The 227,598-nt window shown below is 64.0% G+C and carries 206 protein-coding genes, 8 tRNA genes and 9 rRNA genes (2 of these 223 only partly in view); 101 read left to right on the top strand and 122 right to left on the bottom strand.

Going from position 1 to position 227,598, the window contains the following annotated elements; genetic code table 11:
• On the bottom strand, positions 1–1,669 hold the 5' portion of the coding sequence (locus tag AC3QLZ_RS13950; RefSeq protein WP_014236479.1) for a monovalent cation:proton antiporter family protein. It extends 299 nt beyond the left edge of the window; only the first 1,669 of its 1,968 coding nucleotides appear in the window; the start codon lies at positions 1,667–1,669; its stop codon lies off the left edge, out of view.
• 103 nt (positions 1,670–1,772) lie between these two features.
• Here AC3QLZ_RS13950 and AC3QLZ_RS13945 point away from each other — a divergent pair, with 103 nt between their 5' ends.
• From AC3QLZ_RS13945 to AC3QLZ_RS13915, 7 genes are all read left to right on the top strand, one after another.
• Positions 1,773–2,762, top strand: coding sequence for a KpsF/GutQ family sugar-phosphate isomerase (locus AC3QLZ_RS13945; RefSeq protein ID WP_014236478.1), 990 nt, complete (start codon positions 1,773–1,775; stop codon positions 2,760–2,762).
• Complete coding sequence (locus AC3QLZ_RS13940; RefSeq protein WP_014236477.1) at positions 2,762–3,274, top strand: KdsC family phosphatase; 513 nt, start codon at positions 2,762–2,764, stop codon at positions 3,272–3,274. Before AC3QLZ_RS13945 ends, AC3QLZ_RS13940 begins: the two co-directional genes overlap by 1 nt.
• Entirely contained in the window at positions 3,271–3,861 is a 591-nt protein-coding gene (gene lptC / locus AC3QLZ_RS13935) for an LPS export ABC transporter periplasmic protein LptC (protein ID WP_014236476.1), read from the top strand. The genes AC3QLZ_RS13940 and lptC overlap by 4 nt, the downstream gene beginning before the upstream one ends.
• A gap of 1 nt (position 3,862) precedes the next feature.
• The gene (lptA, locus tag AC3QLZ_RS13930) at positions 3,863–4,471 is read left to right on the top strand and encodes a lipopolysaccharide transport periplasmic protein LptA (protein WP_014236475.1); all 609 of its coding nucleotides are present in this window, start codon (positions 3,863–3,865) and stop codon (positions 4,469–4,471) included.
• Between the two features lie 6 nt (positions 4,472–4,477).
• Positions 4,478–5,254, top strand: coding sequence for an enoyl-CoA hydratase (locus tag AC3QLZ_RS13925; RefSeq protein ID WP_014236474.1), 777 nt, complete (start codon positions 4,478–4,480; stop codon positions 5,252–5,254).
• Between the two features lie 281 nt (positions 5,255–5,535).
• On the top strand, positions 5,536–6,111 hold the full coding sequence (locus AC3QLZ_RS13920; RefSeq protein ID WP_014236473.1) for a phasin family protein: 576 nt from the start codon (positions 5,536–5,538) through the stop codon (positions 6,109–6,111).
• A gap of 218 nt (positions 6,112–6,329) precedes the next feature.
• The gene (locus AC3QLZ_RS13915) at positions 6,330–6,887 is read left to right on the top strand and encodes a phasin family protein (protein ID WP_014236472.1); all 558 of its coding nucleotides are present in this window, start codon (positions 6,330–6,332) and stop codon (positions 6,885–6,887) included.
• Positions 6,888–7,018: 131 nt separating this feature from the next.
• On the opposite strand, the gene AC3QLZ_RS13910 is transcribed toward AC3QLZ_RS13915, so the two are convergent.
• The 3 genes from AC3QLZ_RS13910 to hrpA all read right to left on the bottom strand — a co-directional run bounded on the left by AC3QLZ_RS13910 (position 7,019) and on the right by hrpA (position 12,750).
• Positions 7,019–7,807 (bottom strand): competence/damage-inducible protein A, encoded by a 789-nt coding sequence (locus AC3QLZ_RS13910; RefSeq protein WP_014236471.1) that lies wholly within the window; start codon positions 7,805–7,807, stop codon positions 7,019–7,021.
• 36 nt (positions 7,808–7,843) lie between these two features.
• Positions 7,844–8,611 carry an EI24 domain-containing protein gene (locus tag AC3QLZ_RS13905; protein WP_014236470.1) on the bottom strand — a complete coding sequence of 256 codons (768 nt, stop codon included), beginning with the start codon at positions 8,609–8,611 and terminating at the stop codon, positions 7,844–7,846.
• Positions 8,612–8,829: 218 nt separating this feature from the next.
• Complete coding sequence (gene hrpA, locus AC3QLZ_RS13900) at positions 8,830–12,750, bottom strand: ATP-dependent RNA helicase HrpA (protein WP_238526341.1); 3,921 nt, start codon at positions 12,748–12,750, stop codon at positions 8,830–8,832.
• 184 nt (positions 12,751–12,934) lie between these two features.
• On the opposite strand from hrpA, the gene AC3QLZ_RS13895 reads away from it, so the two are divergent.
• Positions 12,935–14,554: a methyl-accepting chemotaxis protein gene (locus AC3QLZ_RS13895; RefSeq protein WP_492783260.1), complete on the top strand. Its 1,620-nt coding sequence runs from the start codon at positions 12,935–12,937 to the stop codon at positions 14,552–14,554.
• Positions 14,555–14,563: 9 nt separating this feature from the next.
• Here the strand turns inward: AC3QLZ_RS13895 and AC3QLZ_RS13890 are convergent, their stop codons facing one another.
• On the bottom strand, positions 14,564–15,463 hold the full coding sequence (locus AC3QLZ_RS13890; protein WP_014236467.1) for a LysR substrate-binding domain-containing protein: 900 nt from the start codon (positions 15,461–15,463) through the stop codon (positions 14,564–14,566).
• Positions 15,464–15,566: 103 nt separating this feature from the next.
• Between AC3QLZ_RS13890 and AC3QLZ_RS13885 the strand changes: the two genes are divergently transcribed.
• The 3 genes from AC3QLZ_RS13885 to AC3QLZ_RS13875 all read left to right on the top strand — a co-directional run bounded on the left by AC3QLZ_RS13885 (position 15,567) and on the right by AC3QLZ_RS13875 (position 17,788).
• Entirely contained in the window at positions 15,567–16,469 is a 903-nt protein-coding gene (locus tag AC3QLZ_RS13885) for a DMT family transporter (protein ID WP_014236466.1), read from the top strand.
• A gap of 141 nt (positions 16,470–16,610) precedes the next feature.
• On the top strand, positions 16,611–16,901 hold the full coding sequence (locus AC3QLZ_RS13880) for a hypothetical protein (RefSeq protein WP_014236465.1): 291 nt from the start codon (positions 16,611–16,613) through the stop codon (positions 16,899–16,901).
• A 50-nt stretch (positions 16,902–16,951) separates the two neighbouring features.
• Positions 16,952–17,788: a hypothetical protein gene (locus AC3QLZ_RS13875; protein WP_014236464.1), complete on the top strand. Its 837-nt coding sequence runs from the start codon at positions 16,952–16,954 to the stop codon at positions 17,786–17,788.
• Between the two features lie 8 nt (positions 17,789–17,796).
• On the opposite strand, the gene crcB is transcribed toward AC3QLZ_RS13875, so the two are convergent.
• The gene (gene crcB / locus AC3QLZ_RS13870) at positions 17,797–18,186 is read right to left on the bottom strand and encodes a fluoride efflux transporter CrcB (protein ID WP_014236463.1); all 390 of its coding nucleotides are present in this window, start codon (positions 18,184–18,186) and stop codon (positions 17,797–17,799) included.
• A gap of 120 nt (positions 18,187–18,306) precedes the next feature.
• On the opposite strand from crcB, the gene AC3QLZ_RS13865 reads away from it, so the two are divergent.
• The 9 genes from AC3QLZ_RS13865 (at position 18,307) to AC3QLZ_RS13825 (ending at position 27,485) form a co-directional block, all read left to right on the top strand.
• Positions 18,307–20,088: a glutamine--tRNA ligase/YqeY domain fusion protein gene (locus AC3QLZ_RS13865; RefSeq protein WP_014236462.1), complete on the top strand. Its 1,782-nt coding sequence runs from the start codon at positions 18,307–18,309 to the stop codon at positions 20,086–20,088.
• 36 nt (positions 20,089–20,124) lie between these two features.
• Positions 20,125–20,340, top strand: coding sequence for a hypothetical protein (locus AC3QLZ_RS13860; protein WP_014236461.1), 216 nt, complete (start codon positions 20,125–20,127; stop codon positions 20,338–20,340).
• 15 nt (positions 20,341–20,355) lie between these two features.
• Positions 20,356–22,353: a biofilm regulation protein phosphatase SiaA gene (siaA, locus tag AC3QLZ_RS13855; protein ID WP_014236460.1), complete on the top strand. Its 1,998-nt coding sequence runs from the start codon at positions 20,356–20,358 to the stop codon at positions 22,351–22,353.
• 23 nt (positions 22,354–22,376) lie between these two features.
• Positions 22,377–22,925: a biofilm regulation protein kinase SiaB gene (gene siaB, locus AC3QLZ_RS13850; RefSeq protein WP_014236459.1), complete on the top strand. Its 549-nt coding sequence runs from the start codon at positions 22,377–22,379 to the stop codon at positions 22,923–22,925.
• A 12-nt stretch (positions 22,926–22,937) separates the two neighbouring features.
• The gene (gene siaC, locus AC3QLZ_RS13845; RefSeq protein ID WP_014236458.1) at positions 22,938–23,315 is read left to right on the top strand and encodes a biofilm regulation phosphoprotein SiaC; all 378 of its coding nucleotides are present in this window, start codon (positions 22,938–22,940) and stop codon (positions 23,313–23,315) included.
• Position 23,316: 1 nt separating this feature from the next.
• On the top strand, positions 23,317–24,093 hold the full coding sequence (gene siaD, locus AC3QLZ_RS13840) for a biofilm regulation diguanylate cyclase SiaD (RefSeq protein WP_014236457.1): 777 nt from the start codon (positions 23,317–23,319) through the stop codon (positions 24,091–24,093).
• A 184-nt stretch (positions 24,094–24,277) separates the two neighbouring features.
• A complete protein-coding gene (locus AC3QLZ_RS13835) occupies positions 24,278–25,552 on the top strand; it encodes a M48 family metallopeptidase (RefSeq protein WP_014236456.1) in 1,275 nt (424 codons plus the stop codon).
• A gap of 112 nt (positions 25,553–25,664) precedes the next feature.
• Complete coding sequence (pyrF, locus tag AC3QLZ_RS13830) at positions 25,665–26,486, top strand: orotidine-5'-phosphate decarboxylase (protein ID WP_014236455.1); 822 nt, start codon at positions 25,665–25,667, stop codon at positions 26,484–26,486.
• Between the two features lie 183 nt (positions 26,487–26,669).
• A complete protein-coding gene (locus AC3QLZ_RS13825; RefSeq protein WP_014236454.1) occupies positions 26,670–27,485 on the top strand; it encodes a M23 family metallopeptidase in 816 nt (271 codons plus the stop codon).
• Positions 27,486–27,527: 42 nt separating this feature from the next.
• Here AC3QLZ_RS13825 and AC3QLZ_RS13820 read toward each other — a convergent pair whose 3' ends face one another.
• The gene (locus AC3QLZ_RS13820; protein WP_014236453.1) at positions 27,528–27,659 is read right to left on the bottom strand and encodes a hypothetical protein; all 132 of its coding nucleotides are present in this window, start codon (positions 27,657–27,659) and stop codon (positions 27,528–27,530) included.
• A 78-nt stretch (positions 27,660–27,737) separates the two neighbouring features.
• On the opposite strand from AC3QLZ_RS13820, the gene AC3QLZ_RS13815 reads away from it, so the two are divergent.
• Complete coding sequence (locus AC3QLZ_RS13815) at positions 27,738–28,055, top strand: hypothetical protein (RefSeq protein WP_043798884.1); 318 nt, start codon at positions 27,738–27,740, stop codon at positions 28,053–28,055.
• Here the strand turns inward: AC3QLZ_RS13815 and AC3QLZ_RS13810 are convergent.
• Positions 27,947–28,387, bottom strand: a complete 441-nt coding sequence (locus AC3QLZ_RS13810; RefSeq protein WP_014236451.1) for a hypothetical protein — start codon at positions 28,385–28,387, stop codon at positions 27,947–27,949. The genes AC3QLZ_RS13815 and AC3QLZ_RS13810 overlap by 109 nt on opposite strands.
• Positions 28,388–28,564: 177 nt before the next feature.
• On the opposite strand from AC3QLZ_RS13810, the gene AC3QLZ_RS13805 reads away from it, so the two are divergent.
• Positions 28,565–30,004 (top strand): aminotransferase-like domain-containing protein, encoded by a 1,440-nt coding sequence (locus AC3QLZ_RS13805; RefSeq protein WP_014236450.1) that lies wholly within the window; start codon positions 28,565–28,567, stop codon positions 30,002–30,004.
• Here AC3QLZ_RS13805 and AC3QLZ_RS13800 read toward each other — a convergent pair.
• Positions 30,001–30,891: a flagellar filament capping protein FliD gene (locus AC3QLZ_RS13800; protein ID WP_014236449.1), complete on the bottom strand. Its 891-nt coding sequence runs from the start codon at positions 30,889–30,891 to the stop codon at positions 30,001–30,003. The genes AC3QLZ_RS13805 and AC3QLZ_RS13800 overlap by 4 nt on opposite strands.
• 324 nt (positions 30,892–31,215) lie before the next feature.
• Here AC3QLZ_RS13800 and AC3QLZ_RS13795 point away from each other — a divergent pair, with 324 nt between their 5' ends.
• Positions 31,216–31,647 (top strand): MaoC family dehydratase, encoded by a 432-nt coding sequence (locus AC3QLZ_RS13795; RefSeq protein WP_014236448.1) that lies wholly within the window; start codon positions 31,216–31,218, stop codon positions 31,645–31,647.
• Positions 31,648–31,730: 83 nt separating this feature from the next.
• On the opposite strand, the gene AC3QLZ_RS13790 is transcribed toward AC3QLZ_RS13795, so the two are convergent.
• Positions 31,731–33,656, bottom strand: a complete 1,926-nt coding sequence (locus AC3QLZ_RS13790) for a DEAD/DEAH box helicase (protein WP_014236447.1) — start codon at positions 33,654–33,656, stop codon at positions 31,731–31,733.
• A gap of 184 nt (positions 33,657–33,840) precedes the next feature.
• Positions 33,841–34,050: a hypothetical protein gene (locus AC3QLZ_RS13785; RefSeq protein WP_014236446.1), complete on the bottom strand. Its 210-nt coding sequence runs from the start codon at positions 34,048–34,050 to the stop codon at positions 33,841–33,843.
• A gap of 135 nt (positions 34,051–34,185) precedes the next feature.
• On the opposite strand from AC3QLZ_RS13785, the gene AC3QLZ_RS13780 reads away from it, so the two are divergent.
• Complete coding sequence (locus tag AC3QLZ_RS13780; RefSeq protein ID WP_014236445.1) at positions 34,186–34,395, top strand: hypothetical protein; 210 nt, start codon at positions 34,186–34,188, stop codon at positions 34,393–34,395.
• A gap of 50 nt (positions 34,396–34,445) precedes the next feature.
• Here the strand turns inward: AC3QLZ_RS13780 and AC3QLZ_RS13775 are convergent, their stop codons facing one another.
• Positions 34,446–34,856 carry a hemerythrin domain-containing protein gene (locus AC3QLZ_RS13775; RefSeq protein WP_014236444.1) on the bottom strand — a complete coding sequence of 137 codons (411 nt, stop codon included), beginning with the start codon at positions 34,854–34,856 and terminating at the stop codon, positions 34,446–34,448.
• Positions 34,857–35,018: 162 nt separating this feature from the next.
• Between AC3QLZ_RS13775 and AC3QLZ_RS13770 the strand changes: the two genes are divergently transcribed.
• Positions 35,019–36,125 (top strand): HD-GYP domain-containing protein, encoded by a 1,107-nt coding sequence (locus tag AC3QLZ_RS13770; protein WP_014236443.1) that lies wholly within the window; start codon positions 35,019–35,021, stop codon positions 36,123–36,125.
• Here the strand turns inward: AC3QLZ_RS13770 and tcdA are convergent.
• Positions 36,122–36,910 (bottom strand): tRNA cyclic N6-threonylcarbamoyladenosine(37) synthase TcdA, encoded by a 789-nt coding sequence (gene tcdA / locus AC3QLZ_RS13765; protein ID WP_014236442.1) that lies wholly within the window; start codon positions 36,908–36,910, stop codon positions 36,122–36,124. The two genes, AC3QLZ_RS13770 and tcdA, sit on opposite strands and share 4 nt — an antisense overlap.
• Before the next feature lie 70 nt (positions 36,911–36,980).
• On the opposite strand from tcdA, the gene corA reads away from it, so the two are divergent.
• A complete protein-coding gene (gene corA / locus AC3QLZ_RS13760; protein ID WP_014236441.1) occupies positions 36,981–38,054 on the top strand; it encodes a magnesium/cobalt transporter CorA in 1,074 nt (357 codons plus the stop codon).
• Positions 38,055–38,065: 11 nt separating this feature from the next.
• Here the strand turns inward: corA and AC3QLZ_RS13755 are convergent, their stop codons facing one another.
• Positions 38,066–39,031 (bottom strand): MBL fold metallo-hydrolase, encoded by a 966-nt coding sequence (locus AC3QLZ_RS13755; protein WP_014236440.1) that lies wholly within the window; start codon positions 39,029–39,031, stop codon positions 38,066–38,068.
• Here AC3QLZ_RS13755 and AC3QLZ_RS13750 point away from each other — a divergent pair.
• On the top strand, positions 39,030–39,992 hold the full coding sequence (locus AC3QLZ_RS13750) for an alpha/beta fold hydrolase (RefSeq protein ID WP_492783259.1): 963 nt from the start codon (positions 39,030–39,032) through the stop codon (positions 39,990–39,992). The two genes, AC3QLZ_RS13755 and AC3QLZ_RS13750, sit on opposite strands and share 2 nt — an antisense overlap.
• A 6-nt stretch (positions 39,993–39,998) precedes the next feature.
• Here AC3QLZ_RS13750 and AC3QLZ_RS13745 read toward each other — a convergent pair whose 3' ends face one another.
• The 17 genes from AC3QLZ_RS13745 to AC3QLZ_RS13665 all read right to left on the bottom strand — a co-directional run bounded on the left by AC3QLZ_RS13745 (position 39,999) and on the right by AC3QLZ_RS13665 (position 57,310).
• Positions 39,999–40,343, bottom strand: a complete 345-nt coding sequence (locus AC3QLZ_RS13745; RefSeq protein WP_014236438.1) for an FKBP-type peptidyl-prolyl cis-trans isomerase — start codon at positions 40,341–40,343, stop codon at positions 39,999–40,001.
• Positions 40,344–40,387: 44 nt separating this feature from the next.
• Positions 40,388–40,948 carry a peptide-methionine (S)-S-oxide reductase MsrA gene (msrA, locus tag AC3QLZ_RS13740; protein ID WP_238526340.1) on the bottom strand — a complete coding sequence of 187 codons (561 nt, stop codon included), beginning with the start codon at positions 40,946–40,948 and terminating at the stop codon, positions 40,388–40,390.
• 165 nt (positions 40,949–41,113) lie between these two features.
• Positions 41,114–41,227: ribosomal RNA gene (rrf, locus tag AC3QLZ_RS13735) — 5S ribosomal RNA — on the bottom strand.
• A gap of 100 nt (positions 41,228–41,327) precedes the next feature.
• Positions 41,328–44,213: ribosomal RNA gene (locus tag AC3QLZ_RS13730) — 23S ribosomal RNA — on the bottom strand.
• Between the two features lie 225 nt (positions 44,214–44,438).
• Positions 44,439–44,514: transfer RNA gene (locus tag AC3QLZ_RS13725), tRNA-Ala, on the bottom strand.
• 14 nt (positions 44,515–44,528) lie between these two features.
• Positions 44,529–44,605: transfer RNA gene (locus tag AC3QLZ_RS13720), tRNA-Ile, on the bottom strand.
• A gap of 137 nt (positions 44,606–44,742) precedes the next feature.
• Positions 44,743–46,282, bottom strand: a 16S ribosomal RNA gene (locus tag AC3QLZ_RS13715).
• 345 nt (positions 46,283–46,627) lie between these two features.
• A 5S ribosomal RNA gene (gene rrf / locus AC3QLZ_RS13710) occupies positions 46,628–46,741 on the bottom strand.
• Positions 46,742–46,841: 100 nt separating this feature from the next.
• A 23S ribosomal RNA gene (locus AC3QLZ_RS13705) occupies positions 46,842–49,727 on the bottom strand.
• Positions 49,728–49,952: 225 nt separating this feature from the next.
• Positions 49,953–50,028 (bottom strand) — tRNA-Ala (locus tag AC3QLZ_RS13700).
• A gap of 14 nt (positions 50,029–50,042) precedes the next feature.
• Positions 50,043–50,119: transfer RNA gene (locus AC3QLZ_RS13695), tRNA-Ile, on the bottom strand.
• A 137-nt stretch (positions 50,120–50,256) separates the two neighbouring features.
• A 16S ribosomal RNA gene (locus AC3QLZ_RS13690) occupies positions 50,257–51,796 on the bottom strand.
• A 345-nt stretch (positions 51,797–52,141) separates the two neighbouring features.
• Positions 52,142–52,255: ribosomal RNA gene (rrf, locus tag AC3QLZ_RS13685) — 5S ribosomal RNA — on the bottom strand.
• 100 nt (positions 52,256–52,355) lie between these two features.
• Positions 52,356–55,241, bottom strand: a 23S ribosomal RNA gene (locus AC3QLZ_RS13680).
• Positions 55,242–55,466: 225 nt separating this feature from the next.
• Positions 55,467–55,542: transfer RNA gene (locus AC3QLZ_RS13675), tRNA-Ala, on the bottom strand.
• A 14-nt stretch (positions 55,543–55,556) separates the two neighbouring features.
• Positions 55,557–55,633: transfer RNA gene (locus AC3QLZ_RS13670), tRNA-Ile, on the bottom strand.
• A 137-nt stretch (positions 55,634–55,770) separates the two neighbouring features.
• Positions 55,771–57,310, bottom strand: a 16S ribosomal RNA gene (locus AC3QLZ_RS13665).
• Together the 16S, 23S and 5S rRNA genes with 6 tRNA genes alongside form the textbook arrangement of a ribosomal RNA operon.
• Before the next feature lie 568 nt (positions 57,311–57,878).
• Here AC3QLZ_RS13665 and AC3QLZ_RS13660 point away from each other — a divergent pair.
• Positions 57,879–59,231: a M23 family metallopeptidase gene (locus tag AC3QLZ_RS13660; protein WP_287875563.1), complete on the top strand. Its 1,353-nt coding sequence runs from the start codon at positions 57,879–57,881 to the stop codon at positions 59,229–59,231.
• A gap of 69 nt (positions 59,232–59,300) precedes the next feature.
• On the opposite strand, the gene erpA is transcribed toward AC3QLZ_RS13660, so the two are convergent.
• The 5 genes from erpA to rplM form a co-directional block, all read right to left on the bottom strand.
• Positions 59,301–59,648 carry an iron-sulfur cluster insertion protein ErpA gene (gene erpA, locus AC3QLZ_RS13655; protein WP_014236435.1) on the bottom strand — a complete coding sequence of 116 codons (348 nt, stop codon included), beginning with the start codon at positions 59,646–59,648 and terminating at the stop codon, positions 59,301–59,303.
• 44 nt (positions 59,649–59,692) lie between these two features.
• Positions 59,693–60,103, bottom strand: a complete 411-nt coding sequence (locus AC3QLZ_RS13650) for a bactofilin family protein (RefSeq protein ID WP_014236434.1) — start codon at positions 60,101–60,103, stop codon at positions 59,693–59,695.
• A 20-nt stretch (positions 60,104–60,123) separates the two neighbouring features.
• Positions 60,124–60,624, bottom strand: coding sequence for a DUF6776 family protein (locus AC3QLZ_RS13645; protein ID WP_331489326.1), 501 nt, complete (start codon positions 60,622–60,624; stop codon positions 60,124–60,126).
• A 443-nt stretch (positions 60,625–61,067) separates the two neighbouring features.
• The gene (rpsI, locus tag AC3QLZ_RS13640; RefSeq protein ID WP_014236432.1) at positions 61,068–61,460 is read right to left on the bottom strand and encodes a 30S ribosomal protein S9; all 393 of its coding nucleotides are present in this window, start codon (positions 61,458–61,460) and stop codon (positions 61,068–61,070) included.
• A 9-nt stretch (positions 61,461–61,469) separates the two neighbouring features.
• Complete coding sequence (gene rplM, locus AC3QLZ_RS13635; RefSeq protein WP_014236431.1) at positions 61,470–61,898, bottom strand: 50S ribosomal protein L13; 429 nt, start codon at positions 61,896–61,898, stop codon at positions 61,470–61,472.
• A gap of 500 nt (positions 61,899–62,398) precedes the next feature.
• Between rplM and AC3QLZ_RS13630 the strand changes: the two genes are divergently transcribed.
• Positions 62,399–62,815: an OsmC family protein gene (locus tag AC3QLZ_RS13630; protein ID WP_014236430.1), complete on the top strand. Its 417-nt coding sequence runs from the start codon at positions 62,399–62,401 to the stop codon at positions 62,813–62,815.
• Between the two features lie 37 nt (positions 62,816–62,852).
• Here AC3QLZ_RS13630 and coq7 read toward each other — a convergent pair whose 3' ends face one another.
• Genes coq7 through AC3QLZ_RS13610 form a run of 4 tightly spaced genes read right to left on the bottom strand, consistent with a single transcriptional unit; the run spans position 62,853 to position 65,305 of the window.
• Positions 62,853–63,476, bottom strand: coding sequence for a 2-polyprenyl-3-methyl-6-methoxy-1,4-benzoquinone monooxygenase (gene coq7, locus AC3QLZ_RS13625; RefSeq protein WP_014236429.1), 624 nt, complete (start codon positions 63,474–63,476; stop codon positions 62,853–62,855).
• A gap of 21 nt (positions 63,477–63,497) precedes the next feature.
• Positions 63,498–64,058, bottom strand: a complete 561-nt coding sequence (locus AC3QLZ_RS13620) for a CNP1-like family protein (protein ID WP_202945987.1) — start codon at positions 64,056–64,058, stop codon at positions 63,498–63,500.
• 56 nt (positions 64,059–64,114) lie between these two features.
• Positions 64,115–64,726 carry a CBS domain-containing protein gene (locus tag AC3QLZ_RS13615; protein WP_014236427.1) on the bottom strand — a complete coding sequence of 204 codons (612 nt, stop codon included), beginning with the start codon at positions 64,724–64,726 and terminating at the stop codon, positions 64,115–64,117.
• 54 nt (positions 64,727–64,780) lie between these two features.
• Entirely contained in the window at positions 64,781–65,305 is a 525-nt protein-coding gene (locus AC3QLZ_RS13610) for an RNA pyrophosphohydrolase (protein ID WP_014236426.1), read from the bottom strand.
• A gap of 159 nt (positions 65,306–65,464) precedes the next feature.
• On the opposite strand from AC3QLZ_RS13610, the gene AC3QLZ_RS13605 reads away from it, so the two are divergent.
• Together AC3QLZ_RS13605 and AC3QLZ_RS13600 are read left to right on the top strand one after the other, a co-directional pair.
• Positions 65,465–67,177: a proline--tRNA ligase gene (locus AC3QLZ_RS13605; protein ID WP_014236425.1), complete on the top strand. Its 1,713-nt coding sequence runs from the start codon at positions 65,465–65,467 to the stop codon at positions 67,175–67,177.
• A complete protein-coding gene (locus tag AC3QLZ_RS13600; RefSeq protein ID WP_014236424.1) occupies positions 67,165–67,773 on the top strand; it encodes a lytic transglycosylase domain-containing protein in 609 nt (202 codons plus the stop codon). Before AC3QLZ_RS13605 ends, AC3QLZ_RS13600 begins: the two co-directional genes overlap by 13 nt.
• A gap of 317 nt (positions 67,774–68,090) precedes the next feature.
• On the opposite strand, the gene ffh is transcribed toward AC3QLZ_RS13600, so the two are convergent.
• Complete coding sequence (gene ffh, locus AC3QLZ_RS13595; RefSeq protein WP_014236423.1) at positions 68,091–69,446, bottom strand: signal recognition particle protein; 1,356 nt, start codon at positions 69,444–69,446, stop codon at positions 68,091–68,093.
• Positions 69,447–69,491: 45 nt separating this feature from the next.
• Here ffh and AC3QLZ_RS13590 point away from each other — a divergent pair, with 45 nt between their 5' ends.
• The 15 genes from AC3QLZ_RS13590 (at position 69,492) to slmA (ending at position 81,909) form a co-directional block, all read left to right on the top strand.
• Positions 69,492–70,331 carry a cytochrome C assembly family protein gene (locus tag AC3QLZ_RS13590; RefSeq protein WP_014236422.1) on the top strand — a complete coding sequence of 280 codons (840 nt, stop codon included), beginning with the start codon at positions 69,492–69,494 and terminating at the stop codon, positions 70,329–70,331.
• A 275-nt stretch (positions 70,332–70,606) separates the two neighbouring features.
• Positions 70,607–72,325, top strand: coding sequence for a type IV-A pilus assembly ATPase PilB (pilB, locus tag AC3QLZ_RS13585; protein ID WP_014236421.1), 1,719 nt, complete (start codon positions 70,607–70,609; stop codon positions 72,323–72,325).
• A 24-nt stretch (positions 72,326–72,349) separates the two neighbouring features.
• Positions 72,350–73,594: a type II secretion system F family protein gene (locus AC3QLZ_RS13580; protein WP_014236420.1), complete on the top strand. Its 1,245-nt coding sequence runs from the start codon at positions 72,350–72,352 to the stop codon at positions 73,592–73,594.
• Positions 73,595–73,596: 2 nt separating this feature from the next.
• Positions 73,597–74,451 (top strand): prepilin peptidase, encoded by an 855-nt coding sequence (locus tag AC3QLZ_RS13575; protein ID WP_014236419.1) that lies wholly within the window; start codon positions 73,597–73,599, stop codon positions 74,449–74,451.
• Between the two features lie 98 nt (positions 74,452–74,549).
• Positions 74,550–74,822 carry an FmdB family zinc ribbon protein gene (locus tag AC3QLZ_RS13570; protein WP_014236418.1) on the top strand — a complete coding sequence of 91 codons (273 nt, stop codon included), beginning with the start codon at positions 74,550–74,552 and terminating at the stop codon, positions 74,820–74,822.
• Positions 74,801–75,442 (top strand): DUF502 domain-containing protein, encoded by a 642-nt coding sequence (locus AC3QLZ_RS13565; protein ID WP_014236417.1) that lies wholly within the window; start codon positions 74,801–74,803, stop codon positions 75,440–75,442. The genes AC3QLZ_RS13570 and AC3QLZ_RS13565 overlap by 22 nt, the downstream gene beginning before the upstream one ends.
• Positions 75,443–75,472: 30 nt before the next feature.
• On the top strand, positions 75,473–77,272 hold the full coding sequence (gene aspS, locus AC3QLZ_RS13560; protein ID WP_014236416.1) for an aspartate--tRNA ligase: 1,800 nt from the start codon (positions 75,473–75,475) through the stop codon (positions 77,270–77,272).
• Positions 77,273–77,287: 15 nt separating this feature from the next.
• Positions 77,288–77,680, top strand: coding sequence for a guanyl-specific ribonuclease (locus AC3QLZ_RS13555; RefSeq protein WP_014236415.1), 393 nt, complete (start codon positions 77,288–77,290; stop codon positions 77,678–77,680).
• 3 nt (positions 77,681–77,683) lie between these two features.
• Positions 77,684–78,130: a barstar family protein gene (locus AC3QLZ_RS13550; RefSeq protein ID WP_014236414.1), complete on the top strand. Its 447-nt coding sequence runs from the start codon at positions 77,684–77,686 to the stop codon at positions 78,128–78,130.
• A complete protein-coding gene (gene nudB, locus AC3QLZ_RS13545) occupies positions 78,127–78,594 on the top strand; it encodes a dihydroneopterin triphosphate diphosphatase (protein WP_014236413.1) in 468 nt (155 codons plus the stop codon). Before AC3QLZ_RS13550 ends, nudB begins: the two co-directional genes overlap by 4 nt.
• 168 nt (positions 78,595–78,762) lie before the next feature.
• Entirely contained in the window at positions 78,763–79,107 is a 345-nt protein-coding gene (locus AC3QLZ_RS13540) for a hypothetical protein (protein WP_014236412.1), read from the top strand.
• A gap of 85 nt (positions 79,108–79,192) precedes the next feature.
• Entirely contained in the window at positions 79,193–79,624 is a 432-nt protein-coding gene (locus AC3QLZ_RS13535) for an Hsp20/alpha crystallin family protein (protein ID WP_014236411.1), read from the top strand.
• Between the two features lie 97 nt (positions 79,625–79,721).
• Positions 79,722–80,603: an acetylglutamate kinase gene (gene argB / locus AC3QLZ_RS13530; protein WP_014236410.1), complete on the top strand. Its 882-nt coding sequence runs from the start codon at positions 79,722–79,724 to the stop codon at positions 80,601–80,603.
• Positions 80,603–81,280: a pyrimidine 5'-nucleotidase gene (locus AC3QLZ_RS13525; RefSeq protein WP_014236409.1), complete on the top strand. Its 678-nt coding sequence runs from the start codon at positions 80,603–80,605 to the stop codon at positions 81,278–81,280. The genes argB and AC3QLZ_RS13525 overlap by 1 nt, the downstream gene beginning before the upstream one ends.
• Positions 81,281–81,312: 32 nt before the next feature.
• Entirely contained in the window at positions 81,313–81,909 is a 597-nt protein-coding gene (slmA, locus tag AC3QLZ_RS13520) for a nucleoid occlusion factor SlmA (protein WP_014236408.1), read from the top strand.
• Positions 81,910–81,976: 67 nt separating this feature from the next.
• Here the strand turns inward: slmA and hemB are convergent, their stop codons facing one another.
• Both hemB and yihA read right to left on the bottom strand, forming a co-directional pair.
• A complete protein-coding gene (gene hemB, locus AC3QLZ_RS13515) occupies positions 81,977–82,987 on the bottom strand; it encodes a porphobilinogen synthase (protein ID WP_014236407.1) in 1,011 nt (336 codons plus the stop codon).
• 189 nt (positions 82,988–83,176) lie between these two features.
• Positions 83,177–83,935, bottom strand: a complete 759-nt coding sequence (gene yihA, locus AC3QLZ_RS13510; RefSeq protein ID WP_014236406.1) for a ribosome biogenesis GTP-binding protein YihA/YsxC — start codon at positions 83,933–83,935, stop codon at positions 83,177–83,179.
• Positions 83,936–84,161: 226 nt separating this feature from the next.
• On the opposite strand from yihA, the gene AC3QLZ_RS13505 reads away from it, so the two are divergent.
• The 6 genes from AC3QLZ_RS13505 (at position 84,162) to msrQ (ending at position 88,338) form a co-directional block, all read left to right on the top strand.
• Positions 84,162–84,803: a c-type cytochrome gene (locus AC3QLZ_RS13505; protein ID WP_014236405.1), complete on the top strand. Its 642-nt coding sequence runs from the start codon at positions 84,162–84,164 to the stop codon at positions 84,801–84,803.
• 178 nt (positions 84,804–84,981) lie between these two features.
• The gene (locus tag AC3QLZ_RS13500; RefSeq protein WP_014236404.1) at positions 84,982–85,362 is read left to right on the top strand and encodes a COG4315 family predicted lipoprotein; all 381 of its coding nucleotides are present in this window, start codon (positions 84,982–84,984) and stop codon (positions 85,360–85,362) included.
• A 3-nt stretch (positions 85,363–85,365) separates the two neighbouring features.
• On the top strand, positions 85,366–85,866 hold the full coding sequence (locus tag AC3QLZ_RS13495) for an RNA polymerase sigma factor (RefSeq protein ID WP_014236403.1): 501 nt from the start codon (positions 85,366–85,368) through the stop codon (positions 85,864–85,866).
• The gene (locus AC3QLZ_RS13490; protein WP_014236402.1) at positions 85,863–86,639 is read left to right on the top strand and encodes an anti-sigma factor family protein; all 777 of its coding nucleotides are present in this window, start codon (positions 85,863–85,865) and stop codon (positions 86,637–86,639) included. Before AC3QLZ_RS13495 ends, AC3QLZ_RS13490 begins: the two co-directional genes overlap by 4 nt.
• Positions 86,640–86,685: 46 nt before the next feature.
• Positions 86,686–87,624 (top strand): protein-methionine-sulfoxide reductase catalytic subunit MsrP, encoded by a 939-nt coding sequence (gene msrP / locus AC3QLZ_RS13485; RefSeq protein WP_014236401.1) that lies wholly within the window; start codon positions 86,686–86,688, stop codon positions 87,622–87,624.
• 12 nt (positions 87,625–87,636) lie between these two features.
• Entirely contained in the window at positions 87,637–88,338 is a 702-nt protein-coding gene (msrQ, locus tag AC3QLZ_RS13480) for a protein-methionine-sulfoxide reductase heme-binding subunit MsrQ (protein WP_014236400.1), read from the top strand.
• Positions 88,339–88,407: 69 nt separating this feature from the next.
• On the opposite strand, the gene AC3QLZ_RS13475 is transcribed toward msrQ, so the two are convergent.
• Complete coding sequence (locus AC3QLZ_RS13475; RefSeq protein WP_014236399.1) at positions 88,408–89,310, bottom strand: methyltransferase domain-containing protein; 903 nt, start codon at positions 89,308–89,310, stop codon at positions 88,408–88,410.
• 5 nt (positions 89,311–89,315) lie between these two features.
• Positions 89,316–90,323 (bottom strand): biotin synthase BioB, encoded by a 1,008-nt coding sequence (gene bioB, locus AC3QLZ_RS13470; protein WP_014236398.1) that lies wholly within the window; start codon positions 90,321–90,323, stop codon positions 89,316–89,318.
• A 148-nt stretch (positions 90,324–90,471) separates the two neighbouring features.
• Between bioB and AC3QLZ_RS13465 the strand changes: the two genes are divergently transcribed.
• Together AC3QLZ_RS13465 and AC3QLZ_RS13460 are read left to right on the top strand one after the other, a co-directional pair.
• Positions 90,472–91,134, top strand: coding sequence for a ComFC family protein (locus tag AC3QLZ_RS13465; protein WP_238526364.1), 663 nt, complete (start codon positions 90,472–90,474; stop codon positions 91,132–91,134).
• Between the two features lie 21 nt (positions 91,135–91,155).
• Entirely contained in the window at positions 91,156–92,970 is a 1,815-nt protein-coding gene (locus tag AC3QLZ_RS13460) for a PglL family O-oligosaccharyltransferase (protein ID WP_014236396.1), read from the top strand.
• Here the strand turns inward: AC3QLZ_RS13460 and AC3QLZ_RS13455 are convergent.
• The 17 genes from AC3QLZ_RS13455 to AC3QLZ_RS13375 form a co-directional block, all read right to left on the bottom strand.
• Positions 92,915–93,403: a tetratricopeptide repeat protein gene (locus AC3QLZ_RS13455; RefSeq protein WP_157870591.1), complete on the bottom strand. Its 489-nt coding sequence runs from the start codon at positions 93,401–93,403 to the stop codon at positions 92,915–92,917. The two genes, AC3QLZ_RS13460 and AC3QLZ_RS13455, sit on opposite strands and share 56 nt — an antisense overlap.
• A gap of 646 nt (positions 93,404–94,049) precedes the next feature.
• On the bottom strand, positions 94,050–94,856 hold the full coding sequence (locus tag AC3QLZ_RS13450; RefSeq protein WP_235832442.1) for an ExeA family protein: 807 nt from the start codon (positions 94,854–94,856) through the stop codon (positions 94,050–94,052).
• A gap of 49 nt (positions 94,857–94,905) precedes the next feature.
• Complete coding sequence (gene mshL / locus AC3QLZ_RS13445; RefSeq protein WP_235832443.1) at positions 94,906–96,597, bottom strand: pilus (MSHA type) biogenesis protein MshL; 1,692 nt, start codon at positions 96,595–96,597, stop codon at positions 94,906–94,908.
• A gap of 8 nt (positions 96,598–96,605) precedes the next feature.
• Complete coding sequence (locus AC3QLZ_RS13440; protein ID WP_050804269.1) at positions 96,606–96,995, bottom strand: hypothetical protein; 390 nt, start codon at positions 96,993–96,995, stop codon at positions 96,606–96,608.
• Complete coding sequence (locus tag AC3QLZ_RS13435; RefSeq protein WP_014236391.1) at positions 96,992–97,645, bottom strand: hypothetical protein; 654 nt, start codon at positions 97,643–97,645, stop codon at positions 96,992–96,994. The genes AC3QLZ_RS13440 and AC3QLZ_RS13435 overlap by 4 nt, the downstream gene beginning before the upstream one ends.
• Positions 97,642–98,340, bottom strand: a complete 699-nt coding sequence (locus AC3QLZ_RS13430) for a hypothetical protein (protein WP_014236390.1) — start codon at positions 98,338–98,340, stop codon at positions 97,642–97,644. The genes AC3QLZ_RS13435 and AC3QLZ_RS13430 overlap by 4 nt, the downstream gene beginning before the upstream one ends.
• A 9-nt stretch (positions 98,341–98,349) precedes the next feature.
• On the bottom strand, positions 98,350–99,297 hold the full coding sequence (locus AC3QLZ_RS13425; protein ID WP_014236389.1) for a type IV pilus biogenesis protein PilM: 948 nt from the start codon (positions 99,295–99,297) through the stop codon (positions 98,350–98,352).
• 67 nt (positions 99,298–99,364) lie between these two features.
• Complete coding sequence (locus tag AC3QLZ_RS13420; protein ID WP_014236388.1) at positions 99,365–104,143, bottom strand: DUF6701 domain-containing protein; 4,779 nt, start codon at positions 104,141–104,143, stop codon at positions 99,365–99,367.
• The gene (locus AC3QLZ_RS13415) at positions 104,134–104,610 is read right to left on the bottom strand and encodes a hypothetical protein (RefSeq protein ID WP_014236387.1); all 477 of its coding nucleotides are present in this window, start codon (positions 104,608–104,610) and stop codon (positions 104,134–104,136) included. Before AC3QLZ_RS13415 ends, AC3QLZ_RS13420 begins: the two co-directional genes overlap by 10 nt.
• Positions 104,607–105,431, bottom strand: coding sequence for a type II secretion system protein (locus tag AC3QLZ_RS13410; RefSeq protein WP_014236386.1), 825 nt, complete (start codon positions 105,429–105,431; stop codon positions 104,607–104,609). The genes AC3QLZ_RS13415 and AC3QLZ_RS13410 overlap by 4 nt, the downstream gene beginning before the upstream one ends.
• Complete coding sequence (locus AC3QLZ_RS13405; RefSeq protein ID WP_014236385.1) at positions 105,428–106,021, bottom strand: type IV pilus modification PilV family protein; 594 nt, start codon at positions 106,019–106,021, stop codon at positions 105,428–105,430. The genes AC3QLZ_RS13410 and AC3QLZ_RS13405 overlap by 4 nt, the downstream gene beginning before the upstream one ends.
• Positions 106,008–106,484: a prepilin-type N-terminal cleavage/methylation domain-containing protein gene (locus tag AC3QLZ_RS13400; RefSeq protein ID WP_014236384.1), complete on the bottom strand. Its 477-nt coding sequence runs from the start codon at positions 106,482–106,484 to the stop codon at positions 106,008–106,010. Before AC3QLZ_RS13400 ends, AC3QLZ_RS13405 begins: the two co-directional genes overlap by 14 nt.
• Before the next feature lie 23 nt (positions 106,485–106,507).
• On the bottom strand, positions 106,508–106,954 hold the full coding sequence (locus AC3QLZ_RS13395; RefSeq protein ID WP_014236383.1) for a type II secretion system protein: 447 nt from the start codon (positions 106,952–106,954) through the stop codon (positions 106,508–106,510).
• Positions 106,955–106,978: 24 nt separating this feature from the next.
• Positions 106,979–107,515, bottom strand: coding sequence for a prepilin-type N-terminal cleavage/methylation domain-containing protein (locus tag AC3QLZ_RS13390; RefSeq protein WP_014236382.1), 537 nt, complete (start codon positions 107,513–107,515; stop codon positions 106,979–106,981).
• Positions 107,515–108,057 (bottom strand): hypothetical protein, encoded by a 543-nt coding sequence (locus tag AC3QLZ_RS13385; RefSeq protein ID WP_043797842.1) that lies wholly within the window; start codon positions 108,055–108,057, stop codon positions 107,515–107,517. Before AC3QLZ_RS13385 ends, AC3QLZ_RS13390 begins: the two co-directional genes overlap by 1 nt.
• Positions 108,057–109,286 (bottom strand): type II secretion system F family protein, encoded by a 1,230-nt coding sequence (locus tag AC3QLZ_RS13380; protein WP_014236381.1) that lies wholly within the window; start codon positions 109,284–109,286, stop codon positions 108,057–108,059. Before AC3QLZ_RS13380 ends, AC3QLZ_RS13385 begins: the two co-directional genes overlap by 1 nt.
• Before the next feature lie 2 nt (positions 109,287–109,288).
• Positions 109,289–110,959, bottom strand: coding sequence for a GspE/PulE family protein (locus AC3QLZ_RS13375; RefSeq protein ID WP_238526338.1), 1,671 nt, complete (start codon positions 110,957–110,959; stop codon positions 109,289–109,291).
• A 124-nt stretch (positions 110,960–111,083) separates the two neighbouring features.
• Here AC3QLZ_RS13375 and AC3QLZ_RS13370 point away from each other — a divergent pair, with 124 nt between their 5' ends.
• Positions 111,084–111,548, top strand: a complete 465-nt coding sequence (locus AC3QLZ_RS13370) for a tRNA (cytidine(34)-2'-O)-methyltransferase (RefSeq protein ID WP_014236379.1) — start codon at positions 111,084–111,086, stop codon at positions 111,546–111,548.
• A 12-nt stretch (positions 111,549–111,560) separates the two neighbouring features.
• On the opposite strand, the gene AC3QLZ_RS13365 is transcribed toward AC3QLZ_RS13370, so the two are convergent.
• The 6 genes from AC3QLZ_RS13365 to AC3QLZ_RS13340 all read right to left on the bottom strand — a co-directional run bounded on the left by AC3QLZ_RS13365 (position 111,561) and on the right by AC3QLZ_RS13340 (position 114,645).
• Entirely contained in the window at positions 111,561–112,556 is a 996-nt protein-coding gene (locus AC3QLZ_RS13365) for an NAD(P)H-dependent glycerol-3-phosphate dehydrogenase (protein ID WP_014236378.1), read from the bottom strand.
• 14 nt (positions 112,557–112,570) lie between these two features.
• A complete protein-coding gene (locus tag AC3QLZ_RS13360) occupies positions 112,571–113,020 on the bottom strand; it encodes an SH3 domain-containing protein (protein WP_130459355.1) in 450 nt (149 codons plus the stop codon).
• Between the two features lie 49 nt (positions 113,021–113,069).
• Positions 113,070–113,534: a protein-export chaperone SecB gene (gene secB / locus AC3QLZ_RS13355; RefSeq protein WP_014236376.1), complete on the bottom strand. Its 465-nt coding sequence runs from the start codon at positions 113,532–113,534 to the stop codon at positions 113,070–113,072.
• Positions 113,535–113,570: 36 nt separating this feature from the next.
• Complete coding sequence (gene grxC / locus AC3QLZ_RS13350; RefSeq protein WP_014236375.1) at positions 113,571–113,837, bottom strand: glutaredoxin 3; 267 nt, start codon at positions 113,835–113,837, stop codon at positions 113,571–113,573.
• 10 nt (positions 113,838–113,847) lie between these two features.
• Positions 113,848–114,261, bottom strand: a complete 414-nt coding sequence (locus AC3QLZ_RS13345) for a rhodanese-like domain-containing protein (RefSeq protein WP_014236374.1) — start codon at positions 114,259–114,261, stop codon at positions 113,848–113,850.
• Between the two features lie 75 nt (positions 114,262–114,336).
• Complete coding sequence (locus AC3QLZ_RS13340) at positions 114,337–114,645, bottom strand: ArsR/SmtB family transcription factor (protein WP_172974818.1); 309 nt, start codon at positions 114,643–114,645, stop codon at positions 114,337–114,339.
• Between the two features lie 375 nt (positions 114,646–115,020).
• On the opposite strand from AC3QLZ_RS13340, the gene AC3QLZ_RS13335 reads away from it, so the two are divergent.
• The 4 genes from AC3QLZ_RS13335 (at position 115,021) to AC3QLZ_RS13320 (ending at position 119,225) form a co-directional block, all read left to right on the top strand.
• Positions 115,021–116,481, top strand: a complete 1,461-nt coding sequence (locus tag AC3QLZ_RS13335; protein ID WP_014236372.1) for a murein hydrolase activator EnvC family protein — start codon at positions 115,021–115,023, stop codon at positions 116,479–116,481.
• Positions 116,482–116,497: 16 nt separating this feature from the next.
• Positions 116,498–117,895, top strand: a complete 1,398-nt coding sequence (locus AC3QLZ_RS13330) for a S41 family peptidase (protein WP_043798861.1) — start codon at positions 116,498–116,500, stop codon at positions 117,893–117,895.
• A gap of 33 nt (positions 117,896–117,928) precedes the next feature.
• On the top strand, positions 117,929–118,351 hold the full coding sequence (locus AC3QLZ_RS13325; protein WP_014236370.1) for a hypothetical protein: 423 nt from the start codon (positions 117,929–117,931) through the stop codon (positions 118,349–118,351).
• A gap of 124 nt (positions 118,352–118,475) precedes the next feature.
• Entirely contained in the window at positions 118,476–119,225 is a 750-nt protein-coding gene (locus tag AC3QLZ_RS13320) for a HesA/MoeB/ThiF family protein (protein ID WP_014236369.1), read from the top strand.
• A 124-nt stretch (positions 119,226–119,349) separates the two neighbouring features.
• On the opposite strand, the gene ribD is transcribed toward AC3QLZ_RS13320, so the two are convergent.
• From ribD to AC3QLZ_RS13300, 4 genes are all read right to left on the bottom strand, one after another.
• Positions 119,350–120,447: a bifunctional diaminohydroxyphosphoribosylaminopyrimidine deaminase/5-amino-6-(5-phosphoribosylamino)uracil reductase RibD gene (gene ribD / locus AC3QLZ_RS13315; RefSeq protein WP_014236368.1), complete on the bottom strand. Its 1,098-nt coding sequence runs from the start codon at positions 120,445–120,447 to the stop codon at positions 119,350–119,352.
• Between the two features lie 15 nt (positions 120,448–120,462).
• On the bottom strand, positions 120,463–120,942 hold the full coding sequence (nrdR, locus tag AC3QLZ_RS13310; RefSeq protein ID WP_043797837.1) for a transcriptional regulator NrdR: 480 nt from the start codon (positions 120,940–120,942) through the stop codon (positions 120,463–120,465).
• 21 nt (positions 120,943–120,963) lie between these two features.
• Positions 120,964–122,214, bottom strand: a complete 1,251-nt coding sequence (glyA, locus tag AC3QLZ_RS13305) for a serine hydroxymethyltransferase (protein ID WP_014236366.1) — start codon at positions 122,212–122,214, stop codon at positions 120,964–120,966.
• A 111-nt stretch (positions 122,215–122,325) separates the two neighbouring features.
• A complete protein-coding gene (locus tag AC3QLZ_RS13300; protein ID WP_014236365.1) occupies positions 122,326–122,976 on the bottom strand; it encodes a histidine phosphatase family protein in 651 nt (216 codons plus the stop codon).
• Positions 122,977–123,296: 320 nt separating this feature from the next.
• On the opposite strand from AC3QLZ_RS13300, the gene AC3QLZ_RS13295 reads away from it, so the two are divergent.
• Together AC3QLZ_RS13295 and AC3QLZ_RS13290 are read left to right on the top strand one after the other, a co-directional pair.
• Entirely contained in the window at positions 123,297–123,884 is a 588-nt protein-coding gene (locus tag AC3QLZ_RS13295) for a TRAP transporter small permease subunit (protein ID WP_014236364.1), read from the top strand.
• Positions 123,885–123,886: 2 nt separating this feature from the next.
• The gene (locus AC3QLZ_RS13290) at positions 123,887–125,353 is read left to right on the top strand and encodes a TRAP transporter large permease (RefSeq protein WP_014236363.1); all 1,467 of its coding nucleotides are present in this window, start codon (positions 123,887–123,889) and stop codon (positions 125,351–125,353) included.
• 140 nt (positions 125,354–125,493) lie between these two features.
• Here the strand turns inward: AC3QLZ_RS13290 and AC3QLZ_RS13285 are convergent, their stop codons facing one another.
• The 3 genes from AC3QLZ_RS13285 to AC3QLZ_RS13275 all read right to left on the bottom strand — a co-directional run bounded on the left by AC3QLZ_RS13285 (position 125,494) and on the right by AC3QLZ_RS13275 (position 127,734).
• Positions 125,494–126,294, bottom strand: coding sequence for a response regulator (locus AC3QLZ_RS13285; RefSeq protein ID WP_014236362.1), 801 nt, complete (start codon positions 126,292–126,294; stop codon positions 125,494–125,496).
• 82 nt (positions 126,295–126,376) lie between these two features.
• Positions 126,377–126,952 (bottom strand): flavodoxin family protein, encoded by a 576-nt coding sequence (locus AC3QLZ_RS13280; protein ID WP_014236361.1) that lies wholly within the window; start codon positions 126,950–126,952, stop codon positions 126,377–126,379.
• 71 nt (positions 126,953–127,023) lie between these two features.
• Positions 127,024–127,734 carry a pirin family protein gene (locus AC3QLZ_RS13275; protein WP_014236360.1) on the bottom strand — a complete coding sequence of 237 codons (711 nt, stop codon included), beginning with the start codon at positions 127,732–127,734 and terminating at the stop codon, positions 127,024–127,026.
• A gap of 120 nt (positions 127,735–127,854) precedes the next feature.
• Between AC3QLZ_RS13275 and AC3QLZ_RS13270 the strand changes: the two genes are divergently transcribed.
• Genes AC3QLZ_RS13270 through AC3QLZ_RS13255 form a run of 4 tightly spaced genes read left to right on the top strand, consistent with a single transcriptional unit; the run spans position 127,855 to position 133,050 of the window.
• Complete coding sequence (locus tag AC3QLZ_RS13270; RefSeq protein ID WP_014236359.1) at positions 127,855–128,766, top strand: LysR family transcriptional regulator; 912 nt, start codon at positions 127,855–127,857, stop codon at positions 128,764–128,766.
• Between the two features lie 38 nt (positions 128,767–128,804).
• Positions 128,805–132,260: a DNA polymerase III subunit alpha gene (gene dnaE, locus AC3QLZ_RS13265; protein WP_014236358.1), complete on the top strand. Its 3,456-nt coding sequence runs from the start codon at positions 128,805–128,807 to the stop codon at positions 132,258–132,260.
• Positions 132,261–132,305: 45 nt separating this feature from the next.
• Positions 132,306–132,560 carry a hypothetical protein gene (locus AC3QLZ_RS13260; protein WP_492783258.1) on the top strand — a complete coding sequence of 85 codons (255 nt, stop codon included), beginning with the start codon at positions 132,306–132,308 and terminating at the stop codon, positions 132,558–132,560.
• A gap of 4 nt (positions 132,561–132,564) precedes the next feature.
• Positions 132,565–133,050: a WbuC family cupin fold metalloprotein gene (locus tag AC3QLZ_RS13255; RefSeq protein WP_014236356.1), complete on the top strand. Its 486-nt coding sequence runs from the start codon at positions 132,565–132,567 to the stop codon at positions 133,048–133,050.
• Positions 133,051–133,103: 53 nt separating this feature from the next.
• Here the strand turns inward: AC3QLZ_RS13255 and AC3QLZ_RS13250 are convergent, their stop codons facing one another.
• The 7 genes from AC3QLZ_RS13250 to metG form a co-directional block, all read right to left on the bottom strand.
• Positions 133,104–135,068 carry a TonB-dependent copper receptor gene (locus AC3QLZ_RS13250; protein ID WP_492783257.1) on the bottom strand — a complete coding sequence of 655 codons (1,965 nt, stop codon included), beginning with the start codon at positions 135,066–135,068 and terminating at the stop codon, positions 133,104–133,106.
• Positions 135,069–135,308: 240 nt separating this feature from the next.
• Positions 135,309–135,908, bottom strand: a complete 600-nt coding sequence (locus AC3QLZ_RS13245; RefSeq protein ID WP_014236354.1) for a peroxiredoxin — start codon at positions 135,906–135,908, stop codon at positions 135,309–135,311.
• Between the two features lie 120 nt (positions 135,909–136,028).
• Positions 136,029–136,622: a hypothetical protein gene (locus tag AC3QLZ_RS13240; protein ID WP_014236353.1), complete on the bottom strand. Its 594-nt coding sequence runs from the start codon at positions 136,620–136,622 to the stop codon at positions 136,029–136,031.
• A 12-nt stretch (positions 136,623–136,634) separates the two neighbouring features.
• Positions 136,635–136,922 (bottom strand): acylphosphatase, encoded by a 288-nt coding sequence (locus AC3QLZ_RS13235; protein ID WP_014236352.1) that lies wholly within the window; start codon positions 136,920–136,922, stop codon positions 136,635–136,637.
• Complete coding sequence (locus AC3QLZ_RS13230) at positions 136,915–138,582, bottom strand: SulP family inorganic anion transporter (RefSeq protein WP_014236351.1); 1,668 nt, start codon at positions 138,580–138,582, stop codon at positions 136,915–136,917. The genes AC3QLZ_RS13235 and AC3QLZ_RS13230 overlap by 8 nt, the downstream gene beginning before the upstream one ends.
• Complete coding sequence (locus AC3QLZ_RS13225) at positions 138,579–138,851, bottom strand: hypothetical protein (protein WP_014236350.1); 273 nt, start codon at positions 138,849–138,851, stop codon at positions 138,579–138,581. The genes AC3QLZ_RS13230 and AC3QLZ_RS13225 overlap by 4 nt, the downstream gene beginning before the upstream one ends.
• Before the next feature lie 71 nt (positions 138,852–138,922).
• A complete protein-coding gene (metG, locus tag AC3QLZ_RS13220; protein WP_014236349.1) occupies positions 138,923–141,052 on the bottom strand; it encodes a methionine--tRNA ligase in 2,130 nt (709 codons plus the stop codon).
• A gap of 190 nt (positions 141,053–141,242) precedes the next feature.
• On the opposite strand from metG, the gene apbC reads away from it, so the two are divergent.
• From apbC to AC3QLZ_RS13185, 7 genes are all read left to right on the top strand, one after another.
• A complete protein-coding gene (gene apbC / locus AC3QLZ_RS13215; protein WP_014236348.1) occupies positions 141,243–142,337 on the top strand; it encodes an iron-sulfur cluster carrier protein ApbC in 1,095 nt (364 codons plus the stop codon).
• 189 nt (positions 142,338–142,526) lie between these two features.
• Positions 142,527–143,093, top strand: coding sequence for a dCTP deaminase (dcd, locus tag AC3QLZ_RS13210; RefSeq protein ID WP_014236347.1), 567 nt, complete (start codon positions 142,527–142,529; stop codon positions 143,091–143,093).
• Between the two features lie 71 nt (positions 143,094–143,164).
• Positions 143,165–145,405, top strand: coding sequence for an arginine/lysine/ornithine decarboxylase (locus AC3QLZ_RS13205; protein WP_014236346.1), 2,241 nt, complete (start codon positions 143,165–143,167; stop codon positions 145,403–145,405).
• Between the two features lie 167 nt (positions 145,406–145,572).
• On the top strand, positions 145,573–146,895 hold the full coding sequence (locus AC3QLZ_RS13200; protein WP_014236345.1) for a surface lipoprotein assembly modifier: 1,323 nt from the start codon (positions 145,573–145,575) through the stop codon (positions 146,893–146,895).
• 13 nt (positions 146,896–146,908) lie between these two features.
• Complete coding sequence (locus tag AC3QLZ_RS13195; RefSeq protein WP_014236344.1) at positions 146,909–148,255, top strand: FecR family protein; 1,347 nt, start codon at positions 146,909–146,911, stop codon at positions 148,253–148,255.
• Positions 148,256–148,283: 28 nt separating this feature from the next.
• The gene (locus AC3QLZ_RS13190; RefSeq protein ID WP_014236343.1) at positions 148,284–150,458 is read left to right on the top strand and encodes an O-linked N-acetylglucosamine transferase, SPINDLY family protein; all 2,175 of its coding nucleotides are present in this window, start codon (positions 148,284–148,286) and stop codon (positions 150,456–150,458) included.
• Complete coding sequence (locus tag AC3QLZ_RS13185) at positions 150,455–151,198, top strand: FecR family protein (protein ID WP_287875636.1); 744 nt, start codon at positions 150,455–150,457, stop codon at positions 151,196–151,198. Before AC3QLZ_RS13190 ends, AC3QLZ_RS13185 begins: the two co-directional genes overlap by 4 nt.
• A gap of 13 nt (positions 151,199–151,211) precedes the next feature.
• Here the strand turns inward: AC3QLZ_RS13185 and AC3QLZ_RS13180 are convergent, their stop codons facing one another.
• From AC3QLZ_RS13180 to AC3QLZ_RS13170, 3 genes are read right to left on the bottom strand one after another with little or no spacing between them, the layout of a single operon-like run.
• Positions 151,212–151,745: a dihydrofolate reductase gene (locus tag AC3QLZ_RS13180; protein ID WP_014236341.1), complete on the bottom strand. Its 534-nt coding sequence runs from the start codon at positions 151,743–151,745 to the stop codon at positions 151,212–151,214.
• Positions 151,732–153,387: a glucose-6-phosphate isomerase gene (gene pgi, locus AC3QLZ_RS13175; RefSeq protein WP_014236340.1), complete on the bottom strand. Its 1,656-nt coding sequence runs from the start codon at positions 153,385–153,387 to the stop codon at positions 151,732–151,734. The genes AC3QLZ_RS13180 and pgi overlap by 14 nt, the downstream gene beginning before the upstream one ends.
• A gap of 15 nt (positions 153,388–153,402) precedes the next feature.
• The gene (locus AC3QLZ_RS13170; protein WP_014236339.1) at positions 153,403–154,197 is read right to left on the bottom strand and encodes a thymidylate synthase; all 795 of its coding nucleotides are present in this window, start codon (positions 154,195–154,197) and stop codon (positions 153,403–153,405) included.
• A gap of 242 nt (positions 154,198–154,439) precedes the next feature.
• On the opposite strand from AC3QLZ_RS13170, the gene AC3QLZ_RS13165 reads away from it, so the two are divergent.
• Complete coding sequence (locus AC3QLZ_RS13165) at positions 154,440–155,957, top strand: cyclic-di-GMP receptor FimW-related protein (RefSeq protein WP_014236338.1); 1,518 nt, start codon at positions 154,440–154,442, stop codon at positions 155,955–155,957.
• An 8-nt stretch (positions 155,958–155,965) separates the two neighbouring features.
• Here AC3QLZ_RS13165 and mog read toward each other — a convergent pair whose 3' ends face one another.
• Both mog and yjgA read right to left on the bottom strand, forming a co-directional pair.
• On the bottom strand, positions 155,966–156,559 hold the full coding sequence (mog, locus tag AC3QLZ_RS13160; RefSeq protein ID WP_014236337.1) for a molybdopterin adenylyltransferase: 594 nt from the start codon (positions 156,557–156,559) through the stop codon (positions 155,966–155,968).
• Entirely contained in the window at positions 156,556–157,113 is a 558-nt protein-coding gene (gene yjgA, locus AC3QLZ_RS13155) for a ribosome biogenesis factor YjgA (RefSeq protein ID WP_014236336.1), read from the bottom strand. Before yjgA ends, mog begins: the two co-directional genes overlap by 4 nt.
• A 77-nt stretch (positions 157,114–157,190) precedes the next feature.
• Between yjgA and pmbA the strand changes: the two genes are divergently transcribed.
• The 3 genes from pmbA (at position 157,191) to AC3QLZ_RS13140 (ending at position 161,060) form a co-directional block, all read left to right on the top strand.
• Positions 157,191–158,585, top strand: a complete 1,395-nt coding sequence (gene pmbA / locus AC3QLZ_RS13150) for a metalloprotease PmbA (RefSeq protein WP_014236335.1) — start codon at positions 157,191–157,193, stop codon at positions 158,583–158,585.
• Positions 158,586–158,719: 134 nt separating this feature from the next.
• On the top strand, positions 158,720–159,811 hold the full coding sequence (locus AC3QLZ_RS13145; protein ID WP_014236334.1) for a TRAP transporter substrate-binding protein: 1,092 nt from the start codon (positions 158,720–158,722) through the stop codon (positions 159,809–159,811).
• A gap of 160 nt (positions 159,812–159,971) precedes the next feature.
• Positions 159,972–161,060, top strand: coding sequence for a TRAP transporter substrate-binding protein (locus AC3QLZ_RS13140; RefSeq protein ID WP_014236333.1), 1,089 nt, complete (start codon positions 159,972–159,974; stop codon positions 161,058–161,060).
• A gap of 76 nt (positions 161,061–161,136) precedes the next feature.
• On the opposite strand, the gene AC3QLZ_RS13135 is transcribed toward AC3QLZ_RS13140, so the two are convergent.
• From AC3QLZ_RS13135 to AC3QLZ_RS13125, 3 genes are read right to left on the bottom strand one after another with little or no spacing between them, the layout of a single operon-like run.
• Positions 161,137–161,760 carry a nucleotide-binding protein gene (locus AC3QLZ_RS13135; protein WP_014236332.1) on the bottom strand — a complete coding sequence of 208 codons (624 nt, stop codon included), beginning with the start codon at positions 161,758–161,760 and terminating at the stop codon, positions 161,137–161,139.
• Positions 161,761–163,116, bottom strand: a complete 1,356-nt coding sequence (locus AC3QLZ_RS13130; protein ID WP_014236331.1) for a TAXI family TRAP transporter solute-binding subunit — start codon at positions 163,114–163,116, stop codon at positions 161,761–161,763.
• Positions 163,117–163,131: 15 nt separating this feature from the next.
• On the bottom strand, positions 163,132–164,106 hold the full coding sequence (locus AC3QLZ_RS13125) for a quinone oxidoreductase family protein (RefSeq protein WP_014236330.1): 975 nt from the start codon (positions 164,104–164,106) through the stop codon (positions 163,132–163,134).
• 64 nt (positions 164,107–164,170) lie between these two features.
• Here AC3QLZ_RS13125 and AC3QLZ_RS13120 point away from each other — a divergent pair, with 64 nt between their 5' ends.
• Entirely contained in the window at positions 164,171–165,472 is a 1,302-nt protein-coding gene (locus AC3QLZ_RS13120) for an HD-GYP domain-containing protein (RefSeq protein WP_157870590.1), read from the top strand.
• Positions 165,473–165,619: 147 nt separating this feature from the next.
• On the opposite strand, the gene AC3QLZ_RS13115 is transcribed toward AC3QLZ_RS13120, so the two are convergent.
• Positions 165,620–167,827 (bottom strand): UvrD-helicase domain-containing protein, encoded by a 2,208-nt coding sequence (locus tag AC3QLZ_RS13115; RefSeq protein WP_014236328.1) that lies wholly within the window; start codon positions 167,825–167,827, stop codon positions 165,620–165,622.
• A gap of 250 nt (positions 167,828–168,077) precedes the next feature.
• Here AC3QLZ_RS13115 and AC3QLZ_RS13110 point away from each other — a divergent pair, with 250 nt between their 5' ends.
• Positions 168,078–168,437 (top strand): hypothetical protein, encoded by a 360-nt coding sequence (locus AC3QLZ_RS13110; RefSeq protein WP_014236327.1) that lies wholly within the window; start codon positions 168,078–168,080, stop codon positions 168,435–168,437.
• 103 nt (positions 168,438–168,540) lie between these two features.
• Here AC3QLZ_RS13110 and AC3QLZ_RS13105 read toward each other — a convergent pair whose 3' ends face one another.
• On the bottom strand, positions 168,541–169,434 hold the full coding sequence (locus AC3QLZ_RS13105) for an SPOR domain-containing protein (protein ID WP_014236326.1): 894 nt from the start codon (positions 169,432–169,434) through the stop codon (positions 168,541–168,543).
• 143 nt (positions 169,435–169,577) lie between these two features.
• On the opposite strand from AC3QLZ_RS13105, the gene leuS reads away from it, so the two are divergent.
• From leuS to holA, 3 genes are read left to right on the top strand one after another with little or no spacing between them, the layout of a single operon-like run.
• Positions 169,578–172,187 carry a leucine--tRNA ligase gene (gene leuS / locus AC3QLZ_RS13100; protein ID WP_043798851.1) on the top strand — a complete coding sequence of 870 codons (2,610 nt, stop codon included), beginning with the start codon at positions 169,578–169,580 and terminating at the stop codon, positions 172,185–172,187.
• 10 nt (positions 172,188–172,197) lie between these two features.
• On the top strand, positions 172,198–172,704 hold the full coding sequence (locus AC3QLZ_RS13095) for an LPS-assembly lipoprotein LptE (RefSeq protein WP_014236324.1): 507 nt from the start codon (positions 172,198–172,200) through the stop codon (positions 172,702–172,704).
• A gap of 4 nt (positions 172,705–172,708) precedes the next feature.
• Positions 172,709–173,710: a DNA polymerase III subunit delta gene (gene holA, locus AC3QLZ_RS13090; RefSeq protein WP_014236323.1), complete on the top strand. Its 1,002-nt coding sequence runs from the start codon at positions 172,709–172,711 to the stop codon at positions 173,708–173,710.
• Positions 173,711–173,755: 45 nt separating this feature from the next.
• On the opposite strand, the gene AC3QLZ_RS13085 is transcribed toward holA, so the two are convergent.
• The gene (locus AC3QLZ_RS13085; RefSeq protein ID WP_014236322.1) at positions 173,756–174,028 is read right to left on the bottom strand and encodes a hypothetical protein; all 273 of its coding nucleotides are present in this window, start codon (positions 174,026–174,028) and stop codon (positions 173,756–173,758) included.
• A gap of 163 nt (positions 174,029–174,191) precedes the next feature.
• Here AC3QLZ_RS13085 and AC3QLZ_RS13080 point away from each other — a divergent pair, with 163 nt between their 5' ends.
• The 5 genes from AC3QLZ_RS13080 (at position 174,192) to ybaK (ending at position 178,217) form a co-directional block, all read left to right on the top strand.
• The gene (locus AC3QLZ_RS13080; RefSeq protein ID WP_014236321.1) at positions 174,192–175,448 is read left to right on the top strand and encodes a glutamate-5-semialdehyde dehydrogenase; all 1,257 of its coding nucleotides are present in this window, start codon (positions 174,192–174,194) and stop codon (positions 175,446–175,448) included.
• A 136-nt stretch (positions 175,449–175,584) separates the two neighbouring features.
• Positions 175,585–176,166, top strand: a complete 582-nt coding sequence (locus tag AC3QLZ_RS13075) for a chalcone isomerase family protein (RefSeq protein WP_014236320.1) — start codon at positions 175,585–175,587, stop codon at positions 176,164–176,166.
• Between the two features lie 56 nt (positions 176,167–176,222).
• Positions 176,223–176,711, top strand: a complete 489-nt coding sequence (locus tag AC3QLZ_RS13070) for a methylated-DNA--[protein]-cysteine S-methyltransferase (protein ID WP_014236319.1) — start codon at positions 176,223–176,225, stop codon at positions 176,709–176,711.
• Between the two features lie 11 nt (positions 176,712–176,722).
• The gene (gene xerD, locus AC3QLZ_RS13065) at positions 176,723–177,646 is read left to right on the top strand and encodes a site-specific tyrosine recombinase XerD (RefSeq protein ID WP_014236318.1); all 924 of its coding nucleotides are present in this window, start codon (positions 176,723–176,725) and stop codon (positions 177,644–177,646) included.
• A gap of 64 nt (positions 177,647–177,710) precedes the next feature.
• Positions 177,711–178,217, top strand: coding sequence for a Cys-tRNA(Pro) deacylase (gene ybaK / locus AC3QLZ_RS13060; RefSeq protein WP_014236317.1), 507 nt, complete (start codon positions 177,711–177,713; stop codon positions 178,215–178,217).
• 15 nt (positions 178,218–178,232) lie between these two features.
• Here the strand turns inward: ybaK and AC3QLZ_RS13055 are convergent, their stop codons facing one another.
• A complete protein-coding gene (locus AC3QLZ_RS13055; RefSeq protein ID WP_014236316.1) occupies positions 178,233–178,586 on the bottom strand; it encodes a dihydroneopterin aldolase in 354 nt (117 codons plus the stop codon).
• Between the two features lie 84 nt (positions 178,587–178,670).
• On the opposite strand from AC3QLZ_RS13055, the gene plsY reads away from it, so the two are divergent.
• Positions 178,671–179,300: a glycerol-3-phosphate 1-O-acyltransferase PlsY gene (plsY, locus tag AC3QLZ_RS13050; RefSeq protein ID WP_014236315.1), complete on the top strand. Its 630-nt coding sequence runs from the start codon at positions 178,671–178,673 to the stop codon at positions 179,298–179,300.
• Between the two features lie 40 nt (positions 179,301–179,340).
• On the opposite strand, the gene tsaD is transcribed toward plsY, so the two are convergent.
• The gene (tsaD, locus tag AC3QLZ_RS13045; RefSeq protein ID WP_014236314.1) at positions 179,341–180,369 is read right to left on the bottom strand and encodes a tRNA (adenosine(37)-N6)-threonylcarbamoyltransferase complex transferase subunit TsaD; all 1,029 of its coding nucleotides are present in this window, start codon (positions 180,367–180,369) and stop codon (positions 179,341–179,343) included.
• A 113-nt stretch (positions 180,370–180,482) separates the two neighbouring features.
• Between tsaD and rpsU the strand changes: the two genes are divergently transcribed.
• The 6 genes from rpsU (at position 180,483) to AC3QLZ_RS13015 (ending at position 195,887) form a co-directional block, all read left to right on the top strand.
• Positions 180,483–180,695: a 30S ribosomal protein S21 gene (gene rpsU / locus AC3QLZ_RS13040; protein ID WP_014236313.1), complete on the top strand. Its 213-nt coding sequence runs from the start codon at positions 180,483–180,485 to the stop codon at positions 180,693–180,695.
• Positions 180,696–180,788: 93 nt separating this feature from the next.
• Positions 180,789–181,235, top strand: coding sequence for a GatB/YqeY domain-containing protein (locus AC3QLZ_RS13035; protein ID WP_014236312.1), 447 nt, complete (start codon positions 180,789–180,791; stop codon positions 181,233–181,235).
• Positions 181,236–181,275: 40 nt separating this feature from the next.
• Positions 181,276–183,030, top strand: coding sequence for a DNA primase (gene dnaG, locus AC3QLZ_RS13030; RefSeq protein WP_014236311.1), 1,755 nt, complete (start codon positions 181,276–181,278; stop codon positions 183,028–183,030).
• Positions 183,031–183,110: 80 nt separating this feature from the next.
• Complete coding sequence (gene rpoD, locus AC3QLZ_RS13025) at positions 183,111–185,081, top strand: RNA polymerase sigma factor RpoD (protein WP_014236310.1); 1,971 nt, start codon at positions 183,111–183,113, stop codon at positions 185,079–185,081.
• A 17-nt stretch (positions 185,082–185,098) separates the two neighbouring features.
• A tRNA-Ile gene (locus tag AC3QLZ_RS13020) sits at positions 185,099–185,175 on the top strand.
• Between the two features lie 203 nt (positions 185,176–185,378).
• Positions 185,379–195,887, top strand: a complete 10,509-nt coding sequence (locus AC3QLZ_RS13015; protein WP_492783256.1) for a M10 family metallopeptidase C-terminal domain-containing protein — start codon at positions 185,379–185,381, stop codon at positions 195,885–195,887.
• Positions 195,888–195,938: 51 nt separating this feature from the next.
• On the opposite strand, the gene AC3QLZ_RS13010 is transcribed toward AC3QLZ_RS13015, so the two are convergent.
• The 14 genes from AC3QLZ_RS13010 to AC3QLZ_RS12945 all read right to left on the bottom strand — a co-directional run bounded on the left by AC3QLZ_RS13010 (position 195,939) and on the right by AC3QLZ_RS12945 (position 208,465).
• A complete protein-coding gene (locus tag AC3QLZ_RS13010; RefSeq protein WP_014236308.1) occupies positions 195,939–196,547 on the bottom strand; it encodes a hypothetical protein in 609 nt (202 codons plus the stop codon).
• A 7-nt stretch (positions 196,548–196,554) separates the two neighbouring features.
• Positions 196,555–196,917, bottom strand: a complete 363-nt coding sequence (locus AC3QLZ_RS13005; RefSeq protein ID WP_014236307.1) for a response regulator — start codon at positions 196,915–196,917, stop codon at positions 196,555–196,557.
• A gap of 136 nt (positions 196,918–197,053) precedes the next feature.
• Complete coding sequence (gene gloA / locus AC3QLZ_RS13000) at positions 197,054–197,440, bottom strand: lactoylglutathione lyase (RefSeq protein ID WP_014236306.1); 387 nt, start codon at positions 197,438–197,440, stop codon at positions 197,054–197,056.
• A gap of 23 nt (positions 197,441–197,463) precedes the next feature.
• On the bottom strand, positions 197,464–198,240 hold the full coding sequence (locus AC3QLZ_RS12995) for a M48 family metallopeptidase (RefSeq protein WP_014236305.1): 777 nt from the start codon (positions 198,238–198,240) through the stop codon (positions 197,464–197,466).
• A complete protein-coding gene (locus tag AC3QLZ_RS12990; RefSeq protein WP_014236304.1) occupies positions 198,218–198,961 on the bottom strand; it encodes a lysophospholipid acyltransferase family protein in 744 nt (247 codons plus the stop codon). The genes AC3QLZ_RS12995 and AC3QLZ_RS12990 overlap by 23 nt, the downstream gene beginning before the upstream one ends.
• A gap of 4 nt (positions 198,962–198,965) precedes the next feature.
• Complete coding sequence (gmhB, locus tag AC3QLZ_RS12985; RefSeq protein ID WP_014236303.1) at positions 198,966–199,514, bottom strand: D-glycero-beta-D-manno-heptose 1,7-bisphosphate 7-phosphatase; 549 nt, start codon at positions 199,512–199,514, stop codon at positions 198,966–198,968.
• Positions 199,515–199,536: 22 nt separating this feature from the next.
• On the bottom strand, positions 199,537–201,780 hold the full coding sequence (glyS, locus tag AC3QLZ_RS12980; protein ID WP_014236302.1) for a glycine--tRNA ligase subunit beta: 2,244 nt from the start codon (positions 201,778–201,780) through the stop codon (positions 199,537–199,539).
• 2 nt (positions 201,781–201,782) lie between these two features.
• Positions 201,783–202,712, bottom strand: a complete 930-nt coding sequence (gene glyQ, locus AC3QLZ_RS12975; RefSeq protein WP_014236301.1) for a glycine--tRNA ligase subunit alpha — start codon at positions 202,710–202,712, stop codon at positions 201,783–201,785.
• Positions 202,713–202,763: 51 nt separating this feature from the next.
• Complete coding sequence (gene lnt / locus AC3QLZ_RS12970; protein WP_014236300.1) at positions 202,764–204,281, bottom strand: apolipoprotein N-acyltransferase; 1,518 nt, start codon at positions 204,279–204,281, stop codon at positions 202,764–202,766.
• Position 204,282: 1 nt separating this feature from the next.
• Complete coding sequence (locus tag AC3QLZ_RS12965) at positions 204,283–205,128, bottom strand: CorC family transporter (protein ID WP_014236299.1); 846 nt, start codon at positions 205,126–205,128, stop codon at positions 204,283–204,285.
• A 60-nt stretch (positions 205,129–205,188) separates the two neighbouring features.
• Positions 205,189–205,647: an rRNA maturation RNase YbeY gene (gene ybeY, locus AC3QLZ_RS12960; RefSeq protein WP_014236298.1), complete on the bottom strand. Its 459-nt coding sequence runs from the start codon at positions 205,645–205,647 to the stop codon at positions 205,189–205,191.
• A complete protein-coding gene (locus tag AC3QLZ_RS12955) occupies positions 205,644–206,618 on the bottom strand; it encodes a PhoH family protein (protein ID WP_014236297.1) in 975 nt (324 codons plus the stop codon). Before AC3QLZ_RS12955 ends, ybeY begins: the two co-directional genes overlap by 4 nt.
• Positions 206,618–207,919 carry a tRNA (N6-isopentenyl adenosine(37)-C2)-methylthiotransferase MiaB gene (gene miaB / locus AC3QLZ_RS12950; protein ID WP_232058904.1) on the bottom strand — a complete coding sequence of 434 codons (1,302 nt, stop codon included), beginning with the start codon at positions 207,917–207,919 and terminating at the stop codon, positions 206,618–206,620. The genes AC3QLZ_RS12955 and miaB overlap by 1 nt, the downstream gene beginning before the upstream one ends.
• Positions 207,920–208,006: 87 nt before the next feature.
• On the bottom strand, positions 208,007–208,465 hold the full coding sequence (locus AC3QLZ_RS12945) for a hypothetical protein (RefSeq protein ID WP_193763540.1): 459 nt from the start codon (positions 208,463–208,465) through the stop codon (positions 208,007–208,009).
• A 103-nt stretch (positions 208,466–208,568) separates the two neighbouring features.
• Here AC3QLZ_RS12945 and AC3QLZ_RS12940 point away from each other — a divergent pair.
• Positions 208,569–208,645 (top strand) — tRNA-Met (locus tag AC3QLZ_RS12940).
• Between the two features lie 132 nt (positions 208,646–208,777).
• On the opposite strand, the gene AC3QLZ_RS12935 is transcribed toward AC3QLZ_RS12940, so the two are convergent.
• Genes AC3QLZ_RS12935 through AC3QLZ_RS12915 form a run of 5 tightly spaced genes read right to left on the bottom strand, consistent with a single transcriptional unit; the run spans position 208,778 to position 213,801 of the window.
• Positions 208,778–210,952 carry a type IV pilus secretin PilQ gene (locus tag AC3QLZ_RS12935; protein ID WP_014236294.1) on the bottom strand — a complete coding sequence of 725 codons (2,175 nt, stop codon included), beginning with the start codon at positions 210,950–210,952 and terminating at the stop codon, positions 208,778–208,780.
• On the bottom strand, positions 210,949–211,479 hold the full coding sequence (locus AC3QLZ_RS12930) for a pilus assembly protein PilP (RefSeq protein ID WP_014236293.1): 531 nt from the start codon (positions 211,477–211,479) through the stop codon (positions 210,949–210,951). Before AC3QLZ_RS12930 ends, AC3QLZ_RS12935 begins: the two co-directional genes overlap by 4 nt.
• Entirely contained in the window at positions 211,476–212,159 is a 684-nt protein-coding gene (locus AC3QLZ_RS12925; protein ID WP_014236292.1) for a type IV pilus inner membrane component PilO, read from the bottom strand. The genes AC3QLZ_RS12930 and AC3QLZ_RS12925 overlap by 4 nt, the downstream gene beginning before the upstream one ends.
• Positions 212,156–212,725, bottom strand: a complete 570-nt coding sequence (locus tag AC3QLZ_RS12920) for a PilN domain-containing protein (RefSeq protein WP_014236291.1) — start codon at positions 212,723–212,725, stop codon at positions 212,156–212,158. Before AC3QLZ_RS12920 ends, AC3QLZ_RS12925 begins: the two co-directional genes overlap by 4 nt.
• The gene (locus AC3QLZ_RS12915; protein WP_014236290.1) at positions 212,722–213,801 is read right to left on the bottom strand and encodes a pilus assembly protein PilM; all 1,080 of its coding nucleotides are present in this window, start codon (positions 213,799–213,801) and stop codon (positions 212,722–212,724) included. The genes AC3QLZ_RS12920 and AC3QLZ_RS12915 overlap by 4 nt, the downstream gene beginning before the upstream one ends.
• Positions 213,802–213,963: 162 nt before the next feature.
• Here AC3QLZ_RS12915 and AC3QLZ_RS12910 point away from each other — a divergent pair, with 162 nt between their 5' ends.
• Together AC3QLZ_RS12910 and AC3QLZ_RS12905 are read left to right on the top strand one after the other, a co-directional pair.
• A complete protein-coding gene (locus tag AC3QLZ_RS12910; RefSeq protein ID WP_014236289.1) occupies positions 213,964–216,279 on the top strand; it encodes a penicillin-binding protein 1A in 2,316 nt (771 codons plus the stop codon).
• A 12-nt stretch (positions 216,280–216,291) separates the two neighbouring features.
• Complete coding sequence (locus AC3QLZ_RS12905; RefSeq protein ID WP_014236288.1) at positions 216,292–216,648, top strand: DsrE/DsrF/TusD sulfur relay family protein; 357 nt, start codon at positions 216,292–216,294, stop codon at positions 216,646–216,648.
• A 39-nt stretch (positions 216,649–216,687) separates the two neighbouring features.
• On the opposite strand, the gene cyaY is transcribed toward AC3QLZ_RS12905, so the two are convergent.
• Complete coding sequence (gene cyaY, locus AC3QLZ_RS12900; RefSeq protein WP_014236287.1) at positions 216,688–217,005, bottom strand: iron donor protein CyaY; 318 nt, start codon at positions 217,003–217,005, stop codon at positions 216,688–216,690.
• 120 nt (positions 217,006–217,125) lie between these two features.
• Here cyaY and lptM point away from each other — a divergent pair, with 120 nt between their 5' ends.
• The 5 genes from lptM (at position 217,126) to AC3QLZ_RS12875 (ending at position 221,309) form a co-directional block, all read left to right on the top strand.
• On the top strand, positions 217,126–217,299 hold the full coding sequence (gene lptM / locus AC3QLZ_RS12895; RefSeq protein WP_014236286.1) for an LPS translocon maturation chaperone LptM: 174 nt from the start codon (positions 217,126–217,128) through the stop codon (positions 217,297–217,299).
• Positions 217,296–218,552 (top strand): diaminopimelate decarboxylase, encoded by a 1,257-nt coding sequence (gene lysA / locus AC3QLZ_RS12890; RefSeq protein ID WP_014236285.1) that lies wholly within the window; start codon positions 217,296–217,298, stop codon positions 218,550–218,552. The genes lptM and lysA overlap by 4 nt, the downstream gene beginning before the upstream one ends.
• A 72-nt stretch (positions 218,553–218,624) precedes the next feature.
• Complete coding sequence (locus AC3QLZ_RS12885; protein WP_014236284.1) at positions 218,625–220,025, top strand: ATP-binding protein; 1,401 nt, start codon at positions 218,625–218,627, stop codon at positions 220,023–220,025.
• A complete protein-coding gene (locus AC3QLZ_RS12880; RefSeq protein WP_014236283.1) occupies positions 220,022–220,603 on the top strand; it encodes a response regulator transcription factor in 582 nt (193 codons plus the stop codon). The genes AC3QLZ_RS12885 and AC3QLZ_RS12880 overlap by 4 nt, the downstream gene beginning before the upstream one ends.
• A gap of 286 nt (positions 220,604–220,889) precedes the next feature.
• Positions 220,890–221,309, top strand: coding sequence for an RNA-binding S4 domain-containing protein (locus AC3QLZ_RS12875; RefSeq protein ID WP_014236282.1), 420 nt, complete (start codon positions 220,890–220,892; stop codon positions 221,307–221,309).
• On the opposite strand, the gene napF is transcribed toward AC3QLZ_RS12875, so the two are convergent.
• The 7 genes from napF to AC3QLZ_RS12840 all read right to left on the bottom strand — a co-directional run.
• The gene (gene napF / locus AC3QLZ_RS12870) at positions 221,306–221,806 is read right to left on the bottom strand and encodes a ferredoxin-type protein NapF (protein ID WP_014236281.1); all 501 of its coding nucleotides are present in this window, start codon (positions 221,804–221,806) and stop codon (positions 221,306–221,308) included. The genes AC3QLZ_RS12875 and napF overlap by 4 nt on opposite strands.
• A 102-nt stretch (positions 221,807–221,908) precedes the next feature.
• Positions 221,909–222,778 (bottom strand): ethylbenzene dehydrogenase-related protein, encoded by an 870-nt coding sequence (locus AC3QLZ_RS12865; RefSeq protein ID WP_014236280.1) that lies wholly within the window; start codon positions 222,776–222,778, stop codon positions 221,909–221,911.
• A 109-nt stretch (positions 222,779–222,887) separates the two neighbouring features.
• Positions 222,888–223,478, bottom strand: a complete 591-nt coding sequence (locus AC3QLZ_RS12860; protein WP_014236279.1) for a NapC/NirT family cytochrome c — start codon at positions 223,476–223,478, stop codon at positions 222,888–222,890.
• 283 nt (positions 223,479–223,761) lie between these two features.
• Positions 223,762–224,625, bottom strand: coding sequence for a c-type cytochrome biogenesis protein CcmI (gene ccmI, locus AC3QLZ_RS12855; protein WP_014236278.1), 864 nt, complete (start codon positions 224,623–224,625; stop codon positions 223,762–223,764).
• On the bottom strand, positions 224,622–225,137 hold the full coding sequence (locus AC3QLZ_RS12850) for a cytochrome c-type biogenesis protein (RefSeq protein ID WP_014236277.1): 516 nt from the start codon (positions 225,135–225,137) through the stop codon (positions 224,622–224,624). Before AC3QLZ_RS12850 ends, ccmI begins: the two co-directional genes overlap by 4 nt.
• Positions 225,134–225,718: a DsbE family thiol:disulfide interchange protein gene (locus tag AC3QLZ_RS12845; RefSeq protein WP_014236276.1), complete on the bottom strand. Its 585-nt coding sequence runs from the start codon at positions 225,716–225,718 to the stop codon at positions 225,134–225,136. Before AC3QLZ_RS12845 ends, AC3QLZ_RS12850 begins: the two co-directional genes overlap by 4 nt.
• A 17-nt stretch (positions 225,719–225,735) precedes the next feature.
• On the bottom strand, positions 225,736–227,598 hold the 3' portion of the coding sequence (locus tag AC3QLZ_RS12840; RefSeq protein ID WP_014236275.1) for a heme lyase CcmF/NrfE family subunit. 129 nt of this gene lie beyond the right edge of the window; the window shows 1,863 of its 1,992 coding nt (coding positions 130–1,992); the start codon falls outside the window, past its right edge; it ends in the stop codon at positions 225,736–225,738.

Below are 227,598 nucleotides of genomic sequence, written 5' to 3'. Positions count from 1 at the left end.
GCTGGCCCCGGATGTCCCGGATCATCTTCAGCACCCGGTTCATCGGCACCCCGAGCAGCACCAGGGCATGGGAAGCCAGCATGATGCTGGCCTCCAGGGATTCGGGCACAACTTCCGCCGCCCCCGCCCGGCTCAGGGTGTCCATGTCGGACTCGTCGATGGTCCGCACCACCACCGGCAGGTCCGGCTTCAGCTCCTGCACATGGTGCAGCACTTTTTCTGCAGCGATGGTGTTGGCGAAGCTGACGATGACCACGCTGGCCCGGGAAACCCCGGCCGCCACCAGGGTCTCGCGCCGGGCGGCATCGCCATAGACCACCGTCTCGCCGGCCGCCGCCGCCTCCCGCACCCGTTCCGGGTCCAGGTCCAGGGCCACGTAGGAAATGTTCTCCCGGGACAGGAAGCGGGCCAGGTACTGGCCGCTGCGGCCGAAGCCGCAGATGATGGCGTGCTTCTCCGTACTCATGGTCTGGGCCGCGATCTTGGTCAGCTCCATGGAACGCATCAGCCACTCGCTGGCGGCGAAGCGCAGCACCAGCTTGTCGCTGTAGAGCACGATCAGGGGCGCCAGCAGCAGGGACAGCACCAGGGCCGTCAGCACCACCTGCAGCACGGCCTCCGGCACCAGGCTGGAGGCGCTGATTTCGGTCAGCAGCACAAAGCCGAATTCACCGCCGGCGCACAGCCACAGGCCGACCCGCATGGCGTTGCCCGGCGTCGCCCCGAAGCTGCGGGAGAGGGCGGCGATCAGGCCGAACTTGCCCAGCAGCAGGATGGCCAGGGCCAGCAGCACCCAGGGCAGGTAGTCGAGCACGGCCCCCACGTCCAGGAGCATGCCCACGGTGACGAAGAAGAGCCCCATCAGCACGTCGCGGAAGGGCTTGATGTCCTCCTCCACCTGGTAGCGGTACTCGGTTTCCGAAATCAGCATGCCGGCGACGAAGGCCCCCAGGGCCAGGGAGAGGCCGGCCATTTCGGTGATGTGGGCCAGCCCCAGGGTGATGAGCAGCACATTGAGCATGAACAGCTCGGCGGACTTGCCCCGGGCAACGATGTAGAACCAGCGCCGCATCAGCTTCTGCCCGAGGAACAGCACCAGGCTCAGCACCACCGCCGCCTTGCCCATGGCCCAGGCGATCTCCAGGGCCATTTCCCCCGGCGGCCGGGAAAAGGCGGGAATCAGGATCAGCAGGGGCACCACCGCCAGATCCTGGAACAGCAGCACGCCGATGACGTCGCGACCGTGGGGCGATTCCAGCTCCAGGCGTTCGGCCAGCAGCTTGGACAGCACGGCGGTGGAGGACATGGCGAAGACGCCGCCCAGGGCCACCCCGGCCTGCCAGCCCAGGCCGGTGCCGACGCTGAGGCCGACGGCGAGGACGATGGTCAGCAGCACCTGCATCAGCCCCAGGCCGAACACCACCCGTTTCATGGCGTAGAGCTTGGGCAGGGAGAATTCCAGGCCGATGGAGAACATCAGGAACACCACCCCGAATTCGGCCAGGTGCTCGGCGCCGCTCACATCCTTGATGAAGTTCAGGGCATGGGGGCCGATGAGCACGCCCACCAGGAGATAGCCCAGGATCGGCGGCAGCCCGAGGCGACGGAACAGGGTCACCACCAGGACGGCAGCGGCAAGCAGCAGCAGGACCAGTTGCAGGGAATTCATGGGCCGATAGGGGGAAGGCGGGCGGATGGGCGGAAAACCGCGCCCCGCCGGGCTTCACTGGCAGGGGTGGTATACTTCGCACAATCATAACCGCTGCCATCCCATGAACCAAACTTCCGCCCTCAACCCGGCCGCCGTGCTCGAACTGGCCCGCCAGGTCCTGCGCATCGAGGCCGATGCCGTCGCCGCCCTGAGCGAGCGGCTGGACGACGGCTTCCTGGACGCGGTCAGCCTCATCCTCAATTGCTCCGGCCGGGTCATCGTCAGCGGCATCGGCAAGTCTGGCCACGTGGGCCGCAAGATCGCCTCCACCCTGGCCAGCACCGGCACGCCGGCCTACTTCGTGCACCCGGCGGAAGCCAGCCACGGCGACCTGGGCATGATCCTGCGCCAGGACGTGCTGATCGCCCTCTCCAATTCCGGCGAAAGCGCCGAACTGCTGGCCATCGTCCCCATCATCAAGCGCCAGGGCGCCAAGCTCATCGCCATGACGGGCAATGCCCAGTCCTCCCTGGCCAAGGAGGCCGACGCCCATCTGGACGCAGCGGTGGCCCAGGAGGCCTGCCCCCTCAACCTGGCGCCGACGGCCAGCACCACCGCGGCCCTGGCCCTGGGCGACGCCCTGGCAGTGGCTCTGCTCGACGCCCGCGGTTTTGGCCCGGAAGACTTCGCCCGCTCCCATCCCGGCGGTTCCCTGGGCCGGCGCCTGCTGACCCATGTACGGGATGTCATGCGCGCCGGCGCGGCAGTGCCCCAGGTCTCCCCCCAGGCCAGCCTGGCCGAAGCCGTGCTGGCCATTTCCAAGGGCGGCCTCGGCATGACTGCGGTGGTGGATGCCCAGCAGCGCATCCAGGGCATCTTCACCGATGGCGACCTGCGCCGCGCCTTCGAACGGGACGTGGACCTCAAGTCGGTGCCCGTCACTGCCGTCATGACCGCCAATCCGCGCTGTATCGGGGTGGACAAGCTGGCGGTGGAAGCCGTGGAAATGATGGAGCGGCACAAGATCAACCAGCTCCTGGTGGCCGACAGCGAAGGCCGCCTGCAGGGCGCCCTCAACATGCACGACCTGTTCCAGGCCAAGGTGATCTGATGAGCGCCGCCACGAATCTCAAGCTGATGGCCTTCGATGTGGACGGCGTCCTCACCGACGGCGGCCTCTACTACACGGAAGACGGCAAGGAACTCAAGGTCTTCAACACCCTGGACGGCCACGGCCTGAAGATGTTGCAGAAATCCGGCGTGCGCCTGGCCATCATCACCGGGCGCAAGTCCGGCTGCGTCGCCGCCCGCGCCGCCAACTTGGGCATCGACCTGCTGTTCCAGGGCGTGGAGGACAAGCGCCAGGTCATGACCGAGCTGCTGCAGCGGGAAGGCCTGACCTTCGCCGAAGCCGGCTACATGGGCGACGATGTGGTGGACCTGCCCATCATGCGCGCCTGCGGCTTCTCCGCCGCCCCGGGCAACGCCCACGACTTCGTCAAGCGCCATGCCGGCTACGTCTGCCGCCAGCAGGGCGGCCATGGCGCCGTGCGTGAAGCCTGCGAACATCTCCTGCAGGAACGCGGCCAGCTGCAGGCCCTGCTCGACGCCTACCTGCAATGAAACGTCTGGAACGCTTCGCCAGCGCCCTCTTCCCCATCGTCCTGCTGGGCAGCCTGACTGCGGCCACCTTCTGGCTGGCCAAGGCCACCCAGCTGCCGGAGCCGGACCACAGCGGCAAGTTCCGTCACGACGTGGACTACTTCATCGACGACTTCACCATGAGCCGGATCGACAAGCAGGGCCATCTGCGCCATGTGATGACGGCCAAGCGCCTGGACCATTATCCGGACACGGACGAATCTGACGTCACCGCCCCGGTAGCCAAGTTCATCAAACCCGGACGCCCCGTGGTGACCATGAGCAGCGACTACGGGCACATCAACAGCGACGCCAGCGAAGTGCTCTTGAAGGACAACGTCCGCGTCGTCCGCGATGCAGCCAAGGACCGGGAAGCCATGGTGGCAACGGCACCGGACCTGACCATCTATCCGGATGCGGAAACCGCCAACACCAAGAGCCCGGTGCACGTGGTCCAGGGAAAATCCTGGCTCAAGGGCAGCGGCCTGCAGGTGGACAACGCCACCATGAATACCATCCTGGAATCCCGGGTCACCGGCCAATTCGCCAGCAAACATGAAAAGCGCTGACATGATCAATCGCCGCCTCGCCGCCCTCCTGGGCGCCCTCAGTCTTGCCGCCACCATGCCGGTCCACGCCGAAAAAGCGGACCGGGAAAAACCGGTGAACCTGGAAGCCGACCGGGTCACGGTGGACGACGCCAAGAAGGTCCACGTCTTTGACGGCAATGTCACCCTGACCCAGGGCACCCTGGTCATCCGCGGCGACCGTATCGTCGTCACCCAGGACGATGCCGGCTTCCAGAAGGGCGTAGCCACCGGCAACCCGGCCAAGTTCAAGCAGAAGCGGGAAGGCCGGGACGATTACGTGGAGGGCATCGCCCTGCGCATCGAGCACAACGCCAAGACGGAAAAGACCGAGCTTTACGACAAGGCCTGGGTCAAGAGCGGCCAGGACGAGGTCAAGGGTCACTACATCCAGTACGACTCCCTCACCGAGCAGTACCTGGTCACCGCCTCCAAGATGCCCGGCGAGGCCAGCCCCGGCGTGCCGCCGGGCCGGGTGCGGGCCATCATCCAGCCGAAGAACAAGGACACCGAAGCACAACAAGGAGCTACGGGGAGCCGGGAATCGCTCACCCTGAAGCCCGCCATTTCCCTACCATCGCGCAAGGAGTAAAGCCTCGTGACTTACGAGTACATCATCGCTGAAGCCAAGGGCCGCGTCGGCCTCATCACCCTCAACCGCCCCAAGGCCCTCAACGCCCTGTGCGACCCCCTGGTGGATGAACTGGGCGACGCCCTCACCGAATTCGAAGCCGACGAGAACATCGGCTGCATCGTCATCACCGGCTCCGACAAGGCCTTCGCCGCCGGCGCCGACATCAGCATGATGAAAGACTTCTCCTATATGGACGCCTACAAGGGCGACTACATCACCCGTAACTGGGAGAAGGTGAAGACCTGCCGCAAGCCCGTCATCGCCGCCGTTGCCGGCTACGCCCTGGGCGGCGGCTGCGAACTGGCCATGAGCTGCGACTTCATCATCGCCGCCGACAGCGCCCAGTTCGGCCAGCCCGAAGTGAAGCTGGGCATCCTGCCCGGCGCCGGCGGCACCCAGCGTCTGCCCCGTGCCGTGGGCAAGGCCAAGGCCATGGACCTGTGCCTGTCCGCCCGCATGATGGATGCCACCGAAGCCGAGCGCGCCGGCCTGGTCTCCCGCATCGTGCCCGCCGACAAGCTGCTGGAGGAAGCCCTCGGCGCCGCCGAGAAGATCGCCTCCTACTCCCTGCCGGTGGTGATGATGATCAAGGAGAACGTGAACCGGGCCTTCGAAAGCAGCCTCAATGAAGGCCTGCTCTTCGAGCGTCGCCAGTTCCATGCCGCCTTCGCCCTGGAAGACCAGAAGGAAGGCATGGCTGCCTTCGTCGAGAAGCGCAAGCCCGCCTTCAAGCATCGCTGATCCCACCTCCCGGGGCGCGCCGCCGCCCCGGGGCGCCCCCTCCGCGGCAGGCTCCCGCCCCGCCGCAAAGCCTCCATCCCCAGGCTCTCCCAACGACTGTTAAGCCACTGTTTTCAAAGCGAAGAAAATTTTTTGTGCGACGCACAAAAAATGCTTGACAGAAATCTGTCGCTCCCTATAATTGGCTCTACATGTTGCAGCGCAACAACCGGCCGCAGTCAGAAAAGCCAGTCCCGCCTTGCTCTGCGAGTGTTCCCACACTGACTTTCTAGGAGATGACCATGACCACTTTCGCTACCCCCGAGCAGTTCGCCGCCGCCAACAAGGCCACCGTTGATTCCCTGCTGGCCCTGGCCAACACCGCTTTCGCCAGCGCCGAGCGCATCGCCGCCCTGAACCTGCACACCGCCCGCGCCGTCATCGAAGACAGCGTCGCCAACACCAAGGCCCTGCTGGGTGCCAAGGATGCCCAGGAAGCCATCTCCCTGCAGGCCTCCATCGCCCAACCCAACGTCGAGAAGGCCGTGGCCTACTCCCGCAGCGTCTACGAAATCGCCGCCCAGACCCAGGAAGAACTGACCAAGGTCGTGGAAGCCCAGTTCAACGAATTCAACAAGAACGTGGCCGGCCTGCTGGACAAGGTTTCCAAGACCGCCCCCGCCGGTTCCGATGTGGCCGTGGCCGCCGTCAAGTCCGCCATCGCCGCTGCCAACTCCGCCTACGACAGCATGAACAAGGCTGCCAAGCAGGTTGCCGAAATCGCTGAAGCCAACGTGGCTGCCGCCACCAACGCTACCGTGAAGGCCGTCGGCGCCACTTCCGCCGCCGCCTCCGCTGCCAAGAAAAAGACCGCCTAAGGCGAACAGCACCGAAACCCCGGCCTTGCGCCGGGGTTTTTTTTCGTTGTCGCCGGCGACATGTGATGGTCATATAGTATTTGCTATACTGGCTTCATCCGGCGCCGCTGCCGAGGCAGTGGAATTCGACCCAAGGCCGTACTAACAACAATACCGGGCCGATATTCAACCAGCAGGATTATTCCCTTATATCTCAACGCTAAGCGGAGGATTTCCCAATGACCAACCCGAATATCGAACAGCTTACCGCCGCCCAGAAAGCCAACGCTGAAGTGATGGTGGCCCTGGTGCACACCGCCTTCAACGGCGTGGAAAAAATCGCCGAGCTGAATCTGGCTGCTGCCCGTGACTTCCTCAACTCTTCCGTCAACGGCACCCAGACCCTGCTGGGCGCCAAGGACGTGCAGGAAGCCGCCAAGCTGCAGAGCACCCTGGCCCAGCCCAATCTGGAAAAGGTCACGGCCTACTACCGCAACCTGTACGAGCTGATCACCGCGACCCAGAAGGAAGTGACCGACCTGATGGAACAGCACTACAACCAGCTGTCCCAGAAGGCCACCTCCGCCATCGAGAAGACCTCCGCCTCCGCTCCCGTGGGCGGCGACGTGGTGGCAGCGGCCATGAAGTCCATGCTGTCCGCCTCCACCCAGGCCTTCGACCACTTCACCAAGATGGCCAAGCAGATGGCCGACATCGCCGATGCCAACGTGGCCGTGGCTTCCAACGCCACCGCCAAGGCCGTAGGCGCTGCCAGCAAGGCAGCTGCCAAGAAGTAAGGTCTGCCGCGGGCGTTCCCCGCTTGGCGAGCACAACCCCGGCCATGGCCGGGGTTTTTTATTGCCGCACGCGGAGCGGAAACCGGGGGCCGGAATCCCCCGCAAAGCCGCGCAACCCGCTCAGTCCGGACTCAGTCGCGCCACACCCAGGTGATGCCGCGGCGCTCCACCTCGCCTTGGATTTCCGCCATGGCCCGCTCCACCTGTTCCGGCTGTCCTTCCACTCCCAGTTCCAGGTGGCGGCGCACACCGTCCTGGGTCAGGGACGGCAGGGAAAACAGGCGCAGCTCCGGGTACTCGGCGACGATGCGCTCCATCAGGTCCAGCAGGGCGCTTTCGTAGGCCCTGTCGCCGGTGAGGAGGAAGGCCTTCTCCACCTTGGGCGCCCGGTTGAAGAGATGGGCATAGAAGGTGTCCAGCACCCACTCCACCATGGGATGGGCCATCTGGGGAAAGCCCGGCACGAAGTAATGCTCCTTCACCATGAAGCCGGGAATGCGGTTGAAGGGATTGGGAATGATGCGGCTGCTGGCAGGGAAGGTGCCCAGCAGCAGGCGCTGGGGCGTGATGTCGTCGCCGAAGCGGACACGGATCTCCGCCTCCGCCTCCGGGCTCAGCACCAGCTCCTCCCCCAGGGCCGCGGCGGCGGCCTGGCGGGTGTGGTCGTCCGGCGTGTTGCCGATGCCGCCGAAGGAGAACACCGCCTCGCCGCTGGCGAAGCTGCGCTTCAGGGTTTCCGTCAGGCGGGCCCGGTCGTCCCCCAGATATTGCACCCAGGACAACTGCAGACCCCGGGCGCCGAGCAGTTCGGCCACCTTGGCGAAGTGTTTGTCCTGGCGTTTGCCGGAGAGGATTTCGTCGCCGATGATGAGGGCGCCGAAGCGCGTGGCTTGGGCAGTCTGGGAAACGGAAGCAGTCATGGGTCCTCGCGTCGTTGAGGTCGTAAAGGGTGAAAATCAGCGCAGGAAGCGGTCGGTGGGCACGGGCTCTTCCACCACCACCGCATCGACGGTCACCACGGCCCCGCCGCGCAGCTGGCGCAGGCTTTCCAGGCCGAAGTGGATGTACAGCAGGGCGCCCAGGGCCGGGGTCAGCAGGCCCAGTACCGGCACATGGGCCAGCAGGGCCAGGAGAATGCCCAGGCCCAGCAGGGGCGTGGCCCGGCGCTCCCGGATCAGGCGCCACTCGTCGTCGGTGGCGTGCATGGCCAGGGCATCGTAGGCAAAGGTCTTGCGGTTGAGCCAGGCCATCCAGAACAGGGGCAGCACCAGGCCCAGGCCGGGCACCAGCCACAGGGGCAGGGTCAACAGCCAGCCGGCGATGAACAGCAGGGCGGCCCAGACGCTGTTCCAGGCACCGGCAAAGAAGCTGTCCTTGCCCATGGCCGCCACCTCCGGGTAATCCCGGGCGGCCACCACCTGCAGCAGGATGGGCATGATGAACACCGCCGCCAGCACCATGGCGGTGAGATAGGAGAGGGCCAGGATCACCAGCCAGCCCCCGGCGGCGGCCAGCAGCTTGGCCAGCCACACGGCGCCCCAGCCGGAGAGCCAGCTCATGGGCGGCTGCTCGAGGAACCAGGCGGAAAGGTGGTCCAGCACCAGGAAGGTCAGCGTCAGCCATACCGCCAGGGCGGCCACGGCGGGGGACAACACCAGCCACCAGACGCGGCGGCGGGACAGGGTGCCGAGGCTGCGGACCAGGGCGAGGATCATTTCGGGCATTCGGGCATCCTATTTTTTTTGCCACAGAGGGCACAGAGATCACCGAGGGGTCGCACTCCGCCTTAGCTGCCGGAGCGGTTGCAAACCGCACCTACCCTGCAAGCCAATACTGAAGCCAATCTCCACCATGCATGGCGGAAGAGTGGCGCCCCTATTACCTCCCAGGGCAGAGGCATTTTCTCTCTGTGTTCTCTGTACCCTCTGTGGCTAATCGTCTTTCAACCGTACTGTATCCCTTCCCACAGCTTCTGCAGGCGCTTCACCGACACGGGCACCGGCGTCTTCAGTTCCTGGGCGAAGAGATTGACCCGCAGTTCCTCCAGCAGCCAGCGGAACTGCTCCAGTTGGGGATCGCTGACGCCCTGTTTGGCCAGCTGCAGGGCGCGGCGTTCGTACTGGGTCCACAGGGTGCTGTAGTCCGCCAGCAGCTGAACGTCCCGGGCCGGGTTGGCCTTGAGCTTGTCCAGGCGCATGGCCGCCGCCTTGAGGTAGCGGGGGAAGTGCTGCAGGCGCTCGAAGGGCGTTTCCAGCACGAAGCGTTTGTGAATGAGGCGGCCGATCTGCTTCTCGATATCCTGCACCGCACCGGGGAAAGGTTTGAAGGCAGGCAGCTTTTTCACCAGGGCCTGCCACTCGGTCAGCACCAGGCCCACCAGGCGACAGATTTCCTGGGCCAAGAGGCCCAGGCGGTTCTTGCCTTCGGCGCAGCGGGCCTTGAAGGATTCCGCATCTTCCGGCCACGGTTCCACCAGGCAGGCCCGCTCGAAAATCACCGACACCAGCTGCTGGCGCAGGTCGTCGGAAGAACCCAGGCTCATGAACTGCATGGCCATCTGGGTCAGGCCCGGCAGGTTCTTCTCGAAGTACTTCACCTGCTCCTTCAGCTGCAACTGGAAGAGGCGGGAGAGGCCCAGGCGGTGGGCCGCCAGGGCTTCCTCCTGGGAGTCGTACACGCGCAGGGAAACGGTCTCGCCGTCTTCCGTCAGGCCCGGGTAGCCGATCACCATCTGGCCGCCCACGGCCACTTCCATCAGCTCCGGCAGCTTGCCGAAGGTCCAATCGGTGAGGCCGGTGAATTCGCTGGGGGTCTCGTGCAGCTCCTGGAATTCCTGGCGCGCCTCCCGGCCCCATTCGCCGCGGAGCTGGGCCAGGCTGCGGCTCATGTCGAGCTGGCGACCGTGTTCATCCACCAGCTTGAAGTTCATGGAGAAGTGGGCCGGCAGCTCGCCGGGGCGGAAGGCATCGGGCGTCACCGCCCAGCCCCGGGCATTGAGGCCCCGGGATTCGAAGATGAAGTCGATGAGGGGGGCGATGATGCCCGGCGCCATACGCTTCTCGTCGTTGCCCACCCAGGCGATGAACTCCTCGGCGAACTCGGGCACCGGCACCAGCTTGGCGCGGATGCGCTGGGGCAGGGTCTTCACCAGCTGCACCACCTTCTCCTTCAAGAGGCCGGGCACCAGCCACTCGCTGCGGTTGGCGGGCACCTGATTGAGCTGGGCCAGGGGCAGCACCAGGGTGACGCCGTCCCGGGGGCTGCCGGGCTCGAAGTGGTAGGTGAGGGCGTAGTCCACGCCGGAAAGGCGCATCTGGGGAGGGAAGGCGTCGGTGGTGACCCCGGCCGCCTCGTGGCGCATCAGGTCTTCCTTCTGCAGGAAGAGCAGTTTCTGGTTCTCCCGCTCCGCCTCCTTGCGCCACTTGTCGAAGTCGGCACCGTTGTAGATGCCCGAGGGAATCAGGTGGTCGTAGAAGGCAAAGATCAGTTCGTCGTCCACCAGCACGTCCTGGCGGCGCTGCTTGTGTTCCAGGTTCTCGATGTCCCGGATGGCCTTCTGGTTGTGCTGGTAGAAAGGCCAGCGGCGCACGAAGTCCTCGTTGATCTCGCCGCCCACCAGGCCCTGGCGGATGAAGAGCAGGCGCGCCTCTTCCGGGTTCATGGGGCCGAAGTTCACCCGCTTCTTGGGATTGACGACGATGCCGTGCAGGGTGGAGCGCTCGTAGGCCACGGCCTGCATGGCCTTTTTCTCCCAGTGGGGGTCGAAGTAGCTCTTGCGGATCAGGTGGGCGCCCACCTCCTCCAGCCATTCCGGCTCGATGCGGGCGAGGCAGCGGGCGTAGAGCTTGGTGGTTTCCGTCAGCTCGGCGCAGACCACCCACTTGCCCGCCTTCTTCTGCAGGGGCGAGCCCGGGTGGATGAGGAAGCGGATGCCCCGGGCCCCCAGGTAGTGGCTGCTGTCGTCGGACTTGCAGCCGATATTGCCCAGGAGGCCCGTCAGCAGGGCCTTGTGGATGGGCTCGTAGGTCGCGGGAATCTCGTTCTCGCGCCAGCCCAGCTCGGTGACCATGGCGTGGATCTGGTTGTAAACCTCCCGCCATTCCCGCATGCGCAGGTAGGAGAGGAAACGCTCCTTGCAGGCCTCGGCCAACTTGCGCCCGGAGAGGTGCCGGGCCTGTTCCTCAAACCAGTTCCACAGCTTCAACCAGGAGAGGAATTCGGACTTCTCGTCGGCGAACTGGCGGTGCTTTTCATCCGCCGCCTGCAAGCGCTCCTGGGGCCGTTCCCTGGGGTCCTGCACCGAGAGGGCGGCGGCGATGACCAGCACTTCCTTGAGGCAGCCCCGGTCCCGGGCGGCCACGATCATGCGGGCGATGCGCGGGTCCAGGGGCAGCTTGGCCAGGCCCCGGCCCACGTCGGTGAGGCGGTTGTCCTCGTCCAGGCCGCCCAGTTCCTGCAGCAGGGAATAGCCGTCGTTGATGGCCTTGGGCGGCGGCGCCTCGATGAAGGGGAAGCTCTCCACGTCGGTGAGCTTCAAGGCCTTCATGCGCAGGATCACCCCGGCCAGGGAGGAACGCAGGATTTCCGGATCGGTGAATTCGCCCCGGGCGTTGAAGTCAGCCTCGTCGTAGAGGCGGATGCAGACCCCCGCCGCCACCCGGCCGCAACGGCCCGCCCGCTGCCGCGCCGCGGCCTGGGAGACCCGCTCCACCTGGAGCATTTCCACCTTGTTGCGGTAGGAGTAGCGCTTCACCCGGGCCAGGCCCGTATCCACCACGTAGCGGATGCCCGGCACGGTGAGGGAGGTTTCCGCCACGTTGGTGGCCAGCACCACCCGGCGGCCGCCGCCGGTCTTGAAGACCCGGTCCTGCTCCGCCGCCGAGAGGCGGGAGAACAGCGGCAGGATTTCCGGCTGGGGGCCGGGGAAGTGGTGCTTGCGCAGGGCTTCCGCCGCCTCCCGGATTTCCCGCTCGCCGGGGAGGAACACCAGCACGTCTCCCGGGCCTTCCCGGCCCAGTTCGTGGACCGCGTCCACGATGGCGTCGTAGAGATCCCGCTCCTCCTGGTCTTCCTCCAGGGGCGTCACCGGGCGGTAGCGCACCTCCACCGGGTAGAGGCGGCCGGAGACTTCGATCACCGGCGCCGGCTTGCCGTGCTGGGCGAAGTGCTGGGCAAAGCGCTCTGCGTCGATGGTGGCGGAGGTGATGATGACCTTGAGGTCCTTGCGCTTGGCCAGCAGCTGCTTCAGATAGCCCAGCAGAAAGTCGATGTTGAGGCTGCGCTCGTGGGCCTCGTCGATGATGATGGTGTCGTAGGCGTTGAGGTAGGGGTCGGTCTGGGTTTCCGCCAGCAGGATGCCGTCGGTCATCAGCTTCAAATAGGACTGGGGCCCGCTACGGTCCTGGAAGCGGATTTTCACCCCCACGCCGGCACCGATCTGGGTCTGCAGCTCCTGGGCCACCCGGGCCGCCACGGAGCGGGCCGCCAGGCGCCGGGGCTGGGTATGGCCGATCAGTCCCGCCGCCCCCCGGCCCAGTTCCAGGCAGATCTTGGGCAGCTGGGTGGTCTTGCCGGAGCCGGTCTCGCCGCAGACGATGACCACCTGGTTGTGCTCGATGAGGGCCTTGATCTCCTCCCGCCGCCCGTTGACCGGCAGGTCCTCCGCATATTCCGGCTTGGGCAGGCGCCCGGCCCACTCGGCACAGGCGGCGCGGGAGCGGGCCAGCAGGGCCTCGTAGTCGGCCTTGGCCTTCTCGGCATGGGGACCGGGCTGGCCGGCGCTGCGGGAAAGGGCGCGCAGACGGGGACGATCCTGGGTCAGGCAGTCGGCAAAGGCAGGCGGAGCGGAACGGGGGAGGGACACAATCGGGGGGTGAAAAAATTGCAAGGCGGTATTTTGGCACAAGGACCTGTTTCCCTTGGCAGAGTCTCGCGGAATTACACACTTGCTTTGCCCGGACAAAAGTGGAATCTTGTCGGCAGCAACAAAGTTGCATGCCAATAAAAACCTGCCGGCCACGGTCGGCGGAATCACCACGGGGAAAAACATGTTCAAGACCATGAGTCTCAAGGGGCGGCTAACCGTCTCCCTGCTTGTCACGCTGATCGGCCTCATCGTTCTCGGCACCTTCCAGGCCCTGCACCTCAAACAGCAGTTGCTGGCCGACCGCAAGGCCACCCTGGAAACGGCCATCGACATTGCCATGACCGCCATCGTGGATATCCAGGCCCAGGAAGCCAAGGGAGCCATGGGCCGGGAAGAGGCCCAGACCCTGGCCAAGGCGGTGATCCGCAGCATGCGCTACCAGGGCAAGGAATACTTCTACATCTACGACAGCAAGGGCATGGGAGTGATGCACCCGGTCCGTCCCGAATATGAAGGCAAGAGCCACTGGGACCGGCAGGACAAGTCCGGCGCCTACACGGTGCGCAACCTGATCAAGGTGGCCCTGGACAAGAGCGGCTACACCGAAACCATGACCGCCAAGCCGGGCAGCGACGTGCAGGTGCCCAAGCTGCAGTACCTGCAGCATTTCCCCGCCTGGGACTGGGTGGTGGGGACCGGCCTCTACATCGACGACCTGGACACCCTCTTCTACCAGCAGCTGCGCCTGGTGGCCCTGATCATCGTGCTGGTGGTGCTGGCCGTGGGCGCCCTCTCCTGGGCCCTGGCCCGGGCCACCCTGGGTCAGATCGGCGGCGAGCCGGCCGAGGCGGTCACCGCCATCCGGGCTGTGGCCGGCGGCGATCTCACCGTTTCCCTCGGCAACGCCCGGGACGACAGCATGCTGGGCGAACTGAACCGCCTGGTGCAGGTGCTGCGCCAGATGATCGGCGAAATCGCCCAGGGCGCCGGCCAGGTGGCCAGTTCCGCCCAGGAGATCAACAGCACCGCCACCCGGGTGGCGGACTCGGCGGCAACCGAGACGGAAGCGACCCAGAACATGGCCGCCGCCATGGAGGAACTGACGGTTTCCATCACCCACGTTTCCGACAACGCCCGGGACACGGAACAGCACGCCAGCAACGCGGCTGAACTGGCCGGCGTCGGCGAGAAGAGCGTGGACACCACCGCCGCCAATATCGCCACCATGGCGGACACCATGGGCAAGGCGGCGGAGCAGGTGCGGGCCCTCACCGACAACGCCCAGGAAGTGGCCCGGGTGGCCCAGGTGATCAAGGAGATCGCCGGCCAGACCAACCTGCTGGCCCTCAACGCCGCCATCGAGGCGGCCCGGGCCGGCGAACAGGGCCGGGGCTTCGCCGTGGTGGCCGACGAGGTGCGGGTGCTGGCGGAGCGGACGGAAAAGGCCACGGTGGAAATCTCCTCCATCGTCAGCCGCATCCAGGACGAAACCCTGACCGCCGCCCAGGTCATGGACGCGGCCCTGCCGGAAGCGGAAAAGGCCAAGGAAGCCGCCGCCGAAACCTCGGAGCTGCTGCACCGCATCGCCGCCGGTTCCGAATCCGCCCGCTCCCTGGTGCGGGAAGTGGCCGACTCCACCCGGGAACAGAGCGAGGCCAGCACCGCCCTGGCCCAGCAGGTGGAGCGCATCGCCCACCAGGTGGAAGAAACCAGCGAGAGCATGCAGCACACCGCCGCCGCCAGCGCCCTGGAAGCGACGGCCCAGGCCCTCAATCAGGCCACGGCCCGCTTCCGCATCTAACCCGCCATTTCAGGCCGCCACCCGGGGCAGCCCGCCGCCCGGCCAGGGCAGGGGCTGCCACAGGCGCGCCTCGAACATGGCGATGAGGCGCTGCACCGCGGGCCATTCACCGCTGGCGCCGGTCAGCGCCACCCACTCCACCTCCGGCAGGGGCGGCAGCCCCTCGGTTTGACGTTGCAGACCGTCGCCGAGCAGGCTCAGGGGCAAGGGAGAAACCGCCAGGCCGGCCCGCAACACGTGGCGGATGCCGGTGTGGCTGTGACCGGCAAAGGCCAGACGCCAGGGGATGCCGGCCTGGGTCAAGGCCGCCTGGGCGACGACGCGGAAAATGCAGCCTTCGTGAAACAGGGCCAGGGGCAAAGGCCGCTCCGCCACGGCGCTGCCGTGGGCACCGCCGGCCCAGACCATGGGCTCCCGCCACAGGGTGCGGCCCACCGCTGTCGGCCGCTCGCCGATGCGCTTGATGAGGGCCATGTCCAGTTCGCCGGCCTCGACCCGGGCCGCCAGGCGGGCCGAAAGATCACACTCCAGAGCCAGCTTGACCCGGGGATAGGCGCTGTGGAATTCCGCCACCACGCTGCCCAGGTCCCGCTCCATCACTTCCTCCGCCAGCCCCACCCGCAGGCTGCCCGCCAGGTCCGCCTCGGAAAAGCAGCCGATGGCCTCGTCGTTGAGGCGCAGGATGCGGCGGGCGTAGTCGAGCAGTAGCAGCCCCTCCTCCGTCACCCCCTCCAGCCGCCCCTGGGAGCGCACCAGCAGGGGCTTGCCCACCTGCTCCTCGAGTCGCTTGATCTGCAGGCTGATGGCCGATTGGGTACGGCCCAGGCGGGTCGCCGCCAGGGAAAAGCTCGCTGCCTCCGCCGTCGCCACCAGGGCGCGCAGCAGGTCCATGTCGAGATGCCGGGCCATCATTTCTCCTGGAAATATTGATTCGATATTTATTAATTTATCAAATATTCCACACCCCGGTAGGGTTGGGCCCGTCGTCTTCACCACGCCCCAGGAGCCCGCCATGAACGCCATCGCCCCGCCGCTGCCCGCCGGCATTGCCGCCGCCCCCTCCCGTACCCGGGTCCTGATCGCCGGCATCGCCTTCAGCGTCATCTGGAGTTCGGCCTTCGTCGCCGGCCGCATCGGCCTCGACCACGCCGCCCCCCTGACCCTGCTGGCCATCCGCTTCCTGGCCGCCGGCCTGCTCTTCGCCTTCCTGGCCCGGAGCAGCGGCCGCAGCCTGCGCCTGCCGACCATGGCCGGCCGCGCCCTGCTGGCCGGACTAGTGTGCAATGCGGCCTATCTGGGCCTGGCCTACTGGGGCCTGCAGGGTGTGCCCACCGCCCTCACCGCCGTCCTGGTCAGCGCCTGTCCCCTGCTCACCCTGCTGCTGGCCGCCGCCCTGGAAGGAGAACGGCTGACGCCCCTGCGGCTTGCCGGCATCCTCCTGGGCATGGGCGGCGTGCTGTGGATCACCCGCCACCGGCTGACGGTGGAACAGCTGGAGCCCCTGTATCTGGCGGCCATCGGCGCCGGCACGCTGGCCCTGGCCCTGGGCACGGTGCTGAGCAAGAAGGTGGCGGCGGGGCAGGACCTGATCGCGGCCGTCACCCTGCAGTTCATGGCCAGCGGCCTGGTGCTGCTGCCCCTGGCCTGGGGCCTGGAAGGTTTCCGCCTGGAGGCCCACCCGGCCCTGTGGGGCAGTCTGGCCTACAGCGTCGCCGTCTCCCTGGCCAGCACCCTGCTCATGCTGTGGCTGCTGCGCCACGGCCAGGCCAGTTCGGCCAGCAGCTTCCACTTCCTCAATCCCTTCTTCGGCACCCTGTTCGCCGTCACCCTGCTGGGAGAAACCATGTACGCCGACGACCTGCTGGGGGTGCTGCCCATTGCACTAGGCATTGCCCTGGTGGCGTGGAAGCGCTGACATCGGCTCGGAAGGACCCGGCCCTCCGCCCCCGGCTTGCCATATCGGGAGCCGGGCATTAAATTCCACCAACATACCCACAAGGGATAAAAAAGCCTCTCCGGCACCCTCATCCCTTCGCTCTCATGGAACACTGGACCTATGACCCCCATCGATTTCAAGGAACTCACCACCCTCAGCCAAGCCGGGATTGTCTGGGGCTTTTTCTGGCGCTGCATCGCCACCGCCCTGGGCTCCGCCCTGTGCGGCGCACTCCTCGGTGGTATCGTCGGCTTCGTCCTAGGCATTAGCGGCATCGCTCGCTCCGCCATTCCAATGATAGGCGGCCTGCTGGGCCTGCTGACGGGCCTGTTCTTTTTCTACCTTTATGTCCGCTGGTTGCTGGCCAGCCGCCTGGGAGCCTTCCGCTTGGTGCTGGTCCTCGCCGACTAGCCCTGCCCCTTCTGCGACCAGGGGCCCGTTCCTGCGATAACGCCGCTCCCATGAGCCGACTTCCCCCCTTGTCTCGCCAACACCATCTCCAACGCCTGCGCGGACACCTGGAGCGGGACAGCTTTCCCCGCCTGCAGATGATGCTGCTGGTACTGCTCACCGCCGGTTCTGGGCTGCTGGCATCCTTTGCATTGCTCCACGCCGGCCTGACCCACATGGGTTGGCGCTACGGAGCGGCCTTTCTCCTCGCCTACGGGGTGTTCCTCGGTCTGCTCTGGCTGTGGCTGCGCACCCGGGCGGAGGACTACGCCGACATTCCGGACCTGATGGACCTGGGCAACCTGGTGCCGTCGGGACCATCGGCCGACAGCTGTTCGCCCACGGCTGAAGATCTGGGGGGAAATTTCGGGGGCGGTGGCGCCAGCAGTCATTTCGATGCCCCGCCAGTAGCCGGAGTCCCGAGCGAACCGGCAGTAGCCGCCGAAACCCTACCGGACGGCAGCGAAGCCATCGGCCAAGCCTTGGGCGCTGCAGCGGAGGGGGAGGAGCTGGCCATTCCCCTGATTGTCCTGGTGCTGGCTGCGGCCTTGTTACTGTCGTCCGCCTTCATTGTGTATTCGGCGCCGAGCCTGTTTGCTGAACTACTGCTGGATGGCACTCTGGCAGCCACCCTGTACCGGCGCCTGCACCGGCTGGAAAGGCGTCACTGGCTACAAACCGCCCTGCACCAGACCTTCTTGCCCTTCCTCCTGACCGGCCTGCTGGTGACCGGTTGCGGCGCTACCCTGCATCACTTTTCCCCAGGAGCCCACACCCTGGGCGAAGCCTGGCAACAGGCAAGAATGTCCCTGAACGCCGCCACCGGCCCGACCGACAAGGTGCGCTAAGCGGCTCCTCAGGGCCAGACCCGGTGCACGCCGACGCTCCACAAGCCGAGGAAGGTCATGGCCAGGGAGCCGAGCAGGTGCAGGGCGATGGCACCGAAGGCCCAGGCGTATTGCTGGGCCAGCAGGCGCTCCATGACTTCGCCGGAGAAGCTGGAGAAGGTGGTGAGGCCGCCGAGGAAACCGGTGATGAGGAACAGCTTGAGCAGCGGGGACAGGTGGGCGTAGCTGTGGAACACGCCCAGGGCCACGCCGATGAGGTAGCCGCCGAGCAGGTTGGCCGCCAGGGTGCCCAGGGGAATGGCCAGGAACAGGGGATTGAGCAGCAGTCCCAGGCCCCAGCGGGCCCAGGCGCCGAGGGCGGCACCGACGCCGATGGCAAGAAAGGCATTCCAGTTCACGGCCGGACCTCGCACCCCAAGGGATAAAGGGTGAATTTTAGCGGCTTTTAACCCGGGTCTTTTCGGTTTTGCCCCTGGCCCCGGTTAAAATGGCGGACAAAGACCTTCAAGGACCCCGCTGTGAGCAACCCCAACAAGAACGCCGCGCCGATCGCCCCCGCCGCCAATTTCATCCGCAACATCGTCGAGGCCGACCTGGCCGCCGGCAAGCACGCCCAGCGCCGCTGGGCCGGCCAGCCCGGCCTGGCCAGCGACCACGCCGCCGGCGCCCTGGACCCGGCCAAGATCCGCACCCGCTTTCCGCCGGAGCCCAACGGCTACCTGCACTTCGGCCACGCCAAGTCCATCTGCCTCAATTTCGGTCTGGCCCGGGACTACGGCGGCCGCTGCCACCTGCGCTTCGACGATACCAATCCGGAGAAAGAAGACCAGGAATACGTGGATTCCATCGTGGACGCGGTGAAGTGGCTGGGCTTCAACTGGGAGGATGCCCAGGAGAACAACCTCTACTACGCCTCCAACTATTTCCCCTGGATGATCCAGGCCGCCGAGTACCTGATCGCCACCGGCAACGCCTACGTGGACAGCCAGAGCGCCGAGGAAATGCGCGCCAACCGGGGCACCCTGACCGAGGCAGGCAAGGACAGCCCCTTCCGCAACCGCAGCGTGGCGGAGAACCAGGACCTGTTCAAGCGCATGCAGGCCGGCGAATTCCCGGACGGCGCCCACATCCTGCGGGCCAAGATCGACATGGCCGCCCCCAACATCAACCTGCGGGACCCGGCCATCTACCGCATCCGCCATGCGACCCACCACAACACGGGCGACAAGTACTGCGTGTACCCCATGTACACCTTCGCCCACCCCATCGAGGATGCCCTGGAGAACATCACCCACTCCATCTGCACCCTGGAATTCGAGGACCAGCGCCCCTTCTACGACTGGCTCCTGGAGCGCCTGGCCGAGGGCGGCCTGCTGCAGCGCCCCCTGCCCCATCAGTACGAGTTCTCCCGCCTCAACCTGACCTACGTCGTGCTCTCCAAGCGCAAGCTGATCCAGCTGGTGGAAGAGAAGCACGTGGACGGCTGGGACGACCCGCGCATGCCCACCCTGGTGGGCGCCCGCCGCCGCGGCTACACCGCCGAAGGCTTCCGCCTGCTGATGGAGCGGGTCGGCGTCTCCAAGCACGATTCCCTCATCGACTACAGCCTGCTCGAAGACTGCATGCGGGAAACCATGAACGAGCTGGACGAGCGCCGCATCGCCGTGCTCGACCCGCTCAAGCTCGTCATCACCAACTACCCGGAAGGCCAGAGCGAGGAATGCTTCGCCCCCAACCACCCGCTCAAGCCCGAACTGGGCAAGCGCATGGTGCCCTTCTCCCGGGAGCTGTGGATCGAGCGGGAAGACTTCATGGAAGAGCCCAGCAAGGGCTACCACCGCCTCTACCCCGGCAATATGGCCCGCCTGCGCTACGGCTTCGTGGTGAAGTGCACCGGCTGCGAGAAGGATGCCGCCGGCAATGTCACCGCCGTTCTGTGCGAGTACATGGAAGATTCCAAGTCCGGCACCCCCGGCGCCGACAACTACAAGGTCAAGGGCAACCTGCACTGGGTCTCCGTGGCCCACGCCTACACCGCCGAAGTGCGCCTCTACGACCGCCTGTTCCAGGCCGCCGCCCCGGGTGCCGGCGACCGGGATTTCCTCGATGACCTCAATCCTGCGTCCAAGGTGGCCATCACGGTACAACTGGAACCGGCCCTGAAGGATGCCCTGCCGGAACAGCGCTTCCAGTTCGAGCGCCACGGCTATTTCGTCGCCGACCGGGTGGACTCCCAACCCGGCGCCCCGGTCTTCAACCGGGCCGTCACCCTCAAGGACTCCTGGGGCAAGGCGGGCTGAGGCTCCGGGCGCAAAACCAGGAACAAGGAGCAGACCATGGCAGGCGGCGGCTGGGGTTGCCCCCACGAATCCAACGATCGCTGCGGCAAGGTGAATGACCTGCCCTGCGATCCGGGCATGAAGGGCTGCGTCCTCGCCGGCCGCTACCGCTTCGCCAACGACGACAAGAACGAGCGCCTGCGCCAGAAGGCCGAGCAGCGGCGGGAAGTGACACCACCCGCCGCGGATGCGTCCCCGGACGAGCAACAGTAAGCCAGGAAAGGCGCCATGCCCCCACTTCCCGCACCCGTGCCGCCGCCCCAGGCGGGCCGCGCCGGCTGGAGCCTGCGCAGCAAGACCGTGGGCCTGCTGCTGGCGGCCCTGCTCATCGGCATCCGGGTGGCGGAAGACATCCGCGAAAACCTGGGCACCGCCCTGGCCCGCAACCACGCCCAGCTGACCAAGCAGCGCATTCTCTCCGCCGTCGGGAGGGAAATGGCCCTGGCCCAGCGCTTCGCCGAATCCACCGTGCTCCGGGAATGGATGACCGGCGAGCAGGACCCAGCCAAGACCGAGCGTTTCTTCCGCGAAGGCGAAGGTTTCCGCCGCGCCTTCGCCGACCAGGCCTATTTCGCCGCCCTGGCCAGCAGCCGCCATTTCTACTTCGCCGATCCGCAGGCCGCTCCCCGGGCCGCCATGCGCTACACGGCCGACCCGGCCAACCCGGATGACGCCTGGTTCTTCGCCACCCTGAAGAGCAGCCAGGGCTACAGCCTCAATGTGGATTACGACAAGAAGCTGCAGGTCACCAACGTCTGGATCAACATCGTGGTACGGGACGAAGGGGAGCGCCCCATCGGCATCGCCGGCACCGGCCTCAACCTCAGCCGCTTCCTCAGCAACGTCCTGGCCAACCGGGAAACCGGCGTGGTCACCATGGTGCTGGACCAGAACGGCGCCATCATCGCCCACCCGGACCCGCGCCAGATCGCCTACGCCACCGCCGGCAACCAGAACATCGAAAAGACCATCTACCGCCTGCTGGAGCGGCCGGCGGACAAGGAGGCCCTGCGCCGCACCCTGGTGGCGGCCGCCTCCGACGAAGGGGAAGGCACGCCGACCCTGCGCCTGAAGCTGGAAGGCGCCCCCAGCCTGGCTGCCGCCACCTACATTCCATCCCTGCGCTGGACCGTGCTGACGGCGGTAGACCTCAACACCAGCCGGGTTTTCGACGCGCCCCTGATCACCGCCCTGGCCCTGGGTTCGCTCCTGCTGCTGGCCCTCCTGGTGGGCTTGTATACCGCCGGCCTCAACCGCCTGGTGCTGGCCCCCCTGGCCGCCCTCACCGCCGCCGTGCAGCGCATCGGCGCCGGCCATTACGGGGAACGCCTGCGCTCCAACCGGGGCGACGAGATCGGCGCACTGACCCGGGCCTTCGACACCATGGCCCAGCAGGTGCGGGCCCACTCGGAGAACCTGGAGCGACTGGTGGACGAACGCACCCGGGAACTGGCCGAAGCCCATCGCAAGGTCACCGACAGCATCCGCTACGCCAGCCTGATCCAGCACGCCATCCTGCCGGACAAGGCCCTCAAGGCCGATCTGCAGGGCCAGTACTTCGTCCTGTGGCGCCCCCGGGACGTGGTGGGCGGCGACTTCTACCTGTACCGCGGCGCCGCCGGGCAGTGCCTGTTCGGCGTGGTGGACTGCGCCGGCCACGGCGTTCCCGGCGCCTGCATGACCATGATCGCCCACGCCGCCCTGGAAGTGGCCCTGGGCGACACACCCTGGCAGGACCCGGCGGCCCTGCTGCAGCGCACCGACCAGGTGGCCCGGGGCATGCTGCCCGGGGACGACCGCAGCCGCCAGATCGCCACCAGCATGGACATGGGCCTGTGCCACGTGGACCTGGAGCGGCGCCTGGTGACCTTCGCCGGCGCCCGCCTGGGCCTGTTCTGGAGCGACGGCGACAACTGCGAGGAAATCCCGGGCCACCGCCGCGGCGTCAACGACCGCCGCAGCGGCAGCTACGACAACGCCCAGGTGCCTCTGGCAGCGGGCCGCACCTTCTACCTGGTCAGCGACGGTCTGCTGGACCAGGCCGGCGGCGACCAGGGCTACGGCTTCGGCGCCCGCCGCCTGGCAGCCTGGATCCGGACCCATGCCCACCTGCCCCTGGCCGAGCAGAAGAGCGCCCTGCTGGAGGAAATCCAGGCCTACCAGGGCCCCCTGGCCCAGCGGGACGACATCACCCTCCTGGCTTTCCGTTTCGACGATCAGCGGTAAGATAGGCCACCCAAGGAGATTCCATGACCCAGACGGCACCTTCCCTCGACATTTTCGCCCTGCGGGAAACCTTCAACCGCGAGCGCATCATGCTCTGCTTCAACGGCCCCATCACCGCCACCCTCATCGAGGAAATCGGCACGGCCCTGCGCAAGCATATGGAAGGCCTGCAGGAATCCCCCTCCGCCGTTTCCGACGTCTTCTCGGTGTATATCGAGATGACCCAGAACATCCGCCGCTACACCCAGTCGCGCCCCGCCCTGGCCATGGAGACGGCCAGCGTCTTCGTCTCCCGGGACGAGGACGGCCGCTACGTGGTGAGCGCCGGCAACGTGCTCGAGGCGGCCGACGGCGAAGCCCTGTTGCAGCGGGTCGAACCCCTGGCCCGGCTCGACAAGGATGGTCTCAAGGCCGCCTTCAAGACCCAGCTGCGCCAGCCCCGGGAAGCCCTGGACGGCAGCGCCGGCCTGGGCCTGATCGACATGGCCCGCAAGGCCTCGGCCCCCCTGCAATGCAGCCTGCGCCCCCTGGACGGCGGGCGCGCCTTCTTCAGCCTGCGGGTCGTGCTCTAGGAAAAAAACAACATGGACAATCTCGACATCCCCCAGACCAACGCCAGCCCGGCCATCCGGGCCGATTGGGAAGCCGGCCTGATCGCCATGCAGGGCGACTCCTATCCGGAAAACTCCTTCGAACTGTTCCAGCCCCTGATCGACTGGGTCGAGGCCTACCTGGCCCAGCCCGAGCGCCCCCTGCGCCTGGAATTGGAACTGCTGTACCTCAACACCAGCAGCATCCGCGCCCTCATGGACATCCTGGACCTGCTCGAAGAAGCCCACCGCAAGGGCCGCCAGGTCAGCGTGCGCTGGTCCTACGACGGCGCCAACGAACGGGTGGGCGAACTGGCCGCCGAGTTCAAGGAAGACTGCACCTTCCCCTTCGACATCGCGGCCAAGGTCTGACATGTCCGAGATCCCGGACCTGGAAGCCCGCATCGAAGCCCTGCTGCGCGACAACGCCGCCGATCCGGCCGTGCTGGCGCTGCTGCAGGAGCTGTACGACCGCTACCGCACCCAGGAACGGCTGCTGGACCGGCTGACCCACATCTCCGACCGCTTCCAGCGGGCCGAGCGGGACCGGGGCCAGTCCTACGCCGAGAACTACCAGCGCAAGGTGCGCCAGATCGAAAAGATCGTGCGCATCAGCGATCAGTACCAGTCCATGCTGCGGGACCTGAACGACCGTCTGCACACCATCTCCACCCAGGACGAACTCACCGGCCTGCCCAACCGCCGCTTCATGCAGGCCCGGCTGACCCAGGAAATCGCCCAGGCCGAGCGCAACGGCAGCGACTTCTGTATCGCCCTGGCCGACATCGACCGTTTCAAGGCCATCAACGACAGCTGCGGCCACGCCGCCGGCGACACCGCCCTGGCCCAGGTAGCCGAGGCCCTGGCCGGCAACCTGCGGGAATACGACGTCTGCGCCCGCTGGGGCGGCGAGGAATTCCTCATGCTCTTTCCCGGCTGCGGCGGCGAAGCCGCCCTGGTGCTGGGCGAGCGCATCCGTAATGCCATCGAGGCCGACGCCAGCCGCCGGCCGGACCTGCCCCCCATCACCGTCAGCATGGGCCTGACCCAGTTCCGCCCCGGCGAGAACCTGGACGCCACCCTGAAACGGGCCGACGACGCTCTTTACGCCGCCAAGGCAGCCGGACGCAACCGGGCCGTCCTGGCCTGAGCCAGCGCCGGCAGCATATCGGCCGGCCCCATTCCGGCGCCACCGGCTTTTGGTGCTATGCCAAAAGCCATGAAAGCAGACCTTCCGCATATCCCGAAAGCCTTAACTGGCGCGGTTCTCCGGCTTACAGACGGCTCCCGGCCGACTATCATGCAGGCATTCCGATTCGCCCCGTCGAGCCGCCATGTCCGTCATCCGCTCCCAGCGCCCGCTCCAGCCGCCGGCCAGGCTCTTCCGGCGGGAGGAATACCTCTTTGCCGCCCTGGCCCTGCCCGCCTCCGTCGCCTGGTTTTTCGCCACCTACTGGAGCGACGGCTGGATATGGGCCGCCCTGCCGCCTGCCGCACTATTGCTCCACTGCCTGCGCCAGGCCCTGACCTCCCACCTGGAGGGCAACGGCGTCCGCATCACCACCCGCCAGTACCCGGACCTGCACGTGCGCCTCGAGCGCTGCTGCCGCAAGCTGGGCCTGGCCCGGGTGCCCCGGACCTACCTGATCCACGGCTGGAGCCGGCTGCACAGCCTCACCTGGCGCCTGCTGCGGCACCGCCTGGTGATGTTGCGGGCCGAACTGGTGGACGCCCTGGACAGCGATGTGGACGCGGTGGACTTCTATCTGGGGCGGGAACTGAGCCACCTGGCCCGGCCCCATGCCGGCTACGGCTGGTGGATCCTGCCCGCCCTGCCCCTGCCCCTGCTCGGCAGCGCCTACCGGCGGGCCAAGGAATATACGGCGGACCGCTGCGGCACCCTGTGCTGCCGCAGCCTGCACTCGTCCATCCGGGCCCTGGCCCTGCTGGCGGCGGGCCCCCGCCGCTGGCAGAACCTGGATGCCCACGCCTTCGTCGAACAGGCCGCCCACAGCGGCGGTTTCTGGATGTCCCTGCAGGAACTGACCGCCACCGCCCCTTGGCTGTGCAAACGCATGGCCCGCCTGCCGTCCCCGCCCATGGCGGTGCCGCGCCGTCACCTGCTGGCCTGGCCCGTGGCGGCGGTGCTGCCGGCGGTGGGGGGCGGCGGCTTCCTCGCCAACCTGGCCACCCTCGGCGTGCTCGGGCTGAGCCTCATGCTGGTGGCCCTGCCGGCCTACGAGGACTACCGCCACAGCACGGTGTACCACCCCCTCTTCTCCTATGCCCACAACCTGGCCCAGGCTGCCAAGATCCGCTACGAGGCGGAGCACACCCTGACCGCCACCCCTGCCGAGCTGGGCTTCGGCCGCCTGCCCCTGGGCATCGCCCGGGTGCACATGGACGAGGAAAACGGCCGCATCACCCTGGGCCTGACGGAAGGCAGCAACATCGTCTATTACCCCTACCTGGACACGGCCGCCCGCATCGTCTGGCGCTGCACCACCACCCTGCCGCGCCAGCACATCCCCTGGGACAGCCGCTGCAACAGTAGTTCCGAGGACGGTTCCGCCCCCATCGCCTGGCTGCGGCAACTGGCCCGGCTGTAGGCCCTTCGGCGCCGGCCTCCGCGGCCTTTTCCTTGGGGCGAGGTGCCGCCGGCGGTACAATGGCGGCCTTCACCGCCCTGGGCGGCCGCCCGCACCGATCGAGCCGATGACCATGAACTTCCGCCAATCCCTCGCTGCCGCCTGGCAGAAAAACAACTCCCTCCTCTGCGTCGGCCTGGACCCGGACCCGGCCAAGTTCCCCGCCCACCTGCAGGGCCGCGACGACGCCATCTTCGAGTTCTGCAAGAGCATCGTGGACGCCACCGCCGACCTGGTATGCAGCTTCAAGCCCCAGATCGCCTACTTCGCCGCCCGCCGCGCCGAAGACCAGCTGGAAGCCCTGATCGCCCACATCCATGAGCGGCACCCTGGTATCCCGGTGGTCCTGGATTCCAAGCGGGGCGACATCGGCAGCACCGCCGAGCAGTACGCGGTGGAGGCCTTCGAGCGCTTCGGCGCCGACGCCGTCACCATCAACCCCTACATGGGCAAGGATTCCGTGGAGCCCTACCTGGCCTACCCGGACAAGGGCGTGATCCTGCTCTGCCGCACTTCCAACCCCGGCGGCAGCGACCTGCAGTTCCTCGAAATTGGCAACAGCGGCGGCGAAAAGCTGTTCGAGCGCGTCGCCCGCCTGGTGGCCACGGAATGGAACACCACCGGCCAGTGCGCCCTGGTGGTGGGCGCCACCTTCCCCGCCGAAATCGCCCGGGTACGGGAACTGACCGGCGACCTGCCCCTGCTGGTGCCCGGCATCGGCGCCCAGGGCGGCGACATCGAAGCCACGGTCAAGGCCGGCAAAACCGCCGATGGCACCGGCCTGATGATCAATTCCTCCCGCGCCATTCTCTACGCCGGCAAGGGCGAGGACTTCGCCGCTGCCGCCCGCCGGGTGGCCCTGGAAACCCGGGACGCCATCAACCGCTATCGCTGAGAAGCAGGCGGGACGGCCATGCCGGCAATGGCATGGCCGTCAGGCAGGAAACACGGCCTTTACCGGACACCATTGCCGGAGACCGCCGTCCTTATTGCCTTTCCAGCCACAGCCCTGCAATCCTCCACCGTCCCCTCGCCACCGCACCACTCCCGGCCTTTTTCCTCTCCTTCCGGACCTCCCATGAAACGCCTCCTGCTGCCCCTCCTGGCCCTCGCCGCCTGGCCCGCCCTGGCGGCGCCGCGCCATCTGCCGGTTCCCGGCGGGGTGGCGGTGGTGCCACTGCAGGCCCCTGCCGGCAAGGCGCCCAGGGCCTTCTTCGGTGACACGCCCCTGGCCGTGGTGCGGGAAGAGGGCCGCTGGCTGGCCCTGCTCGGCATTCCCCTGGAAATGCCGCCGGGGCGCCTCAGCCTGCGTCTGGAAGGCAGCGACGCAGCCACGGCCGAGGTGGAGGTGCGGGCCAAGGACTATCCGGTGCAGCGCCTGACCGTGCGCAACCCGCGCCACGTCAATCCGACGCCGGAAGACGAGCTGCGCATCGCCCGGGAGCAGGAAATCCAGGACCGCCTCAAGCGCCACTTCGCCGCCACGGCGCCGGTCACCGCCTTCCGCCTGCCCGCCGACGGGCGCCTCTCCTCCCGCTTCGGCCTGCGCCGCTTTTTCAACGGCGAGCCGCGCCGCCCCCATGCCGGCCTCGACGTGGCCGCGGGCAGCGGCGCCCCGGTGCGGGCCGCCGCCCCCGGCACCGTGGTCAACACGGACGACTTCTTCTTCAACGGCAACACCGTGTTCGTGGACCATGGCCAGGGCCTGATCAGCGCCCACATGCACCTCTCCCGCGTGGACGTGAAGGAAGGCCAGCGGGTGGCCCAGGGCGAACAGCTGGGCGCCGTCGGCGCCACCGGCCGGGTCACCGGTCCCCACCTGCACTGGGCCGTGTTCCTCAACGGCACGGCGGTGGATCCGGAACTGTTCCTGGCCCCCGCCAAGGGCCGATAAAAAAAGGCGCCCGCAGGCGCCTTCTCCTGGCCGAGGCGGACCTCAGCCCTTGGGCTTGGCCGGCGTGCTCATCTGCTTGCCCTCATCCTTGGCCTTGTCGCCAGGACAGGCCAGGGCCGATACACTGACAGCCGCCAGCAGCACGGCCAACACACTCGCGCACCACTTTTGCATGGACCACTCCTTCCCACGTTGAGGAAGCCGTTGGACGCCGCCCGCTGCAGGCAGTTCCTCCAGCAAGCCGCCCCGACCATGGACACCCAGACCATCCACCTGCACCTCAAGGCACCGCCCAAGCCCGACGCCGGCCAGCCCTGCAACGGTTGCGGCGTCTGCTGCGCGGCCGAGACCTGCCCCCTGGCCAGGCTGCGCTTCCGCCGACGGCAGGGCCCCTGCCCGGCCCTGGAATGGCTGGCGGAGGAAGCCTGCTACCGCTGCGGCCTGCTGCGCCGCCCCCGCCATTACTGGCCGGGGCTGCCGGCCTGGGCCGAAGGCATGGTACGGCGCCTGACCCGGCGCTGGATCGCCGCCGGCAGCGCCTGCGACAGCCAGGCGCAGATCGCCCCGTAGGCGCGCCGCCAAGGCAGAGATAGGGAGTAGGTCTCGGGCTGCCACCACAGCAGCGTGGCGCCGCCATCCTCGCCCCGCAGCTCGAGAACGCCGTGTTCCGACCAGTCGCACCATTCTTCCGCCCCCAGGCGCCGCTGCGGCCACCACACCCGGGCCCCCAGCCAGCGGGGCGGCCCCTGCACCGTCACCCGCCCGGCCGCCACCCACAGGCGGCAGCCGGGCTGCACCGCCAGTTGCATCACCATGCCGGCGGCCAGGTCGATGGACTGGGCCTGCTCCTGCCCTTGCGGCTCCCGTTGCACCTGTTGCTGGCTTACCTGTCTCGATTCCATGACCGTTCTCCGCGAGTTGATGGGACGGCCTCCATGCTAGAGAGAGCCCCATCGGCGCGGCAGGCACAGGCGCTGCCCGGGAGAACCGCTACAGACACCGGCTTTCGCCATCTGTTATGGTGCGAATCCCGGCCATCTATATCTGGCCGCCGCCCCCGCCACAGGAGAACATGGGCCATGGACACCGCCCTCCCCCTCTACCAGCGTCTCGCCGCCCATTACCGGGAGGCCATCGCCCACGGCTCCCTGCTGGTGGGCGACCGCTTTCCCTCGGTGCGCGCCCTCATGGGCCGCCACGGCGTCAGCCTGAGCACGGCGGTGCAGGTGTGCCGCCAGCTGGAACAGGAAGGCTGGCTGGAGGCGCGGCCCCGTTCCGGCAATTTCGTCCGCCGCCCCGCCCGCCCCGCCGGGCCCCTGCCGAGCGAGCCCCGGGCCGGCCAGTTGCCGGACCCGGCCCAGTTCGTCGGCATCCACGGCCGGGTCTCGGAAATCATCGCCCGGGGCCGCCAGCAGCCGGTCAGGGTAAATTTTTCCAGCGCCCGCAGCGCCCCCGAACTGTATCCGGGCGAGGCCCTGCGCCTGGCGGCGGCCCGGGCCCTGCGGCGCCATCCCGACCTGCTGGTCAGCGCCCCGCCGCCCAACGGCTGCCCCGACTTCCTGCAGGTGCTGGCCCGGCGCGCCCTGGACGCGGGCATGAACCTGGGGGCGGAGGAGATCGTCGTCACCCAGGGCTGCATGGAGGCCCTCAATCTGGCCCTGCGGGCCGTGACCCAGCCCGGCGACACGGTGGCGGTGGAATCGCCCACCTTCTACGGGCTGCTGCAGGTGCTGGAAACCCTAGGCCTGAAGGCTCTGGAAATTCCCACCAGCCCCCAGACCGGCCTGTCCCTGGAGGCCCTGGAACTGGCCTGCGACCATTACGGCCCCATCGCCGCCCTGGTGGTGGTGCCCCACCTGCAGAATCCCCTCGGCTGCACCATGCCCGAGGCCCACAAGGCGCGGCTGGTGGGCCTCTGCGCCGAGCGGGGCATTGCCCTGATCGAGGACGACACCTACAGCCCCCTGGGGGAGGACGATACGGTGCTGCCGGCCCTCAAGCACTGGGACCGGCAAGGCGGCGTCATCCACTGCGCCTCACTGCACAAGGTGCTGGCGCCGGGGCTGCGCCTGGGCTGGATCAGCGCCGGCCGCTGGCAGGCCCGGGTGGAAATGCTGAAGTACGCCCAGAGCCGCCAGAACGAGGCCCTGGGGCAGCTGGTGGCCGCCGACTTCATGGGCTCCAGCGCCTATGACCGCCACCTGCGGCGCCTGCGGGCGGCCCTCGGCAGCCAGCGCCGGCGCACCACGGAGGCGGTGCTCGAGTATTTTCCTGCCGGCACCCTGGCCGCCCGGCCCCAGGGCGGGCTGGCCCTGTGGGTGCAGCTGCCGCCGGGCGTCTCGTCCCGGGAGGTTTTTGAACGGGCCCTGGGCGAAGGCATTTTCATTGCGCCGGGGCTGATGTTCTCCAACTCCAACCGCTTCGACGGCTATCTCCGCCTCAACTGCGGCGCCCCCTATACCCCGGCCATCGACGCCGCCCTGCGCCGCCTCGGTGCCATCGTCGGCGAGCTGGCCTAGGCCAGCATCCGCTCGTAGGCCGCCAGGGCCGCCGCCAGCTTGCCCTTCGGCTGATAGGTGTCGCCCAGGCCGAATTCCTGCTGCAGGGAGGACTGGTTGTCGGCGATATAGGTGATAGCCCGGCTCAGGTTGTCCAGCTGGCGATCGAAGAAGTTGTTGGAGGAGGTCAGCAGCTCGGCCGATTTGACGAAGTTGCCGCTGAACTGCTGCACCGTCGCCACCACCCCTTCCCGGTTCTGCTGCAGGGCACGGCTCAGGGCGGCCTCGTCCAGCACCGCCTGCTTGGTCACCGGATCGATGCTCAAGCCCAGATCAGGCATACCCCGCAGTCCCAGGTCGGCGCCATTGAAGGGATTCTCCACGCTCTGCTCCAGCTCGTAGCCGGCCACCTGGGCCGCCTGGGTGTCGGCCAGGATGCCACCCTGCTGCATGTCTTCGTCGAAGCCGGTGCGCCAGGCGTTGTAGTCGCTGACGAACTGCGCCAGCTTCTGGCGGATGGCTTCATCGCTGCTGCCGGCATCGACGCTTCCCAGGGCAGTGCCGGCTGCGGCCACCGTCTCCAGGGATGTCTGCATCTGGCTCAGCTCAGCGAACTGGCCCTTGTAGAGCACGTTCCGGTAGTTGATCTCGCTCATCATGCGATAGGCCGACTCCGGGTCGAACAGGGCCTCGTTGCGTCCGGTGGGCGAGAGCCCCTGGACGCCGCTGCTGCCGGCGGCAGACTCGACCGCGGCAGCGCCGCCTTTAAGGCTGGAAAGCAGGGCGCCGAAGCCCTCGCTGCTGCCGGTCTTGCCGCCGCCGGTCAGTTCAGACAGGGTCTGGGCCTTGAAAGTGGCGATGCGCAGGGCCAGATCCCGGCCCGCATCCGATGTTCCGTCGATCGACATATGACCTCCTTCGGGGAAAAGGCCCCCGTTGATCCTGATCCCAGTATTGCAAAAAACAGGCCCGTTTTCCGGCCGGTTCCCGGCATTACCCGGAGAGCCAATAGGGACGCCATCTCCGGCACGGTGCCGGGGAAACCCGGTATTTCCTGGGCACCAGCGTGCGGCAAGAAGTGCCGCCGCCCGGCAAGGCAGCCGATGGGGCCGGTCGCCATGCTGCACAGCAAAACTTTTTGTCACATGCCAGCGTTATCATGGCTGCATGGGCTCGGGAGGCACCATCGGGCGAGCCCCGCGAATCACCATGACAATAACCGGAGAAACTGGATGAATGCACTGAACGGCTACAACATCGAAGACCTGCAACCCGGCATGAGTGCCAGCACCGCCAAGACCGTGACCGAAGCGGACATCGTCCTCTTCGCCGGCATCACCATGGACACCAATGCGGTGCACATGAACGAGGAATTCGCCAAGACCACCATGTTCGGCGGACGCATTGCCCACGGCATGCTGTCCGTCGGTTTCATCTCCGCCGTGCTCGGCACCCGCCTGCCCGGCCCCGGCAGCATCTACCTGGGCCAGACCCTGAAGTTCAAGGCGCCGGTGCGCCCCGGCGACACCGTCACCGCCACGGTCACGGTCAAGGAAGTCCTGGTGGAGAAGAAGCGGGTGGTGCTGGACACCGTCTGCACCGTCGGCGGCAAGCCGGTGATCGAGGGCGAAGCCACCCTGATGTGCACTTCCAGCAAGGGCTGACGGCAGTTTTTCTGCCATGAAAAAAGGGGCGCCGCGGCGCCCCTTCTGTTTTGCTCCCGGCTGGGCCGGGTACGGTTCAGGCCTCAGCCTTCCCGCGGCGCGCGGCGCTTGGCCGGCGGCTTGTTGCCGCCGAAGCCGCCGGTGCCGCCGGGCTTCTTGTTGCCGAAACCGGGCTTGCTGAAGCCGCCCTTGCCGCCGGGAGCCGCACCGCGGGGAGCGCGGTTGCCGTCCACATCGCCGCCCCACTTGCGACGGGGCGGAGCGATCACCTCGGATTCGCCGTCGAGACGATGGATGAGCAGGGGACACTGCTTGATCTCCACTTCCTTGAGCAGCATCAGGGCATCCTTGGGCAGGCTGTCCGGCAGCTCCACAGTGGAGTACTCGTCGAACAGGGCAATGTGGCCGATGTAGCGGCTCTGGATGTCGGCTTCGTTGGCGATGCAGCCGACGATGTCCTTGGGCGTGGCGCCCTGGTTGCGGCCCACCTCGATGCGGTAGCGCACCATGTTGCCGACGTTGCCCAGATCCCGGCCCTTGCCCTTCTTGGCATCGGTCCGCTCGAGGCGCTCACCCCGCTCCGGACGCTCCTTGCGTTCGAAACGCTCGCCCCGTTCGGGACGCTCGAAACGTTCCTTGCGCTCGGGGCGGCCCTCGGCCGAGTCGGCCTCGAAGCTGCGCACTTCCTTTTCCGGCATCAGCAGGGGGCGGGACTTCTGCACCAGGAAAGCCAGGGCGGCGGCCACTTCGTGGGCGCCCACATTGGCCTCTTCCTCGATCTGGGTCACCACCTCTTCAAAGAAGGACAGCTCGCCGGCTTCCAGGGTCTTGATGACCTGCTGCTTGAACTGGGCGACGCGGCGGTCGGCTACGTCCTGCTTGGTGGGCAGACGCAGGGGGGAGATGTTCTGGCGCGTCACCTTTTCGATGGTGCGCAGCATGCGCATTTCCCGGGGGGAAACGAAGAGGATGGCGGTGCCGGTACGGCCGGCGCGGCCGGTGCGACCGATACGGTGCACATAGGCTTCGACGTCGTAGGGAATGTCGTAGTTGATGACGTGGCTGACACGGGGCACGTCGATGCCGCGGGCGGCCACGTCGGTGGCGATGACGATGTCCAGGCCGCCGCTCTTCAGCTGCTCGATGACACGCTCGCGGCTGGCCTGGTTCATGTCGCCGTTGAGGGCGGCAGCGGCGTAGCCCCGGGCTTCCAGCTTCTGGGCCAGCTCTTCGGTGGCGGTCTTGGTGCGCACGAAGATGATGGCGGCGTCCAGGCTGTCTTCCACTTCCATGATGCGGGTCAGGGCATCCAGCTTGTGCAGGCCGGAAACCTGCCAGTAGCGCTGCTGGATGGCGGAGACGGTGCTGGTGGCGGACTTGATCTTCACTTCCTGGGGATCGCGCAGGTACTTCTGGGCGACACGGCGGATCTGCTCCGGCATGGTGGCGGAGAACAGGGCGGTCTGGCGCTCGGCGGGAATGTGCTCGAGGATCCACTCGACGTCGTCGATGAAGCCCATGCGCAGCATTTCGTCGGCCTCGTCCAGCACCAGGGTCTTCAGGCGGGACAGGTCCAGGCTCTTGCGCTCCAGGTGGTCCATGACCCGGCCCGGGGTGCCGATGATGACGTGGGCGCCGCGCTGCAGCTGCTTCAGCTGGATACCCAGGCTCTGGCCGCCGTAAATGGGCAGCACGTGGAAGCCGGGCAGGTGCTTGGCGTATTTCTGACAGGCCTCGGCCACCTGAATGGCCAGCTCGCGGGTGGGGGCCAGGACCAGGGCCTGGGGGAAACGCTGGGTCACGTCCAGCTTCTGCAGCAGGGGCAGGGCGAAGGCGGCGGTCTTGCCGGTGCCGGTCTGGGCCATGCCCAGCAGGTCCTTGCCTTCCATCAGCAGGGGAATGCATTCGGCCTGGATGGAGGACGGGGTTTCATAACCCACATCGGTCAATGCCTGCAGAATGGGTTCGGAGAGGCCCAATTGGGCAAAGGTGTCGACAGAGGATGTCATGGAGCTTCCAGTAATGAGGTGGAGCCGCTCGAGGCAGCTCAGGTCAAGCGCAGGGAATCGCCAGCCAATTTGGGGTCATCATTGACCCGACCAAGCCCCGGAAAAGCCGAGGCGCCCACTTCCGCCGAACCCCGAAGACGGATGTCTCCGGCCCGACGGCCACAACCGCGAGGATCAAAGCGCCTTAACGCGCTTCCCGCTCTGCGGCATCAACCCGTTCCTGCCCCTGCCGACCCGCCTGTTCCAGCTGTCCCTGCAGCTTTTCCTGGGTCTCTTTGGCCTGCTGAACTTCCTGAGCCTTGGCGGCTCCGCCTGCTGCAGCCGTGGTGGCGGTGTCGGCCAAGCCACAGGCAGTCAGGGAAAGAAGAAGCGCGATGCAGACGATACGCAACATGGGGGCTTCCAACGGGAAGGGCGTACTGTACTCCTAAATATCGGAGATTACGAGCTTTTTCCCGGCAAACGCGGTGCCGGATGCCTATACTCGAAGTAGGGATTTCCCCCCGGCATGAACGCTAAGGAGAACGTCATGAGCTTCTTCGATGGCTCCATCGGCCGCTGCGAAGCGGTCCACGAAATGGTCCTGACCGATCAGACTCAACGGCAGTGCGCCTTGGAGCACGGCTGCCCGCCGGGGAGGGAGTGTCCGCTGGATGGCTGCTTTGCCCAGGTTTCCGGTCTGGCAGAAAGCGACATGCCCGTGACCGGCGAAAAAACGGCCAAACGCTTTCGCCACTGATGCTGGCAGCCCCGTCCGCAGGGCGGGGAAGAGAAAGGATAGGCGGCGCTTCAGGCCGCCAGCGGAACGGGAGCGTAACCCACGTTGCGCATATGCACGGCCAGGGCCGTATCCATGGTGGCGGCATGGGTGGTGAACCAGTCCACCAGTTCCGCCACGGCCTTGCGCCCGATGGAAATGTCGCCCCGGCTGACGAAGCGGCGGATGCTCTGCAGGGTCTGCAGGACTCGCCGATGCTCATCCATATGGCAGTGGATGGGAAGAAAGTTGGAGGCCTCCATCCAGCGGTCTTCCTGCTCGAAATGATCCACGGTGTGGGCCAGGAACTGGTCGAAGCCGTCCAGGAACTGGTCATCGGCAATTTCGGCCAGGCGGTTGATCCACTCCACGAACTCCTTGTGGGTGTGATCCATGGGAGCGCAGCCCAGGTCGTACTGGGGCAGCCAGGGCATCAGAGGCATCACTTAATCCATATAAAACGTACGGTTATTATCCATTTTGAAGTGCACCGCCATTTTGATGCACATTAAAAATTGCGGATATGCCATAAGCCGCACTTTTCCCTGGTGGGCGCTGCTGCCTGGATTAAACTGATACCAACAAACAAGAGGGGGAGACTACGCATGAGCAACGTCAAGACGCTGAACCCGCTGATCCCGGACCCGGAAATTTTCCAGGACTTCGTGGATGCCCTGGGGGACCACATCCCAGCCATCGAGCGAGACATCGGCCGGTTGAAGAATGCCCCGGAGGACCGGGCCGTACTGGCCGATCTCTTCCGCGCCGTACACACCATCAAGGGCGATGCCGCCCTGTGCAAGCTGGACCTGGCGGTGCGCATCGCCCATCCCATCGAATCCATCCTCTCCCGCCTGCGGGAAGGACAGCTGCAGTTCTCCGAGCTCATCGGCGAAGCCGTGCTGCTGGCCCTGGACCGCCTGGAGCTGGCCATCGACGCCATTGGCGCCGGCCGCTCGGTGGAAAACCTGCGCCTGGACAAGCTGATCCAAGGCCTCGACGCCCTGGGCGGCTGCCAGCCGGCCGAAGTGGACCAGTACAGTGCCGAACTGATCGAGGCGGTCACCGGCTTCCAGCCCATCGCCAGCATCGGCACTGCGCCGCGGCAGGCCCGGCCGGTTCTGCGCAGCAACGAACATCTGGCCAACGACCTGCGCTTCTTCCGCAGCCTGGCCCAACAGTTCGAGAACCGCTCCCCCCTCTTCAAGGGCCGCAGCGCCAGGCTGCTGAAACTGGCCCTGGACACCAATGCGGAAGCAGGCAAGCCGGTGGACCCGGTGCAGCTGGCAGCCGCGGTCTACATGCACGACCTTGGCATGATGTTCGTCCCCGAATCGGTCTGGCTCAAGGTGGGGCGCATGACGGACGAGGAAAAGCAGCAACTGCGTCAGCATCCGCTGCAGGGAGCCGGCCTGCTGCAGCGCATGGAAGGCTGGGAGGAAGCGGCCCGCATGGTGGCGGAGCACCACGAAATGCCCGACGGCGCCGGTTACCCCAGGGGCCTGGGGCAAAGGGACATCTGCGACGGGGCCAAGATCCTGGCCATTGTGGATGCCTTCGAGGCGGTCACCCTGAAACATGGCCAAAGGGGCCATACCCGCTCCGTGCTGCGGGCCATTGCCGAGGTCAACGCCTGCGACAAGCAGTTCGCCCCGGAATGGATCGCCCCCTTCAACGCCGTCATCCGGCGCCAGGTGGAAGCGGCCGACTAGACGGAGGCGGCCAGCCGGCGCAGAACGACGGAGGCGGCCACCAGACCAAAGCTGGCGGTCACGGTGACGGCGGAACCGAAGCCGGCGCAATTGAGGCCGGCTGCGCCGCCACCGACCGGTGCCGAACAGGCCGTATCGGGGTAACGCAGGGGCTCTTCCGAATAAACGGCGTCAATGCCGAATTTCTTTTTCGGGTCCTTGGGAAAGCCATGGCTCTTGCGCAACTGGCCCCGCACCTTGGCCAGCAGGGGGTCCTGAACGGTACGGGAGAGATCGGCAACCCGGATCATGGTCGGGTCCATCTGTCCGCCGGCCGCCCCGGCCGTCACCACCGGCCAGTCATGGCGCCGGCACCAGGCCAGCATGGCGGTTTTCGCCCGCACCCCGTCGATGGCATCCACCAGATAATCCACCGGCGGCAAGGCCCCGAACAGGGCATCCAGGTTGTCGGGCTCGACGAAGTCGTCCACCAGGGTCAGCCGGCAATCGGGATTGATCTGCCGTACCCGCTCGGCCATGGCCTCGATCTTCGCCTGGCCCAGGGTGACCTCCAGAGCATGGATCTGCCGGTTCACGTTGGATTCGGCCACATGGTCCAGATCGATCAGGGTCAGCCCCCCCACCCCGCTGCGCGCCAGGGCTTCCACGCTCCAGGAGCCAACGCCGCCGATACCGACCACGCACACATGGGCCGCCCGGAAGCGGGCCAGGGCCTGGGTTCCGTAGAGCCGGGCAACGCCGCCGAAGCGGCGCTCGTAATCGGGGGAGGAGTCGATTTGGTTCATGGCGGGCGATGATACCCCAGGCCGCAGCTCCCTGGCTGCCCGGGGCCCGGGCTGCTACCATGGTTGCATCATGAGCCATGACAAGAAACTGCGTTCCCAGAAGGCAGGGCTGGAGCCCGGCAGCCTGGTCCATCTCGGCGAGGTGAAGACCAGCACGCCCACGCTGATGCTGCTCGAGTACGACAGCAACGGTCTGTACGAGCAGGAGTTGAGCAGCCGGGAGCAGATCGACGGACTAGTCCGGCGCCCTGGCTGCACTCTCTGGCTCAATGTTTATGGCCTGCAGGACCCGGACCTGATGGCCGCCATCGGCAAACGTTTCGGCCTGCACCCCCTGGTGCTGGAAGACATCCTCAACACCGACCAGCGGCCCAAGGTCGACGACTACGAGGACTATCTCTACCTGGTGGCACGCCTCTTCGATTACGTGCCCCACAGCCGCCAACTGGCCAGCGACCAGGTCAGCATCATCCTGGGCAAGGATTTTGTCCTCACCTTCCAGGAGCGGCCCTCCGGCACCTTTGGCGCCCTGCGGGAGCGGCTGCGGGCCAATCGCAACCAGGTTCGCCGCCTCGGCGCCGACTATCTGGCCTATTCCCTGCTGGACTCCCTGGTGGATCGCTATTTCGCCCTGGTCGAGCAGGTGGGCGACCATGCCGAAATTCTGGAGACTTCCCTCATCAACCGGCGCCCCCGGCCAGGGGTGTTGCAGTCCATCCACCGGCACAAGCGGCAGATCACCACCCTGCGCCGTGCCATCTGGCCCCTGCGGGAGGTGCTCAACGTCCTGCTGCGCAGCCATGACGGTTTCTTCCGGGCGGAAACGGTGCTCTACCTGCGCGACGTCTACGATCACACCGTCCATCTGATCGAGTCCCTGGAGGACCTGCGGGACCTGCTGACCGGCCTGCTGGACGTCTACCTCTCCGCAGTCAGCAACCGGGTGAACATGGAGGTTCGGGCACTGACCGTGGTGGCCACCATTTTCATGCCGGCCACCCTGATTGCCGGCGTCTTCGGCATGAACTTCCATGTCATGCCCTGGCTGGAACACCCCGATGGATTCTGGTTCGCCATGGGACTGATGGGCGCCATCGCCACCATCATGCTGGCGGCCTTCTGGCGACGGCGCCTGATCGGCTGACCAACCGACTCCTAGCGGTTGTCTAGCCAGAAGGCCAGGCCCTGGGCATTAAGCTCGATATCCAGGGCAAATATCTCCAGCAGTTGCGCTTCCGGCACGGTCCAGCCGTAGCGCTTCGCCTCTGCCAGCAGCAGGTCGTTGAGACCGGCCACCAGCTTTTCCTGGCGCACCTGACCGCTCCCTTCCAAGGCTTCGACCAGCGCCACGTGGGCGTCCAGCAGGCGATGCAGGTCGGCCCCCAGGCGCTTGACGTCATGCACCCGGCTGAAATGGGTGAGGAACATGTAGGGCAGGTCAAAGGAAAGCAGCAGGTCGATGGAGGCATGCATGGCCGCCGGATCGAACTGGACCGGTGTCGTGGTGGGGAAGATGAACTGTTTCAGTTCGTCCCCAACCTGGAGGTCCAGTTCTCGATAGGACAAGCCGAAGGTATCGCCGGTAAAGATGCCGCCTCCCTTGCGATCCACCAGCCCCAAATGATGCTTTGCATGGCCGGGCAAATCCAGGCACAACAGTTCCCGATTACCCAACTGCAGGCAGGTTCCGTGGCCGGCCTCGATGATCCGCTCGGCGGGCACCGGAATCAGTTCCCCGTAGAAGTCCCGGGCCCGGGACTCTCCATAGACGGCCACCACGCCGGCCCAAAGCTTGGACGGCTCGGCCATGTGCCGTGCGCCCCGGGGGTGGACCACCAGACGGGCATTGTCGAAGGCCTGCATATACGCCCCGGCACCGCCCGCATGGTCCAGATGGATGTGGGTGAGAACCACGTAGTCCACGCAATCCGCCGTCAGCCCCAATGCCGCCAAGGCCGACTGGACGCGGGGCAGGGAGGCATTGTTGGCCGTATCCACGACTGCCACCCGCCCCTCATCCACGATGAGATGAATGGCCGCCAGATGGGGGCGGCCATAGCCGGATTCCAGGGCATATACACCCTGCTCATAGGGGATCAATCCCAGTTCGGTGTTGTTCATGGTCTCCATCATTCTTGTTGAGTGTGGGGTTATTGTAGCGGAGCACCGTACTGAGGCGTATTGCCACCCGAGCCACTCTGTGGGAGCCTCGCCTTATTCCTTTTTCAACGCTACGCACCGGTCAGCCATGAGCCATTTTTTTGCAGACGACGGCGAGAAGATCCACCTGCACGTTTCCGGCGACGGCACGCCACCGATTGTGATGCTGCACGGGTGGACGTCCAGCCATCAGGAGTGGTTCCCCTTCCTGCAGGACCTCAACGCCCACCACCGGGTGTGGCGTTGGGACGCCCGTGGTCATGGCGGCCACGCCCTGAGCCAGCCGGCCCCGCCGACCGTACAGCGCATGGCCAGGGATTTGCGTAATCTGCTGGAGACCTACGATTTGGAAGAGGTGGTGGCTGTCGGCCACTCCATGGGTGCCCTGACCCTGTGGCAGTACATCCGCGATTACGGCTGCGAGCGCCTGGGGAAAATTTGCCTGATCGACCAGTCACCTAAGCTGGTGACGGCCGCAGACTGGCCCCACGGTGTTTATGGGGATTTTGACGAGCACCGCTCCAGCGCCTTCATCAACGAACTGGAACAGGACTTTCCTGAAGCCGTGCTACGCCTGGGTGCCCTGGGCCTGAATCGGCGCGCCAGGGAAAAGTACGAAGAGAATGCCAAGGGCTGGGCCAAGGCTCGGGAATGGTTAAGTCAGTTGCCGCCCAAACCCTTGATTGCCTGCTGGCAGAGTTTGACGGAAGCGGATTACCGGGATGTGCTGCAGCAGATCCACATTCCGGCTCTGCTGATTTACGGCGGCGAGAGCAACTTCTATCACAGCAGCACCGCATACTATGTCGCAGCCCGTATACCCCAGGCCCTTCTGCACATCTACGAAGGCACGGACCACTCCCCCCACCAGTGGCAGAGGGAGCGTTTCGTCCGGGACCTGCTGACGTTTATCGGTGGTTAACCGAGCTTAACGACAGGCCAGCATCTCCACTTCGAATACCAGGGTTGCATTGGGGGGGATTACACCGCCGGCACCACGGGCACCATAGCCCAGTTCCGGCGGAATGGTGAGCTTGCGGCTCCCGCCGATCTTCATTCCCTGCACCCCCTCATCCCAGCCGGCAATGACGTGGCGGGCCCCCAGCATGAACTCGAAAGGATCATTGCGATCCTTGGATGAGTCAAACTTCTGGCCATCCGTCAGCCAACCGGTGTAATGCACGGTAACGATGTCGCCGGCCTTGGCTTCGACGCCGTCGCCCAGGACCAGTTCTTCAATGATCAGGCCGGAAGCAGTGGTGGTAGTACTCATGAAGTCTCCTGAAAGTTAGGGGAAAAACGGGCTGCAATTATTGCTCAGACAGCGCTCAGGCGATCCGGAAAATCCCGCTTGAGTTGCTGCAGCTTCGGCGCAATCACCAGCTGGCAATAGGGGTGATCGGAATTTCGCGCGTAATAGTCGCGATGATACGCTTCCGCCTGATGGAAAGGCCCCAGAGGCAGCAATTCCGTGACGATGGGGCTGGGCCACTGGGCCTGAAGGTCAGCGATGAACTGCTTTGCCAGTGCTTCCTGCAGGGGACTGGCGAAGAATATGACCGAGCGGTACTGGGAGCCTATGTCATGCCCTTGTCGATTGACAGTGGTGGGGTCATGGCTACTGAAAAACACCTGTAGCAAGGCTTGAAAGCCAATTCGAACTGGATCGAAGGTAATCCGTACAACCTCTGCGTGACCCGTCGTTCCGGTGCATACGGCCTCATAATCCGGGGCCTCGGTGCGCCCACCGCTATAGCCCGGTTCCACGGACAGTACGCCATCCAAACGACGGAATACCGCTTCCAGACACCAGAAACAGCCTCCCCCCAGGGTCAGATGATCTACCTCAACATTGCCTAATGTCATGTTGGTTTCCATTGCTAGTGGATGGAAATGGACCATCAGGAGGTAAATAAATTCACTGCGAATGCTCCCCTTGCGACAGTTCAAGTCACCAGGAGGCCGTTTTTGAGTTGGGGGGAATTTAGTGAGGTACAAATGGAAACACCCCAGCCACATAGTAGCTGGGGTGTTGTAAGGGGAGCCTGGCGGTGACCTACTTTCGCACATGAAGTATGCACTATCATCGGCGCAACTCTGTTTCACGGTCCTGTTCGGGATGGGAAGGGGTGGGTCCAGAGCGCTATGGCCGCCAAGCGTAACTTGTTCGCTCGCCGTCGAGTGACGTCGAGCGCAAAATGGGAGAAGGTTAAATGTGATTGCGTTTCAAACTGAAGCGCTTTGATCTCAGAGTTATAGGATCAAGCCGCACGGGCAATTAGTATCGGTTAGCTTAACGCATTACTGCGCTTCCACACCCGACCTATCAACGTGGTGGTCTTCCACGACCCTTTAGGGGGCTCGAAGCCCCGGGGAAGTCTAATCTTGAGGCGAGTTTCCCGCTTAGATGCTTTCAGCGGTTATCTCTTCCGTACTTAGCTACCCGGCGATGCGACTGGCGTCACAACCGGTACACCAGGGGTACGTCCACTCCGGTCCTCTCGTACTAGGAGCAGCCCCCCTCAAACTTCCAGCGCCCACGGCAGATAGGGACCAAACTGTCTCACGACGTTTTAAACCCAGCTCACGTACCTCTTTAAATGGCGAACAGCCATACCCTTGGGACCGGCTACAGCCCCAGGATGAGATGAGCCGACATCGAGGTGCCAAACACCGCCGTCGATATGAACTCTTGGGCGGTATCAGCCTGTTATCCCCAGAGTACCTTTTATCCGTTGAGCGATGGCCCTTCCATACAGAACCACCGGATCACTATGACCTGCTTTCGCACCTGCTCGACTTGTGGGTCTCGCAGTCAAGCACGCTTATGCCATTGCACTATTAGCACGATGTCCGACCGTACCTAGCGTACCTTCGTACTCCTCCGTTACCTTTTGGGAGGAGACCGCCCCAGTCAAACTGCCTACCATGCACGGTCCCAGACCTGGATTCACAGGCCATGGTTAGAACCTCAAACAAACCAGGGTGGTATTTCAAGGACGACTCCACCAGAACTAGCGTCCTGGTCTCACAGTCTCCCACCTATCCTACACAGATCGGTTCAAAGTCCAATGCAAAGCTACAGTAAAGGTTCATGGGGTCTTTCCGTCTAGCCGCGGGGAGATTGCATCTTCACAAACATTTCAATTTCGCTGAGTCTCAGGAGGAGACAGTGTGGCCATCGTTACGCCATTCGTGCAGGTCGGAACTTACCCGACAAGGAATTTCGCTACCTTAGGACCGTTATAGTTACGGCCGCCGTTTACCGGGGCTTCGATCAAGAGCTTGCACCCCATCACTTAACCTTCCGGCACCGGGCAGGCGTCACACCCTATACGTCCACTTTCGTGTTTGCAGAGTGCTGTGTTTTTATTAAACAGTCGCAGCCACCATTTCACTGCAACCCCATCGAGCTTCGAGAGCAAGTCTCTACACCCTACCGGGGCGCACCTTATCCCGAAGTTACGGTGCCAATTTGCCGAGTTCCTTCTCCTGAGTTCTCTCAAGCGCCTTAGAATTCTCATCCTGCCCACCTGTGTCGGTTTGCGGTACGGTCCCAATGTAACTGAAGCTTAGAGGCTTTTCTTGGAAGCTTGGTATCAATCACTTCGCGCTCAAAGAGCGCTCGTCATCACGCCTCAGCTTAGCCCCCCGGATTTGCCTAAGGGGCACGCCTACACGCTTAAACCGGGACGTCCAACACCCGGCTGACCTAACCTTCTCCGTCCCCCCATCGCATTACATTGAGGTACAGGAATATTAACCTGTTTCCCATCGACTACGCTTTTCAGCCTCGCCTTAGGGGCCGACTCACCCTGCGCCGATGAACGTTGCGCAGGAAACCTTGGGCTTTCGGCGAGGGAGCTTTTCACTCCCTTTATCGCTACTCATGTCAGCATTCGCACTTCTGATACCTCCAGCATCCCTCACGAGACACCTTCAACGGCCTACAGAACGCTCTCCTACCATATCCAAAGGATATCCGCGATTTCGGTGCATAGTTTGAGCCCCGTTACATCTTCCGCGCAGGACGACTCGACCAGTGAGCTATTACGCTTTCTTTAAAGGATGGCTGCTTCTAAGCCAACCTCCTGGCTGTCTGAGCCTTCCCACCTCGTTTCCCACTTAACTATGTCTTTGGGACCTTAATCGGCGGTCTGGGTTGTTTCCCTCTTGACACCGGACGTTAGCACCCGATGTCTGTCTCCCAAGCTCGCACTCTACGGTATTCAGAGTTTGCTATGGCGAAGTAAGTCGCGATGACCCCTTCAACCATTACAGTGCTTTACCCCCGTAGGTGATACTTGAGGCACTACCTAAATAGTTTTCGGAGAGAACCAGCTATTTCCGGATTTGTTTAGCCTTTCACCCCTATCCACAGCTCATCCCCTAACTTTTCAACGTTAGTGGGTTCGGACCTCCAGTGCGTGTTACCGCACCTTCATCCTGGCCATGGATAGATCATCCGGTTTCGGGTCTACGCCATGCTACTTAACGCCCTTATCAGACTCGGTTTCCCTACGCCTTCCCTACTCGGTTAAGCTCGCAACATAACGTAAGTCGCTGACCCATTATACAAAAGGTACGCAGTCACCCCACGAAGGGGCTCCCACTGTTTGTATGCATGCGGTTTCAGGATCTATTTCACTCCCCTCCCGGGGTTCTTTTCGCCTTTCCCTCACGGTACTGGTTCACTATCGGTCGATTACGAGTATTTAGCCTTGGAGGATGGTCCCCCCATATTCAGACAGGGTTTCACGTGCCCCGCCCTACTTGTCGCAAACTTAGTACCACGATCCTGTTTTCGCGTACGGGGCTATCACCCACTACGGCGACACTTTCCAGAGTCTTCCGCTAACAGATTCGCTATCACTTGCAGGCTATTCCCATTTCGCTCGCCACTACTTTGGGAATCTCGGTTGATTTCTTTTCCTCCGGCTACTTAGATGTTTCAGTTCACCGGGTTCGCCTCCACTGACCTATGTATTCAGTCAGGGATACTCCTTGCGGAGTGGGTTTCCCCATTCGGACATCTCTGGATCAAAGCTTCGTTGCCAGCTCCCCAGAGCTTTTCGCAGGCTTGCACGTCCTTCATCGCCTGTAATCGCCAAGGCATCCACCACATGCACTTAGTCGCTTGATCCTATAACTTTGAGGCCTCTTCCGAGGCAGTTATAAGCAACTCAGTTTGTGTTTGTATCGCGCTAGCTGTAACGCGATACGATGCAATCACAATGTATATCTGGCTTGGTTTCGGCTCCAGATATACAACCTTCTCCATTTTGTTAAAGAGCAAACAGCATTGACCAAGAGGTCAGACCTAAGCATCTGTGCTTACGTATGAGCTCTTGCAGACAACCCAAGGGGTTGGTGGAGGCAGACGGGATCGAACCGACGACATCCAGCTTGCAAAGCTGGCGCTCTCCCAACTGAGCTATGCCCCCGCCTGATGAAGCGTTGGTGGGTCAGGTAGGAATCGAACCTACGACCCCCGCCTTATCAAGACGGTGCTCTAACCGACTGAGCTACTGACCCAAACTTCTCTTATCGAAGGGTCAGTAGAGGACCCGGAGTCAGTACGCCTGCGCGCTACTCCTGCTCCTGGCCTTTCCCTCATGCTGTTACTTGAACAACCGATAGGTTGTAGATGCTTGGAGGATGCTTTTCTCTAGAAAGGAGGTGATCCAGCCGCACCTTCCGATACGGCTACCTTGTTACGACTTCACCCCAGTCATGAATCCTACCGTGGTAATCGCCCTCCTTACGGTTAGGCTAACTACTTCTGGTAGAACCCACTCCCATGGTGTGACGGGCGGTGTGTACAAGACCCGGGAACGTATTCACCGCGACATGCTGATCCGCGATTACTAGCGATTCCGACTTCACGCAGTCGAGTTGCAGACTGCGATCCGGACTACGATCGGCTTTCTGGGATTGGCTCCACCTCGCGGCTTGGCAACCCTCTGTACCGACCATTGTATGACGTGTGAAGCCCTACCCATAAGGGCCATGAGGACTTGACGTCATCCCCACCTTCCTCCGGTTTGTCACCGGCAGTCTCATTAAAGTGCCCAACTGAATGATGGCAATTAATGACAAGGGTTGCGCTCGTTGCGGGACTTAACCCAACATCTCACGACACGAGCTGACGACAGCCATGCAGCACCTGTGTCCAGGCTCCCTTTCGGGCACCAATCCATCTCTGGAAAGTTCCTGGCATGTCAAGGGTAGGTAAGGTTTTTCGCGTTGCATCGAATTAATCCACATCATCCACCGCTTGTGCGGGTCCCCGTCAATTCCTTTGAGTTTTAACCTTGCGGCCGTACTCCCCAGGCGGTCAACTTCACGCGTTAGCTGCGGTACTAAAAGGTTTAACCCTTCCAACACCTAGTTGACATCGTTTAGGGCGTGGACTACCAGGGTATCTAATCCTGTTTGCTCCCCACGCTTTCGTGCATGAGCGTCAGTACTAACCCAGGGGGCTGCCTTCGCCATCGGTATTCCTCCACATCTCTACGCATTTCACTGCTACACGTGGAATTCTACCCCCCTCTGCCGTACTCTAGCCTCGCAGTCACAAACGCAGTTCCCAGGTTGAGCCCGGGGATTTCACGTCTGTCTTACGAAACCGCCTGCGCACGCTTTACGCCCAGTAATTCCGATTAACGCTCGCACCCTACGTATTACCGCGGCTGCTGGCACGTAGTTAGCCGGTGCTTCTTATGCGGGTACCGTCATCAACAACGGATATTAGCCGTTGCCATTTCTTCCCCGCCGAAAGAGCTTTACAACCCGAAGGCCTTCTTCACTCACGCGGCATGGCTGGATCAGGGTTGCCCCCATTGTCCAAAATTCCCCACTGCTGCCTCCCGTAGGAGTCTGGGCCGTGTCTCAGTCCCAGTGTGGCAGATCATCCTCTCAGACCTGCTACGGATCGTCGCCTTGGTGAGCTTTTACCTCACCAACTAGCTAATCCGACATCGGCCGCTCCAAGAGCGCGAGGTCTTGCGATCCCCCGCTTTCCTGCTCACAGAATATGCGGTATTAGCGTAACTTTCGCTACGTTATCCCCCACTCCTGGGTACGTTCCGATGTATTACTCACCCGTTCGCCACTCGCCACCAGGAGCAAGCTCCCGTGCTGCCGTTCGACTTGCATGTGTAAGGCATGCCGCCAGCGTTCAATCTGAGCCAGGATCAAACTCTTCAGTTTAATCTCTGCTTAAAACTCGCTTGACGGATATATTCAAGTTTCCTTGACTACATCTTTGTGCAAGCGCTTGATTCATTTGTCCGACCTAAGCCGGAACACCCAACCAAGCACCTACACCTATCGGTTGTCCTATTTTTTAAAGAGCTTGCAAATCAAGATCTTATCTCAATCTGCCGCGCCGCCGTAGCAACGAAAGACGCGCATTCTACAGACTTCTTTTACTGCTGCCAAGCACTATTTGCACTTGGCTGAAATCTTTTTAGCTTTTTGCTTAATTACGCATGCGGCTCACCCTTGAAGAAGCAAACACCCCAGCCACATAGTAGCTGGGGTGTTGTAAGGGGAGCCTGGCGGTGACCTACTTTCGCACATGAAGTATGCACTATCATCGGCGCAACTCTGTTTCACGGTCCTGTTCGGGATGGGAAGGGGTGGGTCCAGAGCGCTATGGCCGCCAAGCGTAACTTGTTCGCTCGCCGTCGAGTGACGTCGAGCGCAAAATGGGAGAAGGTTAAATGTGATTGCGTTTCAAACTGAAGCGCTTTGATCTCAGAGTTATAGGATCAAGCCGCACGGGCAATTAGTATCGGTTAGCTTAACGCATTACTGCGCTTCCACACCCGACCTATCAACGTGGTGGTCTTCCACGACCCTTTAGGGGGCTCGAAGCCCCGGGGAAGTCTAATCTTGAGGCGAGTTTCCCGCTTAGATGCTTTCAGCGGTTATCTCTTCCGTACTTAGCTACCCGGCGATGCGACTGGCGTCACAACCGGTACACCAGGGGTACGTCCACTCCGGTCCTCTCGTACTAGGAGCAGCCCCCCTCAAACTTCCAGCGCCCACGGCAGATAGGGACCAAACTGTCTCACGACGTTTTAAACCCAGCTCACGTACCTCTTTAAATGGCGAACAGCCATACCCTTGGGACCGGCTACAGCCCCAGGATGAGATGAGCCGACATCGAGGTGCCAAACACCGCCGTCGATATGAACTCTTGGGCGGTATCAGCCTGTTATCCCCAGAGTACCTTTTATCCGTTGAGCGATGGCCCTTCCATACAGAACCACCGGATCACTATGACCTGCTTTCGCACCTGCTCGACTTGTGGGTCTCGCAGTCAAGCACGCTTATGCCATTGCACTATTAGCACGATGTCCGACCGTACCTAGCGTACCTTCGTACTCCTCCGTTACCTTTTGGGAGGAGACCGCCCCAGTCAAACTGCCTACCATGCACGGTCCCAGACCTGGATTCACAGGCCATGGTTAGAACCTCAAACAAACCAGGGTGGTATTTCAAGGACGACTCCACCAGAACTAGCGTCCTGGTCTCACAGTCTCCCACCTATCCTACACAGATCGGTTCAAAGTCCAATGCAAAGCTACAGTAAAGGTTCATGGGGTCTTTCCGTCTAGCCGCGGGGAGATTGCATCTTCACAAACATTTCAATTTCGCTGAGTCTCAGGAGGAGACAGTGTGGCCATCGTTACGCCATTCGTGCAGGTCGGAACTTACCCGACAAGGAATTTCGCTACCTTAGGACCGTTATAGTTACGGCCGCCGTTTACCGGGGCTTCGATCAAGAGCTTGCACCCCATCACTTAACCTTCCGGCACCGGGCAGGCGTCACACCCTATACGTCCACTTTCGTGTTTGCAGAGTGCTGTGTTTTTATTAAACAGTCGCAGCCACCATTTCACTGCAACCCCATCGAGCTTCGAGAGCAAGTCTCTACACCCTACCGGGGCGCACCTTATCCCGAAGTTACGGTGCCAATTTGCCGAGTTCCTTCTCCTGAGTTCTCTCAAGCGCCTTAGAATTCTCATCCTGCCCACCTGTGTCGGTTTGCGGTACGGTCCCAATGTAACTGAAGCTTAGAGGCTTTTCTTGGAAGCTTGGTATCAATCACTTCGCGCTCAAAGAGCGCTCGTCATCACGCCTCAGCTTAGCCCCCCGGATTTGCCTAAGGGGCACGCCTACACGCTTAAACCGGGACGTCCAACACCCGGCTGACCTAACCTTCTCCGTCCCCCCATCGCATTACATTGAGGTACAGGAATATTAACCTGTTTCCCATCGACTACGCTTTTCAGCCTCGCCTTAGGGGCCGACTCACCCTGCGCCGATGAACGTTGCGCAGGAAACCTTGGGCTTTCGGCGAGGGAGCTTTTCACTCCCTTTATCGCTACTCATGTCAGCATTCGCACTTCTGATACCTCCAGCATCCCTCACGAGACACCTTCAACGGCCTACAGAACGCTCTCCTACCATATCCAAAGGATATCCGCGATTTCGGTGCATAGTTTGAGCCCCGTTACATCTTCCGCGCAGGACGACTCGACCAGTGAGCTATTACGCTTTCTTTAAAGGATGGCTGCTTCTAAGCCAACCTCCTGGCTGTCTGAGCCTTCCCACCTCGTTTCCCACTTAACTATGTCTTTGGGACCTTAATCGGCGGTCTGGGTTGTTTCCCTCTTGACACCGGACGTTAGCACCCGATGTCTGTCTCCCAAGCTCGCACTCTACGGTATTCAGAGTTTGCTATGGCGAAGTAAGTCGCGATGACCCCTTCAACCATTACAGTGCTTTACCCCCGTAGGTGATACTTGAGGCACTACCTAAATAGTTTTCGGAGAGAACCAGCTATTTCCGGATTTGTTTAGCCTTTCACCCCTATCCACAGCTCATCCCCTAACTTTTCAACGTTAGTGGGTTCGGACCTCCAGTGCGTGTTACCGCACCTTCATCCTGGCCATGGATAGATCATCCGGTTTCGGGTCTACGCCATGCTACTTAACGCCCTTATCAGACTCGGTTTCCCTACGCCTTCCCTACTCGGTTAAGCTCGCAACATAACGTAAGTCGCTGACCCATTATACAAAAGGTACGCAGTCACCCCACGAAGGGGCTCCCACTGTTTGTATGCATGCGGTTTCAGGATCTATTTCACTCCCCTCCCGGGGTTCTTTTCGCCTTTCCCTCACGGTACTGGTTCACTATCGGTCGATTACGAGTATTTAGCCTTGGAGGATGGTCCCCCCATATTCAGACAGGGTTTCACGTGCCCCGCCCTACTTGTCGCAAACTTAGTACCACGATCCTGTTTTCGCGTACGGGGCTATCACCCACTACGGCGACACTTTCCAGAGTCTTCCGCTAACAGATTCGCTATCACTTGCAGGCTATTCCCATTTCGCTCGCCACTACTTTGGGAATCTCGGTTGATTTCTTTTCCTCCGGCTACTTAGATGTTTCAGTTCACCGGGTTCGCCTCCACTGACCTATGTATTCAGTCAGGGATACTCCTTGCGGAGTGGGTTTCCCCATTCGGACATCTCTGGATCAAAGCTTCGTTGCCAGCTCCCCAGAGCTTTTCGCAGGCTTGCACGTCCTTCATCGCCTGTAATCGCCAAGGCATCCACCACATGCACTTAGTCGCTTGATCCTATAACTTTGAGGCCTCTTCCGAGGCAGTTATAAGCAACTCAGTTTGTGTTTGTATCGCGCTAGCTGTAACGCGATACGATGCAATCACAATGTATATCTGGCTTGGTTTCGGCTCCAGATATACAACCTTCTCCATTTTGTTAAAGAGCAAACAGCATTGACCAAGAGGTCAGACCTAAGCATCTGTGCTTACGTATGAGCTCTTGCAGACAACCCAAGGGGTTGGTGGAGGCAGACGGGATCGAACCGACGACATCCAGCTTGCAAAGCTGGCGCTCTCCCAACTGAGCTATGCCCCCGCCTGATGAAGCGTTGGTGGGTCAGGTAGGAATCGAACCTACGACCCCCGCCTTATCAAGACGGTGCTCTAACCGACTGAGCTACTGACCCAAACTTCTCTTATCGAAGGGTCAGTAGAGGACCCGGAGTCAGTACGCCTGCGCGCTACTCCTGCTCCTGGCCTTTCCCTCATGCTGTTACTTGAACAACCGATAGGTTGTAGATGCTTGGAGGATGCTTTTCTCTAGAAAGGAGGTGATCCAGCCGCACCTTCCGATACGGCTACCTTGTTACGACTTCACCCCAGTCATGAATCCTACCGTGGTAATCGCCCTCCTTACGGTTAGGCTAACTACTTCTGGTAGAACCCACTCCCATGGTGTGACGGGCGGTGTGTACAAGACCCGGGAACGTATTCACCGCGACATGCTGATCCGCGATTACTAGCGATTCCGACTTCACGCAGTCGAGTTGCAGACTGCGATCCGGACTACGATCGGCTTTCTGGGATTGGCTCCACCTCGCGGCTTGGCAACCCTCTGTACCGACCATTGTATGACGTGTGAAGCCCTACCCATAAGGGCCATGAGGACTTGACGTCATCCCCACCTTCCTCCGGTTTGTCACCGGCAGTCTCATTAAAGTGCCCAACTGAATGATGGCAATTAATGACAAGGGTTGCGCTCGTTGCGGGACTTAACCCAACATCTCACGACACGAGCTGACGACAGCCATGCAGCACCTGTGTCCAGGCTCCCTTTCGGGCACCAATCCATCTCTGGAAAGTTCCTGGCATGTCAAGGGTAGGTAAGGTTTTTCGCGTTGCATCGAATTAATCCACATCATCCACCGCTTGTGCGGGTCCCCGTCAATTCCTTTGAGTTTTAACCTTGCGGCCGTACTCCCCAGGCGGTCAACTTCACGCGTTAGCTGCGGTACTAAAAGGTTTAACCCTTCCAACACCTAGTTGACATCGTTTAGGGCGTGGACTACCAGGGTATCTAATCCTGTTTGCTCCCCACGCTTTCGTGCATGAGCGTCAGTACTAACCCAGGGGGCTGCCTTCGCCATCGGTATTCCTCCACATCTCTACGCATTTCACTGCTACACGTGGAATTCTACCCCCCTCTGCCGTACTCTAGCCTCGCAGTCACAAACGCAGTTCCCAGGTTGAGCCCGGGGATTTCACGTCTGTCTTACGAAACCGCCTGCGCACGCTTTACGCCCAGTAATTCCGATTAACGCTCGCACCCTACGTATTACCGCGGCTGCTGGCACGTAGTTAGCCGGTGCTTCTTATGCGGGTACCGTCATCAACAACGGATATTAGCCGTTGCCATTTCTTCCCCGCCGAAAGAGCTTTACAACCCGAAGGCCTTCTTCACTCACGCGGCATGGCTGGATCAGGGTTGCCCCCATTGTCCAAAATTCCCCACTGCTGCCTCCCGTAGGAGTCTGGGCCGTGTCTCAGTCCCAGTGTGGCAGATCATCCTCTCAGACCTGCTACGGATCGTCGCCTTGGTGAGCTTTTACCTCACCAACTAGCTAATCCGACATCGGCCGCTCCAAGAGCGCGAGGTCTTGCGATCCCCCGCTTTCCTGCTCACAGAATATGCGGTATTAGCGTAACTTTCGCTACGTTATCCCCCACTCCTGGGTACGTTCCGATGTATTACTCACCCGTTCGCCACTCGCCACCAGGAGCAAGCTCCCGTGCTGCCGTTCGACTTGCATGTGTAAGGCATGCCGCCAGCGTTCAATCTGAGCCAGGATCAAACTCTTCAGTTTAATCTCTGCTTAAAACTCGCTTGACGGATATATTCAAGTTTCCTTGACTACATCTTTGTGCAAGCGCTTGATTCATTTGTCCGACCTAAGCCGGAACACCCAACCAAGCACCTACACCTATCGGTTGTCCTATTTTTTAAAGAGCTTGCAAATCAAGATCTTATCTCAATCTGCCGCGCCGCCGTAGCAACGAAAGACGCGCATTCTACAGACTTCTTTTACTGCTGCCAAGCACTATTTGCACTTGGCTGAAATCTTTTTAGCTTTTTGCTTAATTACGCATGCGGCTCACCCTTGAAGAAGCAAACACCCCAGCCACATAGTAGCTGGGGTGTTGTAAGGGGAGCCTGGCGGTGACCTACTTTCGCACATGAAGTATGCACTATCATCGGCGCAACTCTGTTTCACGGTCCTGTTCGGGATGGGAAGGGGTGGGTCCAGAGCGCTATGGCCGCCAAGCGTAACTTGTTCGCTCGCCGTCGAGTGACGTCGAGCGCAAAATGGGAGAAGGTTAAATGTGATTGCGTTTCAAACTGAAGCGCTTTGATCTCAGAGTTATAGGATCAAGCCGCACGGGCAATTAGTATCGGTTAGCTTAACGCATTACTGCGCTTCCACACCCGACCTATCAACGTGGTGGTCTTCCACGACCCTTTAGGGGGCTCGAAGCCCCGGGGAAGTCTAATCTTGAGGCGAGTTTCCCGCTTAGATGCTTTCAGCGGTTATCTCTTCCGTACTTAGCTACCCGGCGATGCGACTGGCGTCACAACCGGTACACCAGGGGTACGTCCACTCCGGTCCTCTCGTACTAGGAGCAGCCCCCCTCAAACTTCCAGCGCCCACGGCAGATAGGGACCAAACTGTCTCACGACGTTTTAAACCCAGCTCACGTACCTCTTTAAATGGCGAACAGCCATACCCTTGGGACCGGCTACAGCCCCAGGATGAGATGAGCCGACATCGAGGTGCCAAACACCGCCGTCGATATGAACTCTTGGGCGGTATCAGCCTGTTATCCCCAGAGTACCTTTTATCCGTTGAGCGATGGCCCTTCCATACAGAACCACCGGATCACTATGACCTGCTTTCGCACCTGCTCGACTTGTGGGTCTCGCAGTCAAGCACGCTTATGCCATTGCACTATTAGCACGATGTCCGACCGTACCTAGCGTACCTTCGTACTCCTCCGTTACCTTTTGGGAGGAGACCGCCCCAGTCAAACTGCCTACCATGCACGGTCCCAGACCTGGATTCACAGGCCATGGTTAGAACCTCAAACAAACCAGGGTGGTATTTCAAGGACGACTCCACCAGAACTAGCGTCCTGGTCTCACAGTCTCCCACCTATCCTACACAGATCGGTTCAAAGTCCAATGCAAAGCTACAGTAAAGGTTCATGGGGTCTTTCCGTCTAGCCGCGGGGAGATTGCATCTTCACAAACATTTCAATTTCGCTGAGTCTCAGGAGGAGACAGTGTGGCCATCGTTACGCCATTCGTGCAGGTCGGAACTTACCCGACAAGGAATTTCGCTACCTTAGGACCGTTATAGTTACGGCCGCCGTTTACCGGGGCTTCGATCAAGAGCTTGCACCCCATCACTTAACCTTCCGGCACCGGGCAGGCGTCACACCCTATACGTCCACTTTCGTGTTTGCAGAGTGCTGTGTTTTTATTAAACAGTCGCAGCCACCATTTCACTGCAACCCCATCGAGCTTCGAGAGCAAGTCTCTACACCCTACCGGGGCGCACCTTATCCCGAAGTTACGGTGCCAATTTGCCGAGTTCCTTCTCCTGAGTTCTCTCAAGCGCCTTAGAATTCTCATCCTGCCCACCTGTGTCGGTTTGCGGTACGGTCCCAATGTAACTGAAGCTTAGAGGCTTTTCTTGGAAGCTTGGTATCAATCACTTCGCGCTCAAAGAGCGCTCGTCATCACGCCTCAGCTTAGCCCCCCGGATTTGCCTAAGGGGCACGCCTACACGCTTAAACCGGGACGTCCAACACCCGGCTGACCTAACCTTCTCCGTCCCCCCATCGCATTACATTGAGGTACAGGAATATTAACCTGTTTCCCATCGACTACGCTTTTCAGCCTCGCCTTAGGGGCCGACTCACCCTGCGCCGATGAACGTTGCGCAGGAAACCTTGGGCTTTCGGCGAGGGAGCTTTTCACTCCCTTTATCGCTACTCATGTCAGCATTCGCACTTCTGATACCTCCAGCATCCCTCACGAGACACCTTCAACGGCCTACAGAACGCTCTCCTACCATATCCAAAGGATATCCGCGATTTCGGTGCATAGTTTGAGCCCCGTTACATCTTCCGCGCAGGACGACTCGACCAGTGAGCTATTACGCTTTCTTTAAAGGATGGCTGCTTCTAAGCCAACCTCCTGGCTGTCTGAGCCTTCCCACCTCGTTTCCCACTTAACTATGTCTTTGGGACCTTAATCGGCGGTCTGGGTTGTTTCCCTCTTGACACCGGACGTTAGCACCCGATGTCTGTCTCCCAAGCTCGCACTCTACGGTATTCAGAGTTTGCTATGGCGAAGTAAGTCGCGATGACCCCTTCAACCATTACAGTGCTTTACCCCCGTAGGTGATACTTGAGGCACTACCTAAATAGTTTTCGGAGAGAACCAGCTATTTCCGGATTTGTTTAGCCTTTCACCCCTATCCACAGCTCATCCCCTAACTTTTCAACGTTAGTGGGTTCGGACCTCCAGTGCGTGTTACCGCACCTTCATCCTGGCCATGGATAGATCATCCGGTTTCGGGTCTACGCCATGCTACTTAACGCCCTTATCAGACTCGGTTTCCCTACGCCTTCCCTACTCGGTTAAGCTCGCAACATAACGTAAGTCGCTGACCCATTATACAAAAGGTACGCAGTCACCCCACGAAGGGGCTCCCACTGTTTGTATGCATGCGGTTTCAGGATCTATTTCACTCCCCTCCCGGGGTTCTTTTCGCCTTTCCCTCACGGTACTGGTTCACTATCGGTCGATTACGAGTATTTAGCCTTGGAGGATGGTCCCCCCATATTCAGACAGGGTTTCACGTGCCCCGCCCTACTTGTCGCAAACTTAGTACCACGATCCTGTTTTCGCGTACGGGGCTATCACCCACTACGGCGACACTTTCCAGAGTCTTCCGCTAACAGATTCGCTATCACTTGCAGGCTATTCCCATTTCGCTCGCCACTACTTTGGGAATCTCGGTTGATTTCTTTTCCTCCGGCTACTTAGATGTTTCAGTTCACCGGGTTCGCCTCCACTGACCTATGTATTCAGTCAGGGATACTCCTTGCGGAGTGGGTTTCCCCATTCGGACATCTCTGGATCAAAGCTTCGTTGCCAGCTCCCCAGAGCTTTTCGCAGGCTTGCACGTCCTTCATCGCCTGTAATCGCCAAGGCATCCACCACATGCACTTAGTCGCTTGATCCTATAACTTTGAGGCCTCTTCCGAGGCAGTTATAAGCAACTCAGTTTGTGTTTGTATCGCGCTAGCTGTAACGCGATACGATGCAATCACAATGTATATCTGGCTTGGTTTCGGCTCCAGATATACAACCTTCTCCATTTTGTTAAAGAGCAAACAGCATTGACCAAGAGGTCAGACCTAAGCATCTGTGCTTACGTATGAGCTCTTGCAGACAACCCAAGGGGTTGGTGGAGGCAGACGGGATCGAACCGACGACATCCAGCTTGCAAAGCTGGCGCTCTCCCAACTGAGCTATGCCCCCGCCTGATGAAGCGTTGGTGGGTCAGGTAGGAATCGAACCTACGACCCCCGCCTTATCAAGACGGTGCTCTAACCGACTGAGCTACTGACCCAAACTTCTCTTATCGAAGGGTCAGTAGAGGACCCGGAGTCAGTACGCCTGCGCGCTACTCCTGCTCCTGGCCTTTCCCTCATGCTGTTACTTGAACAACCGATAGGTTGTAGATGCTTGGAGGATGCTTTTCTCTAGAAAGGAGGTGATCCAGCCGCACCTTCCGATACGGCTACCTTGTTACGACTTCACCCCAGTCATGAATCCTACCGTGGTAATCGCCCTCCTTACGGTTAGGCTAACTACTTCTGGTAGAACCCACTCCCATGGTGTGACGGGCGGTGTGTACAAGACCCGGGAACGTATTCACCGCGACATGCTGATCCGCGATTACTAGCGATTCCGACTTCACGCAGTCGAGTTGCAGACTGCGATCCGGACTACGATCGGCTTTCTGGGATTGGCTCCACCTCGCGGCTTGGCAACCCTCTGTACCGACCATTGTATGACGTGTGAAGCCCTACCCATAAGGGCCATGAGGACTTGACGTCATCCCCACCTTCCTCCGGTTTGTCACCGGCAGTCTCATTAAAGTGCCCAACTGAATGATGGCAATTAATGACAAGGGTTGCGCTCGTTGCGGGACTTAACCCAACATCTCACGACACGAGCTGACGACAGCCATGCAGCACCTGTGTCCAGGCTCCCTTTCGGGCACCAATCCATCTCTGGAAAGTTCCTGGCATGTCAAGGGTAGGTAAGGTTTTTCGCGTTGCATCGAATTAATCCACATCATCCACCGCTTGTGCGGGTCCCCGTCAATTCCTTTGAGTTTTAACCTTGCGGCCGTACTCCCCAGGCGGTCAACTTCACGCGTTAGCTGCGGTACTAAAAGGTTTAACCCTTCCAACACCTAGTTGACATCGTTTAGGGCGTGGACTACCAGGGTATCTAATCCTGTTTGCTCCCCACGCTTTCGTGCATGAGCGTCAGTACTAACCCAGGGGGCTGCCTTCGCCATCGGTATTCCTCCACATCTCTACGCATTTCACTGCTACACGTGGAATTCTACCCCCCTCTGCCGTACTCTAGCCTCGCAGTCACAAACGCAGTTCCCAGGTTGAGCCCGGGGATTTCACGTCTGTCTTACGAAACCGCCTGCGCACGCTTTACGCCCAGTAATTCCGATTAACGCTCGCACCCTACGTATTACCGCGGCTGCTGGCACGTAGTTAGCCGGTGCTTCTTATGCGGGTACCGTCATCAACAACGGATATTAGCCGTTGCCATTTCTTCCCCGCCGAAAGAGCTTTACAACCCGAAGGCCTTCTTCACTCACGCGGCATGGCTGGATCAGGGTTGCCCCCATTGTCCAAAATTCCCCACTGCTGCCTCCCGTAGGAGTCTGGGCCGTGTCTCAGTCCCAGTGTGGCAGATCATCCTCTCAGACCTGCTACGGATCGTCGCCTTGGTGAGCTTTTACCTCACCAACTAGCTAATCCGACATCGGCCGCTCCAAGAGCGCGAGGTCTTGCGATCCCCCGCTTTCCTGCTCACAGAATATGCGGTATTAGCGTAACTTTCGCTACGTTATCCCCCACTCCTGGGTACGTTCCGATGTATTACTCACCCGTTCGCCACTCGCCACCAGGAGCAAGCTCCCGTGCTGCCGTTCGACTTGCATGTGTAAGGCATGCCGCCAGCGTTCAATCTGAGCCAGGATCAAACTCTTCAGTTTAATCTCTGCTTAAAACTCGCTTGACGGATATATTCAAGTTTCCTTGACTACATCTTTGTGCAAGCGCTTGATTCATTTGTCCGACCTAAGCCGGAACACCCAACCAAGCACCTACACCTATCGGTTGTCCTATTTTTTAAAGAGCTTGCAAATCAAGATCTTATCTCAATCTGCCGCGCCGCCGTAGCAACGAAAGACGCGCATTCTACACAGAGAAAAACAAGCCGTCAAACAATTTTCAAAAATAATTAACCTTGAAAACGAAGCCATCCTTACTCCGGAGTCGATAATAACTTATTGTTTTTTATCGACTTTCCTCCGCCGCAAAGCAGCGAGAGAGGCGAATTATACAGACCAAGAAACACCAGTCAACACAAAAATAGAAACTTTTACCCAGAATTATTCACAAAACAAAAATTTCCCTAGTAAATCCATGCGTTGGGGAAAACAGGTCGATACACGCTGCCGCTCCAGAAAACCCCGTATTACGCAACGACCCAGCCACTGGGATAGCAATGCGCACCATGCTAGACTGCCGCAGTTAAAATAGCAGGGCAGGACACGCATCATGCACCAGCACCCCGGCAGCCAACACACCTCATCCTTATTGCCTCGCCACAGTCCGCTCTACCACCTAAAAAAACATCCGGGAGCCGCCGCCGTATTTGGAGCCTTGGCCCTATTCAGTATGGTGGCTGCATTTGGCCTACAACCCCCCTCGCTAAGCACCACCGAGCTTATCCCCCGTCCCGTTGTAGAAGACCTTGCGCTTGCACTCCCCCACCCTTTGGATTTGGGCAACCAAGCCTATCTAAGAGAAGAAAAGGTACACAAGGGCGACAGCCTAGCCAACCTGCTCAATAGACTCGGCGTCAACGATGCATCAGCCCTGGATTACATCAAGCAAACCCCTGCCGCACACCCCATCTTTCGCCAACTAGCCCCCGGCAAGTTAGTCACGGCCAGCACCAGTGACACCGGAGAACTGCTACTCCTCAGTTTCCCACTGAACAATCGTGCAGAGAACTTGCTGATCGAAAGACACGGCAATACCTTCAGAACAAGAGAAGCGCCCCTGGTTCTTCAATCTCGACTGGAAATGAAATCAGGCGAAATTCGTAGCTCGCTGTATGGAGCGACGGATGATGCAGGGATTCCTGACGCCGTAGCCAACCAGTTGGCGGAGATTTTTGGTGCAGATATCGACTTCCACAGAGACTTGCGCAAGGGAGACCGCTTCACCCTGATCTACGAAATGTACCGCCACCAAGGTCAAAGCATTCGTAGCGGACGAATTCTTGCTGCAGAACTTGTAAATGCAGGAAAAGTCTTCCGTGCCGTTTATTTTGAAGACCCGAAGACCAGCATCAAGGGAAGCTACTACACACCGGAAGGCAAGAGTTTACGCAAGGCCTTCCTCCGCTCCCCACTTGAGTTCTCACGGATCACGTCTGGATTCACCAATGCCAGACTCCACCCAATTCTCCAACAATGGCGAGCGCACAAGGGTGTCGACTACGGCGCGCCAACGGGAACCAAAGTACGCGCCACCGGGGACGGTATCGTGGAGTTTATCGGACGCCAAGGCGGATATGGGAATCTGATCATCCTCCGCCATCAAGGTCGCTACTCCACCGCATATGGACACCTGAGCAGCTTCACTCCCCAACTGCGTAAAGGCTCTCGGGTTAGCCAGGGCGAGCATATCGGCAACGTCGGCGCCACCGGCTGGGCAACCGGCCCCCACCTACACTATGAATTTCGCATTGGCGGCGAACAAGTTAATCCCTTAGCAGTCCAGTTGCCTGGCGCCCCGTCACTTGAAACTGCGCAACTGTTGCAGTTTCGTCAGAAGACCCAGGATCTTCTGGCCCAGCTGGAAATGCTGAAACAAAGCGACATGGTTGCCTTTCAGGAGTAAGACCCCTCACAACCCCAACAAAAAAGCCCCGCAGATGCGAGGCTTTTTTTAGAGCACAGACTGAGCACACTATACAGAAAACGAGGAACCGCAGCCGCAGGTAGAGGAGGCATTCGGATTCTTGATCACAAACTGGGAACCTTCCAGCCCCTCAGAGTAGTCGATCTCGGCACCGACCAGATACTGAAAGCTCATCGGATCGATCAGAAGGGTCACGCCATTCTTGTCCAGCACGGTATCGTCCTCGTTTGCCACTTCGTCAAACGTGAAGCCGTACTGAAAACCAGAGCAGCCGCCACCGGTCACAAAAACCCGCAGCTTGAGCTCAGCATTACCCTCTTCTTCAATCAACTCCCGAACTTTGCTGGCAGCACTATCAGTAAAAACTAAGGGCAGACCATCAGCAACTGCATTCATAACACACTCCTAAACTAAAAACTTGAATCCTATTAGTACCGCCGTCAGTTACTTGAAGCTGCCAATTTAAGCTCGACAGTCTTCGCATTAGACTGATGAATCAGCCTTCCCTGAACCACAGCACCTTGCTGCATCTCCAGGCTGTTGTACTCCACGTCACCTGTGACCTTGGCACACGGCTGAAGTTCAAGGGTTTCGGTTGCATGCACCGGACCAATCACTGTCCCATTGATCACCACGTGCGCAACATTTATCACCCCTTCAATACGCGCATGCTCACTAACAACTAGGGTCGACGGCTGATCTTGGGCGGCCTCGACATTTCCCTTTATTTCACCATCAATGCGCAGGCCACCACTGAACTGAACATTACCTTCCAAGCGAGTACCAGCACCAATAAGACTATCAATACGGTTCTGGGGCTTGCTAGCACCATTCTTCTTGCCACCAAACATGGAGCCTCCTCACTTAGGTATCAAAGCGACAGGGACTGCTTGGCACGCACGGAACCGTCCTGCACCAGACGCGCCTCTACCCCCTTAAGAACAGCACCTTTGGGGATAGAAAAATAACCTTCAGTCCGAAGGAACCGCTTGATTTCCAAACGGAACTTCCCCGCCGCCGAGTCCCCCTCGGCGGGAAGAATCATCATAACATCTTTGCCCGCCTGCTGCACTTTGAGGTGGAACTGGAGAAGCCCTCGGAACTCTTTGGAACGAGCCCCCGACTCCATCGCAATCAATAGCCGGTATCGATAGCGCCCCTCTTCGCCTTCTGGCTCCACCCTCAACCGGCTAATCTTCAAACCATCCTCTGATGCCCCAACCCCAGGCACGATGCTTTCGAAGAAAGCCAAATCCTCTTTCAGACTGGCATTTTCCTGCTCAAGCTGAGCAACCTGGCGCAGAAGGCGCTCTTTTGCGGAACGCTCAATCTGAACACTGCTTTCCCCCGCCGCCGAGGACTGACGCAGCACAGCCAACTCAGTCTCCAGAGCCTCAGTTCGGGTCCGCAGAGACGATATCTCCCGATCGGACTCCCGGCTATGAAATCCCGCGAAGCGCCGCCCCACGTCATACACCCAGGCCGCAGCAGCCAAAGACAAGGATAGCACCGCAACAACCAACAAAAGCCGCCAGTACCAGGAAACATGAGTACGAACAGCCACTTTGGGCGCACTTATCCCAAACCGCTGCCGCAGACGCTTACGAATCAATGATGTCGCCAACACGGCCATGGGTTCCCAACCAACGGATTATCACCGCGCACCGCGGTGGATGAAGACAAATCCAGCGACAACCCTTTGAACCAACACGCTGGACAGCGTCGAGCCATCTTAAACGCCCCAACCTTTACCAACAAGTCCGGATCAAGCAAAAAAAAAGCCGCCCAAGAGGCGGCTCTTTTTCACAGCGTTGATTAACGCTTGGAGAACTGCTTGCGGCGACGAGCCTTGTGGAAACCGACTTTCTTACGCTCAACTTCGCGGGCATCACGAGTCACGAACCCAGCCTTAGACAGAGCAGATTTCAGGGCAGCATCATAAGCAATCAACGCACGGGTGATGCCATGACGCACGGCACCGGCCTGACCAGATTCACCACCGCCAGTAACATTGACCTTGATATCGAAGCCAGCGACCTGCTCAACCAACTCCAGGGGCTGACGCACGATCATGCGGCCGGTTTCACGGGAGAAGAATTGGTCAACCGGCTTGCCATTAACAACGATGTTGCCGGAACCGCGCTTCATGAAGACGCGAGCAACAGCGCTCTTGCGGCGACCGGTGCCATAAAAATAGTTTTCAGCCATGACAGTACCTTAGATATCCAGGGTTTTGGGCTGCTGAGCGCTATGGGGGTGTTCAGCACCAGCGTAGCACTTCATCTTCTTCAGCATGGCGTAGCCGAGCGGGCCCTTGGGCAGCATGCCCTTAACAGCCTTTTCCAGCACACGAGCAGGGAAACGCTGCTGCAGCTTGGTGAAGTTAGTTTCATAGATACCACCGGGGTAACCGCTATGCCGGTAATACTTCTTGTCCTCGGCCTTGTTACCGGTGACACGAAGCTTCTCAACGTTGGTCACGACGATGAAGTCGCCGGTATCAACGTGAGGGGTATAAATTGCCTTGTGCTTACCACGCAGCCGGCGAGCGATTTCAGTGGCGAGGCGGCCGAGCACCTTGTCTGTGGCGTCCACCACATACCACTCGCGCTTCACCTCATGGGGTTTAGCGGAAAAAGTTTTCATCTGGGCCGTCCTTAGCCTAATCACAGAAAGCCGCGGATTATATGGGGGCAGAACACCCCGTGTCAATGCCTTCTTGGCAGACAACACAATCCAGCGCCAACAAAAAAAGCGCGACTCCAAGGAGTCGCGCTAAATCCACACCAAAGGAGGAGGGTGGAGGAGACAAACTGCAAGCATGAGCTGCACCAAAACCTACGCACAACTCACACTTAAGTTGAGCTGATTATCACTAAAGGCAAGGTCGAAATCAAGTATTTTTTTGTGCGATGCACCAGAATTTTTTTAATTTGTCGATAATGTTTATGTATAAAACACAACCACATGTTTTAAATAAATAAACAACAATTATAGGAAATTGATTTACCAATTCATAATCTCACAACCATCTCAGAAGCAGGCCAACACCCCTTGCATTTGTGCGACGCAGCAATGCTCACCACTCCCGGCCATCTGATAGAGCCCTTAGAATGCGCCCTTCCAATAAATGGAGGGGTCTCATCGTGGAATGCAAAGTTAAATGGGTTGATGGAATGGCTTTTCTGGCGGAAACAGGCAGCAACCATACTGTGATGATGGACGGCGCCCCGGAAGCTGGAGGTCGCAACCTGGCTCCCCGCCCGATGGAGCTATTGCTGGCAGGCACAGGAGGATGTACTGCCTTTGATGTTGTCCTGATCCTGAAAAAAGGACGTCATGAAGTTAGTGACTGCGAAGTAACGCTCCATGCCGAGCGTGCCGCCACAGACCCCAAAGTCTTCACGAAAATTCATTTCGCCTTCAAGGTCACCGGGAAAAATCTCAAGCAAGCCGCAGTGGAGCGGGCTATCGAACTATCCAAGGAGAAGTACTGCTCCGCCTCAATCATGCTGGGCAAAACAGCCACCATCACGTACGAACTGGAAGTGGTCGAAGCATAGAATGCTTGCCCCAGGCCTACCGGGCCCGGGGCAAACCTCATAGATAGTAGGCAACCCCCGTCATGACTTTTGACGACAACTTCATCGCGAGCCTGACTGGACCGGGCAAGTCCACTCCTCCGAGACTAACAGCCGTCTGCGCATGGCTCATCTCATCAAATTTCATCTGGCTCACAATGCTTCTTGAACGCTGATCAGCCAGGGGCAAGCGCCGTAAATGGCTATCGAGATGGCGTTCGACCTGGCGTTCTGTCTCAGCCAGAAATCCAAGATTCCACGAATCACCAGCCTTTCCCACCACGACCCCCAGCGCCAGCGACCCCGCATACCACAGCGGATTCAAAAAGCTTTTACGTCCGCCCAACTCCTGAATTCGCCTTTCGGTCCACGCAAGGTGCTCCGTTTCTTCCCAGGCCGCATGCTCCAGCGCCTGCTTGATCACCACATCCTTCGACGTCAGTGCCTGCCCCTGATACAAGGCCTGGGCGCATATCTCACCACAGTGATTGACCCGCATCAGCGCCGCGGCGTGACGCTTCTCCTCCGGAGACAATTCAGGCATCGGCACATCAGACCCTGGAACAGAGCGGCGAGTCGGCGCAGGGGCGAATACGGCTCGAAGCGCTTTATCAAACTCGACAATCAGGCGATCAATGCTCATTCAGCAGTCCTTAGCCGAAAGCTAGCGGGGCACATCCGGATGCCCACCTGCCTTCAATGCAGCCACACCCTCCTGGGCCGTTCGGATCGCCACACCCCCAGGACAAAAATACTCCCGGGAAAGCGCGGCATGGTGCCGGTTCACCATCTTGTTCTCCACAAGCCCCCATTGGTTAGAGCGAGCCTTTGACCAACTCCCATCCGGGCGGCCAAAAGCGTAGAGACGACGCTCCCGGGTATCACATCTCAAACCCTCATAACTGACGTTCCGAGCCCCCCCTTGGGCCACGACAACGAGCACATAGCGCACCACCCCATCAGACCCCACTGAAATGGTGGCTCCATCAACGCTGAACACTCCCTGGGCAGTGGGACTGACATAAAAGGGAATCAGAGTCTCTTCCCGGGGCGCGGGCGGCAACTGAGTCTCAACCTCCTGCCAAGGCTTCTTGTCGAACTCGTCGTCAAAGTCATAGACCGTCCCCTGAGGAGGGAACAGAATGGCCGGCAAATCCGCCAAGACCTGCTGACTGAGACACAACCCGAGGGCAGCCAGCAAACTGCACAGTTTGGAATATTTCACGAACACTGCCTGTCACGTTAACAAGGACGGGGAACCGTCACTTAACCAGAAAGCCGCTATACCTCCGGCTGGGAAATCACAGCCTCGATTTCCGCAAAGGTACGCGCCACCTCGGTGGTGTGCAAAGGAATGCCCAACTGGCGCGCGACTTGGGAGGCCGAGAACACCCCCCGAACCATCTGCCGCCCGCCCAGGGGATCGAAATCCACCACCAGCGCATGCTGACGCCCTGAGTATTTGAGCGTTTCGACGACATTCCCAACATCTGCGCGCAGGACGTCCCCGATATGCAGCACCTCGATTTCATCCCGAGGCGTCATGATATCTGCCACTCGGACATCCTCATGCCGCACGCCCCGATTGCGCACGACCTGGAGCGGTCGCTCCCCCAGGATATCCCGGGCGGTCACCAGGCCGACGACATCCCCTCGGGCGTCGACAACCAGCAAGGAACGAACCCCCCGCACAATCATGGCCTGGTTGGCCACATCAATGTGGGTGGATGCCTCAATAGTGGCTGCAGCCACCAGCTTGAGATCAGTCATGACTTCAAGCGCCGGGGAATCGACCCGGACCGGCTGGGGGGAAAAATAGGTGGGTTGATGATAACCGGCCCCATCGGCCAGACGGGTTATTGGAAGCGGCTTGTACTCGGTTTTCGCGACCATTGCTATCTCCTTGACTAGAGGACGACGGACCACACCTGCGAAACCAAAGAAAACCTAATTCCCAATCTCCAGCGGGCGCCGAATGCGGCCGGGAGCCCGCCCACGATCGGCGTCAATATAACGGACCAGTTCGTTCAGCGCCTGCTGATAAACGCCACGCTTGAACTCGATCACTGCATCCAACGGAATCCAGTAATCGTTCCAGCGCCACGCATCAAATTCAGGGTGACTGGTTGCCCGGAGGCACACATCGCTGTCGCGGCCCACAAGGCGCAACAGAAACCAGATCTGTTTCTGCCCCTTGTAGCTGCCACGCCATTCGCGCTTGATCCATTGCGTCGGCACGTCATAACGCAGCCAATCCTTGGTTCGACCCAGGATGCGCACGTGTTCGGGCTTTAACCCGACCTCCTCGTGCAACTCCCTGAACATGGCCTGCTCCGGCGTTTCGCCGCGCTTGATGCCACCTTGGGGGAACTGCCAGGAATGCTCACGAATACGCTTGCCCCAGAAAACCTCGTTTTTTGCGTTACAAAGAATGATGCCGACGTTCGGGCGATAGCCTTCACGGTCGAGCATGGAAAACCTGCATCAAATATTGGGTTGAAAGCATTCTTTCACAATTCCACATACTTGGAAAGGAAGGCCATCGGCCGGAAACAAGCCAGTACCCGGCATCCCATGACGGTCCGTCGTCTTGTAGAATTAGATTTTTAGCCCGTCAAAAGATTCAATCCCATGCGTACCTCCCAATTTTTCATTTCCACCCTCAAGGAAGCCCCCTCCGACGCGGAAGTGATCAGCCACAAGCTGATGCTTCGTGCCGGCCTCATCAAGCGCCTGGCAGGCGGCATTTATACCTGGATGCCCCTGGGCCTGAAGGTACTGCGCAAAGTGGAAAAGGTGGTGCGTGAAGAAATGGATCGCGCCGGCGCCATTGAACTGCTGATGCCGGCCGTGGTGCCCGCCGAGTTGTGGCAGGAAACCGGCCGCTGGGAAAAGTATGGACCGGAACTGCTGCGCTTCAAGGATCGTCACCAGCGGGACTTCGTCATCGGCCCTACCCACGAGGAAGTGATCACCGACGTGGTGCGCAAGGAAATCAAGAGCTACCGTCAGCTGCCCGTCCATTTCTATCAGGTGCAGAGCAAGTTCCGCGACGAGATCCGCCCCCGTTTCGGCGTCATGCGCGGCCGCGAATTCCTGATGAAGGACGGCTACTCCTTCCACACCTCCTTCGCCGACCTGGAGCGGGAATACAAGCACATGTACGACACCTACTGTCGTATCTTCACCCGCCTGGGCCTGCAGTTCCGCGCCGTGGCCGCGGACACCGGCTCCATCGGCGGCACCGGCTCCCATGAATTCCATGTGCTGGCCGACTCCGGCGAAGACGCCATCGCCTTCTGCCCGGACTCCGACTACGCCGCCAACGTGGAACTGGCCGAAGCCCTGGCCCCTGCCGCTGCCCGTGCTGCGGCCAGCCAAGCCATGACCAAGGTCGCCACCCCGGGCAAGACCCAGTGCGCCGATGTGGCCGCCTTCCTCGGCGCCAGCGCTGAGCAGACCGTCAAGGCCGTGGCAGTGATGCGCACCGAAGGTGGCTTTGCCCTGCTGCTGCTGCGCGGCGACCATGAATTGAACGAGATCAAGGCCGAAAAGATCATCGGCGAATTCCGCTTCGCCAAGGACGACGAAATCGTCGCCGCCCTCGGCTGCAAGCCCGGCTACATCGGCCCGGTGGGCATCAAGGCGGACATCCCCGTGATTGCCGACCGCACGGTGGCGGCCATGGCGGATTTCATCTGCGGCGCCAACGAGGCCGAGCATCACCTCACCGGCGTCAATTTCGGCCGCGACCTGCCCGAACCTGGCCAGGTGGCGGACATTCGCAACGTCGTCGAAGGCGACCCCTCCCCGGATGGCAAGGGCCAGCTGGGCCTGTGCCGCGGCATCGAAGTGGGCCACATCTTCCAGTTGCGCACCCGTTACTCCGAAGCCCTCAACTGCAAGTACCTGGACGAAAACGGCAAGGAACAGATCATGGAGATGGGCTGCTACGGCATCGGCGTCTCCCGCATCGTCGGCGCCGCCATCGAGCAGGGCAACGACGACAAGGGCATCGTCTTCCCCGCCGCCATCGCCCCCTTCGAAGTGGCCATCGTGCCCATGGGCTACCACAAGAGCGAGGCCGTCAAGGCGGCTGCCGACCAGCTCCTGGCCGACCTCAAGGCGGCCGGCATTGACGTGCTGCTGGACGACCGCAACGAGCGCCCCGGCTCCATGTTCGCCGACATGGAACTGATCGGCATCCCCCACCGCATCGTCGTGGGTGAGCGGGGCCTGGCCGAAGGCAAGCTGGAGTACAAGGGCCGCCGCGATGCGGAAGCCCAGATGGTGGACGCCGCCGGCATCGTTGCCCTGCTGCAAGGGAAGCTGTGCGCCGCCTAAAGGCACTGCTGCTGTCCGGCTGTCTGTGCCTGCCCCTGGCGGCGCAGGCAGGGGCTCAGAAGTATGAGCCCCTGTCGGCCAGCGTCCAGGCAGCCTTGTCCAAGTCGGTCGCCGACCAGAAGCCACCCCAGAGCTCGTTCAAGGACCCGATTGCGGCGGCCAACTGGCTGACGGAAATGTCCCTCCGGCTGGAAAAGCGCATCCCCAACCAGGAAAGCCGCCTCGAGCTCCTGCGCTCGGTGCACTACGAAGCCACCCGGGCCGGGCTCGACCCCCAGTTGGTGCTGGGCCTGATCCAGGTGGAGAGCGGCTTCAAGAAATACGCCGTCTCTTCAGCCGGCGCCCGGGGGCTGATGCAGGTGATGCCCTTCTGGGTCAAGCTGATCGGCGATCCCAGCCACAACCTCTTCAACCTCCGCACCAATCTTCGTTATGGCTGCACCATCCTGCGCCATTACCTGGACATCGAGCGGGGCGACCTGTACCGGGCCCTGGGCCGCTACAACGGCAGCCTGGGCCAGCCCGAGTACCCCAACTTGGTGAAGGGCGCCTGGCATGGGCGCTGGCTCTACAACGAGCAGGTGGCCCTGCATTAGGGCGCACCAACGGCAATTGAGAAGAGAACCACGTATCTGATTTGCCGCCTCCGAGAGAGCTAACCGCCCTCGCCGAAGGGAATGGGTTCGCGCTGCTGGCGGCCATAAATAGCATTAACCCAGGAGGCAGCAGGGACGGGCATGCCAGCTGTTCCATGCCGGAGAAGGCCGGCCTTACTGCCTCTCAGCCATGGTAACTTTCACCCCGTAACAGGAGTGGATTGGCGGCAAATACCCAGGGCCGGTCAAGCAGGCAATTCCGATAAAAAAAGCCCCGGCACACGGGGCTTTTTTATTGCCACAAGGGATGCGAAAGATCAGCGCATGCCCGGCATCATGCCCTTCATGCCCCGCATCAGCTTGGACAGGCCGCCCTTGGCGAAGGACTTCATCATCTTCTGGGTCTGCTCGAACTGATTGAGGAGGCGATTGACTTCCTGCACCTGCACCCCGGCACCGGTCGCGATGCGGCGCTTACGGCTGGCCTTGATCAGCTCCGGCTTAGCCCGCTCCGCCGGTGTCATGGAATTGATGATGCCCTCAATGCGACGCACCGCCTTGTCTTCCGCACCGCCCTGCAGCTGGCCGGCGGCCTGGGCGAACTGGGCCGGCAACTTGTCCATCAGGGCCGCCATGCCCCCCATGTTGCGCATCTGGGCGATCTGGTCCTTGAAATCGTTGAGATCGAAGCCCTTGCCCGACTTGAGCTTCTTGGCCATGGCCAGGGCCTTTTCCTCATCGACCCCCTTGCGCGCCTCTTCCACCAGGGAAAGGATGTCGCCCATGCCCAGCACCCGGGACGCCATGCGCTCGGGGTGGAAGGCCTCCAGGCCGCTCAGCTTCTCGCCGACGCCGACGAACTTGACCGGTTTGCCGGTCACATGGCGCACAGAGAGGGCGGCACCGCCCCGGGCGTCACCGTCCAGCTTGGTCAGCACCACACCGGTCAGGGGCAGGGCCTCATTGAAGGAGCGGGCAGTATTGACCGCATCCTGGCCCAGCATGGCGTCGACCACGAACAGGGTTTCCACCGGCTTGATCGCCGCATGCAGCTGCTTGATCTCGGCCATCATAGCTTCGTCGATGGCCAGGCGGCCGGCCGTATCGACCAGCAGCACGTCGTGGTAATGCTTGCGGGCCCAGTCGATGGCTGCCAGAGCGATGGCTTCCGGCTTTTCCTCGGTGCTGGAGGGGAAGAAATCGACGCAGGCCTGGGCCGCCACCGTTTTCAACTGCTCGATGGCGGCAGGGCGGTAGACGTCGCAGGAAACCACCAGCACCTTTTTCTTCTGGGTTTCCTTGAGCAGCTTGGCCAGCTTGCCCACCGTCGTGGTCTTGCCGGCACCTTGCAAACCGGCCATGAGGATGACGGCGGGCGGCTGGGTCGCCAGATTGAGGGCGGCATTGGCACCGCCCATCAACTGGGTCATTTCCTTGTGCACCACACCGATCAGGGCCTGGCCCGGGGTCAGGGAGCCAATGACCTCCTCGCCAAGGGCCTTCTCCTTCACGGCGGCAATGAAGTCCTTGATCACCGGCAGCGCCACGTCCGCCTCCAGCAAGGCGAGGCGGACCTCGCGCAGGGCGTCGGAAATATTGGATTCCGTCAGACGGGCTTCACCCCGGAGGGTCTTCATGACACCGGCGAGGCGTTGAGTCAGATTATCGAGCATGGGCAGGAGGTGAGCTTAAGAGGTTGCTTGGTGTAAACTGCGGGAATGCCGTCCATTTTACTGCACTTCCTGCCCCACTACCTGGCCAGCGCCCTTTATGCCCTGCTGGGCTTCCATTTCTGGCGCACCCGCTGGGCGGAAACTGACAAGCCCATGGTCACGGCACCGATGCAACCCTGGGAGCGCTGGGCCATTCTCGGCACCATGCTGATCCAGGGCATCGGCCTTTACGACGGCCTCTTCGGCACGGGAGAAATGCGCTTCTCCTTCAGCTTCGCCCTCTCCCTGATGTTGTGGCTGGCCGTCTTCATCTACTGGATGGAAAGCTTCAAGGCCCGCATGGAAGGCCTGCAGCCCATGGTGTTGCCGCTGGCCGCCGCCTGCGCCATCCTGCCGCCCCTCTTCCCCTCGGCTCACGTCCTGCCCCATGCCGATTCGGTCGGCTTCAAGCTGCATTTCATGGCAGCCATGCTGGCTTACAGCCTGTTCACCCTGTCGGCCCTGCACGCAGTCTTCATGGGGTTCGCCGAACGCAAGCTGCATCAGCGCTCCCTCACCAAGAGCCTGACCAGCCTGCCGCCTTTGATGACCATGGAAGCCCTGCTGTTCCGCATGATCATTGTCGGCTTCATCCTGCTGACCGCCGCCCTCGGTTCCGGCGTACTGTTCTCCGAAGCCCTCTTCGGCAAGGCCATGGCGCTGGACCACAAGACGGTCTTCGCCTTCATCTCCTGGGGCATATTCGCCGCCCTCCTTGCCGGCCGCCATGCCTACGGCTGGCGCGGCCGCACTGCCCTGCGCTGGACCATGGCCGGCTTCCTGGTGCTCCTGATGGCCTACGTCGGCAGCCGCTTCGTGGTGGAAGTGCTGCTGAACCGCCTCTGACGTAGCTGCAATGGCCGGGCACTGCCTCGGCCGGCGAGGCATCGCACTCTCCTCAGCTAGGCGCCCCCTTGGGAGTACTGGCAGGCGATGGGCGCATACCGGCAACCAAGCAATTGCGTTGCCGAGTGTAAAAGTGTGAAAACACTTCGACTTTGCCACCCAAGCAACTGATCCGTCACAACTTTACAAAAAGACCCGCGGCGGGCATCATCAGCCCGATAACGACGGCATAGCTACCGCCCCACTTCAGTCCAACCCACGCAGATGCAGGAGTCATGGCAGCTACTTTTCAGGTTCCCCTAAGTGGTCTTGCGCGCGCCATGGTCCAGGCTGGACGCCTCAAAGAGGCCGAAGCCGAAGCCTTCATGGCCCAAGCCAGCGAAAAGGGCACGACATTCATTGAGCAGGTGATCGCCGGCAAGCGGGCCAGCGCCAAGGAAATAGCCGTATTCGCAGGAGAAACGTTCGGCTACCCGGTCCTTGATCTGAGCGCTTTCGATGAAGCCAACATTCCGGCCAGCGCCATTGACCGGAAGCTCATCGCCACCCACCGCGTCATACCGCTGAACAAGCGCGGCAACCGGCTCTCGGTAGCGATAGCTGACCCAACAAATTTGCGGGCCTTGGACGAAATTCGCTTCCAGACAGGCTTGGCAGTGGACTCCGTCGTTGTCGAAGAGCCCAAACTGGCACCGCTGGTCGTCAAATATTCGGAATCGGCAGAAGAAAACCTCAAGAATCTCACCAATGAGGACTTGAACCTCGAATTTGCGGAAGAAGAAGATCAGGCCAAGGCCGATGAAGCCGTTTCCCTGGATGTGGATGACGCACCGGTCGTCAAGTTCATTCAGAAAATACTGCTGGATGCGATCAACGATGGCGCTTCCGACATCCACTTCGAGCCGTATGAAAAGTTTTACCGCATCCGCTATCGCATCGACGGCGAGTTGCGAGAGGTTGCCAATCCGCCCCTGGCAATCAAGGAAAAGGTGGCTTCCCGCATCAAGGTCATTTCCCGGATGGACATTTCCGAGAAGCGGGTCCCGCAAGACGGCCGGATGAAGCTGGTCCTTTCCAAAACCAGAGCCATCGACTTCCGGGTCAGCACGCTACCAACGCTGCATGGCGAAAAGATCGTCATGCGTATTCTGGATCCGTCCTCCGCCACGCTGGGCATCGAAGCGCTGGGCTACGAGCCGGAACAGAAGGAAGCCCTGCTCAACGCCATCCACCGTCCTTATGGCATGGTTCTGGTAACCGGCCCGACCGGCTCCGGTAAAACCGTATCCTTGTACACCTGCCTCAACATCCTGAACAAGCCTGGCATCAACATCTCCACCGCGGAAGACCCGGCAGAAATCAACCTGGCCGGCATCAACCAGGTAAACGTCAACGACAAGGCAGGTCTGACCTTTTCCGCCGCCCTCAAGTCCTTCCTGCGGCAGGATCCGGACATCATCATGGTGGGTGAAATCCGCGATCTGGACACGGCCGAAATCGCAATCAAGGCGGCCCAGACCGGCCACATGGTGCTATCCACCCTGCACACCAACGATGCCCCGACGACACTGGAGCGCCTGAAGAACATGGGCGTCCCCACCTTCAACATTGCCTCGTCCGTCATCCTGATCACCGCCCAGCGCCTGGCCCGCCGCCTGTGCAACTGCAAGGTCCCGCTCCACGTCCCCACCGAAACCCTTCTGAATGCAGGCTTTACCGAAGCAGAACTGGATGGCAGTTGGACACTCTATGGCCCCAACCCGGAAGGATGCGAGCGCTGCAAGGGAGGCGGTTTCAAGGGCCGGGTAGGCATCTACCAGGTGATGCCGGTTTCCGAGGAAATTCAGCGCATCATCATGGCCAATGGCAACTCCATGGATATTGCTGCCCAGGCCAAAAAGGAAGGGGTCAAGGACTTGCGTCAGTCCGGCCTGTTGAAAGTAAAGCAGGGAGTCACCTCCCTGGACGAAGTGCTGTCTACGACAAACGCCTGATAACCATTCAGAAAGAGGCCCCCCATGGCCACTGCCGGCAAAAACACACAAAACACCAAGCGTGCCGACCCAAGCATCAAGGAGTTCGTCTTTGTTTGGGAAGGCAAGGACAAGACCGGGAAAATCATCCGGGGGGAATTGCGTGCCACCAGCGAAACGGTGGTCCAGGCAACCCTGCGGCGCCAAGGCGTGCTGGTTACCAAGGTATCCAAGCAGCGTTTCAAGAGTGGCGGCAAGATCACCGACAAGGACATCACCCTGTTCACCCGGCAGCTGGCCACCATGATGAAATCTGGGGTGCCGCTTCTCCAGGCCTTCGACATCGTTGGCAAAGGCCACTCAAACCCCGCTGTCGGGAAACTGCTGCTGGATATCAAGGCTGATGTCGAAACGGGTAGCGCTCTGAACCAAGCTTTCCGCAAGTACCCACTTTACTTCGACAGCCTGTTCTGCAACTTGATCGGCGCCGGCGAGCAGGCCGGCATCCTCGATACACTCCTTGATCGACTCGCCATCTACAAGGAAAAAATCCTAGCCGTCAAAAGCAAGATCAAGTCAGCCCTGTTCTATCCAATTGCCGTGATTGTCGTAGCTTTTTGCATTACGGCTGTGATCATGATTTTTGTAATTCCTGCGTTCAAAGAGGTTTTCAAATCGTTTGGCGCGGACCTTCCTGCCCCGACACTGGTCGTAATAGCGATTTCTGACTTCTTCGTTGCCTATTGGTATTTGATCTTCGGCATATTGGGAGGAGGTATCTATTCCTTCCTGGAGTCGTGGAAGCGCTCCGAGGCCGTTCAGATTGCCATGGACAAGGCATTGCTGAGGATGCCGATTTTCGGCCCCCTCATACGGAAATCGGTTATCGCCAGATGGACGAGAACCCTGGCAACCATGTTTGCCGCCGGCGTTCCTCTGGTTGAGGCATTGGACTCAGTGGGCGGAGCCTCAGGCAACCACGTTTACAAAATGGCAACGCGTCAGATCCAAAGCGAAGTCAGTACCGGCACCAGCCTGACCAACTCAATGCAGAATGTGAACCTGTTCCCCAACATGGTGATCCAGATGGTTGCCATCGGTGAGGAATCTGGAGCCCTCGACTCAATGCTGTCCAAGGTTGCGGACTTCTTTGAAGCCGAAGTGGACGATTCTGTTGCGGCCCTCTCCAGCCTGATGGAGCCAATCATCATGGTCATATTGGGGGTTCTCATCGGCGGCATGGTGGTGGCGATGTACCTGCCGATCTTCAAAATGGGCTCCGTGGTCTAAGTATGGAATTTTTACTACTGGAAAGTCCCGCCCTTGCCTCTGCTGTGGCCGGAATCCTGGGCCTCCTGGTCGGCAGCTTCCTCAACGTCGTCATCCACCGCCTGCCACGGATGATGGAGCGGGACTGGCACCTGCAGTGCGCCGAACTGCGGGGGGAAACGGCTCCGGAAAAGGAACGGCTGAGCCTCGCCGCCCCGGCCTCCCGTTGCCCCCATTGCGGCCACGCCATCCGGGCCTGGGAGAACATCCCGGTCCTCAGCTTCCTGCTCCTCAAAGGCCGCTGTTCCGGTTGCCAGGCCCCGATTTCCCTGCGCTACCCGTTGGTGGAAGCCTTCACGGGCCTGCTCTCCGCCTTCACGGTGTGGCACTTCGGCCCGACCCTGGCAGCAGCTGCCGCCCTGTTGCTGCTGTGGGCCATGGTGGCCCTGACCGGCATCGACTTCGACACCCAGCTGCTGCCGGACTCCATCACCCTGCCCCTGCTCTGGCTCGGCCTGCTGTTCAACATCTCCGGCACCTTCACCGACATCAGCTCCGCCGTCATCGGCGCCATGGTCGGCTACCTGTCCCTGTGGAGCGTCTACTGGCTGTTCAAGCTGGCCACCGGCAAGGAAGGCATGGGCTACGGCGACTTCAAGCTGCTGGCCGCCATCGGCGCCTGGCTCGGCTGGCAGATGCTGCCCCTGACCATCCTGCTCTCCTCCCTGGTCGGCGCCGTCGTCGGCGTGGCCCTGATCGTGCTGGCCCGCAGGGGCCGCAACGTGCCCATTCCCTTCGGTCCCTATCTGGCTGCTGCGGGCCTGCTGGCCCTGTACTGGGGCCAGGAACTGACCCAGTCCTACCTGCGGCTGCTCTAGCCGCTTGAATTCTCCGGGTTTCACCCCCATTTTCCCAGCCGGGGCCTGCATAAGGCCGGCCCCGGTTCGGGTATAATTTCGCTTTTCCGGAGTTCCTCATGCCGATTTACGAATACCGTTGCCCCGCCTGCGGCCATCAGCAGGACCACATGCAGAAGATGAGCGACGCCCCCCTGACCGCCTGTCCCCAGTGCGGCAAGGACGGCTACGCCAAGCAGATTTCTGCCGCCGGCTTCCAGCTCAAGGGTTCCGGCTGGTACGCCACCGACTTCAAGGGCGGTAGCGGCGCCTCCCCGGCCAGCAGCAAGAAGTCCGACAACCCGCCGCCCTGCCAGGGCGGCGACGGAGCATGCGCGTGCGCGGGCAGCTGATCAAACGCTATTTCATCACCGGGCTGCTGATCTGGGTGCCCCTGGCCATCACGGCCTGGGTGCTGAACCTGATCATCGGCACCATGGATCAGTCGCTGCGGCTGCTGCCGGAGGCGATCCATCCGCGCAACCTGTTCGGCTTCGACATTCCGGGGGCCGGCGCCATCCTCACCCTGCTGATCATCCTCGTCACCGGGGTGGCGGCTGCCAACTTCATCGGCGAAAAGCTGGTGCGCTGGTGGGAAAAGCTGCTGGCCCGCATCCCGGTGGTCAATTCGGTCTATAACAGCGTCAAGCAGGTTTCCGACACCCTCTTCTCCCAGAGCGGCCAGGCTTTCCGCAAGGCCCTGCTGGTGCAATACCCGCGCCAGGGCTCCTGGACCATCGCCTTCCTCACCGGCCAGCCCGGCGGCGACGTGGTCAATCACCTGGTGGGCGACTACGTCAGCGTCTATGTGCCGACCACGCCCAACCCCACTTCCGGCTTTTTCCTGATGCTGCCGCGCAGCGACACGATCGAACTGGAAATGAGCGTGGACGAGGCCCTCAAGTACATCATTTCCATGGGCGTCGTCGCACCGCCGGCCCGGCACCTGCCGCCGCCCCAGCCCCATCACTGAACCACAAGAATCAACCCTTCTGGAATCACCATGCGTACTCATTATTGCGGACAACTCAATTCCGGCCTGAACGGCCAGGAAGTCACCCTTTGCGGCTGGGCTCACCGGCGGCGCGACCACGGCGGCGTCATCTTCATCGACCTGCGGGACCGGGAAGGCCTGGCCCAGGTGGTGTGCGACCCGGACCGGGCCGACATGTTCAAGGTGGCCGAGTCCGTGCGCAACGAGTTCGTGCTGAAGATCACCGGCAAGGTCCGCCCCCGCCCCGAAGGCACCGTGAACCCCAACATGGCCAGCGGCGAGATCGAAATCCTCTGCCATGAAATCGAAGTGCTCAATGCTGCGGTGACGCCCCCGTTCCAGCTGGACGACGACAACCTGTCCGAGAACGTGCGCCTGACCAACCGGGTCATTGACCTGCGCCGGCCCCAGATGCAGAAGAACATGATGCTGCGCTACAAGACGGCCATGGCCTTCCGCCGCTTCCTCGACGGCCAGGGCTTCATCGACATCGAAACCCCCATGCTCACCAAGAGCACCCCGGAAGGCGCCCGCGACTACCTGGTGCCCTCCCGCGTGCATCCGGGCCAGTTCTTCGCCCTGCCCCAGTCCCCCCAGCTGTTCAAGCAGATGCTGATGGTGGCCGGCTTCGACCGCTACTACCAGATCACCAAGTGCTTCCGCGACGAGGACCTGCGCGCCGACCGCCAGCCCGAATTCACCCAGGTCGATATCGAGACCTCCTTCCTCACCGAAGACCAGATCACCGCCATCATGGAAGAGATGGTGCGCTACGTCTTCAAGGAAGCCCTGGCCGTCGAGCTGCCCGCCCCCTTCCCGCGCATGACTTACGCCGAAGCCATGAACCGTTTCGGCTCCGACAAGCCGGACCTGCGCGTCACCCTGGAACTGACCGAAGTCACCGACCTGGTGGCCGACGTGGCCTTCAAGGTCTTCTCCGGCCCGGCCACCAGCGGCGGCCGTGTCGCCGCCCTGCGCGTGCCCGGCGGTGCCAGCCTGACCCGGGGCGAGATCGACGAATACACCAAGTTCGTCGGCATCTACGGCGCCAAGGGCCTGGCCTACATCAAGGTCAATGACGCCTCCCAGCCCAACGAGACCGGCCTGCAGTCCCCCATCGTCAAGAACCTGCACGAAGCCGCCCTCAAGGGCATCCTGGAGCGCACCGGCGCCCAGTCCGGCGACCTGATCTTCTTCGGCGCCGACAAGACCAAGGTGGTGAACGACGCCCTCGGCGCCCTGCGCGTCAAGCTCGGCCACGAGAAGGGCTACCTCAACGGCAAGGCCTGGGAACCCCTGTGGGTGGTGGATTTCCCCATGTTCGAGTACGACGAGGAAGACAAGCGCTGGACCGCCTGCCACCACCCCTTCACCAGCCCCAAGGACGGCCACGAGGAGTTCCTCTTCACCGATCCGGGCAAGTGCCTGGCCAAGGCCTATGACCTGGCCCTCAACGGCTGGGAAATCGGCGGCGGCTCCGTGCGTATCCACAAGGCCGACGTGCAGGCCAAGGTTTTCGAAGCCCTCAACATCGGTGCGGAAGAGCAGCAGCTCAAGTTCGGCTTCCTGCTCGACGCCCTCAAGTACGGCGCCCCGCCCCACGGCGGCCTGGCCTTCGGTCTGGATCGCATCGTCACCATGATGGCCGGCGCCGAATCCATCCGCGACGTCATCGCCTTCCCCAAGACCCAGCGCGCCCAGTGCCTGCTCACCGACGCTCCCTCCGACGTGGACGAGAAGCAGCTGAAGGAGCTGCACATCCGCCTGCGCCAGAAGGTGGAAGCCCAGGTCGAAGTCAGCAAGGGCTAAAGCAAGCCCGCCGCCATGCGCCGCTCCCGCCTCCTGCCCTCCCTGCTGGCCGGCCTGGCCCTGCTGGGCGGGCTGCTGGCGGGGCCGGCCGCGGCCCGGGAACCCAATCCCGGCCCGGCTTTCGGCGATGCCAGCGTCTCCGTCCAGGAGCTGCCGGCCGAGGCCCGCACCACCCTCAACCTGATCCATCGCGGCGGCCCCTTCCCCTACCCCAAGGACGGCAGCACCTTCGGCAACTTCGAACGGCGCCTGCCCCTGCAGCCCCGGGGCTACTACCGCGAGTACACGGTGGACACCCCCGGCGCCCGTAACCGGGGCGCCCGCCGCCTCATCGCCGGCGGCCAGCCGCCGGTGGTCTTCTACTACACCGACGACCACTACCGCAGCTTCCGTCGTCTGCGGGACTGAACCATGACCGGCAAACCATCCCGCACGCCCGACTTTCCCGCCCTGCTGGCCAAGGCCGACCTGGCCGGCCCCTACCGCCTGCGCCCGGACCAGGCGCCGACCGCCCTGGCCGCCGCCCGGCAACTGGGCCTGAGCGTGGCCGAGATCGGCCTGGACGGCGACTTCCTCGCCGAGCTGGGACGGCAGTTGCAATTCCCCGAACACTACGGCGCCAATTTCGACGCCCTCTACGACTGCCTCACCGACCTGGCGGCCAGCCCGGGCCAGGGCTGCCTGCTGCTGTTCACCGGCGCCCCTGCCGCGGGCGCGGATGAAGATGACGAGGACAGCCCAGTGGATACCCTCATCGCCGTGCTGCAGGCCGCCGGCGACGAATGGCGGGAGCAGGGCCGCCCCCTGTGGGCCCTGTTCGCCGTCCCCGGCCTGGCCCTGGATTCCCTGCCGGCGTGAGCGCCACCCCGGGCGAAACGCCCAAGCCCTACAAGCGGCCCGTTTCCGTCCTGGTGCTGATCCACACCCCGGAGCGGCAGATTCTCCTGCTCGAGCGCGCCTCCCACCCGGGCTACTGGCAGTCCGTCACCGGCAGCCAGGAGGGCGACGAGCCCCTCGACACCACGGCCCGGCGCGAGGTGCTGGAGGAGACCGGCATCGACATCGCCGGCGAAGGTCTGCCCCTGCGCAACTGGCAGCAGAGCCACGTCTTCGAGATCTTTCTCGAATGGCGCCACCGCTACGCCCCCGGCGTCACCCACAACACCGAGCACGTCTATTCCCTGGAGCTGCCGGCGCCCCGCCCGGTGACCCTGGCACCGGGCGAACACCTGGACTACTGCTGGCTGCCCTGGCCGGAAGCTGCTGACAAGGTCTTCTCCTGGACCAACCGGGACGCCATTCTCCAGCTGGCCCAGCCCTAGAGGCCCAAGGGACGGCCATCCCAGGCCGCTACTGCCACAGCGCCCCACCACGCCTTGCCCTGCCGGCACCCCGGCTCGTCATGCCCGTCCCTTTTTGATGCCAGCCCTGGCGCTGCTGGCGGCCTTCGTGCTTCCATTGGCCATCGTCATTCCCGTCCCATCTCCGCCATGCGCCGTCCCGCCCTGTTCAGCCTGCTGCTCCTCTGTTCCTCCCTGGTCCTGGCCCACGGCCATCCGGTGGCGGTGGCCGACGACCACCCGGACGCGCCCCGCCTGAGGCTGTGCAACCGGGCCGAGGACGTGGCCCTGCAGGCCCTCGGTGACCGGGACAAGGGGCGCCCCCTGCGCCCCCTGCCGGCCGAAGAGGCCCATGCCGCCTTTCTCCAGGCCCTGGCGCGCCGGGTCTATGAGGAGCCCCAGATCCGCAGCCCCAAGTTCGCCCAGAGCCTGGCCCGGGGCCGCTGCAACGAGTACTGGGAAGCCCGCGGGGAGGGGCTGAACGCACGCCCTTGAAAAGTTTTTGCCATGCCCTATATAGGAAACAGAAGGTGCCGTATGGATATGGCATCCGCCCTGAGTCCTTGAAGGAGAGATCATCATGAGCAATCACCTGACCCGCCTCAGCCAAGCCGGACTGGACCCGCTCGACGACCTGTTCCGGGGTTTCTTCGTGCGCCCGGTGGAGTTTTCCAACCAGACCCAGGCGCCCAGCATCAAGATGGACGTCAAGGAAGATGAAAAGGCCTATCTGGTACACGCCGAACTGCCGGGCGTGAAGAAGGAGGACATCCACGTCCATGTGGAAGGCAACACCGTGGCCATCAGCGCCGAGGTCAAGCAGGAGAAGGAAGTGAAGGAAGGCCAGCGCCTGCTGCGCTCCGAACGCTACTTCGGCAAGGTTTCCCGCTCCTTCCAGGTGGCCCAGGACATCGATGACGCCCAGGCGTCCGCCAGGTTCAACGACGGCGTGCTGGAACTGACCCTGCCCAAACGGGCCGCCGCCAGCAGCAAGCGCCTCACCATCGACTGAGCCTGCGCCGCTCCCCAGACAGCCGGCAGCCACTGCCGGCTTTTTCTTTCCGCCCCCCGGCGGGTAGAATTCCCGGGTCTTTCATTCGGGAAACACCATGACCACCCCCACCCCCGCCCAGCAGGCCGCCATCCTGGCCGAAGCCCTGCCCTACATCAAGCGCTTCCACGGCCGCACCATCGTCGTCAAATACGGCGGCAACGCCATGACCGACGAGCACCTCAAGCAATGCTTCGCCCGGGACGTGGTGCTGCTGAAGCTGGTGGGCATGAACGTGGTGGTGGTCCATGGCGGCGGCCCCCAGATCGAGAACATGCTCGGCCGGGTCGGCAAGAAGGGCGAATTCATCCAGGGCATGCGCGTCACCGACGCCGAAACCATGGAAGTGGTGGAAATGGTCCTGGGCGGCCAGGTGAACAAGGACGTGGTCAATCTCATCAACCGCGCCGGCGGCAAGGCCGTGGGCCTCACCGGCAAGGATGGCGGCATGATCCGGGCCAAGAAGCTGCTGCTGCCGAACAAGGAAAACCCCGACGACCTGATCGACGTGGGCCAGGTGGGCGACATCGTGCAGATCGACCCCTCCCTCATCGGCAACCTGGAAGGCGCCGGCTTCATCCCGGTGATCGCCCCCATCGGTGTCGGCAAGGATGGCGAAACCTACAACATCAATGCCGACGTGGTGGCAGGCAAGGTGGCCGAGGTGCTCAAGGCCGAGAAGCTGGTGCTGCTGACCAACACCCCCGGGGTGCTGGACAAGGCCGGCCAGCTCATCACCGGCATCACCCCCAAGCAGATCGACGACATGGTGGAGGACGGCACTCTCTCCGGCGGCATGCTGCCCAAGATCAGCTCCGCCCTGGATGCCGCCCGCAACGGCGTGAAGAGCGTGCACATCATCGACGGCCGGGTGGAACATGCCCTGCTGCTGGAAATCCTCACCGACCACGGCGTCGGCACCATGATCAAGAGCCACTGATGGCCATGCCCCGGGGCTGGCGGCAGGGTGGCCAGCCGGTCTGGATCTTCGATCTGGACAACACCCTGCACAACGCCAGCCCCCACATCTTCCCCCACATCAACCGGGCCATGACCGCCTACATCCAGCGCCACCTGGCCCTGGACGAGGCGGCCGCCCAGGCCCTGCGCCAGGACTACTGGCACCGCTACGGCGCCACCCTGCTGGGCCTGATGCGGCACCACGACATCGACCCCCACCATTTCCTGCGGGAAACCCACGACCTGGAGGTATTGCTGCCCGGCATCGTCTTCCAGCGGGGGGTCAAAGCCATGCTGCAGCGCCTGCCGGGACGCAAGATCGTCTTCTCCAACGGTCCCCAGCACTACACCGAGGCCGTGCTCGAGGCCACCGGCATCGCCGACTGCTTCGCCGCCGCCTATTCGGTGGAGCGGGTGCGTTTCCGGCCCAAGCCCGAGAGCCACGGCTTTCGCCACCTGTTCCGGGCCGAGGGCCTGAATCCGCACCGCTGCATCATGGTGGAGGACAGCCTGCCGAACCTGGCCACGGCCAAACGGCTCGGCCTGAAGACCGTCTGGGTGAGCACTGACTCCGCCGCCAGGCTGCGCCAGCCGGCCTATGTGGACGTCACCCTGCGCAACATCCTGGACCTGCCCCGGGCCCTGCGCCAGCTATAATTTCCCCACCAACAACAAGGGGGAGAAGCACCATGGCCAGCAAGCCCGGCGAACGCAAGCTGCAGATACTGCAAACCCTGGCGGCCATGCTGGAACAGCCCCAGGGCGAGAAGATCACCACGGCCGCCCTGGCCGCCCGCCTCGAATGCTCCGAGGCCGCCCTTTACCGTCACTTCGCCAGCAAGGCCCAGATGTTCGAGGGCCTCATCGAATTCATCGAGACCAGCCTGCTGGGCCTCATCAACCAGATCACGGCGGAAGAGGAAATGGGCCTGAAGCAGGTGGAACTGATCCTGCACCTGCTGCTGGGCTTTGCCCAGCGCAACCGGGGCATGACCCGGGTCCTCACCGGCGATGCCCTGGTGCACGAAAACGAGCGCCTGCAGGCCCGCATCAACCTGTTGCTGGAGAAGCTGGAGGCGGCCCTGCGGCAGTCCCTCAAGGTGGCGGCCACCCAGGAGGACCTGAGCCCCGCCACCGACTTCGCCGCCCTGGCCAACCTGCTGCTGTGCCACGTCAGCGGCCGCTGGCAGCAATACACCAAGAGCGGCTTCAGCCGGGAGCCCCTGGCCCAATGGCCCCAGCAATGGCCCATGCTGTACGGGGCCTGCCTCAGCCAGGCAGCCTGACTTCCAATCGCCATGGACAATGAAAAAGGGCGCCGCGGCGCCCTTTTTCATTGGAGTAAGCGACCGCTTACTTGCGCAGCCACTCCGCCGCATCCAGGGCAAAGTAGGTGAGGATGCCGTCGGCGCCGGCCCGCTTGAAGGACAGCAGGGCTTCCAGGACGCAGGCCTCCTCGGCCAGCCAGCCGTTCTGGATGGCGGCCTTGAGCATGGCGTACTCGCCGCTCACCTGGTAGGCGTAGGTCGGCACGCCGAACTGCTCCTTGACCCGGCGCACGATGTCCAGATAGGGCATGCCCGGCTTCACCATCACCATGTCGGCACCCTCTTCCAGGTCCTGGGCCACTTCCCGCAGGGCCTCGTCCGTATTGGCCGGGTCCATCTGGTAGGTGTACTTGTTGCCCTTGCCCAGGTTGGCGGCGGAACCGACGGCGTCGCGGAAGGGGCCGTAGAAGGCGGAGGCGTACTTGGCGGAATAGGCCAGGATGCGGGTGTAGATCAGCTTTTCCGCTTCCAGGGCCTGGCGGATGCTGCCGATGCGGCCATCCATCATGTCGGAGGGCGCCACCACGTCGGCGCCGGCCTGGGCGTGGCAGACAGCCTGCTTGATCAGCACTTCCACGGTCTCGTCGTTGAGCACGTAGCCGCTGGCGTCGATCAGCCCGTCCTGGCCATGGATGGTGTAGGGGTCGAGGGCCACGTCGGTGATGACGCCCAGCTCCGGGAATTCCTTCTTCAGGGCCTGCACCACGGTGGGCACCAGGCCTTCCGGATTGTAGGCCTCGGCCGCATCCAGGCTCTTGCGGCTGCCGTCCACCACCGGGAACAGGGCCAGGGCGGGCACGCCCAGCTTGAGGGCGCGCTCGGCGGTATGCAGCAGCAGGTCCAGGCTCTGGCGGCAGACGCCGGGCATGGAGGCGACGGCTTCGCTGCGCTGGCTGCCTTCGAGGACGAAAACGGGATAGATCAGGTCGTCCGCAGTGAGCACGGACTCACGCATCAGACGACGGGAGAAATCATCGCGGCGCATGCGCCGCATGCGGGTGGCGGAGAACTTTCCGGGGATGGTTTGGCTAGTCATGGCAGGCGGTTCTGAACCCAGTAAAAAATTTTCAAAAAAATTGCACAGTTTGGGAACTTCTCTCCCCCAAGGCCTCTCTTAGAACGCAGATGGCTCACACCGTCTCCCGCTTTACCTCCCTGAGCGGGTGCCTTAATCAAGTTAATTAAGGCATTTCGGCCCCCGGTTACCCCTTTACCGGGGGCTTTTTTATTTCTGTGCCGGAGCCTTGGCCGGCTTCGGTTTGGCCGGTTTGCCCCCCGCCAGCACGGCTTTCTTGTTGCCCGGGGCGTGGGTCCGGTTCTGCTTGGCACCGGCGGCGCTCTTGGCCGAACGGATCGGCCGGGGCGGCGGCGCCGGGCGCGGCAGCGGCACTTCCATGCCCATCCAGCCGGCAATCACCTTCTCCGCCTCCTCGACGCCGGTCTTCTTCAGGCTGGAGAACAGCTGGACGGTGCAACGTTCCCCCAGATCGGCCATGGCGGCCTTGACCTGACGCAAAACCAGGGACTGTTCCTGCCGCGTCAGCTTGTCCGCCTTGGACAGCATGATGTGCAGGGGCTTGCCCGTGGCGGCAAACCAGTCGATCAGGTTCTGGTCCAGCTCCGTCAGGGGATGGCGGCTGTCCATGATCAGCACCAGGCCGGACAACGGCCCGCGGTGCTGCAGGTAGGGGCCGAGCAGGCCCTCCCACTGGGAACGGATTTCCTCCGGCGCCTTGGCATAGCCGTAGCCGGGCAGATCGACCAGGAACTTGCCCTCTTCCAGCTTGAAGAAGTTCAGGTGCTGGGTGCGGCCGGGGGTTTTGGAAACGAAAGCCAGCCGGGTATGGTTGGCCAGGGTATTGATGGCGGACGACTTGCCGGCATTGGAACGGCCGGCAAAAGCCACCTCCGCCAGGGCGTCCTCGGGCAGATCCCGCAAATGGGCGACGGTGGTTAAAAAAACCGCCTTTTGAAACAGGGCCATGGTGGGCCTTCTCCTTTTTCCGCTCCTCGCTTCGGAGCACCGAAGTGATATAGAATAGCAGGGTTTCGGCTTTTGCTTTCACGGGGTTCAGCCCCCAGGCGAGGCAAACTCCGGCCGCAGCAATGCTCAAAGAATAACCCTGGCCTCCCGGGAGGGGCCGCGCGATCCCGCTCCGGCGGCCTAGCGTCTATACCGAATTTTTTGGATCGATAGAAGGAGTTTGGACATGATTCGCACCACGGCTCTGGCGCTTCTGCTCGCCGCCAGCTTCACCGCCCACGCCAACCCGGAAGCTGCTGCCAAACCGGACCCCGCCAAGGGCAAGCCCATTGCTGAAGCCGTCTGCGGCGCCTGTCACGGCACCGACGGCAACAGCCTGGCTGCCGCCAACCCCAACCTGGCCGGCCAGATCCCCGAATACATCGTCAAACAGCTGTCCAACTTCAAGCCCGGTGCCGACGGCAAGGCGCCCCTGCGCAACAACGCCATCATGGCCGGCATGGCCGCCACCCTGGCCACCGAAGACGACATGAAGAACGTGGCCGCCTACTTCGCCGCCCAGACCCTGAAGCCCCAGGTGGCCAAGGACGAAAAGCTGGTGGCCCAGGGCCAGAAGCTGTGGCGCGCCGGCGACGTGAAGAAGGGCATCCCCGCCTGTGCCGGCTGTCACGGCGCTGCCGGTGCCGGCCTGCCCGCCCAGTTCCCCCGTCTGGCCGGCCAGTGGGCTGAATACACCGAGAACCAGCTGAAGACCTTCCGCTCCGGCGAGCGCGGCAACGATCCGGAAAAGATGATGCGCACCATCGCTGCCAAGATGAGCGACCAGGAAATCAAGGCCGTGGCCGAGTACGCTGCCGGCCTGCGCTAAGCCGCACTCCCAGCAGCACCGAAAAGGGTGGCGTTTGCCACCCTTTTTCTTTTTCTGCGGCATTTTTTCCGGCGCCGGCGGTCCTACCGCCAGCCACGGAAATTATTTGCCGCCGGAGGGAATTGGCAGCCGGGGATTTCCGTATATCCGTATGCAACATCACCCTACGGAGATCACCATGAAAATCCACACCTACATCGCCGGCATCGTTCTCGCCACCGGACTGGCCGCCTGCGCCAGTTACGGCGGCCCCGCTCCAGCCACGGTCGCCCAGGACGCCCTCACCGGCAGCAACGGCATGACCCTCTACGTCTTCGACAAGGACCCGGCGGACGGCAGCAAGAGCGTCTGCAACGGCCCCTGTGCCAGCAACTGGCCGCCCCTGTTCGCCAACGAGATGGACCGGGCCAACGGCCACTTCAGCATCCTCACCCGGGACGACGGCAAGAAGCAGTGGGCCTACCGGGGCAAGCCCCTCTACTACTGGGTCAAGGACCAGAAGCCGGGAGACCGCAGCGGCGACGGCGTAAACAACGTCTGGCACGTGGCCAAGCCCTGAACCATGGAGGAAGCGCCGCTCCTGGCCGAGATACCCCGGCTACGCCGCTACGCCCGGGCCCTGGTGGGCGACCGGGCGGCGGCGGACGACCTGGTGCAGGACACCCTGGAACGGGCCTGGAGCCGGCGCCGCAGCTGGCAGGATGACCGCCCCCTGCGTCCCTGGCTGTTCTCCATCATGCACAACCTGCGCCTGGATCAGCTGCGCCGCCCCGGCATCGCCCCCCAGCCACTGGACGAGCGAATCCCGGAACCGGGTACCCGGCCCACCCAGAGCGACGCCCTGGAACTGGCCGACCTGGCGGCAGCCCTCTACCGCCTGCCGGAGGAGCAACGGGCGGTGATCCTGCTGGTGGCACTGGAAGACATGAGCTACGACGCCATAGCCCAAACCCTGGCCATCCCCCGGGGCACCGTCATGTCGCGCCTCTTTCGCGGCCGCGAGCATCTGCGCCGCCTCATGGCGCCGGAGTCCGGCGTCACCCATTTGAGGGTCGTACCATGACGCCCCAACCCATTCACGAAGACGAGCTCCAGGCCTGGGCGGACCGGCGCCTGCCCGCCGAGCGGCAAGCGCAGGTGGAGTCGTACCTGGAACAGCATCCCGACACCCACGACCGACTGCAGGCCTACCAGGCCCAGAACCGGGGCCTGCAATCCCTCTTCCAGCCGGTGCTGGAGGAGGACATTCCACCGCACCTGCAGGAACTGCCCCGGCCGGCGCCCCTCCTCCGGCAGCGCTTCCTCACCTGGCCCTGGCAGAGCGCCGCCGCGGTACTGCTGGTGCTGTCGGGCGCCCTGGCCGGCTGGCAGGCCCATACCTACCTGCCGTCGCCCAGCCTGGCTGCAGCCCTGCCCCGCCAGGCGGCCATCGCCCACGCGGTGTATGCACCGGAGGTGCGCCACCCGGTGGAAGTCGGCGCCGACCAGGAAACCCATCTGGCCGCCTGGCTGTCGAAACGGCTCGGCGCTCCCCTGCACCCGCCCCGCCTCGGCGCCCAGGGCTTCGAACTGGTGGGCGGGCGCCTGCTGCCGGGCGGCCAGGGCCCCGTGGCCCTGTTCATGTACCAGGACGGGGGCGGCCAGCGCCTGACCCTCTATGTCAGCGGCGAAGGCACCGGCAGTGGCGACACCTCCTTCCGTTTCAGCCGGGAAGGGGACGTCAGCGTTTTCTACTGGGTGGACGGTCGCTTCGGCTATGCTTTGTCCGGCACGCTGGACAAGGCAAGCCTGGGCACCATCGCCACCCAGGTCTATCAACAACTGGAAGCCCGCTAGGCCGGCCCGCCCCGAGCCTGCCCAATCCTCACCTCCGGAGCCGCCCATGCTGATCCGCCGCCCCCCCGACCTGCTGCCATCCGAGATTACGCCGGAGCCCCTGGCCCGGGGTCGCCGTGCCCTGCTCAAAGGCCTCGGCGCCGGCGCCGCCCTGGCCGGCCTGGGGCTGCCCCAGATCAGCCAGGCCGGCAGCCTCGGCACCCTGCGCCCCAGCCCCTTGAGCAGCGACGAAAAGCTGACGCCCCTCAAGTCGGTCACCGGCTACAACAACTTCTACGAGTTCGGCACGGACAAGGAGGACCCGGCCCGCCACGCGCCCGGCCGCCTCAAGACCCGGCCGTGGACCGTCACCGTGGAAGGGGAAATCAAGCGCCCCCGCACCTTTTCCATCGACGACCTGCTGAAGCTGGCGCCCCTGGAGGAGCGCATCTACCGCATGCGCTGTGTCGAAGGCTGGAGCATGGTGATTCCCTGGGTCGGCTTTCCCCTGGCGGAGCTGATCCGGCAGGTGGAACCCAACGGCCAGGCCCGCTTCGTCGAATTCGTCACGCTGGCGGACCCCCAGCAGATGCCCGGCGTCCGCTCTCCGTTGCTGGACTGGCCCTATGTGGAAGGACTGCGCCTGGACGAGGCCCAGCACCCCCTGACCCTGCTCGCCGTCGGCCTCTATGGCGAGGTGCTGCCGGCCCAGAACGGGGCGCCGATCCGTCTGGTGGTGCCGTGGAAGTACGGTTTCAAGAGCGCCAAGTCCATCGTGCGCATCCGCTTCGTCCGCGAACAGCCCCGCAGCACCTGGATGAAGGCCGGCCCCAGCGAATACGGCTTCTACTCCAACGTCAATCCGGCGGTGGACCATCCCCGCTGGAGCCAGGCGACGGAGCGCCGCATCGGCGAATTCATCAAGCGCAAGACCCTTCCCTTCAACGGTTACGCCGACCAGGTGGCCGGCCTCTACAGCGGCATGGACCTGCGCCGCTTCTTCTGACATCTTCCGCCCATGACCTTCCAGCCCACCCCGCGCCAACTCTCCGCCATCAAGGCCGCCCTGTTCCTGCTCACCCTGCTGCCGGCCCTGCACTACGCCCACGGCCTGTGGTCGGACAGCCTTGGGGCCAATCCCATCGAAGCCCTGACCCGGGGCATGGGCATCTGGACCCTCAACTTCCTCTTTCTCACCCTGTGCGTCTCGCCCCTGCGCAAGCTCTCCGGCTGGCACTGGCTGCTGCGCCTGCGCCGCATGCTGGGGCTGACGGCCTTCGCCTACGGCTGCCTGCACCTGCTCACCTACCTCTGGCTGGACCAGTTCTGGGACGTGGACGCCATCGCCCGGGACATCTGGAAGCGCCCCTTCATCACCGTCGGCGCCACCGCCTTCCTGCTGATGCTGCCCCTGGCCCTGACCTCCAGCCACGCCGCCATCCGCAGCCTCGGCGGCAAGCGCTGGCAGAGCCTGCACCGGGCCGTCTATGCGGTGGCGATCCTGGGGGTGGTGCATTACCTGTGGCTGGTGAAACGGGTGGCCCTGCTGGACCCCATCATCTACGCCCTGGTCCTGGCCATCCTGCTGGGATGGCGCGTGGTGGAACGCATCCGGCTGAACGGCCCCTGGCCGACCCGCAGCACGCCGCCGGCAGTGCAGCCTGTCGTCTTCATGAAGCGGGACGCGGTGGCGGCCCTGGGGGAGCCGAAGAAGCGCTAAAACAAAGGGCCCTGGGCACTCGTGCGCCCAGGGCCCGCCAGTATCGGGAAGATGGGGAAGGCTTGACCGCTAGGGGCGGTTTCGATCGAAGCGGACGATGCTGCGCCCGTCGGCAGTCTTCTTCGGCGCCGTTTTCCAGGCGTGGCCGTAGACCACCTCCAGCGTCACCGGCACCCGGCCGTCCCTGGCCTTGGCGGCGAAGGCGGCGGCTGCCTGGCGCCACAGACGGGGCGTCATCAGGCCGTGGCGGCGCGCCGTCATGGCGACGGTGTCGCCGGCGGCCTTCAGTTCGGCAGCCAGGGCGTCAAAGTCCGGATAGGTCAGGGTGAGGATTTCCATGTCCATCACCGGATCGGCGAAACCGCAATGGACCAGCAGATCGCCCCAGTCGTGCATGTCGATGAAGCGCTGGGTGTGGGCGTAGCCATCACCGAAGGCGGCCCGCAATTCCTTCAGCGTATCCGGGCCGAAGGTGGAAAACATCAGCAGCCCCCCGACTTCCAGGGTGCGATGCAATTCCTTGAGCACCGGTTCCGGGTCATTCACCCAGTGCAGCATGAGGTTGGACCAGAGCAGGGAGAAACTGCCTCCGGCAAAGGGCAGCCGGGCCGCCTCGCCGCCCGCCAGGGCCGGCCCCCGGGAGCCACCGCCGAGCCAGGCGGGAAGCCGGGAAAGCAACGGGCCACTGGCCGGATGCTGGCGCCGGGCCTGGTCCAGCATGGCCGGCACGGCGTCCACACCAACGGTGAGGGCCTGGGGATAGCGGGCCTGGAGAGGCGCCAGGTCGGCGCCGGTGGCGCAGCCCAGATCGAGGATGCGCGCCGGTTCCAGGCGCACGTAGTCGAGACGTTCGGCCATACGGCCGCCCACTTCCCGGGCGACAAAGGCGGCGCCGTCGTAGCCGGCGGCGGCACGCGCAAAGGCGCGCCGCACCTGGCGGTCGTCCACCAGGGGAGCCGCGGCCTGTTCCATGGGGCTTAGACGGGCTTGAGGCCGAGCTTGGCGAACATGGCGTCGTCCTGGTCGGCCTGGGAGTTGCCGGTAGTCAGGAGCGCTTCGCCGTAGAAGATGGAATTGGCACCGGCCAGGAAGCACAGGGTCTGCAGTTCCTCGCTCATCTCGTGGCGACCGGCGGAGAGGCGCACATAGGAGGTGGGCATGGTGATGCGGGCGGCGGCGATGGTGCGCACGAACTCGATACCGTCCACCGGATTGACGTTGGCCAGGGGCGTGCCGGGAATCGGCACCAGGTTGTTGATGGGCACGGATTCCGGCGCCTTGGGCAGGTTGGCCAGCTGGGCGATGAGGGCCGCCCGGTTCTTGCGGGTCTCGCCCATGCCGATGATGCCGCCGGAACAGACGTTGATGCCGGCATCCCGCACCTGCTCCAGGGTGTCGATACGATCTTCCTGGCAATGGCTCTTGATCACCTGGCCGTAGAATTCCTTGTCCGTGTCCAGGTTGTGGTTGTAGTAGTCGAGGCCGGCATCCTTCAGCTTTTCGGCCTGGCCGTCCTTGAGCATGCCCAGGGTGACGCAGGTCTGCAGACCCAGGGCCTTGACGGCGGAAATCATTTCGGTGACCTTGTCCAGGTCCTTGTCCTTCGGACCGCGCCAGGCGGCGCCCATGCAGAAGCGGGATGCACCCCGGTCCTTGGCGGCCTGGGCGGCCTTGAGCACGTCATCCAGGGGCAGCAGGGCTTCCCGCTCCACGTCGGTGCTGTAGCGGGCGGACTGGGAACAGTAGCCGCAGTCCTCGGAACAGCCGCCGGTCTTCACGGAGAGCAGGGTGGAACGCTGGATCGCATTGGGGTCGAAGTTTTCCCGGTGCACCTGCTGGGCGCGGAAGACCAGGTCCATGAAAGGCAGATCGAACAGGGCCTGCACCTGCTCCAGGCTCCACACCGGCTTGTCGGTGGCAGCATGGGCGGAAGCACTATTGGCGGCGGGAGAAGTGGCGGAAACGGCGGCTGCGACTGCATTCATGGCAAAACCTTTGCGAAAAACCCTACTGGCATCCATACTATTAAGTATGGCTCATAATTATGAATAATCCCGGAGCACGGGTGAAATGTCAATTGTAGCCCAAAGCCGGAAAGTCCTCGGGCGGGCCTGGAAATTCGCTTTGAATTCAGTGCTTCCGGCCAGTTGCCTGCTGTGCCACGACCGCTGTGAGGAAGGCATGCTGTGCGCCGCCTGCCGTGACGACCTGCCGCTGCTCGGCGCCAATGCCTGTCCCCGCTGCGCCGAACCCGGCACCGGCGGCCTGACCTGTGGCCACTGCCAGAAGCAGCCTCCCCACTTCGACCGCGCCTGGGCCTCATGGCGTTACGAGCATCCCGTGGACCGGCTGATCCAGGCCTTCAAATATCAGGGCCAGCTGGGACTGGCACCGCTCTTCGCCGAAGGGCTGGCGCGACAGCTGGCACCCCTGGCCGACCAGTGGGACGCCATCGTGCCCCTGCCCCTGCATGGGGAGCGGATGGGCGAGCGGGGCTTCAACCAGAGTCTGGAACTAGGCAAGCACCTGGGCCGGCTGCTGAACCTGCCGATCCTGTCCCAGGTCTGCCAACGGACGCGAGCGACAACGGCCCAGGCAGAACTGCCCATCGACAAGCGCCACGCCAACGTCCGCGGCGCCTTTCATTGCACCACCGCCCTCGACGGCCAACGGCTGCTCTTGCTTGACGACGTCCTCACCACCGGCGCCACCCTCTCGGAATGTGCCAGAACCCTGAAACTGCATGGCGCACGACAGGTGGATGTAGGCGTCATTGCCCGCACCTGTCATCATTAGCCTTTTTTCGCCACCGCCCCGATGTCCTTTTCCTATCAGCGCCATCTGCAGTGCAGCCTGTTCCTGGTCGGGGCCATGGCCTGCCTGCCCTTCCTCAATCCGCACCACTACAACCCCATACCCTCCTTTTATGCGGAGTGGTGGGCCGGCCTGCTTGGCCTGTTGGCCAGCAGCCTGTTCCTGCGGGAGCCGGCACGCCAGGATCTGCGCCTGCCCCTGGGCGCCCTGATTCCCTTTGCCCTCATTGCCCTGTTCCTGTTTCAGCTGGTTGCCGGCAAGGTCCATTTTCTGCACCAGGGCCTGCTCTTTTGCCTCTACCTCATCTGGGCCTGCCTCATGCTGCTGCTGGGCCGGGTGCTGGTCAGGGAAGCCGGCCTGGAACGCTTGGCGCAGACGCTATCCTTCGGCTTTCTCTGCGGCGGCTTGATGAGCCTCCTCATCGTCGGCCTGCAGTTGTATCGTCCCGACTGGCTGGGCCTGGAATTCATTTTCCCCACCCGCAATGGCCAGGTCTTTGCCAACCTGGGGCAACGCAACCAGTTCGCCGACTATCTTTGGCTGGGAGTCCTCTCCGCCATCTATCTCCAGGCCCGGCAGCGCCTGCGTCTGTGGCAGTTCCTGCTGGCCTCCATACCCCTGGCCCTGTGCGCCGTCTTCACGGCCTCCCGCTCCGTCTATCTGTACATCGCAGCCACGGCCATCCTGAGTTTTGCCGTGGGCTATCGGCAGTCCGACTTTGCTTCGATTCGCAGAGGTACCGGGTGGGTCATCGCCGCCGCATTGCTGGTGGAGCTTGCCAAGCACTTCGGCAACGTGAGCGACGTTGCCATGGTCACGGCCGGTGAGCGCCTGTACAGCGACCCCGGCGGCATTTCCACCCGTTTTGCCTTGTGGCTGATCGCCTGGAACAGTTTCCTCCAGGCTCCCCTGCTGGGCGTCGGCCTGGGCGGTTTCTCCTGGCAGACCTTCGCCCTGGCCGGCTCCGTCCCTCCGGGCAGCCTGCCGGGTGCGGCGGAACACGCACACAACCTTTTCGCCCAGCTGCTGGCCGAATTCGGCATCGCCAGTTTGCTGACCCTGATGCTCGTCGGCGTGGCGCTGTGGCGCGAATTCCGGAAGCAGGCATGGGGGCATGGGCATTGGTGGGGACTGGCCGCCATCGCCATCGTCGGACTGCACAGCCAACTGGAATACCCCCTGTGGTACGCCTTCTTCCTTGGCCCCATGGCCATCCTCCTGGGAGCGCTGGCCCCCAGGCCCATTTCCATCGACCTGGGCAAGCTCGGCCCCCGGGCAATGGCGCTGCTGCTGCTGGCCGGCATCTGGGTCATGGGCAACCTGTATCGGGACTATTCCCTGCTGGAGGACACCATGCACTGGCGGGATATCGATACGACCCAGCAGGCCTCCTGGCCGGAAGTGCATACCCGCTTGAGCAAACTCTACGGCGAGTCCCTGTTCCCCCACTACGTCCAGCTCTACTACGCGCTGGCCGCCCCCATCAGCCCGGACAATCTGGAGGAAAAACTGGCAATCACCGCCGACAGCCTGTTGTTCTCGCCGGTGGATCGACTGGTCTTCAAGTATCCGGCCCTGCTGGCCCTGGCCGGGCGCCAGGATGAGGCCCAACAGATGCTGCAGCTGGCCATCCTCGCCTATCCTGCCCGGGTGCCAGCGGCCCTGCGTCAGGTGCGGGTTCTGGCCGACAAGTATCCGGAAATCAGGGCGCTGGCAGCATCCCTGGAAAAGGCCGAGGCGGCCGCCAGGCAGCCCTCCGGATTCAGCGCAGGCGCTGCTCCACAAACGCAGCCATCTCCGGTGTCAGGGAACCGCTAGCCCGGGCCGTCTGGAAGGCCGTACGGGCTTCTGCCCCGTTACCCTGGGACTCCAGGGCGAGGCCAAGGCCGATCCACCAGCGACCGTCATTGGGACTGAGGCGCAAGGCCGCCCGGTAGTGCTCGGCGGCATCCTTGCCATTGCCCAGCCGCTGCAGGACATTGCCGGCCAGCCCCTGGTAATCGGCGTTGTTGGCGCCCGCCCCCATGGAGGCCTGCAGGCTCTGCCAGGCGCCTGCCGCATCCCCCTTTTCGATCTGCAGCCGCGCCAGGGTCATGGCCCACTGATAGCGCCCGGGCTGAAGTTGTACCGCCTCGGCCAGCAACTCCCGGGCCTCATCATAGGAACGCTGCTCCAGCAATGCCTTCAGTAGCAGCTGCCGGGCGGCTGCGTGAGTGCCATCGACCTTCAGACAGGAGCGCAGTGCATCCATGCCGGACTTGAGCTGCCCCTGGGCCAGCAGGGCAGCACCCCGCCGGTACTCGGACTCGGCACGCTCCTGGGGAGTGGCCTGCAGGGGCGTTTTTTCGATGTGAACAGGTCCATCCCGCGTTTCACCTTTGCTCGCAACACTGGCAGCAACCCCGCTCGCAGCTTTGGCAGGGACGGCTTGTGGCACGGTCACAGGAACTGGTGCAACCGCAGGGCTCTCCTTCGCCAGCGGGGCACTCCGGTTTTCCTGGGGAACGGATGATTGCCGCGGCTGGGGCATCGAAAGTACATCCGACAGCCGCAAGGGCATGGGCTCCGCGGCAGCGGGGACCGGCACCGGTGCCTCTATCGGCACGCTGCCCCCCGCGGCTGGGGCAGCCGGGGGCTCATCCGTCGGGATTCCAGGGGGAGACACCACGGCCGCGGCTACAGGCGCAGCCCCACTTTGCGTTGCCAAAGGCAGGTAAAAATAAACGGCTGCCGTCGTCAGGGCGATACTGCCGCCGGCGATAACCCAAGGCAGAATGGAAGAACGACGGCTCGGAGGAAGGGAACGTACCTCGTTGGGCAGGGCCCGCTGCACTTCTCCTGCCTGGCGCTGGTCCAGATCCTGCAGCATCTGATTGATCAGGCTCATGGCAACCTTTCTACCACCAGAGACGGAGCGAGCGGGTGCCTTCCGTATCCCGGGCGGCAGCCTTGATGTGCTTACCCCTTACCTGGAAGTGTCCCTCGCCGAATACGGCCAGCAGGGCCTTGTGGGCTAGGATGTTGATCAGGCGGGGCGTACCGCGGCTGGCGCGGTGCAACCCCTTGATGGCGCCGGAGGAAAACAGCTCTTCGCCCCGATAACCGGCCACCCGCAGGCGGTGGGCCACGTAGGCCGCCACCTCGCGACGCCCCAGTCCGGGCAGGCGGTAATGGAAGGCGATCCGCTGTCGCAGTTGCCGGATTTCCGGCATGCCCAGTTTTTTGTCCAGCTCCGGCTGTCCCAGAATGACCCACTGCAGCAGTTTGCGTTTTTCTGTTTCCAGATTGGAAAGCAGGCGCAGGGCCTCCAGACTCTCCAGCGGCATGGCCTGGGCCTCGTCGATGCAGACCACGGTGGACTTGCCCTCCCGGGCGATATCCAGCAAACGCTTGTTGAGGGACTTGAGCAGGTGGTACTGATCGATATCCGGCGCCACCTTCAACCGCAATTCCTCAGCCAGGGCCAGGTAGAGGGTACGGGGCTCAAGGTTGGGGTTGGGCAGATAGGCGGTAACGAACTTGTCGCCCAGATTCTGCAGGAGACGGCGGCAGAGCAGCGTCTTGCCGGTGCCGACCTCCCCGGTGATCTTGACGAATCCTTCTCCCGCGCGAAGCGCCACCAGAAGGGTATTCAAGGCCTCCTGGTGGCCGGTGGTGGCGTAGACAAAACTGGTGTCGGGCGTAATCCCGAACGGATACTCCACCAATCCGAAATGCTTCAGATACACAGCGCCCCCCCGGCTCCGGCAGATGTCATTGGGGCAGGGTTCTCCGGGGATCGAAATCGTCGATGCGGGACTGGGTGTTCTGCAGATCGGACTGCCAGTCGGATTCGTTCTGGATAACCGTTGGCTTGAGCAGGATCACCAGCTCCCGCTTGTTCAGGGCCTTGGATTTCTGACCGAACAGGTTGCCGAGAACCGGGACCTGATGGATACCTGGCAGACCGTTACTGGTATCGGACTGGTCCTGGGTCATCAAGCCACCGATGGCCACGATCTCCCCGTCGCGAACCCGCACGATGGTATCGGACTCGTTGATCCGGCTGGTGGCCAGGGGCAGGGTCATGGCCAGATCCGTACCCAGGCTCAGACTCTTGTTCTTCTCCGTCACCACGCTGATGGAGGGGTGGATGTGCAAGGTGATCAGGCCACTCTCGTTGATCTGGGGCGTCACATCCAGGGCAATGCCGGAGAAGAACGGCTGCAGCGTTACCGTCGGGGTGGTGGTGGTGGTGGTGGAAGCAATGGTGGTGGAACTGACGTTGGTCACATAGTATTCGTCGGTACCGACCTTCAGCACGGCCTTCTGGTTATTCAGGGTGGCGATGCGGGGGCTGGACAGCACCTGGGTATTGCCCTGGGTCTCCAGGAAATTCAGCAGCGCGGCGAAGCTCTTGGTGCGGAATGCCAGGCCGAAGAAACCGTTGGTACCAACCGACCCCAGATTTCCATCGGTCCCCGGACGAATGGAAGCATTGTCAGAGGTCAGCGCTCCTGACGGAGACAGGGATGTGCCATTGGCAGCCACGCCAATGGTCGTGTGGCCACTGAAGGACGCCCAGTTGATGCCCGACTGATAGGCATCGCTCAGGGCCACATCGATGATCTTGGCCTCGAGCATGACCTGGCGCTCGATAATGGCCTGGGTGGCCCGCAGATACTGCTCCACATTGCGCAACTCACCGGGCATGGCACGCACCAGAATGACGCCGGAGTGGGAGTTAATAATGACGCTACGCCCGTCCTCCGTCCCGACGATGGCTCCCAGAGCCGTCTTCAGTTCCGTCCAGAAGTCAGCATCCTGCGAGGTGTAGACACGGCTACTGTCCTGAGCACGAGTTGCGCCGGCACCAGCACCGGTGGTGCCGGAGGCAGTGGCAGCCTGAGCCTGGGCGGAAGAGGTCGAACTGCCAGAGGAACTGGCACCAGGGGAAACCACACTGATGGAACTGGAAGTCACCCGCACATCGCTGGAACCCTGACGCCGGCCGGCCAAGTAATTAACCTGGAAGACCCGGGTCTGCATCGCATTGGACATGACGGTGATGCGATTGCCCTGCACCCGGAAGTCGTAACCATACAGGTCCCGCAGGCTTTCCAGCGCCTCCCGCAGGGTGACATTTTTCAGATTGACCGTGATCGAGCCCGCCACTTCCGGCGGCACCAGCATGCTGTAGCGGGTACCGGAAACCAGCGCCATGAAGACCTGGGACGCAGGAGCATTGGTCACCGCCAGGTCAAAGCGAGGCTCAGCCGGCGGCGCCTTGGGCACATCCAGTTGCAGCGGCGGCAGCAATGCCTGATTCACAGCATCGGCACTGGCGGAGCGATTGGCATCCACCGCACCTTTCATCTCGCTCTGGATACGCTCATAGGTGGCACCGGGCTTCCCTCCCGAGGTAACGCAACCGCCGAGAAACAGGGAGGCCAGAATGCCGATCAAGGCTCGCTTCATAAATTACCCCTTTGGTTCCTGCGCCCGACGGGCTTGGGAACTTCAACTACCGTCTTCTTGTTCACATCGGGAGTCATGCGTAGAACCTCGCTCCCCAAAGGCCCTTTCAGGACCACTTCATTTTCTTTTATCTTGACCAGAATGCTATCGCCCACTTTGCCGCCCAGGGGGACCATCGCACCGCTGATGACTGCCACCGGAGTTCCCTGCCGGCGCAGCACGACTGACTGCAGGACGGGGCCGGACACCGCCGCACCGCCTTCCGGAGAGACATGAACCCAGGCCTCCGGTGGCCGGGTAGGATCAGGCAGAGCACTATCGTCAGCGATGGCAGGCATCATCGCCAAACAGCCACCCCAAAACACCAGGCATTTGATTCGTGTCATAGGACCAACCACGCCTTATCCAGGCTGAGGGTATAGACCCGCAGGGTCAGAATGGAACGGGGATACACATCAACCTTCAGTTCCGCCCCCTCCCATAGCAGCCGCTCTGGTGCCGACTCCAGATCGGCCAAATAGCCAAGGAGGTCGCCATAGCTGCCGGCCAGGCGTATCTCGATACCGTGGCGGTAAAGATTCAACTCGGGAGTGCTGGCAGCACTCGGACCATCGATGGCCGGCACCGGCGCCACGGTACGCAGACCCAGCATCTGCAGGCTCTTGCGACGCCCCATCAGGCGTTCCAGCAGGGCCGGAGCAGCCTGGGGGGAAACGAGGGTGCCATCAAACGATTTCAGTTGTCCATCCAGGTTGGTAACCCGGCTCTTCAGGGTCTGCAGAACCTGGGCGCGATTCGCCGCACTGTTCGCCAGTTCCGACTGCACATCCTTGAGCTGCAGGGAAAGGCTGGCCGCCTCGCTTTCACGCTGCTCCGCCAGGGCAGTCTGAGCCCGGACCCGAATCAGAGGAGATGAAAGCAGCAAGGCATCGCCAACAAACAGCACCAGAACAACAGCAGCCACCGCTCCGATGGTCCTCTCCCGCTTGTTGCGAGCATCAAACCATGCCAGCCAGGCCAAAAACTGCCCCTTCATTGCCCACTCCCCTTGCTCTCGGTTGCGTCCCGCTCCCCGGCAGAGGAAGAGCGCAAAGGTTTCAAGACAAAATTCACGTAATTCTGGGAAGGCCTTGCGGCCGGCTCGGACGGTTTGGCGGCACCAGCCTGCGGCACATCGGGCGCATCCGGCAGGCGGACATCCAGAGCGGCAAACTCCCGTCCGACAAAAACCGGCTCCCGGTTGAGGCGACGAATGTATTCGGGCAGCAGGGACTGGTCCGTCATGCGCCCGCGAATTTCCAGCCCTTTACCCCCTGCCCCCAGGGAAAAGCCGGTAAGCCACAGACCAGGCAAGGATTGACGGGCCAAGCCGCGGAAATAATCGGCAAAACCCTGGCCCTCCTTGGGCGAACCCTGCTCCAGCAAGGCCAGCACCTGTTCGCGCTCGGTCACGGCGCGCTGCAGGCGGGATAGTTCGGCATCCTTGTCCACCGGGACCTTGGCGGCCGCCAGTTGCTGGCTGGCCTCCTGCAGTTTTGCCTTCAACTGGGAGACAGATTGCTCAGCAGCCCTGGCCCGTTCAGTGGAAGACGCCAGACGGTAATGGGTCACGCCGGCAGCAACGAGGAAAAATACCAAAAGACCGGTAACAGCGAGGGCCAGATTGCGCCCGGTAATCCACTCTTTCTCGGGAAGCAGGGAAGGATGGAACAAATTGATTTGCTGACTCACACCACCCCCTTAACGCATCGCACAACCGAGCAACTTCAGGCACTGGGCCTGACGCTCGGGATGGCGCAACTCGGGAATACCCGGGAAATGCAGAACGTTCTGCAAGTCCAGGGTTTCGACCGGCACATAAACATTGGGGGCCAGGGTGGCCTTCAGCCCATCACCACCGGGCACCTGGGCCAACCAAAGCTGCCCCATGGGGACGAAACTATACTGGCGATCAAACGTGTCCAGGGTCCGCTGGACCTCAAGCACGATGCGGTCGAATAGCTGCTCACGACGTTCGTCCGCAGCCCCTTCCAACGCCTGGCGACTGACATCGATGCGGCGGCTGACATACAACTCGCCCTGAGCACTGACCGTCAGCAGGCCGCCATCGTCGTCGAAAGTCAGGAGAGCGACGGCCCTGTTGTCCTTTTCCAGCAAGGCGGCGATATTGCGCTGCCCCATATCGGGAACATCAATGGCTTCCAGTTTGAGTCCGGCGCCGACCACTGCCGCAGCCAGCGGCGACAGCACAGCATTGGCTGCAACTACCACCAGCACCTGTTGCGCCCGCCCACTGCCCTGCTGACCGGGAACATCCAGCACATCCAGGGTTGCCGCCTCTACGGGATAGTCCAGCATGTCCTTGATCTGCCAACGCAAGGCTTGCCGCCGCTCGTCGAGAGGCACACTGGGCGCCTCGACCTGCAACACCTGGAAGTCACCAGAATTGAGCATGACCACGCAACGATGGGAATGCAGGCGCTTTTCCTTGCGCAAACGCTGCAAGGCCCCCTGCAAATCGCCTCCCGTGGCGTAGGACTCAAGCAGAACGACCTCGGGCATCTGTCCGGGAGCCTGCTGCACATGGGCCAAATCCACCCGATCCTTCAGGCAATTTATGGCCAGCCAACCATCCGACCGTTTGGCGGATGCGCTAGAGATAGAGGGGGCGGACAGGGAGATGGACATAGACGTCTTGATATTTCACTAAAAGATAACAATATATGGGCCTAATTACTATGAATTTTTACCCACATCAGTAGTTCTCCCGGTAATACAGGTAGGCCCCACGATTCAGGCCAAACGCCGCTCTGGCTGACGGATCCCGGTCAAACAAGGCACTGCCATCCCAACGCCCTGTCATATAACTCATGGCAGCAGAGCTAGTTGCCGCACAGTTGGCATCGCCACCCAAATCCACACAGACACGGAAAGTGGAGCGCAAACCGGGAGAGGCAAAGCGCAAGCGCCCCTTGCCCGCGGCAATCTGCGTCACGGTTGGCGCCCCCAGGGTTGCTGCGGTCTCACCAGCCACCCTGGCCGAGGCTACGTTGGTTGGCTGAATCGCGGTGCAGTTGTCCTGGGCATTGAGCACAAAGGCCAGGCCGTTCCAGAACCGGGCTTCCATGCCGACAGACAGGGGCAGCAATTCGGATCCATAGGCCGTCGTCAGTTGCAGCAAGCCGAAACGGACCGCCGTCGTCGCCAACTTGGCCCGCTCATTGCTGCCGGACTGGTCGGCATCCAGATTCAGCGCCGTCGCTGCCAGCGAAACACCATCCTGGTCCCGGGGAACTGCGCCAATGGTGAAGCTCGCGTAGGGCCCGTCAGCGGTTGCCGCGCGATTCAATACGAGGTTGCCGGTAATCGTTGCAACCCCGGCACACCACCGATTGGTCGGAGACCCGCTGCAGGCAGTAGAGACTGTGCCGGGCGTAAAACCGAGGCGGGTTCCGCCCCCCCCGGGAAAGACCGTGGCACTCCCGGTGGCAGGGTTATCCAAGGCCCAGAGATTGAAGTTGTTGCTATCCAGGGGGGTGGCGCCGGCTGCCGCCAGCCAATTACCCATGGTCAAGCGGGAATAGCCGCGGCCAAAGTCGTAGTTCTCCGTAGTAGAACCGCCAACAGCCTTGGCCGCTATGGAGAAGCCAAGTCCGATGGGTTCCCCCATATAGGTGAAACCATCCAGGTTCCGGTTGCTGCAGGTCGTCAGTTCGCTGCGGTTATCAAGAGCAACGGCCGACAACTCGAAATGATCGGGGATGAAACGCCCCCAACTGGTGGCGGACGGCGTCCCGATGTTGCAGCCGTACTTGCCGTTACTCAGCGTATTGGAGGTGCTATTGACGATGCAGTCATCCCGCCCGTTTTGGTCAACGGTCGTGAAGGTATTATCGATTAGCGCATCCACCGGCAAGGAGAAATAGCCAACTTCCCGATACTGACAGGTACCACTGACAGTTCCCGAAGAAGTGTCTGCCGCTGAAAACGCGCACGACAGGGGTGCAGGGGAAATGGCACCACTACTGGCCACATCGATGACATTGGCGGTGACGATACTGGGGGTTCCGCTGTAATTGCTACTCGGACTGGCCGTCGCCGAAAGGGAAAAATCTGAGCCGGCCTTCACGGTCATGGCTGCACCGGCCCCATTGCTTGAAGCCACCAGATCCGTGCTGCCAACCTTGGCTGTAACGTTGGTCAGCGAAAGGGGGCGGATGGCAAAGGTATCGGAGGAGCAGGCAGTGGTCGTGCTGTCCTTCATCCGGACCAGGACGTTGCTGTAAGCCGAATTGATCTTGAAAGTCGGCGACAACTTGAAGCCCTTGTCGGTCGAAGTAAACGACATCGTCGTCGAGGCAAAACTGGACTTGGCCGAACAAGTTGCCGCCTGGTTGGCCGTCGTACTGTTGTCGATCAACTCCACGGTGACAGTCTTGTTGGAGGTCAGCGCGTAGTTGGAGTCGATACCGGTCCCAGCACTATTCAAGACGGCGATATTCAATGCGAAATCAACACCGACAAGCTTGGTATAGATGTGGGCGCCGGCCTGCTGCACATTGATATCCGTTCGGGCCATGGCGCTATCGATGGCATTAAATCCGCTTGCCGTAGTGCCATTGGGCGGGATGATGCTTTGAGCGCAGACCCGCAGACCGGATATTTCATGGATATTGGTTGAGGACCCGGTGGAGCCGGTAAAGGATATCTGCCAGTTGTCCGGCACCGGGACCTGGGCAGTGGTCGGGGTAAAACCTGGGGCATAGGCATCAAAGGGGGCCAGAAGATTTACATAACCAGTGGTCGGACAAAAATCGGTACTGCAACTGGTATCCCGATTCACCTGAATCTGGGCCGTCTTGTTGGCTGTCGTGTAGTTTCTGGCGTCAATGACCACTTGATAGTAGTACCCGCGGGACGCCACCGAGGATGTGCGGTTGTCAATGGTATTGCTTCCGCTCTGCACTGCAGAGCGGGCCAGATAGGGGTAGCCCAGGCTGTAGAGATTGGCCGGCGTAGTCGCAGCGTATGAACCGCGCACGGCAACCACTTGGCTGAAGTAGCCCGGTCCATCTATACGCCCCTCAGTGGGATTGGTGTAGTTGCCAAACTCGTCGAAGCCGACGCCGATCCACCCCCCGGCAAAGCCAACGATCCCAGACTTCTGTGCATACCCCAGAGAACCACCAAACGCTCCCGGATTCGGCGCCACACTGTAATCGGACAGAGTGACGGCCAGACCATCCGCACCGCTACCGTTATAGGCAAACTGCCGGAATTCCACGGATATGTAGTTACCGGCCGCAGGGAAAATGGCCCCCAGGGTTGCGGAGGTAGCCTCGTTGGTATTGTTGTCCGTCAGACGCAAACGGCCACTGACAAATGACGGCGTATAACTGCGCGGCCCCAGCGTACTGACCGTCCACTTTGAATTGAAGATACCGGAGGTCAGATTGGAACCGGTGAAACTGTCGCAATAGCAGGTGACGCCGGACGGGACAAACGGGGGAACAGAGCACTGCCCCGGATTGGGAGAGCCGGGCTGGCCGGTCACGAAACTGCCGAACAGCGTAAGCCCGGACAGGTTGACGCTGTTCGCCGTATAGGAACTCAAGGCCAGCACCGGAGATGTCCACGCACCGCTGGTGTACCTGCTTCCGGCGAAAGTGGACACCTGGGCCCCACCCAGAATATCGGCAGCAACAAACTGGAAAGTTGCATTGTAGGACCCGCCGCTGGGTAGGGAGGTAAGGGTGTCTCCGGTAACGCCAAGAGTCCAGTAGCGATTCACATCCATCAGGGGATTGATACCGGAGGTGTTGATCTGGGGATGCTGCCCCTTGGTCGTGCTCCCGGTCAGGGTGCCCCCGCTGATGCCGGCAAACCAGGGGAAGGCAATGGTCATGGGGGCATAAGCGCTGGTATCGCCAATGGGATAGGTGCAGGTGGCGTTATAGGGCGGGAAGCTCAGGCGAAGATTGCCGATGACGTAGCTGGCGGCGCTGCCGCCGCTGATGCTGGCCGGGCAATAGGTTCCGGTAACTGCCAGCACATAGCTGCCGGCAGTGATGTTTCCCGAAGTCAGGGTCAACGTGCCGGGCACCGTGACATTGCGGCTCAAGGTCACACCGGCGCTGTTGTTCATGGTCATGTTGCCCAGGCTGGAATCCGAGCTGCCGCCAATGGTCTGGGCCGAGGTGCCATTGAAGATCCAGCTGGTATTGGGCAGGGCGATACTGCCGTTATTGGTCAGCGCCCCCTTGATGTTCAACGTCGAGTAGTTGGATGAAGAAACCGTGCTGCCGCTATTGACGGTAAAGTTGGTCACCACATTCTGGCTGTTGTAGAACGTGGCGGCCTGGGTACCCGCTTTCTGGAAAATCAGATTGGCGACGGTCAGCGCATTTGAACTGGTCAGGTCGCCACCGACGTTGAAAGTCGTAGCCGTTAATGGCGCATTGGAAGTGGCAGTCCCGCTCACCGTCATGGTGCCGGCCGTCAGGCCGGTGGCACCGCTGTTATTGAGATTGCCACTGACGGAAAGCGCAGTACGCACAGTCATCGGACTACTGCTGGTCACATTCCCCGTCACCGTCAGATTGTCGACGGTAAAGGTTGACCCCGTATTGGAAACGCTACCGCCGACAGTAATGTCGAAACTGCCATTACTGCCATTATCCAGGATGGAGCCGGAATTGGTGATATTGCCACTCACCGTCAACGTCTGCGTCCCAGTTCCTGTCTGGGTCAGGGAGCCGGAGTTGATGGTCAGGGACGCAACCGAACTGCTGGTATTGAAGGAAATAGCATGGTTGTTGATGGTGGCGCTGTCGATACTGATGGGAGGCCCGTCTCCCGGACCAGAGCCGCAGTTCCAGGTAGCTGCGGCACTCCAGTTGCCGGAGGCGGCAGACACACAGGCCCGAGGAGCCGGTGTGTAATCAACAAGTATCTGGATGTGGTCCACGTAAACGATGTGTGCCGCGCCCGAACTACTCGCTTTGGTGGCGGCAAATGCGACACCAAAAGCACCCGCATTCACGGTCGCCGGAGTCCAAGCGGCTCCCCAAAGGTTCGTGGCTCCACCATGACTTTCCACCACATCTGAAGTGGTATATGCCGTCGCCGTTGCCAAATTAGAACCCACCACGACACCACCCGAAACCAGGCTTACGGATGAGTCCCTGCTGCCACCATTACCAGTCAACGATGAGCGTCGTTCGACATTGACGGTGATGCCGTTGATCGTGGCCCCCGCCGGAACGGCAAAGCCGAAGTCATGACAATAAAGGTACTGGGAGATAGTCCCGTCCAGGGAAACCGTCGCGTAGGAGGTGTTGGAACTCACCGCCCGCCCGGGATTTGACCAAACCTGGGTGCCGATGCCAGCCAGGTTCTCGCAGGCCGTGGGGCTGGCAGTCAGGGTCACAGCAAAAACACTGGAGCCGGCCATCATCATCACCAGCAAGAACAGTGATTTAATGATTAGGTTTTTCACGCAGGAACCCCGCGTGCAATGGTTGATCATGGGCATGCCGGTGTCACTCCATCAACGACGCAGCCGGTTGTCACGCGAACCTGCCGCTCCACATAGTCGTTCCCGACGGCTTCAACATCTTCGCAAGAACCAGAGTCGGGAACGTTACAAGCCGTTGACGTGATCTCATAGACCCTAACGGCGGAACCGCTTTCGTCAGAACTGGCTACACGTGTGCAGTCCACACTGGCCACAAACCCGACAAGCTCCGTCCCGGCAAAAGCAATGTCGGTCCCGGCACTGCACTGCCCAGCCCGCAACAGCTGAAACAGCCCCCACTCAGCGCCGGCCCGGGCCGCCTGGTATGCCCGCGCCCCTTGCACATCCTGGGCGCTGCCCCGGTTCTGGGCCGAGGTCAGCCACAGCATGTAGGTTGCCAGGGCGGCAAAGAGAATCAGCAGAAACACCGCGGTGATGATCGACACCCCGCGTTGCCGCTGACGACCAGGCAGAACGGGCTTCATGGCACGTTGCTCACATGCACCTGATGCAACAGGGTCACTGACTCGCCGGCTTCCTCCAGCGTCAGGGACATGGAAACGACGCCCATACGGGTATTGGCCACATTGGCATCGTAAGTCATGGTGCAGGCATTGGCGCGATTGGCTACCCGATCGGCAAGCAGTACCGGCGCCACGCCGGGAGGGGTGGGCTGGACCGCCCCCACCAGGGCGTAGCCCGAATAACGGCGCAGCAACCCGGCATCCGGATTACATTCATAGGTCACGCGCTGGTTCACGATGAAGAAGCGGGCGCCGGGAGAAGGAACCGGAAAACGGAAGGCTGCAAACTGAACCACACCGGCAGGGGTAATGCCCGTGATGGGCACCATGTTGTTGCCGGTATAGGCATCCGCCCCCGAATCCGTCCCCAGATTGGCAATGGCGACATGGTCCCCCGCCTGAAAAACCGGTGGAGTACCCAGTACGTCGAAGCCGTTGGTGTCCGCTATGCCAAATTCCAACGGATTGCCACCACCGGCTGCCGTCGGATCAGTACGGTAGCGCCCACCAACTCGGGTCTGCAGAAACTCCAGGTAACGCACGTTGCCGACGGCAGTTATGCGGATGCTGTTGGGCAGAGCCAGGCGCAAATCCCGCGCCATGCGGCGCAGGGCGGTGTCCGCAGTGTCCGTCAGACGGGCCCGGCGCTCCGTATCGAAATAGCCTTCGATGGGAATCCGGATGAACATGCCCACCAGCGAGCCGGCAATCCCCAGCAGTACCATGGCGACAATGGCTTCGATCAGGGTGAAGCCCCGCTGACGATGACGCGCCTGACTCATGGCGACACCCGCGGCGCATGACGGGTACGGAAACCATCGAGGCTGATCCGCGTGTTGTTGGGCCCCGTCACCGTGACATTGACCAGCAGAGACTCCGTCGCCGAGATGCCGGCGATACCGAGTTCAGAAATGGTCACCGAGGCCTGATAGCCTGCGGGTGCGGCAATACCGGAAGAAAGATCGGTTGCGGCAATGTTCTTCGGCGTACCAAAGGCATCAACATAATCATTGACGTTGTCGAACGGACGCGCCTCGGTCACTCCGGAGAAAGTATCCGGCCCCACACTCTCGATCAGTGCGGGAGTGCACTGGGCCGTGTTGGTGGCCGAAAGAAAATTGGGATCCTGGGGTTGGCAAAAGGTGAATCCGGCGGAGGTGATTTCTTCCATCAGGGATTCGGCCAGGGCCAGGGCCTGCTTTTGTGGCAGGGGGTCCGCGCTGAAACGGATGGCTGTGCTCATGGCCGACAGCAATCCGGCCACGCCGATGCCGACCACCAGCAGGAAAACGATGGTTTCAATAAGCGTAAAGCCGCCCAGGCGGCGGCTCACGGTACAACCAGAAGGAATCGGGAGCTCAACGATGGACATAGCCGCTTTCGCCTTCCACCGTCAGCGTGAAACCACCCTCCTGCCCACTGACGTTAACGGTCACGCTGGTTGTTGGCGACAGACGCCCCAGAGGATCGAAATTCAATTGCATCGGCGCCAGCGCCACACCATCGGGAATCGCCAGAATGTAATCGCCCGAGGCATTGGGATGGGCCAGGGAAGTATTGCAGGCATCGCCGGAGAAGGCTGACTTGCTAACACTGACCGTTGCCCCCGCCACAACCACACACACCTGCCGACGCTGGGCGACGGCGGTGCGGCGGGCATCCTGCAACAACACCTGCAACTGGTCGGAAAACCCCCGCCCTTCAAAGCCATGACGCCCGGCGAACCTGGGCGCCGCATAGGCCGCCAGGATACCGAGCACGATCATGACCACAACGAGTTCGGGCAGGGTAAAGCCCCGGGAGGAAGAGAGGGGGCGCCGGCCGTAGCGGACCATCAGGCCCTCCTCTCCATCATGCATCAGCAGCCGCTAGTGACGACCGTGTAGGTAGGCTGGGTGTTGGCGCCAGCAGGAGTATAGGTCACCTTGCAATTGGCCGGAGTAGTGGCCTTGGCATGCTGGATGCCGGAGGTACCATCCATCGAAAAATCGGACGCCGGGCTCAGGTCCATCACGGAACTCAGGGCGGCGGCATTGGCAGCATAGCCGTAAACCACGCTGACATTGACGGAGTTGGTGGCGGAGATGGTGGTGGGACCGGCACCCAGAGCATTGCGGGCGGCAGCCTTGCCGTAAATCATGACGTTGGCGGAACGCATGGAAGCTTCCACACCACGGATCACGCCGGCACGGGCATCACCGCTCAGGTCGATGAACTTGGGCAGGGCGGTCGCAGCCAGGATACCCAGAATGACGATCACCACGATCAGTTCGATCAGGGTAAAACCTTTTTGTTGGCTTTTCACAGTAAAGACTCCTTTAGAAAAAAATCACAGACATTCGGAATTGGCGGTTGCAGTGCCGATGACCGGCGCGATGACCGTAGTGGTACCGGACATCTGGGCAGACTGGTAGGTAAACTGGCAGTTGGTGCCGGTGCCGCCGGGGACCACAATGGTCAGGGTGTTGGCAGCACCGGAGCCGCCACCGCTGGTCACATAATCCACCCCGGCGCCGGCAGCAGCCCCCGCCAACAACCCGGCAGCGGCGACAATACCATTGGCATCAGCGGTCGGATACTGAGCGACCCCGGTAATATTCACGCCTTCCATCGGAATATTGATTACGGTAGTGCCATCGGCAGGACAGCTTCCGCCGGTACCGGCACGAGCCAGGCAAGTGGCGTGGAACAGAGCGGAGGCGGCACGCACGGAGGCTACCGCCCCCTGCAACTTAGCCTGGCGCGCCTGGACCTGCAGATTGACAAAACGGGGCAAAGCCGTAGCCGCCAGGATGCCCAGGATGATGATCACAACGATCAGTTCGATAAGGGTAAAGCCCTTCTGCTGGGCCCGGATCAACTTCATTACTCTCTCCCTGCGGGTGAAGCCGCGTAATGTTTTGGCAACCACCCGCACGCACATTGGCCGGTGATACGCATGCCCTCAAATACTCGCCCATGCGACGGGGATTCCCGGTACACGGCGTCGATTGTGAACTCTACGCTTTCAGACGTAATTTCGTTTGTGAAAAAGTTCTCGGAATACCTTGGGCGATAAAGGATTTTCTTTCGCTCCGCATCAAAGTACCAGCCCCCGATTTGTAAATTTCCGTAATCCCCGGCAATTACCCCGGCATAGGCCGGAACAGCGCCATGCAAGGCAGGAAAGGGATTCTCGGTTTCCAGACGAGCCAGGGCTCCATCTCCTTCCGTTCCGATACGGGCGGCCGCTTCCAGCCACACGCCTGCCCGTATTGTATCCAGCACAGAAATCACGGCGGTGCGCTCCACCGCCATCTGCACTTCCCTCAACCGGTGCAGCAGCCCTGCCAACAAAACTAAAGCAATCACCAAAACGACCAACAACTCGAAACGGGATGCCCCCCTGATCCGACGGTCCATCGCCATCAGCGCTTGAAGGCAACCTTGCCCAAGTCCCAGATCGGCAGGAAGATGCCCAACGCCAGAACCAGCACCAAGATGCCAAGGGCCACGATAAGAATCGGCTCGATCTGCTGGGAGAGGTTTTTCAGTTCGTACTCGACCTCACGCTGATACATGTCCGCCACTTCTTCCATCATGTCGTCCAGGGCGCCGGATTCCTCGCCGACAGCCACCATCTGCAACACAATAGGGGTGAATACCCGGGCGCTGATGGCAGTACGCAGGACGGACTCGCCCCGCTCCACACCTTCGCGCATTTTCTCGATCTTGTCCGCGATGAAGACATTGTCCACTGTCTGGGCCACCACGCTCATGGCCTGCACCACTGGCACACCACTACGCACCGCCAGGGCGAAGCTGCGGGAAAAGCGCGCCAGCGTGGCCTTTTCCACGATCTTCCCGGCAATGGGAACCCGTAGCTTGGTCCGGTCCCACAGGTAGCGCCCCATGGGTGTCGCCACCCAGGCGCGGAAGGCGAATATGATCCCGACCAATCCCGCCAGCAGATAGGGCCAGTCGGCCACCATGAAATCGGAGAAATTGATGAGCAAGCGGGTCATGAAGGGCAACTCTGCGTTGAAGCCCTTGAACACCTGGGCAAAAGCAGGAATCACCCAGATATTCACAACCACGATGGCAATCGCCATGGCTGCCACGACAAAGCTTGGATAACGCAGGGCCGACTTCACCTGGTTGCGCATGAACTGCTCGAAATCCAGGTGGTAGAAGAGACGGAGGAATATCTCCTCCAGCCGACCGGTCATTTCCCCCACCCGCACCATGGAGAGATAGAACGGGGGGAAAACAGTCGGGTGACGCGCCAGAGACGCGGACAATTCACGGCCGGAATCCAGGCTCTCCCGCACTTCCTGCAGCAACCGCTTCATGGCGCCGTTGCTGCTGGATTCCTGCAAGCCGGCCAAGGCGCGCATGATCGGCACGCCGGCCTTGAGCAAGGTATAGATCTGGCGGCTGAAAAGCAGCACGTCCACGTGACGGACTTTTTCCGCAAACAGGGTCAGGTTGAACTTGAGGCCGGCCCCGTCCTCCTGCTTGGGCGCCGGCTTGATTTCCAGCGGCGTAATCCCCTGCAACAACAGTTGATCGGCCACGGCCGAGGCAGACATGGCCTCCAGGGAGCCATTGACCAGGCCACCGCCGCTGCTGCGGCCCCGATAGCTGAAATTGGCCACGCTCAGTCTTCCGTCTGGCTGGCCACGCGCATGGCCTCGTCAATGGTGGTACGGCCCTGACGGGCCAGGCGTACCGCATCCCGGCGCAGGGTGTTGCCGCCCATCTGCTTGCGGGCTGCCTGCATGAAGATGGAGGGATCGTCCTGATTGGTGGCTTCCACCACCTCGCTGGTCATTTCAAGCATTTCCCATACACCGGTACGCCCCTGGTAGCCAGTTCCGCCGCAATGGGGGCACCCGGCACCCTTCTTGAAGTGGTGACCGTCGAGCTGCTCGCCCAGCTCATAGCGCAGCCACTCGCGCTCGTGGGGCTCCGGCACATGGGGCGCGGCACAGGAATCGCAGATCACGCGCACCAGACGCTGGGCCAGGACCAGTTGCAGGGACAGGGCCACCATGTAGCGCGGCACCCCCATGTCGAGCAGGCGAATGGGCGTGGAGATGGCATCGTTGGTGTGCAGGGTGGACAGCACCAGGTGGCCGGTCATGGCGGCCCGCATGCCGATTTCGGCCGTCATCTGGTCGCGCATTTCGCCCACCAGGATGATGTCCGGATCCTGGCGCAAGGCCGTACGCAGCACCCGGTCGAAGGAAAGATCGATTTTTTCGTGCACCTGCACCTGGTTGATGCCCGGCAGCCGGTATTCCACCGGGTCTTCCACGGTGATGACCTTCTTTTCCGTGGTATTCAGTTCGGACAGGGCCGCATACAGGGTGGTGGTCTTGCCGGAGCCGGTGGGTCCGGTGACCAGGACGATGCCGCTGGGACGGTGGATGGCATGCCGCAGACGGTCCAGGATATGGGCCGGCATGTGGATGTTGTCGAGGCCGAGGATACCGTTGGACTGGGCCAGGATCCGCATCACCACCGACTCGCCGTACTGGGTGGGCATGGTGGAAATCCGCACGTCCACCGGATTGTTGCGCACCTTGATGTTGAAGCGTCCGTCCTGGGGCAGGCGCTTTTCGGAGATGTCCAGGCCGGACATCAGTTTCAGGCGCAGGGCCACGGCAGTGGCGATTTTCGGGTCGGCCTCGGTCTGGATGTGCAGCACGCCGTCGATGCGGAAGCGGATGCGCAGGCGCGCCTCCTGGGGCTCGATGTGGATGTCCGACGCGCGGGTGCGCAGCGCTTCCTCGAACACGGTCTGCAGCAGTTTCACCACCGGCGCATCTTCGGCGCCCGGGGTCAGCCCCAGCAGTTCGCCGAATTCGATGGGCATGTCGCCCAGCTCCGCCTGCAGTTCCTTGGCCAGGCCGGAGATTTCCTCGGTACGCCGGTACAGGCGGTCGATGGTGACCAGCAGCTGGCTCTCGGTCACCACCGCCAGCTCGATATCCCGCCGGACGAGGCGGACGATTTCGTCGTAGGCCAGCAGGTCGGTGGGATCCACCAGACCCACCAGCAGGGCGCTGCCCCGGTCTTCCAGGGGAATGGCGCGGAAACGGCGAGCCTGGGCCTCGGGCAGCAGCTTGGTGAGGTCCGGCTTGACGTTGAAGGTCTTCAGGTCGAAGAATGGGATGCGCAACTGGCGGGCCAGCGCCTGGGAAATCTGCTCCTCGCTGACGTACCCCCCATCCACGAAAATGCGGCCCAGCTTGCGGCCGGTCAGCTTTTGCTCTTCCAGGGCCAGCTTGAGCTGTGCTTCGGTCAGCAGCCCTTGCTGAATCAACAGGTCACCGAGTCGGATTTTCTCCGGCCGCGCCATAAAATCTCCAATCTGCTTTAAGATTGACGCTTAATTTTTTGAACTATAGCGCTTTTTTACCAACCAACCCAAGCCGCATCGTGCCTTCGTGACCGCCATCATTCTTTACCAGCCCGAAATCCCGCCCAACACCGGCAACATTATTCGCCTTTGCGCCAATACTGGCTGTGAATTACATCTCATCGAACCTTTGGGATTCGATCTTTCGGACAAACAATTGCGGCGGGCGGGGCTGGACTACCACGAATATGCCAAAGTCACACACCATGGAGACTGGCAGAGCTGCCTGGTAGCCATGGCGGGACGGCGCATCTTCGCCCTATCCACCCGCGGCGGACAACGTTACGACACGGTGCGATATCGGCAAGACGATGCCTTCGTTTTTGGTCGGGAAACGGCAGGTTTGCCTGAGGAAATCCTGTGCCAGTTTGCCCCGGAGCAACGACTGCGCCTGCCGATGCTGCCGGACCAGCGCAGTCTCAATCTTTCCAATGCCGCCGCCGTGATGGCGTTTGAAGTTTGGCGGCAACTGGACTTTGCCGGCGGCCGTTAGGTCATCGGCAAATCAGCCCTGCTCGGGCTTGGGGTCCCGGGAAAGCAGCTGGCTCGCCGCCTCGGCGGCCGGCAGGTCGTGGTGCAGCACCGCATCCACGGCGGCAGTGATAGGCATGTCGATGCCCAGGCGACGGGCCAGTCCGGCCACCTCGGCGGCCGTGCTGACACCCTCCGCCACATGCCCCAGATCCACCAGGGTCTGGGCCAGGGTCTTGCCCTGCCCCAGGGCCAGGCCGACCCGGCGGTTGCGGGACAGGTCGCCGGTACAGGTGAGGATCAGGTCACCCATCCCCGCCAGGCCCATGAAGGTTTCCCGCCGCCCGCCCAGGGCCTCACCGAGACGGGCGATTTCGGCCAGTCCCCGGGTCACCAGGGCCGCCCGGGCATTGAGTCCCAGGTCCAGGCCGTCGGCGATGCCGGTGGCAATGGCCAGCACATTCTTCACCGCACCACCCACCTCCACCCCCACCACATCATCGTGGGCGTAGATGCGCAGGCGCTGCGTATGCAGCTGCCGAGCCAGGCGGGCCGCCAGTTCCCCATCGGCGGAAGCCAGGGTGATGGCCGTCGGCTGCTGCCGCGCCACTTCATCGGCAAAGCTGGGGCCGGAAAGGGCGCCGCAGGGATGATCGGCGCCCAACTCTTCCGCCACCACCTGGTGCGGCAGCTTGGCGGAACCAGCCTCCAGGCCCTTGCAGGCCCACAGCACGGGTACCCTACCGGCCAGGCCGGCAGCCTTGAGGCTGCGCAGGGTGGGACGCAGACCGACCAGGGGCGTCGCCACCAACAACAGGTCGGCATCGGCGGCGGCCCAGGCCAGGTCGGAGCCGACCTCCAGCCCCTCGGGGAACGAAACACCCGGCAGGTAACGGCTGTTGGCCCGCTCCCGGGCCATGATCTCGGCCTGGGGCTGCTCCCAGGACCACAGACGGACCCGGTGGGCCGGAGCAAAGGCGATGGCCAGCGCGGTTCCCCAGGCGCCGGCACCTAGAACGGCAATATTCATGGATGGATCAATACTTAAAGGCCCCAGACCTGGTTGGCCCGGAGATAGCCGGTCTGGCCGTCCCGATGCCGGACTTTGGCCCAGCCGGCCGGACCTGCTTCGAGAAGCTCGAGGGCAACCCCCTTTTCCGCCTGGAACGCCAGGGGCGAGGCGGTATCGGCGGCTTGGTGCACCTCGGCCCGGTCCGCCGTCACCTGCAGGGTACGGCGATCGGCCAGGGCCGCCCGCTCAATCCAGGCCAGCCCGCCGGCCGCATCCCGGACCTTGGCCCAGCCTTCCAGATTGACCACCACTTCCACCGGGGTATAGCGGCGGATGATGAACTGGGGCACCCCCTTCTTCGAGGGCGAATCGTAGAGGATGGCGGCAGCCGAGCCTTCGCCCGGCTCCACCGAACGGTAGTCAGCCGCCTGGACGGCCAGGGCCGGCAGGCAAAGAAGCAGGGCACGCGACAAAACCGTCATCCAAGAAGATACGCGCTGGCACATGTCCTACCTCCGGCTGCCGGTTGAATTACTGGATGGGAACTTCGTTGGCACCAGCCTGCTGGGCTTCGGCCTGACGGGCCATGTAGAGGGCCTCGAAATTGACCGGCTGCAGCACCACGGGGGCAAAGCCGGCGCGAGCGATGGCGCTGGAAACCACTTCCCGGGCATAGGGGAAGAGCACATTGGGGCAGGCGATGGCCAGCAGGGGCTCCAGGTTTTCTTCCGGCACGTTGCGGATCTGGAACACGCCGGCCTGGCCGGCTTCCACCAGGAACACGGTCTTGCCGTCTTCCAGCTTGGCGGTGACGGTGACGGTCAACACCACTTCAAACATGCCGTCGCCCAGACCGGAGCCTTCGCTACGCAGCTGGATGTCCACCTGGGGGGAGGTCTGCTCCAGGAAAATCTGGGGCGCATTCGGCACTTCGACGGACAGATCCTTGACGTACAGCTTTTCGATGGCGAAAACGGGGGATTCGGCTTGGCTCATGGTTTGGATTTCCAGTGATTCGGTTGAAAGGGAGACTCAGGACTCGTCGGCCAGCAGGGGCACCAGCCCCCCGGCACGGTCTAGGGCATAGAGGTCGTCGCAGCCGCCGACGTGGGTGTCGCCGATGAAAATCTGGGGCACGGTACGCTTGCCGCCGGTCTTTTCCATCATTTCCTCGCGGCGGGCCGGCTCCAGGTCCACCCGGACCTTCTCGATTTCGGCCACGCCCTTGCTCTTGAGCAGTTGCTCGGCGCGGATGCAGTAGGGACAGACGGCGGTGGAATACATCAGAACACGTTTCATGACGGACTCCTCAGGCCTTGCCGCGGGACAGGGGCAGGCCGGCCTGGGTCCAGGTGCCGACACCGCCGGAGAGATTCACCACCTTGGCAAAGCCGACCTTGCGCATCTGCTCGCAGGCCTTGGCGGAACGGATGCCGGAAGCGCAGCAGACCACGATGGCCCGGTCTTTGTACTGGTCCAGGGAAGCCAGGTGTTCGTCCAGCTTGTTCAGGGGCGTGTTGCGGGCATTGGGCAGGTGGCCGGTGGCGAACTCGGCCGGATCGCGCACGTCGATCACCAGGGCATCTTCCCGGTTGATCAGCAGGGTGGCGTCGGTGGCGGAAACGGCCTTGCCGCCATTGCCGCGCAGCAGGGAAACCACCAGGGCCAGGCCACTCGCCAGGACCAGACCGACCAGAAAAGCGTTCTGCTTAATAAAATCCAAACCAGACTCCGTAAGGGGTGATGAGGGGAAAACGACTCGGGGAGATTACCGCAACCAAGCCCCCCAGGGGTGATTCTAGTGGCCGCTGCCCTGGGGCACGCCGCAGAAGACCTCGCGCATCATGCCGATCAGTTGCAGGGTACGGGCGTCGCCCACCCGGTAATAGACCCGGTTGGCGTCCTTGCGCGTCAGCAGCACGCCCTTCTCCCGCAGGATGGCCAGGTGCTGGGAAATATTGCTTTGGGAGGTACCGACGGCATCGACGATTTCCTGCACGCAGGCTTCCTGATCGCCGACCACGCAGAGTATCTTCAGGCGCAAGGGATGGGCGATCGCCTTCAGCGCCCGGGCGGCCAGTTCGATATGTTCCTGCTTTTCAATCAAGTTAAAGGAAGCTTCCACCGCGGCACTTCTCCAGTAAAACCCGGGCTGGCGAACGGCTGCGTCGGGCGCGGAAGCTCCGGACAGGCTCGTGGCTGGGGCGAAATCATTATAAAATAATCCATTAATCTAGCCTACCGAGTGCCGGCTCGATTTAATCCACATCAACCGTCTTTGCAGTAGTGCGGTCAAAAACCCCTCTCCCCACCCCCAATCTGGCCACAGCCCCATGTACAGGACCGCACCGCCGCAGCGCCCCCTGACCTGCCCCACTCTCCACTTTTCGCGGGTAATGCCAGGGTGAGCGGCACGCGGCATTCCAGCACATCCACCTCGCCACGGCCAAGCGGCCTCGGGCGAACCTTTCTGCTGGCCCTGTTGGGCGGCCTGGCCCTGTACCAGTCCGCCACTCTGGCCGCCACGCCGGCGACCAAACCCGCCGCTTCCAGCAAAACGCCGGCCAAGGTGGTGGTACAGAAGGCGCCGCTGAAAAAGTCGGCACCGCCGACCAAGGCACCTGCCAAAACCACGGCCAAGCTTGCGACCAAGGCCGCGCCGGGCAAAGCCCCGACCAAAGCCGCCGTCACGCCGCGCAAAGCGGCGGCGGTTGCCGCCGGCGTGACGGCCGGCGCCGTTGCCAATCCGGAGCATCAGGCGGAAAGCAGCAAGGCCGACCTGAAGGAGCTGCAGGGCCGCATCGACAGCCTGCGCAAGGAAGTGGCCACCGCCGAGGAATCTCGGGCCGACGTGGCCGACCAGCTGAAGGATGCGGAAAAGGGCATCTCCAACCTATCCCGGGACCTGCGCCAGCTGTCCGGCCAGCGGGGCAACCTGCAGAACACCCTGCAGCAGCTGGCCAGCCAGGCTCGGGAACTGGAAGACACCCTGGCGGGCCAGCGCACCCAGCTGGAGCAACTCCTGATCCGTCAGTACATGGAAGGGGGCGAGGGCTCCGACTCACTGCGCCTGCTGCTCAACGGCGACAACCCCAACCAGATGGCACGGGACCTCTACTACCTGTCGGCCGTGGCCAAGGCGCGCACGGCCCTGCTGCAACAGATCGGCAGCACCCTGAAGCAGAAGAAGGCCCTGGCCGAAGACACCCGCAACCGGGAAACCGAGCTGGCCGAGGTGGAAGCCAAGCAGAAGGAGCAGCACCAGCAGCTGCTGGCCCAGAAGAACCAGCGCCAGGCCACCCTGGCCAAGATTTCCCAGCAGATCGAATCCCGCCGCAAGGAAATCGGCGCCCTGCAGCAGGACGAAAAGCGCCTGACCCGCCTCATCGACGGCCTCTCCCGCATCATCGCCCAGCAGAAGGCCCGGCCGCCCAAGCCCGAAGCCAAGCCCCGGGCGCCGGCGGAACGGCCCGCCGGAAGCGGCGGTCAAACGCCCGGCATCGACAACGACAAGACCCCAGACGCAGGCCTGGCGCGCTTCTCCGGCGACTTCGCCCGCCTCAAGGGCTCCCTGCGCCTGCCGGTGCGGGGCACCGTCAGCAACCGCTTCGGCACTGCCCGCCAGGAAGGCAGCACCTGGAAGGGCCTCTTCATCCGGGCCGCAGCCGGGGGTGACGTCCATGCCGTGGCCGCTGGCCGGGTGGTCTTCGCCGACTGGATGAGGGGCTTCGGCAACCTGCTGATCCTGGACCACGGCGACGGCTACCTGACCATCTACGGCAACAACGAATCCCTCTACAAACACGTGGGGGAAACGGTGAAGCCGGGCGAGGTTGTCGCCGTCATCGGCAACAGCGGTGGCAACCCGGAATCCGGTTTATACTTTGAACTTCGCCATCAAGGCCAGCCGCTCGACCCGCTCAAATGGGCGAGCTTGAAGTAGGAGACTTTTTGTGAAGATGGGCAAGCCGTTGAAACAGGTGGGACTGATCGGGGTCGGCATGGTGGCCGGCATCCTGCTGTCGGTCCAGATTTCCGCCATCGCCGACAAGGAAACCCGGGCCGGGCTGCCCGTCGAGGAGCTGCGCACCTTCGCCGAAGTCTTCAACGCCATCAAGCAGGGCTATGTGGAGCCGGTGGAAGACAAGAAGCTGATCACCAATGCCATCTCCGGCATGCTCTCCAATCTGGACCCCCACTCCTCCTACCTGGATGCGGATTCCTTCAAGGAACTGCAGGTCGGCACACAGGGCGAATTCGGCGGCCTCGGCATCGAAGTCGGCATGGAAGACGGCTTCGTCAAGGTGGTTTCCCCCATCGAGGACACCCCCGCCTTCCGCGCCGGGCTCAAGGCCGGCGACCTGATCGTCAAGCTGGACGACACCCCGGTCAAGGGCATGACCCTCTCCGACGCCGTCAAGCGCATGCGCGGCAAGCCCAAGACCCCCATCACCCTGACCATCGTGCGCAAGGGCGAGCAGAAGCCCATCGTCGTCACCCTGAACCGGGAAGTGATCAAGGTGCAGAGCGTCAAGTCCAAGCTGGTGGAACCGGGCTACGGCTACGTGCGCGTCACCCAGTTCCAGGAAAACACCGGCCCCTCCCTGGTCAAGCACCTCTCCGACCTGTACAAGGACGGCGCCCTCAAGGGTCTGGTGCTGGACCTGCGCAACGACCCGGGCGGCCTGCTCAACGGTGCCGTCGGCGTCTCCGCCGCCTTCCTGCCGGCCAAGGCCCTGGTGGTATCCACCGACGGCCGCACCCCGGACGCCAAGCACCAGTACTTCGCCAGCGCCGAGGACTACCTGCGCGGCAGCCGCGACGACTACCTGAAGAACCTGCCCGCCGAAGTGAAGAAGGTGCCCCTGGTAGTGCTGGTGAACGGCGGCTCCGCCTCCGCCTCCGAAATCGTCGCCGGCGCCCTGCAGGACCACAAGCGCGCCGTGGTGCTGGGCACCCAGACCTTCGGCAAGGGCTCGGTGCAGACCGTGCTGCCCCTGCCCGGCAACACCGCCATCAAGCTCACCACCGCCCGCTACTACACGCCCAACGGCCGCTCCATCCAGGCCAAGGGCATCGTGCCGGACATCAACGTGGAAGAGTCCGCCAACGGCGCCTCCCCGGAGCGCCTGCGGGAAGCCGACCTGGAACGCCATCTGATCAATGACAAGGAAAAGGAAGCCGCCGCGGCGCCCAAATCCAAGGATGGCAAGGCCAACGGCAAGAACAAGGGCAAGGAAGAGGATGAGAAGTCCGAACTGCCGGCGCCGGCCGAATTCGCCTCCAAGAGTGACTACCAGCTGAACCAGGCCCTCAACCTTCTCAAGGGTCTGCAGATCATGCAGAATAAGCCGTAACGAGCCTAACAGCAGAATCTCGGGGAGAGGGCCATGAAACGAGTCGCCGCCAAGTTGTCGCGCCGTCTGGATACTCAAAAGAAGCGGGAAATCCTGTTTTCCCGCTTCCCCCCGGGGCAAGTGCCTGAAGCCGCCGATCTGCTGACCGGCCTGGAAAACCTGGACGCCGTGCCCGAGACGGAAAAGCGGGCCGTGGCCGTCGCCTACGACCTCACCGACTACACCTACCGGGGCCTGGAAGAAGGCCTGGTGGACCAGGGCTTCCACCTCGACAACACCCTCATGAGCAAGCTGATGCGGGCCCTCATCTACTATGTCGAGGAAACCCAGCTGCACAATCTGGAAGCGCCCGAACGGCCCCTCAAGTCCTCCTCCAAGGCCTACGCCCAGGCCTGGGAACGCCACCCCCACGGGGACCACGACGAAACCCCGCCCGAATGGCGGGAATACAAATAGGCCGCACCGGCCACGCCCCAGGGGCCGCAACAGCGGCCCCTTTATTTTGCCTCGCCGCGCACAACGGCCCCTTTGTTTTGCCCGCCGCCCCGACGGCCCTTCTAGCCACGCCCAGCCCCTCGCCATGAACGACCAGCAACTGCTCCGCTACAGCCGCCACATCCTCCTCGACCCCATCGGTATCGAGGGCCAGGAACGCTTTCTCACCGCCCGGGCCCTGGTCATCGGCGCCGGCGGCCTGGGCTCGCCGGCGGCGCTGTACCTGGCCGCTGCCGGCGTCGGCACCCTGGCCCTGGCCGACGGCGACACGGTGGACCTGACCAACCTGCAGCGCCAGATCCTGCACACGGAAGCCTCCGTCGGCCGGCCCAAGGCCGAATCGGGGCGGGACGCCCTGCAGCGCCTCAATCCGGAAACCCGGGTGGAAGTGATCGCCCGCCGCCTGGAAGGGGCGGACCTGGAGGCGGAAGTGGCCAAGGCCGACGTGGTGCTGGACTGCTGCGACAACTTCGCCACCCGCCACGCGGTAAACCGGGCCTGCGTCAAGCTGGGCAAGCCCCTGGTCTCCGGCGCCGCGGTGCGCTTCGACGGCCAGATCAGCGTCTTCGACACGCGCCAGCCCGGGGCGCCCTGCTACCACTGCCTCTTTCCCGAAGGCGAGGACGTGGAGGAGGTACGCTGCGCCACCATGGGCGTCTTCGCCCCCCTCACCGGCATCATCGGCACCCTGCAGGCGGCCGAGGCCCTCAAGCTGCTGGCCGGCTGCGGCCAGACCCTGGGCGGGCGGCTGCTGCTGCTCGACGCCCTGACCATGGAATGGCGCACGGTGCGCCTGCAGAAGGACCCGGGCTGCCCGGTATGCGGGAGCCGATGAAGGGCGGCTGCAAGCACCAGGCCTGAAAGACAATAGGGACGCCACTTTCCGCCGTGCATAGGCGAAGAATGGCGTCCCTATTGCCTTTCAGTGACGCCGTATTTGGGGAATATCCGCCGCCGGCTCAGGCCAGGCGGGCCAGGATGCGCAGGTCGCCGCCCACCTGGCGCAGGTCGTGCCACCGCAGGCGTTGCTGCTGCTCCAGGGAGGTCAGCTCGGGCAGGCCGAAGAGGCCCAGGGCTGGGTTGCCCAGCAGGGTCGGCGCCAGGTAGAGCAGCAGCTCGTCCACCAGCCCGGCGGCTAGCAGGGCGCCGTTGAGGCCGGCACCGCCTTCCACGTGCAGTTCATTGATGCCCCGCCGCCCCAGCTCCAAGAGCAGGGCAGCCAGATCCACCCGGCCAGCGGCGTCGGGCAGCAGCAGCACCTCGGCACCTTGGGCAGCCAGGGCCGCGGCCTTGGCCAGGTCCGGGTTGGCAGTGGCGATGAGGACCGGGCGGCCGTCCAGCAGACGGGCCGTGGGCGGGGTTTGCAGGCGGCTGTCCACCACCACCGGGCGGGGCTGGCGCTCCGTGTCGACGCCGCGCACGTTGAGTTGGGGATCGTCGGCCAGCACGGTGCCGCTGCCGCTGAGGATGGCACAGGCCCGGGCCCGCCAGCGATGGCCGTCCTGGCGCGCCTCGGCCCCGGTGATCCACTGGCTCTGGCCGTTGGCCAGGGCCGTCCTGCCGTCCAGGCTGGAGGCGGCTTTCAGGCGCACCCAGGGGCGCCCTCTGGTCATGCGGGAGACGAAACCGATGTTGAGTTCCCGGGCCTCATTGGCCAGCACGCCGGCACAGACTTCGATACCGGCCTGACGCAGGATGGCCAGGCCGCGGCCGGCCACCAGGGGATTGGGGTCTTCCATGGCCGCCACCACCCGGGCGACACCGGCGGCCACCAGGGCTTCGGCGCAGGGCGGGGTGCGGCCGTGGTGGCTGCAGGGCTCCAAAGTGACGTAGGCGGTGGCGCCCCGGGCGGCTTCGCCGGCGGCGCGCAGGGCATGGACTTCGGCATGGGGCTCGCCGGCCCGCACATGCCAGCCTTCGCCGACGACGACGCCGTCCCTGACCAGGACACAGCCGACCCGGGGATTGGGGGAGGTGGAGAACAGCCCCTGTTCGGCCAGGGCCAGGGCCCGGGCCATGTGGGCGTGGTCGGCAGCGGTGCCGGGGGCGGCGGGCATGAGATGAGGGGAGAATTACTCGTCGCGGGGGCGACGCACAGGCTTGCCCGGGGTCACTTCGCGCACGGCGTGGGAGAACTCGTCCACGTCCTCGAAGTTGCGATAGACCGAGGCAAAGCGGACGTAGGCGATCTTGTCCAGCTTCTTCAGTTCCCGCATCACCATCTCGCCCACCTTTTCGGAGGGGATTTCCCGCTCGCCCAGGGCCAGCAGTTTTTCTTCGATGCGGGTAATGGCGCCGTCCACCGCCTCGGTGGTCACGGGCCGCTTGCGCAGGGCCAGCCACAGGCTGGCGGAGAGCTTGTCCCGGTTGTAGTCCACCCGGGAGCCGTTTTTCTTGACCACCTGGGGCAGGCGGATTTCCGCCCGCTCATAGGTGGTGAAACGCTTGTCGCAGTTGAGGCAGCGGCGGCGGCGGCGCACGATGTCGCCGTCTTCGTTGATGCGGGTGTCCACCACCGTGGTGTCCATCGCTCCGCAGAAGGGGCATTTCATCGCTGCGCCGCCCTGGCCGTCTTACTTGCCGTAGACCGGGAACTTGGCGCAGAGCGCGGCCACCTTGGCGCGCACTTCGGCCAGCTTGGCTTCGTCGTTCGGCGCGTCGAGCACGTCGGCCACCAGGTGGGCGATCTGCTCGGCTTCGATCTCGGTGAAACCGCGGCTGGTCATGGCCGGGGAACCGATACGGATGCCGGAGGTGACGAAGGGCTTTTCCGGGTCGTTGGGAATGCCGTTCTTGTTCACGGTGATGTGAGCCTTGCCCAGGGCGGCTTCGGCTTCCTTGCCGGTGATCTTCTTGGCGCGCAGGTCGATCAGGAAGACGTGGGACTCGGTACGGCCGGAAACGATGCGCAGGCCGCGCTCCTCGCCCAGGACCTTGGCCATGACGCGGGCGTTGTTGATCACCTGCTCCTGGTACTTCTTGAACTCGGGGGAAGCGGCTTCCTTGAAGGCCACGGCCTTGGCGGCGATGACGTGCATCAGGGGGCCGCCCTGGAGGCCGGGGAAGATGGCGGAGTTGAGGGCCTTCTCGTGCTCGGCCTTCATCAGGATGACGCCGCCGCGGGGACCGCGCAGGGTCTTGTGGGTGGTGGAGGTGACCACGTCGGCGAAGGGCACCGGGTTGGGGTAGTAGCCGGCGGCGATGAGGCCGGCGTAGTGGGCCATGTCCACCCAGAAGATGGCGCCGACTTCCTTGGCGATCTTGGCGAAGCGCTCGAAGTCGATGCGCAGGGCGTAGGCGGAGGCGCCGGCGACGATGATCTTCGGCTTGTGCTCGCGGGCCAGGGCTTCCATCTTGTCGTAGTCGATCTCTTCCTTCTCGTTGAGACCGTAGGAGACGACGTTGAACCACTTGCCGGACATGTTCAGGGCCATGCCGTGGGTGAGGTGGCCGCCTTCGGCCAGGCTCATGCCCATGATGGTGTCGCCGGGCTTGGCAAAGGCCATCAGTACGGCCTGGTTGGCCTGGGAACCGGAGTTGGGCTGCACGTTGGCAGCTTCGGCGCCGAACAGCTTCTTCAGGCGCTCGATGGCCAGCTGCTCGGCCACGTCCACGTATTCGCAGCCGCCGTAGTAGCGCTTGCCGGGGTAGCCTTCGGCGTACTTGTTGGTCAGCTGGGAGCCTTGGGCCTCCATGACCGCGTTGGAGACGTAGTTTTCGGAGGCGATCAGTTCGATGTGCTCTTCTTGGCGACGATTTTCATCTTCGATCGCCTTCCAGAGTTCGGGGTCCACTTTCGCCAGGGTGTCGTTTGCGGAGAACATCGGTGCTGCCTCTCAAGCCGTTGAAAAAGGCGGAAATTGTATCATGCCAACCCCCGCCGCCACCCCTCCCGGGGAAAACCCTGCCCCAATTTGGGGCACCGCCCGGCAGAGTCAGCCCGGCAGCTCGTCCAGGGCGCCGTCTTCCAGGTGCCGGGTGCAGCTCCACTGGACGATGCGCCAGCCGGCCCCGTCCCTTTCCAGCCAGGTGATGCCGGCATTGGGGATGGTGAAATCCCGGGGCGCCGCCAGGGGGCGTCCGCGCACGTGGCGGTTGATGACGTCCAGCACCCCGCCGTGACACACCAGCACCACCGTTTCGCCCCGGTGTTCCGCCGCCAGGGCCTCCAGGCAGCGGCTGACCCGGGCGGAAAAGTCCTCCAGGCTTTCCCCCTGGGGAATGGGCAGTTCCGGCTGGCGCGCCTCGAAGGCCGCATAGGCGCCCGGGTGCTGCTGCCGCGCCTCGTCGTAGGTGAGCCCCTCGAAAATACCGTAGCTGCGCTCCCGCAGGGCCGGCCGCAGGCACACGGGGCGCCCCAGATGGGCGGCGATGGCCTCCGCCGTGACCCGGGCCCGGGCTAGATCGCTGCTGTACACCGCCGTCACCGTGCCGGCCTCGGCCGCCAGGCGCCGCGCCGCGGCCCGGGCCTGGCGCAGCCCGGTGGGATTGAGGCCGATGTCGAGATGGCCCTGGATGCGCCGGTCGGCATTCCAGAAAGTCTCGCCGTGGCGAATGACGCAGATGCGGGTGGGGGCTTTGACCATCGACGGCTCCGGCAACACAGGGCAAAAACCAGGGTTTTAGCAGACCCGGCGGCAGAAGGGAAACAGGCCGTCAAAATGCCAGCGTCACCGGCCGGAAAGCCGCTGCCGGCTAGGGTTTCCACCAATGGCCCGCCCCCGGCCCCTGTGCCACAATCGCCGCGCAATTTGTGGGATTGGGCACCCGGCCGCCACCAACGAGGCCAGGACACCTCCCGCAAGACTCGGGCAGACGCGCTGCACGCCTGCCCTGGCCACAAGCCGAAATACAAGCGATGGGCCCAAGAAGCCCGGCATTTTCGACATCTCTGGAGGAACCAACCGTGACCTTTCTGCTCAGCGTCTCCCGCGGGATCGACGCCCTCAACGAGCGCGTCGGCAAAGCCGTGATCTGGCTGGTGCTGCTCATGACCATTCTCAGCGCCGGCAACGCCGTGATGCGCTACACCATCAATTACAGTTCCAACGGTCTGCTGGAAATCCAGTGGTACCTCTTCGCCGTGATCTTCCTCTTCAGCGCCGGCTACACACTGCTGCGCAACGAGCACGTGCGCATCGACGTGGTGGCGGGCAAGTTCTCCCCCCGCGGCCAGGCCTGGATCGACATCATCGGCACCCTGCTGTTCCTGATGCCCATGGCCGTCCTGATCATGTACCTGTCCTGGCCCATCTTCATGAATGCCTGGGACTCCGGTGAAATGTCCTCCAACCCCGGCGGCCTGATCCGCTGGCCGGCCCGCCTGATGATTCCCGTCGGCTTCCTGCTGCTGGTGCTGCAGGGCCTCTCCGAACTGATCAAGCGCATCGCCTTCCTGCGCGGCCTGATCGCCAACCCCGCTGAAAAGCACAAAGGCCCCTCCGCCGAAGAAGAACTGGCGGCCGCAATCAAGGCCAAGAAAGGCGAGGCATAACCATGGAATTCCTGATCAACAACATGGCGCCGGTAATGTTCGGCGCCCTCGTCCTGTTCCTCCTCTTCGGCTACCCGGTGGCCTTCGCCCTGGCCGCCAACGGCATGGTCTTCGGCTTCATCGGCATGGAACTGGGCCTGCTCCACCCGGCCCTGTTCCAGGCCCTGCCGGAACGGGTCTTCGGCATCATGGCCAACGACACCCTGCTGGCCATTCCCTTCTTCACCTTCATGGGCCTGGTGCTGGAGCGCTCGGGCATGGCGGAGGATCTGCTCGACACCATCGGCCAGCTCTTCGGCCCCATGCGCGGCGGCCTGGCCTACGCGGTGATCTTCGTCGGCGCCCTGCTGGCGGCCACCACCGGCGTGGTGGCGGCTTCGGTGATCTCCATGGGCCTGATCTCCCTGCCCATCATGCTGCGCTACGGCTACGACAAGCGCCTGGCCTCGGGCGTCATCGCCGCCTCCGGCACCCTGGCCCAGATCATCCCGCCCTCCCTGGTGCTGATCATCATGGCCGACCAGCTGGGCAAGTCCGTGGGCGACATGTACGAAGGCGCCATGGTCCCCGGCCTGATCCTGACCAGCCTGTACGTGGGCTACGTCGTCATCCTCACCCTCATCAAGCCCAACGCCGCCCCGGCCCTGCCCCTGGAAGCCCGCTCCCTGCGCGGCGCCAAGCTGCTGATGCGGGTGCTGACCTCCCTGGTGCCGCCCCTGGTGCTGATCTTCCTGGTGCTGGGCACCATCTTCATGGGCATCGCCACCCCCACCGAGGGCGGCGCCATGGGTGCCAGCGGCGCCCTGATCCTGGCCCTGATGCGCAAGCGGCTGTCCGTCTCCCTGCTCAAGCAGGCCATGGACACCACCGCCAAACTGTCCTCCTTCGTGGTCTTCATCCTGGTGGGTTCCACGGTGTTCGGCCTGGTCTTCCGGGCGGTGAACGGCGACCTGTGGGTGGAACACCTGCTGACCTCCCTGCCGGGCGGCCAGCTGGGCTTCCTCATCGTGGTGAACATCCTGGTCTTCGTCCTGGCCTTCTTCCTGGACTTCTTCGAACTGTCCTTCATCATCGTGCCCCTGCTGGGACCGGTGGCGGAAAAGCTGGGCATCGACCTGATCTGGTTCGGCGTGCTGCTGGGGGTGAACATGCAGACCTCCTTCATGCACCCGCCCTTCGGCTTCGCCCTGTTCTACCTGCGCTCCGTGGCCCCGGCCTCGATCAAGACCACCGATATCTACTGGGGCGCCGTGCCGTTCGTGTGCATCCAGATCATCATGGTGGCCCTCATCATCATCTTCCCGGGCATCGTCAGCTACGGCGATCCGGCCCACCGGGCCCCGACCCAGCAGGAATCCGAAGCCATGGACCTCAACTCCCTGATGCAGCAGCAGGAGGGAGAAGGTGGAGGCTCCGGCGAAGAGGGTCAGAACGAACTGCTCAAGCAGCTGCAGCAGAACAGCAACTGAGCCCAGGTTCATCCCTAGCTTGTGCCCGCCGGCAACCCCGGCGGGCTTTTTTTCGCCCACCGCCGGCCACTCCGCCGAACGAGCGGCAATAAAAAAGGGAGCCGCAGCTCCCTTTTCGCTTCAGGCCGGAGAACCCCGGCTCAGCCCCACATGGCCCGCTCGATCAGACCCTTGACCGTCTTGGGGTCGAAGGGCTTGTCGCAGATGGCGGAAACGCCGGCCTGCTCCACCGCGGCCAGGCGGCTCATATTGGATTCGCTGGTGACCATCAGCACCGGCACGGTGGCCTGCCAGCTCTGCTGGCGGATGTATTCCACCAGGGCCTTGCCGTCCATTTCCGGCATGTTGTAGTCGGTCAGCACCAGATCCACCATGGTTTCCCCGAGCACGGACACCGCCTCCTTGCCATTGCTGGCTTCGAGGAAGTTCTCGATGCCCAGGTTCTCCAGGATGTGGCGCAGGAATTTGCGGGACACCGGGCTGTCGTCCACGATCAGTACCTTCAGGCTTTCCAGGTCCACCGGCACTTCCAGCTGGCCTTCCGGCTCCAGGTAGTCGATCACCGCGCGCAGGGCGGTGAGCAGCTGCTTTTCGCTGAAGGGCTTGGGCAGGATGCTGCAGGCGCCGGACTGGCGGATGGGATCCAGCACCTTGGGCCGGGTTTCGCTGGAGATGAGCACGAAGGGCAGCATTTCCAGGTCATCGTCGGCGCGCATGGCGTAGACCAGCTCGGTGCCGGTCATGTCCGGCAGATACATGGCGCTGATGACCACGGAAGGCTTGGACCGGCGCAGCAGGGCCAGGGCATCGGCGCCGCTGGCGGCGGTCTGCATGTTGGCGACGCCCAGGTTGCGCAGGAACTGGCCGACGATATGGGCCTGGGTGTGGGACGGTTCCACCAGCACGACCGAGAGGTCGGCGACGGAAGAAATCATGTGCATGGGGCTCCCCTCCTTCTATTGTGCCGGCCACTATAGCAAAAACCCCGGCACGAAGCCGGGGTCGGAGTGGGGCGGAGGCGGCTTACTGCTTGCCGCGGACGAAGCGCAGGGTGGTGGCGGCCACCCGGGCGCCGTAGAGGCGGGCCGTTTCCAGGTCGCCGGCAGGAGGCGCCACGTCGGGACCGATGTCGGAGTCGGACTGGGCCATGGCGCCGTAGGAAGCGCCCATGCGGTTCACGTCGTTGCGCTGGGCCTTGGAGCTGTTGGCCGGCAGCAGCCCCAGGCTGACCCAGATCATGCCGTGCTGCAGGGCCAGGGTGGCGAGGGCGCCCAGGGTGCCCTGCTTGTCGCCGTTGAGGGAGGCGGAGTTGGTGAAGCCGCCGGCCACCTTGTCCTGCCAGGCCCGGGTGAACCAGGCCTTGGAGGAAGCGTCGGCGAATTCCTTGAACTTGGCGGAGGGGCCGCCCATGTAGGTGGGGGCGCCGAAGATGATGCCATCGGCCCCATCCAGGTCGGCCCAGGGCACGGCGGCGATGTCGTCCAGGGCCACCAGTTGGGCGCTGGCGCCGGCCACCTCATTGACGCCGGCGGCGACGGCGGCGGCCTGCTTGGCGGTGTGGCCGTAGCCGCTGTGATACACGATGGCGATCTTTGCCATGAAACGCTCCTTCAGTCTGTCGGGGGTTGGGAAGTTGGGAATGGGAAATCAGGATCAACGGCAGGCAAGGCTCAGGCCGCAGGCGGCAGATCGAAGAGAAGGAACTCCCCCGGCTCGGCGCCGCCCTGGAAGGCCAGTTCGGATTCGTCGGCAATCTTGGCGCCGTCGCCGGCGGCCAGGGCCACGCCATTGAGGCTGACCTGGCCGCGGATGACATGGACGTAGGCCAGGCGGCCGGGCGCCAGGGTGTGGCGCACCGCCTCGGCCGGCCCCAGGTGGGCCGCCAGCAGCAGGGCGTCCTGCTGGATCACGGCGCTGCCGTCGCGGCCGTCCGGCGAAGCCACCAGCACCCACTGGCTGGCGTTGTCCGGCGTGAACAGCCGGTGCTGGTCGTAGCTGGCCCTGCCGCCCCTGAGGGCCGGCTCGATCCAGATCTGCAGCAGATGGGTTTCCTCATCGGCGGCAGGGTTGAACTCGCTGTGCAGCACGCCTTTGCCGGCGCTCATGCGCTGCACCTCGCCGCGGCGGATGCCGCCGCCGTTGCCCAGGCTGTCCTTGTGTTCCAGGGCGCCGGAGAGGATGTAGGTGACGATTTCCATGTCCCGGTGGCCGTGCATGGGAAAGCCGGTGCCCGGCGCCACCCGGTCCTCGTTGATCACCCGCAGCGCGCCCCAGCCCATTTCCCGGGAATCGTAGTAGTCGGCGAAGGAAAAGCTGTGTTTGGCCTGGAGCCAGCCGTGATCGGCCTGGCCCCGGGCGTCGGACGGACGTAGCTGGATCATGTCGGGCTCCTTGGCAAGAAGTATTGTTCATTTGCATTCATGGGTTGAAGCCATACTAAGCAATGGATTAGAGTGATTCCAGCGAAATGAACTCACCGATTCATTCAATTTCCTTCACCTATGCGCATCTCCCTCGACGCCCTGCAGATCCTCGACGCCATCGACACCCAAGGCTCCTACGCTGCCGCCGCCAGCCGCCTGCACCGGGTGCCCTCGGCCCTCTCCCACGCCATGCAGAAGCTGGAGGGGGAGCTGGGGGTGGAACTGTTCGAGAAGAGCGGCCGCCGCGCCATCCTCACCGCCGCCGGCCGCACCCTGCTGGAGGACGGCCGCCATCTGCTGCGCGCCGCCCTGGAGCTGGAATCACGGGTGAAGCGGGTGGCCACCGGCTGGGAAACGGAGCTGTCCATCGCGGTGGACTCGGTCATCCCCGGCGAGCGCCTCTACCCCCTGCTGCAGCGCTTCTACGACGAAGGCCACGGCACCCGCCTGCGCCTCTCCTACGAAGTCCTGGGGGGCTGCTGGGACGCCCTGACCACGGGCCGGGCCGACCTGGTGATCGGCGCCCCCGGCGACATGCCGGCCCGGGGCGGCATCGCCACCCGGCCCCTGGGCACCATGGAACTGGTATTCACCATGGCCCCCGGTCATCCCCTGAGCACGGTGCCCGAGCCCATTCCGGCCCACGAACTGGCCCGGTACCGGGCCGTGGTGCTGGCCGACACTTCCCGGGAACTGGCCGCCCGCACCAGCGGCCTGCTGGAAGGCCAGGACGCCCTGCGGGTGCCGGACATGCAGAGCAAGGCGGCGGCCCAGGCCGCCGGTCTTGGCGTCGGCCACCTGCCGCCCTGGCTGGCGGCGCGGGAAGTGGCGGCAGGCCGCCTGGTCACCAGGACCCTGGCCGAACCCAAGGGCAGCACCCCGCTCCACATTGCCTGGCGCCCCTCCCACGAGGGCCGTGCCCTGGCCTGGTTCCTGGCGGCCCTGGAGGACCGGGAGCTGTGCCAGGCCCTGACCGAGGGTCTGGCGTAAAGGGGGAAGCCGGCCCCCGGCTGGGGTAAAATTCCCGGATGACCGATCCCCGCTTCGTCCATCTCCGCCTCCACAGCGAATACTCCATCACCGACGGCATCGTCCGCCTCGACGACGCCGTGGCCCGCGCCATCGCCGACGGCCAGCCGGCCATGGCCCTCACCGACCTGGCCAACGCCTTCGGCCTAGTGAAGTTCTACAACGCCTGCCGCGGCAAGGGCGTCAAGCCCGTCGCCGGCGCCGACGTGTGGATCGCCAACGAAACCGAGACCGACCGCCCCTTCCGCCTGCTGCTGCTGGTGCGCAGCCACCGGGGCTACCTGCAGCTGTGCGAACTGCTGTCCCGGGCCTACCTGGCCGAAGGCCGGCGGGACCGGGCCGAGATCAAGCGGGCCTGGTTCGACGAAGTGGGCTGCGACGGCCTCATCGCCCTCTCCGGCGCCAAGGACGGCGACGTGGGCGACGCCCTCCTGGCCGGCAACCGGGACCTGGCGGCGGCCCGGGCCAAGGCCTGGAGTGCCCAGTTCCCCCAGGCCTTCTACCTGGAAGTGCAGCGGGCCGGCCATCCCCAGCAGGAGCAGCTGGTGTCGGCCACCGCCGACCTCGGCGCCGACCTGGAACTGCCCCTGGTGGCCACCCACCCGATCCAGTTCCTCGACGCCGACGACTTCAAGGCCCACGAGGCCCGGGTCTGCATCGCCGAGGGCTACGTCCTGGGCGACCGGCGCCGCCCCAAGACCTTCACCGAACAGCAGTATTTCAAGACCCAGGCGGAAATGGCGGAGCTTTTCGCCGACCTACCCGAGGCCCTGGAAAACACGCTGGAAATCGCCAAGCGCTGCAACCTGACCCTGACCCTGGGCAAGAACTTCCTGCCCCAGTTCCCCACCCCCGACGGCATCTCCCTGGACCAGCACCTCATCAACGAGGCCAAGGCCGGCCTGGAGAAGCGCCTGGAACTGCTGTTCCCGGACCCGGAGGAGCGGCAGCGACGGCGCCCGGAGTACGACGAGCGCCTGGAAATCGAGACCAAGACCATCGTGCAGATGGGCTTCCCCGGCTACTTCCTGATCGTGGCCGACTTCATCAACTGGGGGAAGCACAACGGCGTGCCCGTGGGCCCGGGCCGGGGTTCCGGCGCAGGCTCCCTGGTGGCCTACAGCCTGGGCATCACCGACCTGGACCCGCTGCAGTACGCCCTGCTGTTCGAGCGCTTCCTCAACCCCGAGCGGGTCTCCATGCCCGACTTCGACATCGACTTCTGCCAGGACAACCGCTGGCGCGTGATCGAGTACGTGCGCCACAAGTACGGCGTCGATGCGGTGTCCCAGATCGCCACCTTCGGCACCATGTCCTCCAAGGCGGTGATCCGGGACGTGGGCCGGGTGCTGGACCTGCCCTACAACTTCTGCGACTCCCTCTCCAAACTCATTCCCGTTGAGGCCAACAAGCCCGTCTCCCTGGCCCAGGCCCTGGAAATGGAGCCCCAGCTGAAGGAGAAGATGGAGGAGGAAGAGGAAGTGGCCGAGCTGTTCGAGCTGGCCATGAAGCTGGAGGACTTGACCCGCAACGTGGGCATGCACGCCGGCGGCGTGCTGATCGCCCCGGGCAAGCTCACCGACTTCTGCCCCCTCTACGCCCAGCCCGGCTCCGACTCGGTGGTCAGCCAGTACGACAAGGACGACGTGGAAAAGGTCGGCCTGGTGAAGTTCGACTTCCTCGGCCTGCGCAACCTGACCATTATCGAGCTGGCCGTGGAGTACGTGGAACGGCTCACCGGCGAAAAGCTGGACCTGCTCTCCCTGCCCTTCACCGACCCCGCCGCCTACCAGATTCTCAAGGACGCCAACACCACGGCGATCTTCCAGGTGGAATCGGAGGGCATGAAGAAGCTGCTGAAGAAGCTGGCCCCCGACCGCTTCGAAGACATCATCGCCGTACTGGCCCTGTACCGTCCCGGCCCCCTGGGCTCGGGCATGGTGGACGACTTCATCCTGCGCAAAAAGGGCCAGCAGAAGATCGACTATTTCCACCCGGACCTGAAGGGCTGCCTGGACCCCACCTACGGGGTGATCGTGTACCAGGAACAGGTGATGCAGATCTCCCAGATCATCGGCGGCTACACCCTGGGCGGCGCCGACATGCTGCGCCGGGCCATGGGCAAGAAAAAGGCCGAGGAAATGGCCAAGCACCGGGAGACCATTGCCGAAGGGGCGAAGAAGAAGGGCTACGACCCGGCCCTGGCCGAACAGCTGTTCGACCTCATGACCAAGTTCGCGGAGTACGGCTTCAACAAGTCCCACACCGCCGCCTACGCCATGGTCACCTACCACACCGCCTGGCTCAAGGCCCACCACTGCTCGGCCTTCATGGCGGCCACCATGTCCTCGGACATGGACAACACGGACACCGTGAAAATCTTCTACGAAGACACGGTGAAAAACGGCATCAAGGTGCTGCCGCCGGACGTGAACCACTCCGACTACCGCTTCGTGCCGGTGGACGGCAAGACCATCCGCTACGGCCTGGGGGCGGTGAAGGGCACCGGCCAGCAGGCGGTGGAGTGCATCCTCGCCGCCCGCGCCGAAGGCGGCCCCTTCAAGGACCTCTTCGACTTCTGCCTGCGGGTGGACAAGCGCCTGGTGAACCGCCGCACCATCGAAGCCCTGATCCGCGCCGGCGCCTTCGACACCCTGGACCCGAGCCGGGACCGGGCCCAGCTCATCGCCTCCGTCAGCATCGCCATGGAAGCGGCCGACCAGGCCGAGCGCAACGCCCACCAGGGCGGCCTCTTCGAGATGTTCGGCAGCGGCGACGACGCCGTGGCCGAAGCGCCCCAGTACGTCAGCGTCCGCCCCTGGAGCGACAAGCAGCGCCTGCTGGAAGAAAAGACCGCCCTCGGCTTCTTCTATTCCGGCCATCCTTTCGACAGCATCCGCAGCGAAGCCAAGCGCTTCGCCGGCCGCCCCCTGAGCGCCCTGGCTCCGGCACGGGAGCCCCAGACCCTGGCCGGCGTGGTCATGGACCTGCGGGTGAAGATGACCAGCCGGGGCCGCATGGGCATCATCATCCTGGACGACGGCTCCTGCCCGTCGCTGGAGGTGACGGTCTACAGCGAGGTCTTCGATGCCCACCGCAACAAGCTGAAGGTGGACGAACCCCTGATCATCGAAGGCAAGGTGAGCAAGGACGACTTCCGCGACGGCCTGCGCATCGTCGCCGAGAATCTCTACACCCTGCCCGAAGCCCGCACCCGCTTCGCCCGCCAGTTGCGCCTGTCGATGAACGGCCAGGCCGATGCGCGCAAGCTGCAGGAGCTGCTCACCCCCTTCCGCATGGAAGGCGGCTGCCCGGTACGCATCGCCTACCGCAACGGCGAAGCCCAGTGCGAGCTGATCCTGGGCGAAGGCACCCGGGTGCGACCGGACGACGACCTGCTGCAAACCCTGCAGGACTGGCTCAGCCCCGCCGGCGTCGAGCTGCAGTACAACTAACCCCGGCCCCCGGGCCATGCTTCCCCCACTCCTGAGGAGCCCGCCATGAACTGCAAACCCCTTCTCGCCGTTGCCCTAGCACTGGCCCTGGCCGCCTGTTCCAAGGTCACCCTGGAAAACTACGGCAAGCTGAAAATGGGCCAGAAGTACGAGGAAGTGACGGCCATCATCGGCGAGCCCAGCCACTGCGACGAAACCCTGGGGGTGCGTTCCTGCACCTGGGGCAGCGAACAGCAGGGCATCACCGTCAATTTCTTTGGCGGCCAGGTGGTCCTGCTCTCCGCCCGCAACCTGAAGTAGGCCCATGTCCGTCCGCCTCATCGACGGCGCCCTGCTGGCGGAGGTGACAGCCGAAGCCCAGGCCTCGCCCCGGCTGCGCAAGAACCGCAACTTCCATCCCCGGGACGACTACCCGGGCCACCGCCTGCTCAACGCCCTGGAACCGGGCTCCTACGTGCCGCCCCACCGCCACCTGGACCCCAACAAGGATGAAACCATGGTGGTCCTCAGCGGCCGCCTGGGCCTGGTGACCTTCGACGGGCAGGGCAACATCACCGGCACCGCCGTGCTGGCCCCGGGCAGCCACACCCTGGGCGTGGACATCCCTCACGGCACCTGGCACTCCGTCCTGGCCCTGTGCCCGGGCACTGTCTTCCTCGAAGCCAAGTCCGGCCCCTACCTGCCCCTCACCGGCGACGAACTGGCCCCCTGGGCCCCGGCGGAAGGCCAGGTGGAAGCGGCTGCCTACCAGGCCACCCTGGCCCGCCTCTTCGCCGCCCCGGCGAGCTAAAAAAAAGGCCCGCTGGGGAGCGGGCCTGAACTTTCGAGAGGTGGTACAGGAACTCAGTCGAGGGCGATCTGGGCCTTCAGCCAGAAGGTGCGCCCGGGTTCGTTGATGCGTAGCGTCGACGCACCAAGGTAGCCGGCAATGTCGGAGCCGCCCTTGGACAGATGCTCGGCATAGACCTTGTCGAACAGGTTATCCACGCCGGCACTGAGCAGGGCCTTCTTGTTGGGGCGATAGCCGGCGTTGAGGGAGAAGACGCCGAAGCCGCCGCTGCGTCCCAGGTCCTTGCCATTGGAAACGATGTTGCCGGAACCCACGTCGTAGCGGTCCTGGGCCGAAACGAGCCGGGCCAGGGCACCGACGGAATAGGTCTTGTCGTCATAGGACAGGCCGACCCGCAGCTCCAGGGGCGGCTGCTGGGCCAGGGGCTTGTCGTCCGTGTCGTTGCTGCCGCGCACGTAGGCCAGGGTGCCGTAGCCCTTCCAGGCGGAATTGAACTGGTAGGCCAGGTCGGCTTCGCCGCCGTAGATGGTGGCATCCACATTGCGCGTCACCGCCGTGCCGACCCAGCGGATCAGCAGGTAGTCCTGCACCTTGCTGTAGAAGCCGGAGACCGCACCGCTCCAGGGACCGTTGCGATAGTTGGCGCCCACGTCCAGCTGGGTGGTCTTTTCCGGCTTGACGTCGAGGAAGACGCTGGTGGCCGGCGCCAGGGGATTGCCCTTGCCCCGCTCCCAGAAATCGGCGGTCCGGCCGGCATGGCCCAGGCCGGCGTACCAGGTGCCGGCACCCTTGGCGAAGTCGTTCTCGTAACGCAGGAAGCCGCTGCCCAGGGTCTCCTTGTCGGTCTTACCCCGGGTGATGCTGGTGGCGCGTTTGTCCTGCACCTCATGCCAGTCCACACGCAGGCCGCCGATGACACGGCGATCCTCGGCCAGCAGGTGGGTGGCTTCGCTGAACAGGCCATGCTGCTTGAAGATCATGTCCTCGGCCCAGGCCTTGGACTGGTAGCTCGTTTCAGCCGCCGCGGCGCTCATCATGGACATGCCGGAACGGAAGCGGTGGGTATCTTCCTTCTGGTCCACGCCGATGGTGACCTTGGTGCTATCACCGGGAGCCAGGGTGATGGAGAAGCGGCTGCCCAGGGTCTTGCGGTCCGGATTGCTGACCATGTAGCTGGATGCCGGCGGCTTGGTGCGCAGGCTGTAGTTATCCATCACGTGGTCTACATAGTTGTAGTAGGCCAGAGCCTCCACCTTGTCCACCAGGGCGGAAAGCTTGCGCTTCTCGAACTTCAGGGCCACGTTCTCCCGGGCGAACTTGGAGCCGTCCATAGAGCGGTCGGCGTAGGCAGCCTCGCCGTCGCTGCGGGCCAGGGACAGTTCCATGCGGGTGTTGTCGTCCGGCGTCAGGCCGACGGCTGCATTGTTGCTCCAGCGGGTGTAGCGGGAGTGCACGGTATTGCCGTTGCCATCCTTGTAGTCGTCCGAATCGGCCCGGGTCGCCCCGGCCTGGACGTAGAAGTTGCCGTTGCCGGCCCGGATGTCGGCCATCTGGTCGTTGCGGCCGAAGCTGCCGAAGGTGAGGCTGCCATTGGCCTTCCAGCCGGCTTCGCGGAAGCGCTTGATGTCCTTCTCGAACAGCACCACCCCGGCCGACTGGCCGGCGCCGTAGAGCACGCTCTGGGGGCCCTTGAGCACCGTCACGCGGTCGTAGGATTCGGGATAGACATAGGCCGTCGGCGGGTCCATGCGGCCGCCGCAGCCGCCGTAGATTTCCTGGCCGTCCAGGAGGATGCCCAGGCGGGAGCCGGAAAAGCCCCGCAGCACCGGGTCACCGTCGGTGCCGCCCTTGCGGATGACGGAAAAGCCCGGGATGGTCTTGAGGAAGTCGGCACCGTCGTGGGCCGGCAGCGGCTGGCGCGGGGCCTTGGGGTCGGTGACGACCTTGAGCGGCTCTTCCATGCGCGGGGCGGTGACGACCACGGTGTCGAGGGTGGTGCCGTCTTCAGCGACGGCCACCAGTGGAAATGCGAGAAAAATGGCCAGACTGAGCCGGCTAGGCATGAACTGCATGATGCTCCCCTGAGATGTTATTGACTGCTTTTCAGGGGTGGGATTCTGGCGGCGGCGGCGCCGGGCGGGAATGTGACACGGTGTCGCACCGAAGTGGCGCCAGGCCATCTGCACGCCCTGCACCATAAAAAAAGCCACCGTTGCCGGTGGCTTTTCGGGCGACGCCCCGGAGGGCGGACGCAGGACTCAGAGAGCCTCGGCGTTCTCGGCCAGGTACTTGGCGACGCCCTCGGGGCTGGCGGTCATGCCCTTCTTGCCCTTGTTCCAGCCGGCGGGACAGACTTCGCCATGCTCTTCGGTAAATTGCAGGGCATCCACCATGCGCAGCATCTCGTCGATATTGCGACCCAGGGGCAGGTCGTTCACCACCTGGTGGCGCACCACGCCGGCCTTGTCGATCAGGAAGGAGCCGCGGAAAGCGACGCCGGGCGCAGCTTCCACGTCGTAGGCCTGACAGATTTCATGCTTGATGTCGGCCACCAGGGGATAGCCGACCTGGCCGATGCCGCCCTTCTCGACGGGAGTGTTCTTCCAGGCCAGGTGGGTGAACTGGGAGTCGATGGAGCAGCCCACTACTTCGACGCCGCGCTGCTTGAATTCGGCCAGGCGATGGTCGAAGGCGATCAGTTCGGAGGGGCAGACGAAGGTGAAGTCCAGGGGGTAGAAAAAGAGGACGGCGTACTTGCCCTTGATGTGCTCGGAAAAGGTCACTTCCTTGATTTCGTTGTTGCCGAGGACGGCCAGGGCTTTGAAATCGGGGGCTTGTTTACCGACGAGAACGGCCATTGTTTTTCTCCTGAATGACGGGGATGGGGGGATCGGGATCGGGGTCTGAGCCCCAGGCCGGACGCCATGGTTGGCGCCCGTGCCAGCGCTTTTCGAATCTAACCGAGGGTCAGGACGCTGTCAATTTCGCGCCAGGTAAGGCTCGAAGCCCGGCAGCAGGCCGATGGCCCGGGCCGGCAGGGGTTCGGGCACCAGGCTGCCCTGGAATACCGCCTCGATCACCGGCGGCTCCCGCCAGGGCTGGTCCATGAAGGTCAGTCCGGCCTCTTCCACCAGGGTGCCCGCCCAGTAGGCCCGGGAAATCTCGCCTAGGGTATCCAGATCCAGGTTGTGGGGCAGGTGCAGGTAATCGATCCAGTTGGCGTCGTGGTAGGAGCAGGTATAGGCCCCCCGGGTGGTGACCCGGGTCAGCAACTTGCCGAAGACCCGGCCGGGATGCTTGTTGCGGTAGTTCTCCGCGTCGGTGCGGGTGGCAAAGAGGAACTGGGCGTGCAGGCGGGAGGGATAACGCTCGAAACTGCGCTGGCGGAAAAACTCCAGGTTGTATTCGGCGAAGTAGTTGTGCACCAGCTGGGGATTTATGCCGGAGGGAAAGACGGTGCGCGGCTCGGCATGGGGGCCGCCGCTCTGGAAATCCCATCCCGGCAAGGACTCCTCCGGCTCTAGCCAGACATAGAGTTCGAGGGGGGCGGCGCCGCGCAGGAGATTATCCATGACGGCATTGTGTCAGAGGCTGGGGCGCTGTTCAAAACCTTCTGTCGGATCGGCTTCCGGCGCGGCTTCCAGGATCTCCACCCCGCTCACCCGGGCGGCCGGCGGTCCCTGGGCGGCCCAGGCCAGCAGCCCGGCCACCGCCTCGGCTTCGCCCCAGGCCAGGGCCTCCACCGAACCGTCGCTGCGGTTGCGCACCCAGCCCCTCAGCCCCAAGCCTTGGGCCTCGCGGCAGAGGGACCAGCGAAAGCCGACACCCTGCACCAGGCCGCGCACCCGCAGCCGCACCGCCCGTTCAGGCATGGGACGGGGAGCCTGCTGCCTCGTCCCGGGGCAGCAGGATGGCGGCCCGCTGCCAGGCCTCGGCCAGGCTGGCCACCAGGTTGTCCGTCCCCACGTCGTCGGCAAAGCCGGAGCGGGACACCAGGGAACCGGGCTGGGCATTGAGCCCGGCCAGGATCAGGCAGCCGCCCCGCTTGGCCAGCATGCGCTGCAGGGCCTCCAGGGTGTCCAGGCCGGTGGTGTCCAGATTGATCACCTGATGCAGGTCCAGGATCAGCACCTGGGTGCCCTGGGCATGCTGGTCCAGCAGGGTCTGCAGCTTGCCCACGGCACCGAAGAAAAGGGAGCCGTAGAGGCTGTAGGCCGCCACCGGCTGGCCCGCCGCCCAATCGGGCAGGCTCAGGGGCGCCACCTTGGTCAGCTCGGACATGCGGTAGATGAAGAAGAGGGAAGCCAGCACCATGCCGATCTCCACCGCCAGGGTCAGGTCGAAGACCACGGTGATGAAGAAGGTGGAAAGGAGGATGGCCCGGTAGTTCATGGAGTAACGGGGCAGTTCCTTGAACTCGTGCCACTCGCCCATGTTCCAGGCCACCACCATCAGGATGGCGGAGAGGGTGGCCAGGGGCACGTCGCTGGCCAGGGGGGCCGCCACCAGCACCACCGCCAGCAGGGTCAGGGCGTGCACCATGCCGGCCACCGGAGTGCGGCCGCCGGCCCGCACATTGGTGCTGGTGCGGGCGATGGCGCCGGTGGCGGCAAAACCGCCCACCAGGGGGGCCACCACGTTGGCGACGCCCTGGGCCAGCAGTTCCTGGTTGGGATCGTGGCGGTCGTCGATCTGGCTGTCGGCCACCCGGGCGGAGAGCAGGGACTCGATGGCCCCCAGCAGGGCAATGGTGATGGCCGGGGAAATGAGGTTGCGCAGGGTGGACAGGGTCAGCTCGGGAAAGGCGAAGGCCGGCAGGGACTGGGGAATGCCGCCAAAGCGGCTGCCGATGGTCTCCACCGGGAATTCGAGCAGGGACTGGGCCACCGTGCCGGCGATCAGCACCGCCAGGGGGCCGGGCAACTTGCCCAGCAGGGGCAGCTTGCCGGCCACCTTCTTGTTCCACAGCACCAGCAGCACCAGGGAGGCGGAAGCCAGGGCCAGGGTGGGCAGATCGGTGTTGGGCAGGTTGGCCGCCAGCACCTTCATCTTGGCGAAGAACTCGGCCGGCAGGGCCTCCATGTCCAGGCCGAGGAATTCCTTGATCTGGCTGATGAAGATGAGCACGGCGATACCGTTGGTGAAGCCGATCACCACCGTCACCGGGATGAAGCGGATCAGGGCGCCGAGGCGGGCCAGACCCATGCCGATGAGGATCAGCCCGGCCAGCATGGTGGCGATGAGCAGGTTGGCCAGGCCGTACTGGGCGACGATGCCGTAGACGATGACGATGAAGGCACCGGTGGGGCCGCCGATCTGCACCCGGGAGCCGCCCAGGGCGGCGATGATGAAACCGGCGACGATGGCGGTCCAGATACCGGCCGCCGGATCGACACCGGAGGCGATGGCGAAGGCCATGGCCAGGGGCAGGGCCAGGACGCCGACAGTGAGGCCGGCCGACACGTCGCGCCCGAACTGGGCCCGGTCATAGTCAGGCAGGCAGTCCAGGAGCTTCGGTCGGAAAGCGCTCATTGTTGTGCTGTGCTGTCTTGTGGGGGAACCTGTTTCAGGGTCTCGCGCAGGATCTGGGCGGCGGCCCAGAGCATGAGACCCAAACCGGCGAGGGTGCTGAGGATGGCCTCGCCCATGGAGGACGGGAAGTTGCGGAAAAACAGGGGCTCCTTGCCCGTCAGGTAGGCCAGGCCGACGGCGAACGCCACCATGCCGGCCACGTCCAGGAGGGCGAAGCCGACGATGGGCAGGGTCAGGGAAAAGCGCCTTTTACCTTGGGGCAGGATCATGGCGTCAGCCTAGGGCCTGGGCCTGACACAGAACTTACAGGCTGAATTTTTAGCAAACTTAGACCCCCTGGTTATTTCACCCGCATCCCGGGCTGGGCGCCGGCATCGGGGGAAAGGATGTACAGGCCGCCGGTCTTGCCTTCCGGATCGGAGGCCGCCAGCACCATGCCTTCGGACATGCCGAACTTCATCTTGCGCGGCGCCAGATTGGCCACCATCACCGTCAGACGGCCCACCAGGGCGGCCGGATCGTAGGCGGACTTGATGCCGGCGAAGACCTGGCGTGGTTTCTCCTCGCCGATATCCAGCTGCAGGCGGATCAGCTTGTCGGCGCCTTCCACATGGCTGGCGTCCACGATCTTGGCGATGCGCAGGTCCACCTTCATGAAGTCGTCGATGGAAATGTGGGGACCAGTCTCGGCGGCGGCCTGGGCCACCTGGGCTTCCTTCTGCTGCTTTTCGGCGTGGCGCTGCTGGGAATGCTCGGCGCCCTTCTCCGCAGCCTTGGCCGGGGCAGCAGTAACGGCAGGCGCCAGGGAAGCCTTGTTGGCCTCAACCAGGGCTTCCACCAGCTTGGGGTCGATGCGGGTCATGAGGTGCTCGTAGGGCTGGATGGCATGGCCGGCGGCCAGCACGGCATTGACGTCGTCCCAGGCGAAGGGGGCGACGTTGAGGAAGGCTGCCACCTTGTCGGCCAGCACCGGCAGCACCGGCTTCAGCAGCACGGTGAGCAGGCGGAACAGGTTCAGCGCATTGGTGCAGGCGGCGTGCAGGGCCGCGTCCTGACCCTCCTGCTTGGCCAGTTCCCAGGGCTTCACCGTGTCCACGTACTGGTTAACGCCATCGGCCAGGGCCATGATTTCCCGCAGGGCGCGGCCGAATTCCCGGTTCTCGTAGTACTCGGCGATGCGCGGGGCCGCTTCCCGGATGGCGGCGTAGGGGGCCAGGGACTGGTCGGCCACGGCCAGCTGGCCGTTGAAGCGCTTGGCGATAAAGCCGGCGGCGCGGCTGGCGATATTCACGTACTTGCCCACCAGGTCGGAATTCACCCGGGCGGTGAAGTCGGGCAGGGACAGGTCGATGTCTTCCAGGGTATTGGTCAGCTTGGCGGCGAAGTAGTAGCGCAGCCATTCCGGGTTGAGGCCCTGCCTGAGGTAGCTCTCGGCAGTGATGAAGGTGCCGCGGGACTTGGACATCTTCTGCCCATCCACGGTGAGGAAGCCGTGGGCGAAAACCTTGGTCGGGGTGCGGAAGCCGGCCTGCTCCAGCTCGGCGGGCCAGAACAGGGCGTGGAAATAGAGGATGTCCTTGCCGATGAAGTGGTACAGCTCGGCCTGGGAATCCTTGGCCCAGTATTCGTTGAAATCCAGGCCCTTCTTCTCGCACAGATTGGCGAAGGAGCCCATGTAGCCGATGGGAGCGTCGAGCCAGACGTAGAAGTACTTGCCGGGGGCGCCAGGGATCTCGAAACCGAAATAGGGGGCGTCCCGGGAGATGTCCCAGTCGGTCAGCCGGTTCTCGCCCTCGGCCCCCAACCACTCCTGCATCTTGTTGGCGGCCTCGGGTTGCAGGCGCCCCTCTTCCCGGGTCCAGCGGCGCAGGAAGTCCTGGCAGCGGGGATCGGAGAGCTTGAAGAAATAGTGGTCGGACGAACGCATTTCCGGCTTGGCACCGGACACGGCGGAGTACGGGTCCTTCAGGTCGTTGGGGGTGTAGGCGGCACCGCAGACCTCGCAGTTGTCGCCGTACTGGTCCTTGGCGCCGCACTTGGGGCACTCGCCCTTGATGAAGCGGTCCGGCAGGAACATCTCCTTCACCGGATCGTAGAACTGCTCGATGGAGCGCACTTCGATCAGGCCGGCGGCCTGCAGCTTGCCGTAGATGTCTTCGGCGCAGCGGCGGGTTTCCGGGGTGTTGGTGGAATAGTAGTTGTCGAAGCCCACCAGGAAGCCGGCGAAGTCCCGCGTATGCTCGCCGTAGACCCGCTCGATCAGGGCTTCCGGGGTGATGCCTTCGTTTTGGGCCCGCAGCATGATGGGCGTGCCGTGGGTGTCGTCGGCGCAGACGTACCAGCAGTCGTGGCCCCGCATTTTCTGGAAGCGCACCCAGATGTCGGTCTGGATGTACTCCACCAGATGGCCCAGGTGGATGGAGCCGTTGGCGTAGGGCAGTGCGGAGGTGACGAGGATCTTGCGCTTCATGGGGGAGCCTGAAAAAGTCGGAGCAAAGGCGGGAGTTTACCAAACGCCGGGCCCAGGACCCGGCCCGGCCCCGGAAAAGAACGAAAAGAAGCCGGCCCGACGGCCAAGGAGCGCTTTTGGCCGGCCCCTGCCTTGGGGTATACTCGACAAAATCACTCAAGTATCAAGCTTCCCACAGGAGTTCCCTGCCATGACCATCAGCGTCGCCGACGTCCACACTGCCCTGCAGTCCCTGATCGACCCCAATACCCAGAAGGACTACGTTTCCTCCAAGGCCGCCCGCAACATCAAGGTGGACGGCAACGACGTCTCCCTGGACATCGAGCTGGGCTACCCGGCCAAGACCCAGATCGACGCCATCCGCGCCCGGGTCATCGCCGCCATCAAGGCCCTGCCCGGCGTCGGCAACGTCTCCGCCAACGTCTATGTGAAAATCGTCTCCCACACCGTGCAGCGGGGCGTGAAGCTGCTGCCGGGCGTCAAGAACATCATCGCCGTGGCCTCCGGCAAGGGCGGCGTCGGCAAGAGCACCACCGCCGTGAACCTGGCCCTGGCCCTGGCCCAGGAAGGCGCCACGGTCGGCCTGCTGGACGCCGACATCTACGGCCCCTCCCAGCCCCAGATGCTGGGACTGGCCGGCAAACAGCCCGAATCCAAGGACGGCCAGAGCCTGGAGCCCCTGGAAGCCCACGGCATCCAGGCCATGTCCATCGGTTTCCTCCTGGAGGACGTGGAAACCCCCATGGTCTGGCGCGGCCCCATGGTCACCCAGGCCCTGGAACAGCTGCTGCGGGATACCAACTGGCGCGACGTGGATTACCTGGTGATCGACATGCCCCCGGGCACCGGCGACACCCAGCTGACCCTCTCCCAGAAGGTGCCGGTGACCGGCGCCGTGGTGGTCACCACGCCCCAGGACATCGCCCTCATCGACGCCCGCAAGGGCCTGAAGATGTTCGAGAAGGTGGGCATTCCCATCCTCGGCATCGTCGAGAACATGTCCATCCACATCTGTTCCAAGTGCGGCCACGAAGAACACATCTTCGGCCACGGCGGCGGCGAGCAGATGTGCAAGGACTACGACGTGGAATTCCTCGGCGCCCTGCCCCTGGAACTGGCCATCCGGGAAATGGCCGACACCGGCAAGCCCACTGTGGTCGGCGCCCCCGATTCCCGCCCGGCAGAAATCTACCGGGCCATCGCCCGCCGGGTGGCGGTGAAGATCGCCGACAAGGCCAAGGACCTGACCGCAAAGTTCCCCAACATCGTGGTGCAGAACACCTGAGCCGCCGGCGGGGGCAAAGGACTACCCGAGCCCCCGCCATCCACTTGATCTGCCTGCATTTTTCCCCCGGCAGCGGCACCGCCGCCCCCCGCCCCGCCCACCACGGGCTTCCCCTCCTGTAAAAACCCTTTTTGTGCACCCCAACACCAAGTAGAATCCGCTTTTTTCCAAGGTGTTGGGGTAGCTGGCATGGCCATCAAATCCGATAAGTGGATCCGCCGCATGGCGGAGCAGCACGGCATGATCGAACCGTTCGAGCCGGGGCTGGTGCGCGAGGTCAATGGGGAGAAGATCGTTTCCTACGGCACCTCCAGCTACGGCTACGACATCCGCTGCGCCCGGGAATTCAAGGTCTTCACCAACATCAACTCCACCATCGTGGACCCGAAGAAGTTCGATCCCCAGTCCTTCGTCGAGATCGAGGCGGACTATTGCATCATCCCGCCCAACTCCTTCGCCCTGGCCCGCACCGTCGAATACTTCCGCATCCCCCGCAGCGTGCTCACCGTCTGCCTGGGCAAAAGCACCTACGCCCGTTGCGGCATCATCGTGAACGTCACCCCCTTCGAACCCGAATGGGAAGGCTACGTCACCCTGGAGTTCTCCAACACCACCCCCCTGCCGGCCAAGATCTACGCCGGCGAGGGCTGCGCTCAGGTGCTCTTCTTCGAGTCCGACGAGGTCTGCGAGACCTCCTACAAGGACCGGGGCGGCAAGTACCAGGGCCAGGTGGGCGTCACCCTGCCCAAGATCTGACGCCTTCGCGCAACATTTTCGACTTATCCTGTGACCCGCTCCGGCGGGTCGCCGTCTTTTGAGGAACAGCCATGCGCTTCCACTTCCCGGTCATCATCATCGACGAAGACTTCCGCTCCGAGAATGCCTCGGGCCTGGGCATCCGGGCCCTGGCGGAAGCCATCCAGGCCGAAGGTCTGGAAGTGCTGGGCGTCACCAGCTACGGCGACCTGACCTCCTTCGCCCAGCAGCAGAGCCGGGCCTCCACCTTCATCCTGTCCATCGACGACGAGGAGTTCTCCTCGCCCGAGGCGTCCGCCAAGGCCATTGCCGGCCTGCGCGCCTTCGTCAGCGAAATCCGCCTGCGCAACAGCGAGATTCCCATCTTCCTGCACGGCGAGACCCGCACCTCCCGCCACATCCCCAACGACGTGCTGCGGGAACTGCACGGCTTCATCCACATGTATGAAGACACGCCGGAATTCATCGCCCGCAACGTGGTGCGGGAAGCCAAGGCCTACCTGGAATCCCTGCCGCCGCCCTTCTTCCGGGCCCTCACCCACTACGCCTCGGACGGCTCCTATTCCTGGCACTGTCCCGGCCACTCCGGCGGCGTCGCCTTCCTGAAGAGCCCGGTGGGCCAGATGTTCCACCAGTTCTTCGGCGAGAACATGCTGCGCGCCGACGTCTGCAACGCCGTGGAGGAACTGGGCCAGCTGCTGGACCACACCGGCCCGGTGGCGGCTTCCGAGCGCAATGCGGCACGCATCTTCAACTGCGACCACCTGTACTTCGTCACCAACGGCACCTCCACCTCCAACAAGATCGTCTGGCACTCCACCGTGGCCCCCGGCGACATCGTGGTGGTGGACCGCAACTGCCACAAGTCCATCCTGCACGCCATCATGATGACCGGCGCCATCCCGGTCTTCCTCATGCCGACCCGCAACAACTTCGGCATCATCGGCCCCATCCCCAAGAGCGAATTCGCCTGGGAGAACATCCAGAAGAAGATCGCCGCCAATCCCTTCGCCACGGACAAGAACGCCAAGCCCCGGGTGCTGACCATCACCCAGTCCACCTACGACGGCATCCTCTACAACGTGGAAGCCATCAAGGAAGAGCTGGACGGCAAGATCGACACCCTGCACTTCGACGAAGCCTGGCTGCCCCACGCCGCCTTCCACGACTTCTACGGCGATTACCACGCCATCGGCGCCGACCGGCCCCGCTGCAAGGAGTCCATGGTGTTCTCCACCCAGTCCACCCACAAGCTCCTGGCCGGCCTTTCCCAGGCCTCCCAGATCCTGGTGCAGGACGCGGAGAACAGCCACCTGGACCGGGACGTGTTCAATGAGGCCTACCTCATGCACACCTCCACCAGCCCCCAGTACGCCATCATCGCCTCCTGCGACGTGGCCGCGGCCATGATGGAAGAGCCGGGCGGCACCGCCCTGGTGGAGGAATCCATCGCAGAGGCCCTGGACTTCCGCCGCGCCATGCGCAAGGTGGACGAGGAGTGGGGCTCCGGCTGGTGGTTCAAGGTATGGGGCCCGGACGACCTCTCCGAGGAAGGCATCGAGGAGCGGGACGCCTGGATGCTCAAGCCCGGCGACCGCTGGCACGGCTTCGGCAACCTGGCCGACGGCTTCAACATGCTGGACCCGATCAAGGCCACCATCATCACCCCGGGCCTGGACGTGGACGGCGAGTTCGCCGAACGGGGCATTCCCGCCGCCATCGTCACCAAGTACCTGGCCGAACACGGCGTGATCGTGGAGAAGTGCGGCCTCTACTCCTTCTTCATCATGTTCACCATCGGCATCACCAAGGGCCGCTGGAACAGCATGGTGACCGAACTGCAGCAGTTCAAGGACGACTACGACAAGAACCAGCCCCTGTGGAAGGTGCTGCCCGCCTTCGTCGCCAAGCACCCGCGCTACGAGCGGGTCGGCCTGCGCGACCTGTGCCGGGAAATCCACGCCGTCTACCGCTCCAACGACGTGGCCCGCCTGACCACCGAGATGTACCTCTCCGACATGGTGCCGGCCATGAAGCCTGCCGACGCCTTCGCCAAAATGGCCCACCGCGAGATTGACCGGGTGCCCATCGACGAACTGGAAGGCCGGGTCACCTCGGTGCTGCTCACCCCCTATCCCCCGGGCATTCCCCTGCTCATCCCGGGCGAGCGCTTCAACCGCACCATCATGCAGTACCTGCAGTTCGCCCGGGATTTCAACGAGAAATTCCCCGGCTTCGAGACCGACATCCACGGTCTGGTCAAGGAAGAGCGGGACGGCAAGGTGGGCTACTACGTGGACTGCGTACGCTGACCCGGCGGTGCGGCACAGAAAGCGGCGGGATTTCCCGCCGCTTTTTTTCGCCAGAATTTTCTCAAATATCGCGCCAAGCCCATGAAAAATGGGAATAACTGCATTGACATTGCCATGCTGCTTTGCCACATTAGCCGCGATAAGAAATTGTTGAATTGGGGTCTGGGGTGAAAGTCAAAAAATCCGTATTGAATGTCTGCGCCGTCCTGTCGTTGCTGGGCTGCGGCGCCGCCTGGGGGGCCGATGCCACCCTGGGCCAGGCCGGACGCCTGCTGGAAAGCGGCAAGGGCAGCGAAGCCTATGTCCTGCTGGAAAGCCTGGAGCCCGAACGGGCCGGGGAAATCGAATACGACCTGCTGCTGGGGCTGGCCGCCCTGGAGGCGGGCCAGAACACCCGGGCGGTCTTCGCCCTGGAACGGGTGCTGGCCCAGGAACCGAACAACGCCCGGGCCCGGGCCGAGATTGCCCGGGCCTATCTGGCCCTGGGCGAGACCAAGAATGCCCGCCGCGAGTTCGAGAATGTGCGCAGCATGGGCGTGCCGGCCGAAGTGGGCAGCACCATCGAGCGTTTCCTGGCAGCAGTGGAGCGCCTGGAGGACGAAGCCCGCACCCAGGTCCGCGGCTATCTGGAGCTGGGTCTGGGCATCGACAGCAACGTCAACAGCGGCACCAGCCGCGGCGAGTACGCCATTCCCTTCTTCGGCGGCTGGATGTTCCCGGTCGGCAGCGGCGCCAAGGAAAACGGTGACACCTTCACCAACGTGGCCGGCGGCATCAATTTCCGCACTCCCCTGCAGGCCGGCCTGGCCGTCACCGGTGGTGCCGCCTTCTCCCAGCGCCTCAACAGCAACGATACCGATTTCGACAACGGCAGCTGGGACGCCAATCTGGGCCTGACCAAGGCGGTGGACAAGAACCAGTATTCCCTTGCCCTCCAGGCCAGCACCTTCCGCCTCAACGGCGAGCGCTACCGGGACGCCATGGGCTTCACCGGCCAATGGCAGCACAACTACGACTCCCGCAACCAGGCCAGCCTCTACCTCCAGTACGCCAGCCTCACCTACCCGGGCCAGGCGATCCGCAACACGGACCGTTTCGTCGTCGGCGGCGCCTACGCCCACGCCTTCCGCGAGGGGCAGGTCATCTACGGCGGCGCCTACGTGGGCACCGAGATGGAGAAGAACGAGCTGGCCACCTTCATGGGCCACGACCTGGTGGGCGTGCGCATCGGCGGCCAGATGGACTTGGCCCCGCGCTGGGTCGGCTTTGCCAACGCCAATCTGGAACAGCGCCGCTACCACGGCAGCGACCCCTTCTTCCTCAGCATCCGCCAGGACCTGCAGGCCAATATCAACGTGGGGGCCAATTTCAGTCCCAGCCGGGAATGGCACATCACGCCCCAGTTCAGCTATACCCGCAACGACTCCAACCTGACCCTCAACGATTACCACCGCCAGGTGGTCTCCGTTACCGTCCGTCGCGATTTCTGAAGCAGGTCCCGCCATGCACATCGCCCTCACCTCCCGCCCCTCCCCCCTGCTGCTGGCCCTGGCCGCTGCCTACCCGGGCCTGGCCACGGCTGCTGCCGCCGCCCGGGTCGATTTCGCCGTCGGCAACGTGGTGGCCCTCGGCGCCACCGGCGGCACCCGCCCCCTGAGCAAGGGCGCCGAAGTCCAGCCCGGGGAAACGGTCAGCACCAGGGATGGCCGCGCCCAGCTGCGCTTCTCCGACGGTTCCCTGGTTTCCCTGCAGCCCCAGAGCGACTTCCGGGTGGACAGCTACCGCTACGCCGGCCAGGCGGACGGCAGCGAGCAGGGCTTCTTCAGCCTGCTCAAGGGCGGCATGCGCACCATCACCGGCCTCATCGGGCGCACCAACAAGGATAACTACCGGGTCACCACCAACGTGGCCACCATCGGCATCCGGGGCACCGAGTACTCCATCACCTACGGCGACGGCATCACCGTCTCCACCGGCGAAGGCCAGGTCATGGTGTGCAACGGTGGCGGCTGCCTGCTGCTGTCCAGCGGCGAATCGGCCCTGGTCACCACCCCCACCTCCCAGCCCAGCCGTACCGAAGCCCGTACCAACCTTCCGCCGGCACCGCCCAGCGTCTCGCCCCAGGTGTTTTTCGCCAGCGGCGAGCAGCGTTCCGGCAACGGTACCCCCACCCTCAACTCCCCCCTCCTGCCCAGCGGCGAGGGCTACGACTTCCATTGGGCCGGCGTCAAATCCGGCAACCCCTACATCACCTATTTCAGCGGCACCAATGCGGGCTTCAGCAGCGACGGCAGTCTCAGCACCGTTGCGGTCGGCGTCCTCAACTACAGCGCCCAGGGCAATGCCTTCTATTTCACCGACGGCACCATCGGCTGGGGCCGCTGGAGCAGCGGCGTCCTGACCGGCGACGGCCCGAGTGACCAGGCCCTGAAGGACATCCACTACGTGGTGGGCAAACCCACACCCACCAACGATCCGGTGTTTTCCTCCTCCGGCACCAGCACCTACAACATGCTGGGCTTCACCATGCCCACCTCCACCACCGGCGTGGTCGGCACCCAGGCCGTCACCGGCCAGCTCTCGGTGAATTTCAGCACCTACCAGGTGGGGGTCAACATGACGGTACCCATCGGCGGCAAGACCTACGTCATCACCGATACCGCCTCCTGGTCCTACGGGGTTTTCAGTTCCGGCGGTTTCATTTGTGGCGGCGCCTGCACCAACGGCCAGCTCAGCGGCTTCTTTGCCGGCAGCGGCGCCTCCCACGCCGGTCTGACCTACCAGTTCCTGGACAACCTGCCCGGTACGGACCTGGGCAAGATCAGCGGCGCCGCCGTCTTCAAGAAGTAGTCGGGCGGACGCCGTCAGGCCCCGGCCCATGAGCGACAGCGCCCTGGCTCCCGCCCGGGACCTGCTGGCCCGGGGGGCGCCCCAGGCGGCCCGGGAGTGGCTGCAGGCCAATCCGCCCCGGCCCGGGGATGCCGCCGAACACGCCTTCCTGCTGGGAGTGTGCCAGCTGCAAGCCGGCCAGCCCCGCCTGGCCGTGGCGCCGCTGGAACACTGCCTGGCCCTGGATCCCTCCCACATCAACGCCGCCAACGCCCTGGCCACGGCCCTCCACCTCCAGGGGAACAATGCCCGGGCCTGCCAGGTCCTGCGCCTGTGCCTCGAGTACCGGCCGGCAGCCGGCGAATGCCTGCTCAACCTGGGCCGCCTGCTGGAAATGGACGGCGACCACGCCGGCGCCATGGCCGCCTATGGGCGGGTTCCGGCGGCAACGCCAGCCCTGTCCTTCCCCGCCGGCCTGCGCCACGCCACCCTGCTCTCCCGCATGGGGCAGACGGAAGACGCCCTGGCGCTCCTGCGAACCCTGACACCCGAGCCGGCGGATGAGCTCCGGACCCTGCGGCAACTGCAAGGGGAAATACTGCTGGCAGCCGGCCGAGCCCCGGAGGCCGAGGCCCTGCTGGCCGGCGCCACGGATGCCCGCCAGCAATTGCTGTGGGGCATGGCCCTGGCCGCCCAGGCCCGCTGGGAGCCGGCCCGGACAGCCCTGGGCGAAGCCTGGGAGCGGGCTCCCGGGGAGCGCCGCCACTGGACCAACCCGCTCACCGGCCAGGCCTTCGGCCCCGCCCCCCTGCCCAGCCCGCTGCAGTGTTTTACCGGTTACCACCGCCAGCAGGTGGGCCGGGGAGAGTGGGCACAACGGCAAACCTTCGCCCGGGAAAGCGCCGCCTATCCCCTGGCGCCCACAGCGACGGACTGGCACAGCGCCTTCGCCCTCTTCTCCGCCCCCCTGGCACCGGCTGTCCGGCGCCGTCTGGCCGACCGCTGGGCCGACGCCCTGCTGGCGGCAATGCCTCCGGCCACCACCCTGCCCCAGCCCCGGGCCCGCCATGACGGCACCCTGCGCATCGCCTACCTGTCGCCGGACTTCGGCGACCACGCCATGGGCCATTGCCTGCGCTCCTTCTGCCGGCACCATGACCGCCGTCGCTGCCACATCACCCTCTATGCCGACTCCCGGGACGACGGCAGCGAAGTGCGCCGCCAATTGCGCCGGGAGGCGGATGCCTTCACCGAAGTTTATGGACTCAGCGACGGAGACCTAGAGCAGCGGATGGCCCGGGACGGCATCCAGATCCTGGTGGACCTGGCCGGCTACACCCGGGGCGGCCGCCCCCGCCTGGCGCGGCGCCCCGGCAGCCCGCTCAAGGTGCTGTACCAGGGCTACCCGGGCACCCTCGGCAGGGGCCTGGCCGACTACGCCCTGGTGGACCGGCACGTCTGCCCGCCGGGCAGCGAGGCCCACTGGGCCGAGGCCCTGATCCGGCTGCCGGACAGTTTCTTCCTGCTGGACAGCGAGGCGCCCGCCGTTCCCTTGCTGGAGGCGGCCGAGCTGGGCGCTCCCGCCGCCCCGGTGGTATTCGCCTGTTTCAACCAGACCTGGAAGGTGGATGCCCAGGCCATGGCCCTGTGGCAGGCCGTCCTGGCGGCGGTGCCCGAAGCCGTGCTGTGGCTGCATGCCGAGACGCCGGCCGTGGCCGCGGCGCTCACCCGGCGGGCCGCCGAGGCCGGCATCGGGGCGACCCGGCTGCACTTTTCCCCGGGCACCACCCGGCCCCGTTATCTGGCCCGCTACCGCCACGTCCATGCCGTGCTCGACACGCCCCTCTACCACGGCCACGGCACCGGCGCCGACGCCCTGGGGATGGGCACGCCCGTGCTGTCCCTGCAGGGGGAAGGCTTCCAGGCCCGGGTGGGCGGCAGCCTGGTACGGGCCCTGGGCCTGCCCCAGCTGGCGGCGGAAAGTGCCGAGGCCTATGTGGCCACCGCCATCCGCCTGGGCCGGGACGAGGCCTGGCGGCAGGCCCTGGCCGCCGACATCCGTCGGGGCTGCGCCACGGATGGGCCCCTCGGTACCCGGCGCCGGGTGCGCCAGCTGGAACAGGCCTACGCCAGAATCTGGCAACATCACCGGGCCGGTCTGGCCCCGGCCTCCTGCGCAGTGGAAGGAGGGACCGCAACTGAAGATGAGGAAAAGACAGCATGAGCAGAAACCTGTTTGCCGTCTGGCTGCTGGGCCTGCTGCTGGCGGGCAGTCCAGCGGCAGTGCTGGGGGCAGAAGCCGCCGCCCGGGTCGCCTTTGTCGTCGGCGAGGCCACGGCCAGCCTGCCGGACCAGCCGCCGCGCCAACTCGTCCGCGGCAGCGAAGTGGGGCCTGGCGACAGCATCCGCACCGGCCCCGGCGGCCGGCTGCAGTTGCGCTTTTCCGATGGCAGCCAGCTCTCCCTCAATCCCGGCAGCCTGTTCCGCATCGACGACTACCAGTTTGCAGCCACCACACCCCAGCCGGCCCGGGGCTTCTTCAGTCTGCTGCAGGGCGGTCTGCGCACCATCACCGGCCTCATCGGCAAGGCCCGGCGGGAGGATTACCGCATGCAGACCACGGTGGCCACCATCGGTATCCGGGGCACCGACTACGGCCTGGAATACGCGACGGATGGGGGCCTGGGGGCCACCACCTACAGCGGCCAGATTGAAGTGTGCAACGAGGGCGGCTGCCTGCTGCTGGACGCAGGGGAGAGCGCCCGGGTCAACGACGGCCACAGCCGGCCCGTCCGCAACGGCACGCCGCCGCCCTTGCCCGGCAGCGGGCCGGCCGGAGGCAGTGGCAGTGGTGACAGCGGTTTTGCCGCCAGCGGCGAACGGCGCGGCAGCGGCATCCCCGGCGGCCAGCAGCCCCCGGTCAACGGCGGTCCGTCCACCGCCCCGACGGGCGGCCGCTACTGAGGTACAGGCTGGATCAGCGGGGACGGCGTTCCCAGACCACGAAATCGTAGGCCGGGGCACCGGCGGGGGGGCTGCCGGGACGACGCGAACGCTCCTCCCAGGCATCCGCCTCCAGGGCGGGAAAGAAGGCGTCGGCCCGGGGTTCATCCCGGACCTCGGTGAGATAGAGGCGCCGGGCCAGGGGCAGGGCCTGGGCGTAGAGATCGGCGCCGCCCATGACGAAGACCTCGCCGCCGCCGGCGGCGGCCAGGGCCTCTTCCAGGGAATGGGCGAGGATGGCGCCGGGCGCCAGGTAGTCCCGGTTGCGGCTGACCACCACATTGCGCCGCCCCGGCAGGGGACGGAACTTCTCCGGCAGGGATTCCCAGGTCTTGCGCCCCATGATCACCGGGCGCCCCTGGGTGGTGGCCTTGAAATAGGCCATGTCCTCCGGCAGGCGCCAGAGCAGCTGGTTGTCCAGGCCGATGGCCCGGTTGGCCCCCACCGCCACGATCAGGGCGACGAGCTGGGGAGCCTCGGAGGAAGTGGTCGGTTCAGAGTTGGCCATGGCGACGGCAGTAGGCAATGAGGCCCCGGGTGGAGGCGTCCAGCCCCTCGTCGGGCGTGCCTTCCAGGGCAGGCAGGAGGCGGCCGGCGAGCTTCTTGCCCAGCTCCACCCCCCATTGGTCGAAGGAATTGATGCCCCACACCACCCCCTGGACGAACACCTTGTGCTCGTAGAGGGCGATCAGCAACCCCAGGTGGTAGGGGTCCAGGCGGGGCAGCATCAGGGTGGTGGACGGCTGGTTGCCGGCAAACACCTTGTAGGGCAGGACCGCGGCGATCTCCGCCTCGGCCCAGCCCTCCAGCTCCAGCTCGGCCCGGGCCTCCTGCTCGCTGCGGCCGAAAGCCAGGGCCGAGCTCTGGGCCAGGCAGTTGGCCAGCAGGGGGCCGTTGTGGCCCGGCAGGGGATAGTCGCTGGTGGCGGCGACGATGAAGTCGCTGGGAATGAGCCAGCCGCCCTGGTGCAGCAGCTGGAAGAAGGCATGCTGGCCGTTGATGCCAATCTCGCCCCAGACGATGGGATTGGGATGGCAGGACAGGGGCTTGCCGCTGCGGGTCACCATCTTGCCGTTGCTCTCCATCTCCAGCTGCTGCAGGTAGCCGGGCAGGGTACGCAAAGACTCGTTGTAGGGCAGGATGGCCAGGGTTTCGGCGCCGAGGAAGTTGGTGTTCCAGATGCCCAGCAGGCCCATCAGCACCGGCAGGTTCTGCTCCAGGGGCGCCTTGAGGAAATGCTGGTCCAGGGCCTGGGCGCCGGCCAGGAGCCGCTCGAACTGGGTCATGCCGATGGCCAGGGCCAGGGCCAGGCCCACCGCGGACCACAGGGAATAGCGGCCGCCGACCCAGTCCCACATGGTGAAGATGTTGTCGTGGCCGATGCCGAACAGACCCGCCTCGGCCGGTGCCGCCGTCACCGCCACGAAGTGCCGGGCCAGGGCCGCCGCCTCGTTCTCCGGACCGGCCGCCGCCAGCAGCCAGTCCCGGGCCGTCTCGGCGTTGCGCAGGGTTTCCTGGGTGGTGAAGGTCTTGCTGGCGACGATGAAAAGGGTGGTGCGGGGGTCCAGGGTCTCCAGCAGGGGCGCCAGTTGGGCCCCGTCCAGGTTGGAGACGAAATGCACGTGCAGGGCCGGATGGTCGTAGGCCGACAGGGCCCGGGCCGCCATCTTGGGCCCCAGGTCGGAACCGCCGATGCCCAGGTTCACCACATGGCGGATGGCCTCGCCGGAGTAACCGCGCCACAGGCCGCTGCGCACCCGCTCGGAAAACTGCCGCATCTGGGCCCGCACCGCCCGCACCTCGGGCATGACGTCCTTGGCCGCGCTGGGGAAGGGGCCGGTGCCGAGGAAACGCAGGGCCGGATGCAGCACCGCCCGCTGTTCGCTGACGTTGATGCGCTCGCCGGCGAACATGCGATCGCGCCAGCCTTCCACATCCGCCGCCCGGGCCAGGTCGGTGAGCAGCCCCAGGGTCTCGGGAGTGATGCGCTGCTTGGAAAAATCGGCGAGAAAATCGCCGAGGCGGAAGGAAAGCTTCTCGAAGCGGGCCGGTTCCCGGGCGAACAATTCCCGCAGGTGGTGCGAACGAAGCTGCTCCCGGTGGGCCAGGAGGGCCTGCCAGGGCGCGGTGCGGGTGATGTCCATGGGCATGGGCGGTATTCCCGGTCAGACGGCGATGGGCGCAGCGATGGAGGGATGGGGATCGTAGCCTTCCAGGGCGATGTCCTCGAAGCGGAAGGCGAACAGGTCCTTCACCTCGGGATTGAGCACCAGCTTGGGCAGGGGACGGAAATCCCGGGACAGCTGCAGGCGCGCCTGGTCCAGGTGGTTGCTGTAGAGGTGGGCATCGCCCAGGGTGTGCACGAAATCGCCGACCTGGTAGCCGCAGACCTGGGCGATCATGTGGGTCAGCAGGGCGTAGGAGGCAATGTTGAAGGGCACGCCGAGGAAGATGTCGGCACTGCGCTGGTACAGCTGGCAGGACAGCTTGCCGTCGGCCACGTAGAACTGGAACAGGCAGTGGCAGGGCGGCAGAGCCATGGAATCCACGTCCCCCGGGTTCCAGGCGGAAACCACGTGGCGGCGGGAATCCGGGTTCTTCTTCAGGTTTTCCACCAGCTGGCCCACCTGGTCGATGAGACGCCCGTCCGGCGTCTCCCAGCGGCGCCACTGCTTGCCGTACACCGGCCCCAGGTCGCCGTTGGCATCGGCCCACTCGTCCCAGATGGAGACGCCGTTGTCCTTGAGGTAGCGGATGTTGGTGTCGCCCTGCAGGAACCACAGCAGTTCGTGGATGATAGAACGCAGGTGCAGCTTCTTGGTGGTCATGACGGGGAAGCCGTCCGCCAGGTTGAAACGCATCTGCCAGCCGAAGACGGAACGGGTGCCCGTGCCGGTGCGGTCGGTCTTGACGTGGCCGTGCTCGAGCACGTGGCGCATGAGGTCGTGGTACTGCTGCATGGAGAGGGGCTCCGCTACTTTTTTATCGCTGGCATTGTAGCCGTTTGCCCCCGTCCCGCCCATGGCGGCGACGGGCGGGGCCGTTGACGGAGACCCCGCCGCCGCCAACGCCTGGGGGACAGTTCGCAGCATGGGAAAAATGACGTAAGCTTGGCTCCGGAGCTGCCGGCACAGGCGGACCCGTCCATGGAGGCGGCGACAGGACCGCCAATATCGCTGGAACGACTTCAACGGGGAACATCGTGATTCTGAGCCTCTTTTCCGCCAAGCCGGAGCACCCCCTGGCCGACGCCAAGGAACTGCGCCGCGCCATCGCCGAACTGCCCCTGGACAATGCCTTCAAGGCGGTGGACGAGGTGCTGGCCTGGTTCGAGTCCCTGCTCAGCGCCGAAGGCTTCAAACCCGAGCAGCTGTTCGACACCGTGCGCCAGCTGGACGAAGCGGCCCAGCCCCACCTGCGCCGCCTGACCCGGGACTACCTGCACTCCCCCCGCCTCTCCAAGACCGAGGAGCGGCGCCTGTGGACCGCCAGCACCGCCTTCTGGGACCTGCTGGCACGGCTCTACGAACAATCCCTGGCGCGCTACCGCGGCAAGGAGAAGGGGGCTGACGCCCTCAAGCCCCACCTGCCCCTGATCCACGCCCGCCTCATCCTGGCCTACGGCAACCAGCTGAAGTGGCGCCAGTACCACTACGGCCCGGTGGAAGGCGACATCTGGCTGCGCCTGGGCCAGGCCTATCTGGCGGCGGAAAGCGAAGGCGTCGCCGGGCGCCTGCTGCTGCTCTATCCGGGGCAGAGCAGTTCCTCCTCCGCCACCCTGGAATACCTGAAGGTGCTCATGTTCCACGCCTCCTCCATGGACAGCCTGCTGCCCGCGGAGATCGAACTGGCGGAAAGGCTGATCGGCCATTGCCTGCCCCTGTTCGTGTTCGGCAGCCGCTCCGGTCCCGAAAGCGTGTACTGGATCGACCCGGCCCAGCCCCTGCCGCCCGTACGCCTCACCCGGGAGCCCCAGGCGGCGCCGACCCTGCGCTTCTTCGCCCCGGGCAACGCGCCCCAGACCCTGGCCGAACTGATCCGCAGCGTCGAACTGGGCACCGTGCCGGAAGAGGTGAATCTGGGGGGCCAGTATCCGGCCCGCATGATCCTGCCGGTGCTGCACCATCTGGCCATGCACTGGGCGCCGACCCCGCCCTTGCGGGAACACCGGCGGCACCAGGTGAAATCTCTGCTCACCGTGGTCAACGGTTTCGAGGCGGCCTTCCAGGTCTTTTCCGGCAAGCCGGACGGGGACGGAGCGGCGGAAAGCTGGATCGCCGACAACGTCAGTCTGGGCGGCTTCGGCGCCCTGGTGCCGAACCTGCGCGGCGACTGGCTGCGCATCGGCGCCCTCCTGGCCATGCAGCCGGAAGGCGGCAGCAACTGGCTGCTCGGCGTGGTGCGGCGCTACGGCCGGGAATCGGATACCCAGGCCGCGGTCGGCATCCAGACCCTGGCGCGCCAGGCCCTGGCGGTGGAGCTGCGGCCCCGCAGCACCTCGGCCTACGCCCTGGCGGCGGGCATTCCGGGGATGCTGCTGCGGGACGGCATGGAAGAAGGGGAAGTGCGGGTGGTAATGCCGCCAGCCAGCTTCGACGTGCGGGAAAACCTGGAGTGCGAAGCCGAAGGCCGGCACCTGCTGCTGACCCCCATGGACATCCAGGAAAGCGGCAGCGATTACGAAATCGCCCGCTACCGGGAACTGCGCAGCGACAACTGAAGGCCGACTCAGGCGGCCGGCGGGCGCCGCGCCGACTTGGGACGGAAGGCCGCCACCACGGATTCCCGGGTTTCCACATAGGGCCCGCCGATGAGGTCCAGGCAGTAGGGCACGGCAGCGAAAATGCCGGGCACCAGTACCTTGCCCTCCCCGTCCTTCACCCCTTCCAGGGTTTCCTGGATGGACTTGGGCTGGCCCGGCAGATTGAGGATCAGGGCCTGCTTGCGGATCACCCCCACCTGGCGCGAGAGAATGGCGGTCGGCACGAACTGCAGGCCGATCTGCCGCATCTGCTCGCCGAAACCGGGCATGACCTTGTCCGCCACCGCCAGGGTGGCTTCCGGCGTCACATCCCGGGGCGCCGGACCGGTGCCGCCGGTGGTCAGCACCAGATGGCAGCCTTCGTCGTCCACCAGTTCCATGAGGGTGGCCTCGATGCCCGGCTGGTCGTCGGCGATGAGACGCGACTCTTCCTCCCAGGGGGTCAGCAACACCCCGTCCAGCCACTGGCGCAGGGCCGGCAGGCCCTTGTCCTCATAGACGCCGCTGGATGCCCGGTCGCTGATGGAGACCAGGCCGACGCGCAGGGGCCTCTGGCTCATGCTTCCTCCCCGGCATCATCCCCGGTGGCTGCGGCAGCGCCGCCCTCCTCCAGTTCCTTCAGCACCTGGAAGATGGCGCGGTAGCTCTTCGGCGGCTTGTTCTGTTCCTGCTCCTTGAGGGCGCTGCGGCGCAGCTGGCGCAGGTGGGTGAGATCGGCCTGGGGCCAGTGGGCGGCGATGTCGGCCAGGGCCACGGCCTCGTTTTCCAGGAGCAGGGTGCGCAGACGCTCGCGCCGGTGCAGCTTGGCGTTCTCCGCGGCGGAGGCGCCATTGACCACGTCCAGGGCGGCCTGGATCGGCTCCGGGTCCACATCCCGCATCAGCTTGCCGATGTACTGCAGCTGCCGGCGCTGGGCCTCCCGCTTGGGCAGGCGCTGGTATTCGAGCAGGGCGCCGCTGAGGGTCTCGGACAGTTCGACCTTGCCCAGCAGGCGCTTGAGACGGTCCGGCGGCAGTTCCACCAGGGCGCGTCCCAGGTCCTGCTTGTCCTGCATGGCTTGTTTGCGTTTTGTCTTGCTGACGGGCTCGCCGTCCAGGGGGTCCAGTTCTTCCATGATTCCTTGTACTTCTCGGCAGGGGTGGGCGGTGGGGGCTGCTATGATAGCGATTTTACCCCTCTGTCTCGCTGTTCATGGCCAAGAAAGCTCTCCCCAAGCCCTCCCGTACCACCGCTGCAGCCACTTCCGGCCGCTTCTCCCTGCCCCAGGCCGACCTGCTGCAACTGGCCCGGGACACCGTGGCCCTGGCCACCCGGGGCGGCGCCTCCGCAGCCGAGGTGGATGTCTCCGAGGGCTTCGGCCAGTCGGTCAGCGTCCGCCAGGGCGAGGTGGAAACCATCGAATACAACCGGGACAAAGGCATCGGCGTCACGGTGTACCTGGGCCAGCGCAAGGGCTACGCCTCCACCAGCGACTTTTCCCGCCAGGCCCTGGCCCAGACCGTGGATGCGGCCCTGGCCATCGCCCGCTACACCGCCGAGGACCCCTGCGCCGGCCTGCCGGAAAAGGCCCTGCTGGCCAAGCAGTGGCAGGATCCCCAGCTTTACTATCCCTGGCAGCTGAGCGTGGAGGGCGCCATCGACCTGGCCCGCCGCTGCGAGGATGCGGCCTTCGCCGTCAGTCCCCTGGTGAAAAACTCCGAGGGCGCCACCGTCTCCCTGCAGGAAGGCCAGTTCGCCACCGCCAACAGCCTGGGCTTTGCCGGCGGCTACCCCAGCTCCCGCCACTACATTGCCTGCTCCGTCATCGCCGGCAAGAAGGGGCGCAATGCGGAAATGCAGCGGGACGACTGGTATTCCACCCACCGGGACCCGGCGGACTTCCCCGCCCCCGAGAGCATCGGCGACTACGCCGCCCGCCGCGCCCTGTCCCGCCTGGGCGGGCGCAAGGTGAAGACCTGCGAGGTGCCGGTGATCTTCGAGGCCCCCATCGCCAGCGGCCTGCTCGGCAACTTCGTCTATGCCGCCAGCGGCGGCAGCCTCTACCGCAAGGCCAGCTTCCTGGTGGACAGCCTGGGCAAGCGCATCTTCGCCCCCGGCATCAACATCAGCGAGCGCCCCGACCTGCCCAAGGGCCTGGCCTCCGGCCCCTTCGACAACGACGGCGTCGCCACCCGCTCGCGCCAGGTGGTGAGCGACGGTGTGCTCAACGGCTATTTCCTCAGCGTCTATACCGCCCGCAAGCTGGGCATGACCACCACCGGCAACGCCGGCGGCTGCCACAACCTGGTGCTGGAGCCGGGCCGGGAAGACCTGGCCGGCCTCATCCGCCAGGTCAAGCGCGGCCTGCTGGTCACCGAACTGCTGGGGCAGGGGGTGAACTACGTCAATGGGGACTACTCCCGGGGTGCCGCCGGCTACTGGATCGAGAATGGCGAAATCGCCTATCCGGTGGAGGAAATCACCATCGCCGGCAACCTCAAGGAGATGTTCATGAACATCGCCGGGGTCGGCAACGACGTGGTGGTGCGCGGCTCCAAGCAGACGGGTTCCATTCTCATCCAGCGGATGACTGTCGCGGGCGCCTGACCCCGGGCGAAAGCCGCTTCCAGCAAGCTCTTCCAGCCGGTCCGGATTAGGGTAATCCCTATTGCCGGACCGCTTCGGGCCGTCGCTATAATGCGTCGGCTGCAACACACCGAACAATCCCTGGAGGAGACAAAATGGAACGTCGTTCCTTTCTCAAAAAAGCTGGTGTCGGCATTGCTGCCGGCGCTGCTGCCACTACCGTATCTGCACCCGCAATCGCCCAAACCCAGCCCACCATCAAGTGGCGTCTGACCTCCAGCTTCCCCAAGAGCCTGGACACCCTCTACGGTGGCGCCGAAGTTCTGGCCAACCGCCTGCGCGCCATGACCAACGGCAAGTTCGACATCCGCGTCTTCGCCGGCGGTGAAATCGTCCCCGGCCTGCAGGCCCTGGACGCCGTGCAGCAGGGCACCGTCGAGTGCTGTCACACCGCCCCCTACTACTACGTGGGCAAGGACAAGACCTTCGCCCTGGGCTGCTCCATCCCCTTCGGCATGAACGCCCGCCAGATGAACGCCTGGGTGTACTACGGCGGTGGCCAGAAGCTGCTGGACGAGTTCTACGCCAACTACAACATCGTCTCCTTCATGGGCGGCAACAGCGGGACCCAGATGGGCGGCTGGTTCCGCAAGGAAATCAAGAATCTGGGCGACATCAAGGGCCTCAAGATGCGCGTCGCCGGCCTCGGCGGCACCGTCTTCGAGCGCCTCGGCGCCGTGCCCCAGCAGATCGCCGGCGGCGACATCTATCCCGCCCTGGAAAAGGGCACCATCGACGCCGCCGAATGGGTCGGCCCCTACGATGACGAGAAGCTGGGCTTCTTCAAGGTCGCCAAGAACTACTACTACCCGGGCTGGTGGGAGCCGGGTCCCGCCTTCTCCTTCTATGTGAACAAGAAGGAATGGGACAAGCTGCCCAAGGAATACCAGGAGGCCTTCCAGGCCGCCGCCTACGAGGCCAACGTCACCATGCTGGCCGAGTACGACCACAAGAACCCGCCGGCCCTCTCCCGCCTGCTGTCCCAGGGCGTGAAGCTGCAGAAGTACTCCGACGAGATCATGAACGCCGCCTACAAGGCCGCCATGGAAATCTACGCCGAAGAATCTGCCAAGAACCCGGCCTTCAAGAAGATCTACACCGAGTACGACAAGTACCGGAAGACCCAGAACGCCTGGTTCAGCGTGGCCGACACCACCATGGACCGGTTCCTGCAGACCCACAAGTAAGGTAAGCTCGACGCAGTAACAGGAGTGCCCCAGCCATCGACACGACGGCTGGGGCATTTGCACATGTATCCCCTTTGCTGTTTTCATCGCTGGCAGCGGTGAGGTTCAGCCGCCCGGCTTTCGCAACATCAGTTAGGCAACAAAAATAAGGAGACAAACCATGGATCGTCGCAAATTCCTGAAAAATGCCGGCGTCGCTGCCGGTGCCGGCGTGGCCACCACCGTCGCGGCTCCCGCCATCGCCCAATCCCAGCCCACCATCAAGTGGCGCCTGACCTCCAGCTTCCCCAAGAGTCTCGACACCATCTACGGCGGCGCCGACGTGCTGGCCAACCGCCTGCGCGCCATGACCGGCGGCAAGTTCGACATCCGCGTCTTTGCCGGCGGCGAGATCGTCCCCGGCCTGCAGGCCCTGGACGCCGTGCAGCAGGGCACCGTCGAGATGTGCCACACCTGTTCCTACTACTACGTGGGCAAGGACAAGACCTTCGGCTTCGGCACCTCCGTGCCCTTCGGCATGAACCCGCGCCAGATGAATGCCTGGATCTACTACGGCGGCGGCCAGAAGCTGCTGGACGAGTTCTACGCCAACTACAACGTGGTGTCCTTCGCCGGCGGCAACACCGGAACCCAGATGGGCGGCTGGTTCCGCAAGGAAATCAAGACTCTGGATGACGTCAAGGGCCTCAAGATGCGCATCGCCGGCCTCGGCGGCGCCGTCTTCGAACGCCTCGGCGCCGTGCCCCAGCAAATCGCCGGCAGCGACATCTATCCCGCCCTGGAAAAGGGCACCATCGACGCCGCCGAATGGGTCGGCCCCTACGACGACGAAAAGCTGGGCTTCTTCAAGGTCGCCAAAAACTACTACTACCCGGGCTGGTGGGAACCGGGCCCCACCATCCACTTCTTCGTGAACAAGAAGGAATGGGACAAGCTGCCCAAGGAATACCAGGAGGCCTTCCAGGCCGCCGCCTACGAGGCCAACGTCACCATGCTGGCCGAGTATGACCACAAGAACCCCACCGCCCTCTCCCGCCTGCTGTCCCAGGGCGTGAAGCTGCAGAAGTATCCGGATGCGGTGCTGGAAGCCGCCTACAAGGCCGCCATGGACCTGTACACCGAGGAATCGGCGAAGAACCCGGCCTTCAAGAAGGTGTGGACCGAGTACGACAAATACCGCCGTACCCAGAACGCCTGGTTCAGCGTGGCCGACACCACCATGGACCGCTTCCTGCAGAGCCACAAGTAAGCCCGGGCATCGCCCGCAAAAAAGCCGCCGGTGATCCGGCGGCTTTTTTTATGTCCTAGCTAGACGGACGGGAGCCTCAGGCATCCACCCAGTCGATGATGCTGCGCCACTGCTCCAGGTCCTTCTCGGCCCGGGCCGGGGTCAGGTCGAACAGGGTGGCCCCCTGGGCCGCCGCCTGGACGTAGAGCTGGGTGTCCCGCAGATAGGCGAGGATGGGCAGGTCGTAGGCGGCGAAGAAGCGCTCCAGTTCCCCCGCCGCCCGGGTCCGGGCATCCACCCGCATGCCCACCACCGCCACCTGCAGCTCCCCCTTGCGCACGGCCTTCTCGGCCAGCAGGGTGTCGAGGAAGTGGCGCGCCGCCAGGATGTCGAAGAGGGAGGGCTGCACCGGCACCAGCACGTGGGTGACCTGTTTCAGGGTGCGGTCCAGGGCCTTGCCGTGGAAGCCGGCGGGCGTATCCAGTACCGCATGGGTAGTGCCCTTGGGCGGCCGGGCCGGCTCGTCGTGCTTCAGTTCCCAGCTGCGGATGGCGGGCAAAAAGCCGGGGCGCAGAGCCAGCCACTCCCGGGAGGACTGCTGCCGGTCCAGGTCGCCCAGCATCACGGGCTTGCCGGACTGGGCCAGATAGCCGGCCAGGTTGGTGGCCAGGGTGCTCTTGCCGGCGCCGCCCTTGGGGTTGGCGATCAGGTAAGCCTTCATCTAGGGGGTTTCCTCCACGTTTGCATGTCGCGCCAGCCGCTCCAGGGTGTGGCGCACCAGTTCGATGTGTTCCCGCAGGGTATAGAGCAGGTCCGAATAGGCCAGGGGGATATTACGCCGATAGGCCTCGTCCTCGATACGGTCGAGGCGGTCCAGGTATTCCAGCTTGCGGCCCGGATCATAGCTTTCCTTCAGCTCGTTCTCGAGGAACTTGAGGTCGCCGTAGCAGCGGAAAATCTTGGAGCGGATGCGCCAGCTGTAGATGGAGGGCGCCACCTTGAGCAGGGGCAGCAGCAGGGCGAAGATGGGCAACAGCAGCACCACCAGCCGGTCCACCAGGATCGCCGCCCAGAAGGGCAGATAGCGCTGCAGCAGGGGCGGGCCGGACTTGTAGTAGCGCTCCGCCGTGTCGGCCACCGGCAGGCTCTGGTCCCGTACCGCCGGGAAATCGCCGCGGCGCTGGAAGAAGCCGGCCTTGCCGTGCACTTCGCTGGCCGCCTGCAACAGCAGGGACTGGATGGCCGGATGCAGGCTGTCATGCACCACCAGATTGGCGGTGGCCGCCAGCAGGGTGGTGTCGTGGGGCGGGAAGTTGCGCACCAGGTCCACCGCTCCTTCCGGCAGGACGATCTTCGACAGGTAGGGGAAGCGCCGGGTGTAGGCCTCGGCCTGGGCGAAGTTCATCACCTTGATGCCGGGGGAGCGCAGCAGCACCTGCACCACCGGCGCCTCCGGCGCGGCGATGACGAAGGCGGCATCGAGGCGGCCCTGCTGCAGTTCTTCGGCCGCCTTGAGGCCGCCCAGGGACAGCAGGTGCTTGCCGTCCACCGGCACCTCGTTGGCCGCCAGCAGTTGCAGGGCCAGGCCCCGGATGCCGCTGCCCTCGGCGCCGACGGCGATGCGCTTGCCGGCCAGCTGGTGCAGGCGCTCCAGTTCCCGCTCGCTGCGGTAGAAGACCCACACCGGCTCGTAGTACATGCTGCCCAGGGAGGACAGGGGCAGGGCCTCGTCCTCCTCCAGGTAGTCCGGCCGGGGCGCCTCGACGCCGCCCTGGACCAGGGCGATCTCCACGTCGCTGTCCTTGTCCAGCAGGCGCTGCAGGTTCTCGGCGGAACCGTTGGAGGTGCGCACCTCCAGGGTGATGCCGTTACGCGCCAGGATTTCCGCATACTTCTTGCCGAAGGCGTAGTAGGCGCCGCTGTCGGCCCCGGCGGACATGACCACGTGCCGTGGCGGCGCCGGCTGGATGAACTGGACGGCGACGACGAAACCCAGGGCCACCACCAGCACGATGGGCCAGGCCGTAGCCAGGAGGTCCCGCAGGGAGAGCAGGCTGTTGCGAACTTTGGCGCCCATGGACGACCTTTCCGTTTAAGGCAGCAGCACCGTGGAGCCGGTGGTCTGCCGGCCTTCCAGGGCGATGTGGGCGGCAGCGGCCTGCTGCAGGGGGAAGCGCTGGTGCACCTCGATCTTCACCTGGCCGCTGGTGACCACGCCCAGCAGCTCCGTCGCCAGGGCCTCCAGGTCGGCGCGGCGGGCGGTGTAGTGCATCAGGGTGGGGCGGGTGAAGAAGAGGGAGCCCTTCTGGGACAGCAGCAGGGGATCGATCAGACCCACCGGGCCGGAGGCGTTGCCGAAGCTGACCATGGTGCCCAGGGGCCGCAGGCTGTCCAGGGAGCCGGTGAAGGTGTCCTTGCCGATGCCGTCGTAGACCACCGGCACGCCTTCACCACCGGTGATGTCCCGCACCCGCCGGGCGAAGTCCTCCCGGGTGTAGAGGATGGGGTGGTCGCAGCCGTGGGCCCGGGCCAGCTCGGCCTTGGCCTCGGTGGAAACGGTGCCGATGACGGTGGCCCCCAGGGCCTTGGCCCACTGGCAGGCGATGAGGCCGACGCCGCCGGCGGCGGCGTGGATCAGCACGGTGTCGCCTTTCTGCACCCGGTAGGTGCGACGCAGCAGGTAGGCGGCGGTGAGGCCCTGCAGCATCATGGCGGCGCCGGTCTCGAAGGAGAGGCTGTCCGGCAGGCGGATGAGGCGGTCGGCGGGAATCAGGCGGGCCTCGCTGTAGGCCCCCAGGGGACCGCCGGCATAGGCCACCCGGTCGCCCACCTGCAGGTGGGTGACGCCGGGGCCCAGGGCTTCCACCGTGCCGGCGCCTTCGAGGCCGATGCCGGAGGGCAGGGGCACGGGATAGAGGCCGCTGCGATGGTAGGTGTCGATGAAATTGAGACCGACGGCGGCATGGCGCACCCGGACTTCGCCGGGGCCGGGCTCGCCGACGCCGACCTCTTCCCACTGCAGCACTTCGGGGCCGCCGGTGCGGTGAAAGCGGATGGCATGGGTCATTTTTTGTCTCCTTTTGTATTCTGCTGGGGGTGCGTCACTATACCGCCGCTCCCCGGCGGTGCGAATGGCCCCGATTGGCCTTAATATTGGCGCCATGACCAATATCCACCACACCGTTCTCGGCCGCCTGCTGCTCGCCTGGGCCCTGGTTTCCCTGCTCCTGGGCGGCAGCGCCTGGTATGTGGCGACGGAGCGCATCGACGATGCGGTGGTGGCCCTGGCCCAGGCCGAATCGGCCCGCTTCCAGGCGGCCGAGCTGGAGGCGGCGGAAATGTCGGCCCAGCAGCTGGATTTCCTGCGGCAGCGGGCCCTGGGCTTCGTCCGCGACCATTTCGTGGTGATCGAGCTGTATGACCGGGAACGGCGCAAGGTGGTGGAGGCGGTCAATCCGGCCCACCAGGACATCGAGGCCGGGCTCAAGGGCAGCGCCCACGCCTTCCCCATGGACGGCAAACACCATTACGAGAAACACACCATCCTCAACAACACGGTGGTGCAGGTGCTGGTGCCGATCCTGGACCGGGAGCGCAACATCGCCGGCTACTTCGAAGGCGTCTTCCTGGTCTCGCCGGAAGAGGAGGCCCGCCTGCGCCGGGACCTCAACCTGATCCTGGGCCTGGTGCTGGCCGCCGCCCTCATCACCACGGTGGTGCTGTACCCGGTGATCCTTTCCCTCAACCGCAACGTGCTGCGCTTCTCCCGGGAGGTGCTGCGGGGCAACCTGGAAATGGCCTCGGTCCTGGGCGCCGCCATCGCCCAGCGGGATTCGGACACCAGCATCCACAACTACCGGGTGGCGCTCTACGCCTGCCGCCTGGGCGAGGTCACGGGGGTGGAGGGCGACGCCATGCGGGCCCTCATCATCGGCGCCTTCCTGCACGACGTGGGCAAAATCGGCATCAGCGACAACATCCTGCTCAAGCCGGGCAAGCTGGATGCGGAGGAATTCCGCATCATGCAGACCCACGTCTCCCTCGGCGTACACATCATCGCCCCCTCCCCCTGGCTGCAGGCGGCCCGGGAGGTGGTGCAGTTCCATCACGAGAAGTACGACGGCAGCGGCTACCTGCAGGGATTGAAGGGCGAGGAGATCCCCCTCAACGCCCGCATTTTCGCGGTGGTGGACGTCTTCGACGCCCTCACCTCCCGCCGCCCCTACAAGGAACCCATGACTTGCGAAGCGGCCCTGGCCATCCTGCACAAGGATGCGGGCAGCCACTTCGATCCCCGGCTGGTGGCCGCTTTCGCCCCGGTGGCGGCGCCCCTCCACGCCGAACTGTCGCGCCTCGACGAAGGGGCCATCCAGGCCCTGCTGGAAGAGCGCATCAGCCGCTACTTCTTCGCCGCCTTCCTCGCCCGGGAATAAGTCCCGCCGCAGCCCTTGCCCGGGAGGCAGGCGGGACCAGCCTCCCGGCATGGCCATGCCTGCAACACCCGTCCCTATTACCCCTCAGGGCACACCGCCGCAACAGCGGCGTCCCATCTGCCCGGCAAGCCGGGCCTCAAACCCATCCTAGAGCGGCGTCAGCTTGGCGAATTCCAGGGCCAGCCACTTCATGCCGGCAGAACCGAAATTGACCTGGACCCGGGCATCGGCGCCCCGGCCCTCGGTGGCGACGATGACCCCCTGGCCGAACTTGGCGTGGCTGACGTTCTGCCCCACCCGCAGCCCGGCGGGAGCGGCGCTTTCGTAGGCCGTCACCGGTGCCGCCGCCCGGGGGCTGCGGCTGTAGCTGTTGTCGTAGGCCGGGGTGCTGCGGGCATTGACCCGCAGCAGCAGTTCCTGGGGCAGTTCGTCGAGGAAGGCGGAGGGCACGCAGTAGCGGGTCTGGCCGTGCAGCATGCGGGTCTGGGCGTGGGACATGTAGAGCCGCTGGCGGGCCCGGGTGATGGCCACGTACATGAGGCGCCGCTCTTCCTCCTCGCCGGACTTTTCCATGACGGAGTTTTCGTGGGGAAAGAGACCCTGCTCCAGGCCGGAGATGAAGACCACGTCGAACTCCAGGCCCTTGGCCGCGTGCACCGTCATCAGCTGCACCGCCTCCTGGCCGTCGCCGGCCTGGTGGTCGCCGGCCTCCAGGCTGGCGTGGGCGAGGAAGGAGGCCAGGGGCGACGGCAGGGGCGCATCGGGGGTGGCCGGATCGGGCACCGGCATGGCCCCCTCTTCGGCGATGAAGCTGGCGGCGGCGTTGATCAGTTCGTCCAGGTTCTCCAGCCGCTCCTGGCCTTCCTTCTCGCCCAGGTAGTGCTGGCGCAGGCCGCTACGTTCGATGATGTGTTCCACCACTTCGGGCAGGGGCAGGTTTTCCGTCTCCCGCCGCAGCTCCTCGATGAGGCGGATGAAGGCGCCGACGGCGGCCCCGGCCTTGCCGGTGAGGCTGGCGGCGGCGTTGTAGAGGGGCGAGTTGGAACGGTGGGCCGCTTCCTGGAGGTTTTCCAGGCTGCGGGCGCCGATGCCCCGGGTGGGGAAATTCACCACCCGCAGGAAGGCGGTGTCGTCGTCCGGATTGGCCAGGAGGCGCAGGTAGGCCAGGGCGTGCTTGATTTCCTGGCGCTCGAAGAAGCGCAGGCCGCCGTACACCTTGTAGGCCACGCCCTTGGTGAACAGCTCGTGCTCCAGCACCCGGGACTGGGCGTTGGAGCGGTAGAGGAAGGCGATCTGGTCCCGGGAGATGCCCTCCCGGATCAGTTCCCGGGCCTCGTCCACGATCCAGCGGGCCTCGTCCAGGTCGGAGAAGCCCTCGAACACCCGGATCGGCTCGCCGGCACCCTGGTCGGTCCACAGGTTCTTGCCCAGGCGGCCCTGGTTGTTCTTGATGAGGGCGTTGGCCGCATCCAGGATGTTGCCGTGGGAACGGTAGTTCTGCTCCAGGCGGATGACGTTCTGCACCCCGAATTCCCGCTCGAAGTCCCGCATATTGCCCACCTCGGCGCCGCGGAAGGCATAGATGGACTGGTCGTCGTCGCCCACGGCGAACACCGCCGCGCCCTGGGGCGCGCCGGCGCTGCCGTCGTGACCGGCCAGGAGCTTCAACCAGGCGTACTGCAGACGGTTGGTGTCCTGGAACTCGTCCACCAGGATGTGGCGGAAGCGCTCCTGGTAATGGCGACGCAGGGGCTCGTTGCGCGACAGCAGCTCGTAGGTGCGCAGCAGCAGTTCGGCAAAATCCACCACCCCTTCACGCTGGCACTGGCCCTCGTACTCGGCCCACAACTCCACCCGGCGGCGGGTGTAGTCGTCCCACACCTCGGCCTGGGCCGGGCGCAGGCCCTGGTCCTTGTGGGCGTTGATGAAGTGCATCAGCTCCCGGGGCGGGAACTTCTCGTCGTCCACGTTGAGGTTCTTCAGGAGACGCTTGATGGCGGAGAGCTGGTCGGCGGAATCGAGGATCTGGAACAGGGAGGGCAGCCCGGCCTCCTTGTGGTGGGCCCGCAGCAAGCGGTTGCACAGGCCGTGGAAGGTGCCGATCCACATGCCCCGGGTGTTGATGGGCAGCATGGCCGAGAGGCGGGCCAGCATCTCCTTGGCCGCCTTGTTGGTGAAGGTCACCGCCAGCACCGCGTGGGGCCCCATCTGGCCGGTGGAAATGAGCCAGGCGATGCGGGTGGTGAGCACCCGGGTCTTGCCCGAACCGGCGCCGGCCAGGATCAGGGCATGCTGGGGCGGCAGGGTCACGGCCTGGAGTTGTTCTGGATTGAGATTGGCAAGCAGGTCGGACATGGGGACGGGAAGCCGCGGGCAGGGGCGCGGACGCAGGTTAAGGTCAGGCCGGGATTATAGCCCCGCCGGGGCCGGGGAACTTTTTGGTGCGCCGCACCATCCAATCTTCCGGATGCTACGGGTAAACCACAAATGATCGCCGGAACATCTGAGATATAATCGATATTGCAATGCAACATAAAACAGTCACCAAGCCCACAAGGCCGCGGACGGACTGCATTGGTTACCGCCAAGTTTGAAAGGAAACAGCATGAACAACCCGAAGATTCTGCCCTGGATCGCCCGCAAAGCCGGCATCACCGAAACCATGGCCACCAAGCTGTGGCAACGCGCCGTCGAGGAAGCGAAGACCGCCTGTGGCTGCACCGAGGGTTCCGAGTTTCACCGCCACAGCATCGAGCGCTTTCTCGATCTGGTGGAAGCCCGCGCCGGCGGCACCGTGCGCCAGCCCTACAGCAACAGCACCGCCCAGGTCAGCTGGATCTGGCGCCACCAGGGCCGCATGGCCATGTTCGGCCTGATGGCTGCGGAAAACGCCGCCAAGTTCTGGCAGGACACCTGGAAGAACGTGTTCACCCCCGACCTGCACAAGCGCAAGGTCGGCTGTTGAGCCCAGGCGGCCGCCCAGGCCGCCTGATCGGACCACCCGGGGCCAAGCCGCCCCGGCGGCTCCTTACCCCCTGGATTTCCCCTCGCCTGCTCGATTCCCGCCTTCAGCGGGAGACGGCCCCGGGCGCCACGCCCAGCTCCGCCGCCAGACGACCCGCCATCTGCCGCGCCTCTTCCCGGCCGGCGAAGCCCCCCACCCGCAGCACATAGACGTAGCCCTCCTCCCCGGCCCCATCGTGACGCGGACGAATCCGCGCCGGATAGCCGGCCTCCCGCAGCTGGTCGTACAACGCCAGGGCCTCGGCCTGGGTCGCCACCGGCGGCAGGTTGACGCCCCAGGCGCCGCCACGGCGCAGGACGCCGGCCCCGGCCTGGATTTCCGTTTCCGCCGCCCACTTCTCCACCTGCGCCGCCTCGACGCTGGCCACCGCACCGGGCGCCTGGTCCCGCAGGGCGCTGGCGAAGGCCAGAGGCTCGCTCAAGGCCATGGGTTCGCCCAGGGGATGGGTGACCACGATATGGCCTTCGAGCAGGCAGATCAGGTCCTTGTCCTCGGCGGACTTGCCCCACAGGTCGGTGCCGCGGATGCCGGCGGTCAGGGTGGCGGCGCGGACGTTGATGGCCCGCCCCGTCAGGCGCTGGGGAAAGAGGCCGGTGGTGAAGCGGAAGGCGCCCCGCAGCACGTCCAGGGCCGCCGTATAGACGCCCCCCGGGCGCTGGCCGATGGCGTTGAGATGGAGCTGGGCGTTTTCCCCCAGCTTGACGCCGCTGCCTTCGGGCAGCTGGATCAGCACCCGGGAGCCGCTGCCGGTGACGATCCTGTCCCGGTTGGCGAGGGACTGGCCCGGCACCAGGGGCCGGCGCTCGCCGCTGCGCTCCAGCCAGGCCGGCGCCTGCACGGCCTCCACCACCGCCTGCCGGGAGGCCGGTCCGGCCACGGCAGGGGCGGCGGCCCACAGCGTCAGGGTTGAAAGCAGCAGGGGGCGCAACAATCCCATGTTCATCTCTCCGCAGTGGCCTGGAGCGGCCCGTTCATGATCAGGAAACCGCCCGGGCGGCGGCAAAGAGCCGATTTTGCCCAATGGAGCAGGAGCGGACCGGTTATAATTTCACGCTTTGCAACGAATTTCTGGCCGCCCAAATGCAGGAAAAATACCAACCCGCGGAAGTCGAACTCGCCGCCCAGCAACACTGGGTCAAGACCCAGGCCGCCCGTGCCGTCGAAGACACCACCAAGCCCAAGTACTACTGTCTTTCCATGTTCCCCTATCCGTCGGGGAAGCTGCATATGGGGCACGTGCGCAACTATACCATCGGCGATGTGCTGACCCGCTTCCACAAGATGCAGGGCTACAACGTGCTGCAGCCCATGGGTTGGGACGCCTTCGGCATGCCGGCGGAAAATGCCGCCATCCAGAACAAGGTGCCCCCCGCCAAGTGGACCTACGCCAACATCGACTACATGCGCAGCCAGCTGCAGCGCCTGGGTTTCGCCATCGACTGGGAGCGGGAATTCGCCACCTGCACCCCCGAGTACTACCGCTGGGAACAGTGGCTGTTCACCCGCCTGTATGAAAAGGGCCTGATCTACAAGAAGCTGGGCACCGTGAACTGGGACCCGGTGGACCACACCGTGCTGGCCAACGAGCAGGTCATCGACGGCCGCGGCTGGCGCTCCGGCGCCCTGGTGGAAAAGCGCGAGATCCCCATGTACTACATGAAGATCACCGCCTACGCCGAGGAACTGCTGGCCGACCTGGATCAGCTGCCGGGCTGGCCCGAGCAGGTGCGCCTGATGCAGAAGAACTGGATCGGCAAGAGCACCGGCGTGCGTTTCGCCTTCCCCCTGGCCGACAACAGTGACGAAAAACTGTGGGTATTCACCACCCGGGCCGACACCATCATGGGCGTCACCTTCGTCGCCGTGGCCGCCGAGCATCCCCTGGCCACCCGCGCCGCCGCGAATAACCCGGCACTGGCGGCCTTCATCGAGGAATGCAAGAAGGGCGGCGTGGCCGAGGCCGACATCGCCACCATGGAAAAGAAGGGCATGCCCACGGGCATCTTCGTTCAGCACCCCCTCACCGGCGAGCAGGTGGAAGTGTGGGTCGGCAACTACGTGCTGATGGGCTACGGCGAAGGCGCCGTGATGGCCGTGCCCGCCCACGACGAGCGGGACTTTGCCTTTGCCAAGAAGTACAACCTGGCCATCAAGCAGGTCATCGCCGCTGCAGGCGAGACCTTCAGCCTGGACGGCTGGCAGGAATGGTATGGCGACAAGAGCCGCGGCACCTGCGTCAATTCCGGCAAGTACGACGGCCTGGCCTACGAGGCCGCCGTGGATGCCATCGCCGCCGACCTGGCGGCCAAGGGCCTGGGCGAGAAGAAGGTGCAGTTCCGTCTGCGCGACTGGGGCATTTCCCGCCAGCGCTACTGGGGCTGCCCGATTCCCGTGATCCACTGCGAGTCCTGCGGCGACGTGCCGGTGCCTGACGACCAGCTGCCCGTGGTGCTGCCGGAGAACGTGGAAATCACCGGTGCCGGTTCCCCCCTGGCCAAGATGCCCGAGTTCTACGAGTGCACCTGCCCCAAGTGCGGTAAGCCGGCCCGTCGTGAAACCGACACCATGGATACCTTCGTCGAGTCCTCCTGGTACTTCCTGCGCTACGCCTGCCCGGACAACACCCAGGCCATGGTGGACGAGCGTGTGGCCTACTGGTGCAAGGGCGGCATCGACCAGTACATCGGCGGCATCGAGCACGCCATCCTGCACCTGCTCTACTCCCGCTTCTTCACCAAGCTGATGCGCGACGTGGGCCTCTTCGGTGAGCAGAAGCTGGACGAGCCCTTCGCCAACCTGCTGACCCAGGGCATGGTGGTGGCCCCCACCTTCTATCGCGACGCCGAAGGCGGCAAGAAGGAGTGGATCAACCCGGCCGACGTGGATGTGACCACCGACGAGCGCGGCCGCCCCACCGGCGCCACCCTCAAGGCCGACGGCCAGCCGGTGGTCATCGGCGGCACCGAGAAGATGTCCAAGTCCAAGAACAACGGCGTGGACCCCCAATCCCTGATGGACGAGTACGGCGCGGACACGGCCCGCCTGTTCATGATGTTCGCCGCCCCGCCCGACCAGTCCCTGGAATGGTCCGACGCCGGTGTCGAGGGCGCCTTCCGCTTCCTGAAGCGCCTGTGGAAGCTGACCCACGACCATGTGGCCGCCGGCATCGTTCCCGCCTACAGCGGCGGCGAGCTGGAGGGCAGTCTCAAGGACTTCCGCCGCCAGCTGCACCAGACCATCGGCAAGGTCACCGACGACTACGGCCGGCGCAAGCAGTTCAACACCGCCATCGCCGCCGTCATGGAGCTGCTCAACGCCTTCGCCAAGCTGCCGGACAGCCCGGCCGCCAGCAGCGTCAAGCAGGAAGCCCTGGAAGCGGCCGTGCTGATGCTCTTCCCCATCGTGCCCCATGCCTGCCAGGCCCTCTATGCCGAACTCAAGCCCGGTGCCGATGCCGGCCAGGCCGCCTTCCCCAAGGCCGATGCCGCCGCCCTGGTGCAGAGCGAGATCGAGCTGATGCTGCAGGTGAACGGCAAGCTGCGCGGCAGCATCAAGGTGCCGGCCGATGCGGCCAAGGATGCCATCGAAGCGGCCGCCCTGGCCTCCGAGACGGTGCAGAAGCACCTGGACGGCCAGGCCCCGAAGAAGGTGGTGGTGGTGCCCGGCCGTCTGGTCAATATCGTGGTTTAAGGAGTCGTCTGTGCGCGCCCGTCTGCTCGTTTCCCTTGTCCTGCTCGTAACGCTGGCCGGCTGCGGCTTCCAGCTGCGGGGCGCCCAGACCATGCCCTTTCCGACCCTGTACGTGTCCATGGCGGAGAATTCGGAAATCACCGCCAACCTGAAACGATACATCCGGGCCAACAAGTCCACCGAACTGGTGGACAACCGGGAAGATGCGGCGGCCACCCTGGTCCAGTTCCCGGAACGCCGGGAGCGGATCGCCCTGTCCTACAACTCCGCCGGCCGGGTGCGGGAACTGCAGCTGCAGTACCGGGCCAACTTCCGCCTGGAAGACGCCAAGGGCAAGGCCCTCTCCGCACCCATGGAAATCTACCTGACCCGGGACATCACCTACGACGATGCCCAGGTGCTGTCCAAGGCCCAGGAAGAGGAACTGCTGTGGCAGGACATGCAGCGGGACCTGGTGCAGCAGCTGATCCGGCGCATGGCCAAGGCCAAGCCGCCGGTGGACGAAAACGAGGACTGACGCCGTGGCCCAGCTCCGGGGAGAACAGCTGGCGGCCCACCTGGAACGCCCCCTGGGGCCGCTCTACGTCGTGTATGGGGACGAGCCCCTGCTGGTGATCGAGGCCGGCGACGCCATCCGCGCCGCCGCCCGGCGCCAGGGCTACAGCGAGCGGGAAGTGCTGGTGGCCGGCCAGGGCTTCAACTGGACCCAGCTGGCCATGGCCGGCGGCAACCTCTCCCTCTTCGGCGACCGCAAGCTGATCGACCTGCGCATCCCCACCGGCAAGCCCGGGCGGGACGGCGGCCAGGCCCTGCAGGAACATTGCCAGCGCCTTTCCAGCGACGCCATGACCCTGGTCACCCTGCCCGAGCTGACCTGGCAGGACGAAAAGGCCTCCTGGTTCCAGACCCTGGCCGAAGCCGGCACCGTGCTCAAGCTGCAGGCCCCCAACCTCGGCGAACTGCCCCAGTGGATCGCCGGCCGCCTGCAGCGCCAGGAACAGAGCGCCGAGACGGAAGCCCTGCGCTTCATCGCCGAGCGGGTGGAAGGCAATCTGCTGGCGGCCCACCAGGAAATCCAGAAACTGGGACTGCTGTTCCCCAAAGGCAAGCTGAGCCTGGAACAGGTGCGGGAGGCGGTGCTCAATGTGGCCCGCTACGATATCGACGGTCTGCGGGAAGCCCTGCTGCAGGGCGACCTGGCCCGCCTGACGCGGACCCTGGATGGCCTGCGCCAGGAGGGCGAAGCGCCGCCCCTGGTGTTGTGGGCGGTGACGGAGGAAGTGCGGGCCCTGGCGGCCCTGAAGGAAGGACTCAACGCCGGCCGGCCGGCGGACCAGCTGCTCAAGGAACAGCGCATCTGGGGGCCGCGCCAGGCCCTGGTCAAGCGCGCCCTGGGGCGGCTTGACGCGCCGCGTCTGCGGGCGGCCCTGGCCCAGACGGCCCATATCGACCGCTGCATCAAGGGCCTGGGCGGCGGCGATGTGTGGGATGAATTCCTGCGCCTGGGCCTCAGCCTGCGCTAGGCCGGATGCCCGGACGGGCACCGGTCGATCGGGGGTGCGACGGCCTTAAGCGGCCTTTTCATCGGAAGGCGGCACGTCCGGCAGGATGGCCGGCACCTCTTCCGGTTCATCGGGCACCAGATGCTCCCACTCGCAATCCGTATCTCCGGACTTGTGGCGCAATGCGGGCAGGGACGATTCGCGCACCAGGCACTCGCCCTGGCAACACTCTTCCACCACCACCACACCCACCTCGGCATCTACCTTGCGTTCCCCGTCCCAATAGCTGCAGGTGGCACACACTTGCACTTCGGTGGGAACAATCAGCTTGCGACTCATAGGGTCTCCTGCGACGTCAAACGGCCATGTAACGGTTTGTGACACCGCAACGGCGAGAAAGTTTAGCCCAATCCCTTATTTTCAGTAAGGGAATGGCGTTTCGGGGCATTTGAGGCCGCTATAATGGTCCGATTATCTCCTGCCTGACCTGCTGAAGAACACCATGGATATCAAGGATTACATGCAGAACCTGGGCCGCCGTGCCCGGGCAGCCTCACGCCAGATGGCCAAGGCCGACACCAATGCCAAGAATCGGGCCCTGCTGGCCATCGCCGCCGCCATCCGCCGCGACGAAGCCAAGCTCCTGGCCGCCAACGGCGAAGACCTGGCCGCCGCCCGGGCCGCCGGCCTGGAGCCGGCCATGGTGGATCGCCTGACCCTTTCCCCCAAGACCGTCGCCACCATGGCCGAGGGCCTGGAACAGATCGCCTCCCTGCCGGACCCCATCGGTGAAATGACCGACCTGCGCTTCCGCCCCTCCGGCATCCAGGTGGGCCACATGCGGGTGCCCCTGGGCGTCATCGGCATCATTTACGAAGCCCGCCCCAACGTGACGGTGGATGCGGCCGGCCTGTGCATCAAGTCCGGCAACGCCTCCATCCTGCGCGGCGGTTCCGAGGCCATCCGCTGCAACCAGGCCCTGGCGACTCTGGTGAAGGAAGGGTTGCAGTCCGCCGGTCTGCCGGCTGACGCGGTGCAGGTGGTGGAAACCACCGACCGGGCCGCCGTGGGCGAGCTCATCACCATGCGCGAATTCGTGGACGTCATCGTGCCCCGCGGCGGCAAGGGCCTCATCGCCCGCCTGCTGGCCGAATCCCGGGTGCCCATGATCCAGCACCTGGACGGCAACTGCCACGTATACCTGGACGACAGCGCCGATGCGGCCAAGGCCATGGCAGTGGTGGAAAACTCCAAGACCCAGCGCTACGGCACCTGCAACACCGCCGAATCCCTGCTGGTGGCACGCTCCGTCGCCGCCACCCTGCTGCCGCCCATCGCCGCCATGCTCACCGCCAAGGGCGTGGAAATCCGCGGTTGTGCCGAAACCCGGGCCCTGGTGCCCAACGCCAAGGAGGCCACCGAGGCCGACTGGGGCGAGGAGTACCTGGCGCCCATCATCGCCGTGAAGGTGGTGGCCGGGCTGGACGAGGCCATCGAGCACATCAACAAGTACTCCTCCAGCCACACCGAGGCCATCGTCACCGAGAACCACACCCACGCCATGCGCTTCCTGCGGGAAGTGGATTCGGCCTCGGTCATGGTGAACGCCTCCACCCGCTTCGCCGACGGCTTCGAGTACGGCCTCGGCGCCGAGATCGGCATTTCCACGGACAAGATCCACGCCCGGGGCCCGGTGGGCCTGGAAGGCCTGACCAGCCAGAAATGGGTGGTCCTGGGCAATGGCCAGGTGCGCGGCTGAAAGCCGGCCGCACCGCTCCCTGATCCGTCCAAGTTTCACCGCAACACCGCAGCACCCATAAAAGAATTGCCCCGGCGACGTGCGGACGGCGCCGGGGCTTCAATAAAGTCCGCAAAAACCAAAGGAGACAGACAGTATGAAGATCAAGCATTTCATGGCGGCCCTCGCCATCCTCAGCCTCACGGCCGGCAGCGCCCAGGCCATGGAAGTGGCCGGGGTCAAGTTCGAGGAACGGCTCAAGCTGGAGCAGCAGGACCTCAGCCTCAACGGCGCCGGCCTGCGGTCCAAGGTGTTTTTCAAGGTCTACGCCGTGGGCCTCTACCTGCCGGCCAAGGCCGCCGAGGTGGACGGCGTGCTGGCGGCCAAGGGCGCCAAGCGCCTGGCCATCGTGCCCCTCATGGAGCTCTCCGCCCAGCAGTTCGTGGACGCCCTTTCCGGTGGCATCGCCAAGAACAGCAGCGAGGCCGAGGCCGCCGCCCTGAAGGAACGGGTGCAGACCTTCGAAGGCAACCTGCTGGCCCTGGGCAAGGCAACCAAGGGCACTCCCATCACCCTGGACTGGATTCCCGAACAGGGCACCCGCCTCACTGTGGCCGGCCAGCCCCAGGGCAAGGTCATCCCGGGGGAGGATTTCTACCAGGCCCTGCTGCGCATCTGGCTGGGTAACAAGCCGGCCCAGGGCGATCTCAAGGACGCCCTGCTCGGCAAGGCGCAGTAAGCATTTCCACAGGGGGTCGGCTGCAAGCCGCCCCCTTTCTCGTTGTACAGGCAGCCATGACCAAGAATGCCGTCCCTGCTGACTTCCAGGCCATCACCAGTGGCCCGTTCTTTTCCCTGGGCATCCGCTGCAACGGGGACGAGCTGACCGAAATCCTCTACCTGCCCGGCCGCCTGCAGCAGGCGGCCGGCACGCCCCTGGCCGCCGAGGCGGTGCGCCAGATCCAGGCCTACCTGGCCGACCCGGCCTTCGTTTTCAGCCTGCCCCTGCAACCCTCCGGCACCCGCTTCCAGCGCCGGGTGTGGGACGCCATCGCCGCCATTCCCCGGGGCCAGACGCAAAGCTACGGCGAGGTGGCCAAGCTGCTGCACAGCGGCCCCCGGGCCGTGGGCGGCGCCTGCGGCGCCAATCCCTTCCCCCTGGCGGTGCCCTGCCACCGGGTCGTCGCCACTGCCGGCTTGGGCGGTTTCGGCCGCAACGGCGGCAACTTCCTGCTGGACATCAAGCGCTGGCTGCTGCAACACGAGGGCTGCCTGCCGGCGTAAACTCCGTGCCCATGACGGATGCCGCCCCGCCGACCCTGGCCTTTTCCACCCAGAGCGAGATCGACGCCTTCTGCGACGCCCTGTGGCTGGAAGACGGCCTCTCCCCCAATTCCCTCGCCGCCTACCGCAGCGACCTGCAACGCTACGCCCTGTGGTTGCAGCAGCAGGGCCGCCCGCCCCTGGCCCAGGCCGGCGCCGCCGACCTGGCGGCCTTCCTGGCCGATGTGGCGGCCCGCATGAAATCCAGCTCCCAGGCCCGCTACCTTTCCTCCCTGCGCCGCTTCTACCGGCGCCTGCTGGCCCAGAACCGCATCAGCGCCGACCCCACCCTGCAGACCGCCATGCCGGTCAAGGCCTCGCGCCTGCCCAAGGTGATGAGCGAAGCCCAGGTGGAAGCCCTGCTGGCGGCACCGGAAATAGAAACCCCCCTGGGCCAGCGGGACCGGGCCATGCTGGAAACCCTCTACGCCACCGGCCTGCGGGTCTCGGAACTGGTCAATCTCAAGCTGCATGAAGTGAGCTTCGACATGGGCGTGGCTCGGGTCTTCGGCAAGGGTTCCAAGGAACGCCTGGTGCCTCTCGGCGAGGTGGCCCTGGACTGGCTCAAGAGCTACCTGAACGATGGCCGCAACGCCTTGCTGGACAACCGTCTCAGCGACTTCCTCTTCGTCACCGCCCGGGGCACGGCCATGACCCGGCAGATGTTCTGGACCCTGGTGAAGAAGTACGCCCTGGTGGCCGGCATGGACCCGGCCCGCCTCTCGCCCCACGTGCTGCGCCACGCCTTCGCCACCCATCTGCTCAACCACGGCGCCGACCTGCGGGTGGTGCAGCTGCTGCTGGGCCACGCCGACATTTCCACCACCCAGATCTACACCCACGTGGCGCGGGAACGGCTGAAGGACCTGCACGCCGTGCACCACCCCCGGGGCTAGGCACGGCGCCGGTCGGCGGGCGTAGAATGAAACCATCCGCAACAAGACACCCTCGAGGTGCACCATGAGCCGCAATCACGATCTCGACCCCGGCCACGCGCCGGAAACCCCCGCCACCCGCTTCCTGCGCCAGCACCGCATCGCCCACTCCAACCATCTCTACGAATACGAGGAGCATGGCGGCACCAAGGTGTCGGCCCGGGAACTGAATGTGGACGAGCACGCCGTGATCAAGACCCTGATCATGGAAGACGAGCACGCCAAGCCCCTGATCGTGCTGATGCACGGCGACTGCAAGGTATCCACCAAGGAACTGGCGCGGCAGGTGGGCTGCAAGAAGGTGGAACCGTGCAAGCCGGAAGTGGCCAACCGCCACACCGGTTTCCTGGTGGGCGGCACCAGCCCCTTCGGTACCAAGAAGGCCATGCCCATCTACATGGAGAAGAGCATCCTGGACCTGCCCCTGATCTATCTCAACGGCGGCCGTCGCGGCTACCTGGTGGGGGTCCATCCCCACGACGTGGTCAAGGTGCTGCAGCCCAAGATGGTCGAGGCCGCCCTCAAGGATTGAGCCCCAGCAGCCGGGTCAGGTACTGCGCTCGATGATGACGCCGACCCGGCGCACCCCGGGCATCATGCCCAGCTTGGCCACGGAAACGCGAACCCAGGCGCAGCGGAATTCTTCCAGCACCAGGGTGGAAACGTGTTCGGCCAGCTTTTCCAGCAGGCCGAACTGGGTGCTGCCCAGGTCCTCCCGCAGACGCTCCACCACCTTGGCGTAGTCGATGGTGTCCCGGATGTCGTCGCTAGCGCCGGCGCTGGCGGTGGAGGAAACGCCCATCTGCAGGGACATTTCGACGGTCTGGGACACGGCCTGCTCCCGGGGGTAGATGCCGATGCGGGTCTGGACCCGGAAGTCGTCGATGAAAATGATGTCCATGGGGTTTTTCAGCCGCCAGCGGGGCTTGCAGGTAAAATGCAGGCCCGCATTGTACCTCTATCGTCACTTCACCACCCATCGCCCATGACTGCCGCCCAATCCCTGCCCCTGGCCCTGCTGGCCGCCTATCTGCTGGGCTCCGTGCCCTTCGCCGTCATCGTCAGCCGCGGCTTCGGCCTGAAGGATCCCCGCTCCTACGGCTCCGGCAACCCGGGAGCCACCAACGTCCTGCGCAGCGGCAACAAGCTGGCCGCCCTGCTGACTCTCCTCGGCGACGGCGCCAAGGGCGCCGTGGCGGTGCTCCTGGCCCATCACTTCCTTGCCGGCCAGGCCCTGGAACCGGCCATGGAACGCATCTTCCTCGGCGGCGTGGCCCTGGCCGTGTTCTTCGGCCACCTCTTCCCCGTCTTCCTCAAGTTCAAGGGCGGCAAGGGCGTCGCCACCGCCGCCGGCGTCCTGCTGGCCCTGGACCCGCTGCTGGGCCTGTCGGTGCTGGGCGTCTGGCTTGTGGTCGCCGCCCTCTCCCGCTATTCCTCCCTGGCCGCCCTCTGCGCTGCCGCCGCCTCGCCCCTGCTGGCCGGCATGATGTGGGGCTTCAACCTGCTGGTGGCGGCCGTGGCCGTCATGGCCATGGCCCTGGTGGGCAAGCACTGGGTCAATATCCAGCGCCTCCTGGCCGGACAGGAATCAAAAATCGGCAGCAAGAAGAAGTAATGAAAAAGGCACCGCAAGGTGCCTTTTTTTCGGGTGCGGCCTACAGGGTCAGCTCGGAGAGGGGCCAGCGGGGCCGGATGGCGATGGGCCCCGCCGCCTTGGCCTGGGCGCCCGCCGCCAGGCGCAGGGCGCCGGCCAGGGCGATCATGGCGCCGTTGTCGGTGCAGAACTCCAGTTCCGGGTAATAGACCTGGATGCGCGCCTTCACCGCCTTGGCATTAAGACGCTGGCGCAGCTCCCGGTTGGCGCCGACGCCGCCGGCCACCACCAGCTGCTGCATGCCGGTCTTCTTCACCGCCGCCAGGGCCTTGGCCACCAGCACATCCACGATGGCATCCTGAATGCCGCGGCAGACGTCGGCCCGGGCCTGCTCGTCCAGTTCCTTGCCCCGCACATAGGTCAGCACCGCTGTCTTCAGGCCGGAAAAGGAGAAATCCAGGTCGCCCGAATGCAGCATGGGCCGGGGGAAGACCACGGCGCCGGGCTTGCCGCCATCGGCCAGGCGGGCCAGGGCGGGCCCGCCCGGGTAGCCCAGGCCGAGCAGCTTGGCCGTCTTGTCGAAGGCCTCGCCGGCCGCATCGTCCAGGGTTTCCCCCAGCAGTTCGTACTGGCCGACGCCACTCACCCGCATGATCTGGGTATGGCCGCCGGAAACCAGCAGGGCGACGAAGGGGAAGCGGGGCGGACTGGCGGAGAGCAGGGGCGACAGCAGATGCCCTTCCAGGTGGTGCAGGGGCACGGTGGGCTTGCCCAGGGCCGTGGCCAGACCTTCGGCGAAGGCCGCCCCGACCAGCAGGGCGCCAGCCAGGCCGGGCCCCTGGGTGTAGGCGATGGCATCCACCTGCTCCAGGGTGCGGCCGCAGTCGGCCAGGGCCTGGCGCAGCAGGGGCACGGTGCGCCGGATGTGGTCCCGGGAGGCCAGTTCCGGCACCACGCCGCCGTACTCCCGGTGCATGGCAATTTGGGAATGGAGGGCGTGGCCAAGGAGCGTACCGGTACCGTCGGAGCCCATTTCATAGAGGGCAACCCCGGTTTCGTCGCAGGAGGATTCGATGCCGAGAACAAGCATGGGCGCCATTCTAACCCATGCCGACGAGAAAATTCTTGTAAACCCCTTGGTAAACCGTTGACGTTTCGTTAGAATTGCCGGCTTTCTCTCACCGTTGTTTGGGACTGAATTCAATGCCTGCTATTCGCGTCAAGGAAAACGAGCCCTTCGAAGTGGCCATCCGCCGCTTCAAGCGCACTGTCGAAAAAACCGGTCTGCTGACCGAACTCCGTGCCCGTGAGTTCTACGAAAAGCCCACCGCCGAGCGCAAGCGCAAGCTGGCCGCCGCGGTCAAGCGTCACCACAAGCGGATCCGCAGCCAGACCCTGCCCCCCAAGATGTTCTAAGCCTCCCAGGCTTTCCTGACGCTGCAAGAGCCGTCCATCAACAGGTGGGCGGCTTTTGGTGTTTATAGGCTGCTGAAAAACAAAAGGACTCCCATGACGCTCAAGGAACGCATTTCCGAGGACATGAAGGCCGCCATGAAGGCCAAGGAAACGGCCCGCCTCGCCGCCATCCGCCTGCTGCTGGCCGCCATCAAGCAGAAGGAAGTGGACGAGCAGGTCACCCTGGACGATGCCGCCATCGCCGCCGTCATCGACAAGATGCTCAAGCAGCGCAAGGACTCCATCACCCAGTATGAAGCCGCCGGTCGCCAAGACCTGGTGGACGCCGAGAAGGCCGAGGTGGAAGTGCTTTCCGCCTACAAGCCCGCCGGCCTGTCCGAAGCCGAAGTCGCCGCCGCCGTGGCCAAGGCCGTGGCCGACAGCGGCGCTGCCGGCGCCGCCGACATGGGCAAGGTGATGGCCATCCTCAAGCCCCTGCTGGCCGGCAAGGCCGATATGGCCGAGGTCTCCAAGCTGGTCAAGGCCCGGCTCTCCGCCTGAAATCTCCCGGGCCGGCTGTCGCCGGCCCCGTTTGGCGCCCGTGATCCCCGAATCCTTCCTCCAGGAACTGCTGCACCGGGTCGACATCGTCGACCTCATTGACGGCTACGTACCGCTGAAAAAGGCGGGGGCCAACTACGCCGCCTGCTGTCCCTTCCACAACGAAAAGTCGCCTTCGTTCACCGTCAGCCCGACCAAGCAGTTCTATCACTGCTTCGGCTGCGGCGCCCACGGCACGGCCATCCGCTTCCTCATGGAGTATTCGGGCCTGGGCTTCATCGATGCGGTGAAGGAACTGGCCGGGCGCATGGGCATGGTGGTGCCGGAGGAGGCCGGGCGGGTCCGGCACGAAGGCCCCCGTACCGCCGAGCTGACCGAGGTCATGGGCAAGGCCGCCCAATACTATTTCGAGCAGCTCAAGCATTCGGACAAGGCCAAGGAGTACCTGAAGCGGCGCGGCCTCACCGGCGAGATCGCCCTCAAGTTCCGCATCGGCTACGCCCCGGAGGGGAAATACGGCCTGAAAGGCGCCTTTCCCAACTACGACGCACCGGAACTGGAAAAGGCCGGCCTAGTAAAACAGACAGAAGACGGCCGCCGCTACGACCGTTTCCGCGACCGGGTGATGTTTCCCATCATCAACCAGAAGAACGAGGTCATCGCCTTTGGCGGCCGGGTCATCGACCAGGGCGAGCCCAAGTACCTGAACTCTCCCGAGACCCCCCTCTTCGAGAAGGGCCGGGAACTGTTCGGCCTGCCCCAGGCCCGCCAGGCCCTGCGGGAGAAGAATACGGTGATCGTGGTGGAAGGCTACATGGACGTGGTGGCCCTGGCCCAGCATGGTGTCGGCAACGCGGTCGCCACCCTGGGCACCGCCACCACCGCCACCCACGTGCAGAAGCTGCTGCGCCAGGTGGACCGCATCGTCTATTGCTTCGACGGCGATGCCGCCGGGCGCAAAGCCGCCTGGCGCGGCCTGGAGAACAGCCTGGAATCCCTGGCCGACAACAAGAGCATCGGCTTTGTTTTCCTCCCCCCCGAGCACGACCCGGACAGCTATGTGCGGGAACTGGGCAAGGAAGCCTTCGAGCGCATGATCGACCAGGCCATGCCCCTCTCCGACTTCCTGCTGAAGGAGCTGGCCAGCCATTGCGACCTGACTACCTCGGAAGGCAAGTCCAAGCTGGTTTACGAAGCCAAGCCCCTGATCCAGCGCCTGGCCACTCCCCTGCTGCGCCTGCAGCTGGTGAAGCGCCTGGCCGAGGCCAGCAGCTTTTCCCAGCAGGAAGTGGAGCGCCTGTGCGACCTCAAGCCCGTCGCCCGGGCGGCACCGGCACGGGCGCCGCGGCAGGCCCTCTCCCTGCCCCGCACCTTGCTGCGCCTGGTGCTGCACCGGCCGGACTTCGCCGCACGCCTGCCCCTGCACTGGCTGCCCGCCGACAGCACCGAAACCCGGGCCCTGCGGCGCCTGTGCGAACAGATCAAGCGGGATGCGGACCTGCCCAGCAGCGCCATGTTGTTGGAACGTTTGCGCGGCGGCGATGACGAAGCCATCCTGCAGAGCGCCGCCGCCAGCCTGTTGCAGAGCCCCCAGAGCGAAGAGGAAAGCGAACAGGAATTCGCCGGCGCCCTGGCCCGGCTGGAAATGAACTGGGTCGAGCAGGAATTCCGCCGCTTGCAGCACAAGGCTGCCGGCGGCGGACTCGACAGTGAAGAAAAGCGGGAATTTGTACATTTGCTGCAGGAGCGGGAACGCCTGCGCAAGGCCGGCATTCTGGCCGGGAGCGGTGACTAGAACCCTGGTTCGAGACCAGGGGGAAATGAGCCAAGTTGTGGTAGAATAAGCGGTTTTTCCAGGATTATCGGGACACGGTCATGGCAAAGGAAAAGGCAAAAGAAGTCGCCAAGGAAATTCTCAAGGCTAAATCATCCAAGGCCAAGGAGAAGGCGCTGCTGGAATCCGCCGGGGCAACCCAGGCCGCGACTCCGGTGGACGTGGAGACGCGTAAGACGCGCCTCAAGACACTGATCAAACTCGGCAAGGAACGGGGTTTCCTGACCTATGCCGAAATCAATGACCACCTGCCGGACGACGTCGTAGACGCCGAGCAGATCGAGTCCATCATCACCACCTTCAATGACATGGGCATCCAGGTCTTCGACGAGGCTCCGGCCGCCGAAGATCTGCTCATGTCCGACAACGCCCCGGCTGTCGCCGACGACGAGGAAGTGGAAGAAGAGGCGGAAGCCGCCCTGTCTACCGTGGACTCCGAATTCGGCCGCACCACGGACCCGGTGCGCATGTACATGCGCGAAATGGGTACCGTGGAACTCCTGACCCGGGAAGGCGAAATCGAAATCGCCAAGCGCATCGAAGACGGTCTCAAGCACATGATCCAGGCCATTTCCGCCTGCCCCACCACCATTGCCGAAATTCTGGCCATGGCGGAAAAGGTGGAAAAGGAAGAGATGCGCATCGATGAAGTCATCGACGGCCTGATCGATCCCAATGCAGCCGAGGAGGAACTGGCCGCCGAGGAAGCCGTGGTTGAAGGCGACGACGAGGTCGAGGACGGCGACGACGAGGAAGAAGGCGGTGAAGGCGCCGCTGTTTCCGCCTCCCTGCTGCAGCTCAAGACCGATGCCCTGGAGCGTTTCGCCACCATCAAGACCCTCTACGGCAAGGCCCACAAGGCCCTGGTGTCCAAGGGCTCCCAGGACAAGACCTACCTCAAGCTGCAACAGCAGATTTCCGCCGAGCTGATGAACATCCGCTTCACCTCCAAGGTGATCGAGCGCTTGTGCGACAGCGTGCGCAGCATGGTGGACTCCGTGCGCGAGCGGGAACGCAAGATCCAGGAGCTGTGCGTGCGCAAGGTCGGCATGCCCCGCCCCCACTTCATCAAGTCCTTCCCGGGCAATGAAATCAACCTGGAATGGGTCGAGAAGGAAATTGCCGTGGCCAAGGGCTACGGCCCCATCCTCACCCGCACCGCTCCTAACATCCAGGAAGAACAGCGCAAGCTGCTGGCTCTGCAGGACCACATCGGCATCCCGCTGAAGGACCTGAAGGACATCAACAAGCAGATGTCCACCGGTGAAGCCAAGGCCCGCCGCGCCAAGCGCGAGATGACCGAGGCCAACCTGCGCCTGGTGATTTCCATCGCCAAGAAGTACACCAACCGGGGCCTGCAGTTCCTCGACCTGATCCAGGAAGGCAACATCGGCCTGATGAAGGCAGTGGACAAGTTCGAATACCGCCGCGGCTACAAGTTCTCCACCTATGCCACCTGGTGGATCCGTCAGGCCATCACCCGTTCCATCGCCGACCAGGCCCGCACCATCCGCATTCCGGTGCACATGATCGAGACCATCAACAAGATGAACCGGATTTCCCGCCAGATCCTGCAGGAAACCGGTGCCGAGCCCGATCCCGCCACCCTCGCGATCAAGATGGAAATGCCCGAGGAGAAGATCCGCAAGATCCTGAAGATCTCCAAGGAACCCATCTCCATGGAAACGCCCATCGGTGACGATGACGACTCCCACCTGGGCGACTTCATCGAAGACACCGCCACCACTGCCCCGGTGGATGCGGCGCTCTACTCCGGCCTGCGGGAAGTGACCAAGGAAATTCTGGACACCCTGACCCCCCGGGAAGCCAAGGTGCTGCGCATGCGCTTCGGCATCGAGATGAATACGGACCACACCCTGGAAGAAGTCGGCAAGCAGTTCGACGTCACCCGGGAACGTATCCGCCAGATTGAAGCCAAGGCCCTGCGCAAGCTGCGCCATCCCTCGCGTTCCGACAAGCTGCGCAGCTTCCTGGACAACAACGGCAGCTGAGCCACGACAAGCATCACGGGCCTGTAGCTCAGTTGGTCAGAGCAGAGGACTCATAATCCTTTGGTCCAGGGTTCAAGTCCCTGCGGGCCCACCAATCCACTCCCCAAAGGGCTGCCGACCGGCAGCCCTTTTTTTGTCCCTACCGCCCTGCCCTCCAGGATAAACCCATGTCATAATATTGCTCCAATCGGCCAACACTCCTGAATCGAGCAGGAAGGCGCAATACAAATGGCAACGCTTGAACTGAGTTTCCAAAACTCCAACACCCTGGATGCGGGACTGAATACCGCAGACAGCATGTCCGTTTCTTTCTCGGACACTCTGAACCAGATCGACTCCAATTTTCAGGAGTTCGATTACGGCACCCCTTATGTCTGGAGCGCCAGCAACACCAGGATCGATGGCTCGATCAGCACTGGCGGGAATTTCGTCATTACCGGCAGCAATCTGCTCGGTTCGGTGGCGACCATCAATTACCTGTCCTACACGGACAACTACCCCGCTGCCACCCTCCAGTTGTTCGGTTCGGTAACTAGCACAGACAGTTGGACCAACGGGACACTGACCAAGATCACCTACAGCACCAGCAACCTCTCCTTCGAATTGATCGGCACCATCCCAATCAATTCCTATGGCACCGCCAACAGCTTTACCGCCAGCAAGATCAGTTATACCTACACCAGCGGCGGGCATACGGTCACAGAGACCTTCGAAGGCAGTCTTACCTTCAACAACGACTCCATTTCGGGCACCGTCAAATCGGCCTTCTTCTCCATTGACGGTCAATACGTCAAGCTTTCCGGCTTGAACCTTAGCTTTTCCTTTTTCGATACAAATATCTCAGCCGACTACCTCTTCAATACCGTCTTGGCGGGCAACGACACCATCACGGGAACGGTAGCCAACCAATTCTTGTACGGCTATGCCGGTAACGACTCACTAATTTCAGGCGGAGTGGCAACGACTATGAGCGGTGGAACTGGTAACGATACCTATACGGTGGACGACGTTAGCGATGTGGTAACGGAAGCGGAAAACGAAGGAATCGATACCGTCCTCTCCTCAATCAGCTACACGCTGGGCGCCAATGTGGAAAACCTGACCCTGACAGGGACGGCCCATCTGGCAGGCACTGGCAACGAACTAAAAAACACCATTATCGGCAACAGCGGCAACAACGCCATCGATGGCGGTGGCGACATTGATATTCTCAAGGGCGGCAAGGGCAACGACACCTATACTGTGGATATCGTCCAAAGCGGCAGCGGCGACACGGCAACCGCAATCATGCAGGACACCGTCACCGAACTGCTCGGAGAAGGAACCGACACCATCGTCCTCCGCGGTACGATTTCCGGCCTGACCAACGCGACCACCCTGCTCGTCGGCGCCAATATCGAGAACCTGGACGCCAGTGCCACCGGCTCCACCAAGCTGAACATTACGGGCAATGCCCTCAACAACACCCTCACCGGCAACGATGGCAACAATGTCCTCAACGGTGGCGCCGGGGCCGACACCCTGATCGGTGGTCTCGGCGACGACACCTACGTCATCGACAATGCCGCCGATGCCATCACCGAGCTCTCCGGCGAAGGCACCGACACCGTCCAGGTCGCCATCGCCACCGCCGGCGGCACCTACACCCTCGGCGCCAACCTCGACAACGCCACCCTCACCAACGCCGTCGCCTACAACCTCACCGGCAACGCCCTGGCCAATACCTTGACCGGCAACGCCGCTGCCAACACCCTTACCGGCGTCGGCGGCAACGACACCCTCATCGGCGGCAACGGCAACGACACCTATGTCGTCACCGCCGGCGATACCGTCGTCGAGAACGGCCTGGCCTCCGACATCGATACCGTCAGCGCCGACTTCTCCTATAGCCTCGGCGCCAACCTGGAGAACCTCACCCTTTCCGGCTCCGCCAACATCGACGGCACCGGCAACGCCCTCAAGAACACCATCACCGGCAACATCGGCAACAACGCCATCGATGGCGGCGACGGCGTCGATATCCTCAAGGGCGGCAAGGGCGACGACACCTACACCGTGGACATCGTCAAGGTCGGCACCGGCGCCACCGCCACCGCCGCTCTCCAGGACACCGTCACCGAACTGGCCAGCGAAGGCAACGACACCGTCGTCCTGCGCGGCACCGTCAACGACCTCACCAACCCCACCACCCTCATCGTCGGCGCCAATATCGAGAACCTGGACGCCAGCAATACCGGCTCCACCAAGCTCAACCTCTCCGGCTCCGCCGTCGCCAACACCCTCACCGGCAACGATGCCGACAACCTCATCGATGGCGGTGCCGGCAACGACACCCTCGTCGGCGGCAAGGGCAATGACACCTACGTCATCGATTCCCTCGCCGACACCGTCACCGAAGCAGCCAGCGAAGGCACCGATACCGTCCGCGTCGCCGTCACCTCCGTCGCCGGCGGCAACACCTACAACCTCGACGACAACGTCGAGAACGCCACCCTCACCAACGCCATCGCCTTCAACCTCACCGGCAACGATCTCGACAACACCCTCACCGGTAATGCCGCCGCCAACACCCTGAACGGCGGCATCGGCAACGACACCCTCAACGGTGGCGCCGGGGCCGACACCCTGATCGGTGGTCTCGGCGACGACACCTACGTCATCGACAATGCCGCCGATGCCATCACCGAGCTCTCCGGCGAAGGCACCGACACCGTCCAGGTCGCCATCGCCACCGCCGGCGGCACCTATACCCTCGGCGCCAACCTCGACAACGCCACCCTCACCAACGCCGTCGCCTACAACCTCACCGGCAACGCCCTGGCCAATACCTTGACCGGCAACGCCGCTGCCAACACCCTTACCGGCGTCGGCGGCAACGACACTCTCATCGGCGGCAACGGCAACGACACCTATGTCGTCACCGCCGGCGATACCGTCGTCGAGAACGGCCTGGCCTCCGACATCGATTCCGTCAGCGCCGACTTCTCCTATAGCCTCGGCGCCAACCTGGAGAACCTCACCCTCTCCGGCTCCGCCAACATCGACGGCACCGGCAACGCCCTCAAGAACACCATCACCGGCAACATCGGCAACAACGCCATCGATGGCGGCGACGGCGTCGATATCCTCAAGGGCGGCAAGGGCGACGACACCTACACCGTGGACATCGTCAAGGTCGGCACCGGCGCCACCGCCACCGCCGCTCTCCAGGACACCGTCACCGAACTGGCCAGCGAAGGCAACGACACCGTCGTCCTGCGCGGCACCATCGCCGACCTCACCAACCCCACCACCCTCATCGTCGGCGCCAATATCGAGAACCTGGACGCCAGCAATACCGGCTCCACCAAGCTCAACCTCTCCGGCTCCGCCGTCGCCAACACCCTCACCGGCAACGATGCCGACAACCTCATCGATGGCGGTGCCGGCAACGACACCCTCGTCGGCGGCAAGGGCAATGACACCTACGTCATCGATTCCCTCGCCGACACCGTCACCGAAGCAGCCAGCGAAGGCACCGATACCGTCCGCGTCGCCGTCACCTCCGTCGCCGGCGGCAACACCTACAACCTCGACGACAACGTCGAGAACGCCACCCTCACCAACGCCATCGCCTTCAACCTCACCGGCAACGATCTCGACAACACCCTCACCGGTAATGCCGCCGCCAACACCCTGAACGGCGGCATCGGCAACGACACCCTCAACGGTGGCGCCGGGGCCGACACCCTGATCGGTGGTCTCGGCGACGACACCTACGTCATCGACAATGCCGCCGATGCCATCACCGAGCTCTCCGGCGAAGGCACCGACACCGTCCAGGTCGCCATCGCCACCGCCGGCGGCACCTATACCCTCGGCGCCAACCTCGACAACGCCACCCTCACCAACGCCGTCGCCTACAACCTCACCGGCAACGCCCTGGCCAATACCTTGACCGGCAACGCCGCTGCCAACACCCTTACCGGCGTCGGCGGCAACGACACTCTCATCGGCGGCAACGGCAACGACACCTATGTCGTCACCGCCGGCGATACCGTCGTCGAGAACGGCCTGGCCTCCGACATCGATTCCGTCAGCGCCGACTTCTCCTATAGCCTCGGCGCCAACCTGGAGAACCTCACCCTCTCCGGCTCCGCCAACATCGACGGCACCGGCAACGCCCTCAAGAACACCATCACCGGCAACATCGGCAACAACGCCATCGATGGCGGCGACGGCGTCGATATCCTCAAGGGCGGCAAGGGCGACGACACCTACACCGTGGACATCGTCAAGGTCGGCACCGGCGCCACCGCCACCGCCGCTCTCCAGGACACCGTCACCGAACTGGCCAGCGAAGGCAACGACACCGTCGTCCTGCGCGGCACCATCGCCGACCTCACCAACCCCACCACCCTCATCGTCGGCGCCAATATCGAGAACCTGGACGCCAGCAATACCGGCTCCACCAAGCTCAACCTCTCCGGCTCCGCCGTCGCCAACACCCTCACCGGCAACGATGCCGACAACCTCATCGATGGCGGTGCCGGCAACGACACCCTCGTCGGCGGCAAGGGCAATGACACCTACGTCATCGATTCCCTCGCCGATACCGTCACCGAAGCAGCCAGCGAGGGCACCGACACCGTCCGCGTCGCCGTCACCTCCGTCGCCGGCGGCAACACCTACAACCTCGACGACAACGTCGAGAACGCCACCCTCACCAATACCATCGCCTTCAACCTCACCGGCAACGACCTCGACAACACCCTCACCGGTAATGCCGCCGCCAACACCCTGAACGGCGGCATCGGCAACGACACCCTCAACGGTGGCGCCGGGGCCGACACCCTGATCGGTGGTCTCGGCGACGACACCTACGTCATCGACAATGCCGCCGATGCCATCACCGAGCTCTCCGGCGAAGGCACCGACACCGTCCAGGTCGCCATCGCCACCGCCGGCGGCACCTATACCCTCGGCGCCAACCTCGACAACGCCACCCTCACCAACGCCGTCGCCTACAACCTCACCGGCAACGCCCTGGCCAATACCTTGACCGGCAACGCCGCTGCCAACACCCTTACCGGCGTCGGCGGCAACGACACTCTCATCGGCGGCAACGGCAACGACACCTATGTCGTCACCGCCGGCGATACCGTCGTCGAGAACGGCCTGGCCTCCGACATCGATTCCGTCAGCGCCGACTTCTCCTATAGCCTCGGCGCCAACCTGGAGAACCTCACCCTCTCCGGCTCCGCCAACATCGACGGCACCGGCAACGCCCTCAAGAACACCATCACCGGCAACATCGGCAACAACGCCATCGATGGCGGCGACGGCGTCGATATCCTCAAGGGCGGCAAGGGCGACGACACCTACACCGTGGACATCGTCAAGGTCGGCACCGGCGCCACCGCCACCGCCGCTCTCCAGGACACCGTCACCGAACTGGCCAGCGAAGGCAACGACACCGTCGTCCTGCGCGGCACCATCGCCGACCTCACCAACCCCACCACCCTCATCGTCGGCGCCAATATCGAGAACCTGGACGCCAGCAATACCGGCTCCACCAAGCTCAACCTCTCCGGCTCCGCCGTCGCCAACACCCTCACCGGCAACGATGCCGACAACCTCATCGATGGCGGTGCCGGCAACGACACCCTCGTCGGCGGCAAGGGCAATGACACCTACGTCATCGATTCCCTCGCCGACACCGTCACCGAAGCAGCCAGCGAAGGCACCGATACCGTCCGCGTCGCCGTCACCTCCGTCGCCGGCGGCAACACCTACAACCTCGACGACAACGTCGAGAACGCCACCCTCACCAACGCCATCGCCTTCAACCTCACCGGCAACGATCTCGACAACACCCTCACCGGTAATGCCGCCGCCAACACCCTGAACGGCGGCATCGGCAACGACACCCTCAACGGTGGCGCCGGGGCCGACACCCTGATCGGTGGTCTCGGCGACGACACCTACGTCATCGACAATGCCGCCGATGCCATCACCGAGCTCTCCGGCGAAGGCACCGACACCGTCCAGGTCGCCATCGCCACCGCCGGCGGCACCTATACCCTCGGCGCCAACCTCGACAACGCCACCCTCACCAACGCCGTCGCCTACAACCTCACCGGCAACGCCCTGGCCAATACCTTGACCGGCAACGCCGCTGCCAACACCCTTACCGGCGTCGGCGGCAACGACACTCTCATCGGCGGCAACGGCAACGACACCTATGTCGTCACCGCCGGCGATACCGTCGTCGAGAACGGCCTGGCCTCCGACATCGATTCCGTCAGCGCCGACTTCTCCTATAGCCTCGGCGCCAACCTGGAGAACCTCACCCTCTCCGGCTCCGCCAACATCGACGGCACCGGCAACGCCCTCAAGAACACCATCACCGGCAACATCGGCAACAACGCCATCGATGGCGGCGACGGCGTCGATATCCTCAAGGGCGGCAAGGGCGACGACACCTACACCGTGGACATCGTCAAGGTCGGCACCGGCGCCACCGCCACCGCCGCTCTCCAGGACACCGTCACCGAACTGGCCAGCGAAGGCAACGACACCGTCGTCCTGCGCGGCACCATCGCCGACCTCACCAACCCCACCACCCTCATCGTCGGCGCCAATATCGAGAACCTGGACGCCAGCAATACCGGCTCCACCAAGCTCAACCTCTCCGGCTCCGCCGTCGCCAACACCCTCACCGGCAACGATGCCGACAACCTCATCGATGGCGGTGCCGGCAACGACACCCTCGTCGGCGGCAAGGGCAATGACACCTACGTCATCGATTCCCTCGCCGACACCGTCACCGAAGCAGCCAGCGAAGGCACCGATACCGTCCGCGTCGCCGTCACCTCCGTCGCCGGCGGCAACACCTACAACCTCGACGACAACGTCGAGAACGCCACCCTCACCAACGCCATCGCCTTCAACCTCACCGGCAACGATCTCGACAACACCCTCACCGGTAATGCCGCCGCCAACACCCTGAACGGCGGCATCGGCAACGACACCCTCAACGGTGGCGCCGGGGCCGACACCCTGATCGGTGGTCTCGGCGACGACACCTACGTCATCGACAATGCCGCCGATGCCATCACCGAGCTCTCCGGCGAAGGCACCGACACCGTCCAGGTCGCCATCGCCACCGCCGGCGGCACCTATACCCTCGGCGCCAACCTCGACAACGCCACCCTCACCAACGCCGTCGCCTACAACCTCACCGGCAACGCCCTGGCCAATACCTTGACCGGCAACGCCGCTGCCAACACCCTTACCGGCGTCGGCGGCAACGACACTCTCATCGGCGGCAACGGCAACGACACCTATGTCGTCACCGCCGGCGATACCGTCGTCGAGAACGGCCTGGCCTCCGACATCGATTCCGTCAGCGCCGACTTCTCCTATAGCCTCGGCGCCAACCTGGAGAACCTCACCCTCTCCGGCTCCGCCAACATCGACGGCACCGGCAACGCCCTCAAGAACACCATCACCGGCAACATCGGCAACAACGCCATCGATGGCGGCGACGGCGTCGATATCCTCAAGGGCGGCAAGGGCGACGACACCTACACCGTGGACATCGTCAAGGTCGGCACCGGCGCCACCGCCACCGCCGCTCTCCAGGACACCGTCACCGAACTGGCCAGCGAAGGCAACGACACCGTCGTCCTGCGCGGCACCATCGCCGACCTCACCAACCCCACCACCCTCATCGTCGGCGCCAATATCGAGAACCTGGACGCCAGCAATACCGGCTCCACCAAGCTCAACCTCTCCGGCTCCGCCGTCGCCAACACCCTCACCGGCAACGATGCCGACAACCTCATCGATGGCGGTGCCGGCAACGACACCCTCGTCGGCGGCAAGGGCAATGACACCTACGTCATCGATTCCCTCGCCGATACCGTCACCGAAGCAGCCAGCGAGGGCACCGACACCGTCCGCGTCGCCGTCACCTCCGTCGCCGGCGGCAATACCTATACCCTCGACGACAACGTCGAGAACGCCACCCTCACCAACACCATTGCCTTCAACCTCACCGGCAACGATCTCGACAACACCCTCACCGGCAATGCCGCCGCCAACCGCATCGACGGCGGCGCCGGCAGCGATGCCATGGCCGGCGGTGCCGGCAACGATATCTATGTGGTGGATGATCTCGGGGATACCGTCACGGAAATCCTCAATGGCGGCATCGATACGGTGGAGTCCAGCATCACCTTCTCGCTCGGCAACCATCTGGAGAATCTCACCCTTACCGGCGCTGCCGGCATCAACGGTACTGGCAATGAACTGGCCAATACCCTCATCGGCAACAGCGGGGCCAACACCCTGACCGGCGGCGCCGGCAACGACATCCTCGACGGCGGGGCCGGTGTGGACACCCTCGTCGGCGGCAACGGCAACGACACCTACTATGTCGATGAATCCCTGGATGTGATCGACGAACAGGGACCGGCAACCGACATCGATTCCGTCATCGCCACGGCCTCCTATAGCCTCGGTGCCAACCTGGAGAACCTCACCCTCTCCGGCTCCGCCAACATCAATGGCACCGGTAACGCACTTAACAACACCATTATCGGCAACGACGGCAACAATGCCATCGACGGCGGGGCTGGTGTTGATATCCTCAAAGGCGGCAAGGGTGACGACACCTACACCGTGGACATCGTCAAGGTCGGCACCGGCAGCACTGCCACCGCCGCGTTCCAGGACAGCGTCACCGAAGTTGCCGGACAGGGTAACGACAGCCTTGTGCTACGGGGTGTGGTAGGCGATCTCAGCAATGCGACCACGATCAACCTGGATGTGAATATCGAGAATCTGGATGTCAGCGCTACAGGAATCACGAAGCTCAACCTGACCGGTAACGTGAGCGACAACATCCTTACCGGCAATAGCGGTGACAACATCATTAATGGGGGCGCCGGCAACGACCAGATGAGTGGCGGCGCCGGGAACGACACCTACGTCGTTGACAGCGCGGGTGATAGCGTCAGCGAATCTGCCGGACAAGGCATCGACACCGTACAGATCAACATTTCCACTGCCGGCGGTTCCTACACCCTCAGCGAAAATGTGGAGAACGGCACCCTGGGTAACAGCGTTGCCTTTGACCTCGCCGGCAACGCACTGGACAACGTTCTGACCGGCAACGACAAGGCCAATCTGCTGACCGGCGGTGCCGGCGCCGACACCCTCAACGGTGGTGCCGGCAACGACACCCTCAACGGCGGCATCGGCAACGACACCCTCAACGGTGGCGCCGGTGCCGGAGATATTGCCGTGTTCAGCGGCAATCATGGCGACTACACCGTCAGCTACAACAACGGGATATTTACGGTTGCCGGTGCCGATGGCACCGATACCCTGCAAGGAGTTGAATTCCTCAAGTTTGACGACAGTATCGACGTCATCCCGATCCAGACCATGCTGGGTTCCGTTGCCACGGAGATCGACAGCACACCTCCCCAGCACGCCATCGATGCCCTCGATTCAGGTTACACCTGGCAACCGACCACCATCGGCCAGCCCCTGGTCATCAGCTACAGCTTCATGACCTCCATCCCGGCTTATTACTCCGGCAGCGGTGCCGATCCCATCTATTCATTCCAGGCGCTGGATGCCGCCCACCAGGCCGCCATCGAAAAGGCACTGGGTATCTACGCCAGCCTGCTCAACGTCACATTCCAGGAGGTGGCCAGCGGCGGCACCCTGCAGTTCGGCTCCAATTATCAAGGCTTCTACAATTCGGCCGGCTACGCCTACCTGCCCTGGGGAACCGGTACCAACAACGGCACCGACATCGGTGGCGACGTCTGGCTGGCCAATGACCAAAGCACCTTCAACCAGCTTGCCGATGGGGAATACGGTCTGGCCACCATCATTCATGAAATCGGCCATGCCCTGGGCCTCAAGCATCCGGGCGACTACGGTGCCGGCGAACCGGGCCCCTTCCTGCCGACGGCGGAGGACAATTACCTTTACAGCATCATGTCCTACAACGCGGACAGCTATACCGTCTCCTACGATGGCACCTACATCTATCTGAATCCCCTGTCGCCGAGCACGCCCCAGGTATTCGACGTTGCTGCCCTGCAGGACATGTACGGCGCCAACACGGCAACCAACAACAGCAATACGACGTACACCTTCAGCAACGACCCGTTCATCAAGACGTTGTGGGATGGCGGAGGCAACGACACCATCAGCCTGGCCGGCCTGAGCCACGGCAGCGTGCTGGACCTGCATGCAGGCAGTTTCTCCGACATCAACTACGATGCGACGGGTGCGTCCGCCTTGCCAGACGGCTTCATCAAGTCCGACATCCCTGTCGGCTGGTGGAACTACCTTTATACCGGCGATGACAACTTCAACATCGCCTACGGCGTCACCATCGAGAACGCCATCGGCAGCTCCAACGCCGACACCATCATCGGCAACGAAACGGCCAACGTTCTCACTGGCGGCCTGGGTGCAGACAAGTTCGTGTTCGAGGACAATCCGGTCATGGGCGTCATCGACACCATTACGGACTTCGTCTCCGGCACGGACAAGCTGGTTTTCGAGAACAGCGTATTCACCGCCCTGGGCACGGCGACCGGCACGCTGGCGGCAACCATGTTCGCCAGCGGCGACAATCTGGCCGGAGGACTGGACGCAAGCGACCGCTTTGTCTTCGACTCCAGCGACGGCAGTCTCTACTACGATGTGGACGGTTCCGGTGCTGCCGATGCAATCCTCATTGCCCAACTGACCGGCGTCACCAACCTGAAGGCCAGCGACATCCAGATCATCTGAGGCCTGGACAAAAAAAGGGGGCGCAGCCTTGCGGTTGCGCCCCCTTTGTATTCAGGCGGAGCGGATGTGCACCAGCGCCGGATCGTCCCAGTGTTCCAGCAGGATGCGGCGCACCCGGTCCTGCCAGAGGAGGCGGAAATCACGGCCGTCCGCCTCGCTGGCTTCGCCGCTGAGCAGGGCCTGGAGCAGGCCGCCCATACGGGGATCAGGAGGGACGGAGGAGAGGTCGAGACTCAGGGTGACGGCGCTGCCGTCGTCCAGGCGCCGGAAGGTGAACGTGCCGCCACCGCCCTGGCCGAAGGCCAGCAGGTTGCGGCGCGAGTGCTGGCCGGCCAGGCCCTTGAAACCGCCGCTGCCGGCGGCGCCGGTAAGCAGGGTGAGAACGCTGGCGATGACGCCGGTGACACCCTCGTCCAGGGAGTCACCGCAACTGACGTGAAAATTGCCCCGCCGGGGTACTTCGCTCCCGTACAAGCAGCCCAGGGCGCGGCTGGCGAGCAGGTAGGCGCCGGCCACCGTGGGGCAGGAATGGCCGGCCAGGCGCACGGCATCGGCGTAGCGGTATTCGATGAGGCCACCTTCCGCCGCCCCCAGGAATTCGGCCAGGGGATCCCGCAGCAGGATCGGCGGCACCTGGGCGAAGAAGGCGGGGAAGGTCATGCTCCGCTCAGCCGCCGACGAGGGCCATGGCTTCGGCGACAGAAACCGGCGTCACCGGCTTGCGCACGAACTGCACCGCAAGGGCGGCCGCCTTGTCGCGGATGGCATCCTGGATATTGGCGGTCAGCAGGGCCAGCTGGGCCGTGCTGCCCTGGGCCCGGACCCGGGCGGCGAACTCCAGGCCGTCCATGCCGGGCATGTTGTAGTCGATGGTCATCAGGTCGAAAGCCTGCCCGTCGCACTTGGCCAGGGCCTCGTCGCCGGTGCCGGCCTCTTCCACCGTCCAGTCCGGATGCTTGTCCAGCATGATGGCCCGGATCATCATCCGGCTCACCCGGCTGTCGTCCACCACCAGAACGCGCTTGCTCATTTCCATTGTCTCCACTGTCAGGGGCAGTCTAGCGGGGCACCTGGCCCTGCCGCCTTGATCCAAATCGGCTTTGAGGATCGCCCATAACCCCCGCCGTCGCCAAGGAGGAAAATCACACCCTCCCTGCCGCCCAGGGTTAGCTGTGCTTCTGGATCAGTTCGATCTTGTAGCCGTCCGGATCTTCGACGAAGGCGATGACGGTGGTTCCGTGCTTCATCGGGCCGGCTTCCCGCACCACCTTGCCGCCCCGGGCCTTGATGGCGGCGCAGGCGGCGTAGGCATCGTCCACTTCCAGGGCGATGTGGCCGAAGCCGTTGCCCAGCTCGTAGGCGGGGGTGTCCCAGTTGTGGGTCAGCTCGATCACGGCGCCCTCGCTTTCCGGGCCGTAGCCGACAAAGGCCAGGGTGAAGCGGCCATCGGGGTAATCCTGGCGGCGCAGCTGCTGCATGCCGAGGACCTCGGTGTAGAAAGCCATGGAACGGTCCAGGTCGCCGACCCGGAGCATGGTGTGCAATAGACGCATGAAAAACTCCTGCTGTTTAAGGATCACCAGCGCGGCAGGGTCTGGGCCAGACGCTTGAGCTCGGCCCGGGCCTGCTGGTAATCGGGATAGAGTCGCTCCACCACGGACCAGAAACGGGGCGAGTGGTTCATTTCCCGCAGGTGGGCCAGCTCGTGGGCCACCACGTAATCGACCACCGCCAGGGGAAAGTGGATGAGGCGCCAGTTGAGACGGATGCCGCTGACGCGGCTGCAGCTGCCCCAGCGGGTGCGGGCCGAACTGAGGGCCAGGGGCGGAGCGGCGACACCGAGCAGGGGTGCGTAATGGTCCAGGCGCTCGGCGAACAGGGTACGGGCCCGCGCTTTCAGGGCCTTCTCCAGCAAGGGGCGCAGATCCTTGGCCTCAGGCAGGCATAGTTGGAGATGCCCGTCGATCCAGGAGATGCGGGCAGGGCCGGCCGTGATGCGCACCGATATTACCTCTCCGAGCAGGGGCAGGGACATGCCGTCGCTCACGCTGACCGCCGTCTGGATCTGGCGCTGGCGCCATTCCTCCAGCTTGCCCAGGACCCAGTCCTGATGCTGGTGGATCAGCTTCTCCACCTCCCGCACGGAAGCGCGCAGGGGCGCACCGACCCGCAGGCCCCGGTGGTCGATGGTGAGGCCGATGGTGCGCCGGCGGCTGCGCCGCAACTCGTAGGGAATCAGTCGTTCGCCGAGCAGCACGGCGGCGCCCCGGGCGTCCGCCGGCGGCCGCTCTGCCGGATCGCGAAAGAGGGCCAGTTCGAGCTGGGGGGAATCAGGCCTGCTGGGACGACCCATCGCAATAACGGTGCGGGGAGATGCGGTGCATCTCGCCTTCGATCCAGGCTTCCACCTGGCGGTTCACTTCTTCCACCGTCAGGCCGCTGGCGTCGATGGCCGGACCGAAGCTGATGGTGACGGTGCCCGGCTGCTTGATGAAGGCATTGCGCCGCCACACCTCGCCCGCGTTGTGGGCCACCGGCACCACCTTGGCCTTGGCCTGCACCGCCAGGTGGGCACCGCCGGGCTTGTAGCGCTTCTTCTGGCCCGGAGCGACGCGGGTGCCCTCGGGGAAGATGATGACGCTGATGCCACGCTGCAGCAGGGCCGTGCCCTGTTCGGAAACCTGGGCCAGGGCATCCATGCCGGCCTTGCGGTCGATGGCGATCATGCCGATGGCCTTGAAGGCCCAGCCGAGGAAGGGCAGCAGCAGCAGTTCCTTCTTCAGCACGAAGACCATGCGCGGGAACCACTGCTGCAGGGCCACGGTTTCCCAGGCGGACTGGTGTTTGGAAAGCACCACCACGGCTTCGTCGGGAATGTTCTCGATGCCGACGACCCGGGTACGGATGCCGAGCACCCCGCGCACCAGAAGGCCGAGGAAGATGGAACGCCAGATGTCGATCAGGACGTAGGCGGTGTTCACATGGAACGGCGCGACGACACAGACCAGAGCGCCGAAGAAGGCAATCAGGGGGACCGACAACAGGGTGAACAACAGGGAGCGGATCAGGGCCATAGGGTCAGTTCTTGCCGTTGCCGAGCAGATGATCGACGGCGGCGGAGAGATCGGGGAACACTTCGGTGGCGTAGGGCAGGTCGCCCTCTTCCTGGGTTTTCTCGCCCTTGCCGGTGAGCACCAGGATGGGGGAAGCGCCGGCCCGGGCGGCAGCCTGCAGGTCGCGCAGGGAATCGCCGATGGCCGGCACGCCCTTCAGTTCGGCGTTGTACACCGCGGCGATGCGCTGGAACATGCCGGGCTTGGGCTTGCGGCAGTCGCAGCCCGCATCGGCGGCGTGGGGGCAGTAGAAGATGGCGTCGATGCGCCCGCCCGCCGCCGCCACGGTCTTGTGCATCTTTTCGTGGATGGCGTTGAGGGTATCCATGTCGAACAGGCCGCGCCCGACGCCGGACTGGTTGGTCGCCACCACCACCCGGTAGCCCGCCTGGTTCAGCTTGGCGATGGCTTCCGGGCTGCCGGGAATGGGCTTCCACTCGGCCGGGCTCTTGATGAACTGGGCCGAGTCGAAGTTGATGACGCCGTCCCGGTCGAGGATGACAAGTTTCTTCATGGTTGCGTGCGCTCCGCGAAACTCAGGCCGACAGCTTGGAAATGTCCGCCACCTGGTTCATGGCCAGGTGCAGGGTGGCCAGCAGGCCGAGGCGGTTGGCCCGCAGGGCGGGGTCTTCCGCATTGACCATGACGTCGTTGAAGAAGGTATCCACCGGCGCCTTGAGGGCCGCCAGGGACTGCAAGGAGGCGGCGTAGTCGCCCTTGGCGAAGGCCGCATCGGCAGCCGGCTTCACCTCGGCCAGGGCCTGGGCCAGGGCCACTTCGGCGGCTTCCTGGAGCAGGGCGCTGTCGATCTTGGCAGCGACGCCGCCTTCCACCTTTTTCAGGATGTTGCCGACCCGCTTGTTGGCAGCGGCCAGGGCTTCGGCTTCCGGCAGGGCGGCAAAGGCGCGCACGGCGGCCAAGCGCTTGGGGATGTCGCCCAGGCGCTGGGGCCGCTGGGACACCACGGCATCCACTTCCTGGGCGCTGTAGCCCTGCTCCCGCAGACTGCCGGCGAGGCGGTCGTAGATGAAATCTGCTACCAAAGAGCTTACATTGCCGTCGAAGGGGGTGCCAATGCTGCCTTTCCCATGACTACCTTTAGGTGCTTGGCTGGGTTCAATCCCGGAAGTCAGAACCAAAGAGCCAAAGGCGGCACGAGCAACTTCCAAGACTTCGTTCAACTCCAAGGCAAGGTCGCCCTCGGCCAGCATGCGAATCACGCCCAGGGCGTGGCGACGCAGGGCGAAGGGATCCTTGTCGCCGGTGGGAATCTGGCCGATACCGAAGAGGCCCACCAGGGTTTCCAGCTTGTCGGCCAGGGCCACCACGGTGCCCACATTGCCCCGGGGCAGGCTGTCGCCGGCGAAGCGGGGCTTGTAGTGGTCCTCGATGGCGTCGGCGATGTCGGCGGAGAGGCCGTCATGCAGCGCATAGTAGCGGCCCATGATGCCCTGCAGTTCGGGGAATTCGCCCACCATGTCGGTGAGCAGGTCGGCCTTGGCCAGCAGGGCGGCCTGGTCGGCTTGACGAGCCAAATCTTCACCACCCAACTGGCGGCCGATGGCGCTGGCGATTGCACAGACGCGCTGGGTGCGCTCGCCCTGGGTGCCGAGCTTGTTGTGATAAACCACCTTGGTGAGGGCGGGAATGCGATCGGCGAGAGACTTCTTGCGGTCCTGGTCGAAGAAGAATTTGGCGTCGGCCAGACGGGGGCGCACCACCCGCTCGTTGCCGCCGATGACGGCGGAAGGGTCGGCCGGGGCGATGTTGCTCACCACCAGGAACTGGTTGGTCAGCTTGCCGCTGGCGTCCAGAAGGGGGAAGTACTTCTGGTTGGCCTTCATGGTGAGGATCAGGCATTCCTGGGGCACGGCCAGGAATTCGGCTTCGAACTTGCCGATCAGGACATTGGGGCGCTCCACCAGGGCGGTGACTTCTTGCACCAGCTTGTCATCAAGCAGCTGTTGCTTGGTTTCTTCGGGGGTCAGATCAATCCGCCTGCCATCAGCAAAGGCTGGTTCGACCTCAAGCCAACAACCCAGCTCTCGGGCCTTAGCTAGCAGCTGCCGAATGATCTCTTCGCTGCGCTCTTCATAATTCGCGATGACGGCGCCGTCCCGCTTCAGGGTGTCGGCGTAGCTGTCGGCGTCGGCGAAGGTCACCACTTCCTTGGCGGCTTCAAAACGGTGGCCCAGGGTGGTGTTGCCGGAGGTCAGGCCGAGGATGGCGAGGGGCACCACCTCGCTGCCGTGCAGGGCCACCAGGCGGTGGGCGGGACGCACGAAATTGACGCTGGTCCAGCCGTCCTGCAGCTGGTAGCTCATCACCTTGGGAATGGGCAGGGCGGCCAGGGCCGCTTCCAGGGCCTTCTGCAGGCCTTCGGCCAGGGCGGCACCCTTGGCCAGGCTGTCGTAGAACAGCACCTCGGCCTTGCCGTCGTTCTCGCGGCGCAGGCTGGGGACGACGGAGGCGTCAGCACCCAGGGCGGCAAGCTTCTTCAGCAGGGCCGGGGTGGCGTTGCCGGCAGCGTCCAGACCCACGGCCACGGGCATCAGCTTTTGCACCACAGGCTTGTCGGCGGCCACGGCCAGCACGTCGGTCACATGGGCAGCCAGACGGCGGGGCGAGGCGTAGGCGGTGACGGCGGCGGCTTCGGGCGCCAGGCCCTGGGTCTTGAGGGACTGGGCCAGGGTCTGGGCGAAGACTTCGCCCAGCTTCTTCAGGGCCTTGGGCGGCAGTTCCTCGACGAACAGTTCAACGAGCAGATTCTTGGCGGACATGATCAGGCGACTTTCTTGGCGTTCTGTTCTTCAAGCTTGGCCAGCACTTCGGCGGACCATTCCTTGGGCGCCATGGGGAAGCCCAGGCGGGCGCGGGAATCCAGGTAGGACTGGGCGACGCTGCGGGCCAGGTTGCGGATGCGGCCGATGTAGGCGGCCCGCTCGGTGACGGAAATGGCGCCCCGGGCATCCAGCAGATTGAAGGTGTGGGCGGCCTTGAGCACCTGCTCGTAGGCCGGCAGGGCCAGCTGGGCCTGCATCAGGTGCTGGGCCTGCTTCTCGTGGGCACCGAAGGCTTGGAACAGGAACTCGGCGTCGCTGTGCTCGAAGTTGTAGGTGGATTGCTCCACCTCGTTCTGGTGGTACACGTCGCCGTAGGTGAGGCCTTCGGTCCACTGCAGGTCATAGACGTTTTCCACGCCCTGCAGGTACATGGCCAGGCGTTCCAGGCCGTAGGTGATTTCGCCGGTGATGGGCTTGCAGTCGATGCCGCCGACCTGCTGGAAATAGGTGAACTGGGTCACTTCCATGCCGTTCATCCACACTTCCCAGCCCAGGCCCCAGGCGCCCAGGGTGGGGTTTTCCCAGTCGTCCTCGACGAAGCGCACGTCGTTCTTCTTCAGGTCGAAGCCGAGGGCTTCCAGGGAGCCCAGGTACAGCTCCAGGATGTTGTCGGGAGCGGGCTTGAGCACCACCTGGAACTGATAGTAGTGCTGCATGCGGTTGGGGTTTTCGCCGTAGCGGCCGTCCTTGGGCCGGCGGGAGGGCTGCACGTAGGCGGCCTTCCAGGGCTCGGGGCCGATGGCCCGCAGGAAGGTGGCGGTGTGGCTGGTGCCGGCGCCGACTTCCATGTCGTAGGGTTGCAGGAGGGCACAGCCCTGTTTGCTCCAGTAGTCCTGCAGACGCAGGATCACTTCCTGAAAGGTAGGCATGGGTATGGGGTTCGCCAAAAAGCGTTGGAAATTTGTCGGAAACGTTGGATTTTACTGGGTTTCCCGCCGCCGTGCCAAAGCACCTGCAGCCAGGAGAAGGGTCGCCAGAAACAGGGCCACCGTATTGCCGGTGCGGGCAAAGGGCGTCAGCCCCTGGTAACCCCGCACCTCGGCCACCAGGGCGCCCCGGGTGAAGGGCGGCAGCACGGCCTGGACCCGTCCGTCCGGGGCCACCACGGCGGTCATGCCGGTGTTGGTGGCGCGCAGCATGGGGCGACCGGTCTCCAGGGCCCGCAGCTGGGCGATCTGCAGATGCTGGGGCTGGGCCAGGGAACGGCCGAACCAGGCGGTGTTGGAGAGATTGACCAGCAGGGTGGCCCGGGGCAGGGCATGGATGATCTCGCCGCCGAAGACGTCTTCGTAGCAGATGTTGGGAGCGATCTGCTGGCCGGCCAGGGCCAGGGTCGGCTGCCGCGCGCCACCGGAGGAAAAGTCCGACATGGGCATGTGCATGAGATCGAGGAACCAGCGGAAGCCCGGCGGCACGAATTCACCGAAGGGCACCAGATGGGCCTTGCTGTAGGACTGCTGGGGACTGGCGCCGAAGCCGATGGCGCTGTTGTAGTAACGCCGCTCGCCGCTGCTCTCGTCGGCCACCGGCACTCCCAGCAGCAGGTCGCCGCCGCGGCGGGCGGCCAGGGCCTTGAGGTCGGCGATGAACTCGGGGGGCAACTGGTCGTAGAGGGCCGGCACGGCGGTTTCCGGCAGCACCGTCAGGTCCGCCGGATTGTCCCGGGCCAGGCCGACGTAGGTGGTGAGGGAATCGAGAAAACGCTCCGGCTGCCATTTCAGATCCTGGGGAATGTTGCCCTGGAGCAGGGCCACCCGCAGCGGCTCGCCCGCCGGCACAGTCCATTGCACCAGCCCCAGCCCGGCGCCGAGGCCGAGCAGCAGCAAGACCAGCAGCCCAGGCAGACGCTGGCGCCCCACCACCGCCAGGGCGCCCCAGGCGCCCAGCAGGGCGGAAGCCAGGGACACGCCATACACGCCGAGCAGCGGCGCCAGGCCGGCCAGGGGCGACGGCGGCGACTGGGAGTAGCCCAGGGCCAGCCAGGGAAAACCGGTGAGCACCCAGCCGCGGGCCCATTCGGCCAGCACCCAGCTGGCAGCGAACAGGCATGCGCTTCTCCAGGATGCCTTGTCGGAGAAGTCCAGCCGGCGGGCGCTCCAGGCCGCCGCCATGGGATAGAGGGCCATGTAGGCGCACAGGGCCAGGGTGGCCAGGGCGGCCACCGGCAGGGGCATGCCGCCGACGTCGTGGAGGCTGACATAAACCCAGGAGACGCCGCCGAGGAATTGGGCCAGGCCGAAGGCGAAGCCGCGCCAGGCCGCCGCCCGGGGCGACGGCGCCCGGCTCACCAGGAGGAACAGGGCGCCCCAGCTGAGCCAGGCCAGCCAGAAGACAGCGAAGGGAGCAAAGGCGCCCACCCCCAGCAGGCCGGCGCCGGCCGCCAGCAGACGGGCCCGCCCGTCGCTGCGCAGAGGGGAGAGAAAAGCGGCGATTCCCACCTTATTCGGTATCGCCGATGGTGCGGGGCGTATCCACCAGCAGGGTATACAGACGCCGGCTGTCGGCCCGCAGGACCTGGAAGCGGACGTGGCCCACCTCCACCACTTCGTTGCGCTTGGGCACCCGGCCCAGGTGGTGCAGCAGCATGCCGCCGACGGTGTCGAAATCGTCGTCGGGGAAAGTGGTGCCGAAGGCGTGGTTGAAGCTGGCGATCTCGGTCTGGGCCTTGACCCGGTAGCGGCCGGACTGGTCCAGCTGGATGTTGTCCACGGTCTCGTCGAAGTCGTACTCGTCCTCGATCTCGCCGACGATCTGCTCCAGCACATCCTCGATGGTCACCAGGCCGGCGACGCCGCCGAATTCGTCCACCACGATGGCCATGTGGTTGCGGCTGACGCGGAACTCCCGCAGCAGCACGTTGAGACGCTTGGATTCGGGGATGAAGACGGCGGGGCGCAGCCAGTTGCGCAGGCTGAAGTCCCGCTCGATGATGGAGCGCAGCAGGTCCTTGGCCAGGAGGATGCCCAGCACGTCGTCCTTGCTCTCGCCAACCACCGGGAAGCGGGAGTGGGCGGTCTCGATCACCGTGGGGATGAGCTGGTCCAGGGAGGAGTCGATGTCGATCACGTCCATCTGGGCCCGGGGCACCATGACGTCGCGGACGGAGGTTTCGGAGGCGGCCATGGCCCCTTCGATGATGGTCAGGGCGTCGGCGTCGAGCAGGTCGCGCTCGAAGGCGGAATGCAGCAGGGCGAGGAGTTGCTCCCGATCCTCGGGCTCGCGCAGGAGGAGGGAGGAAAGACGTTCGAGCAGGGTCGGTTTGGGCGAACTAGGGGAAGGGTCCATGGGCGGGGGTTGGGCAACGGAAATTGGGGATGGGGAACCTGGGCGCCCCACCGGTGCCGCTCAGGCGGCGTAGGGATCGGGGTAGCCGAGGCCGGCCAGGATGTCGCGTTCCAGGGCCTCCATGTGCTCGGCCGCCGCTTCTTCTTCGTGGTCGTAACCTTGCAGGTGCAGCATACCATGCACCACCAGGTGGGCGTAGTGAGCTGCCAGGGGCTTGCCCTGCTCGGCCGCTTCCCGGGCCACCACGGCATGGCAGATGACCAGGTCGCCCATGACGACGGGCTCGTATTCGTAGGGGAAGGAGAGGACGTTGGTGGCGTAGTCCTTGCCCCGGTAGTCCCGGTTCAACTCCTGGCCTTCGTCGGCTTCCACCAGGCGGATGGTGACCTGGCCGCCCTTCATGCCGTCCACGTTGAGGGCGGCGCGGGCCCAGGCGCGGAAATCGTCGCGGCAGGGTAGGCCTTCCCGGTTACAGGCGTATTGCACCGACAGGTTGAGGCGGCGGCTGGGCTGATTCATGGCTTGCGTCCGTGTTCTTCGTAGGCGGAGACGATGCGGGCCACCAGGGGGTGGCGCACCACATCTTCCTTGAGGAATTCGGTGAAGGCGATGCCCCGCACTTCGCGCAGAATCTGGGCCGCTTCACGGAGACCGCTCTGGTGGCCCCGGGGCAGATCCACCTGGGTCAGGTCGCCAGTGACCACGGCCTTGGCGCCGATGCCGATGCGGGTGAGGAACATCTTCATCTGTTCCGGCGTGGTGTTCTGGGCCTCATCGAGAATGATGAAGGCGTGGTTGAGGGTGCGCCCGCGCATGAAGGCCAAGGGGGCGATCTCGATGGCGCCCTTTTCGTAGAGCTTGGTCACCTTGTCGAAGCCCATCAGGTCGTAGAGGGCATCGTAGAGGGGACGCAGGTAGGGATCCACCTTCTGGGCCAGGTCGCCGGGCAGGAAGCCGAGGCGCTCACCGGCTTCCACTGCCGGCCGGGTGAGGACGATGCGCTCCACCTGGTCCCGCTCGAAGGCATCCACGGCGCTGGCCACGGCCAGATAGGTCTTACCGGTGCCGGCGGGGCCGATGCCGAAGGTAATGTCGTGATCCTGGATGTGCTTCAGGTATTCGATCTGGCGCGGCGTGCGGCCGTGCAGTTCGCTCTTGCGCGTGATCAGGGCCGGCGAGGTGGGGTCGATGCCGGCGGAACCGGCCCGGGCCGGCTGGTTCAGCAGTTCGATAAGCCCCAGCTGGATGTCGTCCACCGACAAGGGCTCCCTGGCCTTGGCGTAGAAGCGGCTGATGGCGTCGGAGGCACGGCGGGCCTGGGCGACGGAACCGTGAAAGGTGAAACGCTCGCCGCGGCGGGTGATGGTCACATCCAGGGCCGTCTCGATCTGCCGCAGGTTCTCGTCCAGGGCGCCGCACAGGTTGGCCAGGTACTGGTTGTCCACCGGGGACAGGAACAGCTCCAGGGGCCGGGTTTTGCTCGCACCCATCAGGCGGCCACGCCTTCCCGGGTGACGATCTCACCCCGCAGGGAATGGGGCAGGGCCGAAGTGATGGTGACGTCCACGAAGTGGTTGATGAGACGGGGATTGCCGACGAAATTGACCACCCGGTTGTTGTCCGTGCGGCCGGCCAGCTCGTTGGCATCCTTCTTCGAGGTGCCTTCCACCAGCACCCGCTGTACCGTGCCGACCATGGCCTGGGAAATGGCCATGGCCTGCTCCTCGATGCGCTTTTGCAGACGGGCGAGGCGGGCCAGCTTCACGTCCTGGGGCGTGTCATCTTCCAGTTCCACCGCCGGGGTCCCGGGGCGGGGGCTGTAGACGAAGCTGAAGGAAGTGTCGAAGCCCACGTCCTCGATCAGTTTCATGGTCTTCTCGAAATCCTCCTCGGTCTCGCCGGGGAAGCCGACGATGAAGTCGGAACTGAGGGAAATGTCGGGCCGCGCCACCCGCAGCTTGCGGATGATGCTCTTGTATTCGATGGCGGTATAACCGCGCTTCATCACCGCCAGCACCCGGTCGGCACCGGCCTGCACCGGCAGGTGCAGATGGGAGACCAGCTTGGGCACCTTGGCGTAGGTGTCGATCAGGCGCTGGGTCATTTCCCGCGGGTGTGAGGTGGTGTAGCGGATGCGTTCGATGCCGGGCATCTCGGCGATGTACTCGATGAGCATGGCCAGGTCGGCGACCTCGCCGCCAAACTCGCCCCGGTAGGCATTGACGTTCTGTCCCAGCAGGGTCACTTCCTTCACCCCTTGCTGGGCCAGGCCGGCCACTTCGGTGAGGATGTCCTCAAAGGGGCGGGACACCTCGGCGCCCCGGGTATAGGGGACGATGCAGAAGGTGCAGAACTTGGAACAGCCCTCCATGATGGAAACGAAGGCGGTGGCCCCCTCCACCTTGGCCGGGGGCAGCGCATCGAATTTCTCGATTTCCGGAAAGGACACATCCACCGCCGCCTTGCCCTGGCTCTTCCGCTCGGCAATCAGCTGGGGCAGGCGGTGCAGGGTCTGGGGACCGAAAACCACGTCCACATAAGGCGCCCGTGCCACAATGGCGGCACCTTCCTGGCTGGCGACACAGCCACCAACGCCGATCACCAGATTGGGATTGAGCTTCTTCAGGTGCTTGACCCGGCCCAGGTCGTGGAAAACCTTCTCCTGGGCCTTTTCCCGCACGGAACAGGTGTTGAAGAGAATGATGTCAGCCTCTTCGGGGTTGTCGGTCTTTTCCAGGGGTTCGGACTGGTTCAGCACATCGGCCATCTTATCCGAGTCGTACTCGTTCATCTGGCAGCCGAAGGTTTTGATGTAAAGCTTTTTGGACACGGGATCGCTACGTATAGGTGATGAAGGCCGGAATGGCCGGAAGCTGCATCAGTTGGAGGAGGCTGCCGCAGCGCCGGCAGTGCCCATGGTAGGCAAAGTGGGCAATGGCAGCGGTTGGGCCGGAATTTTCCGGGGATTCAGGTTCGCATATTCAGCCGCAGACAGGATCCAAACGCGGATCACATCGCCATTTACATCCACCTGATACCGCACGGGCACCCCACCGCTAACGGATGCCAGTACATCGGGCATCCGGATCAGATTGTCTGTTCCGCGAATCTGCGCCCCTGGCGCCAGCCGATACAGATAAGCGCCAATGGCAATCTGACCATTGCTAACTCCCTTGAGTTCGCCAAACGACGCCCCATCAGGAATGGCTCGCATGATTTCACCCTGCGCCTGCACCGCCATGGCGGACAGCAACGACAAGAGCAACAGAAATCTTCGTAAATTCATCGGATTATTATACAGCACGAAAACCACCCGCCTTGTCAGGCCGGAATCCAAACGCCCCCCCAAGCGGCACGACGCTGGATAGTTGACCTGGAGCGCCCTGAAAGATAGAATCGCGCACCTTGGATTGGGGTCGCACGCGGCCGCCAAACAATATGGTGATGTAGCTCAGACGGTTAGAGCGATGGATTCATAACCCATAGGTCGGCAGTTCGATTCTGCCCATCACCACCAAACACCAAAGAAAATGGCCCGCATTGCGGGCCATTTTCTTTTGCTCGTCCACTCAGCACTCCCCTGCCCAGCAGGTTGCCATTTCAGCGCACCCCGAAGCGGCGGCCATCACCAGACGGCCGCCGACAAGCTTTAACGCAAAGCCAGGTCGCCAGAGACAATTTTCGGCGTAATGAAAATGAGCAGCTCCACCTTGTCTCGATCCGTCCGGGTATTGCGGAACAGGAAGCCGACATAAGGCAGGTCACCCAGGAATGGGATACGACTGGTAGCCTGATTCTCGGTTTCTTCGTAAATACCACCGATCACAACCGTCCCGCCGTTCTCCACCAGGATGTCGGTCTTGATGTGCTTGGTCTTGATGGCGATCACATTGCTAGCAATGGTGGTATCGGGAACATCCTTGTTGATATCCAGAGACATGATGACCCGGCCATCAGGCGTAATCTGGGGCTTCACCTTCAGGGACAGATTCGCCTTCTTGAACATCACGGCGGTGGCCCCGGAACTGGTAGCCTGCTGGTAGGGAATTTCAATACCCTGCTCAATGATGGCCTCTGCCTGATCCGAGGTCATGACACGAGGGCTGGAAACCACCTTCCCTTTGCCATCCACTTCCAAGGCCGACAGCTCCAAGTTGAGGAAGCGGGTGGCACTGGGATTAAAAAGGACCAGCGAGAAAGCTCCGGCTTGGGAACCCTTGATCGCACTGGCAGGCAAATTAACGCTAGTCGCAGAATTATTGTAGGTGGCCGAATTATCCAGCATGACCTTCGCTGGCCGCGTGATCGTTTCAATACCCGTTGTCGCATCAATGGTACGGCTAATTACGTTCTGATAGGTCTCCCGCGCCTGATCCAGCATGCTGCCGCCAATCCGACTTTGCAGACGCCCCGTTCCGTTGACCGGATTGCTGATGTCATTAAAACCAAGTCGAACGCCGAGGTTCTTACTGAAGTTGTCTGTCGCCTCGACGATTCGGGCCTCGATCAAAACCTGCCGTACCGGCACGTCGGTTTTCGCAATGATTTTGCGCAGTTCCTCAAGCCGGGTGGGAGTGTCCTGAATGAACAAAGTATTGGTTCTTGGGTCCATCACCGCGCTACCGCGCTTGGATAGAATCCGTTGCTTTTCATCGGTCAGGACCTTATGGAAAGCCTCTGCCCGTTGATAGTTCAATTGAAAGGTTTCTGTCTTCAACGGCTCAACATCACTGATCTGCTGCTTGGCCTGAAGTTCCAGCTCTTCCTTCTTCAACAACTCATCTTTCGGGGCAATGAGCAGAACAGTTCCCCGCCGACGCTTATCCAATCCACCTCGTTCCAGAATCAGGTCAAACGCCTGATCCCACGGAACATTTTGCAGGCGCAGGCTGATCGAGCCGGACACGGTATCCGACATCACGACGTTGTAGCCAAATTCCTCACCCAGCGTCTGCAGCAACTGTTTTACCGGGGTGTTCTGGATATTGAGGGATATCTTGTCACCACCATACTCATGCGGGCCGCCGGAACGGGCCAGTTTGTTCGGATCTTCAGAAACGGCCTTAACCTCAATGACAAACTGATTTTCAGCCTGGTAGGCCTGATGTTCCCAGAGCCCCTTCGCCGAAATTGCAACCCGAGCATTGCCGGCCTGCGGCATTGCCGTGACACTGGTTACAGGCGTGGAAAAATCGGTCACATCGATCTTCTGGGCCATGTGTGGCGGCAGAGTTGCCTTCTGGAACTCGACAATTACCTGCTCCCCTTGCTGGCGCACATCCACGCCAACATTGGCATCACTGAGATCAATGACCACCCGCCCTTCCCCGCCCGCCCCTCTCCTAAAATTAATCGAGCGGATCGCGTGGGTAGTCGCCGCGTATTTTGACTCGGCAAACTGACTGACCTTGTTGTCAGCCACAATCGCCCCGGTCACTTTCGTCAGCGTGACGTAAACCTGATTGCCTTCTAGGCGCGTTTCGTAGGCCATGGGCTGATTCAGGTTCAGAACCAACCGGGTCCGCTTATCGGACTGAACAACGTTATAGCCACGAATACCACCGCTGGACAACTGCTCGGCATTTTTACCGAGGCTGTTTTCCGTATCCGGGAAATCCAAAGCCACGCGCGCCGGGCTGGCAACACTGAAACTGGCAGGGATAGCAGCCAGCGGATTTTTTAAAGACACCTTGAGCGTTACGGAGTCGCCCTGGGTTGCTACATTAATCGCTTCAATCGCGTTGGATTGAGCCACCCCATAGGCGGAGAAGGATAGCAATCCCAGCAGGGATGCAACCTTCAGGATCTGTTTATAAAACTTCATTTTCCGTCCCCCGTTTCCTGGAGTTGTAGCGAGCTGACACGCTCCACCCAATCACCAGAACTTTCCTGAACCAACTCACGCAAAACAATCTGCGTTTCATCAATATTGGTAATGATCCCAAAGTTCTGGCCCATGTAATTCCCGATCTTTACCTGGTGCAGAGAACTGTCAGCCAGAACAATCCCATTTGCCAGCTTTCCCCGATAGAGGAAGCCCACATACTTCAGCGATTCAAGCGGATAAGCTTCCAAGGCCTCCTTCGGGCGATTGAAGTCCGGCAGCAGCCCGCCTCCGCCCGCTTTGTTGGCCGGGTTCAGCTTGGCTGCCTTAAATGGATCAATATTGCCGGCGGCATCGTAAGCAACGGCTTCATAAGGCTTCATCTCAGGAAGAGGGGCCACTCGCCCTTTCAAACCCTTGGTGGATTCTTGCATCCACTGCTTCAAGTCCTCGTGCTCACCATCCCCGCATCCGCCAAGAGCCAAAACGAGCACACTTGCACCGATCGCCAGACGACGGTTACTCATTTTTTGCCTCCCGCAGCTTTCTTCGCAGCTTCTTGTGCCGCCTTCTTCTGCTTGGCGACCTCTTCTTCATCCAGATAACGGAAGGTTTTGGCAATAGCCTCCATGCTGAGGCTGCCATCTTTTTGAGGGGCGATTGCGATGTTGTTGAGCGTAACGATACGAGGCAACCTGCCAATATCCTCGGCAAAAGCACCCAAATCGTGGTAATTCCCGGTCAATTTTACGGAAACAGGAAGCTCCGCATAAAATTCCTTAAGCGCCTCCTGACCAGGCTTGAATAACTCAAAGGAAAGCCCCCGCCCCAAACCGGACTGATTGATTTCCACAAGAAGGGATTCAACTTCCGCCTTGTTTGGCAGTTGTTTCAGCAATGCGCCGAACGAGCGGTCAATTTCATTGAGCTGCTGCTCATAAAGGCTCAAGTTGATTGTCTGGCGCTTTTTGCTGACATATTCGTCCTTGAGTTTCAGCTCTTCCTCTCGCCGGCCATCGAGCACACCATACTGCTCACTCCAGACGACCACGTAACCTGCAACCAACAGGCCAACAAAAAGTCCAATCAGCACGGCAAACCTTGGTACAGCCGGCCAGGCTCCAATATCATTGGGGTTAAGGTTACGAAAATCCTGTGCGATTTTTTCAAAGTTCAGCGCTGGCAAAGAGATTTTTGGCTTATTCATTTTTTCTCCTTGGCCGTATCCGAAGACTCTCGCGTCAACGTCAAGGTCATGCTGAACTCGCTCAAACGCCGACGCGCCACATCTACTGACTTGATTTCAATCAGATTGGGCTTCTCCATCCATTGGGAAGCCTCCACGTTACGCATCAACGTCGAGACTCGAGCATTGGACTGGGCCAAGCCGGTGAGGGTTACCTGCCCCCCCTCCTGCTTGATCGACTTCAGATAAACCCCCTCAGGTACCTGAATCGCCAACTCGGAAAGAAGCCGAACTGCCTCGGCACGATCGCGCTGCAGGGATTCGATAACCTGCTTGCGAGCCAGCAAAGCCTGGGTTTTCTCACGCAACCCCTTGATCAGATCAATATCCTTGTCCAGGCTGGCAATTTCCTTTTTCAGGAAGGCATTTTTTTCTTCCTGAACGCTGATATAACCACCAATCACGGTATAACCAAGGAAAATAATGAGACATGCCAAAACGGAGATTAGCCCCGCCAAAGCATAAAACTGCTGCCGCCGCGCCTTGCGCTTTTCCTCGCGGTGAGGAAGAAGATTTATTCGAATCATTCTTCAAACCTCCGCAAGGCCAAGCCACAAGCCACCATTAGCGAAGAGGCATCATTAACCAGGTTGCGCGGCCGGACGCGGTCCGAGACGGACATGCCGGCGAAGGGATTGGCGACCAGGCAGTTGACCTGGGTCCGAGTGGCCACCACTTCGTCCAGCCCGGGAATGGCCGCACATCCACCAGCCAGGACCAGATGATTGACCTGGTTGTACTGGGTGGAAGTGAAGAAGAACTGCAGGGCCCGGGAGACTTCCAGTGCCAGGCTTTCCATGAAGGGACGCAACAGTTCGGCTTCGTAGTTCTCCGGCAGGCCGCCGTTGCGTTTGGCTGCATCGGCCTCTTCGAAGCTCATGCCGTACTGGCGGACGATGTCCTGGGTCAGTTGGGCGCCGCCGAAGGCCTGTTCCCGGGCATAGACCTGCTGACCATTACGCATCACCGTCAGGTTGGTGACGTTGGCGCCGATATCCACAATCGCCACCACCTGGTTCTTCCCCTGGTCCGGCAACTGGCGCTCGATCAGCTCGAAGGCGGCGAGGGCGGCATAGGACTCCACGTCCATGACCGCTGCCTTGAGCCCGGCCGCCTCGGCCACGGCCACCCGGTCTTCCACCTTTTCCTTGCGGGAGGCGGCAATCAGCACTTCCACCTCATCCGGCGAGGACGGGGCGGGGCCGATGACCTGGAAGTCCAGGTTCACTTCCTCCAGGGCGAAGGGAATGTACTGGTTGGCCTCGGATTCGACGAGTACTTCCAGCTCTTCTTCCCGCTGCCCGGCCGGAACGATGATCTTCTTGGTGATGACGGCCGCGGCCGGCAAGGCCATGGCTACCTGACGGGTGGAAGTACCCATGCGTTTCCACGCCCGCTTGACGGATTCCGCCGCGGCTTCCAGATTGACGATATTGCCATCCGCAATGACGTCCCGGGACAGCACTTCGATGGTATATCGCTCGACGCGGAAACCATCCTTGGCATTACCGGAAAGCTCGACCATCTTGACGGCGGACGAACTTATGTCCAGACCGATCAAGGGCTTGGCCTTCGGATTGAATATCGAGAGGTCGAGCTGCAAACCGGACTCCCCAAAAAAGTCCCTTTAAATATATATAGTTAGGGACAATACAGATAATTTACTTTAGATGCTAGCAGCAACTATAGAGCATGTAAAGCGAATTAACCCCAGCAAAAGGGCCGGCGTATAATCCGCGTTTCCCGTCGTTACAGGTCTGCCCCTTTGCCTGCCCTGCCCTCCCTCCCCCCGGCCCTGCGCTGGATTCTCTATCCCGTCTTCATCGCCGCCGGACTCGCCGTCATCGGTGCCGCCCTGGCGGGTATGGTGCTGATCCTGGCCTATCCCAACCTGCCTTCCCTGGAAGTCCTCACCGATTACCGGCCGAAGATTCCCTTACGTGTTTACTCGAGTGACGGCGCCCTGATCGGCGAATTCGGCGAGGAGCGCCGGGCCCTGGTGCGCATCCAGGACGTGCCCCCGGTGATGAAGCACGCCATCCTGGCGGCCGAGGACGAGCGCTTCTACCAGCACGGTGGCGTGGACACCCTGGGGGTGTTGCGAGCAGCAGTGGCCAACCTTTCCGGCGGCGGCAAGCGCCAGGGAGCTTCCACCATCACCATGCAGGTGGCACGCAACTTCTTCCTCTCCAGCGAGAAGACCCTGTCCCGCAAGTTCTATGAGGCCCTGCTCTCCTTCAAGATCGAGCACAACCTCAGTAAGGACGAGATTCTCCAGCTCTACATCAACCAGATTTACCTGGGCCAACGGGCCTACGGCTTCGCCGCTGCCGCCCAGATCTATTTCGGCAAGTCCCTCAACGACATCACCGTGGCCGAGGCGGCCATGCTGGCCGGCCTGCCCAAGGCTCCCTCTTCCTTCAACCCGGTGGTCAATCCCAAGCGGGCCCGCCTGCGCCAGCAATATGTATTGCGGCGCATGCACGAACTGCATTTCATCGACGACAAGCAGCACGAGGAAGCCCTGAAGCAGACCCTGGTGGTGAAGCGGGATGCCAACGAGTTCTCGGTGCACGCCGACTACGTGGCCGAAATGGCCCGCCAGATCGCCGCCGAGCGCTTCCCCGACGACGTCTATACCCGCGGCCTGCGGGTGTACACCACCATCCTCAAAGCCGACCAGGAAGCCGCCTACCAGTCCCTGCGCAAGGGGGTCATGGACTACGACCGGCGCCACGGCTACCGGGGGGCGGAAGCCTACGCCGACATGAAGGAAGTGCAGACCGACCAGGACGAAGACCTGGAAGACCTGCTCTCCGACCATAACGACGTGGGCGACCTGCAGGCCGCCATCGTGCTGCAGGCCGACACCAAGACCGTCAAAGCCTACAAACGGGGAGGCGAGCTGGTGGTGCTCTCCGGCGACTCCCTCAAGTTCGCCGCCCGCATGCTGGATGACAAGGCGCCCCCCAACAAGCGCCTGAAGCGGGGCGCCATCATCCGCCTACAGAAGGACGACAAGGGCAACTGGCAGATCAGCCAGCTGCCGGAAGTGGAATCAGCCTTCGTCGCCACCGACCCCCGGGACGGCGCCATCCGCGCCCTGGTGGGCGGCTTCGACTTCAGCCGCAACAAGTACAACCACGTCACCCAGGCCTGGCGCCAGCCCGGCTCCAGCTTCAAGCCCTTCATCTACTCGGCGGCCCTGGAGAAAGGCTACACCCCGGCCACCATCGTCCAGGATTCGCCCATCGTCATTCCCGCCAGCGCCACCGGCAGCACCCCGTGGGAGCCGCATAACTACGACGGCAAGTATGAAGGCCCGATGAAGCTGCGCACGGCCCTGGCCAAGTCCAAGAACATGGTCTCCATCCGCGTGCTGCAGGCCATCGGCACCCAGTACGCCCAGGACTACGCCACCCGCTTCGGTTTCGACGCCGAGAAGCACCCGCCCTACCTGACCATGGCCCTGGGCGCCGGCTCCGTCACCCCCTGGCAGATGGTCAGCGCCTACGCCGTCTTCGCCAATGGCGGCTACCGCATCCAGCCCTACGTGGTGCGGGACATCCGGGACGACAAGGGCAACATCCTGGCCCAGGCCCAGCCGGTGCCGGTGGGCGACGAGGGCAACCGGGCCATCGACCCGCGCAATGCCTACCTGATGGATTCCATGCTGCGCGACGTGGCCATCTTCGGCACCGCCGCCAAGGCCTCGGTGCAGCTCAAGCGCCGCGACCTGGCCGGCAAGACCGGCACCACCAACGACTACATCGACGCCTGGTTCTGCGGCTACCAGGCCACCGTGGTGGGCTGCGCCTGGGTCGGTTTCGACCAGCCGAAGAAGCTGGGCAGCGGCGAGACCGGTGGACTGGTGTCCCTGCCCATCTGGATCAACTACATGCACACGGCCCTCAAGGACGTGCCGGAGAGCTTCCAGCCGGCGCCGGAAGGCCTGGTATCCGTGGATGTGCCGAGCGAACGCTCCAAGACTGGTACCGCCAAGGAATTCTTCTACAGCGAAAACGTGCCCGCCGAAGTGCCGCCCGAACCCAAGGACGACGGCAGCAAGCCGGTGGATTGAGCGGGAGCCGCCATGCAGAACGTACTCATCATCGTGCACGCACCGCCCTACGGCAGCGAGCGGGTGCTCTCCGCCCTGCGCCTGGCCACGGCCCTGGCCGGCAACGATGCCCGGCCGGCGGTGCGCCTCTTTCTCATGTCCGATGCGGTGGTGGCCGGTCTGGCCAATCAGGTGGATGCGGCCGCCGGTGGCGGCCTGCGGGAGATGATCGAGGCCCTGGTGGCCCAGGGCGTGCCGGTGAAGCTGTGCCGGACCTGCGCCCAGGCCCGGGGCGTGCATGAACTGCCCCTGATCGCCGGTACCGCCATCGGCACCCTGCCGGAACTGGCCCAATGGACCCTGGAGGCGGACAAGGTCCTGACCTTCTGACGGGACGCCCCCCTCTCAGGCGGCCACGCCGCCTGGCGCTCAGCGCAGGGGTACCGGCTCCCCGGCCTGCTCGGCAAGCAGGCGCTCCAGCTTGGCAAAGAGTTCGCTCCCATCCCGGGTGTCGATCCAGTTGCCGTTGTCGGGGCGGAAGTGGAAGCCGCCGGAGCGGGCCGCCACCCAGATTTCCCGGGCGGCGCCGTGACGGTTGATGATCATCTTGGAACCGTCGGCAAACTCCACTTCGAGCACGCCGCCGGCACCCAGTTCGAAATCCACATCGGCCCCGCTGTTTTCCAGGCCGGCCTCGATGGCCGCCAGGGTTTTTTCCGCCAGGGCGTTGAATGCGCTTTCTTCCATATCCGATCCATTCTGCTGTGAAGGCAAGGGTTTGGGCCCTGTGCTACCATGACCGGTCACGACAAGGGCGGCCTCTTGGGGCCCTCTCCTTGCGCCCGAATTCCAAGTGAGCCGTAAGCCATGCACCCACGTTATCTGATTGCCGGCCTGCTGGCCCTGACGCTGACCGCCTGCGGCAGCAGGGGCTCCCTGGTCCTGCCGCCGCCTGCCGACGGGCAGGCCCGGCCGGCACCGAACACCGGCGCCAATCCTAACATGCAGTCCCCCTCCCCTTCCCAGATACAGCCGCAATGACCTTCTTCTCCCGCAAAAACGGCGTCCTGCACGCCGAAGCCGTTGCCCTGAGCAGCATCGCCGCCCAGTTCGGCACGCCCACCTACGTCTATTCCCGGGCTGCCCTGGAAGCCGCCTACGGCGAGTTCCGCGATGCCCTGGCCGCCCATCCTGCCGGTGCCGGCGGCCTGGTCTGCTACGCCGTCAAGGCCAATTCCAACCTGGGCATCCTCAGTCTCTTCGCCCGCCTCGGCGCCGGTTTCGACATCGTCTCCGGCGGCGAGCTGGAACGGGTCCTGGCGGCCGGTGCCGAAGCCGGCAAGGTGGTCTTCTCCGGCGTCGGCAAGACCGAAGCAGAAATGGCCCGGGCCCTGGAAGTGGGCATCCGCTGCTTCAACGTCGAGTCCGTGCCCGAGCTGGATCGCCTCAACGCCGTTGCCGTGCGCCTGGGCAAGAAGGCGCCCCTGAGCCTGCGGGTCAATCCCAATGTGGATGCCAAGACCCATCCCTACATTTCCACCGGCCTCAAGCAGAACAAGTTCGGCGTCGCCTACGAGGATGCCCTGGCCCTCTACCGCCGCGCCGCCAGCCTGCCCGGCATCGAGGTCACCGGCATCGACTGCCACATCGGCTCCCAGCTGCTCGACGCCGCCCCCTTTGCCGAAGCCCTGGACAAAGTGCTGGCCCTGGTGGACCAGCTGGCCGCAGCTGGCATCCGCCTGCACCACATCGACCTGGGCGGCGGCCTCGGCATCCGTTACCTGGACGAAGCGCCGCCCCGGGTGGCCGATTACCTCACCCCCCTGCTGCAGAAGCTGGAAGGACGCGGCCTGCAGGTCATCCTGGAGCCGGGCCGCCGTCTGGTGGGCAATGCCGGCCTGCTGCTGACCAAGATCGAATACCTGAAGCCGGGCGAGGAAAAGAACTTCGCCATCGTGGATGCGGCCATGAACGACCTGATGCGCCCCGCCCTTTACGATGCCTACCACGACATCGTCGAAGTGGCCCCCGGCAATGCTGCCAAGGCCAGCTACTCCATCGTCGGCCCCATCTGCGAATCCGGCGACTTCCTCGGCCACGGGCGGGAACTGGCGGTGGTGCCGGGCGACCTGCTGGCGGTGATGTCCGCCGGCGCCTACGGTTTCTCCATGAGCTCCAACTACAACACCCGCCCCCGGGCGGCCGAGGTCATGGTGGACGGGGACCAGGTACACCTGGTGCGCCGCCGCGAGACCGTGGCCGAGCTGTTCGCCCTGGAAAGCCCCCTGCCCTGACCCCCGCGGGTGCCGCGGCAAAATGTCGCAGCGGCACCCCACATCCCCTCGCCCCGCCCCGCGGGCGCTAGAATGGCGGCGATGCCTGCCGCCACGCCCTCCCTGCCCGCCACCCCGTCCATTGCCTCCGGCCAGCCCCTGGCCCGGCTGGTCATGCTGCGCCGGATCGAAGTGCTGGCCCAGGGCCTGGTCCTGGTGCTGGCCGCCGGCTGGCTGCGCATTCCCCTGGAAGTCCTGCCCATGGCGGCCGCCAGCATCGGCCTGGGACTCTTCAATCTGTACACCCAGTGGCGCCTGGGCCGCCCCCGGCCCGTGGGCGACCGGGAATATTTCTGCCAGCTCCTGCCCGACGTGCTAGTGCTGACCCTGCTGCTCTATTACGCCGGCGGCTCGGCCAATCCCTTCGTCTCCCTGTTCCTGCTGCCCCTCACCATCGCCGCCGCCACCCTGCCCGGGCGCTACATCTGGGCCATGGCCGGCATCACCCTGGGGGCCTACACCTTCCTCATGTTCTTCAACCTGCCGCTACCGCCGCCCCAGGGCGACCTGGCCCGGCTGGACGAAATCCTGGCCCGGGCCAGCGGCGTCGCCCCGGAACACGCCGGCCACGGCGGCGGCTTTGCCCTGCACGTGCTGGGCATGTGGTTCAACTTTCTGGTGAGTGCCCTCATCGTCGCCTTCTTCCTTTCCCGCCTGGCCGCCACCCTGCGGGAGCGGGAACGGGAGCTGGGCGAGGCCCGCCAGCGTGAACAGGAGCGGGCCCTGCGCCACGAGCAGATCCTGGCCCTGGGCACCCTGGCCGCCGGCGCCGCCCACAAGCTGGGCACGCCCCTGTCCACCATGGCCGTGGTGCTGCGGGAACTGGAGCTTGAACATGGCCAGACCCCGGCCCTGGGAGAAGACCTGGCCCTGCTGCGGCAACAGGTGGACCTGTGCAAGCGCACCCTGACCCAGGTCCTGGCCTCCGCCGGCGCCGCCCGGGAAGGGCAGGAAGCCGCCCCCGCCCGGCCCCTCGGCCAGTGGCTCAACGAGCTGCTCGATGGCTGGCGCGTGCTGCGGCCCCGGGTGCGGGTGGACTACCAGTCGGCAGATGGCGACGCCGAGCCTCTGGTGCAGGCGGAGCCGAGCCTGGAGCAGGCCCTCATCAACATCCTGGACAACGCCGCCGACGCCTCCCCCGAAGGGGTCGAAGTGCGCAGCCGCTGCCAGGGCGAGGACTGCATCATCGAATTCCTCGACCGGGGCCCGGGCCTGGACCCGGCCCTGGCCCCGCGCCTGGGCCAGGCCTTCGTCAGCACCAAGGACGACCCGACCCAGGCCGGCGGCAGCGGCATCGGCCTATTCCTCACCCGGGCCACCCTGGAGCGCTTCGGGGGCCGCCTCGAACTGTGCAACCGGCCGGCCCCGGAAGGCTCCGGCGCCTGCTGCCGCATCACCCTTCCCCTCGCCGCACTGAACCGCCACAGGCCATGAACGACACCCTTCCCGCCAGCACCGACGCCCTCGACGGCCCGGACAACGACTGCCCCACCCTGCTCCTGGTGGACGACGACGAAGTCTTCCGCCGGGTCCTCACCCGGGCCCTGGAACGCCGCGGCTACCTGGTGACGCCGGCGGACAGCGCCGAGAGCGCCTACGCCCTGGCCAGCGCCAATCCACCCGAGTACGCGGTGGTGGACCTGAAGATGCCCGGCGACTCCGGCCTGGTGCTGATCGAAAAACTGGCCGCCCTGGAAGCCGGCACCCGCATCGTCATGCTCACCGGCTACGCCAGCATCGCCACGGCGGTGGAGGCCATCAAGCTGGGCGCCACCCACTACCTGGCCAAGCCGGCGGACGCCGACGAGATCGTCGCCGCCCTGCAGCGCACCGCCGGCGACGCCACCACCCCGGTGGCCGACTCACCCCTGTCGGTGGACCGGCTCGAATGGGAGCACATCCAGAAGGTGCTGGCGGAACACGGCGGCAACGTCTCCGCCACCGCCCGGGCCCTGAAAATGCACCGCCGCACCCTGCAGCGCAAACTGGGCAAGCGTCCGGTAAGGGAATAGGGGCCGCCCCCAGGCCATCACCAGGGGTACACCCCGCCCCTCCGAGAGGCAGAAGGGACGCCACTCTTCGGAATGCCATCCCGGAGATGCAAGCAGCACGGGCATTCCAGGCCAGGCATCCACAGCCGTCCATTCCCGACGGGACACTAGCCCCCGCAGCCGGTGGGACGGCGGACACCACGGCAGGATGGGCATAGACCCGGGAGCGCGCTAGACTGCGGCCGGCGCCACATTCCGGCAACCAACCCCGAACCAAGCCGCAACCCAACCCGCCTTATCTCCCCCCATGGTCGACGACACCCCCCTGCCCTACATTCCCGGACTCAGCCGCGACGGCCGCCTGCGGCTGGACAAATGGCTGTGGGCCGCCCGCTTCTTCAAGACCCGGGCCCTGGCCCAGGACGCGGTGGAGGGCAACAAGGTCAAGCTCAACGGCCAGACGGTGAAGGCCTCCCGGGAGGTCAAGGCCGGCGACCGCCTCGACATCGGGACGGGTCAGGAACGCTGGGAAGTGACGGTGCTGGCGATCAACGGCCAGCGGCGGCCGGCGCCGGAAGCCCGGCTGCTGTATGAGGAAAGTGCGGAATCCGTGGCGCGCCGGGCCACCGAACAGGAACAACGGGCTCTGGCCCCCTCCCCCGGCCAGGACAGCCGGGGCCGCCCGACCAAGCGGGACCGGCGCCGCCTGGACCGCTTCGCCGGCTAATCCGGACGGCCGATGCTGATGGCCGCCGTCGGGCAGGGCGCCAGGCAAGCGCCACAGCCGGTGCAGCGGTCTTCCAGCAATACCGGCAGGGCCGGGCCGCCGGCCCGGGCGGGAAAGCGCAGGGCGCCCTCGGGACAAAAATCGCCGCAGCTGCGGCACTCCACCTGCTGCCGCGCAAGACAGGCCTCGCCAGCGGTGGCCTTGTAGGGCCAGGGTTGCCGGTCATCCTCCCGGCGCAGGGCCCGGGGCCGGCAGGCGCTGGCGCACTGGCCGCAGAAGGTGCATTCCCCCTGGCGGAAATCCACCACCGGCGGCTGGCCTGGGGCCAGCGCCGTCAGGATGCCGGTGGGACAGACCCGGATGCAGTCGCCGCAGCCGGTGCATTGCTGCAGGAAGGCCGCCTCGTCCACGGCCCAGGGCGGCCGCAGGGGCGCCGCCGGGGCGCTGCGGCCGCGGAAAAAGCCGCGCCGGGACAGGTTGGCAGGGGGATGGCTCAAGACGGCGTGCTCCGCGGCAGTAGCAAAGAAAAAGGCGGGGCAACTGCCCCGCCCCAATTGGCCGCAAAGCCAACTCGCGAAGATTTGCGGCCCGAGAGATCGTTACTGCTTGGCGGCGGTCACGTCGGCCTTGGCGCCGACGCCCAGGCTGTAGCCGAAGGAAACGTGGTGGAAGCGGCCGCCGGCGTGGTCGTCGTGAATGGCGAAGCCGAAGGGCACGGTCTTGCCTTCGGCCAGGGCCACGTCGCCTTCGCCGCCGGTGAGCTTGCGGGTGAAGGTGACGGTCCAGGTGTCGCCCTTCTTCTCGCCCTTGGCATCCACCAGGGCCTTGCCGCCTTCCATGACGCGCTTGTCGGCGATGTAGCCGTCCACCGGCTTGGCGCCCTTGCCGCTCTTCCACTGGATCAGATCGTAGTAGACGCCGCCGGCCACATTGCCGTCCTTGACGTACTTGGTCTTCTTGTCGTCGGCGCCGGGCATGGTGCGGGCGTCGGTGTGGCAGCTCTGCCAGCAGCCGACCTGGTCGGCCAGAGGCACCTTGTCGCCGGCCAGCAGCACGGTCAGCTTGACCTCGTTGTCCTTGTCCAGCTTCTCGCCGCCGCTGGCGGGCTGCTTCCAGGAGAAGCGGAAGTACACGTTGTCCTTGTCGTAGGCGGCCTGGACGTTGACCGGGATGGAGCCGGCCTTGCCCTTGGGCGGGTTCGGTTCCAGCTTCTCGCCGGAGACCACCTTCTTGCCGATGTCGGCGATTTCCTCTTCGTGGCAGCCGGTGCAGGCCTCGCCCTTGCGGATGCCCTTGGCGCCGCTGTGGTCGGTGCCCTTGGTGATCCACTCGATGCCGGAGGTGCCCGGGTAGAACACGGTGATCTTCTTGGCGGGGACCTTGGACCAGTCGGGAGCGGCGAAAGCGGCCTGGCTGCCCAGGGCCAGCATGAGGCCGACGGCGGAGGCGATGGCGGTTTGCTTGAACATGGTGTAACTCTCCATTCTTGATTTGGGCTCGGGGAGCCGGCTGCTTGGTTCAGGGGCGGGGCCTTGCTGCGCCCCGCCGGTTACGGCCTGCCGTGGGATTCGACGCAGATTACTCGTCGTCGTCCTCGGGCATGTTCTGGGGTTTGTGGTGGGCAATGCCCTTGTGGCAGTCGATGCAGGTCTTGTTGTCCTTCTGGGCCAGCTCATGCATCTTCTTGGCGCGGGGCTTCTGCTTGTCCGTGTTCATGCCGTCGAAGCTGTGGCAGTTGCGGCACTCGCGGGAATCGCTCTTCTTCATCCGCTCCCACTCGTGGGTGGCCAGTTCCAGGCGCTTGGCCTCGAACTTTTCCTTGGTGTCGATGGTGCCGGTGAGCTTGCCCCAGACTTCCTGGCTGGCCTGGATCTTCCGCTTCATCTTGTGCACCCAGTCCTTCGGCACGTGGCAGTCGGAGCAGACGGCACGCACGCCGGTGCGGTTGGAGTAGTGGATGGTCTGCTTGTATTCCTGGTACACGTTGTCCCGCATCTCGTGGCAGGAGATGCAGAACTCCAGGGTGTTGGTGGCTTCCATGGCGGTGTTGAAGCCGCCCCAGAAAATGATGCCGCTGACGAAGCCGACGGTGATCAGCGCAAACAAGGAATACTTGGCGCTGGGCTTCTTGAGGGTGGCCCAAAGGCCGGTTTTCTGATTCTCGGACATGATGCGCTTTCTCTCCCTGAGGCCGGCAGCAGGGCTGAAATGCCCGAACCGGACTTCTCTCTATCGTGGGAAGCAGTCTAGCCGAGGCGAAAAGCCCGGATATTTGATGCGGGTTAATTCCGCGCAAAAACGCGGAACGGCCCGTGCGGGCCGTCCGTGACGCTGCCTAAACACTGGAAAATCAAGGATTTCACAAGGACCTGCCACCCCAGGCAGGATGGACGCGCCTCTCCGGCATGGGGCGCCGGAAAGGGGCGCCCCGCCTGCCTTGCAGGCCTGCCGCCTACTTGCGGGCGGCCTTTTTCCCCGGCTGGGCCTCGGCCTTTTCCCGCAGGCGGGCCAGGGCTTCCTTGAGGGAGGTCTCCTCTTCCGATCCCGGTTCCACCATGGGCAGCAGCCGTTCCCAGTAGCCGATGGCGGCCTTGTAGTCCTCCCGTTCGCCGGCGGCGACGCCGGCCAGGATCAGGGCCTGGGGCTCTTCCGGATTGAGCTTGAGGGCCTGGTTGATGAGCTGGGTCGGCTTGCCGGCGAAACGGCCTTCACTGAGGCTGGCCAGGGTTTCGGCGTAGTCGGTGAGCAGGGCGGCGTTCTCCTGCAGCAGCTTGCCGCCCTTGGCGTAGGCGTCGGCGGCCTCCTGCAGGCGGCCCAGGGTCTTGTAGGAGCGGGCCAGCATGATCCAGCCCTTTTCGTCGTCCGGATTGTCCTTCATGCGGGCGGCCAGCTTGCCCACCATGTCGTTGATCTGCTCCGCCGTCACCTGGGGCTGGGCCTGCAGGTTGCGCGGGTCCAGGGCCTTGGGGTTGCCCAGCAGGGTGTAGCCCAGCAGGGCGGCGGCAGGCAGCAGCAGGGCCAGGACGATGGCGGTGGGGCGGCTCGGCCCCTGGCGCGGCGCGACCGCCTCGGCGGCCACGTCCACCTCTTCCAGCAGGCGGCGCTGCAGTTCTTCCCGGGCCTGCTGGTAGTCGGCTTCGCCCAGGGTGCCGGCGGCCTTTTCCTTTTCCAGCTCGGCTTCCTGGTCGCGGAACACGGCCAGGTTGGCCTGACGGCGGTCAGCCCGGCTCACCGCCCGGCCCCTGAGCAGAGGCGGCAGCAACAACAGGACGACGAGGGCCACCAGGACGGCGGCGGCGATGGCAAAGGCGGTCATTGGGCGGAATCTTTCTTGTCGGAGGCGGCGGCTTCCTGCAGCAGGGTTTCGGCGCGGCGGCGCTCGGCCTCGGAAAGGCCGCCGCCGGCAGCGGCCGTGGCGGCCACGTTACGCCGGCGCAGGTAGCGCACCAGGGCCACCAGGCCGACCACCAGAATCAGCAGGGGGCCAAACCACAGCAGGGCGGTGTTGTTCTGCACCGGCGGCCGGTAGAGGACGAAGTCGCCGTAGCGGGCCACCATGAAGTCGAGGATTTCCCGGTCGCTCTTGCCCTGCTGGATCATGCCGCGGATTTCCCGGCGCAGGTCCAGGGCCAGGTCGGCGTTGGAATCGGCAATGGTCTGGTTCTGGCAGACCAGGCAGCGCAGCTCGGCGGAAATTTCCATGAGGCGCTTTTCCGCCACCGGGTCGGCGGCCAGGTCGGCCGCTTCCTTGGCCTGCAGGGAGGCGAAGGGGACCAGGGCCGCCAGGGCCAGGCAGGCGGCCAGGCACAGTCGCTTGAAGGGGCTCATTTGTTCAGCTCCGCCACCAGGGGCAGGATTTTCTTTTCCAGCACCTCGGGGGTGATGGGGCCGATGTGCTTGAAGCGAATGACGCCGGCCTTGTCGATCAGGTAGGTCTCGGGAGCGCCATAGACGCCGTAGTCGATGGCGACGCGGCCGTCCAGGTCCATGATCACCGTCTGGTAGGGATTGCCCTTGGCCGCCAGCAGCTTGCTGGAACGCTGGATGGCCAGGGCCATTTCCTTCTCCGGGGTGTCGGGCTTGCTGTCCAGGGCGCCGTCGCCGCGCACTTCCTTCCAGTTGAAGCCGACGATGGGCAGGTAGTTGCGCCTGGACATTTCCACCAGCACCGGATGCTCCTGCACGCAGGACGGGCACCAGGTGGCCCAGACGTTGAGCAGCCACACCTGGCCCTTCATCTCCTCGGGGGAGAAGGTCTTGGCCGGGTTGTCCAGGCGCGGCAGGGCGAAGGCTGGGGCCGGCTTGCCCACCAGGGGCGAGGGCACTTCCCGGGGATTGAGGTTGAGGCCGATGGCCAGCAGCACCACCAGGACGATGAAACCGATGAGGGGCCAGAGGAACTTGTTCATGGTCGTGTCAGGCTCGTTCAGGCCGCGGAGGAAGAGGCGGCGGCGGTTGGCGTGGCCGCCCGGGCCTTGACCCGGTAGCGGCGGTCGGCGATGGCGATGAGGCCGCCCAGGGACATCAGCAGGCAGCCGCCCCAGATCCAGTCCACGAAGGGCTTGTAGTAGACCCGCACGGCCCAGGCGCCTTCCGGCTGGCTCTTGTTGATGGGCTCACCCAGGGAGACGTACACGTCCCGGGTCAGGCCGGCATCGATGGCGGCCTCGGTCATGGGCATGGCGGAGGAGGCGTAGTTGCGCTTTTCCGGATGCAGCACCTTGTCCAGCTTGCCGTCCTTGAGCAGCTCCACCTCGCCGCGCAGGGCCAGGTAGTTGGGACCTTCCACCTGATGCACGCCGATGAAGCGGAATTCGTAGCCCACCAGATGGACGCTGTCGCCCGGCTCCATCTTCACGTCCTTCTCCACCTCGTAGTTCTTCACCAGGGTGACGCCGACGACGAACACGGCGACGCCGATGTGGGCCAGGTGCATGCCCCAGAAGCTGCGAGGCTGCTTGAACACGGCGGCAGCGAAGGAGAGGTCGCCCCGGGTGGCGCGCACCCGCTGCAGAAAGTTGAGCACCGCGGTGAGGGTGATCCAGGCGGCCACCAGGATGCCGACGGCCACGGCGGTATGCCAGGTGCCGTAGATGAAGGGCACGGCCACGCCCACCAGCACGGCGGCGGCGAAGGCCCAGCGCAGCAGGCGGGCGATCTCGGCCAGGCTAGCTTCCTTCCAGCGGGCGAAGGGGGCCACGCCCATGAGGAACAGCACCGGCACCATCAGGGGCGCGAAGACGGTGTTGAAGTAGGGCGGGCCGACTGAAATCTTGCCGGCGTTGAGGGCGTCGATCAGCAGCGGGTACAGGGTGCCGAGGAAGACGGTGCCGCAGCCCACCACCAGCAGGACATTGTTGGTGAGCAGGAAGGATTCCCGGGACACCAGGCTGAAGCGCCCGCCCAGGCCCACCTTGGGAGCGCGCCAGGCGAACAGCACCAGGCTGGAGCCGATCACCACCACCAGGAAGGCGAGGATGAAGATGCCCCGGGTCGGGTCGGTGGCGAAGGCGTGCACCGAGGTCAGCACGCCGGAACGGACCAGGAAGGTGCCGAGCAGGGACAGGGAGAAGGCGCCGATGGCCAGCATCACCGTCCAGTTCTTGAAGCTGCCGCGCTTTTCGGTCACCGCCAGGGAGTGGATCAGGGCGGTACCCACCAGCCAGGGCATGAAGGAGGCGTTTTCCACCGGGTCCCAGAACCACCAGCCGCCCCAGCCCAGCTCGTAATAGGCCCACCAGGAGCCGAGGGCGATGCCCAGGGTGAGGAAGATCCAGGCGGAGGTGGTCCACGGCCGGGACCAGCGTGCCCAGGCGGCGTCCAGCTGGCCGGAAAGGAGGGCGGCGACGGCGAAGGCGTAGGCCACGGAGAAGCCGACGTAGCCCATGTAGAGCATGGGCGGGTGGAAGACCAGGCCCGGGTCCTGCAGCAGGGGATTCAGGTCGCGGCCTTCCTGGGCTGCCGGCAGCAGGCGCTCGAAGGGGTTGGAGGTGACCAGGATGAAGAGCAGGAAGCCGGCTGCCACCAGACCTAGGACGCCCAGCACCCGGGCCACCATGGGCTCCGGCAGCTGGCGCGACAGGGCCGCCACGGCGAAGGTCCACAGGGACAGCATCAGGGCCCACAGCAGCAGGGAGCCTTCGTGGCCGCCCCATACGGCGGAGAACTTGTACAGGGTGGGCAGCAGGGTGTTGGAATGCTGGGCCACATAGACGACGGAGAAGTCGCTCTGCACGAAGGCCCAGGTCAGGCAGCCGAAGGCGAAGGCCACCAGCAGGGCCTGGGCCAT

The sequence above is a fragment of the Azospira sp. MPR-LB4 genome, assembly GCF_058809525.1.
This window is presented reverse-complemented; position numbering and strand designations above follow the sequence as displayed.

Bases quoted from the DNA above. Each gene is read 5' to 3' on its own strand.
- AC3QLZ_RS13945 (WP_014236478.1), top strand. From the start codon at position 1,773: ATGAACCAAACTTCCGCCCTCAACCCGGCCGCCGTGCTCGAACTGGCC.
- AC3QLZ_RS13940 (WP_014236477.1), top strand. From the start codon at position 2,762: ATGAGCGCCGCCACGAATCTCAAGCTGATGGCCTTCGATGTGGACGGC.
- lptC (WP_014236476.1), top strand. From the start codon at position 3,271: ATGAAACGTCTGGAACGCTTCGCCAGCGCCCTCTTCCCCATCGTCCTG.
- lptA (WP_014236475.1), top strand. From the start codon at position 3,863: ATGATCAATCGCCGCCTCGCCGCCCTCCTGGGCGCCCTCAGTCTTGCC.
- AC3QLZ_RS13920 (WP_014236473.1), top strand. From the start codon at position 5,536: ATGACCACTTTCGCTACCCCCGAGCAGTTCGCCGCCGCCAACAAGGCC.
- AC3QLZ_RS13915 (WP_014236472.1), top strand. From the start codon at position 6,330: ATGACCAACCCGAATATCGAACAGCTTACCGCCGCCCAGAAAGCCAAC.
- AC3QLZ_RS13910 (WP_014236471.1), bottom strand. From the start codon at position 7,807: ATGACTGCTTCCGTTTCCCAGACTGCCCAAGCCACGCGCTTCGGCGCC.
- AC3QLZ_RS13905 (WP_014236470.1), bottom strand. From the start codon at position 8,611: ATGCCCGAAATGATCCTCGCCCTGGTCCGCAGCCTCGGCACCCTGTCC.
- AC3QLZ_RS13895 (WP_492783260.1), top strand. From the start codon at position 12,935: ATGTTCAAGACCATGAGTCTCAAGGGGCGGCTAACCGTCTCCCTGCTT.
- AC3QLZ_RS13890 (WP_014236467.1), bottom strand. From the start codon at position 15,463: ATGGCCCGGCATCTCGACATGGACCTGCTGCGCGCCCTGGTGGCGACG.
- AC3QLZ_RS13885 (WP_014236466.1), top strand. From the start codon at position 15,567: ATGAACGCCATCGCCCCGCCGCTGCCCGCCGGCATTGCCGCCGCCCCC.
- AC3QLZ_RS13880 (WP_014236465.1), top strand. From the start codon at position 16,611: ATGACCCCCATCGATTTCAAGGAACTCACCACCCTCAGCCAAGCCGGG.
- AC3QLZ_RS13875 (WP_014236464.1), top strand. From the start codon at position 16,952: ATGAGCCGACTTCCCCCCTTGTCTCGCCAACACCATCTCCAACGCCTG.
- AC3QLZ_RS13860 (WP_014236461.1), top strand. From the start codon at position 20,125: ATGGCAGGCGGCGGCTGGGGTTGCCCCCACGAATCCAACGATCGCTGC.
- siaA (WP_014236460.1), top strand. From the start codon at position 20,356: ATGCCCCCACTTCCCGCACCCGTGCCGCCGCCCCAGGCGGGCCGCGCC.
- siaB (WP_014236459.1), top strand. From the start codon at position 22,377: ATGACCCAGACGGCACCTTCCCTCGACATTTTCGCCCTGCGGGAAACC.
- siaC (WP_014236458.1), top strand. From the start codon at position 22,938: ATGGACAATCTCGACATCCCCCAGACCAACGCCAGCCCGGCCATCCGG.
- siaD (WP_014236457.1), top strand. From the start codon at position 23,317: ATGTCCGAGATCCCGGACCTGGAAGCCCGCATCGAAGCCCTGCTGCGC.
- AC3QLZ_RS13835 (WP_014236456.1), top strand. From the start codon at position 24,278: ATGTCCGTCATCCGCTCCCAGCGCCCGCTCCAGCCGCCGGCCAGGCTC.
- pyrF (WP_014236455.1), top strand. From the start codon at position 25,665: ATGAACTTCCGCCAATCCCTCGCTGCCGCCTGGCAGAAAAACAACTCC.
- AC3QLZ_RS13825 (WP_014236454.1), top strand. From the start codon at position 26,670: ATGAAACGCCTCCTGCTGCCCCTCCTGGCCCTCGCCGCCTGGCCCGCC.
- AC3QLZ_RS13820 (WP_014236453.1), bottom strand. From the start codon at position 27,659: ATGCAAAAGTGGTGCGCGAGTGTGTTGGCCGTGCTGCTGGCGGCTGTC.
- AC3QLZ_RS13815 (WP_043798884.1), top strand. From the start codon at position 27,738: ATGGACACCCAGACCATCCACCTGCACCTCAAGGCACCGCCCAAGCCC.
- AC3QLZ_RS13810 (WP_014236451.1), bottom strand. From the start codon at position 28,387: ATGGAATCGAGACAGGTAAGCCAGCAACAGGTGCAACGGGAGCCGCAA.
- AC3QLZ_RS13805 (WP_014236450.1), top strand. From the start codon at position 28,565: ATGGACACCGCCCTCCCCCTCTACCAGCGTCTCGCCGCCCATTACCGG.
- AC3QLZ_RS13800 (WP_014236449.1), bottom strand. From the start codon at position 30,891: ATGTCGATCGACGGAACATCGGATGCGGGCCGGGATCTGGCCCTGCGC.
- AC3QLZ_RS13795 (WP_014236448.1), top strand. From the start codon at position 31,216: ATGAATGCACTGAACGGCTACAACATCGAAGACCTGCAACCCGGCATG.
- AC3QLZ_RS13790 (WP_014236447.1), bottom strand. From the start codon at position 33,656: ATGACATCCTCTGTCGACACCTTTGCCCAATTGGGCCTCTCCGAACCC.
- AC3QLZ_RS13785 (WP_014236446.1), bottom strand. From the start codon at position 34,050: ATGTTGCGTATCGTCTGCATCGCGCTTCTTCTTTCCCTGACTGCCTGT.
- AC3QLZ_RS13780 (WP_014236445.1), top strand. From the start codon at position 34,186: ATGAGCTTCTTCGATGGCTCCATCGGCCGCTGCGAAGCGGTCCACGAA.
- AC3QLZ_RS13775 (WP_014236444.1), bottom strand. From the start codon at position 34,856: ATGCCTCTGATGCCCTGGCTGCCCCAGTACGACCTGGGCTGCGCTCCC.
- AC3QLZ_RS13770 (WP_014236443.1), top strand. From the start codon at position 35,019: ATGAGCAACGTCAAGACGCTGAACCCGCTGATCCCGGACCCGGAAATT.
- tcdA (WP_014236442.1), bottom strand. From the start codon at position 36,910: ATGAACCAAATCGACTCCTCCCCCGATTACGAGCGCCGCTTCGGCGGC.
- corA (WP_014236441.1), top strand. From the start codon at position 36,981: ATGAGCCATGACAAGAAACTGCGTTCCCAGAAGGCAGGGCTGGAGCCC.
- AC3QLZ_RS13750 (WP_492783259.1), top strand. From the start codon at position 39,030: ATGGTCTCCATCATTCTTGTTGAGTGTGGGGTTATTGTAGCGGAGCAC.
- AC3QLZ_RS13755 (WP_014236440.1), bottom strand. From the start codon at position 39,031: ATGAACAACACCGAACTGGGATTGATCCCCTATGAGCAGGGTGTATAT.
- AC3QLZ_RS13745 (WP_014236438.1), bottom strand. From the start codon at position 40,343: ATGAGTACTACCACCACTGCTTCCGGCCTGATCATTGAAGAACTGGTC.
- msrA (WP_238526340.1), bottom strand. From the start codon at position 40,948: ATGGAAACCAACATGACATTAGGCAATGTTGAGGTAGATCATCTGACC.
- AC3QLZ_RS13660 (WP_287875563.1), top strand. From the start codon at position 57,879: ATGCACCAGCACCCCGGCAGCCAACACACCTCATCCTTATTGCCTCGC.
- erpA (WP_014236435.1), bottom strand. From the start codon at position 59,648: ATGAATGCAGTTGCTGATGGTCTGCCCTTAGTTTTTACTGATAGTGCT.
- AC3QLZ_RS13650 (WP_014236434.1), bottom strand. From the start codon at position 60,103: ATGTTTGGTGGCAAGAAGAATGGTGCTAGCAAGCCCCAGAACCGTATT.
- rpsI (WP_014236432.1), bottom strand. From the start codon at position 61,460: ATGGCTGAAAACTATTTTTATGGCACCGGTCGCCGCAAGAGCGCTGTT.
- rplM (WP_014236431.1), bottom strand. From the start codon at position 61,898: ATGAAAACTTTTTCCGCTAAACCCCATGAGGTGAAGCGCGAGTGGTAT.
- coq7 (WP_014236429.1), bottom strand. From the start codon at position 63,476: ATGAGCATTGATCGCCTGATTGTCGAGTTTGATAAAGCGCTTCGAGCC.
- AC3QLZ_RS13615 (WP_014236427.1), bottom strand. From the start codon at position 64,726: ATGGTCGCGAAAACCGAGTACAAGCCGCTTCCAATAACCCGTCTGGCC.
- AC3QLZ_RS13610 (WP_014236426.1), bottom strand. From the start codon at position 65,305: ATGCTCGACCGTGAAGGCTATCGCCCGAACGTCGGCATCATTCTTTGT.
- AC3QLZ_RS13605 (WP_014236425.1), top strand. From the start codon at position 65,465: ATGCGTACCTCCCAATTTTTCATTTCCACCCTCAAGGAAGCCCCCTCC.
- ffh (WP_014236423.1), bottom strand. From the start codon at position 69,446: ATGCTCGATAATCTGACTCAACGCCTCGCCGGTGTCATGAAGACCCTC.
- AC3QLZ_RS13590 (WP_014236422.1), top strand. From the start codon at position 69,492: ATGCCGTCCATTTTACTGCACTTCCTGCCCCACTACCTGGCCAGCGCC.
- pilB (WP_014236421.1), top strand. From the start codon at position 70,607: ATGGCAGCTACTTTTCAGGTTCCCCTAAGTGGTCTTGCGCGCGCCATG.
- AC3QLZ_RS13580 (WP_014236420.1), top strand. From the start codon at position 72,350: ATGGCCACTGCCGGCAAAAACACACAAAACACCAAGCGTGCCGACCCA.
- AC3QLZ_RS13575 (WP_014236419.1), top strand. From the start codon at position 73,597: ATGGAATTTTTACTACTGGAAAGTCCCGCCCTTGCCTCTGCTGTGGCC.
- AC3QLZ_RS13570 (WP_014236418.1), top strand. From the start codon at position 74,550: ATGCCGATTTACGAATACCGTTGCCCCGCCTGCGGCCATCAGCAGGAC.
- AC3QLZ_RS13565 (WP_014236417.1), top strand. From the start codon at position 74,801: ATGCGCGTGCGCGGGCAGCTGATCAAACGCTATTTCATCACCGGGCTG.
- aspS (WP_014236416.1), top strand. From the start codon at position 75,473: ATGCGTACTCATTATTGCGGACAACTCAATTCCGGCCTGAACGGCCAG.
- AC3QLZ_RS13555 (WP_014236415.1), top strand. From the start codon at position 77,288: ATGCGCCGCTCCCGCCTCCTGCCCTCCCTGCTGGCCGGCCTGGCCCTG.
- AC3QLZ_RS13550 (WP_014236414.1), top strand. From the start codon at position 77,684: ATGACCGGCAAACCATCCCGCACGCCCGACTTTCCCGCCCTGCTGGCC.
- AC3QLZ_RS13540 (WP_014236412.1), top strand. From the start codon at position 78,763: ATGCGCCGTCCCGCCCTGTTCAGCCTGCTGCTCCTCTGTTCCTCCCTG.
- AC3QLZ_RS13535 (WP_014236411.1), top strand. From the start codon at position 79,193: ATGAGCAATCACCTGACCCGCCTCAGCCAAGCCGGACTGGACCCGCTC.
- argB (WP_014236410.1), top strand. From the start codon at position 79,722: ATGACCACCCCCACCCCCGCCCAGCAGGCCGCCATCCTGGCCGAAGCC.
- AC3QLZ_RS13525 (WP_014236409.1), top strand. From the start codon at position 80,603: ATGGCCATGCCCCGGGGCTGGCGGCAGGGTGGCCAGCCGGTCTGGATC.
- slmA (WP_014236408.1), top strand. From the start codon at position 81,313: ATGGCCAGCAAGCCCGGCGAACGCAAGCTGCAGATACTGCAAACCCTG.
- hemB (WP_014236407.1), bottom strand. From the start codon at position 82,987: ATGACTAGCCAAACCATCCCCGGAAAGTTCTCCGCCACCCGCATGCGG.
- yihA (WP_014236406.1), bottom strand. From the start codon at position 83,935: ATGGCCCTGTTTCAAAAGGCGGTTTTTTTAACCACCGTCGCCCATTTG.
- AC3QLZ_RS13505 (WP_014236405.1), top strand. From the start codon at position 84,162: ATGATTCGCACCACGGCTCTGGCGCTTCTGCTCGCCGCCAGCTTCACC.
- AC3QLZ_RS13500 (WP_014236404.1), top strand. From the start codon at position 84,982: ATGAAAATCCACACCTACATCGCCGGCATCGTTCTCGCCACCGGACTG.
- AC3QLZ_RS13495 (WP_014236403.1), top strand. From the start codon at position 85,366: ATGGAGGAAGCGCCGCTCCTGGCCGAGATACCCCGGCTACGCCGCTAC.
- AC3QLZ_RS13490 (WP_014236402.1), top strand. From the start codon at position 85,863: ATGACGCCCCAACCCATTCACGAAGACGAGCTCCAGGCCTGGGCGGAC.
- msrP (WP_014236401.1), top strand. From the start codon at position 86,686: ATGCTGATCCGCCGCCCCCCCGACCTGCTGCCATCCGAGATTACGCCG.
- msrQ (WP_014236400.1), top strand. From the start codon at position 87,637: ATGACCTTCCAGCCCACCCCGCGCCAACTCTCCGCCATCAAGGCCGCC.
- AC3QLZ_RS13475 (WP_014236399.1), bottom strand. From the start codon at position 89,310: ATGGAACAGGCCGCGGCTCCCCTGGTGGACGACCGCCAGGTGCGGCGC.
- bioB (WP_014236398.1), bottom strand. From the start codon at position 90,323: ATGAATGCAGTCGCAGCCGCCGTTTCCGCCACTTCTCCCGCCGCCAAT.
- AC3QLZ_RS13460 (WP_014236396.1), top strand. From the start codon at position 91,156: ATGTCCTTTTCCTATCAGCGCCATCTGCAGTGCAGCCTGTTCCTGGTC.
- AC3QLZ_RS13455 (WP_157870591.1), bottom strand. From the start codon at position 93,403: ATGGATGCACTGCGCTCCTGTCTGAAGGTCGATGGCACTCACGCAGCC.
- AC3QLZ_RS13440 (WP_050804269.1), bottom strand. From the start codon at position 96,995: ATGACACGAATCAAATGCCTGGTGTTTTGGGGTGGCTGTTTGGCGATG.
- AC3QLZ_RS13435 (WP_014236391.1), bottom strand. From the start codon at position 97,645: ATGAAGGGGCAGTTTTTGGCCTGGCTGGCATGGTTTGATGCTCGCAAC.
- AC3QLZ_RS13425 (WP_014236389.1), bottom strand. From the start codon at position 99,297: ATGTCCATCTCCCTGTCCGCCCCCTCTATCTCTAGCGCATCCGCCAAA.
- AC3QLZ_RS13420 (WP_014236388.1), bottom strand. From the start codon at position 104,143: ATGCCCATGATCAACCATTGCACGCGGGGTTCCTGCGTGAAAAACCTA.
- AC3QLZ_RS13415 (WP_014236387.1), bottom strand. From the start codon at position 104,610: ATGAAGCCCGTTCTGCCTGGTCGTCAGCGGCAACGCGGGGTGTCGATC.
- AC3QLZ_RS13410 (WP_014236386.1), bottom strand. From the start codon at position 105,431: ATGAGTCAGGCGCGTCATCGTCAGCGGGGCTTCACCCTGATCGAAGCC.
- AC3QLZ_RS13405 (WP_014236385.1), bottom strand. From the start codon at position 106,021: ATGTCCATCGTTGAGCTCCCGATTCCTTCTGGTTGTACCGTGAGCCGC.
- AC3QLZ_RS13400 (WP_014236384.1), bottom strand. From the start codon at position 106,484: ATGGTCCGCTACGGCCGGCGCCCCCTCTCTTCCTCCCGGGGCTTTACC.
- AC3QLZ_RS13390 (WP_014236382.1), bottom strand. From the start codon at position 107,515: ATGAAGTTGATCCGGGCCCAGCAGAAGGGCTTTACCCTTATCGAACTG.
- AC3QLZ_RS13385 (WP_043797842.1), bottom strand. From the start codon at position 108,057: ATGGCGATGGACCGTCGGATCAGGGGGGCATCCCGTTTCGAGTTGTTG.
- AC3QLZ_RS13365 (WP_014236378.1), bottom strand. From the start codon at position 112,556: ATGAATATTGCCGTTCTAGGTGCCGGCGCCTGGGGAACCGCGCTGGCC.
- AC3QLZ_RS13360 (WP_130459355.1), bottom strand. From the start codon at position 113,020: ATGACGGTTTTGTCGCGTGCCCTGCTTCTTTGCCTGCCGGCCCTGGCC.
- secB (WP_014236376.1), bottom strand. From the start codon at position 113,534: ATGAGCCAAGCCGAATCCCCCGTTTTCGCCATCGAAAAGCTGTACGTC.
- grxC (WP_014236375.1), bottom strand. From the start codon at position 113,837: ATGAAACGTGTTCTGATGTATTCCACCGCCGTCTGTCCCTACTGCATC.
- AC3QLZ_RS13330 (WP_043798861.1), top strand. From the start codon at position 116,498: ATGGGCAAGCCGTTGAAACAGGTGGGACTGATCGGGGTCGGCATGGTG.
- AC3QLZ_RS13325 (WP_014236370.1), top strand. From the start codon at position 117,929: ATGAAACGAGTCGCCGCCAAGTTGTCGCGCCGTCTGGATACTCAAAAG.
- AC3QLZ_RS13320 (WP_014236369.1), top strand. From the start codon at position 118,476: ATGAACGACCAGCAACTGCTCCGCTACAGCCGCCACATCCTCCTCGAC.
- ribD (WP_014236368.1), bottom strand. From the start codon at position 120,447: ATGCCCGCCGCCCCCGGCACCGCTGCCGACCACGCCCACATGGCCCGG.
- nrdR (WP_043797837.1), bottom strand. From the start codon at position 120,942: ATGAAATGCCCCTTCTGCGGAGCGATGGACACCACGGTGGTGGACACC.
- glyA (WP_014236366.1), bottom strand. From the start codon at position 122,214: ATGTTCTCCGCAAACGACACCCTGGCGAAAGTGGACCCCGAACTCTGG.
- AC3QLZ_RS13300 (WP_014236365.1), bottom strand. From the start codon at position 122,976: ATGGTCAAAGCCCCCACCCGCATCTGCGTCATTCGCCACGGCGAGACT.
- AC3QLZ_RS13290 (WP_014236363.1), top strand. From the start codon at position 123,887: ATGGAATTCCTGATCAACAACATGGCGCCGGTAATGTTCGGCGCCCTC.
- AC3QLZ_RS13285 (WP_014236362.1), bottom strand. From the start codon at position 126,294: ATGCACATGATTTCTTCCGTCGCCGACCTCTCGGTCGTGCTGGTGGAA.
- AC3QLZ_RS13280 (WP_014236361.1), bottom strand. From the start codon at position 126,952: ATGGCAAAGATCGCCATCGTGTATCACAGCGGCTACGGCCACACCGCC.
- AC3QLZ_RS13275 (WP_014236360.1), bottom strand. From the start codon at position 127,734: ATGATCCAGCTACGTCCGTCCGACGCCCGGGGCCAGGCCGATCACGGC.
- AC3QLZ_RS13270 (WP_014236359.1), top strand. From the start codon at position 127,855: ATGCGCATCTCCCTCGACGCCCTGCAGATCCTCGACGCCATCGACACC.
- dnaE (WP_014236358.1), top strand. From the start codon at position 128,805: ATGACCGATCCCCGCTTCGTCCATCTCCGCCTCCACAGCGAATACTCC.
- AC3QLZ_RS13260 (WP_492783258.1), top strand. From the start codon at position 132,306: ATGAACTGCAAACCCCTTCTCGCCGTTGCCCTAGCACTGGCCCTGGCC.
- AC3QLZ_RS13255 (WP_014236356.1), top strand. From the start codon at position 132,565: ATGTCCGTCCGCCTCATCGACGGCGCCCTGCTGGCGGAGGTGACAGCC.
- AC3QLZ_RS13245 (WP_014236354.1), bottom strand. From the start codon at position 135,908: ATGGCCGTTCTCGTCGGTAAACAAGCCCCCGATTTCAAAGCCCTGGCC.
- AC3QLZ_RS13240 (WP_014236353.1), bottom strand. From the start codon at position 136,622: ATGGATAATCTCCTGCGCGGCGCCGCCCCCCTCGAACTCTATGTCTGG.
- AC3QLZ_RS13235 (WP_014236352.1), bottom strand. From the start codon at position 136,922: ATGCCTGAACGGGCGGTGCGGCTGCGGGTGCGCGGCCTGGTGCAGGGT.
- AC3QLZ_RS13230 (WP_014236351.1), bottom strand. From the start codon at position 138,582: ATGAGCGCTTTCCGACCGAAGCTCCTGGACTGCCTGCCTGACTATGAC.
- AC3QLZ_RS13225 (WP_014236350.1), bottom strand. From the start codon at position 138,851: ATGATCCTGCCCCAAGGTAAAAGGCGCTTTTCCCTGACCCTGCCCATC.
- metG (WP_014236349.1), bottom strand. From the start codon at position 141,052: ATGAAGCGCAAGATCCTCGTCACCTCCGCACTGCCCTACGCCAACGGC.
- apbC (WP_014236348.1), top strand. From the start codon at position 141,243: ATGACCATCAGCGTCGCCGACGTCCACACTGCCCTGCAGTCCCTGATC.
- dcd (WP_014236347.1), top strand. From the start codon at position 142,527: ATGGCCATCAAATCCGATAAGTGGATCCGCCGCATGGCGGAGCAGCAC.
- AC3QLZ_RS13205 (WP_014236346.1), top strand. From the start codon at position 143,165: ATGCGCTTCCACTTCCCGGTCATCATCATCGACGAAGACTTCCGCTCC.
- AC3QLZ_RS13195 (WP_014236344.1), top strand. From the start codon at position 146,909: ATGCACATCGCCCTCACCTCCCGCCCCTCCCCCCTGCTGCTGGCCCTG.
- AC3QLZ_RS13190 (WP_014236343.1), top strand. From the start codon at position 148,284: ATGAGCGACAGCGCCCTGGCTCCCGCCCGGGACCTGCTGGCCCGGGGG.
- AC3QLZ_RS13185 (WP_287875636.1), top strand. From the start codon at position 150,455: ATGAGCAGAAACCTGTTTGCCGTCTGGCTGCTGGGCCTGCTGCTGGCG.
- AC3QLZ_RS13180 (WP_014236341.1), bottom strand. From the start codon at position 151,745: ATGGCCAACTCTGAACCGACCACTTCCTCCGAGGCTCCCCAGCTCGTC.
- pgi (WP_014236340.1), bottom strand. From the start codon at position 153,387: ATGCCCATGGACATCACCCGCACCGCGCCCTGGCAGGCCCTCCTGGCC.
- AC3QLZ_RS13170 (WP_014236339.1), bottom strand. From the start codon at position 154,197: ATGCAGCAGTACCACGACCTCATGCGCCACGTGCTCGAGCACGGCCAC.
- mog (WP_014236337.1), bottom strand. From the start codon at position 156,559: ATGAGCCAGAGGCCCCTGCGCGTCGGCCTGGTCTCCATCAGCGACCGG.
- yjgA (WP_014236336.1), bottom strand. From the start codon at position 157,113: ATGGAAGAACTGGACCCCCTGGACGGCGAGCCCGTCAGCAAGACAAAA.
- pmbA (WP_014236335.1), top strand. From the start codon at position 157,191: ATGGCCAAGAAAGCTCTCCCCAAGCCCTCCCGTACCACCGCTGCAGCC.
- AC3QLZ_RS13145 (WP_014236334.1), top strand. From the start codon at position 158,720: ATGGAACGTCGTTCCTTTCTCAAAAAAGCTGGTGTCGGCATTGCTGCC.
- AC3QLZ_RS13140 (WP_014236333.1), top strand. From the start codon at position 159,972: ATGGATCGTCGCAAATTCCTGAAAAATGCCGGCGTCGCTGCCGGTGCC.
- AC3QLZ_RS13135 (WP_014236332.1), bottom strand. From the start codon at position 161,760: ATGAAGGCTTACCTGATCGCCAACCCCAAGGGCGGCGCCGGCAAGAGC.
- AC3QLZ_RS13130 (WP_014236331.1), bottom strand. From the start codon at position 163,116: ATGGGCGCCAAAGTTCGCAACAGCCTGCTCTCCCTGCGGGACCTCCTG.
- AC3QLZ_RS13125 (WP_014236330.1), bottom strand. From the start codon at position 164,106: ATGACCCATGCCATCCGCTTTCACCGCACCGGCGGCCCCGAAGTGCTG.
- AC3QLZ_RS13120 (WP_157870590.1), top strand. From the start codon at position 164,171: ATGGCCCCGATTGGCCTTAATATTGGCGCCATGACCAATATCCACCAC.
- AC3QLZ_RS13115 (WP_014236328.1), bottom strand. From the start codon at position 167,827: ATGTCCGACCTGCTTGCCAATCTCAATCCAGAACAACTCCAGGCCGTG.
- AC3QLZ_RS13110 (WP_014236327.1), top strand. From the start codon at position 168,078: ATGAACAACCCGAAGATTCTGCCCTGGATCGCCCGCAAAGCCGGCATC.
- AC3QLZ_RS13105 (WP_014236326.1), bottom strand. From the start codon at position 169,434: ATGGGATTGTTGCGCCCCCTGCTGCTTTCAACCCTGACGCTGTGGGCC.
- leuS (WP_043798851.1), top strand. From the start codon at position 169,578: ATGCAGGAAAAATACCAACCCGCGGAAGTCGAACTCGCCGCCCAGCAA.
- AC3QLZ_RS13085 (WP_014236322.1), bottom strand. From the start codon at position 174,028: ATGAGTCGCAAGCTGATTGTTCCCACCGAAGTGCAAGTGTGTGCCACC.
- AC3QLZ_RS13080 (WP_014236321.1), top strand. From the start codon at position 174,192: ATGGATATCAAGGATTACATGCAGAACCTGGGCCGCCGTGCCCGGGCA.
- AC3QLZ_RS13075 (WP_014236320.1), top strand. From the start codon at position 175,585: ATGAAGATCAAGCATTTCATGGCGGCCCTCGCCATCCTCAGCCTCACG.
- AC3QLZ_RS13070 (WP_014236319.1), top strand. From the start codon at position 176,223: ATGACCAAGAATGCCGTCCCTGCTGACTTCCAGGCCATCACCAGTGGC.
- xerD (WP_014236318.1), top strand. From the start codon at position 176,723: ATGACGGATGCCGCCCCGCCGACCCTGGCCTTTTCCACCCAGAGCGAG.
- ybaK (WP_014236317.1), top strand. From the start codon at position 177,711: ATGAGCCGCAATCACGATCTCGACCCCGGCCACGCGCCGGAAACCCCC.
- AC3QLZ_RS13055 (WP_014236316.1), bottom strand. From the start codon at position 178,586: ATGGACATCATTTTCATCGACGACTTCCGGGTCCAGACCCGCATCGGC.
- plsY (WP_014236315.1), top strand. From the start codon at position 178,671: ATGACTGCCGCCCAATCCCTGCCCCTGGCCCTGCTGGCCGCCTATCTG.
- tsaD (WP_014236314.1), bottom strand. From the start codon at position 180,369: ATGCTTGTTCTCGGCATCGAATCCTCCTGCGACGAAACCGGGGTTGCC.
- rpsU (WP_014236313.1), top strand. From the start codon at position 180,483: ATGCCTGCTATTCGCGTCAAGGAAAACGAGCCCTTCGAAGTGGCCATC.
- AC3QLZ_RS13035 (WP_014236312.1), top strand. From the start codon at position 180,789: ATGACGCTCAAGGAACGCATTTCCGAGGACATGAAGGCCGCCATGAAG.
- rpoD (WP_014236310.1), top strand. From the start codon at position 183,111: ATGGCAAAGGAAAAGGCAAAAGAAGTCGCCAAGGAAATTCTCAAGGCT.
- AC3QLZ_RS13015 (WP_492783256.1), top strand. From the start codon at position 185,379: ATGTCCGTTTCTTTCTCGGACACTCTGAACCAGATCGACTCCAATTTT.
- AC3QLZ_RS13010 (WP_014236308.1), bottom strand. From the start codon at position 196,547: ATGACCTTCCCCGCCTTCTTCGCCCAGGTGCCGCCGATCCTGCTGCGG.
- AC3QLZ_RS13005 (WP_014236307.1), bottom strand. From the start codon at position 196,917: ATGAGCAAGCGCGTTCTGGTGGTGGACGACAGCCGGGTGAGCCGGATG.
- gloA (WP_014236306.1), bottom strand. From the start codon at position 197,440: ATGCGTCTATTGCACACCATGCTCCGGGTCGGCGACCTGGACCGTTCC.
- AC3QLZ_RS12995 (WP_014236305.1), bottom strand. From the start codon at position 198,240: ATGGGTCGTCCCAGCAGGCCTGATTCCCCCCAGCTCGAACTGGCCCTC.
- AC3QLZ_RS12990 (WP_014236304.1), bottom strand. From the start codon at position 198,961: ATGGCCCTGATCCGCTCCCTGTTGTTCACCCTGTTGTCGGTCCCCCTG.
- gmhB (WP_014236303.1), bottom strand. From the start codon at position 199,514: ATGAAGAAACTTGTCATCCTCGACCGGGACGGCGTCATCAACTTCGAC.
- glyS (WP_014236302.1), bottom strand. From the start codon at position 201,780: ATGTCCGCCAAGAATCTGCTCGTTGAACTGTTCGTCGAGGAACTGCCG.
- glyQ (WP_014236301.1), bottom strand. From the start codon at position 202,712: ATGCCTACCTTTCAGGAAGTGATCCTGCGTCTGCAGGACTACTGGAGC.
- AC3QLZ_RS12965 (WP_014236299.1), bottom strand. From the start codon at position 205,128: ATGGACCCTTCCCCTAGTTCGCCCAAACCGACCCTGCTCGAACGTCTT.
- ybeY (WP_014236298.1), bottom strand. From the start codon at position 205,647: ATGAATCAGCCCAGCCGCCGCCTCAACCTGTCGGTGCAATACGCCTGT.
- AC3QLZ_RS12955 (WP_014236297.1), bottom strand. From the start codon at position 206,618: ATGGGTGCGAGCAAAACCCGGCCCCTGGAGCTGTTCCTGTCCCCGGTG.
- miaB (WP_232058904.1), bottom strand. From the start codon at position 207,919: ATGAACGAGTACGACTCGGATAAGATGGCCGATGTGCTGAACCAGTCC.
- AC3QLZ_RS12935 (WP_014236294.1), bottom strand. From the start codon at position 210,952: ATGAAGTTTTATAAACAGATCCTGAAGGTTGCATCCCTGCTGGGATTG.
- AC3QLZ_RS12930 (WP_014236293.1), bottom strand. From the start codon at position 211,479: ATGAGTAACCGTCGTCTGGCGATCGGTGCAAGTGTGCTCGTTTTGGCT.
- AC3QLZ_RS12925 (WP_014236292.1), bottom strand. From the start codon at position 212,159: ATGAATAAGCCAAAAATCTCTTTGCCAGCGCTGAACTTTGAAAAAATC.
- AC3QLZ_RS12920 (WP_014236291.1), bottom strand. From the start codon at position 212,725: ATGATTCGAATAAATCTTCTTCCTCACCGCGAGGAAAAGCGCAAGGCG.
- AC3QLZ_RS12905 (WP_014236288.1), top strand. From the start codon at position 216,292: ATGCAGAACGTACTCATCATCGTGCACGCACCGCCCTACGGCAGCGAG.
- cyaY (WP_014236287.1), bottom strand. From the start codon at position 217,005: ATGGAAGAAAGCGCATTCAACGCCCTGGCGGAAAAAACCCTGGCGGCC.
- lptM (WP_014236286.1), top strand. From the start codon at position 217,126: ATGCACCCACGTTATCTGATTGCCGGCCTGCTGGCCCTGACGCTGACC.
- lysA (WP_014236285.1), top strand. From the start codon at position 217,296: ATGACCTTCTTCTCCCGCAAAAACGGCGTCCTGCACGCCGAAGCCGTT.
- AC3QLZ_RS12885 (WP_014236284.1), top strand. From the start codon at position 218,625: ATGGCGGCGATGCCTGCCGCCACGCCCTCCCTGCCCGCCACCCCGTCC.
- AC3QLZ_RS12880 (WP_014236283.1), top strand. From the start codon at position 220,022: ATGAACGACACCCTTCCCGCCAGCACCGACGCCCTCGACGGCCCGGAC.
- AC3QLZ_RS12875 (WP_014236282.1), top strand. From the start codon at position 220,890: ATGGTCGACGACACCCCCCTGCCCTACATTCCCGGACTCAGCCGCGAC.
- AC3QLZ_RS12865 (WP_014236280.1), bottom strand. From the start codon at position 222,778: ATGTTCAAGCAAACCGCCATCGCCTCCGCCGTCGGCCTCATGCTGGCC.
- AC3QLZ_RS12860 (WP_014236279.1), bottom strand. From the start codon at position 223,478: ATGTCCGAGAATCAGAAAACCGGCCTTTGGGCCACCCTCAAGAAGCCC.
- ccmI (WP_014236278.1), bottom strand. From the start codon at position 224,625: ATGACCGCCTTTGCCATCGCCGCCGCCGTCCTGGTGGCCCTCGTCGTC.
- AC3QLZ_RS12850 (WP_014236277.1), bottom strand. From the start codon at position 225,137: ATGAGCCCCTTCAAGCGACTGTGCCTGGCCGCCTGCCTGGCCCTGGCG.
- AC3QLZ_RS12845 (WP_014236276.1), bottom strand. From the start codon at position 225,718: ATGAACAAGTTCCTCTGGCCCCTCATCGGTTTCATCGTCCTGGTGGTG.